This is a genomic window from Microbulbifer maximicatervae (SeqCode), from assembly GCF_052467505.1.
This window is the reverse complement of the sequence record NZ_CP174313.1, coordinates 3,028,263-3,258,948: the sequence shown is the minus strand read 5'-3', so window position 1 is coordinate 3,258,948 and position 230,686 is coordinate 3,028,263. Positions and strand designations below refer to the sequence as shown.

The following is a 230,686-nucleotide window of genomic DNA, read 5'->3' as shown; positions in this document are numbered from 1 at the left end:
TGCGCAAAGCATCCGCCATTGCCTGTTCATTGACCAGCCCGCCCCGAGCCGTATTGACCAGGAGTGCGCCGGGTTTCATCTCGGCGATGAATTGCTCGTCTACCAGCTGATCGGTTTCTTCTGTGAGCGGGCAGTGCAGACTGATGACATCGGACTCTGCACACAATTGTTGCAGTGGCGTCCTGCCTTCAGCGGGTGTGCCGCTAAATGATTCAGCCACCAGTACCCGCATGTCCAGGGCTTCCCCCAGTTTTGCCACCTTCTGCCCGAGGGCACCAAAGCCAATGATACCGAGTGTTTTTCCTGCGAGTTCAACCACTGGGTGATCGAGCAGGCAAAAAATTGTAGATTGGCTCCAGCGTCCGGCAAAAACATCGTTGTGATAGCGGTGCCACTTGGAAGCAAGAGCCAGGATCAGGGCAAGAGTGTGCTGTGGTACAGAAGCCCCCGCATAACCTTTAACGTTGTACACCGGAATATTTAATTCCTGTGCGGCGGCGAGATCGATGTTATTTGTACCGGTTGCACAAACACAAATCATTTTTAATTTGCTGGCTTGCTCCAATAATGTGCGGCTTATTATGACTTTATTGGTTATTACCACCTCGGCCTCGGCGATTCGCTCCGCGACTTTTTCGGCGGGAGTCGTTTCATAGAAGTCCCACTGGTCTAGACTATTTGTTAGGGCCGAGGTATCCAGCTCCTCAAGCTTCATTGTCAAAGTGTCCAGAAATACGCCGCGCATGACATCTCCTCGATAGATTTGCAGTGTGGTGGACATGCTACGGCAGTGAAGAGGGAATGCAAAACTTTGCTGGCCAGCGGCCTTAACTGCGCATATTCGTGGCTACGGTTGGTTTGTCGGGGCCTTTCTGTCGCAATTGAAGAGGGCCTCTATGGGAATATCGTTTACCGCTGCCAGTCTTGTTTTAATTTCTGCATTTCTACACGCGGGTTGGAATTTACTGGGGAAGTCCCGCACACCAACTCCCGCCTTTTTTTGTATCGCGACTCTCAGTGTTGGAATTTTTCTTTTACCGCTAAATTTTTGGTTGCTATATCAGGTTGATTCACTCCCGCGAAGTTTTTGGATCCTCCTTATCGGTAGTGGTTTTTTTCAAATGATTTATATGGGGGGCTTATCCCTCGCCTACCAGCGAGCCAATATGGGATTGGTCTATCCCGTTGCTCGAGCATTGCCGGTATTGCTGGTTGCACTGGCAACGGTATTGTTGGGGCAATCGTTGCCTCCACTCGCCTGGGTGGGAATGCTGTTGGTGACAATTGGCTGCCTGCTGGTACCGCTGGTGTATTTCCGCGAGTGGCACTGGAGAGCTTATTGGCGCGCGGACTGCGCCTGGGCGCTGGTAGCAGCCATTGGCACTGTGGGCTATTCACTGGCGGATAAAGGGGCGCTGATTTACCTGGGGGATGCTGCGGGAGGCACTATCCCTGCGCTTGTTCTGGCGTACAGCTACTTGGGCATGCAGTTTCTCGCGTGTGGTTTGTGGCTGCTTCTGGGGTGCCTGGGGCAGAGTGGCACTGCGCCATTGATCCAAAGTTTTCGGGATTTGAAGGTCGGGGCGCTGACCGGTGCCATGATGGGAGCGACTTACGGCTTGGTGCTGCTGGCGATGACAATGACTGAAAATGTGAGTTATGTAGTCGCCCTAAGGCAGTTGAGTATTCCCCTTGGCGTCGGCTTGGCGGTTTGGCTACTCAAGGAGCCGGCACACAGACCCCAGCTGCTGGGTGTGGGGTTGGTGTGTGCCGGCCTGATTGCAGTTTCCCTGCGTTAGCGCAGGGAAACTACATTACGCGCATACCGGGCTTGGCGCCCTCGTGGGGCTCCAGTATCCACAGGTCCTTACCACCGGGACCCGCTGCCAGAACCATGCCTTCACTGACACCAAAGCGCATTTTACGCGGCGCCAGGTTAGCGACCATAACGGTGTGTTTACCTTCCAGGTCTTCAGGGGCGTAGGCGCTTTTAATACCGGCAAATACCTGGCGGGTTTCGCCGCCCAGGTCCAGGGTTAAGCGCAGCAGTTTACCGGCGCCTTCAACATGCTCAGCTTTGGCGATCAGGGCGATCCTCAAGTCTACTTTGGCAAAGTCATCAAACTGGATTTCCTCAGCAATGGGGTCCTCCGCCAGAGGGCCAGTAGCAGCTTTGGTTTCCGCTTGTAGCTGGGCCAGGGATTCTGCAGCCGCATCCATAACCGCATCTACCTGGGTTTTCTCCACCCGTTGCAGCAGCGGTTTGAACTTCTTGATTTCGTGATCTGTCAGCGGGTGGGTTACGCTGTTCCAATCCAGCTCACTGTTGAGGAACTCCGCCGCTTTTTGTGCAGTGTTGGGCAATACGGGGGCGAGCCAGGTGATCAGGGCGCGGAACATATTCACACCCTGGGAGCAGATTGCCAGAACCTCAGCCTCGCTGCCCTCCTGCTTGGCCAGGGACCAGGGAGCCTTGTCGGCGATCCAGGCGTTGGCGGCGTCGGCCAGAGCCATAATGTCGCGCATGGCGCGCGCATATTCCCGCTGCTCGTAATACTCGGCAATTCGTGGAGCTGCTTCTACAAATTGGTTCCACAATTGTTCGTCGGCCAGTTCGCCGGCCAGCTTGCCACCGGACTTGCTGACAAACTTGGCGGTGCGAGAGGCGATATTGACTACTTTACCCACCAGGTCAGAGTTCACCTTGGCGATAAAATCGTCCAGGTTCAGATCCAGGTCATCGACGCCACCGGTCAGTTTGGCGGCGAAGTAGTAGCGCAAATACTCAGGGCTCAAGTGATCCAGGTAGTTGCGGGCATTGATAAAGGTGCCGCGGGACTTGGACATCTTCTTGCCGTTTACGGTAAGGAAGCCGTGTACGCAAACTTTGTTGGGGGTGCGGAAGTCCGCTGAGTCCAGCATGGCTGGCCAAAAGAGTGCGTGGAAGTTGACGATATCCTTGCCGATAAAATGGTAGACCTCGGCGTCGCTGTCTTTTTTCCAGTACTCCTGCCAGTCCAGCCCTTTGCTGTCGCAGTAGTTTTTGAGACTGGCCATATAGCCAATGGGAGCGTCGAGCCACACGTAGAAATATTTGCCCGGCGCATCGGGAATTTCGAAACCGAAGTAAGGGGCGTCGCGGGAAATATCCCACTCTTGCAGGCCCTCTTCCAGCCATTCGGCCAGCTTGTTGGCTACTTCATCCTGGAGAGTGCCGGAGCGGGTCCACTCGCGCAGGTATTCGGTGAATGCGGGCAGGGTAAAGAAGAAGTGCTCTGACTCCTTTTCTATCGGAGTGGCGCCGGAGATTGCTGATACCGGATCGATCAGTTCGGTAGGGCTGTAGGTGGCGCCACAGGCTTCACAGTTATCACCATACTGGTCGGGCGTGCTGCAGCGGGGGCAGGTTCCCTTGATATAGCGATCCGCCAAGAAAAGCTGTTTCTCTGGATCGAAAGCCTGGGTAATAGTGCGCGATGCGATGTGGCCGTTTTCGCTGAGGCGGCGGTAGATCATTGCCGACAGCTCGCGGTTTTCCTCTGAATGGGTGGAGTGGAAGTTGTCTACACCAATTAGGAAGTCGGCGAAGTCGCGCTCGTGTTCTGCCTGCATATTGGCGATATGCTGTTCCGGGGTCAGGCCCAGTTGTTCAGCCTTCAGCATAATTGCAGTGCCGTGAGCATCGTCGGCACAGATATACAGGCAGTTATTACCGCGCGCACGCTGGAAGCGGGCCCAAATATCGGTTTGGATATATTCGAGCACATGGCCCAGATGTAGGGAGCCATTGGCATAGGGCAGTGCGCTGGTGACGAGAATGTTGCGCGTATCGGACATCGGTTTTTCCATCGCTGTGGGGTTGCGGCCAAGGACTCACGGAGAGTGGGCCGAAGATCGTCAAAAGACCGCGGAATATAGCAGATTTGCACTATGTCGTGGAGGGATCAAGCTGGCTTATGTGAATCCTTGTTTGGCTGCTGTGGCTGGTGTTAGGCCGCGTCATCCGACACAATGCGAGCCAATCTAGAAGCGCTGAGAGGGAGATACCGTGAGCGATCATCATCACGATCATGACGAGCTGTCACAGGAAGTTCAGGCTGAACTGGAGCGACTGGCGGAGTGCCTCGGCCAGTTGCATGATCCTGCCAGTGGCTTGCCGTTGGATGATTTGGACGCAGAAATTGAAGTTGGGTATGAGGACGAAACTGTTTTCGCCGGGATTACCCTGGGATATCCGTGTGCGAGCCAGGAGGTAGACTGGCACCAGAGAGTAGAGGAAAGCTGTCAGCCGCTGTTGAAAGCCGGGCCCCTCAAAGGCTCTAAGATGCAGTTTGAGCTATTCAGCGATATTCCCGCTACGCCAACTTCCGGGGCGCCGGAAACTCTGGCGAAGGTGAAAAATATTGTTGCCGTGGCGTCGGGCAAAGGCGGGGTTGGCAAGTCCACGACTGCGGTCAATCTGGCCCTGGCCCTGGCGGCGGAAGGTGCCCGGGTCGGTTTGTTGGATGCTGATATCTACGGCCCGAGCCTACCCACCATGCTGGGAACTGAAGACCAGCGCCCGCATGTGAAAGAACAGAAATTCTTTGTGCCGGTAGAGGCTCACGGAATAGAGACAATGTCTCTGGGGTACCTGATGACCGAGGAGACCCCAGCGGTATGGCGCGGGCCTATGGCCAGCGGCGCGCTCAACCAGATTCTCAGTCAAACCCTGTGGGGGGAAAGTCGGGATGGGCTTGATTACCTGGTTGTGGATATGCCCCCGGGTACCGGGGATATTCAATTGACGCTGGCACAGAAAACTACATTGGCCGGTGCGGTAATTGTAACTACCCCTCAAGACCTGGCACTAAAAGATGCCATTAAGGGCGTGGAGATGTTCCGCAAGGTATCGGTACCTGTGCTGGGTATTGTGGAAAATATGGCGCTGCATACTTGTTCCAAGTGTGGTCACAGCGAGCCAATTTTCGGTACCGGTGGCGGTGAGCGAATCGCTGCAGAGTACGATACCCATTTACTGGGAGAGCTTCCGCTGGCACAGAAAATCCGCGCCGATGTGGATAGCGGACAGCCCAGTGTTATTTCCGATCCAGATAGTGAAATTGCTGGTTTTTATTGCGAAATTGCCCGCAAGGCTGCTGCCCAGATCTGGTTAAACAGCAGTGATGACAGCGATATGCCGGAAATCGAAATAAGTTGAACCCATTCGCGATATTGATCACAAAGAAATAATTTTCTTTGTTTTTCTGTTTTTACCGGGCTCCAATATTTCTATATTGATGCAGCCCGGTGTCCCTCATTGAAGTAAGCCGTACTAGTTTGTTCCTTGTTTTATGGTACAGATTTCCTTTTAGCGATAGCCCACTTCTGTCGCGCCCTGGGTAAATTAGAATTTTCAAAATATTTCACAGAATTACCTGGTAAAAAACAGGGGTATTTTGATCGTACTAGTTACTTATTGTTTTAAAAATCATAAAGCCGATATTTTTTTGCGATATAGACCGCTTATGATTTTTAGGTGGCAGTATTTGCAGGTTTTTTGTCGCTTATTAAATGTAGTTGGGGTTGAGGGTATTAAAACGGGTTTACAGGTGCAGTATTTTCGCCGACAAACGTCAAACCCTTTATACGGATGTTGGATTGCCGTTGAGGTAGAAGTAAATATCAGGAGTGTACGAGAAAAAAGTCTGCCTTATTTCGCGTTTTCAGTACAGGTAAGACAATAAAAAGAGGCATTGCGGAAGCTGTAGTCGATAAAAATAAAAAAGACAAGCGCACGGGTGCTGTTATCAATGAATTTTCATATTAGCTATCGGCCGGCGGGTGGAATAGCGCGTGTGCTTTTTTTTGGTCCGGTGGGGTATAAGGACAAAATAGAAGCCATTGCACTACTGGTGGAAAAGTATCGCCACCGAAAACCCCTACGTGTACTACTTGACCTGCGTTATGCGCGCAGCAAAACCACACTGGAGGAACACCAGAAGTTTATTCACTTTATTGCTGAGAACCCTGTGCTGCGACGGGCATTTATCGCGGTGTTACATCCGCGAGGGCGCTGGACCTGTCCGCTGCCCAGCCATGGCTCCTGCCTGTGCAGGCTCAGTTCTAGGGAGTTCGTTGTGGAGGCCGAAGCAGAGGCCTGGCTGGCCCAGATAAAGGTCGTACCTCAGCCTCTTGCTCTCTAGGGGAGGAGTTAGGCCTGCTGGTTGCGCGCCTGTTGGGCTTCAGCCTGGCGGCGGCGCTCCTCCCTCTTTTGCTCGCGGCGGGAGACGGTTTGCGCGCGGGCGTCCTGGCCAATGTGTACTTCACCGCGCTGTTTGGCCAGCTGAATTTGCTTTTCGCGCTCGCGGAAACGGGCTCGGTCGGCTTCAGGCACCTTGTCGTGGCAGTGCGGGCAGCTTACACCCTGCTCGAACAGGGGAGATTGCTGGTCTTCCTCAGTGATGGGCATGCGGCATGCATTGCATTGATCATATTTGCCGCGTTCCAGGTTGTGGTTGACTGTCACCCGCTCATCGAAAACAAAGCACTCGCCTTCCCACAGGGATTCTTCTGCTGGGACTTCTTCCAGGTATTTCAAAATACCGCCGTGGAGGTGATATACCTCTTCAAAGCCCTGCTCTTTCATATAGGCTGTGGACTTCTCGCAGCGGATACCGCCGGTGCAGAACATGGCGACCTTCTTGTGCTTGGCCGGGTCCATATTCTCTTTTACGTACTGCGGGAACTCGCGGAAAGTCTCAGTTTCCGGGTTGATGGAATTCTTGAAAGTACCGACCTGGAATTCATAGTCATTGCGGGTGTCCACGACAACAACCTCTGGGTCGCTGATCAGGGCATTCCAGTCTTTGGGTTTGACATAGGTGCCGACGGTGCGCAGTGGATCAATGCCCTCGACACCCATGGTGACAATTTCTTTCTTTAGCTTCACTTTACTGCGCAGGAAGGGCATTGCCTGGGTGATGGACTCTTTGTAGTCCAGGTTGGCGAGGCGCTCGTCTGACTTCAAATGGGCTAATACCGCGTCGATACCTTCGCGGGAGCCGGCTACAGTGCCATTGATGCCCTCTTGGGCCAACAGCAGGGTGCCGCGAACACTGTTTTCTTGCATCACCTCCAGCAGTGGGGCGCGAAGCGTTTCAAAGTTCTCAAGGGTAACGAACTTATACAGTGCACAGACAACAAATTGGTTCATGGTACTTCCTCAGTTGCGGGCCGGATCGCAAATCCGGAGCAGAAAAAATCGCCGCGCATTTTATCGCAAAAAAAGGAGCTTGTCGTACAGTAAGCAGGCGGTCCGCATCTGCAAGAAAAGGGATTTGTAGTTGACCGTCGGGCCGCAAGTTGTCAAAGTTCTGGCCGAAATTTCAAGGTCACAGCGAGGCGAATCCCATGGGCGAAGAGTTTGCACCGAAAGAATCGGAGTTGAGCCAGATCTATCGGGAGGGCGAGGTTTCCGTCCAGATCGATATTTATGAAGATGGTGAGGGCGGCTGGCTGCTTGAAATCGTCGATGAACACAACAACTCAACCGTTTGGGAAGACGCGTTTGAGACTGAGCGGGAAGCGCTGGATGAAGCGCTCGATGCTCTTAAAGAGGAGGGGATCGCTACCTTTGTTGGGCCAGTTCAGGAAGCTGATGGCAGCTGGTAAGCCCTCTTCAGAATGAATCGGCTGACTGGCAATTCCCAGCGGGAGTTGTGGCAAAAGTCGGCTGACATTTGTTCAAACTGCTATGGTTAATGTGAGAAGGGAATCGCGACTGTGTAACAGCACACCCAATCACAGTGCCGCCGCGAGACAATGGTGGAATCCAGGTCTCCGGCGGTACTACCTAACCTGCGGTTACCCTCCCCATGAACCTGCGCTACCTTATTCTGCTGGTGACTGTATTAAGTCCACTGGTATCCGCAGAGAGCATCCGCCTTTCCAATCGACAGCTGCTCACCACTGACCTGAAAGAAGCCCGACTTATCTCCGAATTGAGTGGCTATGCCATCGTTGCCGGGCGCCATTGTCTCGATTGCGACGAGAACCTGGCAATTTATATACAGAGAGTTGGCCGCGCCAATATGGGGATAAACCCAGAGAAAATTGGTATTGAGGCTGATCGCTATACCTATCCCGGCCGCTATCTAGATTACATGACCAAGAAACTGGTGGAAAAAACCCGCATGTTTTATGGGCTCTGTCACGAGGGGCAGCCATCGCTTTTATGGCTAACGGAATACAGGGAGGGTGAGCGCTGGGTAAAATCAGAATACTTAATATTAATTGGCGAGGATGGATTAAAACATCGCTATACCGAGAACCAGCAGCCGAGCCTGTTTTATATCGGAAATTCAAATTGTACAGAGCTAGAAGGGTTTTTAATGGAGATGGAACCCTGATTGCTTTTTGGTGGATTAGATATAAATTCTTTTAACAATAAAAAAACCCCGCTGGAGGGCGGGGTCACAAGCTCTGTTGAAATTAGGTCTAATTACTTTACGGGTTCAAAAACAATCTTCAGTTTTTTCTTGCCCCAGGCGCGGGCTTTCTTAATGTCTTTCTCCATCCAAACATCGATTCGGTTAGTAAAACGCTTGTTCATACGGTCGCGCACGGTATAGGTGCCAGGCAGACCTTCAATTTTAACTTTGGCGCCGTTAGTCAGACCGTGTTTTTCCAGGTCACGGGATACGGCGATAATTTTGTCACCGGGGCGCAGGCGGTTGTTCCAAGCTGCTACCCAGGGATCACTGTCAGTTTGTCCGGGTACAGAGTTGTAAGCAGTTGCGTCAACAATCATGGTTTTCTTAAGTGCTGCTGAGGCATTAACGCTTACACCGATAGCGAGCAAGGCAGCAATAAAAAAGGCAGTATTTCGCAGAGTCTGTTTCATCATGTCCCATTACCTCCAGGTCATAAATGGTCACAAGCCAAGGGCTGCTTGTGAAATTTCCAAGTTTGTTTGGAAATCGTTGATCAATATTTAATCAACGTTGGCTATATTACCGGCGATTCCTGAGGTATCAACTTTTTCCTGCAAAGCGAGAAAAAGCCGTATGAATTGGCGGGTTATTTACAGAAAATAAAAAAATGGATTAATTTTAAGATATAAAGAACAATAAAATTGCACTGTATATATTTTGTACAGGAGGAAATGGCCGGATAGAACCCAGCTCCTTGGTAAATGGTTTCAAAAGAGAAAAATTGCGTGACAGCGATGTCATTCTAAAGAGTCGTGCTAGGAGTGGTGGAGGGCATTGCTTAGCATGACTGGAACAGTAAAAAATTCCTCATAAATTATTTGTGACTTATTCTCCATATATTGCTGATATGACAAAAAACAGCAGGTTTTAGCGGAAAAACCGGTGCGTCACATTAAAAAGTGCAGAGAATCCCCAGTACTTACAGCGCGGTTTCGGGGTTTTCCAGTATCGGTTCCACCTGGCTGCGCAATGCGGATAAGTAGTCACTGTCTTCCTGGAGGTCCGGCAGCTTGTGCTGCATGTCCAGCTTCACCGTTTTTTCCAACCAGATGATGGCTTCCTCCAGGTTTCCCTGCCATTCACAGACTTGCCCCAGGTTGAAATAGGTGATGGCAAGGTTCTGCCATTCCGCCTGTTCGCGCAGGCCTTGGATTGCACTCTTATATAGAAGGTAAGCCGAGCGTAAAAGATGAGCTCGCTGAGTGTGCTCCTTCTCCGTTGCTGCTTGCTGATGGTAAGTGTGTGCCATGGCTGACCGCACTCTCGCGGTGGACTGCGGTAGCACCGCGCCCTCATCCAGGTAATTGAGGACCGATTCGAACTGTGCGCGGGCAAGGGGGTAGAGGTCAGGTCGCGCTTGGGCGCTAAATGCATTGAGCACAATACCGTAGCGGTAGCGCAGGGCCTGCTGTTGATCCGGATAGTCGGACAGCGAGGAGATGGCCTTTTCGTAAAGTGGCAGTGCGTCGGCGTAGTTGCCCGTGCGGGCGTAGGTTTCAGCCTCAGTAACCAATGCCAGGGAGTGTTGGGCCTGGGATAGATGGTGCCCTAATTGTTGTTTCCCGGAGTTTGAGCTTATGGATATTGCTGCTAGCAATACGGCGATGCCAAGCAGTGCATAAAACAGCATGAGCAGGTTTGAGAGATGTTTGTGCATAGGCACTTCCCGCAGGCTACTTTGGGTGGACGGTAAGAGACCCGGAGATATGGGCCTCTTACGTCAGTAAATGCCTATTTATCCAGTTGTGCCAGTAGCCCCTGTAGCGGATGGCGCAAGGATACGCCTGCAAAGCGACTGGCCTGGCAACGACAGGAATAGCCGGTGGCCAACTGGTTTTCGCCACTGTTCAATCGGGGCGCCCAGGATTGCTGGAAAATGACTCGTGAGGTCTCTTTGTGATCTGCTTCGTGGCCATAGGTACCGGCCATACCGCAGCAGCCGAGGCTCTCGGTAGCGAGTTCCAGGCCCAGGGCAGTGAAAACATTTTGCCAGTCTTTCACCGAGGCGGTGGCATTGGTTTGTTCACTGCAATGGGGCAGAAGCTGGAAGTTGGCGGGCGCTATGCGGTGGCGCTGTTGTTCCAGGTGCTCCCGCTGGGAAGCCAGCCATTCCTGTAACAAGTGGACCTTGGGTGCCTCATCGCCCATCAGCTTTTTATACTCGGAGCGATAAGTCAGGGTCATTGAGGGGTCGATGCCCACAAGGGGAATACCGCTGGCGGCGAGGTCGTTAAGCATCTGGCTGTTTAATTCAGCGACCCTCTGGAACTGGCGCAGGAAACCGTGCACATGTAGGGGTTTGCCGTTGGCGCGGTAGGGCGCCAGCATGGGGACAAAATCGAGCTGCTTTAGCAAGCGCACGATGTCGGCAACCACTTGGGCATCAAAGTAACTGGTAAAAGCATCCTGCACTATCACCACTGCGCGACTGCGCTGTGCCGGGCCCAAGGACTCCAGGCAGGCGGCACTGGCGACAGGCACACCCAGCTCCGCCATAGTCGCTTTCAAGGTTTTTTCCGATAACAGTGGGCTGTCCACCATGCCGAACAGGCGCTCCATCAGGAAGGAAACTGGCTTGAGTTTTAGTGGCCAGTTGTATAACTGAGGTAGCTTGGCCAGGTGTGGCATCAGGAATTCCAGCCCACCGACGGCGTAATCTTTTAGCGGACGCAAATAGCGGCTGTAGTAGAGTTCGAGGAATTTGCTGCGAAACTCCGGCACATCCACTTTTATCGGGCACTGCCCCACACAGGATTTACAGGCCAGGCAGCCTTGCATTGCCTCGTTAACTTCGTGATTGAAATCGTACTCGCCACGGGTTTTTGCCAGGGAATTGATAATGCGCTTGGGGAGTCCGACAAAAAAGGAGCGTTCCCGCAGGCGCTGGGCACTGGAGACCGCATCAACATTTTTTTCGCTGAGCAATCGCAGCCATTCGCGCATTAAAGAGGCGCGCCCCTTGGGAGAGTGAATACGGTTGCGAGTGGCCTTGTAGGAAGGGCACATGGCATCGTCGGGGTTCCAGTTAAAGCAAGCACCATTGCCGTTGCAGTGCACACCTTCCTCATAGCCCTCCCAGACCTGGGCGGGAATTTGCCGGTCCCGCTCGCCTCGGGTGGATACCTTGTCAATTTTCAGCAGCTGGCTGTCATCACTGGGAGTAGCTATTTTCCCCGGATTGAGTTGGTTGCGAGGATCGAAGGCGGCTTTGATTTTTTGCAGCTCTGGGTAGAGCTCGCCAAAAAATTCCGGTGCGTATTCAGACCTGACACCTTTCCCATGCTCCCCCCACAAAAGGCCCTTATATTTCTGTGTGAGGGCGACCACCTGATCGGTGATCGGACGAATTTGTGCGGCTTGCCGGGGGTCTTTCATATCAATTGCCGGACGCACGTGCAGCACGCCCGCATCGACATGGCCAAACATACCGTAGTCGAGATTGGCCTCATCCAATACCGTGCGGAACTCAGCGATAAAATCTGCCAGGTTTTCCGGTGGTACTGCCGTGTCCTCGACAAAGGGAATTGGGCGTTTTTCTCCCTGGGCATTTCCCAGTAAGCCCACGGCCCGTTTGCGCATGGCCCAGATTCGATTGACCTCGGCGTGGCCTCGGGCAATGGAATAACCGAAACTTTTACCTGCCTGGCCAATAGCTTCATCAATATGAGCAGTAAATTGGGCTAGTGCCTGCTCCAATTCCTCTTCGCTGTCGGCGGCGTACTCGACTAAATTAATGCCCTTGACCGGGCGATCATCCGCTGGGAAAAATTCACTGACGCTGTGCCAGACGATATCTTCCATCGCCAGCTGCAACACTTTGCTGTCCACTGTCTCGATAGACATGGGACCGGCCAGCATCAGGTCTTTGGCGTCGCGTAGCGCCTCTTGAAAATGGTCGTACTTTAAATTGACCAGAGCGACACATTTGGGAATTGGCAACAGGTTGAGTTTTGCCTCGGCGATAAAACCCAGGGTTCCCTCTGAGCCACAGAGAACACTATTGAGGTTAAAGCCTTTGTCGTCGCGAATATGAGCCAGGTCGTAGCCGGTGAGGCAGCGGTTGAGCTTGGGAAACTTTGCTGTGATTAACTCTGCTTTTGTACGCGCGATAGAATCACAGACTTGGTGAACCTGTGCAGAGCGTTTATCCCCGACACTAACTTGTGCCAGCTCCTCATCGTCGATCGGGGCCGAGTGCCAAATCTCACCGCCCAATAATACGGTGTGTAACTCCAGCACGTGATCGCGGGTTTTGCCGTAGACACATGAACCCTGGCCCGAGGCATCGGTATTGATCATGCCGCCAATGGTGGCCCGGTTACTGGTGGAAAGCTCCGGAGCAAAAAAGAGGCCGTGGGGTTTGAGTGCTGCATTCAGTTGATCTTTGACCACTCCGGCCTGTACCCGGACCCAGCGCTTCTCAACATTGATTTCGAGGATCTGGTTCATATGGCGGGAGATATCCACAACCAGTCCATCGGTCAGGGACTGGCCGTTTGTACCGGTACCACCGCCACGGGGGGATAGCACTACCGAGTGAAACTCCTCCCTGTCAGCCAGCTCGGCGAGCAGCTGCAAGTCACGACTGTCGCGGGGATAAACAACGGCCTGGGGGAGGACCTGGTATATCGAATTATCGGTAGCCAGGACCGTGCGGCTGGCATAACTGGGGGTGGTATCGCCACGGAAACCTGCGTCCTTCAGTTCCTGCAAGAACTGCAAATAGAGCGCCTGAACCTCGTCGACTTCGCGCAATGCTGGAATCATGAGCTAATCCGTACTTTCCGGGAGGTGTGGGCCGCATCGCAGACCGGGGACTGGCGATAAGAGTGCGCGCAGCGCTAAATCTCGGAATGAACGCGGCTTTGCATTGTAGCTTTGGTTTGCATTTGCGCAAGCCACGGTTACCTTGCAGGAGGTTTTCAAAAACTTATACAAAGGCAGAGCTTGTATAAGTTTTAGTGGCAGGCTATAAAAAAGGTAGGCCATTACCTGCTCACCTTGTGACTATGAATATTCAATTCCTGCCGCATAAGATTCCCGTTGGTATCAGCCGCTGTGCGGTGGGTGATCCAGTTCGATATAACGGTAGCCATAAGCACAGCAAAGTCTGCACTCAGCTGCTGGGTAATTGCTTTGATCTGCAAGCTTACTGCCCGGAAGTGGCAATAGGCTTGGGAGTGCCCCGCCCGCCAATTCACCTGATTGTCAGTGATCGCCTGCGCGCAGTTGGGCGCGATGACACCAATATCGATGTGACAGAGGATCTTGAAGCTTACGCAGACGAGATAAGTCCGGAGGTCGAGCAGTTGCGCGGTTTTATCCTGATGCAAAAGTCTCCCAGCTGCGGTGTGCGTACTACCCCCCATTACAAAGAAGATGGTCGCGGTGTACTGGCGCATTCGGCAGGTCTATTTGCTGCGCGTGTGAGAGAGAATTTCCCCCACCTCCCTATGGAGGAAGTAGGGCGACTGAATGCCAGCGATATTCGCGAGAACTTTTTAACCCGAGTATTTGCTTACGATGCCTGGCATCGCTATGTATCGCCGGATCCTCGACCCGCTAAAGTTATTGAGTTTTACACCGCTTATAAGTACCTCTTGCTAGCCCATAGCCAGCCTCTGACCCGTGCCTTGGGGCAGTTTGTTTCCAACTCTCGTGCGGTGACCCCCGAAGAGTTCGCTTATGAAATTCGTGGGCGGATTATGGATATTCTCTCCCAACATGCATCGCGCAAGGATCGAACCAATGCACTGATGCACAGCCAGGGGCATTTAAAGGGCTATTTAAGCCGGGAAGAGCGGGCTGAATTAGCCCAGCTTATCGAGGAGTACCGGCAAGGGCATAAACCGATTTCGGCGGTGCTTACTATGCTCCGTCATTACTTGCCGAGAAGCCCACACCACTTTATCCACAGCCAAGTCTTGCTCGCTGCCGAGCCGGCTGAATTAGGTTTATGTGAATTTCGATAATGAGCGTCATGTCCGACCCAGAAGTTGTTGAAAAAAACTATTTTCCGATTCGTGAGATAGCTCGGAGGACCGGGGTGCACCCCGTGACCTTACGGGCCTGGGAGCGCCGCTATGGTTTACTAAAACCCATGCGCACCAGCAAAGGGCATCGCCTTTATAGTGAAGAGGAAGTCGAGCAGATTGAAAAGGTCCTGCAATGCCTCGCCAGGGGCGTTTCCATTGGTCAAGTGCGAAACTTGTTAGCGCGAGAGCAGGACAAATTGGGGTTGCCAGCGACTGCAAGCGATAGAAAAAACAATTGGCAGGCTATGCTGGATGAAACCTCCAGTCTTCTCAGAGACTTTGCAGAACCCCAGCTGCGCCGCCGTCTCGATCAATGGTTTTCCTCATTCCCTGCCGCTTTGCTGTTGGAGCACTGGCTGAAACCTTTGCATGTGCGGCTTGAGCGATTTCGCCTACCTGAAGCCCATGGAGCGCAGATATTTTTCTGGCCTCTGTTAAAGGAACAGCTACTTCTGGCTAATGGTATGGCCAGGAAAAACCTGGACAAAGACAAGTCCCAGGCGAAGCCCCGTGTTCTTTTACTGGAAATTGGCATTCAGGGCCAACAGGCATTTATACAGATGTTTATTGCGGTACTCCTTGCCGCGGGAATAGAGGTCATTACCCTGACTTATCCTGCGGGATTATTGGAGCTTGGAAGTACAGTCAAAAAACTGGGTGCTCAGGGAGTACTGTGCTATAGCCACAAGGCTCTGCCGAAAAATATTCTTGAACGTGAGCTACCAAGTGCTGTTCAGGGGATGACTGATCCTCTGTGGCTTGCGGGTGATTTTATTGAGGTGCAGCGTTTGGCTTTGACTGAACTGAACCGACTCCCTTTAACAAAAGTACTTGCCGGAAATACAGAGAGTGCAGTTACACAATTGCGGGAGTCTTTAAAGCTATGAGCCGCCCAGTGACTTTGCCGCGTGGCCTGGTATGGCTACGCAGTGACTTACGCCTCAATGATAATTCAGCACTTTACCAAGCCAGTGTGCAATGTAAGGAGGTGGCTGCTGTATTTATTGCCTGTCCGGATACCTGGCAGAGCCAGGATGAAGGCAATCCGCTGGTGACTTTTCGTATCGCCTGTTTGCGTGAATTACAAGATGGATTAGAGGAGCGCAATATACCGCTGTACTTCGTTGAAGTTCCTACTTTTGCTCAGGTTCCAGGGGTTCTTCAGCAAATAGTTGAGCGCCTGAATATCAATGCTCTCTATGCGAATGCTGAATATCCACTCAATGAGTTGCGCCGTGATAATGCAGTAAAAGATTTACTGACAAATGAGGGGGTCCAGGTTCAATTCTATAGTGACCGCACCCTGCTTCCACCGGGAGCAGTAAGAACCGGCGGAGGGGAACCCTACAAGGTGTTTACCCCCTTCAAGCGTGCACTGATTCAATTGTGTGCCGATAGTGAAGTAAAAACCTTGCCTAAGCCTCGGAAAATTTCTACCCGGGAAAATGAAGCACATTGGCCAAAGTGGCTTTCTTTATCTGAAGGGCAGAAATTGAGCCAAAAGATTCCAACGCAACTGTCGACATACTCGATAGATAAGATCGACGATGCAGGCCTGATTAAAGGTTGGCAAGCAGGAGAAAAGGCGGCACTGAAACGGCTCAAGAAGTTCGGTGGAAAAATATCTGCTTATCAGGCAGAGAGAGACTTTCCAGCACTTGATAGTACCTCCTGCTTATCCCCTTACCTAAATAGTGGTGCTGTTTCGATTCGCCAATGTATAGCAATGGCGTTGGATATGAATGAGGGGCGTTGGCTGGGTGGAGATGATGGGGCGGCCTGTTGGATTAGCGAATTAATCTGGCGGGAGTTTTATACCCATTTGTTGGTGGACTTTCCCCGTCTGAGTAAAGGGAGGCCATTCAAGCAGGAAACTGACCAAATCCCCTGGTCCTACAATAAGGATCAGTTTGAGCGTTGGACTTTGGGGGAGACTGGGGTTCCGATAGTTGATGCAGCGATGCGACAGTTAAATGAGACTGCCTGGATGCATAATCGATTGCGTATGATAGTAGCTTCATTTCTCAGTAAAAATATGCTGATAGATTGGCGCTGGGGTGAGCGCTACTTTATGCAGCGCTTAATTGATGCAGACTTTGCTTCCAACAATGGGGGCTGGCAGTGGACTGCCTCCACGGGTACTGATGCTGCACCCTATTTTCGTGTATTTAATCCTTATAGTCAGTCGCAACGTTTTGATCCCAATGGAGATTTTATCCGAAAATTTGTACCTGAGCTAAAGGAGCTGAGCGACAAAGCCATACACGATCCACCGCCGACTCAAGGCTATCCTCAAGTGATTTGCGACGTGGGGGCTGGGCGGAAGCGGGCCATAGAGGTTTTTGCCAACTTGAAGTGAATTTGTGCGCGACAATGCGACTTAGAGTGCTTCATCCTCAGTATGAGCTGCGACAGATAGCTCACCATTTAAATCGAGTTCCACAGAGAAAACGATAGGTCTACAGCAAACTTGGCAGTCCTCAGTGTACTGTTGAGGCAAAATCGATGAATCAACCAGTATTTTTATGATTTCGCCACAATAAGGACAGTAAATACTTCTTTCCACTATATCCTCTGACACAGGATAACTCCTTCTGATGATTATGAGATTACCTTATTTGCTCTATGCAAATTAATAGCACAACTATACTTCAACCCTTGCCTATTCAGAGGATGGCTCCGCAATTTCACCAGGTATTATTCAGCGATATAAATCAAAAGAAATAGACAGGAAAACTATTTTGAAACTCTTGTCGAAGGCAAAATCGAAAAGCAGTTTGAGAGTTTCGGGGGCATTGATTTCTACTTCAAGTGAGCGGACCTGTACTTGGGCCAAAATTAGCCTGCATGAAGTTGTGAATTCTAAAACCCGTTCACAAGGGTGAATATAAAAAGTAGAGGCTTGTGACTAGTATCGCTATCACTGATGAGGCGGGCTGTTGGGATGTCCCCCTTTTTCGATTATAGTGGCCCAATTATAAGTATATATAGAAGGAATGCCGAGTTTAGCTAGGTATGAGTCGTTATTATGGGGTACTTTCTTGAGTTTGGATTTTTGGGGCTTTTCGTATCAGCATTCTTGGCAGCGACCATTCTGCCGCTAAGCTCAGAAATTGTAATGACTGGTCTATTGCTCCAGGGGCTCTCCCCTTGGGCCCTGATAATAGTCGCCACTACTGGGAATGTGGCGGGCTCTCTTCTCAATTATGCATTAGGCTACTGGGCCAGCTTGGGTGTGATCAAGAAATGGTTGAGAATGTCTGAAGAGGAATTTGTAAGGGCTGAACAGAGATTTAAAAAATATGGGGTATTCTCTCTGTTTTTTTCCTGGGTGCCTATTATTGGTGATCCCCTTACGGTAATGGCTGGTATATTAAGGGTTCGATTAGTTTGGTTTTTACTGCTGGTTACCATGGGGAAATGTCTGCGTTATCTGGTGGTCTGCTATATGGTGTTGCAAGCATCTTGATTTGGATATTAAGTTAATAAGGGGTTTTGCTTGAGTGTTTTCACAGAAATTTGTAGTACAAAGAAAAGATCTATTTAAAATGAAGTCAGGCTCTGCCTTAGAGCGGTGGCCAATCGGCGGTAGCTATAACTGGAGCTGACGGAAGTGGAGCCAGGTATCTATCTGGCTGAACACCCCAATGCATTGGTACCTGATTAACCTCTATTCAGAGGATCTCCCAGTTTGCCCCTAGTATGGGGTTCCTGAGCCAATTTAGTTTTTCGTCCTCTATGCAAGTGAAGGGTGGTGGGAAGCTGTCCTTATACTATAGGGAAGAAACTCTGAAATTCTGCTCAATTGTTGAGTGCAGACTTGCTGCAATGGTTGTCGATAAGGAAGAGTTGGATTTATTGTTTCTAGTGGATCATAACATTAAATTCTTAAAACAGTTTTAAGAAGCGAAATCTGTAGGAGCCGCGGAAAGAGGGTGAGGAAATAAGGTTCACACATCAAATCAAAACAATACTTGCCCATGGAAGACGTGGTAAAAGCTGTTTTCGCTCGTATTTCCAATATTCAAATGCCCCAAAGAAAATTCAAACTCATACTATTTTCTGTATTGATGGCCTTCCAAGGGAAAGCAATCTATCTAAATATGGAGCGATACAGCTCAACCAGTGAGAAGTACTTTCGCCGCTGATCTAATAGGGGTTTTAATTTCGCCCAGTTCAATAAAGGATTATTCATGTGAGAGTTTCCTCGCTGCCAGGAATGCGTACTTGCTATAAAGGCAAGTTTTGTCGGTAGCTCAGGCCAAAAAACGGAGGGCTGGGGTGGTATTGCAACAGCAGTGCCGGAGAATCGCAGAGGGGTATAGAAATTTCCATGATCAGCACCACTGATCTGACATCGTATACTACCTATGCCTTGGACGTTCAGCAGGCAATAGACGAAGAAGGTCGATCTCTAATTGAGCTATATGCCGATCGTACTGTCAAAGTTGAGACAGAGATTCTGGTGCTTGCTATTAAATATCTTGCTGCAGATGCCTACTATAGCAAGGTGAAATTTGTGTTCGCCATAATTCTAACAGGATCGCACATTATTGGAAATTGCGAATAGATATAGACTTACTGTGGTTATATGAAGGAGCTTACAAAGGCTCAGGTTGCCCCAGGAAATAGGAAGGCAAGGTTGATTTTGACACAGACTTGCGTAGTTTTGACTATGTTGGTTCTCTGAATGAAAAAACTGAAACATATACGAAATTGTTTTATGCCAAATCTTAAGACGAACAATTCGCGTTGTGAAGCTTAAATCTATAAAGGACGGCAAAGAGGATCACAGTATTGCTGTATTCGACAGACGCAGAACTGGATGCAATTTCACTGATAACATATTAAAAATCTAGATTACAAATAGAATTTCTCTTCAGATTTTTTCGGTTGGACTTGATCAAAATGCACACCGGTCAGGCTCATTGTCAGTTAATTTGAAAAGAACCGGTCAATATGCATATTAATATATCATCAACGGCTCTGAATTCGCTAAAAACCGAAGTGCGAAGCAAACGGATTAAGTTACGACCATTTCAATTGTTATCTGGAAGCGTCGCAAGTTCAATTAGCACCTCGAGCTGTCCGAGAAACTTTCGTCAAGCCTCCAGCCAAGCGCCTTGCTCTTCCCAAAACTGGAGCCTTCTCCAGCAAGTACTCGGCGAGGGGTAAAATGAAGGGAGGTCCTTCCATCGTGCTTCTGAACGCAAAATCCACAAGATACCATCAAAACAAGCACTGTTGTCGATGGGCTTTGGGCCACCTTTTAGCTGGGGAAGGCAAGACTCAATCAATTTCCACTGAGCGTTAGTTAATTCTGACTTAAATCTGCTCACACTTACTGGTCTTATCATTCCATGAGACCATAAGAATAACTGATTTCAAGTTATGAAACAGCTTCTAACAATAACAGTAAATAACGTCTTGCGTTCAACCATAGTCAGTAAAGCTCCGCCATGTCCCTTGCCTATAAAGGTATCACCTTCCCAGTCACCTGTCCGATTCATCCGTTCAACAACAGCTGGTCGATCATCTATACTCACTCTGTTTTTGATCTTTCCGCGTCGATCATACTTACCGTAGCGCTTTCGATAGGGCTTTGATGCAATCCTAAGATGCTTGTATAAATCTCTACTATTTGTCTGATCTAAATAAATTAGTTGGTAGATCGTCTCATGATGTAACGATACACCCGTACTTCTCTTTAAGTAGCTTACAGTATGCTGAGGATCTAATTTTTTTCGAGTTAGGGTGTCTATTTGTTGCCACACGCATCAGTCACTTCCTGTGCCTTATACGTTTGCTAGCGTCTTAGCTCTGCAAGCTTATGTGTTGGCCCTGGGTGATATTCTTGCAAGCCTGTATTGCGTCGCAGCTCTCGGCTGATTGTCGAGGAATGTCTCTCTAGCAATTTTGCTATTGATTTCTGGGAATGTCCGGATTTTCTTAGGCTGTAAATCTGGTATCGTTCGTTCTCGCCCAGTTGTTGATAATAGCTCATCAATGTCTTTCTCTTGGTTGGGAGAGGTGCTGACTCTACCAGCTTGGTGCTCCCTTACCAATTGCACTTATTATCCGAAACCAAGAAGATTAAAAGCTGAAAATAATATTCTGTAATCTATGTTAAAAATAAAGTGAAAGATAGTAATATTTTGCTTTTAAAGTGGGTGTGAACTAATGATTGGTGTTGGAGTAAGTATCCTGAACCAACATTGATTGGTTCTTTAAATAACTATTGCTTTTTTAATATTTGTGAACCTATATTTTTGGGGTACGTATAGTGTTTTCTTAATTACTTTTTGGTGCTTGAAAGTTAATCGTGCATGTTTAAATTGTACGAATGTTCCTGTTGTCGCATTATCTAGAGTTAAATTTTATTTCTTATTTGATAAAATTTTGGCGTGAAAATATACCTATGAATTGATTTTACATTTTGCCTGGTTAGAATTAACGATTTATAAAATTTGATATTTTTTGCTGTTCCCTTTGTTCCCTTTGTTCGCGTGAGAGGCTTGGTGAGTAGGTTTGTAAATGACCAAGCGTTACTGTATTGGTATCTTGGTAAAGAATAACTGCTGATCATTATAGTTCTGATGTCAGTGCCCTGCTTATATATGAGATGCAGAACATGTCCCTATCTCTGTTTTTTATTTCCCCTAGATATTTGGGGTTGTTGTTATGTCGATTCTTATTTTGGCAGTTACACTTTTTTCGGGTTCTGTTATCCATTCTGTTGTGTTGGCAGCTTTCTTTCGCAATTCATGCCTCAGAAATGAAGCGGATAACAGATACGTCATTGCCGGGACTGAAGGGTGATGCAAAGTTTGAAATACAAGCGTTCTCTGCGTTGCCTAATAAATTGTTTCGGCCTGGAGAACCAGTAGGAATTAGCTGGTCTGTACCCGGTGCGACCAAAGTGACTTTGATCGACAACAGTGATGGCACCCGGCTTGAGGATCTTCAAGCAGAGGGACTTGTGCGGGTTTCCCCTACTAATACGACAACTTACACCTTGATCGCTAATGGCCCTTCTGGAATAGAAACTGCAGAGATAGTAGTTACCTTGGCTTCAGAAAAGCCTATTAATCAGTGGGAATTATCATCGTCAAATAGCGAAGCCAGTTCTTTACAGCAGGCTCAGAAAGCACAGCCTCTAAAAGCTCTTCAGAAAATGCAGCAAAATCCTGATTCAATTAGTGCTTCACTCACTGCTGTGAATGACGGCAGTGTTTATCAAGGCAGTTTTGATGGGAATTACTATCAATTTTCTGCTGAGGGAGATATGTCTTGGACCTTGGAAGATGCAGGAGTGGTGATGAATCAAGCTGCGGTTCTAGGAAATATTATTTTTGTTGGTGCTAATAGTCCTGAGGGGGGGCGAGTTCTTGCATTGAAGCCTGATAAATCCGTCATGTGGGAAATAGGTACCACAAGTGGTGTGATAGCGAGTCCCATTATTAATACTGACAGCGGTATACTTTATGCGGTTACCTATGATGGCACTGTCCTCGCTTTAGATAATGCCAGTGGCAATGAACTATGGAGGTACAAACTGCCTGATGGTGAAACTGTAAACGCTTCCCCCACACTGAGTGAAGATGGCACGGTACTCTACATTCATAGTACTAACCACCGCGTTTTTGCTCTTAGAACTGAACCGGAACCAAAAGCTGTACCGATTATAGTGATTGCAATACCAGATGGTCCGGTGGTAATAGTGCCGAAAAATATCCCAGCACAAGATCCGTCAGAACCGGAGCTGGAATTACCAACATTGCTCTGGCAGCGTGATCTGCAAACAGAAAGTTAAGTATTAACAATAGAGTCTGGTTAGCTTTTCTATATTAATTGGCTAACCATTAAGTATTTTTTCGTATATATATGCCTAAGGTTGTGCTTAGTTTAATAAGTACAATAAATACAAGAATTAATATTATGACTAGACTTTCAGGTTTTATACAAGGATCTATCAACCTTTTAAAGGCCTTGTTATTACTAAATCTGGTACTGGGTGCACAATTTGCATTTGCAGATTACCTAACGGTGGCACCGACACATAGTACGGATGGTCGAATAGATATTAAAACGGTTTGGTATGACGGATGCTCTAGTGGAGGGTGTTCTATATGGGGAGGCAAAGGGGCTGCGACACAATTTAATAGCTGCGATTTAAGATCAACTTGTGGTTTTAAATGGTCCTCAGTGGAGATTTATCATAATGACCAATTCCAAGAAATTTTTGAAACGTCCCCCTTCCTTGGGCCTAGTGATGCAAATTATACCCTAAATGTAGATAAGATTGGTTCTTGGCGGTTTGAATACAGGGTTCTTCGGGTGCAGCCTGAAGGTGAGAATTGCGGGGGGCTTGGTGTCAAGTGTTCAAGGACAGTGGGGCATCTTGTAGAAAGCAAAACTGTCACAGTAGGTAACCCTATAACTGCCCCAAATTCATTTACTATTACGCCCAACAATGTTGTTGAGGGTGGGGATTACACCTTGCGCTGGAGTAATCCCAGTAATGCCACCAAGATACGCCTCTTCGAAAGAACCTCAACTACGACCAGCGCTCTTCTAAAAGAGTGGAATAGTCCATCTCTGGTAAACACCTATACACCACCCACTAAACCCGTGGGAGCTTATTATTATCAGCTTCAAGCCTGTAACAGCCTAGAGTGTAGTCCCCTATCGGTAGAAAAATCCGCTACGGTCAATCCGAATCAATCCCCAACTATCAACTGGCTGAATGGTGGCCCTCATGGGGATGCTTTTAATCCAGAAGTAGAGGTAGAAAAAACTCTTTATGTCGAGGCGACGGATTCTGATGGATTAATTCAAAAAGTTGAGTTTTTTGAGGATAGTGATAATGGGACACGGCCACTAGGCACAGCTACAAAAGATTCCCAGCAATGTCAGAACTGTTATCGTCTTAATTGGACGCCGGTCAATTGGACACCGAATGAGGTCGCACAGGTAGAGGTTTGGGCAACAGCGACTGATAATTTAGGGGCGTCGAGTTCGCTTTCAGGGCAAAAGGCGACCATAACCATAGATCCGAATAGTCCTCCTAGTGGCCGGCTATTGAACCCACCGAACGAGATTGCGCAATACAGTTCTGTCATTTTACGTGCAGAAGCGGAAGACACGGATGGCACGCTTGCCTCGGTAAAATTCCTACTCAGCGGCAGCTCTATTGGGAGTGGTACAGAAAATGATGGAGTTTACGAGTTAACATGGGCTCCCCAGAATTCAGGTAACTTCATTTTGTCCGTTGAAGTTATCGATAACAAGGGGTTGAGTCATGTATCTAATACTCATGCACTCAGTGTAACCCCGGTCACAGTACCGGCAGCTCCGGCCAGTTTGAAAATTGACGGAGAGTCCGAGCCAGAAATCAATCACACCGGTAATTATGCTCTTGCCTGGGCTCTTAGTGCAGGAACAGATGAATACCAAGTTGAACAGAGTATCGATGGCTCAGTGTTTCAATCGCTGGCATCGACTGAAGTAGAAGGCCTCTACCTGTCCAATCAAATCCCGGGGGAATACCGATATCAAGTTTTTGCCTGTAATCTTGCCGGGTGTAGTGAACCCAGCGATGACATTACTATTACAGTAGAAACCCTAGTGGCCCCCCAGGGATTGTCTGCTCGCCCATATCCTGATACTGATGATCCCACACCGGAGTTTACCGGCAGTTATACCTTAAGCTGGAGCCCAGTTAGTACTGGGGAGGTGCTTTATAAGTTGCAGGAAAAACCTGGTGGGCTGGAATCTCTGGAGCCTTGGCAGCTAATCGAGCAAGGAACAGAAACTAATTCTAAGATAGAAAATAGAGATACGAGTGAATATGCCTATCGAGTACTTGCATGCGCTATAGATGATGAACAAATATGCAGCGAGCCGAGTAATCATATTTCGGTTTCTGTTTTGTCCCCTGTGCTTACAATGGCAAGCTTATCGTGTGATGGCGGGTGCATTGAATTTTCTGGCTTGGGGCTGGATCCGAACTTGTCTCTTACATTGACCGGCGTGGCAGATCAAAATATACACCAGACTTTTAGCGCTGCTGACAGCGCACTCGATTTCATTTCAACCCGAAGTCTGCAACTTTTTATTTCTACCACTAGCCCGCTGTATCAACAGCTGTTCGAACTTGGAATACGAGTAACAGTTACCAATCCAAATGGTACTCTTGGTGGTATTACTGCCTATGGTGACCGGGCAACAGAGATTATTGGCGAAACCAGTTCCTCACCTGCCATAGGTCCCAATGGCACTATTTATGTTGGTGCGGGCAATCAACTTCATGCATTGAAAGAAAATGATGGAAGCAATGTGCAAGAGCTGGGGTGGCCTTTTGTCGCTGGAGGCATTATCCGTGCTACCCCGAGTATCGATAGTGTGGATGGTACGATTTATGTAGGCGCCCTGGATGAAAATTTCTATGCAGTAGCCCCCAATGCCATCGAAAAATGGCGTCTGCCTACTAGAGGTAAAGTGGTTTCGCAGGCGGTACAAGATGAACAGAGAATTCTCTATTTTGGTACCATTATTGGTGCAACTGAAGATGATGCGGAAGAAAATATAGAGGGGCAAGGAGGAATACTTTATGCCGTCAACGCGACAGCAGATAGTGAACAAGAGCGAATAAAATGGACCTATCCTGTTAGTGGTGGCATCGCTAAAGAACCTGTTTTAGCTGGTAACAATACACTTTATTTTTCTACAGTTGAGAGTGAACAGATTTATGCTCTTACCCGGGACAATGAAGGTCCTGGAAAACTAGTTTGGGAAAGCGTTGGCGATCCATCCCTTTGGGAGGATATTGGTAACTGGCAGCCAGATCCATCAAGGGAGCCTGAGTTTCTTTCTGTGGCGCGTCTCTTTCGTAGCTTATTGCAACCCGAGTTGCCCTTTCAGCGAAAGATTCTTACATTTTGGACTTTTCAGTTAATAGGAGGCAATACCACAGAGCAAGGAATTGCTGAAGCCTTTTTAGCCTCTGATAGCGGTCAAGCGAATTTTTCCGATGTTTTTAATATTTCCGACCCGACGGCGAGAGCAGAGGCTTTTGTCGACGCTCTGTATCAGCGGTTGTTTCCCGAGCAGGGGCAGCCAGATTTAACTTGGGGAGGGCGCAGCTACACCCGTGAGGCATTAATTTTGACTGCGGAGCAGCTATCTCTTGCTCACGCTGCGGCACTTTTTGCGCAGTCGGAGGAATATGTTCTCACTACAAATGCTGTGCTCCGCCAAAGCTTTAAGTATTTGTATGAGCTGGACTACAGTTGGGCGGTTACTACTTGTGATGAGGGTGACATATATACTCGAGATTGTGATGGTGACGGCCTTCCCGACTGGTGGGAGATCCTATTTCTTGGTAATACTTCCTACGGCGCAGAGGATGATCCCGATAAAGATGGGCATAGTAATCTTGAAGCCTTCACCAGTCGTACCAGCCCATGCATCAATGGTTGTTATAACGGCATCGTAGAAACGCCCCCGGAACCTTCCGCTCCTATACTGCCAGAGCCTGAGGCAGTGGCGATTTCTGCTGAGACCGGTACTCTGCCAGGAGAGTTTAGGGTCAGTGAATCAGGGGCTGCTACCTATTCAATTCCGTTAAGTCTGCCTGCGGGCACTGCTGGTGTAGCTCCGCAATTCTCGCTTAATTACTCCAGTCAAAGAGGCAACGGTTTGCTTGGGCACGGCTGGCAACTGGGTGGTCTATCTAGTATTTCCCGCTGCCGTCAGACCCTAGGGCAGGACGGTGACAATAGTTCGATTACCTGGGGGGCTGAAGATCGTTTTTGTCTTGATGGCCAACGCCTGCTGCTAGTAAATGAGGGCAATTATGGCGCGCCAGGCAGTCAATATCGCACTGAAATTGACAGCTATAACCTAATCACAGCCCACGGCGGCAGCGTGGGTAAGCCGGCTTACTTTACCGTTGAGCGCAAAGATGGCTCTATTAGCTACTATGGCCGGGATACCCTGAGTAATAATTCTACTCATACTTTTGATGGGTATGGCACCCTGAATTGGGCGGTGAGCCGCATAGAAGACAGTGCTGGCAACCCTATTGATTTCTTTTATGACCTCGATGGCGGCCACCGTATCCGCGAGGTCCATTACGCCTACGGTAGTGGTAGCACTCCCGCAGCTTCAGTCGCCTTTGACTATGAGACACGCGAAGATGTGATCAGTGGCTATGTTGCTGGAGCGCCCCTAACAATCAGTCAACGTTTACATGCTATCCAAGTAAAAGGTACACAAAATACCGCGCTACAACGCTATGAGCTGGACTACCTGCAAACCGATTATGACGGGGATACATTGAGCCGTGTCGAACGTCTGCGGGAGTGCGTCGGCACTGTTTGCCATCCTGACACTGTATTTGAATGGCGATTGCCGGCAATTTTTACATCTTCCTATTTGGTTGACACCGTTAGGCTGAGTCACCAGAGTGATAGAGTGGCTGTTGCACCGCGACCTGCGGATATCAATGGCGATGGGCGTATGGATATTGCTTGGTTGGAGGTTGACTGGGATGACGATGGCAAGATCCACGATCACTATGTCAAATATGTGTTGGCGGAAGAGCAAGGATTTGGTCCTGAACAGCAAGTGTTTAGGTACGGTGGCAGCTCACGCAGTCCTTATAGATGGGAGGTGTTGGACTACAACGCCGACGGTCGCGCTGATATAGCCATCTTTCACCGGCAGGGTAAATATGGTGGCCAGTGGATGCTGCACCAATCTATTTACAGTGCAAGCGCTGGTGAGTGGCAGCTGTCTGCGGTGCCCAAAGCGATTCTCAGTGAGAAAGACGCGCGCTTTATGGACATTAACGGCGATGGCTTGGTCGATGCCGTAACCTCATCTGGCTACCGCCTGTTAGAGCATTCCGGGGAGTCTACAGCCTCTGATAGCTACTATCATTTTGGCTCCGAGCAACCCTGGCAGATGCCCGCACTAGAACCCTTTTCTTTAGGGAGCGATGAGTCCACTGCGCTTTACTTGAGCCCGGATGTGATCGGAGATTTTGACGGCGATGGCCAGGTCGACTTGATTTTAATGCACACCAAGCAGACCTGGGAGGGAACGGGAGGTTTACAGACCCAGCAAACCCGGGCCTACATTGCCAAGGTTCATGGAGATCAACTGATTCTCGGTCGGCGGGTGATGGATGATATACAAGAAGATGGATTTAAAAGTGATAGCGATGACAGAGACGCAACACCCCTGGAGCGCCATGAGCATCTTCACCGTAAATTACAGGCTGTCGATATCAATAGCGATGGGCTGGTGGATTTGGTACAGCATGATAAAAGCGGAGAGGTCAACTATCGCTACTGGTTAAATAAGGGGGCAGAGTTAAGTGATCCTATAGATTTAGGCAACTTTCCAGAAGATGCCCAGCCCAGCTGGTTTGATTACGAAGGTGATGGGGATGTAGATCTTGTTTGGCGCTTAGAAGGTGGAAGTACGTCAGATGAGTTAAGACTGCGCCGCTGGCAAAGTGACCAGCAAGCTTATGCTGTAGAGGAAGGGTTTAAGACTACTCGCAAAGAAAGCTATAACCTGTTTCTCGATATGAATAGTGATGGCATGACAGACTGGATGGAATTCGCAGACGATTATCTTCGTGTTTACCATGCTGCGGACCATCAAGTAATTCCTAATGTGATTGAGAAAATCACCAATGGTTTAGGTGCTGAAACCAATATCTTGTTTGGCTCTAGCGTTACTTCTAGTCACTATGCACGCCTGGATATTGATGCAGTGCTTGATACTCACTGCGCCAATGGGGACACCGAGGCTACAAAAAGCTGGTGTACAAAATATAAGATGAGTTCCATCGGTGACTTTTATCGAGAGATCAATGGTGATTTACAGGGATACCATACGCTCGGAAAATTTGGCCCCTTATTAGAGGTGGTTGGCTCTCAATTTTTAGTAACTAGAGTGGAAAGTAGTGCGCCGGCCACGAAAAGTGAGACTGCTGGGGGCGTTGATCCTGAAGCTACCAGCGCCATTAGCTATTTTTATGGTCGTGCGCGTTTGCAGGCAGGAGGTCGTGGGCTATTGGGCTTTGCCAGTCTGCGCACTATAGACGAGCAGAGTGGAATTAAAACTACCACCTACTATCGTCAGGACTTTCCCTTCCTGAGTTATCCGCGGCGTACAGAGACCCTCACAGCTGAGGGCATGCTTTTAAGTGAATCCGATAGCACTTGGGCGTTGCAAGGATGGGAGCCAGACTTCCCAGTAACTGCGCTGAGTGGCACTGCAAATTTGGGACCGCTAAAACCCTTTCTCGCTAACAACGTAGAGAAGTCATACAGCTATGTTGATAATGGACAAACTCAAGGTAACTTGCTGAAGACAATTACCACTACTACCGAACAGGATGAGCATGGTAACCCCACTAGTATTCTTGCGGTCACTACTGCACCGAGTGGCGATCGCTTTAGTACCGAAACCATAAATGATTATGGGAGTGGCCGCGTCAGCTTCCAAAATTCGCAACACACTTTCAATGGTTATGCGGAGCTGGGGCGTTTAGTCAGTTCGACCGTAACTCACAGTCGCACCGAGGCTGGGCAATCTTACCAAGCAACACGCAAGAGTACTTTCACATACTATGACAGTGGCTATGAGGCAGGTTTGCTCCAGCAGGAAACCCTGGAGCCTGGAGATCAACATCAGCTCGCTACTTGGTACGATTACGATCACTTCGGCAACAAAATTTTTGCCGAGCAATCCACCCCTAACGAACTCCCCCGCAGTCAACATTGGATTTATGATGACAGCGGCCGCTTTGTCGATGAAGAGGTAAATGGCTACGATCAGGTTCTCAGTCAGGTGGTCCAGCGCAACGCCGCTGGGCAGCCAACCGAGATAATCGATAGTGCCGGCGTGGTTAGCCAAATCAATTATGATGCCTTTGGGCGGCAGGTGTATAGCTACAGTGTTATAGGCGCCCAGAGCAGTAGCCTTTTGGCTCCTGCTGGAGCCCTTTGCCCCGATGGAGCCAGTATCCAGCAGCATAACTATAGTGGTGGTGGCAGCGAAACATTAATCTGTTTTGACCGACTTGCTCGAGAGGTGCGTAAATCCGGCCGGGCCTTTGATGGGAGCTGGAATTATGTCGACATTGAATACGATGATGTGGGCCGGGTAAAACACCAATCCGAGCCCTATAGTACAGGTGCTCCCCGCTACTGGACTACTTACAATTATGACCGTCTCGGCCGTGTGATTGGTACCGACCTACCAGGTATCAGTAATAGTGGAGGTACACGTTGGGACCTTACGCTGGAATATCAAGGCACTACTATCACCTCAATTAATCCTAAGGGACAACGTCAGGTAGAAACCAACAATGTGCTTGGTGAGAAGGTACATGTTCAGGACAATGCCAATAATACCCTTGAATTTATCTACGATGCAGAAGGCCAATTACTGCAAGTGATTAATAGAGGCGATGGGAGCCGCAACCTGATAACCAAAATGACCTATGACTTGTTCGGCCGCAAAGAAAGTATGTCCGACCCGGATAAAGGTATTTGGCAATACGATTACAATGGCTATGGTGAATTAATACGGCAAACGGATGCCAATGGCCAAGTTATTGAAAATACTTATGACCAACTCGGTCGCCTGCAATCGCGCACTGATTTCGATCATAATAATACGTTGGTGAAAACCACAGTTTGGTATTTTAACAATGACTCCGCCACAAATGAGGGCGGTGTTCCCCCGACTGCCCTCATTCGAGTGGAGGAAGTTGAAACCGACAATAGTGATAGCTACAGCCAATTGTATGGTTATGATTTATACGGCCGTCCTAGCGAAACGCTGACAAGCTTCTCTGTGGAGAGCGGTGATGATCACTACGAGAAAACTACTTACGACCAATTCTCGCGGCCTTTTCAGATTTTCGATGCTGGTGGTAGCGGTAACTGGGAAAGTAGTGCTATTCGCCATCACTACAATCAATACGGTTACCTTCATCAGGTTGTTGATGCAGAGCAACGCAACCTTGCTAGTGCGGAACGGTTCTATACCGTGCTTAAGATGGATGCTCGCGGCAATGTTACCGAGCATCTCAATGGTAATGGCGTCACAACGATAAAAGACTACGATCCCGCGACTGGCCGCCTTTTAGGGAAAGTGGCTAGTGTGTTGGGTATCGGCGATATCCAGGATCTCAGATATGAATGGGATAATCTTGGAAATCTCAAAAACCGTAAAGAACATAGTGGTGATAAAAACCTGCACGAAGATTTCGTCTATGACGAATTAAATCGTATGACCAGTGCACAGGTTACCGGAAGCGAAGCACAGATTATCGACTATGATGACCTTGGTAATATCACCTACAAATCGGATGTGGGGGAATATCGCTACGGCAGTCAGTGCGATTCAGGCTACGGCCCCCATGCTGTCTGTGAAACTATCGATGAAGGTGGTAGTACGGTTAGCTACCAATATGATCATAATGGCAATATGCTTGAAGACAGTAGTGGAAGAACCCTTGAGTACTCCACCTTTGATAAGCCTATTGAAATTAAAAAGGATGGCCATAAGACCGAGTTCAAATACGGCCCGGATCGTATGCGCTACCTGCGCATTGATACTGATAAAAATGGTGCGGTTACCGAAACCCGTACTATCGGCAATGTCGAGAAAATTACAAAAAGTGGTGTAATTGAGATCAAGCGCTACCTGCCTGGCGGGGCCTTAATTACTTTATCGAGCAGTAATGACGATAGTGAGACTCAAGTCCGCACTACCCAGTACCTGCACAAAGACCATTTGGGCTCGCTGGATGTAGTCACCGATAGCTCTGGGCGGATTGCCAACGATGGTCAAGCCATTTACAGTTTTGACGCCTGGGGCCAGCGCCGCAATGCACTGAACTGGGAAGCTTTACTCAGCGCAGAACTAAGCGTGTTTGATACCCGCATCACCACTCGTGGCTACACGGGTCATGAGATGTTGGATCAAGTAGGCCTGATTCATATGAATGGGCGGATTTATGATCCCCGTCTTGGACGATTCCTTCAAGCTGACCCTTTCATTGATGGTGTGACGAATACACAGGGCTATAACCGATATAGCTATGTCGGTAATAATCCACTTAAGTACACTGATCCAACAGGGTACTTTAAGCTGAAGGATGCATTAAAAATAGTTGCGGTTGTGGTCATTTCAGTTTTTACCTATGGTGCAGCCAGTGCATGGGCTGCTGGAGTAATGACTAACCTGGCGGCTAGCGCAACTGCTGGTTCTATATTTGCTAGCTCAGCCTTTGGATCAATAGTAGCTGGTGCCGTTGGAGGTGCGGCAGCTGGATTTGCCGCCGGAGTGTCAGCGGCTGCCTTTAGTGGTGCTAGTGGATCTGATGCATTAAAGGCTGGTTTCAGGGGAGCATTTGCTGGAGCGATCACTGGCGGTATAGCGGGCCATTTCGGAGACACTTATAGCATAACCCGAATAGCTGCTGACGGGGTAGGCATGGGGCTCGGTGCAGAAATAAGTGGAGGTGAGTTCAAGGATGGGCTTAAGTTTGGTCTAGCAGTGTCATTGGCGACATATACAAATGTGAAGCTTAGGGAGTATCAACTGAAACACTCTAAGGGTACTCCTGGACAAGTTGGTGATAGTCCCGGATTTAGAGGTCTAAAAGGTAAACTTGGAGGAGGAAGAATAGTTGATAAGTATTGGAAGGAGTCTGGTGCAGCTGATATTTATGAAAGAACAGGAGATGCTAAAAAAGCGCTTGCTAAGTATTACGCTCATCGAGGTTTGAAGGTAAGCCCACTGGGTGGTCATCAGGGCGGTCAAGGGATTATCTTTAGTGATAAACTTTCTTATTCTCCTGGAGGCTTCTTCGACTATATGGTTGAGGGATTTGCTGGAACTCATGATTCACTTAATCACTGGTATCACTATAACCCCAATGGCACCGCCATTGGCAGAGATGGGTTCTCATATTGGCTTGGAGAGGGTATTAATGCGGCAAATGTTGCAATAGCAACACCAATCGTTGCGCCTAGTCTTATCCCTGATTATATGAGATCCACTTTCTATAATGAGCTGAGGGATGATTGATGCTTTTAAACATGAGGTGCTTATTTCTTGTTCTGATTTTCTGTCTTTTAAAAGGCTGTGGAATGATGGTCACACCAAATTTAGTGCCGCCACCTGAACTTCCAAATTTATTTGTTCGTGATGTGGTTAAAAGCGAAAGTCAAGAGCAATGTCCTTCGATTGCAGGGAGTTATTCTGTATCAGCGATTGGTTATGGCGTTGTTGAAGAGACTGGTGTCCTGCAAGAGATCCCTATAGATGATTATGACTATGTATCCATATTTGGATTGGGTAAAAAAGAAAGTAAGCAGTTTGCTGCGGTTCGCAATTCTGACCCAGATGTTGGAGTGCTAAAAATTATTCAAAGTGAAAATGGTTCTTTCGATTTGATCATAAAACATTTGACTAAGCCTCTAATTTTCGTTGATTCTTTTGTACATGGTGAGGATTTTTTTTGTAAAAGTGGAGAAATGAACTTTGAAGTAGGGGAGTTCAAAGGTGGTGGAGATGGCTCGTGGTTTAATTACAGGACCCTTATTTCAATTAGGACCATGAATAACCAAGGATTGCTGATCTATCAACAGATAGCTTACCCATCAAATGTAGATCATAACTACTATGTATTTAGTTCTTTATCTGCTAGTGAAGCCTAAAGACTAGTAACCAATTAACCCTTTGAAATTAAAACTAAAGGGGTCGTAACGAATATTATTTATTCAATAAAAAAGCCCCAGTCAGTAATCATTGGCTGTTTACTCAGTCGTAAAATAAGTTTGCCGTCAGAGACTTCAATCGTGACCGGCGTGTTAATCGTAAAGCCAGTCTTGGCTAACCACTTCCCCTTCATCTGCCCCGGAACTTAAAGTTATCGTAAGGGACTTTGAAACAGATAATCTCAATCAGTTAATGGTGGCTGGTGAGATCGACTTAGCGCTCCCCTTTCCTGATTTAATCCCGGATGATCTGCCATACAAATTGCTATTTGAGGAGCAATATGTCTGTATCGCGGGAAAAAAGTCTTCCCTGAATGGCCAATTATTAACGTTGGCAGATGTGGCCGAGCTTCCGCAACTGATCATTTCACCTTCACGGGCAAATCTCAAAGGGTCACACGATGGGTGGTTTGCGATGCTGGGGTTAAAACGCAATATTGTTATGTCTATACTCAGCTTTTCTGCCGCCCCAGATATTATTGTAGTAACAGATACTATTGCGCTCTATCCCTCGAGATTACTACCCAACAAAAAAATATTCCCCTTAAGTTGGATACGCAAACACCATAATAAATGGGGTCAGATCAACGTTTTGACGTTAATTACCCCCGAATAGAAGCTGTTCTCTATTCCACTCAGGCCATTAATAATATGGACTTTTGAATGGCTAGATTACTACGTCTCGGACCCTCGGGCTTTCCGCAGCATGTGATTCAGCGAGGGAACAACCGGCAGGCCTGCTTCCATTCCGAGCAGGATCTGATTGCCTATGCCGGATGGCTGAAGCAGTTCTCTTGGGAATTCGAAGCTCAGCTACATGCCTGGGTCTTTATGACTAATCATGTACACTTACTGGTTACCCCACAATTGGACAACGGCGTCAGCAGCATGATGCAGGCCCTAGGTCAGGTCTGTGTCCGTTACTTTAATCGTGCATATCTTCGTTCTGGAACTTTGTGGGAGGGCAGATACAAGTCCTGCCTGGTGCAAGCAGAAGATTACCTCCTGCAGTGCTACCGATATATTGAGCTGAATCCAGTGCGCGCAGGTATGGTCAGGTATCCCGCATTACTACTGGTCTAGTTATGCGTGTAATAGCCTAGGTAAAGAATCCAGCCTTGTAATGGCGCACCCGCAGTACACTGCTCTTGGCCGCAATCCCACACAGCGCGGTGAAGGATATCGCGCATTGTTCAAACACCACTTGGATGGGCCCATGGTTGAGCAGATCCGCAAATCGGTGAATAAAGGGCTCGCACTAGGAAATGCGCGCTTTAAGGAACAACTCGAGCAGCAATTCACGCGCCGGGTCACTGAAGTTTCACTAGGGAGGCCTAGATTAGAGGACTAGGTCGGGAGATTAGACACCAAATTGTTGCAAGGCAAAAAATGAGGGGCAGTCAGGCACAATTGGTTGAATGTTGAGGGAAAGTGATGTGCATTAATCATTTCCCCTACAAATAATTGATATGGCATCATTCAAGATAAACTCTGGTGCCACTATTGCAGTTGCCGGCCTCAGAAAAATCAACCCTAACAGTATTGCCGCTTAATTTCGCTGCCATAAGCACCGACAGTGCTTTATTAACATCGGCAGCTCCCTCAATAAAGCGCACATGATCACATCCGCAATCATTGCTTTCAGAGTTAAGGCTTGCAAATACTCTATCTCCAGTGCCTGAGTCTGGTCCCACTAGTCCATCCAGTGTATTTCTGTATTGGACACACATGGTTGAAGTCGCAGAGGCTTCATAAGAAAAAACAATGGCAGCAGAAAAAAAGAAATGCCGTAACATGATTCCCCCTAAAAATGGCAAATAAAAGAAGTAGACCAACCTTTATGAATAATGCAAGCCTAATAAATGAATCTTAAATAAGTAGTATCTCTATGCATTGACCTGAAAGTATTTAGTGATTCTGTACCAATTTTTTTCTTGATAAGGGTGTTTAGGCGCAAAAGGAAAGCGTCATTTATTGAAATTTACAGCAACAATTAAAGGTCTGTCTTGATCGCATCCATCGCCATAAATAACCAAATTAATCGGTTCATCTGCAATATAGGCGCTAAGTAACATCGACTTCGTCATTTCAGGTGTGCTGGATGACAAAATATATTTGTCAGTAATTGAACAGCCGGCAGGATTTGTTGTTTTCTGCTCATTTGTGTTCACAAAAATAGTCCCTGAATTCCAGCTAGCTAGTTTGGTTATAGATATGTTTCCCGTATCTGAGAGCGCCCATCCATTAACCGAAACCGCCCATAAAAATAAAAAAATCAGCAATTTTCCATGCATGGTTTTATCCAGAATCATTAAGTGTAATCCCATTATATACCTATAGGGTTTTAAAATATAATAAGCTATTGGCCCATTCTTTGACACGACGGTATCATTTGAGTTGTCTGTAATTATCAATACTTCGGGCAGTTTTAAGGGGGGAAACAGATGGGAAGCACTGGCAGATGCTGAGGAAACATGGTTCAGACTTAAGATCAAATCAAAAAAATACCCGCCTATGGAAGACATGGTAAAAGCTGTTTTCGCTCGAATGTTCAACGTTAAAATGCCCCAAAGAAAATTCATGCTCATGCTGTTTTCTGTATTGATGGTCATCCAGGGGAAAGTAACCCATTTTGAATATGGAGCGATACAGCTCAGCCAGTGAGAAGCACTTTCGCCGCTGATCTAATAGGGGTTTTTCTTTCGCCCAGTTCAATAAAGGATTATTCATGTGAGAGTTTCCTCGCTGCCAGGAATGCGTAGTTGCTATAAAGGCAAGTTTTGCCGGTAGCTCAGGCCAAAAAACGAAGGGGCTGGGATGGTATTACAAAGGCAATGCCGGAGAATCAGAGAGGGGTTTCGAAATTCCTAGGGTCAGTATCACTGATCTGACATCGAATACTACCTATGCTTTGGGCGTTAAGCAGACAATAGGCGAAGAAGGTTGATCTCTAATTGAGCTATATGCCGATCATGCCGCTAAAGTTGCGACAGAAGTTCTGGCGTTCGGTATTAAATAGTTTGCTGAAAATCGAAACTAAAAATGTGAAGTAAGCGAATGAGGCTACGGTCATTTCAATTGTCATCGGGAAGCGTCGCAAGTTCAATAAGCACCTTATTGATAAACTATTTGGCGAGTTAGATTTGGAGCAACATTTTGGATAAGTTGCCCGTATTTACGAGCGTTATAGTGACTACGGGGCTATAGCTGCATGAAACTGTCCGAAGTGTTGACCTGTAGGACTGGGTTTTTGCCAGCCTGGAAATAAGAGTATTTAATTACCGTATTAATGGGGAGAGAGTGATATTTGCAGTTGTGTAGGGTGACCTGTGGAGCCTGTGACTAGTTCTGAGCGTACTTGGGCAGGATTGACGAGTTGCCTGCATTTTGGTTCTGTAAGCTGTGCCCATTTTTGGGACCAAATGCCTATTTTTAGTCGTGATCTACTTAAGGACACTGACCTCCGCATTATCTGCGGGAATACCTGAGAAAAGCTCCCTCTAATGCGAAATTGACGGTCATATAGCGGCACCGATTACTCCGATGGTTGTTACCTTAGCCCCTATAAATGGCTGCTAAATAGTGAAAAACGTGACAAATTTTACCCCCAGGTTCAGCTTGCAAAGTGAGGCTTTGAATGGTGAGGACGCCAATGTTTGGGCTGTGAGTGACCGGGCTCACGATCTCGCTAATAAAGGGGAGGATGTCATCTTTCTCTGTGTAGGTGATCCCAACTTTGACACCCCCGAGCCGATCCTCGACTTTGCCCGCGCTCGCCTGGGAGTGGGGCGCACCCACTATTCCCCTGCCGCCGGGGAGCCAATGTTGCGCAGGGCTATCGCGGACATCGAGAGCAAGGTCTCTCCCCACCCCTGTAATCCGGATGATGTTGTTGTTTTCCCCGGTGGAACCAACGCTATCTACGCAGTACTTGCCTGCCTGCTAAACCCCGGTGAGGAGATAGTAATTCCCGAGCCGATGTATATCGGCTATGTCCCCATTTGTGATGCCTTGCGCCTCTCCGTAAAGCGAGTGACTTGCCCGGCGGAGACCAATTTCGCTTTTGATGTCGACGCTATCAAGGCCTCCATCAGTGAGCAGACCAAGGTCGTTATGATCAATACGCCGGTAAACCCGACTGGCGCGATGGCTACCCCTGAACAATTGCGCGAGTTGGCGGCATACTGCCGCGAGCGCAATATTTGGCTGGTGTGTGATGAAGTTTATTCAATGATCACCTTTGCCCGCCGCCACACCTCTCTGCGTACGGCAGCGGAGTCGCTGGATAATATTGTTGTGGTTGATGGCTTGTCCAAATCCCACGCCATGAGTGGCTGGCGCCTGGGATGGGCAGTGGCTCGTGGTCCCCTGGTAGATCGTTTGATTGCTTTTGCAGGGGCGACAATTTTTGGATGCCCTCAGTTCATCCAGGAGGCTGCAGCCTTTGCCCTGGAGTTTGATAGCTACTTCGTGAAGCAGATGCGGGATGCCTATCAGCAGCGTCGAGACCTGATTGTTGAGAGGATTGGCCAGATACCTGGCTTGAGTTGCTACAGCCCTGAGGCTGGGATGTTTGTTATGGTGGATGTCTCCAAGGTATCCAGCTCCGGGCAAACCTTCGCTGAAGCCCTTTTGGATGCTGAGCGGGTCTCGGTACTGCCTGGCGCGCCCTTTGGTAGCAGTTCAGTGAATCATGTTCGCCTCACCCTGGCGGCTAATGAGGCCGAGTTGTCGCGGGCCTTGGATCGCATTGAGCAGTTCGTCACCAGTGGTAACCGCCAGGCCGGTTAGGCCTTTGCCGGGAGGCTGGTCGTCGCCAAATTCGCTTTTGAAGTGATGACAAGTTTCCCATGCCGGTGGCTGTAATGTTTATGCCACCGGCGAATACCGCTATCCTTGCCCCCTTTCAGATTCAAAAGAAAATAGCTCCGTGAAAATTGACCGGCATAATTTGCGTATTTTGCAGGCCCTGCAATCAAACGCACGTACAAGTAACCTGAATTTGAGTGAAAAAATTGGATTATCGGAAAGTGCCTGCCTGGCCCGGGTTAAACGCCTGACCAGTGAGCGCTATATCCGCGAGTTCTTTGCCGAGATAAACCTGGATAAAGTTCGGCATGCAGAGTTTTATGTAAACGTTGCGCTTAAGCGGCAGGATGCCCGTACCAGTGAGAACTTTCGCCGCGTTATTAGCGATATTCCACAGATTGTTTCCTGTGTGAAGATGTCTGGTGAGTTCGACTATATGCTGCATTTCGTCTGCCCGGACGCAGCAGATTTTAATCGAGTCTCAGAGCAGTTGTTGGCCAATGAAGAGGCGGCGATTTCCCGTATGACTTCTCATTTGGTGATTGAGAAAACCAAGCCTTTTACCGGCTACCCACTGGAACTCTTGTTTCAGGACTGAGCCTTAAATTAACCGGTGCCCGTGATTTGCAGGGCGCCGGTTAATGTTCTCTGTTATGGGGAAACAATAAGCAGGCTGCGCTCAATCACCCAGTAGCAGGCAATGCCCCCCAGCGTATACGCGACCACCGTAGCGACTGGTATTCCGATACCTCCACCCTCCCCGAAAGAGTATTGTTCGCGGTTCCGAATGGCATACCCTAGCCAGAGTTTAAGGAGCTTTTGATACAAGTTGATTGCTGTAAGAACAGCAGTGATAAATACTAATTGCCCCACTTCCACACCGAGATTAAAAGTCAGTAATGCCTGGGGAATAGCCCCCTGGGGAAGCCCAATTTCCCCCAGTACACCGGCAAAACCCAAACCGTGTAAAAGTCCAAAAGCAAAGGCAATTGCCCATGGATAGCGACTGGTCAAACTGAAAACACCATGCCTCTGGCGTACAGCCTCTCTGGCTGCCAGTAAAATACTGAGGGCGATAATCGCCTCCACTGGCGCTGATGGCAGATGGATATAGCCCAGTACGGCAGCTGCCAAGGTAATACTGTGGGCGATAGTGAAAGCAGTGATAGTGCCGATCAGCTGGCGAAGGCTTTGTTTGAGTAAGATCAGGGCCAAAACGAACAGCAAGTGATCGACACCGAGAAGAATATGTTCAACGCCCAGCACAAAGTAAGTTTGGGCGACTTGGAACTCGCTGGCGGGTTGGTCAAGGGTCCATTCTGGCTGGTCTGGTGTCAGTCGGATAACTTGCTCACGCCCATCTAACCAGGAGATCCGCACTAGCGCATCGGTCATAGTACTCTGTAGGCCATCGATATGAATCGACAGCTGTTGTAGCTCCCTGGGATGATGGATGGTCCAGTGCTCTGTGTAGTAGCCCTTACTTATTTGCCCTCTGGGTTGACTTAGGGGGGAGGCAGCTTGGTTTAAGTGGACATTCAGAGCGAGGCGAAGATCGCCTTGTGCGGGCAATCGCCAAAGTACTTTAAATAATTGTGCATCAACTTGAGTGATGCCCAGGTAAGCCGGGCGCAGTTCGTGGGCAGATAGTATTGGAGTAGAGCTGAGGAGCAGAATGAACAGGAGTGGCCGTATGTGCATCACTTGACGGCAACCTCGGCTGAGAAGTTATCCGGCTTGTGGACAGTGACCTCGTAGTTTTTACGGTACTGGAGATACTGCTCCTGCAGAATCTTCTTTTGCGCCTGGAATTGCCAATCATTTAGTACGCGGCTGCGTATTTCAGCCAATGCCGGTAGCTGGGTGGACTTGATTTCCTCAAGGAGGACCAGGTGATCGCCGAAGGTCGAGCGGACTGGACCACTCCACTTGCCAACAGGCAGCTTGGACAATTGCGCGGAAAATCCCAGCCCAAATTGCCTGTCTATTCGTGGCTCTGAAGTGTCGATAAAAGCAGCTGGCAGTAGGGTTGAGTCCCCAATCATTGGCGAAGCTTGGTCGCTGTTTAGCTGCATGAGTAAGTCGTTAAAATCACGTGAATCTGATGAGGCCAGATCCACTGAGAAAAATCGTTGTTGGAAAGATAGGGTGGGGGGAACCTGGTATTTATCAGCCTGACCTTGAAGGAATTTCTCCAATACTCGATCGCCAGGGTCTTGAGTGTCAGCGAAATTACGCGCCGTAAGTTCCATTTTTATTCGTAGGCGGCGGCGGATTACCGTATCGTTCTCGGCTAATCCCAGGGCAAGCGCTTCCCTGTAAAGTATTTCCTCTCTTAGGTAATTCTCAATAAGTTGCTCCAGCTCCCTATCGGTGGGGTACCTGTGCCACTTGCGCTCAAACACCGAACGTAGATGTTCGACGCGCCCCTCGCTGATAACAATCTCTTGTGCAGGCGGTTCCAGGATTTCTCCCAATCCCAATAGGATTAGGGCGATCGCAATAAAATACAGCAGGGGCTCTTTCGCCAATGACTTGAGGAAGGTAGTGGTATTCAAAAGCGCGGCCCTTATTTTGGAGTGGGTCGGAGTTGCGCTGCAGCTTCTAATTATGGAAAGACATTCTCAGTTTGCCAGTAAGAAAATATTGATAAATCCATCGCTTTGTACCAAATTGGTGAATTGTTCCGGCGTATGGCGGGGTGTGGCTCATATATACTGTGACAGTACTCCAAAGCGGTGTTCCCCTTGTATAGGGGTGAGTAACAGAAATTAGAGGGGAGAATCGATTGAAATATTTGGGAAGAGTCTATTTGACACTCAATCTATTGGTTTTTGCTTCTATCGGCCTCTGGGCCCTGTTTAAACCGCAGAGCCTTGCGAATGAAGTGGATTTTTCATTTGATACCCCCGAAGCCATGCCCGAGTTTATGGCCACTTATGGCGGGTTTATGTTGGCCATCGCGGTGATTCTACTGGTGGCTTTGGCTATGCGCCCGCACCGCAGGGTTGCTTACGCTGCGATGTCTATCGCCTATATCGGCTTCGCTCTTGGGCGCCTCTACGGAATGTTATTTATCAGTGGTTTTGACCAGCGCAATTTAGTGCTTTTTGCTATCGAAGTCGTCTTTGTGATCTGGGGACTTTACTGTTACCGAGAATCCCGCTGGTTGCCTTTGCAGCATGGCCATTAACACGGTTGTTACGGCTAGTAGAAAGGAGCCGGGAGAACCCCGGCGCCCATTTAAGTGATTTGAGTGGGTTAAGCGTGAGCTTTTGCGCCTTCTGCTGCGCTGTTGTCTATTTCCACCTCTTTTTCTCCCCCGTGTAATTGCCCATCCACTGCTTGCCGGAAGACTTGCTTGTAGTCCTTAAATTCTGTGCCCATCCAGCGATCCCACCAAGTGAAGTAAAAGCCGTAGTTACCCTGGAAGCGCTGGTGGTGCAAGTCGTGGTGAGTCGTGGTTGTGAGCCTGTCCATAGGGCCGTCGACCCAGCTGCGGGGGTGGAACTCGCGGCCAGTGTGCAGCATGGCGTTGCGGAAGATGCTGATAAATAAAAAGGTGAACCAAATAGTTGGATTAAGTGGCAGTATCAGGGCTATCAGGGGAGAGAAAGCGCCCATCAGGACCGCTTCACCTACGGAAAAACTGTATGCCGTCCAGGGCGTGGGTGTTCTGGACTGATGGTGTAGGCGGTGGAAGTGTTTAAACACCTTGGGATGGTGCATACCTCGGTGGGTCCAGTAAAAATAAGCGTCGTGGATCAAAATCACTACTGGCAGGCTGGCAATACTCCACCAGAGTGGATAATCGCTCCACTGCCAGTAAAATTTGGTCAGTCCCAGATCGTGCATCATGGTGGTAATAATCCCTACCAGGGTAAAGATACACACCGTTAATAGTGAATAACTCACCTCCCGCCGAATATCTTTCCACTCGGCACGACGCTTTTGGATACGGCGCCGGTTCATCCAGGTGCGAAACAGCCAGCCGGCCAAAATACTCATTACTGAAGCGGCCAGCACATAGCGAAATAAACTCAACTGGAAATGTTTGGCTCCGTCCTGGGATATGTCGACTAAAAAATCCATATTCTCACCATCATTATTCTTCTATTGAAGGGAGACTCACCGGTGTTAAATCGGGTCTCGGTGAGCCGGGCACGCAGCGGGAAAATCGCTTTCACCGCGCTCCCAGTCTGGGAGCCTTTTACTTTGCGGGCTTACGGAATATGAAAAAATGCTGACGGATTATTTCAGGAAAGGAGATTCAGGCGGGCAGCTTTTCCCGGCGGTACTCAGTGGGGGTTTGGCTGTGACGGCGCTTGAAAGCAGCGTTAAATGGGCTCAAGGAGCGATAGCCGATGTCCAGAGCAATGGTGAGTACTGGCAAATGGGCCTGCTCCGGGTCTGCCAACCGGTTGCTGGCCTCATCAATACGAAACTGATTTAGGTATTCGTTAAAATTGCGATAACCCAGATGGCGATTAATCAGCACACGCAGCACATGTTCGCGAATATCCAACTGCTCCGCGAGCTCCCTGATGGTGAGTCCGGTATGGCGATAACCACCGTTGTGCATATGTTCCTGTAATTTTTGCAGCTGGGTTTGCTGTTGTTCATCCAGTTCAGGTGGCGGAGCTAAAGGCTGTTCTTCCTCCTCTGGCTCGCTGCTCTTCGGGCGCGGCAGGGATTCTCCCAGAGCGCTGGGGGAAAGGGCCAGCAACCATAGGCAGGCAACCAGTGACAACAGGCTGGCAAATAGTGCGTGCAGTGTCGGTACACCGTTGGGAAGCGGGCGGTAAGCAAAGATAGATTCTGCGCCAATTACCACCAGCATATAGGCGCCGACGGCGATAAGTAGGGTTGTGCGCAGGCGTCGGCGCTCTGCAACCAAGTCCAGGTGAAACTGTCGTTGTAGTGTCAGTAGGCCGAGGCTGATTAACCCGAGTTTGAGTAGCTGCGAAAGGGTAAATAGTGGGGATTGCTGATCTGACGTCAATGGCAATGGTGCGTGGTAGGCGACTATGCCGATGACCAGGGTAATACCAATCGGAATCCAGCCCCACAGGGGAAAAGGCTCTTCCTCGCGGCATAACAGGTGAGTAAACAGCCAAAAAATTGCGGGAATCAGAGTAATTGGCAGATTAAGCAAGAGCGCAGTAGGTCCACTCAATTGTGGCAGGATGGGCCAGAGTAAATAGCAGATCACGGCTATCAGCAGGGCCAGTAAGCAGCGCCCGGCAACAAGCCGGTAGTGATGTATAGCAACCTTGGTTGCCGCCAATAAAAGAAGAGCGCATGCACCGCCGGAGAAAAATAAGTAGCCGGCGGTCATCGTTTATCTCCAGCGCTCGGCCCAGGCATCCAGGACCTTGCTGCTATAAGTATGGCGGCCGTAGCTACCATTGTAATAGGCGAGGGCGTTGGCTAGATTGCCTTTGGCTTTCTTGATGTAGTGTTTAAGAATGGTACAGCCGTACCTTAGATTGGTATCCATATCGATCAGGTTATCGTCGGGTCGACCGATTTCATTTTTCCAGAATGGCATTACCTGCATCATACCCAGAGCGCCAACGCGAGATATCGCATAGGGGTCAAAAGCACTCTCAATCTGGATAACCGCCAATACGATTTCCGGGCGCAGCCCAGCCCGAGTTGCCTCCCGGTGGACGGCTTTCAGTACGTGCATCCGCCGCTTGGGATCTTTGATATAGCGGGACAGAGGCTGGGATTTAGACATTAGCCACACTTCCGCATCGAAGCGGTCCACAAAGCTGTCGGCCTGGGTAACTGCGTCCTGCAGGGCGAGGCGCAACTCCGGGTCGATCTCGGCTCTACTGCTTTGAGCTTGGGCGGCACAGCAGGTAAGGCAGAGCAACAAGAGGGCGGTGGCTTTTTTTATCATGGGGTGATTCTACGAAAAGCCCGGCAAAATGGGCAGCGTGATTTTGTGACGCCGCCGATAAAAAGCACTTTTGCCGTAAGAGGTCCCGGCCTGCCTGGGGGCAGACCGGGCGGCTCGACAATTATTGATTAAATTTTTCCAATAACACTTCTTCGAGCTGGGATACGGCAAACTCCTGGCTTTCTGCATCTCCGCGACCTTTATATTCCACCACACCTTTTTCCAGGCCGCGATCGCCGATAACAATGCGGTGGGGAATGCCGATCAGCTCCACATCGGCGAGCATAGCGCCCAGTCGCGCTTTGGCTTCGTCCATCAGCAATACATCAATACCCTTGCTGCGCAGGGACTCATACAGGTGCTCGCACTTCTCCCTTACCACATCGCTCTTGTGCATATTGATTGGCACAATCGCCAGCTGGAAAGGTGCAATCGCAGTGGGCCAGATAATCCCTGAGTCGTCGTGGTTCTGCTCGATCGCCGCAGCGACGATTCGGGAAACGCCGATGCCATAGCAGCCCATGGACATAACCTGCTCTTTACCGTTTTCATCCAGTACCGTGGCATTCATAGCGCGGCTGTACTTGTCGCCTAACTGGAAAATGTGGCCGACCTCGATACCCCGTTTGATTTCCAGGGTGCCCTGGCCATCGGGGCTGGCGTCGCCTGCCACTACATTGCGCAGGTCTTCGACGCGGCCCAACTTAACATCGCGACCCCAGTTCACACCGGTTAAGTGGTAGTCATCGCGATTGGCGCCGCAGATAAAGTCTGCCAGGTGCGCCGCAGAGCGATCCACAACAGTCTCGATCTTTATGCCCACCGGGCCCAGGGAGCCAATGTTGCAGCTGAGTTCTTTGGCGATACGCTCTTCCGAGGCGAACTGAATGGGGCTGGCGATTCCAGCCAGCTTCTCTGCTTTTAATTCGTTCAGCTCGTGATCGCCGCGCAGTACCAGGGCAATTAATGGAGCGGTTTCACCCTCTTCACACTCGCCCAGAACAATCAGGGTTTTTACTGAGTGGGCGGGATTACTTTTCAAAAACTCGCTGACATCGGCGATGGTTTTTTGGTTCGGCGTATGAACTTCCTGCATTTCCTGTGACGGAGCAGGGCGCTCGCCAGCTGGGGCAACCGCTTCTGCCAATTCGACATTGGCGGCGTAGCGGGATTCTGTGGAGAAGGCGATATCGTCTTCGCCGCTCTGCGCCAGCACGTGGAATTCGTGAGAGCTGGAGCCACCGATTGAACCGGTGTCTGCCAGTACCGGACGGTAGTCCAGGCCAATGCGCTCAAAAATCTGGCAGTAGGCGCCGTGCATAATATCGTAGGTTTCCTGCAGGGAATCCTCGTTCACGTGGAAGGAGTAAGCATCCTTCATGGTGAATTCGCGCGCGCGCATTACGCCAAAGCGCGGACGGATTTCATCGCGGAATTTAGTCTGCACCTGGTAGAAGTTGGCGGGCAACTGCTTATAGCTATTGATTTCGCCGCGGATCAGGTCGGTGATGACTTCCTCGTGGGTCGGGCCCAGGCAGAAGTCATTGTTGTGGCGATCCTTGATACGCAGGAGTTCGGGGCCGTACTGCTGCCAGCGGCCGGATTCTTCCCAAAGCTCTGCCGGCTGCACGACCGGCATCAGTACTTCCAGGGAGCCAGCGCGGTCCATCTCTTCGCGAACAATGCGCTCGACTTTGCGCAACACCCGCAACCCGGTGGGCAGCCAGGTGTAGAGACCTGAAGACAGACGGCGGATCATGCCGGCACGCAGCATCAGCTGATGGCTGATCACCACTGCGTCGTTGGGAGTTTCTTTTTGGGTTGCGATGAGATAACGAGATGCGCGCATAGGAATTATATGGATTCTATTACGGGTAAGCTGGCTATTTTACGCTATTCGCTGGGCAATAAATATTGCCTGGGGGCAGTATTGCCTCAATGCGGATTGCCTTTTGCTATACCGGGGTATCTATTTAGCAGGTGCCTGGGCACTGGCTTGGAATGGGAGTGAATAAAAAACCCCGCATATGCGGGGTTTTTAAGCTGAGGCTTTATAGAGTGTATTAGTTCTCTGCCATTTCCTTCAGCTTCTTCAGTGGGCGAACTTTAACCTGGATGCTGGCAGGCTTCGCCTTGAAGGTAGTCTCTTCACCGGTGAACGGGTTGATACCCTTGCGAGCTTTCTTAGCCGGCTTTTTCACGGTGGTGATTTTCATCAGGCCCGGCAGGGTGAATTCGCCAACTGCGCGCTTCTTGATGTGGCCTTCGATGATATCGTTCAGCTCGTCCAGAACAGATTGAACCTGCTTGCGGGACAGCTCAGTGCTTTCTGCAATCTGATTAAGTACTTGAGTCTTAGTGTACTTTTCCTTGATTGCTTTTACTTTCTTGGCCGGTGCAGCTTTGGCCGCAGCTTTCTTTGCCGGGGCCTTTTTAGTAGCAGCTTTCTTGGAGACAGCCATGGCTTACTTCCTTCTTTGTTGTTCGGTATATATCCGGTAAAAGTGTGTTTTTTCTCCCGCTGCGCTGCATCCGTTACGGGTGTCTCAGCGGGTGATGGGGGAAGTATATATAGTTTTTGTTCGGCCGCACGAAGAAATACTAGAAAAATAGTGCTTTTTTTACATTTTTTAGCCTCACGTCGCCTTTATGGGACGCTTTACCCAGGGAAAAGACCCGTGCAGCTTCTTACCTCTGTAGGCCTCATGTATACTCTCTCCCCCTTTTTTTAAGCACCAGGTACTGTGTAATGCCGATATATGAATACCAGTGCAATGCCTGCGGCCATGAAATGGAAGCTTTGCAGCGGATGAGCGATGACCCGCTCAAAGACTGCCCAGCTTGCGAGAAGGCCGAGCTGCGCAAGAAAATCTCAGCGGCTGGATTTCGCCTGAAGGGCGCCGGTTGGTATGAGACTGATTTTAAAACTGGTAGCAAGAAAAACCTCGCTGGCGGTGACTCTGCCAACAGTGGTAAGGCCAAAAGCGACAAGTCTGGCACAGCGGCGGCAAAGACGGCCTAGGCGAGCTGTGCGGGGCTGTCCGTGCGGTGTACCCTCTAACTAATCTTTTCACCTATCGATAACGGGAATTTTCATCCATGCGCAGCGATTACTGTGGCGTCCTTCGTTCTGCGGACATTGACCGCGTAGTAACCCTCTGTGGCTGGGTCGACCGCCGCCGCGATCACGGCGGAGTGATTTTTATCGACCTGCGCGACCGCGAGGGAATTGTACAGGTGGTGTTCGACCCCGATGCGGCCGAACACTTCGAGATGGCCGATCGCGTGCGCAGCGAATATGTGCTTAAAGTGACAGGTCGTGTGCGCGCCCGTGCCCCAGAGGCCGTGAATCCCAATATGGTGACCGGTGAAGTTGAGGTTTACGGCACAGAGCTGGAGATCCTCAATACTGCTGAGACAGTGCCTTTCCAGCTGGATGAGCACACCGAGGTGGGTGAAGATATCCGCTTGAAATACCGCTATCTGGATCTGCGCCGCAACGAAATGCAGAACAACCTGTATTTCCGATCCAAGCTGACTACCGCAATCCGCAATTACCTGGATGAGCACGGCTTCCTCGATATCGAGACCCCAATCCTGACCCGCGCCACCCCAGAAGGTGCCCGGGATTACCTGGTGCCGAGCCGCACTCACGAGGGCAAGTTCTTCGCCCTGCCACAATCACCACAGCTGTTTAAGCAGTTGCTGATGGTTTCCGGTTTCGATCGCTACTACCAAATCGCCAAGTGTTTCCGCGATGAGGATTTGCGTGCTGATCGCCAGCCTGAATTTACCCAGATCGATATTGAGACCTCCTTCCTCGACGAAGAGGAAATCATGTCGATCACCGAGAACATGGTTCGCAAGCTGTTTAAAGAGCTTAAGGGTGTTGATCTGGGTGAATTCCCGCGCATGACCCACTACCAGGCGATGCTGCGCTACGGTTCCGACAAGCCGGACCTGCGTATTCCGCTGGAGATGGTGGAGATCAAGGACCTGATGACCGAGGTGGACTTCAAGGTATTCTCCGGGCCGGCCAATGATCCGAAGGGACGTGTTGCCGCGATCAAGGTGCCCGGCGGTTGTAAGAAACTGACCCGCAAGCAGCTGGACGATTACGGCAAGTTTGTCGGTATTTATGGTGCCAAGGGCCTGGCGTACATCAAGGTTAACGATCGCTCCGATCTGGAAAATGGTCTGCAGTCGCCAATCGTTAAATTCCTGCCGCTTGAAACCCGTGCAGCTATCCTCGATCGCCTGCAAGCAGAAGATGGTGACGTTCTTTTCTTCGGCTCGGACAAGGCCAAGATTGTCTCCGAAGCCCTGGGTGCATTGCGCTGCAAGCTGGGTGAAGACCTGGATCTGTACACCAGCGAGTGGGCGCCTTTGTGGGTTGTCGCCTTCCCAATGTTTGAAGAAAATGACGACGGCAGCCTGACTGCGTTGCACCACCCCTTCACTGCGCCTTCCTGTACCCCGGAAGAGTTGGAAAAGAATCCGCTTGAAGCACTTTCCCGCGCTTACGATATGGTGCTCAATGGCACCGAGCTGGGCGGTGGCTCTGTTCGTATCCACGACCAATTGATGCAGGAAGCGGTATTCCGCATCCTGGGTATCGATGCTGAAGAGCAGCGCGAGAAGTTTGGCTTCCTGCTGGATGCACTCAAATACGGTGCGCCGCCCCATGGTGGCCTGGCCTTTGGCCTGGATCGTCTGGTGATGTTGATGACCGGCAGTGACTCAATTCGCGATGTTATCGCTTTTCCGAAAACCCAGAGCGCCGCCTGTGTGATGACAGATGCCCCGGGTGCTGTAGATGCGAAACAACTGCGTGAGCTGAGTATTCGCCTGCGACAAAAAGAAGAGAAAATCAGCTGATTTTTCCCCGATGGGCCGAGCGAAGCGGGCCCATCCAATCGTAGTGATGGGCGATTCGCTTCGCTCTTTGGCCCATCCTACGCACTGACTGAAGAGAGACGGAAAATGGCCGGACATAGTAAATGGGCCAATATTAAGCACCGCAAAGCAGCTCAGGATGCCAAGCGGGGCAAGGTCTTTACCAAGATCATTCGCGAGTTGACGGTAGCCGCCAAATCGGGTCCAAACCCGGACGATAACCCGGCGCTGCGCGCCACTATCGATAAGGCTTTGGGCGCCAATATGAAGCGCGACACCATCGACAAAGCTATCGCCCGTGGCGCCGGCAATGCGGATGGTGAAAACTACGAAGCCGTAGTTTACGAGGGCTACGGCGTTGGTGGTGTAGCGGTCCTGGTGGAGTGCCTGACTGACAACCGCAACCGCACTGTGGCTGAAGTGCGCCACGCCTTCACCAAGCGCGGTGGCAACCTGGGTACCGACGGTTCCGTTAGCTATCTGTTTACCCGCAAAGGTCAGATGTTCTACGAGACCGGAGTGGATGAAGATGCGTTGATGGACGCAGCTCTCGAAGCCGGGGCTGAGGATATCGAATCCAACGATGACGGAAGTGTTGAAGTTACCACTGAATTCCAGGACTACCTGACGGTTAAGGACGCCCTGGTTGCAGCTGGTTTTACCCCGGACAGTGCCGAAATTGCCATGATTCCGTCCACCACGATTCCACTGGATAAAGACGGTGCTGAAAAAGTACTCGCTCTGATCGAGATGCTGGAAGACTTGGATGATGTGCAAAACGTTTACACCAATGCGGATATTCCGGCAGAGGTGATGGAGGAGCTGGGCTAAAGCCGGTTCCGTAACTGGAGGCGGCTACTGTCCCGCCTCTGGTTTTTTATCTTTTCAAGCCCTTCTTACTCCCCCTCCCTTGACGCTTCCTGTTCACCTTGGGACACTCCCACCACTATATAAACATACAGATATTTGGGGAGCTGCCTTTTGACCCGAATCCTGGGTATTGACCCCGGCTCGCGAAAAACGGGCTATGGAATTATCGATGTGGAGCGGGGCAAGGCTCGCTATGTGGCCAGCGGGGTGATTCGTATTCCCGAAGGTGCCCTGCCTGAGCGCCTCAAACTGATTTTTGATGCAGTGAGCCAGATCGCCCAGCAATACCAGCCTGCTCAGATGGCAATTGAAAATGTTTTTATGTCCAAGAGCGCCGGCTCCGCCCTGAAATTGGGACAGGCCCGGGGAGCAGCTATTGTGGCAGGGGCAAATAGTGGTCTGGCAGTAGCCGAATATGATGCTCGCAAAGTGAAGCAGGCAGTGGTCGGCAACGGTGGAGCGGATAAATTGCAGGTCCAGCACATGGTGAAAACCCTGCTGTCCCTACCTGCGTCGCCCCAGGAGGATGCCGCCGATGCGCTGGCCGTGGCTCTGTGTCATATGCATACCGAGCAAACCCTGGTATTTACCGCTGGCGGTGCGCGCAGTCGTTTTCGTCGCGGCCGCCTGAGCGTGTGATCGGCTGGTAGAATTGGCCCCGTAAAGGGCGCAGACAATATAAACCTGGAATAACACATGATTGGAAGATTGAGCGGTACCCTGGCCGCAGTGCAGCCACCTCTGCTGTTGGTGGATGTACAGGGGGTGGGCTATGAAGTGCTCGCACCCATGACCACGATTTTTGAACTGCCCGCACTGGGGCAGCCGGTACAGCTGCACACTCATTTAGCGGTATCCGAAACAGCCCAGCAGTTATATGGTTTTATTCGCGATGGGGACCGCAAATTGTTTCGCACCCTGATCAAGGTGAGTGGAGTGGGTCCCAAGATGGCCCTGGCTATTTTATCCGGGCTGGACGGCGCTGCCCTGGCCCGCTGTGTGTCGGAGGATAATGTAGCGGCGCTGGTCAAAGTCCCTGGCGTCGGTAAAAAGACTGCCGAGCGCCTGATTGTGGAGCTGCGGGATAAATTGACCCCGGATTTTGGCGACGCCAACGATATCCCCCTGATGGCCGCTGCTGCCGAGCCCAAGGTGGACCACACCGGTGAAGCGGAGAGCGCCCTGGCGGCTCTGGGTTACAAGCCCACTGAAGCCAGCAAAATGGTGGCCCGCGCCAGCAAGGAGCAGCCGGATGCCGATAGTGCGACTTTGATTCGCCTGGCCCTTAAGGGAATGGCCCCCGCTTAATCTGAGGCCCTGGAGTTGTTGCAATGATCGAAGCCGACCGTTTGGTGGCACCGGAGCCCGTGGGCCCCTCGGGCCAGGAAGAGCAGTACGACCGCGCCGTGCGCCCCAAAACCCTGGATGATTATGTGGGTCAGCCAGTGGTGCGGGAGCAAATGGAGATCTTTATTCAGGCTGCCAAGCTGCGAAAAGAGGCCCTGGATCACACCCTGGTATTCGGACCGCCGGGGCTGGGTAAAACCACCCTGGCAAATATCATCGCCGCCGAAATGGGAGTGGCCATTAAGACCACCTCGGGCCCGGTACTGGAGAAGGCTGGCGATCTGGCTGCGTTGATGACCAACCTGGAGCCGGGGGATGTGCTGTTTATCGATGAGATCCACCGCCTCAGCCCCCATGTAGAAGAGGTACTGTATCCGGCGATGGAAGACTACCAGCTGGATATTATGATCGGCGAAGGACCTGCGGCACGCTCCATCAAGCTAGACCTGCCACCCTTCACATTGGTGGGAGCCACCACGAGGGCGGGCCTGCTTACCTCGCCACTGCGGGATCGCTTCGGCATCGTCCAGCGGCTTGAGTTCTATAACGTTGAGGACCTCACCAGTATTGTCCGTCGCTCCGCTGGCCTGATGGGAGTGGAGATGGATGAAGGTGGTGCTCTCGAAGTTGCCCGTCGAGCTCGGGGTACCCCCCGAATAGCCAACCGCCTGCTGCGCCGCGTGCGCGATTACGCTGAAGTTAAAGGTGATGGTGCCGTGGATTCCGGCATTGCCGATGCCGCTCTTAATATGCTCAATGTGGATTCCCGTGGTTTCGACCAGCTGGATCGCCGTATGCTATTGGCCATGATCGAGAAGTTTGATGGTGGACCGGTGGGGGTGGATAGTCTCGCTGCAGCAGTCAGTGAAGAGCGGGATACTCTGGAAGATGTGTTAGAACCCTACCTGATTCAGCAGGGTTATATCGCCCGTACACCGCGAGGGCGAGTGGCAACCGGCCTGGCCTACGAGCACTTCGGCCTGCCGAAGCCAGATAATAAGTAGAGAGAGGATGGGGTGAAGGAAGTTTTCAGTATCCCGCTGCGGGTTTATATCGAGGATACCGACGCAGGTGGTATCGTTTATTACGTCAATTATTTGAAGTATATGGAGCGCGCGCGCACAGAACTGCTGCGCTCCCTCGGGTATGATAAGCCGGCGATGCCAGAACAGGGTCTGTTACTGGTGGTGCACTCCGCCGAGATTCAGTATCGAAAGTCCGCACTTCTTGATGATGCATTGCGCGCTACGGCCTCGATTGGCAAACTGGGGCGGGCCGCAGTGACTTTTGAGCAAAAAATCTGGCGCGGCGATGAGCTAATTTGCGAAGGTGTGGTCAAAGTTGCTTGTGTCGCTGACGACAGCCGCAGGCCCTGTGCCCTGCCGGAACCTATTTATTCAGCATTAAAGGCAGTTATTTAAGAAGATGAACGCCGGTGAACAACTTTCTCTTTGGGGGCTAATCCAGAACGCCAGCCTGTTGGTACAGTTAGTAATGCTGCTGCTGTTACTGGCCTCTGTGGTGTCCTGGGTGATGATTATCCAGCGCGGGCTTTACCTGTCCCAGGCCAAGCGCTCCCTGAACAATTTCGAACGCCGCTTTTGGTCCGGTGCCGACCTGAACAAACTCTTCCGCGAAGGTAACGAACGAGCGGAAAAAGGCAAGACGGATGGTGTTGAGTCCCTTTTCCGCGCCGGTTTTACCGAGTTTACCCGCCTGCGCCAACAGGGCAGCAGCGGCCCTGAAGCGGTGATGGAAGGCACTGAGCGGGCCATGCGTGTGGCTATGTCCCGGGAGCAGGAAAAGGTGGAAATGAACCTGCCGTTCCTGGCAACCGTAGGCTCTGTCAGTCCCTATATCGGCCTGTTTGGCACCGTGTGGGGGATTATGAATTCCTTCCGTGGTCTCGCCACTATGCACCAGGCCACTATTGCCACGGTCGCACCCGGTATCAGTGAAGCGTTGGTGGCTACGGCTATGGGCCTGTTTGCAGCAATTCCTGCGGTGATGGCTTTTAACCGCTATTCCGCCAAGGCGGAGTCGCTGTTGTCCAGCTACGAAACTTTCGCCGAGGAGTTTTCCTCTATCCTGCACCGCAAAGTGCATTCCGGCTGAGTAGTGAATAGGCGAACCCTATGAGTGTGTTTCGCAAGGGAACCAAAAAGAAGCTGGTCTCCGAGATCAATGTGGTGCCCTACATTGACGTAATGCTGGTGCTGCTAATTGTCTTTATGGTCACGGCACCATTGTTGATGCAGGGGGTCAAAGTCGACCTTCCAAACGCGCCCTCGGCGCCGATGGAGGAAACCGATGAGGAGCCGCTGATTATTTCTGTGCGCTCCGATGGCACCTATTACCTAAATCTGGGGACTGACGAGAAGAGCGCCAAGCCGCTCGCAGAAATTAAACAAACGGTCGCTAAGGTATTGCGTCAAAAGCCGGGAACCCCGGTTTTGGTGTGGGGTGACACCGAGGCCCGCTACGGCCTGATCGTCAATGCCATGACCGAACTGCAGCAGGCGGGAGCGCCCAGCGTCGGCCTGGTGACAGAGCCACCTCAGGGGTAGGGTGCCGGTGAATAAAGGCTTTTATGCATTGGCGATCATCATCAGCCTCGTGTTACACGGGGCGTTGATAGCTGCCATGACCTACGGCTGGGAAGCCAGCAGTATGCCCGAGCGCAAACCGATGCCAAAGTTTGTGCAGGCCAAGCTGGTGACGATTGAAGCGGCAACACCGAAGAAGAAACTGCCGAAAAAGGTCGATAAAATAAAACAGCGTGCCGATCGCGCTGCGGAGCAAAAACGCAAGGCTGAGGTCGAACGTAAGCGCCGCGCAGCCCTGGAGCAGAAGAAAAAGCTCGAAGCGGAAAAGAAGCGCAAGGCGAAAGCCGAGGCTGACCGGAAGGCACAGGCAGAGAAGGCCCGTCGCGAGAAAGAGCAGCAAGAGAAGGCGCGCAAAGAAAAAGAGCTGAAGGAGAAGCTGGCCCAAGAGCGCCAGAGTTCTTTTGACGAGGCCCTCCAGGGTGAAGAGGAACTGCTGGATGCGAATGAGGCCGAGCAAGCGGTGATGTCCGTTGGCCAGGCGATCCAGCAACAAATTGAGGCGGTATGGAGTCGCCCGCCCAGTGCCCGAAACGGTATGCTTACCAAGGTGAGAATAAACTTTGTCCCCACCGGCCGGGTGGTGGCAGCTAATATCGTCGAGGGCAGTGGTAATGCCGCCCTGGATCGCTCGGTACTGACCGCTATCAAAAAAGTGGAGGTATTTCCCGAAGTGGCCGACCTGGCCCGGGAAGAACCGGTGGTATTTGAGCGGGAAGTCCGCACAACTATTTTGAACTTTAAAGTCGAAGATCTGCGCCAATGATCAAGAGTTTACTTAAGACAGTCGTCATTATTGCAATCGCCTCGGTGAGCCTGGGGGCCCGAGCCCAGCTGGTGGTGGATATCACCAGCGGTATCGATGACCCCACACCGATCGCTGTGTCCCCATTCAGCTGGTCTGGTGGCGGGGTACTGGCGGAAGATGTTTCCGGGATTATTTCCTCAGACCTTCGCCGCAGTGGCCTTTTCTCCCCGGTGCCCAAGGAGGACATGCTGTCTTTCCCCAAGGCCCCGGAAGACGTGGTATTCCGCGACTGGCGTATCCTCGGCACTGAGTACATAGTGACCGGCCGCATTGAGCCGCAGGCCACCGGTTACCTGCTCACTTTTGATCTGGTCAATGTTTTCGGCCAGCACAAGATGTTCACCAAGCAAGTGCGCGGCGGCCAGACCCAGCTGCGGGATATCGCCCACCGCGCTGCCGATGAGATCTTTGAAGCTATCACCGGTATTCGCGGTGCCTTCTCCACGGAAATGGTGTACGTGCAGGAAGAGACCCGTGGCGGCAAGCCCAGCTATCTGCTGATGCGTGCGGATATCGATGGTGCTCGCGCCAAGCAGATCCGTCGTTTCAGCACGCCGGTGATGTCTCCCATGTGGTCCCCCAATGGCCAGGAGCTCGCCTACGTCTCCTTTGAAACCGGGCGTCCGGCAATTTTCCGCGAGAACCTGCGCACGGGTGCGCGCAAGCAATTAACTAACTTCAAGGGCATCAACAGTTCGCCGACCTGGTCCCCGGATGGAACCAAACTGGCGATGGTGCTCTCCAAGGACGGCAACCCGGAGATCTACGTGCTGGATCTGGTCAGTAATAAACTGACAAGAATGACAAGGCACTTCTCCATTGATACCGAGCCGAACTGGATGCCAGATGGTAAATCACTGGTTTTCACCTCCGATAGGGGAGGGAAGCCACAAATTTACCAATTGACTCTTGCCACTGGTCAAGTCGACCGCTTAACCTTCGATGGCGATTACAATGCGCGGCCCCGTGTTTCTCCCGATGGAAAGACACTGGTGATGGTGCATCGTAATAGGGGCGTATTTACCATCGCTACGATGGATATCAACTCGGGCAGAGTGCGTGTCCTTACGGAGACTACGCTGGACGAATCCCCTAGTATCGCGCCGAATGGGGCCATGTTGATGTACGCTACCAAACGTGGGGATAAAGGTATTCTGGCAGCGGTGTCGCTGGATGCTGGGGTGAAGTACAACCTGCCCTCTCAGAGGGGTGATGTCCGTGAACCGGCCTGGTCGCCGTACTTTGAATAAGGCGGGGATGCCCGACGCGTTTAAGCGAAGGGTGTGAATTAGAGCAATTAGAAATCTTTCAGGATTTTCGATAACACTATATATAAAGCGGAGTAGCTTATGTTGAAATCAGTAAAAACAGGCCTCGGGTTAGCCTGTGTATTGGCAGTAATGGCTGGTTGTAGTAACACTAATACTAGCGACAGCACTGGGGAAACTGTAGATCAGGCAGATCAAACTGTGGTTGAAACCACTGATTTTGAGACTACCCCAACCGAGACAGTGGCACCTCTTGAAAACGTAGTTTACTTCGATTTCGACCAGTCTCTGCTGAAGCCCGAAACCCGTGAACTGCTGATCCGTCACGCTGACCGTATGCGCGCTGCCGCCGGTTCTGTTCGCTTGGAAGGCCACGCTGACGAACTGGGTACTCGCGAGTACAACCTGGCTCTGGGTGAGCGTCGTGCCAATGCCGTTCGCGACTTTTTGGTACTGCAAGGCGTAGACGCAGCTAACCTGGAAGTAATCAGCTACGGTGAAGAGCGTCCAGCTCAAATGGGTTCTAACGAATCTGCCCGTGCGATGAACCGTCGCGTTGTTATTAACTAATCGTAAAAATGGATGCCAATGGCTTTAACGATTAGAAAACTAGCGATCGCCGCAGCAGTAATGACTGTGGCATCGCCAGTATTTTCCCAGGCCCCGATTGTAGACCTGTCTTCTAAAAGCCAGGACCAGTTGACCATTACTTATACCGATGAAGTGGAAAGCAGTGCTCCGACACAGCTCGCCCGTGCCGGTATGTCACCACCCCGAGCCCAGGGCAACCCCCAGGCCGAAGCCTACTATCAGATGCAGGTTTTGCAGCAGGAAGTGCGGGAGTTGCGTGGCACAGTTGAAGAGTTGCGCCATGAGATCAAGCGTCTCAAACAGCAGCGTACCGAAGATTATATGGATCTGGACCGGCGTATTGCACGCCTGAGTGGTACAGAACCAGCGGCTCAGCCGCCGTCTACCGCTGAAGGCGGTGCTTCGTCCATGCAAGGGCAGGGGGGCTCAGCAATGCCGCCTAAACCCCTGGGCCCGAAAGACGGCAAGAGCGAGCGCGACCGCTACCAGGCCAGCTTTGGCTTGGCCCGCAATGGCGATTACGGCGGCGCCAGTGAAGAGTTCAAAAGCCTGTTGCAGGACTTCCCCAATGGTCAGTACGCCCCGAATGCGAATTACTGGTTGGGTGAGATTGCACTGGTTCAAGGCAACCTGGAAGAGGCTCGGGAGTGGTTCGTAGCCCTCCTCGACGGTTACCCGAATTCCAGTAAAGTCTGGGATGGCCGCTACAAGCTGGGTACTGTTTATCACCAGCTGGGCGACCAGCAAAAAGCCCGCAACCTGCTGGAGCAGGTGGCAGCCAGTGACGCCAGAGCGTCGAATCTGGCGAAGAAGTATCTGCAGGAGAACTTCCAGTAGCCTTCCGCCGCTTCTGACTGTCATCGCTGGTTTTTTGAGCAGAAAAAGCCTATGATCCCGCGCCCGGGTGGCATGTGCCACTCGGGCGTTTTTGTGTTGGGTGTGTATGACCGATCTTTCCAAAGAATCACTCAGAATCAGTGAAATTTTCTACTCCCTCCAAGGAGAGGCGCGAGAGAGTGGCCTTCCTACGGTGTTTGTGCGCCTGACGGGCTGCCCGTTACGCTGTACCTATTGCGACTCCGAGTACGCCTTTTACGGCGGCGAGCGCATGACGCTGGAGCAGATTTTGCAGCAGGTGCAAAGCCATCCCGCTCGCCATGTGTGCGTTACCGGTGGTGAGCCCCTGGCCCAGCCCAATTGTTTCCCCCTGATGAAGGCGCTTTGCGATGCGGGCTATGCGGTGTCCCTCGAGACCAGTGGCGCAATGCCTGTGGATAAAGTGGATGAGCGGGTATCGAGAGTAGTCGACCTGAAAACGCCGGCCTCCGGGGAGCAGCACCGCAACCGTATGGAGAATATGCAAGTACTCACTCGCCAGGACCAGATCAAGTTTGTGATCTGTGATCGCGGGGATTACGACTGGGCTCGATTCACCCTGGATCAGTACCGCATACCTGAGCGGGTTGGAGAAGTGCTTTTCTCCCCCAGTTACGAGCAGCTGCAGCCGCGCCAGCTAGCTGAATGGATACTGGAGGATGGGTTACCGGTGCGTATGCAGATGCAAATGCACAAGCTGTTGTGGGGCGACATCCCAGGCGTATAAATCGCCGCTGCGCCACATCAAGAAAAGAGGAAAAAATGACAGCAAAGAAAGCAGTAATCTTGCTATCCGGAGGCCTGGACTCAGCCACCGTACTGGCTATGGCTCGCGCTGAGGGCTACGAGTGTTACGCCTTGGGCTTCGATTATGGCCAGCGTCACGAGGCAGAACTATTGGCTGCGCAGAAGGTGGCGAAGGACTTGGGGGCCGTTGAGCACAAGGTGGTTAAGCTCGACCTGCGCTCAATCGGCGGATCGGCGTTGACCGATGACTCTATCGAAGTACCCGAAGAGGAAACCTCCGGTATTCCGGTGACCTATGTGCCGGCGCGAAACACGGTATTCCTATCTATTGCCCTGGGCTGGGCAGAGGTGCTGGGCGCCCAGGATATTTTTGTGGGTGTGAACGCCGTGGACTACTCCGGCTATCCGGATTGCCGCCCGGAATATATTGAGGCCTACGAGAAGATGGCCAACCTGGCGACCAGAGCCGGTGTCGAGGGCAATAAGCTGTCTATACGTGCGCCGCTGATGGACATGAGCAAGGCGGATATTGTTACCGAAGGAACCCGCTTAGGGGTGGACTACAGTTTAACTGTGTCCTGCTACCAAGCCTTGCCAGATGGCGCTGCCTGCCGTCGCTGCGACAGTTGCCGCCTGAGGGCTGCCGGCTTCACAGAGGCCGGCCTGGAGGACCCCACGGTCTACGCACCTTAATTGGCCGTTGGCGCCAATTTTTTGAACAAATACCTAACTCCTTAAATTTGTTAGATTTTTTTTTGAGTTAGGTATTGTCTTTTCGAAATAGATCCGTAAGATACGCAGCTCCTCACAACGAGGCATCGAAAAGGGTCGTTAGCTCAGTCGGTAGAGCAGTTGGCTTTTAACCAATTGGTCGCTGGTTCGAATCCAGCACGACCCACCATTTTCGACAGGGATGCCCAAGGCAGCCCACCTAGTTTTTACACTTCTGCGCGAAGGTAAAAACAACCCAAGTTGGACCATTACCAAGTTAGTCCAACCATCCTGGGGGTCGTTAGCTCAGTTGGTAGAGCAGTTGGCTTTTAACCAATTGGTCGCTGGTTCGAATCCAGCACGACCCACCATCTCTCTTATTTCCTCAATGTTTATTTTTGTAGATTTTGCTCAAATGCAAAGATCTTGTGTTTCTGTTTTTCTACAAACCTTTTTCCCAGTTCTTGGGCACTTTCTTCCTATAGATGCCTTTACGTTTGCTACTAACAATTAATGGGCCTTTGATTTGCGTCTTGGCACAGTGGCTAGGGATCTCCAGCTAACTGATACTAAGGGTTTTGCTACTGAGAATAGCGTCGCGCTTTTTGAAGGTGCTATCTCCTCAAGTTTTCCGGGTCACCAATTAAGGTGAATGGTGCTTGCCTCGATGTTGCGGGTTTGATTTCTGAGAAGTGCGGTTCGATCTGTGTAGGTAAAGGAGCTGGTTTAACGCGAGATATTTCTACCAGGTAAGGATTGCCGAAATGAAAACCGTAACCCCCATAGTTGCCGCCATCTGTTTGGTGGCGGTTAGTCACTCCTCTTTTGCGAATAATAATTCCTCCATTGTTGAACAAAATGGTATTGGAAATAGTGCTATGTCTGATCAATCCGATAGCACGGTTAATTTTAGCCAGGTAATACAGTCCTAGGCTGGTGATGGTAACCAGGCCGTCGCTGACCAATACACGGATGCAGCAGTAACGACGATAATTCAAACCCAGATAGGGGATGGGAATATTGCGATGTCAGAGCAGTTCAACAATATTACCAATGTGCAACTTGAACTGCTCCAGTCAGGTAATGCCAATACGGCAATGACTCGTCAAGGGAGCAATGTGACAGACAGCAGTATGACTGTGCAACAAGTTGGGAATATGAATCTGGTTGATAATAATTTCCAGGGGCTTGGGGGTACTACGGCAAGTACCATGACGATAAATCAGCAAGGAGACATGAACACGGTCGGGCCCAGTTTTGCGTTGCAGCAGCAGGCACTGAACTCTACTTTGATTGCTACTCAAATAGGGCAGATGAACCAAATGGATGTCAATCAAAACTTTGTTATTAGCGATAGTACAATGATTGGTATCCAAGATGGCGTTGGCAATGTTGCGGCCTTGGATCAGATAGGTTCAGTTAGCTTTCTTTTGATGGAGTTATTGCAATTGGGTAATGACAATACGGCACTCCTGGAGCAGGAGTTTACGGTTGAGAATTCAACTATGATTGTCGACCAATTTGGTGATATGAATATTTCTACGCTGGATCAAGGAAATGCTTTCTTCACCAGCGCTACAGTGTTGCAGACCGGCGACTCCAATGATGTAAATATTGATCAGGACAATATCACTATGGGTGTGGCCTCAATATCCCAAACGGGTACATCGAATGTGCATGTTACCTCTCAAGCGGGTACCGCCGAGACAGCAATAGCGACACAGTCTGGAGTAAGTAATACCGGCACAATTTTACAGTAGTAGTCAGTTCTTTGATTTCTGTGCTGCTAGGTTCTGATCTGTGTGGCACAGAAATTTAATCCCAAACTTTGTTCCTAGTTTTTCCCCACTTCCTTCTTATAGCTGTATCGCCGCTTATCGTTAACTCTTACCCAGTAGTTGGTCGGCCCATGATCAGCGATTTGAGAATAGTTTCTAAATATTCAGCCGTTCATTATCGCAAGTGACCTTGTGCCAGTGCATGTCAATTCCTCTTGGGGTTTGTTGTTCGCATAATTGCCTGTGTCAATTTTATTGCCTCAGCGCTCGAGTTTGGCGAGCTTTAACACTTCTTTGGGGATACTGCTGTTTGGAGTAGGGATGGCGCTAAATTGGATTCTGCGCATGCCTTACGCCGGCATGCCTATTGGTATCGATGTTGTTGATGAGGCCCTCTAAGTTGAGTCCCAAGAAAAGCTTGAATAGTTAATGAAGGATTGAATTATGAGGAAGTTGAAGCCTGTAGCTCTAGTTATATTGGCCGCAGTGAGTGGAAGTGCGATGGCCAGTAATAATACGACGTTAATAGATCAGCAGGGAGTGGGTAATACAGCGAACGCCAATCAGGTTGACCCTACGGCTATAGGGAATCTGATAGATGTCACCCAAATTGGCGATGCAAACTCTTCGTCATCGACCCAGGCGAGCGATGCCGTAAGTAATACCATGACCCACTACCAAGAGGGTGATGGGAATATGGCCGAATCTTTCCAGCAGTTTATGACTGAGTCCAGTTCGTTGGAAATTAACCAGATTGGGAATAATAACGATACGACAGCGGAGCAACTTGAGTCACTTGGTTCTACCCAGGAACTAAATCAAGCTGGGGAAATGAACTTTATGACCATCACCCAGACTGATACTGAAGCATCCAGTATCGCGGTGACTCAAACTGGGGATATGAATGATGCGATCATAATGGGGCAGGTATTCGATATTTTGGGAAGTGATGTCATCCTAAATCAAATTGGCGATGACAATATGGCCCAGATTTCCCAGCAGAGTGTTGTTGAATTTAGCTCTGTGTCAGCAGATCAGCTTGGCAACCAGAATAACTTTGATAGTGAGCAATTAATGGGGGTTTTTAACTCTACCGTTACTGCTATTCAGTCAGGCGATATGAATGATATCGAGTCCGATCAGGAAAATGGAGTTACTTCAAGTACGGTCCTTATTACCCAAACCGGTACCAGCAACTTTGGTGGGGCACTACAGCAGAATGGTGTTGCTAATAGTACTGTAAGTGTGACTCAAGTAGGGGATGGAAACTTTGGTGGCGGCGTTCAGGATACTGGTATAGATGCCAGTGTTGGTATAGTGAGCCAATCTGGCACTGCGAATATGGGCGTTACCCAGCAAGCTGGGGGAACTTCTTTTGCCTCTGCAACTGTTACTCAGTTAGGGTCAATGAATGATGCGACGTTGGGGCAAATTACTGGCACCTCAGTTACGGGCTCCATATTTCAAAATGGCACCAGTAATATTGCCGGTGTGCTCCAACAGGGAAATATGCTCAGTGTGGCGACAACTACTCAAATCGGTGATTTGAATCAACATACAACATCGCAAATGCTAGATTCACAAACTGCAATCGCAACGCAAAATGGTACTTCCAATATTGGATTTATTTTTCAATAGATTTAATTGGGGCTTTGCGATATCAGTATGAATATCGGCAGTTGTCGTGTATCTGCAAAGTCCCAGTTTTTCTTTTGTGTTTTATTCAGTCCTATGTTCGAGATAAGAGCGATTTTTTTAGGGAGTTATATGTTCTCTTCCTATTGACTCTCTCCTGTCTGGTTTGGCTTTTAACTCTAATTTGAATTGACTTAGATTATTTTCTGGGATGTTTTGCTACGCCTGGAGTTTAAACAGAAGGGGTGAGATCTATGTACAAGGGATTAGTTAAATGAAAATTTGGACTTCAGTTACTGCAATAGCTGCACTCACTTTTAGTGGCCATTCTATGGGCGGCAATAATACGACAGATATTGATCAGGATGGTGTTGGGCATCTGGCAACAGTGGACCAGTCTAATCCGACCAGTACCAATAATACAGTCTCGATAACTCAAACTGGGGATTCCCACCAGGCAACTGTTTTGCAGGGTACCCTTACAGATTTGAACTCGGGCACGATTGAGCAATCGGGATTGATGAACGAAGCAATCCTGGAACAAATTGCAGAAGTCTCTGAGAGTACGGCTCTAATTATCCAGTCTGGCGATGGTAATTTGGGTTGGGTGGTCCAGGATGATTTTGTTGAAGCTGGTAGCGCCACTGTTATCCAGTCCGGTTCAAATAATGAGGGTATTGCAGCCCAGGTGGATGTGGGGGGAATACAGGGTACTGTCGCTGTTACTCAGAATGGGACAATGAACTTTGCACTGGCGCTCCATGAGGATTTTGCGCTCAACAGCACTGGGATAATTAATCAACTTGGAAGTGAAAATAGTGCCGAGTTATTTCAGGGGGACCTAACTGAGTCAAGCTTTATCAGCGTCGAGCAAGATGGAACTCTCAACGAGGCATTGGTAGGGCAGGGCTTTGCTCTTTTCTCCTCTATTACCACCTTCCAGAGTGGTGATATGAATTATGTAGAAGTCACTCAGTTGGGACTAAGTACTGGATTGGCCACTGTCTCCCAGATAGGTTCTTCCAATATTCATGTCACGACACAAACAAATGATGGGCAGGTGGCTATTGCTAGCCAAGTGGGGGGGGGTAATACGGGAAGCATTATGCAGTAGAATTTCAAGGTTATAAAATTATGCCTGTATTTATTATTGTTAATTCATAATTTTTAATTGTAATTGATGATGCTAAATAGTTATGAATTCCTCGTTGTCCTTGTGAGAAAGTCCCCTGCTCAGTAGTTTGGTCGGTAATTTGTGTGAAAAGGAGTTTGCTATGAAGTTTATGAAGCCATTGGCTGCGACAGTGTTGGCCGTGATTCACTGTGGGGCTTTAGCAGACAGTAATGTCAGTAGTGTCTCCCAACAGGGGTCTATGAATACGGCCACAATTGATCAGTCTGATCCTTCGGTTACAGATAATCAGATTGTGGTTATTCAAGATGGAGCTGGAAATGTCTCTGATGCGGAACAGGTGAATAATACAACCAATAGTGTGATTACACACATACAAATTGGAGATAACAATGAGGCAGCTTCGATTCAGGATATAAATGTTAATGCAGCCAACAATACAATTAATCAACAGGGGGATATGAATCAGGCTGAGTTCATGCAGGAGAATACAGTTGAATCATCCAGTTTAACGGTCAACCAATTTGGCAATTCCAACGATGCGGACCTTGATCAGGAGGAGGGAGTTACCCAGAGCTTGGTGTCGATTACTCAAACAGGGGATATGAACGACGCAGTGGTCCCGCAAGGAGATATCGTGAGTAATAGTTCTGTGGTCGCAACCCAGTCGGGAACTGATAATGAATTTGAATCCAGGCAGGATAACCAAGTTAGTTTCAGTAGTGTAATCTCATCTCAGGTGGGCTCAACAAACAGAGCCGAATTGGAGCAGGAAGACTTAATTGATACCAGTACGATTAGTGGTGTTCAAAATGGTGATATGAACGATGCAGATGGACAACAGTCGATCGTAATTTCGGCTAGCACTATTATTGTTAATCAAGTTGGCGATGATAATGTTTTAGATGTCGATCAGTTTAGCAATATCACTTCATCCACCGCGACTATTATACAGCTGGGCTCTTCAAATGATGGTGATATAGTCCAGGCTTCAGTTGTTGATTCGTCTACCGCGAGCATTTTTCAATCTGGTGCAAGTAATCAGGCAGACGTAGATCAGGGTGATGAGATTTCAAATAGCTCTATCATTGTTACCCAAAACGGTAATGACAATGGAATGTTTGTAGATCAGGAAGACCTGGTTTCCCAGAGTTTTATCACTATTAACCAGACTGGCGATAATAATGAAGCCGGGGTAAGTCAAGAGGGAGACGTTTCCTCAACAGCCGCGACTGTTATACAAAACGGTAGTATGAATGAAGTAGATATTAGTCAAAGTAATTTTGTAGACTCTTCAACATTGACGGTATTTCAGGGTGGTTCCACTAATATGGTGGATGCTGAACAGGACGAATTTATTAGTAATAGTGTGATTGATATCACCCAATCGGGAACGGATAATACCGCTGATGTTGAGCAAGATACATTGGTTGACCTGAGTAGTGTGACTACTTTGCAAGCTGGCACATCAAATTTTCTGATGGTGTTACAAGCGGATGTCACATCATCCAATATCACCATTACCCAAGATGGAAATATGAATACGGTTGATGTCAGCCAAGCTGGGGTTTTCAGTAGCGCCAGTACCACCTCTCAAACGGGTACTTTAAATACTCATACCACCACTCAAGTGAATGATTTACAAACCGCACTGGCAACACAGCTGGGTACGGGGAATATGGGTATGATTATTCAGTAATTCGGACTGTAAAAGCTAAGGGGAAAGAATACCCTGGGGTTTATATTGAACCTGATGTAGGTAATTGGTAGATAAATACTATTTCTACTTTATCACTTCAATAGCGTATTCTCTCTGCTTTCGTTGTGATTGATTGAGTTAAACAGAATTTCTCTTCAAGTGGATAAATAATTAGCAAATCATTTTTACAATTACTTCTCCGAGGTATAGTGAAGAGGTCAGTCCGGGGGATTCAATTCCAAAAAATGCCACTAACTGAGATTTATCCGATAGGCTTTTGTGATAAATCTGGAAATCACCAGCGGAGTGGCCCCTGCGTACAATTTTGGAGCGAATGCCCGCATAGCCAGGCCGTAAAGTATTCTTTGATATTCCAGGCCAGTAGCGACGGATGTTGTCATAAAATGTATTTAGTTTACTCGGATCCACTTGGTAGTTAATGGACTCGACCCATTCCACATCTGGACCGAAGCGCGCCCCTCCGGCCAAATCCAGAGTGAGGTGAATACCCAGACCGGCACTTTCAGGTAGAGGGTAAATTAAGTGTGAAAAAGGCACCTTACTTGACTGGGTAAAGTAACTGCCCTTAGCAAAATACGTGGTGGGAATTTCTCGTTTTATAACTTCGCTATTTATCGTCCCCACTAGCGAGCTTGTGTGGAGGCCTGCGGCCACAACTAGATTGCAGGTTTTCAGTTTGTAGCCATCCTCCATCACGAGTTGGCAAGTGCCGCTGGATATTTCAATTCGCGCAACTTTGCTCGCAAGTATAACTTCTCCTCCCCTGGCTTCCATGGCACCCTCAAGGGCTAGCATCAGGCTGTGGCTATCGATAATGCCGGTCGTCGGAGAGTAAATGGCACCGGCACATTGTAATTCCGGCTCCATAGATCGGGCTTCAGAGGCGCTTAGTAATCGAAGTCCGCCAGCGTTATTAGTATCCCCCTGATTTTTGAGGTCTCTCAATTGCGCAAGCTGTGCTTTATCGGTGGCGACTACCAGTTTGCCGAGCTGCTTATGGGGCACCGCGTATTCTTGGCAGAATTGATACAGTATGGATTTACCGTTTACACAGGCGCGGGCTTTCAAGCTGTCCGTTGGATAGTAGAGGCCTGCGTGAATGACCTCACTACTGCGAGCGCTGGTTTCGGTTCCAATGGCACTGTGTTGTTCCAGCACCATCACTTTGTGGCCAGCCCGGCTCATCTGGTAGGCGCAGGCAAGTCCTAATACCCCAGCCCCGACTATCACTGTATCCAATATCTCCATAGCGGTCCTGCTGCCGAAATGTGTACTTTCTGAGGTGACCAGGTTGAATTCCTTCGGCCTATTTTGCCTGTAACGCCAGATTAAAATTGCTGTCGAAAGGGTGCGTGGTGGTGTCGTTTCATTGCGCTATAATGCGCGCTTTTCCGCGACTGGAAGTTAGTCATGACTCATAAGTCCATTGCCGCAGACAAGGTAGATTCTCGCTCTTTGGTGCAAGCGCACCTGGCGGAGCCGGTAATGTCTCAATATAGCGAAGAAGAGCTGCAAGAATGGCGCGAGCGCATCAAGCGCTTGTTGAAAGAACAGAATGCAGTATTGGTCGCACACTACTATACCGACCCTTTGATTCAGGCCCTGGCAGAGGAGACCGGCGGCTGCGTTTCTGACTCATTGGAAATGGCCCGTTTTGGCGCTCAGCACTCGGCCGATACTCTGGTAGTGGCCGGGGTAAAGTTTATGGGTGAGACCGCTAAGATCCTTACCCCGAACAAGAAAGTACTGATGCCGACCCTTGAGGCAACCTGCTCCCTGGATCTCGGCTGCCCCCCACAGGAGTTCTCTGACTTTTGCGATCAGCACCCGGACCGCACGGTGGTGGTTTACGCCAATACTTCTGCTGCGGTAAAAGCCAGGGCGGACTGGGTGGTGACTTCGAGTATTGCGCTGGATGTAGTGGATCACCTGGATGCCAATGGCGAAAAAATCCTTTGGGCACCTGACAAGCACCTCGGCGGCTATGTCCAGCGGGAAACCGGCGCAGACGTACTGTTATGGGACGGTTCCTGTATTGTGCATGAAGAGTTTAAGGCCAAGGGGGTTGAGGACTTAAAGGCCCTCTATCCGGATGCTGTGGTTCTAGTGCATCCTGAATCTCCCGCCTCTGTGGTAGCCCTGGCCGACGTTGTGGGTTCTACCTCGCAGATTATTAATGCTGCCAAGACCCGCCCAGAGAAGCGCTTTATTGTGGCTACCGACCAGGGCATTTTCTACAAGATGCAGCAGGAGTGCCCAGACAAAGAGCTAATGGTGGCGCCAACCGCCGGCGCTGGAGCCACTTGCCGCAGCTGTGCTAATTGCCCCTGGATGGCGATGAACTCTCTGGAGAACCTCTGCGGTGTACTGGAACGCGGGGATAATGAGATCTTTGTGGACCCGGAACTGGGGCGCAAGGCGATGATCCCGCTGCAGCGGATGTTGGATTTCCGCAAAGGTTAGCTCTTGAGGGAGCGGCGGTGAGCAAACAAAAAGAGCGGCCAATGGCCGCTCTTTTTGTTGGGGGGAGTTACAGCTCCTCGATTCTTTCCTGCATTTTCAACACATCTTTGAGGCGCTGTTCCAAGATGGCATTGACCTGGTAATCGTCTTTTGACATGCGAATTCCATGGCGCAGGTGTTGAATAGCCTTGTCGAATATGCCGTTGAGGATGTAATACTCAGCCCGGGCCTCGTGCACGCCAACAATATCTCCGGCCAATCCGTGGGTCTCCGCCAATAGGTACCAAACTGCCGGGTCTTTCTTCCGCGTACGGCTATATTTCGCCAGCAGGCGCTCTGCGGCCAGGTAGTTGCCGGCTTTAAAGTGGGCATTGGCAAGGCCCATGATTAAGGCGTGGTCTCCCGGATTGCGATCGAGGGCCCACTGCAGGCGCTTGGTGGCACTGCTGTAGTCTTCTCGCAACAGATCGATATCCGCTCGGGCCAGCACATAGGCTGCTTTTGAGGGGGTCTTGTCTAACAGGGGCTGTAGGGTGTCCAGCGCTGAATCGGGTCTACCTGCGGCTACTTGGGCCAGGGCGAGACCGTAACGGGCGGCATCCTCATTGTCATTAATACCATTCAGCTCCGCGCTAAAGCGTTTTACTGCTTGCTGCGGCGTTGGTTCTGTGGCGAGCCGTACCCGGGCGCGCATCAGGTGATAATCCAGGTCCTCGCTGGGAGCCACTTTTTCCATACGCTGAGCGCGCAACTTGGCATCGGCAATACGCTTTTCTGTAACGGGGTGGGTCAGGAGAAATTCTGGGGGGCGTTGGTAGTAACGTGTGGCCTTGAGCATTTGTTCGAACATTTCACCGGCGGCCTCTGGATCGCGGCCGGATTTGGCCAGGGTATCGATACCGACCCTATCTGCCTCTTGCTCATTCTTGCGGCTGAATCGCAGCTGGTTGTCCAGGGCTGCAGCCTGGGTCACGCTCATGGCCGCGATCCCCGCTTCACCACCGGCGGTAGCCGCCAGAACCAAGGCACCGAGCATGCCGGCCAGAGTAGGAATTGTGCTGTTGCGCTGTGCTTCCAGGGAGCGGGCGTAGTGCCGCTGGCTGAGGTGGCCCAATTCGTGAGCAACTACCGATGCAAACTGGTCTTCACGCTCAGCAAACAGAAACAGGCCGGTATGGACCCCCATGACTCCACCGGGGACTGCAAAGGCGTTCATGGTTTTGTTGTTTACGACAACAACATCAATTTCTTTGTCTTCCAGTGGGCTGTACTCGGCCAATTCCTTGACCATGCCCTCGACAAATTGCTGGATCAGGGCATCACTGGAGGTGCGAACCTGACTGCGAAATATACGCAGCCACATCTGCCCCAGTTCTTTTTCTTGGGTGTGCGATACGACACCGCTGGTCCTATCTCCCAGTTCGGGGAGGCGGATTTCATCACTGTCCGCTATGGCAGCAAACGGGACTGCGCCGAGTAACAACCCCATACCCAGGCTTCGCAGTCCTGCGCGAAGTCGATGGAGGATAGCTGGGGGGCGCGTTCGGTGAAGCAGGCTGTTTTTGGAATCAGTCATCTTGATTACTGCTCGGTCTGTCCTTGAAGGATCTATAGTCCAACTCTATACGCTACCCCGTTGGACTGTCGAGGTTTGGACTTAGTGGACCATAAAAGGTTCACACTTACGCCAGGCGGAAAGTTAAAAAGCGTAAAGCCTGCGCGGGTTATGGCGTCTGGTTCGCGCTATAATCCCCGGCAATTCTGGTTTGTGACTAAAAAGGCAATGTCAGTAACTTCTTCTACCAATCAGCCCGATACCCAGATACCGAACTGGGACGCGGCCACTATTGTGGATGCAAGAAATCTGCCCTGCCCACAACCGTTACTGGCCATGCGCCGGGCATTGCGGGAATACCCAGAGGGAATGCTGCTTTGTGTGCTGGCTACTGATGAAGGGTCCTGGCGAGACTTCCACAGTTTTGCATCTTTAAGTGGCCGGCCCCTGCTCCGCGCTGAGCGACGTAATAATACCTTTCAATATTGGCTGTACGCTGGCAAATGAATAAAGATAAATCCCGAGAGTCTATGTTATCGATTGTAAAAGGCTGGGTGAACCGCTACTTCAGTCAGGAAGAAGTGGTGCTTCTGGTTTTAATATTGACCCTGGCCCTGGTGGTCCTGGCGACTCTGGGCGCTGTGCTAGCCCCGGTATTCACCGCGTTGGTGATCGCCTTCCTGATGCAGGGCATGGTGCAAAAGCTGAAGTCCTGGCGTGTGCCACACTGGTTGGCGGTTACCCTTTCCTGTTTGGTCTTGGTGGGCACTATTGTGGCCCTGTTATTTGTGGTGCTGCCTATTATCTGGCGTCAATTGGTGCGGCTTGGGGCGGAGTTGCCCAATATGGTGCAGCGCGGGCAGGAGCTTTTATTGTTACTTCCTGAGCGCTACCCGCGTTTAATTTCAGCCGGACAGATCGATGAAATCTTCAATACCCTCGGCAGCGAACTGGGCGGCCTGGGGCAGACACTGCTGGCCTTCTCCCTTACCAACCTACCCATTTTTGCCGGGTTGCTGATTTACGTTGTAGTGGTGCCGATCCTGGTATTTTTCTTCCTGAAGGACGCAGAGCAGCTGATTCGCTGGTGCACCTCTTTCCTGCCGAAAGAGCGGCCCATGCTCCACCAGATTTGGCATGAGATGAATGACCAAGTGGCCAATTATGTGCGCGGTAAGGTGATAGAAATTGGCATTGTGGCTGCTGTCAGTTATGCCGCCTTTCTGTTACTGGGGGTGAACTACGCCCTGTTGCTGGCGGTAGCCGTGGGTTTCAGTGTGCTGATTCCTTATATCGGTGCAGCGGTTGTCACTATCCCCGTTGCGGCTATTGGGCTTTTCCAGTGGGGGTGGAGTAATGAATTTCTCTACCTGATGATGACATACGGCATTATCCAACTGCTCGATGGCAATGTACTGGTACCACTGCTGTTCTCCGAGGCAGTGAATCTGCACCCGGTTGCTATTATCCTCGCGGTGCTGTTCTTTGGCGGCATCTGGGGTTTCTGGGGCGTCTTCTTTGCAATTCCCCTGGCGACCTTGCTCAAGGCCATTATGAGTGCCTGGCCTACCCATGAGCACCAGGTAGAATGGGAGGCCCGGCGTAGCTCGGAGTAATTGCCCGATATCTTTCTTTGTCTGTAGGCCGCGGCATTTGCTAGAATGCCGCGCTTTCTTTTATTTGATCCCTTCAAATAGGTGAGAGCCCATGAGCCTGGCTGACAAAGTTCTAGCGGTCAATAATGACCTGCCGATCCGCACCGACAAGCCTATCCACAGTGGCAAGGTCCGTTCCGTATACTGGCTGAGCGAGAAAGACAGCCGCCGCCTGATTGAGGAGAAGGGCTACCCGGTTTCTCCTGACACTCCACTTGCGGTAATGGTGATTTCCGACCGTATCTCCGCGTTCGACTGTATCTGGACTGGCGAAGGCGGCATGCATGGCGTACCAGGCAAGGGCGCAGCACTAAATGCTATTTCCAACCACTGGTTCAAACTGTTTAAAGAGCAGGGCCTCGCCGATAGCCACATTCTGGATATCCCGCACCCGCTGGTGTGGATCGTGCAGAAGGCGCGCCCGGTTATGATCGAAGCGATCGCCCGTCAGTACATCACCGGCTCCATGTGGCGTTCCTATGAGAAGGGTGAGCGGGAGTTCTGCGGTATCGAGATTGCTGATGGCTTGCAAAAAGACCAGAAGCTGCCTGAATTACTCATTACCCCCTCCAGTAAAGGTATTCTCAAGGGCATCCCCGGCGTGCCGGAAGCGGACGATGTTAATGTCACTCGCAAGAATATCGAAGACAATTTCGAAGCCTTCGGTTTCTGTGGCGCAGGCGATATCGACCTGTATGAGAAGTTGCTGAAGGAAGGTTTTGATTTGATTTCTGCCGAGCTGGAAAAGCTCGACCAGGTTTTTGTCGATACCAAGTTTGAATTCGGCTATGTCACCGATGCCAATGGTGAAGAAAAGCTGATTTATATGGACGAGGTGGGCACCCCGGACTCCTCCCGTATCTGGGACGGCGAACAGTATCGCGCGGGTAAGGTTGTGGAGAAATCCAAAGAAGGTTTCCGTCAGGCCCTGCTCAAATACTTCCCCGATGCCGATATCCTGCTGAACAAAGATCGCATGGATGAGCGCTCGGCTCTGGCTCGTGATAACGAGCTGCCAGAATCTATGCTGATGGATCTCTCTAATACTTATATTGGTATTGCTGAGAAGATTATTGGTACGAAACTTGAGATATCTGATAATCCCAAAGAGGAATTGCTTGAAGTTCTCCGCAAGGATTACGGTCTGGTCGACTAATCTGGATCGAACTGCAAAAAACCGGCGTTTTCGCCGGTTTTTTTATGCCTGCCATAATTCGCCACAATTCCTCCTGTTTTGTGCTCGTATTCCTGCCGCCTTTCGCCCGCTTCCCTCTGTTTAATGACTTCAACATCCAATTTAAAAGTGGAGGTAAGTGAGTGAACAGGGTGATGTTATTCGGGCAGCGGTTCCATAAAGACGATCTGATGTTGCCGACAGAGGAATACTATCGTCGTCGCCAGAAGACCGGTGGTGCCGGGCGCTGGTTGTTATTTATTGTGGTGGTATTGGCGGTAGTCATTGCGGCAATCGGGGCAGAGGTCAATGCCCAGGAACTTCCCGCTGTGAGTGATGCGATCCAGCGGGAGTTCACCGAGACAGTTACTCTGGACGATGTAAAGGGCGGGGACTTACTTTTTACTGGCAATGAGTCCGGAAAGTATATTCCAGCGGTGCACCTGAAAAGTCAGGTCAGTATTTCCGTGCGGGGTCTGGTAGCGGAAGTCGAGCTTCAGCAGCAATTCAAGAATACCACCGACGGCTGGCAGGAAGCGGTTTATGCATTACCACTGCCTGAGCGAGCTGCGGTGGCGGGGCTTGAAATTCAGGTGGGCGAGCGCCGCATTGTCGGTAAGGTACGCGAGCGAAAAGAGGCCTCCAAGATTTATAAGGCTGCTCGTGCGGCGGGTAAGCGTGCAGCTCTTCTAGAGCAGCAGCGCCCAAATCTGTTCACTAATAAAGTGGCCAATATTGCCCCCGATGAGATGGTGCAAATTAATATCCGCTTTTTGCAGCCAGTGAATTATGACAGCGGCGTTTTTTCACTGCGTATGCCCACCACATTGACCCCGCGCTATGTCCCTGGCAAGCCAATACCCTCCCAGGCGTTGAACGGCGATGAACAGGAGTTGGTGGCAGAGAGTAGTGGCTGGGCACTGCCCACTAATCAAGTGCCGGATGCTGCGTCGATAACTCCGTTTATGCAGCCAGCGCAGGAGCTAGAGGCACTGGGTAGTCATAATATTTCTATCGAGGTGGATCTGCATGGCGGACTGCCGCTAGCAAAAATCGATAGCCCCTATCACCAGATTGATATTGATAACCGAGGTGACGGTCGCTATCGGATTCAGTTGCGAGATGAAACAGCTGCAATGGATCGGGATTTCTTATTGAATTGGCAGCCGCGCGCTTCTGCTATGCCGCGGGCGGCATTGTTTAGCGAGAAAATCACAGCGCAAGAGGGGGTAGAAGAGCAGGCTGGTGCTTATCTGCAGGTCATGCTGCTGCCACCCAGCGACGGTACCTCTGCGCAGCGTTTACCGAGGGAAGTGATTTATGTGATCGATACTTCCGGCTCCATGTCTGGCAATTCTATTCGCCAGGCGAAGGAGAGCCTTACCCTGGCACTGTCTCGCCTGCACAGCAATGATCGCTTTAACGTTATTGAATTTAACAGTACAACCCGCGCATTTTTCCCGCGCCCGATAGCGGCGAGCTCGGAGAATATCCGCCGTGCGCGTCAGGAAATCGAAAACCTGAATGCGGAGGGGGGTACAGAAATGGCGCCGGCCTTGCGAATGGCATTCGGTCAGCAAATGCAGGACGACACCAGTACCGTTCAGCAAGTCGTATTTATTACAGATGGTGCGGTGGGCAATGAGCGGGCCCTGTTCGAGTTAATTAGCCAGTCCTTGCATAACGCCCGGCTGTTTACTGTGGGTATTGGTTCGGCTCCCAATAGCCACTTTATGCGCAAAGCTGCCCAGTTTGGGCGCGGTACTTTCGTCACCATCGGTGATATTTCCGAAGTTCGCGAGCGTATGCAGGCTCTGTTCGCCAAGTTGGAAAATCCTATGGCTACAGACCTGCAACTCAGTTGGCCCCAGGGAGTCGTCGCGGATGCCTACCCCAAGCGCATCCCCGATCTCTATAACGGTGAGCCTATGCAGTTGGTGGCCAAGGTGCAGGGTGATCTTTTGCAGGGAGATATCCAGCTGCGGGGCCGAATGGCAGGTAAACAGTTTGTGCGCAAACTCGCTCTGAAAGTAGAGAGTGGTAGCGATACTTCAGGCATCGGCAGTGTCTGGGCGCGCAGCAAGATAGATTCTCTGCGGGACCGGCAGCTTCAGTCTGGAGAGCAGTCGGATGCGGGGCTGGCTTTGCGCGAACAGATTTTGCAGATTGCCCTGAGTCATCAACTTGCCAGCCCCTATACCAGTTTTGTTGCAGTCGAAGAGGAAGTTGTACGCAGCGTTGAAGAGAAGTTATCTCGCAGCTCGGTCACCAACATGGTGGCTAAAGGGCAAGTGCTACAGCGCCAGGCCTATCCGCAAACTGCTACAGGTCTCTACGGGCAGTTATTGGCAGCGGCGGTATTGTTGATGTTTGCGGCGATCTTCCAGCGCGGTCGGGCCTTGCGCAGCAACTTGACCCGAGCCCTGCGCTCCTTCCTGCGCAGGGTTTTACCGGACCCCCGTCAACCCAGCGGCGCTAATCCTCTGCAACGGGGAGGTGTGTAAGCGTGGCTCGCTCATTGCTCTTTATGCTTTGCTTGGGAACGGGCTTGTGGCAGTTGGGTTCAGCCAGCTGGCTCCTGGCCAAGGCAGAATTGGCCCAAGTGTTGATCAATAGTGCTTGGGAAGAACAGCTACAGGGCGGGGCTCTGCAAAAGCCCTGGCCCTGGGCGGACACCTGGCCTGTGGCCAAGTTAAAGTTGGAAGGGCAGTCGCCATTAATTGTTCTCAGCGGCGGTAGTGGCCAGGCGTTGGCTTTCGGCCCTGGTCTCTTAGCTGGGTCCGGCAACCCTGGCGAGCCTCGCACCACGGTTATTGCCGCACACCGGGATACTCACTTTGCGGGATTAGAGCGTGTCAGGCGGGGTACCTCCATTTACCTGCAGGATAAACGCGGACGCTGGCATACTTATCGGGTTGCGGAAATGCGAATTGTGGACAGTGAGAGAGAGCGTTTGCCGATCTTTGCCGAGCGGGGTTTATTGCTGGTGACTTGTTACCCCTTTAATGCCCTGGCGGCTGGTGGCCCGCTGCGTTACTTGGTCTACGCTGAATATCAACCCGGTGGGGAGCTGGTTCAGCTGTGACTGATGTCTTTGTTTGAGACTCGATTTTGTAGTTCATTTTCTCAAAAATTCCACTAAATGTTCCGGTGAAACGGCCAAACGGCAAATAATTGTTTTGCTCTTTTGTTTTATTTGTTACTAACCGTCCTGTCTGGAAAATTTTTTGTAGTAATACTACAATTCCCTCCGCTAACAACCGGGGATGGGGTTTTGTCCGCCAGTCTGCGCGGGCCCCGGAACAAATAATCACAGTCAAACTAGGCACTTGCGGCAATCAATTGCGCCGCTTTCCTCACCGTCATATTCGAGTAAAGATTCACAAACTTTGCATTTACGCCAACAAAGTTGGTGAATTGGCGGAACCAAGAAAAAAAGGAAGCTTTTTTTTGCTCGCGCTGTAGTTTGCCCGCGTACCGATTTTTGAGAAATAGACCGACTCGACGTCGCCTAATTCGCCGAGGAGCACTTGATGCACGAAGATACCGATAACCTCGAAACGCAGGAGTGGCTGGACGCGCTGCAAGCGGTTATCCGCTATAGCGGCAAAGAACGCGCAGCCTTCCTCCTGAAGCAGCTGTCTGACCGCGCTACCGATGTAGGCGTACAATTGCCTGCGGCAATCACCACTCCCTATCGCAACTCCATTCCGCCCAATGCGGAAAAGCGTATGCCTGGCGACTTATTTATGGAGCGCCGCATTCGCTCCCTGATTCGCTGGAATGCCCTGGCGATGGTGGTACGTGCCAACCAGAATGACGATGGCCTCGGTGGCCATATCTCCAGTTTCTCCTCTGCGGCCACACTCTACGATGTGGGCTTTAACTACTTCTTCCGTGGCAATGAAGGTGAAGAGCGCGGCGACCTGATTTTCTTCCAGGGCCACAGCGCACCGGGTATTTATGCTCGCTCCTACTTGGAAGGGCGCTTCGATGAAGAGCAGCTGGACAACTTCCGCCGCGAAGTGAACGGCAATGGCCTGTCCTCTTACCCTCACCCCTGGCTGATGCCAGAGTACTGGCAGTTCCCCACGGTCTCCATGGGATTGGGGCCGATCCAGGCGATTTACCAGGCGCACATTATGCGCTACCTGTCTGCCCGCGGCCTGTCCCCGCGCGGCGATCGCAAAGTGTGGGCTTTCCTTGGTGACGGTGAGTGTGACGAGCCGGAAACCCTGGGCGCAATTTCCCTGGCCGGCCGCGAGCAACTGGAAAACCTGGTGTTCGTGGTTAACTGTAACCTGCAGCGCCTGGACGGCCCGGTACGCGGCAACGGCAAGATCGTGCAGGAGCTGGAAGGCGTATTCCGCGGTGCCGGTTGGAATGTTGTCAAAGTACTTTGGGGTCGCCTATGGGATCCGCTGCTGGAGAAAGATGACAAAGGCCTGTTGCAGAAAGTTATGGACGAAGTGGTCGATGGCGAGATGCAGAACTTCAAGGCCAACGGCGGCGCTTATACCCGCGAGCATTTCTTCGGCAAATACCCGGAGTTGCTAGAGCTGGTTAAGGATATGTCCGACGATGAGATTATGAAGCTCAATCGCGGCGGCCACGATCCCTATAAAGTCTACGCAGCCTACGCGGCGGCGATGGCCCACAAAGGCCAGCCTACCGTGATCCTGGCCCAGACCGTTAAAGGTTACGGCTTGGGCTCCGCCGGTGAAGCGGCGATGGACACCCACTCTGTGAAGAAGCTGGATCTGGATTCCCTCAAGCGTTTCCGCGATCGCTTTGCCATTCCGCTCACCGATAAAGAGCTGGAAGAGGTCCCTTACTACCGCCCATCTCCGGACAGCCCGGAAATGAAATATATGGCGGAGCGCCGCAAGGCCCTGGGCGGTCCGGTTCCCCGTCGCCCGGTTGAGTGCCCGAAACTGGAAGTTCCCGGTCTCGATGCCTTCAGCGCACTGACCAAAGGCTCCGGTGAGCGCGAAATCTCCACCACCATGGCATTTGTCCGCGCTATCGCAGCCTTGGTAAAAGACAAGAATATCGGCAAGAACATCGCACCGATCGTTCCCGATGAAGCCCGTACCTTTGGTATGGAAGGTCTGTTCCGCCAGCTGGGTATCTATTCCTCCCAGGGGCAACGCTACACCCCGGTGGATCACGGCCAGATCATGTATTACAAGGAAGATAAGAAAGGCCAGGTGCTGGAAGAGGGCATCAACGAAGCCGGTGCCATGTCCACCTGGATGGCGCTGGCTACTGCCTACAGCAACCACGGCGTGCCGATGGTGCCTTTCTATATCTACTACTCCATGTTCGGCTTCCAGCGTATCGGCGACCTGGCCTGGGCCGCTGGCGATATGCAGGCGCGCGGCTTCCTGATCGGTGCCACTGCTGGCCGTACCACCTTGAACGGTGAGGGGCTGCAGCACCAGGATGGCCACAGCCACGTACTGTCCTCCACTATCCCCAACTGCCGCAGCTACGATCCGGCTTACGGTTATGAGCTGGCTGTAGTTATGCAGCGCGGCTTGAAAGAGATGTACGAAGAGCAGAAGAACCTCTTCTACTACATCACTATCGAGAACGAAAACTACCTGCAGCCGGAAATGCCTCAGGGCGTGGAAGAGGGCATTATTCGCGGTATCTACAAGCTGCAGTCCAACGTCAAGAAAGGCGCCAAGGGCAAAGCGGCGAAGAAACATGTACAGCTGATTGGTGGCGGTACTATTTTGCGCGAAGTACTGGCAGCGGCGGATATCCTCGCCGACCAGTTCGGTGTGACCTCCGATGTCTGGAGTCTCACCTCCGCTGTGGAAGCGGCCCGTGAAGGCCAGGATGTGGCGCGCTGGAATATGCTGCACCCGGAAGCCGAGCCCCGCAAAGCCTGGATCACTGAGCAGTTCGAAGGCAATACCTCCCCAGTTATCGCCTCCACCGATTACATCCGTTCCTATGTGGAGCCACTGCGCGAATTTATCGATGGTGAACTGACCACCCTGGGTACCGATGGTTTCGGCCGCAGTGACAGCCGCGAGCAGCTGCGTCGCTTCTTCGAAGTGGATCGCAACTATGTGGTCATCGCCGCACTGAACGGCTTGGCCAAGCAGGGCGTTATTGATGCTAAAGAGGTTGCGGAAGCAATCGTGAAGCTCAATATCGACGCCGAAAAAGTTAACCCGCGCATCATTTAAGAGAAGGCAGAACTCCTATGGCAAAACAAGTCATTAAAGTGCCTGATCTCGGTGGTGCCGACCAGGTGGATGTGATTGAAATTACTGTTGCGGTCGGCGATACCGTCGCGCAAGAGGATTCACTGATTGTGGTGGAGGGCGATAAAGCCTCCATGGATGTGCCGGCTCCGGTGGCTGGCAAAATCCTCAGCATTAGTGTGAAAGAGGGCGATAAGGTCTCCGAAGGCGACGTGATCGGGGAGATCGAAACCGATGTGGCGGAAGCATCGGCAGAGGAGCCCGCTGCGGCCCCCGCCAAGCAAGAAGCTGCACCGGTTGCAGAGCCTGTAGCTGAAGCCCCTGCGGCAGCGGCGAGCGGCGAGCCGAAAGAGGAAACGATCCAGATCCCGGATCTGGGTGGCGCTGATGCGGTTGATGTGATCGAGATCAGTGTGCAACCCGGTGATGCGGTTGAAGAAGGCGACTCCCTGATCGTGGTGGAAGGCGATAAAGCCTCTATGGATGTGCCTTCCCCAAGCGCCGGTACCGTGGTTTCTATCGCCGTTAAGGAGGGCGACAAGGTTTCCACGGGTGACACCCTGGGCGTGTTGAAAGTAGTTGCCGCAGGCGCTGCCGCGCCCGCGGCTCCAGCTGCAGCTCCTGCAGCGACAGCGCCTGCCGAGAGCGCGCCGCAACAGGCATCTGCGTCTGTTGAACCCCCGGCAGTGCCGCAGAAAGACTTTCAGCTGGAGCGCAACCTTACCGCAGCAGCCCAGGTTTACGCCGGCCCTGCCGTGCGCAAACTGGCCCGCGAGTTGGGTGTTACCTTGAATAAGGTGAAGCCCACCGGTCCGCGCAACCGGGTCTCCAAGGACGATCTGCACAACTATATCCGCGACCAGGTGAAGAAAGCTGAGAGCGGTGCGGTTGGTGTCGGCGGTGGAATCGGTATCGCCAAGATGCCGGATATCGACTTCAGCCAGTTTGGCCCGGTGAATGTGGAGCCGATGAGCAAGATCCACAAGATCACCGCAGCCAACATGTCGCGCAACTGGCTCAACGTGCCTCACGTCACCCAGTTTGACGATGCGGATATCACAGAGCTGGAAACCTTCCGCAAGTCCATGAAGGCCGAGGCGGAGAAGCGTGGAGTGAAGCTCACTCCAGTGCCTTTCCTGCTGAAAGCGGTAGCCGCGGCCCTGCGTGCAGAGCCCAGCTTTAATGTGTCCCTGCACAACGATGGCGAGCACATTGTGCGCAAGGACTATGTGCATGTGGGTATGGCAGTAGATACACCCAAAGGCTTAATGGTGCCGGTTATCCGCGATGTGGATAAGAAAGGCCTGTACGAGCTGGCGGCCGAGGCCACTGAAATGGCCCTGAAGGCCCGCGATGGCAAGCTGAAGCCCAACGAGATGCAGGGCGCCTGCTTTACCATTTCCAGTTTGGGGGCTATCGGCGGCACCGGGTTTACCCCGATCGTCAATTCTCCGGAAGTTGGTATCCTCGGTGTTTCCAAGCTGGCGATGAAGCCGGTGTGGAACGGTAAGGATTTTGAGCCTCGGCAGATGTTGCCCTTGGCGCTCTCCTACGATCACCGCGCGGTAAATGGCGGAGATGCCGGACGCTTTATGACTTATTTGGTTAGCGTGCTGGCGGATGTGCGCAGACTGTTGCTGTAATTGCCAGCGAGTTAAAGTCAGTAAAAAAAGCGGCCAATCGGCCGCTTTTTTTATAGTCAGGACTAAGGAGCCTTTAAGTGGAAATGAAATATTCGCCGCGTAAAACAACAATAAGATGATTTACGCGCAAATCGATTCTGGATTGCTGGCTGCTAATGCCTCGGCAGCTAGACTCACAGAGAGGCTACTATCATCGCAGCACTGAAAATGTGAGGTGTCGGATTATGGGACCTACAAGGAAATTCGCGTTGCCGTTTGTGGCGGTATTTGCGATGCAGGGCTGCTTGTTTTTGCCTGCGGACGAAGTGGAGGGCGAAGACCCTTTCTTTTATGAGGCAGAGGCTGCCGGACAAAGCGCCAGCTTTGTGGAAGTCGGCAGTAACCACACAAAATACCCACAACCCCTTACCGCCAAAAGCGAATGCGAGGCGGCGGATTGCGTAGATAGCTTGCAGGACTCCATGGCCTGGTTTTTCCCTATATTGCGGGTTTACTAACGATAGTAGCCGAGCCCAGTGTGGAGCTGTTGCGAAATAGCCGGATCTAAAAGTGCGTGGATTCTGTCCGCGCGGTGCTGATACGGAGCGCTACCATGCAAAAATTTGCGATATTTATTTCTGCTTTGTCGATGGGTGTATTCCTTGAGGGTTGTGGAACCCCCGATACGCGCAATCAAGTAGTTTATCCCGTAAGCCCGCCAATTCCCCGCCATGCGGAATACCGGGGTTATCCCTCTTCTCACTCTTCTCATTCCTCCCACGTGCCAGATGCACCTGCGTCTCCAACAAGCTGCCCGGGAGATTCTGAGGAGCTGGCGCCGGGTTCTATTTGCCCACCCAGTGCTCGTTGTTTTGACATTTCCGGTGGAAGGCGTTGTATTTCCTATGAAAATTAGCGTTGTTTTTTTTCTTGTTCTTGTAACGCAGTCCCTGGCGGGCTGCGTGGCTGACGGTTTCGGTTATGACTTAACCGGCACGGCAACTTACTACACCTACAAAACTACTCCGGTGCCACCGGATGAACTTACTGCATTCCCGCGTTTTTGCCTGGCCGGTGATCCCTATATGGGAAGTCTCGATAACTGTATTGCCGAGGGTGTGCACTGCTATCAACTGGACACCGGTGATTGGTGTGAAGGACCCTATTCACCGTTTGAATTAAGTTATAGCTTTTATTGATCGATATAAAGGTTATCTGCGATTGAAGGGAGTATTGGCTGGGTGATTTGGGGCTATTTTAATAGTGTTTTGATACTCTCTTTAATCGAGGTGCCAATATAGTACTTCAGGCCATGGAAAGTACCTTTGATGTTAATTCCTGGGTTGTATTCGTACCCGAGTTTTTCCAGAAGCACATTGAGTTTTTTCTTGATGCCAATAGCAAACCAGCTGCAAGGGAATGAAATAATACTCGGAGTTTCTCCATTGTGTAGGTATATTTCTTCGTTGTGAATTTTGCTTACTTGGCTTAGTAGATTGAAACTTGGATTGGCGGCATCAAAGTTAAAAAAAAGTTGGCTTTCGCCGTCGATACCTATTTGTGTGCAGTTTTGGTGTGCATAATAGTGCCTAAGAATTTTTTGGTCATCAGAGTAATTGGGGTACATCTTACGAGCGGTCTGGAAAAGGTTTTGTAGCGCTATATTTTTGCCTATAAAGACACCTGTAGAAAAAACACACTCGCTGGGGAAAAATTTTCTTTCAAAAAATCCTTGTATACCGCTATGTTCGTAATCATTGGAAAAAATAATTTCCTTGCCAAAGGTGAGAAATTTTTTTTCTAAGTGTTTGATTGATGGCAGTATTAGTGAATCGAAACCATCCAGGTAGCAGACGATATCCTCTTCCGGTAGGGATCTAAAGAAAGGCATTAAGATGTCTATTTTGGAAGAGAAATCTTTCCAAGGATAATTGTGCCCAAGGATAGATAATGACACGCCGTTGCGGTTGGCGGATTCCAGCAGGACGGGAAGCATCCTTTCCGAGTGGGTGGCAATCGTGGCGACATGCAACATCTTTTAGGAAGAGATCTCGATAATCTGAAGTATTTTTTAACGGCATGGATTTATTGCCGTTCGGAGAAAGTCTAGACGAACGCGGCTTTTGCCACTGAAGTTCGGCGGAACTTGATTTTCTTACGAAAAAGCGTTTGTGTGCACGCTCGTGTTTTTATGGATTATTCTTTCATTGGTGATTGTTTTACTGTGGATGCCAAACCCTAGGGCTGGGGGTATTAGGGAGGAGGGTTATCCGTCAATAAATAGGCTGGTAATGAAAGGTGCCAATAAAAGCTGGCTTTGGAATGTTATTGTTGCCGTGGATCAATTGGGCAATGCCATTGCTGGCGGCAATCCTGATGCAACTATATCTGCGCGCTGTGGCTATTTCTCAAGGGTGACAGAAACACGTTTTCGGCGTTACTGGAGGTTTCTGGAGCGGGTAATTAACTATACCCTGAAGCCGATTGATGGGCCCGATCACTGTTACCAATCCTACCTGTGGGATCACGCTGAGAAACACGAAGAAGGCAGTGATTATATGCGTGCTGTTTTAGGAGTTATTGTGATTTTGATTTGTGTGCCAATGGGCTTGTTGATCCGCTTGTATGTGATTGTTTTTCCTGGAGCCCGCTGGAAAAAGGAGAAGCGCAAGTAGAAAAAGCCCGGGCGCATAGTGTTGGTGCGCCCGGGATAAGCGGGGTTAAGTATTAGTCGCGTGCTCTAAGGGTAAATTGCTTTCTTGACTATCTGCGTGACGGGCAGCTGATAGTTTGCCGCCGGCAATCTTGCGCAGGGCAACATAAAATACCGGAGTGAGGAACAGGCCAAACAGGGTTACACCGATCATGCCGGTAAATACGGTAATGCCCATGGCATTGCGCACCTCAGCGCCAGCGCCGCCGGCCAATACCAGTGGAACAACACCGGCAATAAAGGCGACTGAAGTCATAATGATCGGGCGCAGACGCAGGCGGCAGGCTTCCAGTGCAGCCTCGACAGTGCCTTTGCCTTCCATTTCCAGTTCGCGAGCAAATTCCACGATTAAAATAGCGTTCTTACAAGCGAGCCCCATCAGTACAACCAGCCCGACTTGAACAAATACATTGTTGTCGCCGCCAGTAGCCCAGACACCAAATAGTGCAGCCAGCAGACACATGGGCACGATCAGGATCACCGCCAGTGGCATTACCCAGCTTTCATAGAGGGCGGCCAACACCAGGAATACCAGTAGTACTGCGAGAGGGAAAACCACCATGGCGGCATTGCCCTGGTTGACCTGCTGGAAGCTGAGGTCGGTCCACTGGATTTGCATGCCCGGTGGCAGGGCTTGGCTGGCAACCTGCTCAACCGCTGCCAGTGCTTCGGAAGAGGACAACATGCTGGGATCGGACTGCCCCATCAGGTCGGCTGCCGGATAGCCGTTGTATCGGATCACCGGGTCTGGTCCGTAACTCTGGCGCAGGGTCACCATGGTGCTGATGGGCACCATCTCCCCATTCATATTGCGGGTGTAGAGATTATCGAGATCCTGCACTTCATCGCGGAAGGGTGCATCAGCCTGGGCAACGACCTGGTAGGTGCGGCCGAAAAGGTTGAAGTCGTTGATATACATAGAGCCGAAGTAGAGCTGCAGGGTGCCGAACAAGTCGTCCATGCGCACACCTTGAGCCTTGGCCTGTAGTCGATCCACTTCCGCGTCCATCTGCGGCACATTGGCCTGGTAGGAGCTGAAGGGGTAGCTGAGGCCGCTGGCTTGGCTCAGGGCGCCAGCCAACATATTGGTGGCGTTTTGCAACTCACCGTAGCCAGCACCGCGACGGTCCTGAACATAGAGGGAGTAGCCGGAACCGGCACCCAGTCCGAAGATGGGCGGCGGCATAAAGGTCATGGCAAAGCCTTCCTTGATCTGTGAGATCTTGCCATTTAGCTCCGCAGCGATTTCCTGGGCACTGCGCTCACGTTCATCGAAATCGTCGAACAGGATAAATACCGTGCCCACGTTGGGAGTGTTGGTACCTTGCAGGGCATTGAAGCCGACAAAGGCCGCGGCGTTGGCAACACCTTCTGTTTCCAGGGCCAATTCACTCACGCGGCGAGCAACTTCCTCGGTGCGATCCAGGGAGGCACCTTCCGGCAGGCGGATACTACCCACCAGGTAAGTCTTATCCTGAACCGGAATAAAGCCGCCGGGGACCTGTTGGAACAGGGCGAAAGTACCGCCGAGCAATATCAGGTAAACACCAAATACGATACCGCGACGCTTGAGGCTACCACCAACGATCCGCTGGTAACGCTCGGAATTGCGCTGGAAGAAGCGGTTGAACGGGCGGAATATCCAGCCGAACAAACGCTCAATAATCCGCGCGGGCATATCCGGTTTGGCGCCGTGAGGCTTCAACAGAGTTGCCGCCAGAGCCGGAGATAGAGTCAGAGAGTTGATCGCGGAGATAATGGTGGCGATGGCAATAGTGGTGGCAAACTGGCGGTAGAACTGGCCGGTGATGCCGTCCAGGAATGCCATGGGCACAAACACCGCGCAGAGCACCAGGCTGATCGCGACAATTGGACCGCTCACCTCTCGCATGGCCTGGTGGGCAGCGGCTAAAGGTGTCAGTCCCTCCTCGATATTCCGCTCGACGTTTTCCACCACCACAATGGCGTCATCCACCACAATACCGATGGCCAGCACCATAGCGAACAAGGTCAGGGTGTTGATTGAGAAGCCCAACATCAACAGCACCGCAAAGGTGCCGACAATAGATACCGGCACGGCCAACAGTGGGATCAATGAGGCGCGCCAGGTTTGCAGGAACAGGATAACTACCAGAACCACGAGTAGTACAGCTTCCAGTAGGGTCTTGATCACTGAGCTGATGGAGGTGCTAACAAAAACCGTGGGGTCGTAAGCGACTTCCCATTTGAGGCCTTCCGGGAACTGGTCATCCAGTTCAGCCATTTTCTCCCGTACCGCCGCAGAAACCTCCAGTGAGTTGGAGCCGGGTGATTGGAAAATAGGGATAGCGACAGCCTGGCGGCCGTTGAGCAGGGCGCGCAGGGAGTCCTGGGAAGAGGCCAGCTCTACACGGGCCACATCTCGCAGGCGGGTGATCTCACCATTATTGCCGGTCTTGAGTACAACATCGCCAAACTCCTCTTCACTTTCCAGGCGGCCTTTGGCGTTAATGGAAATCAGGAAGTCGGATCCGTTCGGCATGGGGGAGGCGCCGATCTGGCCGGCGGAAACCTGTACGTTCTGCTCGCGCACGGCACTGACAATATCGGCAGCAGTAATGCCTACGGCGGCGGCTTTCTGCGGGTCCACCCACAAGCGCATGGCGTAGTCACCGGAACCGAATACGGCGGCGAGACCCACGCCGGGAATGCGCGATAGCTCATCGCGAATATGCAGTACGGCGTAGTTGCGAATATAGGTAGCGTCGAGGCTATCGTCCGGTGAAATCAGGTGCACCGCCATCATCAGGTTTGGCGACTGCTTCTGGGTAGTAACACCTTGCAGTCGGACATCTTCGGGCAGGCGCGGCAGGGCCTGGGACACCCGGTTTTGCACCTGTACCTGGGCTTGGTCCGGGTCGGTGCCCAACTCAAAGGTCACGTTCAGAGTCAGGGTGCCGTCACTCCCTGCCACTGACTTCATGTAGATCATATTTTCCACGCCGTTAATCGCTTCTTCCAGCGGCGTGGCTACAGTTTCTGAGATCGTCTTAGGGTTGGCGCCAGGATAGCGAGCACTCACTTGCACGCTGGGGGGCACAACTTCGGGATATTCGCTGACTGGCAGTGAGGGAATACTGATCAGGCCGACGACGAAAATAATGATCGACAACACGGATGCAAATATCGGTCTGTCGACAAAGAAACGGGAAAAATTCATATACTGCTACTCCGAGAGCGACTCAGTCAGCCGCTCGGATTCCATTGATAGGATTAGCTGAATGTATGGGCTCACTTCGGCAAGCCCCTTGCTCTTTGTTTAGTGGCCAGCGACTTGGGTCGCCTTTACCTGCTCCTGCATGGCCACCATTTCCGGTGCGACGGGCATGCCCGGGAAGAAAATCTTTTGCAGGCCATTCACCACAATTTTCTCGCCGGGCTCCAGGCCGCTGCGGATAACCACTAGGTCACCTTGGCGTTGGCCAGCGACCACGGGGCGCTTTTCGGTGACATTACTGTCGTTGACGATGTAGACATAGCGGCGGTCCTGATCGGTAAGAACCGCTTTGCTATTGATTAAAACTGCCTGTGAAACCTCTTCAATTGGCATTTCCACCCGGGCAAATTGCCCCGGTCTGAAAAAGCCGTCCCTGTTGTTAACCACAGCGCGGAACTGAATAGTGCCGGTATGGCTGTTCAGGCGGTTATCAATAAAGTCCAACTCTCCACTGTGTGGATAGCCCTGCTCACCGGCGAGACCTACGCGCACAGCAGGTTTTTGCCCGCTATTAAGTAAGTCGCGGCCCTTAGCAAAAGTCTGTTCGTCACTTTCGAAATACACGTACATTGGGTCGACAGAGACCAGCGTTGTCAGCAGGGTGCTGTCGGCATTGGCGAGGTTGCCTTGAGTAACCAGGGCGCGGCTTACTCGGCCACTTATTGGTGCTTTAACTTCAGTGTATTGAAGGTCCAACTGGGCATTTTCCAGTGCTGCCTCGGCGGCGCTGAGGGCCGCTCGGGCCGAATCTCGCGAAGCGATACGCCGATCGTATTCTTCGCGGGAGATGGCTTTGCTGTTGAGTAGCTGTTTTGCCCGGCCAGCTTGCTTCTCGCTATAGGAGAGGTCGCTGCGAACCCGAGCGAGGTCTGCGCGGGCGGCGCGTTCGCGGGCCTGGTAAGGGCGGGGGTCAATGGTGAACAGGACATCGCCCTGTTTGACCAGAGTTCCCTCGGCAAATGAAACCTTGTCGATATAACCGCTAACCCGTGGGCGCAGTTCAACGGTTTCTGGGGCTGCCACACGGCCGGTAAAGCTGCGCCACAATGTCGTATTTCCTGCAGATACCTTGGCGACCTCCACGGCTGGGGGAGGCGGTTGTTGACCGCTGGGTGCGTCACTGTTGCAGCCGGCGAGTACCAGTGCAGATACGCCGAATAAAACCGTCGTTAATTTTCTTACCATTACGCGTGTACTCCCTTTGCTACGGAGGGGGAAGGGCTATTGGGTGCTTCTCCCAGTAAGGGCGTAACTCTAGCGGTGGCCAAGTTGGTTGCGGTATTCGGGAACTGTTAATTGATTGCCTATTTCTACTTAAGGCGTGCTTTTGGGTTGGAAGGATCACATTCTGGAGGACGTGTAAAGAACTGGATATATAACTAGTTATCGCAAAAAGTGATTAAGATATTACAGCGACTGTAGGGCTATTAATCGGTTATGGTTACCTATTACTGCACAGTAATTGCCCAATCCTGCAAAACTACACGGAAATTGCCTAAAACTCCGTATACTCTGTGCCACTTCGTGTTGAGTCGTGGAATTGTTAGCGGGCACAAGGGGAGCATATGAGCATTGAAAAAAGAGCGGAATTCAACTCTGTCGCCATGGATATGGAGTCGATACGGCAGAAACTGATTGCCTCCCTGATGCGTCAGGCACCGGAACAGGGATTAAATGAAACAGTACTGGGTGGTCTCTCCCTGATTCGCTGCAACGAGCCGGGAGCCTGTGCGGCATCGGTGTATACACCGTCCCTGAATTTTATTATTCAAGGCCGCAAGACCTTGGAGCTGGGAGACCGGGAAATTTCCTATATGCCGCTGAGCTATGTGGCAACCTCAGTGCACTTACCGATCCTGGGACGTGTTGAAGACGCTTCCTTGGATACTCCATTTCTCGGCGTAAAGATAACGATCGATCCGCAAGAGGTGGCAGACCTGGTTATGGAGCTGGGTGATAAGGCGCCGGGTGTGGAGGCTGGCTACGACTGTCCCGAAGTCAGCTGCGGCCTGTGCCTGACCAAAATGGATTACGGTATGCTCGATGCGCTAAACCGGCTGGTCTCCTTGCTGGATAGCCCTAAAGATGTCCCGATACTGGCGCCATTAGCCCGGCGTGAGATTATCTATCGCGCCCTGATGGGGGAGATTGGCGCGCGGATGCGCAAGTTTGCCATGGTAGATAGCCAGGCGAACCGGGTATCCCGGGTGATTGAGGTGCTAAAAGACCGCTTCTCAGAACCGCTGCGTATCAGTGATTTGGCCGATCAGGCCAATATGAGTGAGTCATCCCTATATCACAGCTTTAAGCAGATCACCCGCATGTCCCCGTTGCAGTTCCAGAAAAAGCTGCGCTTACATGAGGCGCGACGCCTAATGTTGACCGAGGGGCTGGAAGCGGCTTCCGCCAGCTATCGGGTTGGCTATGAGAGCCCCTCCCATTTCAGTCGTGAATACAGCCGCATGTTTGGTCTTCCGCCCCGCGCGGACGTGATTAAATTGCGCGGTGAACAACGGGTCCCAGCTTAATTTGAAACTGGGTTGCCCTGCTTCAAAACAAATAAGCTGCACCACCCTTCGGGACTGATATCGCCCTCCACAACCAGGCAGGCATTGGGGGGCTCAAACAGCTGACAGTCCACGCACTTTTTCCCATCCTTGGGAGTATCCTGGTAATTTACCTTGTCTTTTTGCGCTTTGATTTGGGCCTGAGCTGAGGGTGTTGAAATAAATGTGGCAGGAATTAAAAGTAGCGATGTTCCTGAAAGCTTAAGAAAGTGGCGACGGGAGTTGTCTAGAGGCTTTTCCATAAATGAACGCCTGAATGATGAAAATAAGTTTCTGGCATTCAGGTTAGCTGGAGAAGGGAGTTTTGCTCAAATTAAAGGCTTTGTTTTAAGCGGTAATCTTATTCTATTTGTTAAATTGGAGACGGCGCCATGTAGGCGCCGTCTGTTTTTACTTCTTTACTTGGTTACGCGTATTTTAGCTACAGATTTATCTCCGCTGCGAGATACGACCCGAACCTTTAAGCCGTAAGGTGTGATAGCGCGGCCGGCATCTGGTATTTCTTCGCTGCTATAGCTCCGGGTGTCATTAAACAGTGGGTAGCGGCGGTTGTGAGTGTCACTTAAGAGTATGCCGTAGTCCTCGAGTAAATCCAGAACCATGTCGTCGGCTCTTTCGATGTTAAATGTGGCATCGTGAACCTGATAGCGGGTACTGGCAACGGAATCATCACTCCATCTCAATACATTTTGGTCGGCATCAACAACTCCGAGGAAGCCATTTCCTGGGTGTACGCCAACCCAGTTATTATCGTAGCTGGAATCTACGTACCAAACCAAGAGGCCTTCTGTGAAAGTGAGCATCTCGCCGGCTACATTCACATGTGCCAATCCGGCATCAACGCCGCGATGAGTACGCCATTCGAGTAAGTAGTAGTGATCGTGCTCAAGATAGCCTGGGTTTCGGCTAAAGCCTGCAAGGCTAAAGTTGCCATCAGTTTCAGCATCATCGAAAAGGAATGTTGTGTCATCAATTTCGATGCTGATGTCATCGGCAAAAAGACCTGAATTCGCTACGGCGCCATCAGTAATATAGGTAAGTGAAAGGCTAATTTCTTGCCCGGCGTAAGCGCTTAGATCGAATGCAACGTCAATCCAGCCCTCGGAGCTACCAGTAATACCATTACCTGGGTTGGTGCCGTTGGGGTTGGTATCTGTAGTTACTGAACCAGGAATGGAGACAAAGCCATCACCGGAATCTACCATGATCGCGGCGTAATCCCAATCCAGCTCAATGTCGTACCAAGCTTTGAAAGAGAGGCTTGCTGTTTCTGCATTGCTCAGATCAACAGATATTGTCATAGAGTTTTGCAGGTTGTTGCCGCTACCGCTGAAGTAGGCGTATTCTCCACTGCTGGGTTCGGTAACTATTTCTTGTTTTGCTGGTAGGTCAATTCGGACTGCATCGTTATTGGTCCCCTTATTAACCGCTTCATCGAGTAGCAACTCGATACCGCGGCGAGGAATTTCATCTAGTGCAATAGTTTCACCATGAAGCCAGTTCCCACCATGGTTGTGTTGCAGGTATTCCTTGGCATAGGCAGAGAAGCCGGTGGGCTCTGAACCCGGAATAATACCGGCCCAGCTACCACTGGACATAATGGACCAGGAGGAGACGGGTTCACCGCGACCGCTACCATCGGTATCGTATTCATCGGGCAAGCCCAAATCATGGCCATATTCATGGCTGACAACCCCTGCAGCGGCGTCCGCCGGCTGAATGGTGTAATCATAAGCAGCCATAGTGCCGCCCCAGTAATCTACCTCCGCAGTAGTTCCTTCAAGTGAATAGACGCTGCCAAGGTTCCAACGGTGAGACCAAATGGCGTCTTCACCCAGTTGCCCGCCACCTGCTTCTTCACCAACCGAGGAGTGGAAGATCATGATGTGGTCTACCAAACCATCTGCTTCCCAAAAATCGCCATCACCATCCAAGTCGTAACGGTCTTCAATATCAAAATCTGACAGGTTTACTGTGGGGTCGGCAGCTGCAGCTTCCAGGGCCTCACGAATTAGGGAGCGAGCATCACCATCAGTGTTATTGCCGTAAAAAGCTGCTGGTTGGCTGGCCATATACCAACCTGCTACAGAGCCTTCCACTGAGTAGCTGTTACCGGATTGCTGCCAGTAAAACTGTTGCATGGATAGCATGTTTTCCCCACTGGGGCCTTCAAAGCCGTTTTGGGAGAAAAGTAAGTCAGCGTAATGTTCAGCGGCGTAATCCGCATAGTACATATCACTCTCCCCGGGCTCGATGCTGTTATGGGGAAAATCGGGGAACTCCATCAAAATAGCGAGAACCCGTGCAGTTTGGGCTTCACCGTCGTAGCTCTCTAGTTGAATATTTCTAGGGTGGCGGCTGCCATGGTTGCGGTGAAGGGAGCCTTTGCCCCTTTTAAGCCGGGGGTGATGTTTTCCACGGGCATCGCGCATCATCGTTACGGTATCGCTGGAAAGATCTTGAGCCCCATTAATGCTATGGGTGGCCCGCTCTTTTAAGTAAGCCCTTAAAGTGCGTTCAGCTTCTGCAATAGAGGCATCTTGGCTGATGCGCCCAGAGCGCTTGAGCATATCAATTAATTTGGCTTCATTGGCAATGACCAAGTCAACTTGATCACCACCTTTTTGATGTGAATTAATCGCCTGGGCATTGGCTGCCATCAGGCTCAGTGCAAGTGTGCTGGCGGAGAGCAAACTATTTATTTTTAACATAGTCCCTTCTTGTGCGTTTCGAGATAAATTAAAGCTAGATTTGAAGCCTGACTCAATTAGAATTTTTTATGGTAGTCAGGTTTCGAACTTTGGTAGCTTGGTTTTTTTATTGTCAGCTACAAAGGAATGACGTTTTTGTAGGAGTTGGCCGCAATATTTTTGTGGGGAGGCGGAGTAATTTTACACCTTAGTATTACTTTTACGTGATTTTATAGTGTTTTTTAAAAGTAAAAACTCATTAGCTTATCAATAATAGGGGGTTAATAATGTAGGGTGTTGCTCACTTATGTGTTTTGGTTTTCCAGGGCATCCAAAGGCAAATCTGTAAGCCTCCATTAGGGCGATTCAAAAGCTGAATATGTCCATCATGCGCATCAATGATTTCTCTACATAGAGCTAATCCCAAGCCCACGCCTTGCTCTTTTGTTGAGAAGAAGGGGAGTAGTGCCTGCTCAAGTACTTTCTCACTCATCCCGCAGCCTCGGTCGGAAAGTACTAGCTTCTGTCCAAAACTGTCGGTACTAACTTCAAGTTCAATATCTTTGCTATCGCTACCAGCTTCTCGTGAATTCTTAATTAGATTTAGTAGGGCTTGCTCTATTTGGATGGGGTCAAAGTAACCGGGTTCATCTGGCAGGCTTCCCTTAAGGGAAAAAGCTTGAATTGGCATTATGCGGTTGACTAGCTCCTGCCAGCTAATAGTCTCATAGCTTGGAGCTGGTAGTTTGGCAAAAGAGGCGTATCCCTGAGTGAACTCTGTCAGGTGTTTACAGCGGTCTGCAATAATATCGAAAACCTTCTCCAAAGCCTGTTCTTTTCCAGGTTTTGTTACCAGCATTTTTCCAGAATGCGCGAGTGATGAAATTGGGGCTAGAGAGTTATTCAGCTCATGGCTGATCAAACGGATAACTTTTTTCCAAACTTCTACTTCTGCACGAGTTAGCTCACGGGTCATTTCGCGTAAAACTATTAGTCGGTGTTTTTGTGTGTTTAAAACAAAAGTACTGTTTCCGATATGCATGGAGTGGGGACCGTTGATATCGGCATAATTAAACAGTCCATTCTTCCAACTGTTAATGGCGCTGGCAATTTCTTTGGGACTCTTGGATAAAAGCTTCTGTAAAAGTAGTCCTTGTATTGGCCTTCCATTGTTAAGAAGTTGCTTGGCACTACTGTTTGAATAAATAATACGATCGTTTTGATCCACCAGTAGAAGAGCTTGGGGTGATGTTTGGATAACCGTATCCAAAAGGAGTTCCCGTTGATAAATATGGGCACGTTCCTTGCGTAAGTGTTCCCCTATCTCGTTATAGAGAATTGTTATTTGTCGGAGTTCACTATCCTTGGGGTGTACTAGGGAGATTGAGAAATCGCCGTCACGGAAATTTAGCAGGCCGTTTTGTAATGATTTCAGGGTGCTAGTTAGGGGGGCAATTATAAGGCGAACCAGTACAATTAATAACGGCAATGAAATGATAAGTCCCGCTGACCAGGCGAGTGATGGGCTAAAACCAGCCCGAGTACCGAGCCAGGATATGGTAATACCGGCGATTAAGGGAATGGCCGTTGTTGCAATAAGGCGGCCTTCTAGTGAAAAATATTTCGACATCAATAGGGTATACCGTGTTTTTCCAGACGACGGTATAGTGCTTGGCGGCTCATACCGAGTTCTCGTGCAGCCTGGGCAATAATGCCATTGCAGTTGGATAGTGTCTCTTGTAGCAACTCGCGGCTGGGCTCAAAACTCACTTCCACTTTATCGGTTGTCATTTGTTCAGGAAGTGCCAGGACGGCTTCGTCGATAGTATCCTTCTGACTTAGGACGGCCGCTCGCTGCATAACATTTTGCAGCTCCCGTACATTACCGGGCCAATGATAGCGAGTAAGGGCATTTAATGCTTGAGGAGATAGTTTTTTGGAGTTGCCATTTTCTGCGAGGAAGCTTATTGCAAGGGGGGCGATGTCCTCAGGGCGCTCATGCAGTGGAGGAAGGCGCAGCTCTATAACATTGAGTCGATAAAATAAATCCTGGCGAAACTTGCCTTCCTCGATAGCCTTGTGGAGATCCCTATTGGTAGCACTGATTACCCGAACTTTGGTTTTGCGGGTTTGGCTGCTGCCTAAACGCTGGAATTCCCCGGTTTGGAGTACGCGCAGTAGTTTCACCTGGCCACTGGGTGACAGCTCGCCAATCTCATCGAGAAATAGGGTGCCGCCATTGGCAGCTTCAAACCTGCCTTCCCGTGCCCGATTGCCGGCGCCGGTGTAGGCTCCAGGTTCGGCTCCGAACAGCTCTGCTTCCATCAGATCTTCTGGCAGTGCACCTACGTTAACTTTAATAAAAGGCCCTTCTCTAGATGAAGAGTTCGCCTGGACAATCTCAGCAATCTTTTCTTTGCCTGCCCCATTTGGCCCTGTGATCAGGATGGGAACTTCAGATTTCGCTACTTGAGTGGCCATCTCCAACAGCTTTTGCATTTTATCGCTGCGGTAAATTATGTCTTGTAGTAAAAAGTCCTCCCGTAATTGACTGCGAGCATTCAAAGCTTGTTGCTGGGATGCCTGCTGGCGCTTTTGTAATTCTCCCAACTCCAATAAATTGTTAATTGTGGATATTAGCTTATTATCATCCCAGGGCTTACCCAGGTAATCAGCAGCACCAGCTCTGACTAACTCAACGGCCATTTCCAGTTGAGTCCAAGCGGTCAGCAGGATAATCGGAAGGTCCGGATTTATTTCCCGAATCGCGAAGAACAGTTCTTTGCCTTCTTCTCCAGAAGTTGTGTCAGCGGTGAAATTCATATCCTGGATAACCAGGTTGATATCGCTATTCTCTCGTAGTAGCTGTAAGCCGGCTTGAGGAGTAATCGCACAAAGTGGCTGCAAGTCATGCAGAGACAACAGGATCTCCAGGGCAGAAACGATACTGCTGTTGTCGTCAATAATAAGTACTTTGTCCATAGTTTCTAAGACACGCTATTAAGGCGCCTATTATGCAATGTGTTGATGGCGAAGGGGAGTGCTTGTGGCAGGTTTTCCCTGCCACAAATAGATTAGGGATAGTTAGTGGGCGATATGTTGCTCAGCAGGTTTATGGTCGAAGCTGAGTACCCTCGCGAGCTGCCACTTTCCGTCTACCTGTTTCCAGAGATGAGTAAACTGTGAACTTTCCCGTAAGATCTCAGATTTGTCGTCATTGATGCCATAAAATCGATGGGTGCCTGACTGAATAGCACCGTAATGGTTAACAGGGTAGATTTTAGTGCTCTCGATTACCAGTTCACGACGTGCACGAATACCATTTCCATTCTCACGCTGTTTACACATATTGGTAATGGCATTGACAAACTCCTCTCCAGACTTTGCTGTTTGACCCCACTTGTCATGGTACATTTCAAAGTCATCGGTAACCAAGTTTTGTGCTTCTCTTAGATCACAATTATTGAATAATGCATCAAATAAACGTTGGTCGGCTCTAGTAATTTGTTGTACTAGTTCTTCAGTTACTAGTGGGCCAGCAATAACCGGATGTTTTTCAGCTTGTGAGTTTGGGCTAATGAAGGTTAGCCCCACAAAAAATAAAGAAGATATTTTTTTTAACAAGATCAATGTCCTTATTGTTTATTTTCTGTAGTCTGGGCATGTCCGCCGGATGTGACAAATAAACCATGCGAAGTGAATAAAAAATTTTGACCTTTATTTGGGGGTGAGTATGTAGTTCACCCCCTCAAGGTTGTTGTTTAAATACTTCGAGTAGCTGTTGCCGGTGATATATTCGCTGCTCGCAAAGCTGGGGCAAGTGCAGCAGCAAGGCTGACCAAAAGGACAAGTAGTGCACAAACAACTAGGGGAACAATCGTTAAAGCAGGCTGTGAGTAATCGCGAACCATATATTGATTGGCAATCAGTGCCGCTGCACTTCCCACTGCGATACCCAGACTCGCTATCATTCCATTCTCAATAAGGAAATATCGGCTGATATTAGTACGGGTGGCCCCTAATGCACGCCTAACACCAATTTGCTTGGCCCTTTGATTAATCCAGAAAATGGTTAGACCTACAATGCCAAGAGCTACAATAAAGCTCAACATGGCTGCAACAATAGAAAGTACTTTAACCATCATATTGTCGATAGCATAGCTGCGCTTGACATACTTAGAGAGTGGTTCAACAGAGATTACTCGCTGAGGGTCCCGTTCAGACAGCTTGTCAGCTAACACCTTCATTACCTCATCGCGTTTGCCCGGCTCTGTACGTACTATATATTTTGCATAACGCCTATTTTTTATTTCTGGGTAAAACATCACATTGCCAGCTTTGGACCATCCAACCCAGGCTCCCAAGTGCCGTTCTACAACTCCGACTATTTCCATCGGTTCAGAGCTACCACCGGAGAAAATTGGCCGCCCTATAGGATCCTGATTGGGGTAGAACTTGTCAGCAAGTTGCTGGGTGATAATGACAACAGGTTTTTTTGTAGCCTCGTGAGAGTTGCTGGCCTGCATATCTGCCTCGGTAAAGTTGCGACCTGCGACTAACTCTAAATTTAGGGTGTTAATAAAGTGTGGATCAACCTGATAGTAGTTGGCTCCCTCACCGCCGATCTCCTGATTGGCTTTATTGTGATATACCGAAGACGATCCTGATTGCGATAGAGGGATTTGTTGAGTGATCGAAGCATCGATAACATTTGGAAGTTGGCGGAGAATCCCCAAATCGGCTCTTACCGCCCCAATTGTGTCGTAGTCTTTTGGTATTGCCATGAACCCAATAGTAATAATGTTGTCGACATCGATTCCTGTGGGCCGGTTTATCTTTTCTACTCTATCTTGGATTATTATTGCTGTGTTGCTGATAATTGCCAGGGTTAAGCCAAGCTGAAGGGCAATCAGCAGTGCAGAAACTTTGTTGCGCCAGAGGGCGGACAGCATCGGTTTTAATTCAAGCATGGTCAGGCCTTACTGGGTTTTCAGGTAGATAGAAGGGTTGGTTTGACTGATCTTCAATGCTGGATAGAAACCTGCCAATAGGCTTGCGACAATAGCCAGGCCAATAGCCGCAACCATCATGACCCAATCCATAGTTGGGAGTGTGTCGATTTGGCCCATGGCCAGGTAGCGAATGCCGCTAAGGCCGAGTATGGCGAGAAAGATGCCCGCTACTCCTCCGATAATTCCTATGGTTGCGCTTTCAATCAAGTGCTGGGTGAAAATCGCACTTCTACTTGCTCCAAGAGCGCGACGTACACCTGCTTCTGGTGCCTTGCGTAGAAATTTCGCCAACAACAATGCGACGGCATTGATAATACATACCAGGAGAAACGCCAGAGAAACCCACCCAAGAATACGGTTGTCATCACTGAGTACCTCATTGAGAACCAACCATTCAGATGGTTTACTCAAGGCAAATTTTAGTGGTCGCTCGAAACGCCCTTGAGCTTTCTCTTGCTGTATATAAGCGCGAAGAAAATTTTCGTACTGCGCTTTTTGCTCGCTAGTTGTAAGTTCAACCCAGTATTGAACCCAGAGATATTCACTCTGTAGAAACTCTTCATATCCCTGCGGATCGGCATTGTCCCAGCCATTGGTGTTGCCCCAGCTGTGAATTTCCAACTTGCGGTGTAAGCCAAAGGGTATGAATAACTCTTCTACTGTATCAAACGGGCTGTTGTTGACATCATATACCTTTGGTGAGGGCTCCCAAGTGTCGATAACCCCCACTACCGTATAGGGTTCGTCGTTGAGTTTTATTGTCTTTCCAACGCTATTTTGACCAGAGAATAGCTTGTCATTTGTCGGCTTGGAAAGCACAACTACTTGAGTAGGAGAGCTATCAGCAGACTCCTCCCAGGTGCCGCCATAAATAAAGGGCACATCGAACAAAGCGAAAAAGTCCCGGGTAGTTACCCGGGTATGTGATTCAAAAGGTCTAATAGCAGAGTTTTCAATCTCAACGGTAAAACCGTAGCGATGCATGGCAACTTGACGGGTGGGAATATCTGAGCGCAATAACGCTTCGGCGTCCCGATAGGTCAGCTGCCAGGGTATTTCATTCTTACTTTTGTAAGCTTTATTAACATCCCAACTGTCTAGCTGTACAGCAAAGAGAACGTCGTCTTTGTGCTTTAAAGCATTCTGGGACATGGTGTAGTTCAGGGTCAGCACCGTCATAGAGGCGCCGACACCGACTGCAATAGCGGCAACCATTAAGCTGCTTAAAATCGGGGTTCCGCGCAAACTTCGTAGGGCCAGGGAAATATAGTATCCAAACATGGTGCAGTCTCCTTAAGCAGTAACGGCAGCAGGATGCTCGGGGACCGCACGTAAATCGCAAACCTGTCCATCTACGATCTGGATGTTGCGGTGGGCACGGCGTGCAAGTTCTGGATCGTGGGTAACCATTACGATGGTGGTTCCCCACTCGTTAATAAACTCCAGTAGCTCCATTACCTGGCGGGCCATTAAGGAGTCGAGGTTACCGGTGGGCTCATCCGCAAGCAGAAAACGGGGTTCGCCAGCTAAAGCGCGGGCGATAGCGATACGTTGCTGCTGTCCACCGGAGAGCTGTGCCGGCAGGTGTTTAGCGCGTGCAGAAAGGCCTACCTGCTCGAGCACTTTTTCAATACGCTTGCGACGTTCTTTTGCATTGAAACCACGATAGCGCAGGGGAACGTCGATATTGTCGAATAAGGTTAGGTCGGGAATCAGGTTAAACCCCTGGAAAATAAAGCCTATTTTTTCGTTGCGCAGATGTGAGCGCTGGCGGTCATTGAGATTACTGACATTCTCACCGTCGAGCAGGTACTCTCCACTGGTGGGCGTTTCCAGTAGGCCGGCGATGTTGAGAAAGGTGGTTTTACCGGAGCCACTGGGGCCGGTTACAGAAACAAACTCACCCTCTTTAACCTCGAGACTGAAATCGCGCAGCGCATGAGTTTCGATAGTATCGGTACGGAAACTTTTACGGATATTGTTCATTTTCAACATTGCGATATTCCCTTTTTCTTAAACTTTAAATTATTGATTGATTTACTAAGGAGCTATATCGAGCTCCAATTTGAACTCGGGGTTAATCTGTCAGCGCAATTAGCTGGGCATTTTCGAGTTCCTCGGAAGAGGAGATAATGATTCTGTCTCCCTCTTGTAGGCCCGAGATAATCTCTACCTGTTTTAAGCCAAAGGCGCCTATCTGGATGGAAACTCGCTCCGCCTGTTGTTCGCTGTTCAAACGAAAGGCATGGTTGCCACCGCTTTGATCGAGGAAGCCACCGCGTTTGACCAACAGTACGTTATTGCGGTTTTCCAGCAGTATGCGGGCGGTGAGGCGGAGATTTTGTCGAAGCTTTTTCGGCTGGCCCTCAGTGAAACGAACCCGTGCAACCACCTGACCGTTGATGACTTCGGGGGAGATTGCGGTAATTTCCCCGGATAATTCTTTTCCACCGAGATTGATTGCCACGGCCATGCTGATGCCCAGGTCGTCGGCATAGTTTTCCGGCACCTTGGCCTCGAGTTCAAAGCTGGTGAGATCGACAACTGTAATAAGTGGCGCATTAGCGCCTACGGCGCTGCGCTGCGCCACAGCTAAGCTACCGACGGTGCCGTTGACCGGTGAGATAATGTTCAGCTCGCGTACACGGCGCTCAGTTTCTTCTACCTGAAGGCGTTGTTGTGAGACCTGGAGTTCCAGGTTCTGGGTTTCAAAGGTCAGTGATTCTTTTTCCAGTCCCGCATTTTGTACGGCTTGTTCGTACTCCAGCTGGGCTCGGGCCATATCGTCTTTGGTTTTTTCAAAATCCAGCCGCGAGATAATTTGCTTTTCCATAGACAGCTCTGCACGTCTCAACTCTCGCTTGGCAGCGGTGAGGTTGACTTTGGCCAGGTCGGCCTTTTGCTGGTTTTCCATATGCTGGCGTTTGGCCTGGATTTTTTGGCGCTGCAGGTTCACCGTCAACTGGTTGAGTTGGGCGTTTTCCTGGGCCAGTTGATTGGATAGTTCCGGGCTGTCGACGGTGGCCAGCAATTGCCCTTCGTCAACGGTATCCCCAGCTTTCACCGCAAACTTCACAATGCCCTGGGCAGGGCTGAAAAGCGTGGGGCTGTTTGCAGCGACCACCTGGCCCTGAACCACCAGGTCCCGCACCAGGTCTCCTCGCTGGACCTGGGCGATATTGACTTGAGACAGTGAGAGGGTGCTGTCGACAGAGCTATTGCTGTGCCAGGAATTGATACCCCAGATCAGGAATGCCACTGTCAAACTGGCAAATACCGAGGCTTTGACGACCTTTTTGTTCTTCCAAACCGGCACGGCTTCTATCTTGGTATCTTGCCTGGAAGTATCTCTAATCATTGCGGCTTTCCGTTTCTCTTACTGTTTGCCTGTCATTGCTATTTGGATGCAGGCTTTTGGAAATTTGGATTCAGAGTTAAGAATCTGCTTGTTAGGAGGGGTATCGCAATAAGCATGCCAACAGTTAATCTTTATTTAACTTGTTGAAATAAAAGGAATTTTTTGAAACTTTGTAGTTTTTGGTTTTCTTGATGGTGTCCGCAAAAAGTGTCCGGTGTCCGCCTTGTCCACGGTCGGACGGCAGTGGACAGTTCTGATATTTGTCAGAGGAAAAGTGGTGAGAGGGAGGCTACGCCATGCGGGGTTGCTGCCGTTTATGGTAGAGTGCGCGGCCTTTTTTTGATCAATCTCAATTTAATTAGCTGTCTCCTATGTTTCCTTCGCTGCTCTCATCGACCAAAGCCGACTGGTTCGGCAACATACGTCGGGATGTTCTCGCCGGCCTGGTAGTGGCCCTGGCTTTGATACCCGAAGCCATCGCTTTCTCGATTATCGCGGGCGTTGACCCCAGAGTCGGCCTCTACGCCTCTTTCTGTATCGCTGTTGTGATTGCATTTGTCGGCGGTCGCCCGGGAATGATCTCCGCTGCCACCGGGGCCATGGCTCTGCTGATGGTGACCCTGGTGAAAGAACACGGGTTGCAATATCTGCTTGCGGCAACCTTATTGACGGGGGTACTGCAGATTATTGCGGGTTACCTGAAGCTGGGGAGCTTAATGAGTTTTGTCTCCCGGGCTGTGGTGACAGGGTTCGTCAATGCCCTGGCAATATTGATATTCCTGGCGCAAATGCCGGAATTGATCGGCGGTACCTGGGAAGTCTATGCAATGACTGCGGCGGGTCTGGGGATTATTTACCTGTTCCCTTATATCCCCGTGATTGGCAAGGCCGTGCCATCACCGCTGGTGTGTATTCTGCTCCTCACCGCAGTGGCAGTGACGATGGGATTGGATATTCGCACTGTCGGCGATATGGGTGAGCTGCCGGATACTCTGCCTGTGTTCCTCTGGCCAGAAGTTCCGCTTAACTTTGAAACCTTACAGATTATCTTTCCCTACTCCGCAGGTCTGGCCGTTGTGGGCTTGCTGGAATCCCTGATGACGGCGACGATTGTCGACGACCTGACGGATACTACCAGTGACAAGAACCGTGAGTGTAAAGGTCAGGGTATTGCCAATATTGCTGCGGGTACCCTGGGTGGTATGGCTGGCTGTGCCATGATCGGCCAGTCTGTTATTAATGTGAAATCCGGTGGCCGCGGCCGTCTTTCCACTCTGGTGGCCGGTATCGGCCTGCTGACACTGGTAGTGTTTATCAGTGACTGGGTTGCTGTGATCCCCATGGCGGCGCTGGTGGCAGTCATGATTATGGTCTCTATCGGCACCTTTGACTGGGGCTCCATCCGCAACCTGAAGCACTACCCACTCTCTACAAATTTGGTCATGCTGGCCACTGTGGTTGTGGTAGTGTGGACTCACAACCTGGCCTATGGTGTATTTGTCGGTGTACTGTTGGCATCGCTGTTCTTTGCCAACAAAGTCAGTCACTTTATGTATGTGAGCAGCTCCCTGGATGAAAAGCAGAGTCGCCGTACTTACAAGGTCATTGGGCAGGTATTTTTCAATTCAGCCGATAAGTTTACCGCGTCATTTGATTTCAAAGAGGTGGTGGATACGGTGGTGATCGACCTCAACCGCGCGCACTTCTGGGATGTTTCCGGGGTTAATGCGCTAGATAAGGTGGTGCTTAAGTTCCGCCGCGAGGGAGCACAAGTTGAACTGGTAGGACTGAATGAAGCCAGTGAAACGATCGTCGACCGTTTTGGCGTACACGATAAGCCCGAGGAAATTGAGCGGGTTCTTGGAGGACATTGATGGCCGTAAGCAACAGCGAAAATAACAATGAGAACACAGGTAATAGCGGCAAGGCGCCATTGATACTCTCTTGTATCGATGGCTCTCATTACACTGGAGCGGTGTGTGATTACTCGGCCTGGCTGGCCAGGAGCCTGCAAGCACCGCTGAAGCTGTTGCACAACATCGAAAGAAGCAGTGTCCCTGCGGTAACCGATTTTACCGGCAGCATTGGCCTGGGAAGTCAGGAGGAGTTGCTGGAAGAGTTAACTGCGCTGGAGCAGCAGCGGGCGCAGTTAATGGTGCAGCAGGGCAAATTGATGCTACAGGCCGCCCGCAGCCGCGCCGAAGATGCCGGTGTGCAAAATATTAAAGCCTGCCAGCGTCACGACAGCCTGACAGAATCAGTGGTGGAAATGGAAGATTCCATTCGCGCGCTGGTATTGGGAATTCGCGGTGAAGAGCACGGGGATTCTGAGCGTGGACTTGGCTCTCACCTGGAGACAGTGGTGCGCTCACTGCACAAGCCGATTCTGGTGGTCAATCGGGACTTCACAGAGCCCAGCAGGGTGATGCTTGCCTACGATGGCAGTGAGGCCTCGTGCAAGGCATTGGCGATGGTTGCAGAGAGCCCATTATTTCGCGAACTCTCCTGTCACCTTGTCTATGTAGGGCCCGCTGAAACTGCGGAGAATTTGTTGGCTGAAGCCTCGGCCAAACTGGATTCTGCAGGGCTCACTTGCACTGCCAGTAATCTCACCGGCAATACCGTTGAAGCTTTGGTGGCCTATCAAACCGAGCACCAGATTGACCTAACCGTGATGGGAGCTTTCAGTCACAACCGCCTGCACGACCTTCTGATGGGAAGCATCACTGTAAAAATGTTGTTGAAAGCCCGCCAGCCTCTGTTGCTGTTGCGGTAGAAGCCCCTTCGCTTCCCACTTAAAGTGCCAGTGCCGCTTCCCGGGGGCTGGCAAACCAGCGTAGGGGTTCTGCCTCATCGGGTAGTCTTAAATCGTAGAAATGGGCTTCGCGACCAACTTTGCGAAGCTCTTTTTCTCCCATCATTAAATAGCTCTTAAGATCTAAGTTGTAACGGTTTTCCTGCTCTTGTTGCGTGTCTTTATCAGTAAATGTCAGCTGAGAAATATCAAGCGATGTCCTCATTCTCTTATCCTGATATCTCCATACGCCGGTGAGTGGGTCAAAACGGTAAAACGGCAACAATCTCCAGCCGTAGTTGGCGACCAGGGCCACTGCCTCCAATAAGTATTCGAAGACCTCCTCGCTGATAAAATAGTTAAAGTTGAGTCTTATCCAACCGGGTCTCAGTACCTTCTGACCTTGCAGGATTTGTTCTTCCAGGGATTTACTGTGGGCCATATCGATGCCCAATAAAGCGTGTCCATAGGGACCGGCACAGGAGCAGCCTCCGCGAACCTGAATACCAAACAGGTCATTGAGCAATGCCACCACAAAACCGTAGTGAAGGTCCTTATTGTTCCATTTAATTCGCAGGGAGATGATGGATAGTCGTGCGGAGTCAGTATTGCCGAGTATCTCAATGGCCTCCTCCTCCGACCAGCGTTGCAGTGCCCGCTGTAAAAATTGGGTTTCGCGTCGACCAATCTCTTTTGCGCCCACCGTCTGTTGAAGTTTGAAAACCATACCGGCCCTGATCGACTCGATAATGGCTGGAGTGCCGCCCTCTTCACTGCGCTCGGCGTCTTCCAGATAGCGGTGATCTTCCGGTGTGACATAAAGGACGGTACCGCCTCCCGGTGTAGCAGGTACCGAGTTTTTCAGCAGGTCTTCGTGTACAACCAGAATACCTGGAGTGCCAGGTCCTCCGATGAATTTGTGCGGGGAGATAAACACGGCATCCTTTTGGTAGTGGCTATCCGGCGTTGCTGGCCCTTGCATATTAATTTGCACATAGGGTGCTGCGGCGGCGTAGTCCCAAAATGATAAAGCTCCGTGTTTTTTAAGGAGTGCAGTCACGGCCTCTACATCTGTTTTGATTCCGGTTACGTTAGAGGCCGCAGAAAAACTGCCGATTTTAAATGGTCTATGGGCATGGGCGCGCAGTTCTGATTCCAGTACTTCAAGGTCAAGTTTGCCTCTTTTATCCAGTGGAATAGCGATTAAATCGGCAATGCTCTCTCGCCAGGGGAGTTCATTGGAATGGTGCTCGTATGGGCCGATAAAAATAACCGGGCGATCATGTTCGGGAATTCTACTTAAGAGTTGGTGTTGCCTATCCAGGTCTGCGGGCAGGCGCAAGTTGAGAATATCGATCAATTTGTTGATCGCGGCTGTTGCACCAGAACCACAAAAAATCACTTTATGGTTATCGCTGGCGTTGACTGCCTGACGAATTTCTTCACGGGCCTGCTCCCGTAGCGCGGTGGTATGGGCACCGGTATAGGAACTCTCGCTGTGGGTATTGGCATAGAAGGGCAGTACCTGCTGGCGGATAGTCTCTTCGATAAATGTCAGCGCACGACCGGAAGCTGTGTAGTCGGCGTACACCAGAGGACGTTTTCCAAACGGCGTTACGATTGCTTGCAATTCGCCGATTACCGAGTCGCGGATGTGCTTTATCAGGTCTGTCATGATTTCCTTTCCCCTGTTTTGTGGGGCTCACTTTAGTCCCGAATGCTTGAAACAATGTCTCTACTTGTATCTTTTATTGTGTAATTTATGAATGACTGTGCCGATAATAAGATTTAAATCGTAAAACTGTGCCATAAAGCGTCATTTTGTGTGATTGGGCGAGGCGGGGACTGAGTGATGACTGAAGGATTAAGCAAACTGGATAGGGCAGTACTCGAGCTGTTGCAGGCTGATGCGACCCTGTCAGTGGGGGATATTGCCGAGCGGGTTGGGATGTCCAAGTCGGCATGTTGGCGCCGCATTCACCGTCTTGAGGATGAGGGGGTGATTTGCGACAGGGTTACCCTCCTTGATCAGCAAAAACTGAACTTGCCGCTGACGGTCTATATTTCAATTCGTACCAACCAGCACAATGATCAGTGGGCCGCCCGTTTTAGTGAATTGACACAGGGGGTGGCTGAAATTCTTGAGGTCCATCGTATGAGTGGAGATTTGGACTATCTGATCAAAGCGGTAGTCACCGATATGCCTGGCTACGATCGTCTCTACAAGGAGCTGATCAAGGCCGACCTGTTTGATGTCAGCTCCAGTTTTGTAATGGAGACGATGAAGCAGACAACCCGTTTACCGCTAAATCATGCATTGTCGAAATAGGGGTGGATTCTAGCCGCGTCGATTACTCCACCAGTGGCGCAATCGGGTTTCTCCCAGGGCGCTGTCACCCGGGGGGGGCTTAAGGCTGTTGCGAATCTCACTCCAGGCGTTGGAGTTCAACCACAGGTTCAGGGCGAGTACCACCAGCATGGTGGTGATAGAGCCGAGCCCCGCTAGCAGCATATCTTTCTGCGCATCCCAGATGTCTCCCTGAGAGCCGAGGAAGGCTGCGCCCAATTCTGGAGAGACAGCTTTCGCCGCTTGCCACTCGATGATTTCGTAGATTGATGAGAGCGCAAAAGTCACGTCTACCGGGAAGAAATAGGCCCAGAATCCACGCAGTTGAGCCAGGCGCACAAGAATCTCTCGCACCGGATAGGCCAGGAGAAGGCCAAAGCTGAAATGCACCAGGCGGTCGTACATATTGCGATCGGAGCCCAGCCATTCCTGTAAGGTGTAGCCAAAAGGCGTTTCGGCATAGGTGTAGTGAGAGCCGATCACATGAAGGCACATGAAGATGGTGATCAATGTATAGGAGATATTCGATGAGGGAAAACTCCGTGCACTGATCAAAATGATCGGTAGAGCGGCAAATACCAGATAGTTCTCAAGCAACCAGTCATCGGGGTGCAGGGGGTTCCAGGCAGACCAGGCCCAGGTAATGGCAAATGTGGTCAATAAGAACAGGCGGAACCAGTGTTGGCGAAGGAAAGTCTGCATATGTTTGGCGCCTCTACGTCGGGCTAGAGATTGGCGCCAGGATACACCATTGGAGGGGAATAGGAATTGCGTTGAATTACGGTCCGCTAATGCAATGCCGCGCGGTGTGGGAGTGCGGCAGTAATCGCGGCTTCCTCGTCGAGTAATTCAGATAGCCTCGCTTCCACTTTTTCGCGGGGAAAGTACTCCAGGGCGAGTTCGACAAATAGTTCGTGGTGGCGAGCCTCGCTATCGGTGATGACCTGGTAGAAGGTTTTCAGGGGGCCAGCTGGCAGTGCCTCAGCCACCAGCCCAAAGCGCTCGCACCCCCGCGCTTCGATGATCGCTGCGGTGAGCAGGCGGTCCATCAAGTATTCATCTGGCCCCCGGCGAATCAGTTGGCGCAGGGCGTTGATATACGGATCTTTCTCATCCGGTGCCTGGTAGATCCCTCGATCATGCATAATCTTAATAACCTGGCGGAAGTGGTTCATTTCTTCCAGTGCCAGGTTGATCATGGCTTCCACTAAAACGGGCTTGTCGGGATAGTGGGAGAACATGGATACCGCCATGCCGGAGGCCTTTTTCTCTGCGGCAGCATGGTCCTGCAGGAATCGATCAAAGTCGGCGAGCACCACTTGAGCCCAGGGTTTGGGGGTGTGAAATCGCAGTTCAAACATAGTCGATGGCGGTTAGTGCAAAGCGTCAGTATACCGCCACCGTTTCACTGCTCTAGAGCGTTATTGCTCCGGGGTAGAGTCAGCTGGCAATTCTGCGTTCGCGAACCTCCCGCTCTTGTTGAGTAACAATTCGGGCCTGTTCCAGAGACATGCCGGCCTTTGCGTGAGGGGTGGGCTTGCCATTTGCGTCCAGCGCGACAAAAACAATTTGGTCCACTTGCACAATCAGCTGCTGCGACTGTTTGTTGCGAACCTCGCAGTGGACTGTGAGCGAGGTTTGGCCGATACCAACCACTTCGAATCCAAACTCCACCACATCACCGCAGCCAGCGGAGCTGACGAAGTCAATTTCCGACATCAGTTTGGTGACCAGCATTGGAGTACCCATCTGGCAGCCGGCAAAGATTGCTGCTTCCTCATCAATCCAGGACAGTAGCTGTCCGCCAAACAGGCGCTGGGCAGGATTGAGGTCTCCGGGTTTCACACAGTGTCGCGAATAGTATTTCACTCTGACCTTCCTAACTTACTACAGGTTGAACAACGCTCGAGCCATCCCTGGCTTGCTGTATGACAGCGAAAAGCTTCCTTCACTGGTGAGACTGCATACAGCGTGCCAAGCCAGAAAAAGCGCAGTTGATGAATTTTCCTGTGGAAATATGTCAATTAGCCCTTTTGTGGCACCGGCTTGGCGCGACATTAATCACTGTAGCCCCTTTTATGTGCAGGAAAGTCAGGAAATATCGATTTCCTGTTTGGGTTTTGAACAGGATATGGCGCTTTGGCCGGGATAGTAGATATTTTGGACGTCATCTATCGATTGTGGGAAATACCGCTATGGGACTCCTCGGCGACAGAGATTAGAATGGCCCACGAACCTGACCCAGGCGTCGCACTCACGACCTTGGGTTGATAGTTCTCCGGAGCGCCACCAGCGTATCTGTAATCAGGTAACAACGATTCCCAAAAGACGAAGGGAGAGACTGTAAGGATGATCATCCAGCCGAAAGTACGCGGTTTTATTTGTACCAATGCCCACCCGCAGGGCTGCGCTGCTAACGTACGCGAGCAGATTGAGTATATTCAGTCCCAGCCAGCGGTCGAAAATGGGCCCAAAAAGGTGCTGGTGATAGGTGCCTCCACAGGCTACGGCCTGGCATCACGAATTACAGCTGCTTTTGGTTGCGGCGCAAGCACCCTTGGTGTGTTCTTCGAGAAGCCGCCTACTGAAAAGCGCACGGCTTCTGCGGGTTATTACAATTCCGCAGCTTTTGAGCAGGAGGCCCACAAAGCGGGGCTTTACGCAAAGAGTATCAATGGCGATGCCTTTTCAGATGAGGTGAAAGCCCAGACTGTAGAGATGATCAAAGAAGACTTAGGTCAGGTTGATCTCGTGGTTTACAGCTTGGCATCCCCGCGTCGCACAGATCCGAAAAGCGGTGAGCTGTATAGCTCTGTCCTCAAGCCCATTAACAAATCTTACACTGCCAAGAATCTGAACACTGACAAGCTGGAGATCTCCGATATTACTTTGGAGCCGGCGAGCGACGAAGAGATCGCAAATACCGTCAAGGTTATGGGTGGTGAAGACTGGGAACTGTGGATGCAGGCCCTCGGTGATGCCGGGGTATTGGCTGATAATTGCAAAACTGTGGCTTATACCTATATCGGTGAAAAGTTGACCTGGCCGATTTATGGTCACGCGACTATCGGTAAAGCTAAAGAAGATCTTGATCGCGCGGCAAAAGCGATCACCGATAACGGTAAGGCTGCGGCTAACGTTGCCGTTTTGAAGGCGCTGGTGACCCAATCCAGCTCTGCTATTCCGGTGATGCCACTCTATATCTCTCTTGCGTACAAAATCATGAAAGAAGAGGGGACTCATGAGGGCTGTATCGAACAGCTATACCGCCTCTACACTGAGGGGCTCTATACCGATACTCCACGTCTCGATGATGTGAACCGTTTACGTATGGACGAGAAAGAGCTGCGCCCTGAGACTCAGGCGAAGATCGAAAAGCTCTGGCCTGAGGTAACGGCTGAGAACCTGTTTGACTTGACTGACTTCAAGGGCTATCAAGCGGACTTCCTCAAGCTGTTTGGATTTGGTGTTGATGGCATTGATTACGATGCAGACACCTCACCTATGGTAGATACCAAATTCGGCTGATTTTTTGCGGGACTCCATTTGGGAGTCCCGTTTCCCCTTCCGTAACGCACTCCTACAACTCTTCCTAGCAAAGCTGCATAATCCGGTTTTTCGGTTTATGGGGGCTCTTCAATGGAGTATCGCCAACTCGGCACCACCAACCTTAAGGTCAGCCAGATCTGCCTGGGCACCATGACTTATGGTGAACAAAATAATGAAGCTGAATCCGCTGAGCAGCTCGACTATGCAATATCTCAGGGGGTTAACTTTATTGATTGTGCGGAAATGTATCCAGTTCCGCCACGGCCAGAAACACAGGGCCGAACCGAGGAATACATCGGCAACTGGCTGGCTGCGCGAGGAGGCAGGCACCAGGTTGTTGTCGCAACTAAAGTGGCAGGCCGCAGTGCCGCCAATTCAGGTGTTGGCCATATTCGCTCGGGTCCCCGTCTGAACCGAGAGCAGATTTTGCAGGCTTGTGATGATTCCTTAAAACGTTTGCGCACTGACTATATCGACCTCTACCAGGTCCACTGGCCTGAAAGGCAAACCAATTTCTTTGGGCGCCTGGACTATGTCCACGGCAGCGACGATGGTGTGTCAATAGCTGAAACATTGGGCGCGCTTGAGGAGTTGGTTGAGCAAGGCAAGGTTCGTCATATCGGTGTTTCCAATGAGACTCCCTGGGGTATGTTTGAGTACCTGCAGCAGTCGATTGCCTACGGAAAGCCAAGGATTGTTTCGATTCAAAACCCCTACAGTCTTTTAAACAGGGCTTTTGAAGTTGGCTGCGCTGAAATTGCTATTCGCGAGAGGTGTGGCCTATTGGCGTACTCCCCCCTCGCATTTGGGGTTCTTTCGGGCAAGTATCTGGGGGGAAGGAAGCCGGAGGGTGCACGACTTACCCGCTATGATCGCTTTCAGCGCTACGCTGGAGAGAGAACCCAGGCTGCGACCCAGGCCTATGTGGATTTGGCCCGGGAGTTTGGTCTGGACCCTGCGCAGATGGCACTGGCATTCGTGAATCAGCAGCCATTTGTCACTTCAAATATCATTGGCGCCACAACTATCGAGCAATTGCGCTCCAATATTTCCAGCGTTGAAATCACCCTGGATGGTGAGCAATTAGCGGCTATCGAAGCTATACACCAGGGGAACCCCAACCCGGCGCCCTAAAAGGGCAGAGTCTGAATTCTATTGATGAAAGCCTGTGATGCCTCTGAAAGCCCCGCAGGAATAATGCGGAATGAATCAGGGGCTGCCCAACTATAATTGGGGGAGTCGCCATGAAAATATGGCTGCCAGAATAGATAGCGGTAATCGTTATGGAAACTACTGGACATCACACACTGAAGGACCTGTTTTCCCAGTTGGGGCTGGCGTCTGAAGATGCACAGATCCATGAATTTCTGGTCACGCACTATTTGCACCGTCATGAGAAGCTTTCCTCCGCCTCCTTCTGGAGTGATGGGCAACGAGAGTTCCTGGAGAATGCTATCTTGGATGATTCGGATTGGTGTGTCGCAGTGGATGAGTTGGACACCCTGTTAAGGCACTGACCTCCTGTGGCTGTTACGCAGTCCCTGCTCTCCTCGCATAGGGTATACTACGTCGTTTTCAACCGACTTAGGTTGCGCCTCGGCGCCACACCCTGATATAGATCTGATGGAAAAACCCCGATTTCGCGCGGCGCTGCTGCATCCTCGCTACTGGCTGACCTGGCTGCTTTTTGCACTATGGTTTTTGATCGCGCAATTGCCCTATCGCTGGCAGTTGGCCATGGGCCGTGCGTTTGGCCGCCTAATGCTAAGAGTAGCTACCAGCCGGCGCACGATTGCTGAACGCAATCTCGCGCTGTGCTTCCCCGAGCTGGGGGAAGATGAGCGAGCTGAACTTCTTAGGCGTAATTTTGAGTCCAGTGGTATCGCCTTGATGGAAACCGGCATGGCCTGGTTTCGCTCTGCAGCGTGGTTACGGAAACGCTTTACCTTTGAAGGGCTGGAAGCCCTGCAGGCCATCCAGGCCCAAGGCCAGGGCGTTCTCCTGATGGCCATGCATTTCACTACCCTGGAAATCGGCGCCGCCATGATGGGGATGAGTATCACTCTCGATGGCATGTATCGGCCGCACAAAAATCCGGTTTATGACTACATGCAGCGCAAGGGGCGAGAGCGCCATACTGAGAATGGCAGTGTTTATCAGCGTAAAGATGTGCGCGGGGTATTGCGAGCCCTGCAGCGCGGGCGTGCGGTCTGGTATGCTCCGGATCAGGATTATGGGATTAAGCAGGGGATCTTTGCTCCTTTCTTCGATGTTCCGGCGGCGACTGTTACGGGAACCTCACGGTTCGCCAGGGTAGGCAAGGCCAAAGTGGTGCCCTATGTGGTGACACGACTGGATGATGGCTCAGGTTACCGTTTGAAGATTTACGATCCTATTGATCAGATCCCTTCGGGAGATGAGCTGCAAGATGCCATTTTGGTGAACCAGTTTATCGAAGCGCGTATTCGCGAGGCCCCAGAACAATACATGTGGGTGCATCGCCGTTTTAAGACCCGTCCTGAAGGGGCAGAAAACGTGTATCACGGGGTACGCAAAAAGAAAAAGAAACGCAAAAGAGTGGCGAGCTAGTCGCACTGGCGCAGATACCCTGGCCTAAGTAACATACTGAACTGACTCTGGCGGTGGTATTCCGGGTGGAGTGCAAAAAATAAGGAGTGAGGATGTTAACCGGTAGTATGGTGGCCCTGGCCACCCCAATGTACGCAGACGGAAGCCCGGATTGGGACAGTCTGCACAACCTCGTTGAGTGGCATATCGAGCAGGGGACCCGAGCACTGGTTGCTGTGGGGACTACCGGTGAATCTGCAACCTTGGACTTCAATGAGCATATTGAGGTTATTCGACGTGTTGTGGACCAAGTGGCAGGTCGAGTGCCAGTGATTGCTGGAACTGGCGCAAACTCTACTTCTGAAGCGATTGACCTTACAGAGAATGCCGCCCGATGTGGTGCAGATGCCTGCCTGCTGGTTACACCTTATTACAATAAGCCCACCCAAGAAGGCCTCTACCAGCACTATCGTGCGGTGGCCAAGGCTGTCTCCATTCCCCAAATTCTCTACAATGTTCCCGGCCGCACAGCAGTTGACATGTTGCCGGAGACGGTACAGCGCCTGGCGTTGGTCGGCAATATCGTAGGCATCAAGGAAGCCACCGGTGATCTGAAGCGGGCTAAGGTTTTAATAGATACTCTGCCCGAAGGGTTTGCCGTTTACTCTGGCGACGATAGTACCGCGGTTGAACTAATGTTACTGGGTGGTCATGGAAATATTAGTGTAACCGCTAATGTGGCTCCCGCAGCAGTGGCCCAAATGTGTGAAGCGGCGCTGGCCGGTGATGCGGTGACTGCACGGACAATTGACCAGCGAATACAAATATTGCACAAAGTGCTGTTTTTGGAGTCCAATCCGATACCGGTGAAATGGGCTCTCCGGGAGATGGGTCGTGTCGACGGTGGAATACGCCTACCTCTGACAAGTTTATCCCCTGAGCACCACGGAACAGTGCGCGAAGCTCTGCGTAGTGCCGGTGTACTCTAAACCCGCGAACTGAGAATTAACCAGGATAGCTTTAATGAAAAAATTGACCGTTGGAGCCGGGCTCTTTATCTCCAGTATTACGCTGGCAGGGTGCGGTGTGTTCGGCAACGATGGCTATTTCCGCGATCGCAGTAATGATTACCAGCATGCTGATAGCCTGACACCTCTGCGGATACCTGAAGGTGTTAATACCAAGCACCAGGAGGAACTCTATGAGATCCCTCAGATTGCAGGGGAGCAGCTGGCCCAGGGGGAATTTGAAGTTCCGCGTCCTCAAGCGCTTTCAGTGAATGCGGGTCTGGAGAGAGTAAAGATTCAAAAGCTCGGCGGAGATCGCTGGGTGCTTGTATCCCAGCCTCCTGAAGAGGTGTGGCCCCAGTTGCACCAATTCCTTCGCAGCTCAGGCTTGAGTATAGAAATGTCAGATGCCAATGCGGGTGTGATGGAAACTACCTGGATGGCCTTTAAAGAGAGCCCTGACACGAAAGATAAGTATCGCTTGCAGGTAGAAACCGGTGTGCAACCCGATACGACAGAGATTCACGTACGCCACTTGTCTGTGCCTTCTGCTGCCCCGGTTGGCGGTAGCGTTAATTGGCCGGACCGCTCTTCGAGCCCTGAGCGAGAAGGGTGGATGATTGATGAAATGTCCACGGCTCTGGCGTCAGAAACAGCTGCTGCTACAGCCTCTCTAGTCGCCCAGGCGATTGGTAGCAGCTCTCTTAAAGTCCAGTTGAGGGAACCTGCTGGTCACGAGCCTTATATTGCAATGGGGCTCGAAATGGACCGGGCCTGGGCTACTGTCGCTCATGCTGTGAACTCCGGTGCTTATCGTCTGCACCGTGAAGATTCCGATATTGGACTTCTTTACGTCACCTACGATGAAGATCGTGCACTTGCTTCTGATGAAGAAGATAGCGACGGAGGCTGGTTCTCCTGGGGGAGCAAGAGCGATGAGGATGAGCTGGCAGAGAGCGCTGATCAGGTAAGCCTACAACAGATCTTGGCTGGTATTGATATGACTGAGGGTACTGAACCTGCTCTCTTCAAGGAAATCAAAGGCCTGGGAGTAGGAACCGCTACAAGCGAGGCTTATCCCGGTTATCTGATTGTTATTCGTGGCAATGACGATGAAATTGAAGTGCGCGTGCGCGATACTCGCGGACAGCCGCTTTCAAAGAATGAAGCTTCCCAGCTGCTTCAATCTATCCAGCAGAACCTTATTTAATGGGCCTGCGCTTCGCCTCTTTGGGAAGCGGCAGTAAAGGCAATGGAACAGTGGTCGCCAGTGGCGACCACTTTCTTTTGGTTGACTGCGGTTTTACCATCAAGGAAACCGAGCGTCGTATGGCGCGGCTCGGTATGTCTCCCGCTGATATCTCTGCGATTGTGGTTACCCACGAACACAGTGATCACCTCTCTGGTGTAGGTCCACTTGCGCGCAGATATGGCCTGCCTGTCTACCTGACGCCCGGTACTTTTAAGGCGCGTGATATTGGCAAGTTACCGGAGTTGCACTTAATTGAGGGGCATCAGCCTTTTGTTGTCGCTGATATTGAAATAACCCCGGTCGCGGTTCCTCACGATGCCCGTGAGGCGGCGCAGTTTGTGTTTCGCTGTCGCGGTAGCAGTCTGGGCTTGTTGACGGACTTGGGGACTATCACCCCTCATGTTGAAGCGCACTTTGGTGATTGTGATGCCTTGGTTCTAGAGGCAAATCACGATCCTCTGATGCTCGCTCAAGGACCCTATCCACCTTCGTTGAAGCGACGCGTTGGAGGTGCCTATGGCCACCTGAGTAATCAGCAGGCTGCAGGCTTTCTACAGCGCGTTGGCTATGAACAGCTACAGCACCTGGTTGTAGCCCATATAAGTGAAAAAAATAACAGCCTTGCCCTGGCAAAGGAGGCCCTGGCAGAGGTTACCGAAACAGTGGAGAGCTGTATTTTTGCCTGTCAGCAGGAGGGATTTGACTGGCTTACAGTGGAAAGCCGAAGTTAAGGTCGCTATCTATTCCCAGCTTATATCTGTTTAAATGCGACAAAATTGTTTGTCGTATTTAAACGGGGTGGGCTATGGAAATACTACTGGTTTATTTGTTGGTCGGTGCTGCTGCTGGAACTATTGCCGGACTATTTGGCGTAGGTGGTGGCCTGATCATTGTTCCTGCCTTGGTTTTTGTTTTCACCGCCATGGGGATATCCCCTGAAATCCTCACCCACATGGCTGTGGGCACCTCCCTAGCAACAATCATTGTCACTTCGATCAGTTCAGTGCGCGCTCACAATAAGAAAAGGGCGGTGGACTGGAAGATCTTTGGAATTATGGCTCCAGGCATTTTAATCGGCTCCTGGGCCGGTGGTGCCACTGCTGAGTTACTCCCCGGTGCCTGGCTGCAGCTGCTGATAGGCGTCTTTGCGATCGTGATTGCGGTGAGGATGTGGCTTAGTGGTGCCCGGCACGATCAATTAACGGAGGGGGCCGGCAACTTGCCAAGGTCATCTTTATTGCTATCTGCTGGGGGAGTTATCGGCTGGGTATCGGCGATTTTTGGTATCGGTGGGGGCTCACTAACCGTTCCATTTTTATCCCGTTGCCGGGTGAAGATGCAGCGTGCGGTCGCTACGTCGGCGGCTTGTGGTCTTCCCATTGCGGTTGCGGGTGCGCTGAGCTTTGGTTTCCAGGGCTGGGGCAATCAGCTTCTACCAGCATGGAGTAGTGGCTATGTGTACTGGCCTGCGTTTTTTGGAATCGTTGTCACCAGCACGTTTTTTGCCCGCTTTGGTGCCAATCTCGCCCATCGCCTTTCTCCCAAAATGCTTAAGCATTGCTTTGCCGTTTTGCTGTTTATTATTGGGGCGCGCTTTATCTGGCTGAATGTCGGTCTGTTACAAGGCTTGCTTTAGGCGAGGGAAAATAAAAAAGGCCACTGTATAGCAGTGGCCTTTTTTTTGGAATACAGCTAAGTATTAGGCCGTTTTAGTAGAGCCTTCAGCTGTCGCAGTATTCTGGGGTGCTTCTGAGTCAGTTTCCCAGTACTTGGACTTGAGACTGATCAGGGCCAGGATGATACCCACTCCGATTGTGAACAAGCTGATTTGCAGGAATAGGTTTGGCATCTCAGCAACATTGTTCGGATCAAAGTTACCTGACAGAAGACCGGCAAAGAGGTTGCCGATAGAGTAAGTCAGAACAAAGACACCCATCATCTGGCCAGCAAAGCGGCGAGGAGAAAGTTTACTTACTGCACTCAGGGCCACTGGGCTCAGGCAGAGTTCACCGACAGTGTGCAGGAAGTAAGTGGCTACCAGCCAGTAAGGAGCAACTTTCAGGCCCGCTGCTGCATATTGAGCGGCAAAGAACATTACCAGGAAGCCACTGGCCATGATGATCAGGCCAAGTGCACACTTCAGCCCATAGGATGGGGTGATCATGCGTTTGCCCAGGTTAATCCACAGCGCGGCAAAGAAGGGGGACAGGGTAATGATAAAGATGGAGTTAAAGCTTTGTAGCCAGGAGGTTGGCATTTCAAAGCTGCCAATCAGGCGATCCGTGTAGTCGCGGCCGAATAGGTTCAGTGAGGAGCCCGCTTGCTCGAAGCCCGACCAGAAAAAGGTAGAGGCTACACAGACTAGGAATAGCGCCCACATTTTCTTTTTCTCTGACCCGCTCAGCTGGCCGCCAAAGTAGATAAAGCCAAAGTAGGCAAGGAAGGTCAGGGTGAAGGCTACAGCTACGTACTTGGCTATTTCTACCGGGTTGATGGTGATAGTGCCGTTCATCACCAAGCCGGTAATCACTGCAACACCGACTACAACAGCACCAATTATGCGCCAAGCCAGTTTTGCCTTTTCTGGCGAAAGCGGGTTCTCGGGATTGAGGCTTGCGTCCCCCAGATTGTGGATAGTGCGGCGATACTGGATCAGGCCAATAGCCATCCCCACAGCAGCGGCACCAAAGCCCCAATGCCAACCGACATTTTCACCGAAGTACCCGCAGACGGCATAACCGATGATTGAGCCCATGTTGATGCCCATATAATACAGTGCGTATCCACTGTCGCGGCGAACATCATCTGGTTGGTACAGGTGTCCAACTGCTGCACTGATATTGGGCTTGAGGAGGCCTGTGCCGGTAGCAACAAGGATCAAGCCTATAAAAAAGCTCCAACTGGTTGGGATCGCGAGCACAATATGGCCACACATAATGATGATGCCGCCGTACCATATGGTGCGTTGTCCTCCTAGTAGGCGGTCTGCAATCCAGCCACCGGGCAGGCCGAGGAAGTACACGGCGCCAGTGTAGAGCCCATAAATAGCTCCCGCTGCTGCAACGGTAAAGGCCAAGCCCTCTTCCTGAAGGCTGGCTGTCATAAACAGCACAAGCAGGGCTCGCATACCGTAGTAACTCATCCGCTCCCACATTTCGGTGAAGAAAAGTGTCGAGAGCCCTTTGGGGTGGCCAAAAAAGCCAGCGTCATTTTGGTCTGTATTTGACGACATAAGCTGAAATTCCAGTTGTTATAGCTCTAATGCAATATGTTGTTGCATATTTAGGAAGGTAGCCTGGCCAGGGAACTGAAATTTCGGTGCCCTTTGGTTAGCCAGGTAAATTATCCGTGTGTCAGAGTACTATTTCTTTCCTGTATTGCTCTTGTTTAAAGAGGTCGGGACTTATCCGGGCTTGGGTGGATGTTTTCTGCCAGCTCCAAGGCCTAAATGTTTGTAGCGCCTACCTCCTGCGTAACTTGGAAAGTTTACCAGTTGTCTATTTAACAGGCGAACCGAAGTGAGGGGATTTATATAAATGGCAACAGGGTACTTCTATTTACGTTAAATTGGTGTTAAATCCCATAAGGCTAAAAATATTGAGGGGAAAATAACGATGAAGACCTCACTAGCTTTTATTCTGGTCCTGTTTGTTTCTAGCTGTGCCCAAATTCCCCCTAAATACTCTGGGGCTGTTGATATAAGTAACGTCCTTAGTGGGCGGGCTATCCTCAATCGGTCAGTTTTGCCGGCGGAGCTGCCCGATGAGGATCTCCTGGGTCTCGACGCTGATGTATTGGCCTATTTGGATACTATCGCTCCTGCAGAGTCTCCGTCTAAACGGCTACAGTCTTTAGTGGATGGCTATGGACGAGGTGACTTTCAGGTCGAATACAACCCCAACAGTACTTTTCCAGCGAGTAAAACTTACCAGCTACAGCGGGGTAACTGCCTAGCGTTTACCTTAATGATGGTTGCTATGTCTAGAGAGCTGGGTGTGGAGGCCTATTTTAATGAGGTGGATGTGCCTCCGGTTTGGGGGCAGGATGACTTTGAGGTTTTTACCGTCTACCGTCATGTCAATATGGTTTCTGAATATAGAAATATTCGGCGAGTGATTGACTTTAATCTGGCAGTCTACGATCCAACTTATAAGCAGCAAAAGCTTGAAGACAGCACTGCGTTTGCCCTTTATTACAGTAATCGGGGGGTAGAGTTGATGCGTGCGGGAGATAAGGAGCGAGCATTTCTGTATCTGCGCAAGGCGCTACAGTTACAGCCGGAAAGAGGGGACCTTTGGTCAAATTTAGGGGCTTTCTACAGCTATTTCGACCTTATTGATGAAGCTGAGCAGAGCTATCTGCATGCATTGCAGCTGCAGAGAGGCAACCTTGTTGCGGCCAGTAATCTGGAGAGACTTTATCGCAAGACAGGTAGGGAGAGGTTGGCTGATGACTTTGCGAGCCGTGTGCGTTATCACCGCAACAGGAACCCCTATTACCTTTATTATCAGGCGCGGGAAGCCTATGAAAACAATAAATTTAAACTCGCTGAAAAACGCCTTCGAAGGGCACTGCGGGCAGATCAGAGTGATCATCGATTTCATTTTTTGTTGGGGTTAACTCGGTACCGGCTTGGTGATATCGCGGCCTCCAAAGAGAGCTTTACTGAAGCATTTTCACTAGTTGGTAATTTGGATGTAAAAAATAGATATACAAACAAGTTGAACCTTCTGCTGAGGACCGGGGATTAGATTCGGGGGTAGCAGCTTTTACAAGGTTATTTCACTTGAAACAAAAAAAGGCGCCAAAAGGCGCCCTTTTCGGCTTGACTTAGAAAGTTAGCACTTAGAACTGGTAAGTAACGCCAGCCCAGGCATAGCGGCCCTGGAAGTCGTAAGTACCATTCCAGTCGCTGCCGGAAGTAGTAGCCGGCTCGCGATCAGTAACGTTGTCGATACCCGCAGTAAGCCGCGTAGTATCATTCACATCCCAGCCTGCCTTTAAGTTCAGGTAGGTGTGGGAGGGCATGTCCAAGTATGGGCTGTGGCCATCACCAATGTACTGAATGTCAGCTCCGAAGTCCCAGCTGTCGGCGTACCAAGTTGCGCTGGCAAGGCCGCGCCACTTAGTGTAAGCCTCACTGTTAGTACCGATATAGTCTACGCGGTCAGTGGTTTGGTCTGTCTGAGAATTGTACTCTTCGTACTCAAGCAGGTGAGTTGCTTGGGCACGCAAGGCTAGCTTACCAGCGTCGTAATGGAAGTTTTGCACTACATCAATATCGATACCACTGGTATTGATCTCTCCGATGTTCATCAGAGAGCCTTCCAGGTACTCGATTTGGCCACTGTCGCTGCGGCGAACCAGTGCACAAGCTGCTGCGTTGCCATCACGGTAACAATCATCCAGGATCTGCTGGGTGTCAGCTGAGGTGATTGCGTCTTCGATTTCAATTTTGAAGTAATCGAGGGTGATGGACAGATCTTCAGCGAAAGCTGGAGTCCATACGATACCTGCGGTGAAGCTAGTAGATTCCTCTGGCTGCAGATCCTCACTACCACCGATGTTGGTTGGTACTTGGCTGCCTGCCTGGGTGAAACCTGCGCCTACCATGCTACAGTTTGCACCTTGGCCTGCCTCATTACTACTGCTGGTGTCACAGGGGTCAATGAGGTATTCATAGCTCTGGGCAGAACCGCTATATAGTTCATAGATGCCTGGAGCACGGAATGCAGTAGACAAACTAGCGCGGAAACGTAGGTTTTCCGTTGGTGCGTATATAGCGCCAAGCTTGTAGGTTGCCTGACCGCCAAAAGTGTCATAGTCAGAATAGCGAATAGCTGCGTCAAAGGAGAGTTCATCAGCAAGGTCGAGGCCAGCCAGGATTGGCAGGTTGAACTCTGCGAACACCTCAGTTACTGCGAAGTCACCAGAGGTAGCATCTTGTTGATTGCTAAAGGTTTCGCCTAGCTGAGTTTCTTCACTGGGATTGAATTCACCAGACTCTTTTCGATATTCAACGCCAGCAGCAAACCCTAAGGTTCCACCTTGGAACTCAAGAGCGTCGATATCTCCAGTCAAGCTGGCGCCGACATTGAGCATATCGTATTCGTTATCTTCGCGATCGGTGTAGCTAATGTAGTCAATGACTTCATCACTCATACCGCCCAGGAATTGAACATCTTCTTCGGCAATACCGCTTACACCATCAAGAATTTCCTGAACTTTAGTCTTACTGATGGAGTTGCCAACGGTGTTATCACCCTTGTTCTTGCCGTAGCTTACGAATGCATCCCAGCCCCAGCCATTGGACAAATCACCACGCAAACCGGTGAGGGCACGGAAAGTTTTGGTTTCCTGTTCGGAGTCGCGAGTACCGCCAGCAACTGGGCGGAGACGTACATCACTGAGGCCGTCTTGCCAGTTTTCACCGTGGGTGGCTACTGGTGCAGTAGGCTCAAGATCTTTAGGGCTGCCTTGGGCCTCCCACTCTGCCACTGCTGCGTTGTATGCAGCGAGCTCAATTTGGTAAGCGTCTTCAGCTTCTTGCCAGGCGTCAGATAGTTGAGATTGAACTTCTGCTGAAAGGTGGTCAGCAGTGATATTCAAGCCGTTACCAGCGTACATCGGCTGGGCGGCGAGCTGCTGATTGGTAGTTTTAGTAGTGTAAGAACCTTCACCATAGAGCTCGATGGAGTCAGTAATTGAGAAGGTGCCGCTTCCAGTAAAACTGGTACGCTCCATAGCTCCCGACAGCCACATGTACTGGCCAATGTCATAGCTAGCGTAGTCGCCTAGGGTAGTCCCATCTTCAGCAACGCCGAAATTACCGTATGAGGTGAAGATATTACCGGTTGGGGACATGGAGCTTTGCAGCCCAGCCCAATCGCGGTCGGTGTAAGCGATCTCATCACGCTTGCTATGAGTAAGGTTGGCGATGAATTTTCCGCGCTCGAATTCTTGACCGAAAGTGATAGACAGTTCGCCATTCTCTCCACCACCAGATTCAGTGGCGCCGGCACGGGCATTAACACGCACACCTTCGAAAGAATCTTTTAGAACTACGTTGATAACACCTGCTACAGCGTCTGAGCCGTAAACAGCGGAAGCGCCGTCAGTTAGCACTTCAATTCGGTCGATCATATCTACAGGAATATTGTTCATATCCACTGCGGCGGCCACGCCAGAACTGGAAGATACGAAACGGCGGCCGTTTACGAGAACCAGGGTACGTGCAGAACCCAGGTTGCGAAGGTCTACAAATGAAAGACCAGCACCGCCGTTGTTGTCATTTGCATTGATACCAGTGGTACCCATAGAAGGAAGTTGGTTCAGCAGCTCATCAATGGTGCCTACACCGGAGCGTTGGATCGCTTCGGAATCAACCAGAGTAATTGGACCTGTAGTGGATAGCGGGTCACGAGCGATGCGTGAACCGGTAACAATTACTTCTTCTACTTCTGCGCCAATCTCAGCAGACTCTTGGGCGAAAACGCCAGTGCTGGCGAGGGTGCCCAGAGCAGCGATGGCTATGCTCAATTTGGTCTTAATCATAGTGGAACCTTCTTATACTTAAGGTGCTTATAATGCTTTTTATGATATGGGTTAAAAACTGTCGAAGCTGACTTTAATGCATTGAAGGTAAATATGGAACTTTTCCGATGAGTTTTTGGTCGACTTATGAACAATTCCGCTCAATATGTTTAGAGCATTTGGTTTGTTTTTTAGGCAGTACTTGGATTTTATTCTTTAAAACTGGTGCTTCAGGCAAGTTGAAGCCTATTTATAGCTTTAACGTAGTATGAGATTTTTTATCTGAAAAATTGAGCAAATAACGATCACACCCCTTTGCCATTGAAGGTCCTTTGAGAGGGGATGAGCAAGTTCTAGATAGTGAACCTCCTGTTGGTAACCCACCGTTCTCCAATAAGCCTTGCTTTACTGATTTACGACCTCTTCCGGCTTCTCAATGCTCGGTAGATTGGCTCAAGATAGTGCTTACGAAATGTCGGTGCTTGAGGACTGATGAGTTTTAGGGGGGGCCAATCAACCGTTGTGAGCTGATAGCTAGGATCTGGGCGATACTTGTGTGGAAAGAGTTGAGTGTTAGTCAGCAAATTAACTTGTTCTCCACATCTGTAAAGATAGTTTTGAGGTGTGCCTTGAGAGACTTTTGCTGCAATACGGGTTCGATTCTTAAAAAATGTTCACTGACTGGATTGAAGGCGTGATTGCCGCGGAGGAAGGGTGAACTGAAAAAGGTCGGAGCAGCAGCATTTGTGGAAAGAGTTGAGTGTTAGTCAGCAAATTAACTTGTTCTCCACATCTGTAAAGATAGTTTTGAGGTGTGCCTTGAGAGACTTTTGCTGCAATACGGGTTCGATTCTTAAAAAATGTTCACTGACTGGATTGAAGGCGTGATTGCCGCGGAGGAAGGGTGAACTGAAAAAGGTCGGAGCAGCAGCATTCATTCTGAAGGCCACTAGAAAAAGAGGTATTCGAGAGAATTGGGTTAGACGGGGGCAGCTGTTTCAATTAGTCCTCTTCTTGCCATCGGTTCACAAATTGGCAGAGATACCATATTGCGTGAAGTCTTAACCTTTTAAGAAGTGCTTTTTTGCCTATTGTTGTGTTCCATCTACCCACTGCTGAAAAAAAGCCCGCGACGCTAACGCCGCGGGCTTTACTAAGAATTTATGTTCTTAGAAGGTATAACCTGCATTCAGGTAGACAGTGCGACCGTAGCCATCAGAGTAACGCGGATCGAAGCCCAGCTGGTGACCAGCGCCACTGGTACGCAGGGTGCGCGGCGGCTCTTCGTCAGTCAGGTTGTTGATACCGAGTTTCAGGGTCAACTGATCTTCCATCAGGGCAACCTGGCTCTGTACGTCGAAGGTGATGTAAGAAGGAATAGAAAGTTGCACATCTTCGTACACGATCTGTTCAGAGCCCACGCCATTTTCGTCATAGACGGTTTCAGTAATATATGAGCCGTCGTCGTCGATTAAGCCAATGGTATTAGCTTGATCCAGATATCCGCTGCGGTAGTTCATACCCAGGTTGTGGGTGAAGATACCGTGGGACAAAGTGACGCCTGCACGGATCTGGTTACGGAAGGTTACTTCGTCATTTGCGCCGAACTTACCCATGCTAGAACCGAAGAGTGAGTTTTCATTCTCAATCATATAGGTTCCGCCCAGGGAGAGCAGCATATCACCGAAAGAGAGTTCAAGTGATTGCTCGAAACGGTAGTCGACACCACTTACTTCTGACTCACCGATATTAACAAAAGCTTGAATGATGCCGAGTTCGTCACGCCCTGTAGTGCTGTTGTGTACCCCTACAAACAGGTCGCGGTACTTTTCCCAGTTTCCAAATATATCTTGTTCGGGCAGATAATCGACCTGGTCTTCCATGGAAATGTTCCAATAGTCGACTGTGGCAGTGAAGCCGCTGTCAGTATCTAGAACAAAGCCCAGGGAGTATTGAGTGGAGGTCTCTGCGTCTAGTTCAGTATTGCCAACTTGCAGTACCTGAGCCTGGAACCCTGAGTTCGCAACACAGAGATTGCGCAGTTCATCACCAGCAGGGAATACACAGTCGAAGGTGCCAGAGGTTACTCCGAAGTTCACCAGAGGCTTAGCTAGCTCAAGCATGGATGGAGCTTTGAAGCCTGTGCCATAAGAGGCGCGGAAGGATAGATTATCCGTAGCCGCCCAGCGGGTGCTCAGCTTGTAAGTTACATCAGACATAGAACCGCTTACGCTGCCGAGGTCACTACCGTTAACTACCGCGTCGGTGCCACCTATGGAGTCGTAGCGCATAGAAGCAGTGAAATCCAAAGTGTCTAGCACAGGAAAAAGAGCTTCAGCGTAGACACCATACGTGTCTCGCTCAAGATCATAAACGTCACCAGCCTGACGGAATAGGATTAGGCCATCGCGGTTAGCGTCAGAGATACCTTCCTCATAGGTGTTACGGCGGAAGTCGATACCCGCTGCCAATTGGGCTTCACCACCGTCCATACTGAATAGCGGCATGTCCATAGACAGGTCGAAACCAGTAACGCTGGTTTCCGTAGTGCCGTAATTGCCATCGTAGATGGTAGGTGCAACCAATGCGACCGTGTCTTCTGACAGGCTATCTACCGGCTCGAAAATGTTCAATTGGCCAGAGCTAGCGAGCTCTGCAAACTCTTCAGCCAGTAAGTGTCCGTCCGGGTAATTCTCTTCTTGATCGATAGAGGCATGGAAGGCCGCAGCTTCAAAGTTGATGTCGCCAACGGAGCCGTTCACCCCTGCAACGAAATGGAAGGCATCGGATTTCCACTCGGTAACACGGTTACCTGCTGCTAGAGCGCGCCAAGTACCTGTAACTTGCTCGATGTCGGATGTGTCAACACTTGCGTAAGGCAGTACGTAGTCCTGAACCAGCTGAGAATCGATGGGCAGGGGTACTTGACCTGTTGGGTAGGGTGCGGTCTTAGATGTTATAGTGCGCTCGGAGTAAACCAGCTCACTGAAGCCTTCTAGGTTGTCACTGATGCGGTATTTTCCAGATAGGAAAATAGAATCAGTTTCTTTTTCTGGGAGGATAAATAGGGTGCTGGTGTAGTCGAAAGCACATACACTTCCAGACGGGGCATTATCTGGCGCACAATTACCGTTCGCTTCTAGATAAGGGTTAAAAGTTTCGGAGTTGGGAGCATTGTCCCCACCATTGGCGGCCTTCCATTCGTCTGTGTAATAGACGTAAGCGTTACCTGGGATGGAGTTGGTGGAACCATTAAAGAACAGACCGGTATTGCCGGTAGTGGGGTTGGTTACCGGAATGATACCTGAGCTAGCCCAGTCGCGGTCTTTTGCGGCTAGCTCGCTTTGTTCATGGTGGCTAAAGCTTCCGACAATACTGAAGCCGTCTTCATCCAGACTGCCAAAGCCGCTGGTTATGTCAAATGAGGCAATGTCGCCGCCACCGCTAGCCTCGGGCCTATCGTAGCGTACATTTATTGTTGTGCTGTCTACTTCTCGCTTAAGAATAAAGTTTACAACACCGGCGATAGCATCGGAGCCATACAGGGCGCTTGCGCCGTCAGTTAATACTTCAACCTGTTCAATAGCTGCCAGAGGAATGTGGCTCAAGTCAAACTCACTACCAGAGGTAGAGGAAGCCATACGCCGGCCGTTAAGAAGAACCAGGGTGTAACCGGAACCAAGGGCCCGCAGGTTGGCGGTTTGCAAACCGCCGCCGCTACCACCAACGGAATCAGCTGCAACGGTCATGCCTTGCATGGAAGTCAGCTTGGCCATTAGCTCAGGTGCAGAGGTCACACCGGTAGCGGCGATGGCGTCAGCGTCCATCACTTGAATCGGCAGAGCACCTTCCAGGTCGGCGCGCTGGATACGGGAGCCAGTTACGATTACTTCTTCAACCATTTCCGCATCTTCTTGAGCGAAAGCTGGCATTGCAGGAACCATAATTGCGGCAGCGGTGAAGCCCAGGGCTCCTTTTACGGCTGCGGACAGGAGGTTCTTTTTCATTGTCAATCCTCTCTTGATCGTTGGATTTTTAGTCTTTGGTCATTAATGACGATTGCTGGAAATAGCTACCCCCAAGTGGCTACTTCCCTCCCAACACTCCTATTAACGAGTGGCGGACGGAACCCCTCAAAAGAATCGTGTTTTTTTCTGATACTGCGTATTGTCAGGTTTGATAGGTTGGCTGATGTTTGCTTATCGGCCTACCTGCTTTATTTTTGAGCGCTTTGGGGGTGCGAGGAGCTGCAAGAGAGGTTGGAGTAGAATGGTTAAGCCTAGAGACTAAGAGAAAAACTTCCGTAAAAAAATCGACCTGTGAGGTCATAGGTTAGGTAATCGTGATTATTACTCTCGGCTGTTGATGCAAAAGGTGGAGAGCGGCCAAATAAATTATTGATGCCGAAAGAAAATCTCAACCGAGAATTCGAGGCATAGGCAATCTGGATGTCGTGGGATGACCAGCTGCTGATACTGCGGTTTTCGGTTGTGCCATCTAGATTGGTGAAGGTTTCTTTTAGATTATCGACGTAATGCATGGTATAGCCGGCATCCCAAGCCCCTATATTTAAATAGGCCCCAGCATTGGCTTTCCATTTTGGTAGTGATCCTAGGCCGCCGACGGAAGTATCTGTGAAAGTGCCGGATAGGTCTTCTTTGACTGAATTGGGGGAGCTCTGATTCAGGTAGTGAAGCATTTTGCTGATGTTCAAAGCCAGTTGTAGCTTCTTATCACTGTTCAACGGAAGGTTATAACGAAAAGCTGCATCATATCCGAGGATCTCTCGGCTTCCTTGATTTATGCGGGAAGCATAAATTTTGGTAATGTCACCACTCTGGTCGCGTATGACTAAATCGGTATAAAGGTTGTAGTAGGCATTTTGATCCAATAAGAATTGGGGGTTGGTGCCGATTACTTGGTTTTCATCTATATCATAGAGGTCAAATTTAGCTTTAAAGTCGGGGATTTGGAGTGGCTCCCATGTTACTCCGAGAGAGATTGTGCGGGATGTTTCGGGTGAAAGATCTGAATTTCCGCTAAATTCGGTTAAATATTGTATCCGGGAGCTATCAGATTGAAATCGGCAGCCGGGCAGATTATCTGCATTTGAGCTTGAGCAGGGATCGAACAGGAATTCTTGGGTTTGGTAGCCCTGCTGATTCATATCTGTCAAGGTCGGTGCCCTGAATCCCCTAGTATAGCTGCTTCGCACAAGTAAGGATGAGGTGGGTTTCCATCGCAAGGCTAGTTTTGGGTTGCTGGTACTCCCAAAATCATCGTAATGGGAGCTTCTGATAGCTCCATCCAGCCATAATTTTTCAGAGATTAGTGGGATAGATAGTTCCGCGAAGGCTTCTTTGACGAGTCGGGTTCCCTCAGTTGACCCGGGTGCATGCCCTCCAATAAATGACATTCCGAAATTATCATTTGAGTGAAGGTTTACATTTTCCCGCCTTAATTCAACACCTGCTGCAGCCAGAACATTTCCCGCCGATATTTTCTTGATGATGCCGTCGGTTATGAATGTGAGGGAGGTCATTCGTGAATTGCTGATCGTAACGCTTTTCCCCCGAATAAAATCCAATTGTTCTGCGTCGATACTACCGCTGGGGCCAAGAAGGTTGACCGCCACACAGGATGTTGTGGCATTACAAAGGTCTGGCCCTTTGAGGCCTAGAGATAGTGCGAAGGGATCTATTACATTGTTTAATGTCTCTTTCTTGCGGGTCTTATGGATCGAAGCACCCAGCTCCCACTGCCATTCGTCCCAGAAGCCTTTTACCCCAGTATTAAATCTCCAGGTGTTTGTTCGGTTGTTCTGTGTCCGTGGGCCAAGCTCAATAACGCGCCTGCGAACGTCGTAAACCTCTTGATTAAAAGTGTTGTAAATATTGTCGGCTGATATTGTTAGGTCACCATTGTCAAAGCGTGTAAATACCGGGGTCGGGGCAGACGTTGACTCCCCACTGGATCGAACTCCCATGATCTCAGAAAAAGCTTGCGCGTTATCACCGATATCTAGACTACCCGCTATGTATATTGAGTCGCTTTGCGTGGGAGTTATTGCTGAGGTGTAGTCACTGTAGTCAAATTTATCGTCAGGTGACCATTGCTGATATATCCCGGGTGAGAGATTGGTCAATACCTCATTTCTTTCCAGGGCGATAAACCCCCCCGGGATAGCAGATGACCGCTGATCGGTGCCACCAATTGCGCGGCTGTCTGCTGAGTTGGAGAGCCCTCTGTCTCGGCTCATTACTTTTCCTTGGCGCTTCTGGGCCAGATTAACCATTACATGGGAGTGATCTCCCCTCCACCCCCAAGTTAAGTGGTGGGATTCGCTCTGCCGGTCGCCTTGCGAAGCCTGTCCGTAATAGCTTTTTATTGAGAGTCCCTCAAAGTCGGTTTGCAGGATGATGTTCACAACCCCTGCAATCGCATCGGACCCATAAACAGCTGAGGCGCCGTCTTTGAGAATTTCTACCCTTTCAACAAGAGCTAAAGGGATGGTGTTTAGGTCTGTTGCCTCCCCATTGAATCCGTCGCTAATGATGCGCCTGCCGTTGAGGAGAACAAGGGTGCTGTTAGCAGGTAGGCCACGTAGCGAGACCGTCGCGGTGCCATCGCTCTCCAGGCTTACTGAAGTGCTTGTGGAGTTGCCAGAAATAGCAGGTAGAAACTTAAGCAAGTCGGCGACAGTTTGGGCGCCAGTCATTTCCAACTGTTCCCGCGAAAGTCGGTCAACCGGAAGGTACCCTTCTGATTGGAAGTGGCGTAAATGACTTCCTGTCAGGCTTTGACCGGTGACGGTCACCTCTTCAGTTTGCGCGACACCCATTTCCATTGGGACGGGGGTAGCCTGTTCAGGGGATTTAATAATTGCTACAGATGATGGGCCAACTTTTTTAAAGGATAGGGGGATCCCTGAAAGTAGTTCTTCTAGCGCTGGTTCAAACTGGCCTTCAGGGCTGTGTAAAGTTTGCTTGCTAACTTGAAATCTAGTCGCCGATGAGGCTTTCACAAGTAATGATATTTTGCACTGCTGGCCCAGTGATATCAGGGCTTTAGAGAGGTTCCCTTTTGGGATTTTGATTCCTGATTCTGGACATAGGGCGTAGGTAGCGCTAGGGGAGCAGAGCGCTAACACAAGGGATATTGTTATCCAGTGCCTAGGTGTCAATGAGGTGCCCATTCAAATACATGCAGCATGTCAAAATGCAGCAAACTGATAGTTCTTCTTAGATTCTGGGCGGGCTTATTTTGCTTGCCTAATATATAACCGCCGTGATGACGGTTATAACCTAGTTATGTGCGGGAGACAAGATAGTCAGGTTGGAGTCGCTGTGGTCTTCGTGCAAATCGAGCGCAGTAGCGATAGCTTTCAAGGTGCTGTCTGGATCGGAGATCTCGAAGGTTCCTGTGACTAATTTGCCCTCTACTTGGGGAGAGGCGGCAACTGGAACCGCTAAATAGCGATTTAACTCGGTTAAAGCATCCTTAAGTGGGGTTTTTTCAAAGACTAGTAGTCCTTTTGTCCAGTCGGTAGCTTCTTCCGGTGATGTTTGGCCAATTGGGCTGAGGCCTCTTTCAGAAACGCTGACTTTCTCGTTCTTGACCAGTTGTACTGATTCGGGTTCCAAGCCGGGGGCGCTATCGGTCTCACTAACTGAGACTGTGCCTTCGGTTACGGATACTCTTGTGTTCTCTGGGTTAAGTTCAACGTTAAATTCAGTCCCCAATACGCGGATGTTGGCGCTGCCGGCGGTAACAGTAAAGGGGCGAGAAGTTTGTCTTGCCACTTCGAAGAAGGCTTCACCGCGAACTAACTCCGTGCGACGCTCATTGCGGTTATAGATTACCCGCAGTTCACTATTTGAGTTCAGTTTTACTTCTGAGCCGTCGGACAGATTTATAGTTTGTATTTGTCCGCGTTCGGTCGCATATATTTGAGCTTTGAGTTCGCCGCCCATACCCTGATATCCAACCCATAAGGCAACTATTGCTCCACAGGTTGCTAGCCCTCCGCCCATAAGCCACTGCGGCAATGTCCATTGCTTTGAGCTTTGTTGCCCCTGTGCATTTTCGGTGGATGCGGAGCATACGGCAGCATTATTTTGCGGAGAGGGAATGCTTTCTGGGAACAATGTATCTACCGGTAGGTGAGATAAGGCACCCAGGTCTCCCCAGAGTTCAGTGATTTCGGCAAAAGCCAACTGATTCTCGTCTTGGGAAATCCATTTCTTGAACTGGTGGCGGTCGCTAGATGTGATCGAGTCAGAGCGCAAACGAGCAACCCAAGCGCAAGCCTGATCCAGGCTTTCTTCACTTAATGCTTGCTTAGGGTTACTCTTCATGGCTGCTCTAGCACCTTGGATTTGCGAAAATTAACTTAGTACTTTGATACTAAAGGCGGCATATTACTCAAAGTCTCTCAATTTGTGCAACCTTTACTGCACGGACCTCTGAGTAAAAAAATAATTCCAACGAGTTTTTACTGAATTGCAGTAAAATGTTCTGTTGTATGTAGAGTATTTAGGTTTACTCAATTCGGCCCTTCGAAGCTGAGACGACTGAACAGCTCCCCCCCTCAAATAATTTTGTGGAGTTGTTGTTAAGGTGTGAATACCGGTGGTTCATCTTTTTTTATCGTTATTTTAAGGATATATGTCACAAGTGGCGCAACTGACTGAAGGTCACCTTTCAGGAGTTACCTTCTTACGACACGCTTTCAAAGCCTGCAAAATATACTTTTCCACACTACTCACGGAGATATTCATCTCCTTAGCTATCTCGCTATAGGAAAGGCCCCGGGTCCTATGTAATAGAAAGGCCTGGCGGCACTTTAGGGGTAGCTTGTCCATGGTTTCGTAGATGGACTGTAGTTGCTGGCGGGCTGCCAGCAACCTTTCTGGTGACTGATGGTCCGCATGGTCGTCGGTGTAAGGCTCACCCTCCATGGGGATCTGCTGGCTTACGTACTCTACATGCAGCTTGCCCCGACGCAGCTGGTCCACAGCAAGGTTGTTGGCAATCTGGTAGAGGTAGGCCCGTGGATTCTCGAGTTCCTTTTCATCGCTGAGTTTTTGCAGGCGTAGATAGGCGTGTTGGGCGATATCCTCGGCATCGTCAGGGCTTTTTACAATGCGAGAGACAAAGCGTACCAAGGCCTGTCCGTGCTCGGTAAACAGCCTTTCAAGAAGCGTCTTCCTGGCCTTATTCATTACTGATCGTGATCCCCGTACCCTGCTCGCTGTAGTTATGGACTGATTGTTCTTAGTGCGAGCTGGCGCACAGTTATATCACAAGCATTGGTTTCGCTACGAGAGGTACGATAGAACTTGACTGGTCACACTCTTCGATTCTCTATGCCTGGCGATGGATGCCGGTATAATGGCGGCCGCGCCACAGGCGCAGACAATAAGACCTTGCAGAGGTGTGTCGAGCACCGGAGATTGAATGAGTTATCAAGTACTGGCACGGAAGTGGCGGCCGAAGCTGTTTCGCGAGATGGTGGGACAGGAGCATGTTCTCCAGGCGTTGATCAACGCCCTGGATAATGGTCGCTTGCATCACGCCTACCTCTTTGCCGGTACCCGTGGTGTGGGTAAAACCACGATTGCACGAATCCTGGCCAAGTGTCTGAATTGTGAAGAGGGAGTTAGTTCTGAACCCTGTGGCCAGTGCCACACTTGCAATGAGATTGCCGATGGCCGTTTTGTCGACCTGATCGAAGTGGATGCAGCCTCGCGTACCAAGGTCGAAGATACTCGTGAACTGCTTGAGAACGTGCAGTACGCACCGACCCGGGGCCGCTTCAAGGTTTACCTGATCGATGAAGTCCATATGTTGTCGAACAGCTCGTTTAACGCACTGTTAAAAACCCTCGAAGAACCACCTCCCCATGTGAAGTTTCTACTGGCGACGACTGATCCGCAGAAGTTGCCGGTTACCGTGCTGTCCCGCTGTCTCCAGTTCAAGCTGAAGAATATGAGCCCCGAGCGGGTTGTGGGGCACTTGAAGTTTGTGTTGGAGCAGGAAAAGGTCCCTTTTGAAGAGGGCGCTCTGTGGCACCTCGGTCGCGCGGCAGATGGCAGTATGCGAGATGGGATGAGTCTTACTGACCAGGCCATCGCATTTGGTGGGGGGCAAATTACCGAGGCAGAAGTGCGCGGTATGCTGGGCAGTATCGATACCGGCTTGGTGTGGAAGCTGCTGCAAGCCTTGTCTGAAGAGGACGCACAGGCTTTATTTGCCACAGTTGCTGAGTTGTCTCAGCAGGCCCCTGATTACAGTGCTGCGCTGGCAGAACTCGCCGACAACCTGCACCGCATTGCAGTGGCCCAGGTGTTGCCTCAATCTATCGATAATTCCCTGGGTGATGGTGAGCGACTGAGAAATTTAGCTGGGCGTATCGCCCCGGAAAATGTGCAGTTGTATTACCAGATGGCCCTGCTGGCCCGGCGTGACCTGCCTTTGGCCCCGGATCAGCGCAGTGGCTTTGAAATGGCTCTGCTGCGGATGCTGGCCTTCCGCCCCCAGGGTGTTGCGGATATTCCCCGTTCGCCACTGCCATCGGCTTCCGAACCCGTTTCGCCAGCACCGGCTCCAGAAGCGCTACAGCCTCAGGCTCCTATAGCACCAGAAGTACCGGAGGTCAGTCCGGCAAAAAAGCCTGAAGCGGCACAGCCGCAGGCTGTTACAGCGGTTGATCTAACTCCCTCGCAGGCAGTGGAAGGCCTGCAGCCGTTTAAACATCAGACAGAGCAGCGAGAGGCAGAGCCGGCAGCCCCAACTGAAATGATCAGTGAGCCAGCGACGGAGGCTCAGCCGGAGCAAATTACAAGCCCGCCCCCTGTCCAGGGAGTGGCAGAAGAGCGTCCCCAGCGTAAAGATGTCCTGGCCGAGCTGCGCCAGCGAGTTGCGGAAGTGGAGTCGGCGCCGGCACTACAGCAACCAGTACCACAAAGTACGGTGAGTACCTCGCGAGAGGCTCCGGCAGAAAGCCGGGGTCAGGAAGTGCCAAAAGGGCGTTTGGAAGCATTAACGCCTGGCAGTTGGCCGGTAATGTATGGACAGCTGGGTATTACCGGTATTTTGCACTCCATTGCCCAGCACTTGGAGATGGTGGGCAGGCAGGACAATATACTCTCGTTCACCCTGGATGAATCCTACAGCAGCCTCTACGACGAAGTTCACCAGCGGCGTCTGGGGGACTCTCTGGCTGACTTCTTCCAACAGCCTGTGGTAGCGCAGATACAAGTAGGGCAGGTACATGGGAGTACTCCCGCCCGGTTAGTCGCAGCTACTCGCCAAGCGCGGCTTGAAGCTGCCCAGGATGCACTGGTCGCTGACCCGCTGGTTCAAGAATTACAGACAGAATTGAGTGCGGAACTGGTGCCGGGCTCCGTAGAATCACTAGTAGTAGAAGATTAATGACAATTAGGGCCCGGTTTATTCCGGGACCACATGCACAAGATAGAGGTTACCTATGAAAGGTTTGGGCGATTTGATGCAGCAGGCCCAGAAAATGCAGGCCGATATGCAGGAAAAAATGCAGAAGATGCAGCAGGACCTGACTGAGCTGCGCATCTGCGGTGAGTCTGGGGCGGGTATGGTCAAGGTGACGATGAATGGTCGCCACGATGTGGTATCTGTGGAAATTGATCCCTCCCTGATGACCGAAGAGAAGGAAATGCTGGAAGACCTGCTGGCCGCTGCGGTCAACGACGCTGTGCGCCGTGTAGAGGAAAAAACACAGGAACTGCAAAAGCAGGGGATGGGAGACCTGACTTCAGGTATCAATTTGCCTGAAGGCTTTAAGTTCCCCTTTTAAGAAGTGGCCATCCACTGGTTTTGAGTTTGTATGTTTAGTCCCCTGATTGAAGAGCTGATCCGCGCGCTCCGCTGTCTGCCCAGTGTGGGCCCCAAATCCGCGCAGCGCATGGCGATGTACCTGTTGGAGAAAGACCGGGAAGCTGCCTCCCTGCTGGCCCAGAGTTTGGCGCGAGCGGTGGAACAAGTGGGGCGCTGTGGGCAGTGTCGCACCCTGACAGAGGAGCCCGTTTGCTCATTGTGTAGCAATAGCCGGCGCGAGCAGGACTCATTGTGCGTGGTTGAGACGCCCGCTGATGTTCTGGCTATTGAGCAGGCCGGTAATTACCACGGTCGCTACTTTGTCCTGCATGGGCATCTCTCGCCCATTGATGGCATTGGCCCGGGGGACCTGGGGATCGACTTGCTGGAGCAGAGGCTCGCTACTGAGCAGTTGCGCGAACTTATTGTCGCCACTAACCCTACGGTAGAAGGTGAAGCTACTGCGCAGTACATCGCGGAGAGAGCTCGTGCCCAGGGGGTGACGGTGAGTCGGATTGCCCACGGTGTGCCCATCGGCGGAGAGCTGGAATATATCGATGGCGGCACTCTCGCCCACGCCTTTAATAGTCGAACCGCATTTTTTTCTGGCAGTTGAGTGATATCGATGACAGAAATAGATACCACTCCACGCTGGGTCGACAGTTACGAGCAGCTGGTAGAGTTGTGTGCAGAATGGCGCAAGCAGAGTGCGGTAGCCCTGGATACCGAGTTCATGCGCAGCCGTACTTTTTATCCCCAGCCGGCGCTGGTCCAGGTAGGTGATGGAAAACACTGCTACCTGATCGACAATTTGGCGATTGAGGAGTTACAGCCGCTTCGCGACCTCTTGCTCGATACCGCTGTCACTAAAATCATGCACAGTTGTAGTGAGGACCTGGAAACCCTGGAGCGCTTGCTAGGGGTGATCCCCGAGCCCATTTTTGATACCCAAATTGCCGCTGCGATCTGTGGTATGGGAGCGGGCTTAGGTTATGCGGCGACAGTTAACCAGCTACTGCATATTGAATTGCCCAAGAGTGAAACCCGCTCGGACTGGCTGCAGAGACCTCTCAGCGATGCACAGAAAACCTATGCCGCCCTCGATGTCGCTTGGTTGCCGGTACTCTACGGCGTACTGGTAAAGGACCTCAATGGGAAGGGGCGCCTGGAGTGGTTGCAGGAAGACTGTGCATCATTGGTGGTTGCGGCTCGAAACCCGAACCCGCCTGAGATTTACTACCAAAAAGTGAAAGGTGCCTGGCGCCTGCGCAGTAAACAACTGGCAGTGCTACAGGATGTGTGTGCCTGGCGCGAAAAGCAGGCCAGGGCGCTGAATATGCCGCGCAATCACCTGTTAAAAGAGAATATCTGTCTCGGCCTGGCCCAACAGTTGCCTCGGCACAGAGGTGCCTTGGGCCAACTGGGTATGGAAGGGCGAGCTCTGCGTGAGCACGGCGAAGCTTTGTTAAAGATCGTTGCCCAAGCCTGCGAGAGAAGCGATCCACCTGCGCGAATGCAGCAGCCTCTCAACCGGCAGCAGGGAGAGATCCTCAAGCAACTGCGGCTTGAGATGGTGTCTATTGCCGAGCGGGCCGGGTTGCCTGCCGAAATATTAATTCGCAAAAAAGAGCTCGAAGCTCTGGTCCAGGCCCGTCGACCCGAGTTAGAGGGGCGGCTCAGAGGGTGGCGGGCCGATGTGATTGGCCATCCTTTGCTCGAAGCTCTGAAACAATTGCGTAAAGAGGAATTGAAGTGAAAGTTTTATGCGATATTTATCGCAGTCCAAATAAAGACGAAATGTATCTGTACGTGGATAAGCGCGAGGGCACTGCGAGGGTTCCCAAAAATCTACTGGAGCTTTTCGGCAAGCCGCAGCACGTCACTACGATGTTGGTGACGCCGGACAAAAAGCTGGCCCGTGCAGAGGCGGACAAGTTGCTCAAAGAGGTGCGTACTCGCGGCTATTACTTACAGATGCCGCCAATAGCCGATTCCGAAATGAGTGAAATCGCGCTGAAGAACAGCAAGTTGCAACGCTGAGTCGAGCTAAATGGCACAGGAGCCTTTTTGGCGGCGGAAAACGCTGGAGCAAATGAGTCGATCCGAGTGGGAGCAGCTTTGTGACGGTTGTGGTCGCTGCTGTCTGCACAGTTTGGAGGATGAGGATACGGGTGAGGTCTACCTCACTAATGTGGCCTGCCGCCTGTTGGATACCCATTCCTGCCAGTGCAGCAAGTACAGCCAGCGCAAAGCCCATGTCCCCGGATGCATTCAGTTGCGTATAGAGGATATTGCCGAATTCGATTGGTTGCCGCTCACCTGCGCATACCGCAGTCTTGCGGAAGGGCGCCCTCTTGCAGACTGGCACCCATTGGTATCGGGAGACCCGGAATCCGTACATCGGGCGGGGATATCGGTGCGTGGGCGCGTTGTCAGTGAAGAGTCGGTTCATCCAGACGATATGGAGGATCATATTGTCTCTTGGGTTGAACAAGGTTGATTGCAAACGGGAACTGCGACCTGTGAACGCCTTTGAATATTGCGCATAATTAATTCGATTCTTCGAATTAATTATCGCTGGCAGTGCTTGTCTGCGAAGCGGCGTAAATATGCCGGTTCCGAGCGAGTGACGATGTAAAGGACCCTGGCATATTTGCCCGATATTGGATCGGTGTGCCAGAAAGTAGAGTGAGAGAATGACAGAAGATTTCCAATTTGCCTGGATGGTGTACGCCGCTTCAACACTGGTTATGCTGTTGGCGGGCTGGTGGTTTATGCGCAATTGGCGATGGAGCTGGGTGCGCCAGACTCTACTCTTAGTGGCTGCGGCAGTGTTGTTGGCACCGGCAAAGACCTCTGTAGCGGAGTCAGTTGCTGTGCCGGTGTTGCCGCTATTTGTTTATCAAACGCTGTTTGAAGAAAATGGAGCGGCGCCAGAGGTCACTACCAATTTGATATTCGCTTCGGGTGGAGCCCTGGCGATCATGGTTGTTTGGGGGATTGTCAGCTTGCTGATGAGATTTCGCCGGGACAGGCGTCGTCGCTTTGATGAAGATCCCTACTTTAACGAGCAATAACCCAAGACATGGCTGCCATGCCTGAGGGCATGGTAGCCATTCCCCCAGTATTTTTTGTTGCACTTTTATTCACTTGCGCAGCCATCGTCCCTCCTCGACGCCTATATCCAGGCCTTCACTCGGTTGCTCGTATCAAAGGCGTTAAAACCCTTTAGACCGACAACCCCAGTCAATGACAGCTGCTATATCTATTAAGCTGGTTCCCGCTGTGGCGCAATGCAAAACAATGTAAAAGCAGTGTCACTTTTCTGCAAGGTATCCAGTAACAACAAGAGGCGGCTGTATCCGGCATGTGGGAAATACCTCGCACCTAATTAGGGGAAGAGGGCAAGGGCAGTCGTGAATAGAGTGAAATATTCAGTTCAATACCCACTTGCCCGGATTGGCAGTGAGAGCCGAATGGCTGAGGAATACTGATGCTCGATCACCTGCTTATATTGACTGCAGTAATGCTGGTTTCGGGCATTTTGGGTGGGCTGGTCAATTACTATCAAATGCTGTTCACCGAAGAAGATCCAGCGGGGCTCGCACGTTGCCTGATTATGGGGCTGTGTGGCGCCTTGATGGTGCCGATATTCCTTAAATTCACCCAGAGTGACTTGTTGATAGAAATCCAGGGTGACCCCTCGCGCTTGTTGATTTTTACCGGTTACTGCCTGCTCGCTGCAATTGCGTCCCGTATGTTCGTGTTTAACGCCGCGCGGCGCCAGTTGCGCGACGCCAGTATTGCCCGTGCCCGAGTAGAAAATATGGAGCAGGAACTGCGCACCATGCAGTTGGAAATGATGCCCCTATTGGAGCATGAAATTGAGGGCGATCCCGAGCAGGGGCCGACCATCGATTTCAATCAGATTCGTAAATTGGATGACAATGCCCTACAGGTACTGCATTTGTTAAATACCGGGGAGTGTGTATTTCGGTCTCTTTCCGGCATGGTGCAGGACAGCGGTATGGAAACCAATTCTATAGCCCGCGCCTTGAATAGCTTGCTGGTGCTGGAGATGGTCGGGAAAATTCATAGTCACCTGGGCATCCGCTGGTATATCACCGGCAAAGGTCGCCAGGTTGTACACCGCCGCAGTACCCAGATGGCCTAGGCTGCTTCGGTAAGCCCACGCGTACTTTCAAGGCTCGCCCTGCGGGACTGGCAAATTTCCCCAGCGCAAGCTGGTCATCCAAATTGAGCGTTACCGCCTCGCCCCCAACCTGTTGTTCAATTATCATTCGCTAAAAGAGATAGTTAGCCTCGACGACAGGATTGGAGCAGTTATGAAGTTTACCGGTACCGAAAGCTATGTAGCGACCGACGACTTGCAGATGGCGGTGAATGCGGCCGTTACCCTGCAGCGCCCACTATTGATCAAGGGTGAGCCTGGCACCGGCAAAACACTGCTCGCCGAGCAGGTAGCAGAGAGCCTCGGACTAAAGCTGATTCAGTGGCATATTAAATCCACCACCAAAGCCCAGCAGGGCCTGTACGAGTACGACGCGGTATCCCGCCTGCGGGACTCCCAGCTGGGCGTGGATAAGGTTCACGATATTGGCAACTACATTAAGCGCGGTAAGCTTTGGGAGGCCTTTGCGGCAGAAGAGCGTGTGGTGCTGCTGATCGATGAAATCGATAAAGCGGATATCGAATTCCCCAACGACCTGCTGGTTGAGCTGGATCGTATGGAGTTCTTTGTCTATGAGACTGGCGAAACCATCAAGGCCAAGCAGCGCCCCATCGTAATTATCACTTCCAATAATGAGAAAGAGTTGCCGGACGCCTTTTTGCGCCGCTGCTTTTTCCATTACATCAGCTTCCCCGATCGTGACACTATGCGCAAAATTGTCGATGTGCACTATCCAGGGATCAAAGGGCAGCTGGTGGCCGAGGCAATGGATATTTTCTTCCAGCTGCGCGAGGTTCCAGGCCTGAAGAAAAAGCCTTCTACCTCTGAGCTGATCGATTGGCTCAAGCTGTTGATGGCTGATGATATTCCCGGGGAGATCCTGAAAAACAGCGATAGCAGCAATGCCATTCCGCCGCTCTACGGTGCCCTGCTGAAAAACGAGCAGGATGTCCATATGCTGGAGCGCCTGGCGTTTATGGCCCGTCGCGATAATCGCTAAACTGTGTTGGTTAATGTCACCGAGGGCTTAGGTTGTCCTCGGTGATTTCGGCCCGGTTTAACCGGGTATTATTTTTCCCTGTGCTGACTGCGAATTATTATGCTGATTGGCTTTTTCCAGAATTTACGCCGCTATAAATTACCGGTAACCATCACCGAACTGCTGGCCCTGCTTGAGGCATTACAGCAGCGCCTGGTATTTGCCGACCTTGAGGAATTTTACTTCCTTGCCCGCGTTTGCCTCGTCAAGGACGAGAAGCACTTCGATAAATTTGATCGCGCTTTCGACGCCTATTTTAAGGACCTTGAGACCCTCGACGACATTGTCGAACAAATGATTCCCGAGGACTGGCTGCGTGCAGAATTTATGAAGCAGCTGACCGAAGAGGAAAAGGCCCAGGTGCAAAGCCTCGGTGGCTTGGAAAAACTACTGGAGGAATTTAAAAAGCGTCTAGAGGAGCAGAAGAAGCGTCACAGCGGTGGTAATCGCTGGATTGGTACTGGCGGCACCAGCCCGTTTGGCAATAGTGGTTATCATCCCGGCGGTATCCGTGTGGGTGGTAAGGGACGCAATCGCTCGGCGTCAAAGGTTTGGGAGAAGCGCCAGTTTAAAAATCTGGATGACAGTATCAGTCTGGGCACCCGCAATATCCAGGTGGCTCTGCGCAAGCTGCGCAAATTTGCCCGCACCGGTGCCGCAGAGGAACTGGATCTGGATAACACCATTTCCTCTACTGCACGCAACGCCGGGTTACTGGATATTCAAATGGTGCCGGAGCGACATAATGCGATTAAGGTGCTGATCTTCTTCGATGTAGGGGGCTCTATGGACCCCTATGTGCGCGTCTGTGAAGAACTGTTCTCCGCCTGTCGTTCCGAGTTCAAGCATCTCGAATATTTTTATTTCCACAATTTTGTTTACGAGCATGTGTGGAAAGACAACCAGCGGCGCTATAGCGAAAATACCTCGCTGCTGGAAATACTGCGCACCTATGGCAAGGACTACAAAGTAATTTTTGTCGGCGATGCGTCTATGGCGCCCTACGAAATTACCAGTCGTTTCGGCAGTGTCGAACATATGAATGAAGAGCCCGGTGCGGCCTGGATGGAGCGTGTTACCGATACCTACAGTAACCTGATCTGGTTGAATCCTGTAGGAGAGGAGTACTGGCAATATACTCCCAGTATCGGTATGACCCAGAGACTGGTGGACGGGCATATGTATCCGATGACCCTGGAGGGGTTGGATCGAGCCATCGCTTATTTGGTTAAAGGGCGTTAAAAAGCTGATCGCTTTTTCAGGTAGCACCTTAGGTGCTACCTGCTATTCGTGGGGTTTCGTTAGTTGCTCAACTAGAGAGAGAAGCGAAAAATCGCTTCGTGGAGTCATTATCAATGAGAAGCCACTGGGTTTCTCTATCTCTTTTCCCCCAGTATTAATCCCATTTTCTACGATAGAAAACAACGGCAGATGACACTGGGGGGCGCCCCAAAGCCCTGCAATAGCGGTTAAACCCAATAGTCGCTGGCGATTTGTTTGTACTTTTCTGGGTTCACTATCGGTCCCTTTCTTAATTGCGGTTGTGGGGGTGGTTGGCACTAGTAAAACGCTATTGTTGTCCGGTAGTAACGTTTCCATCAACTTGCACCACCGCTGTCGTTTTTCGTTGGCCCAGGATATCTCATCATCGGTAATTGATAGGGCCATAGTAATTCTTGTGGCGATGTCCTCTGAAAATACCGGCCGGTATTTTCGCAACCAGTCTCCGTGGGTGTTGGCGATGGCGCGGCCCTGCAAAATTCTGAATACATCCGCCAGTTCACCCAGTAATTCAATGTCAGGTAGGTGTTTAATCTCGCAGATAGGAAATTGATTATTTAATGTAGGAATAAATTCCTGGATTGCTGATTGAATGGGCGTATCTGCCAGTTGACTTATCTCGGGGCAAGTAACCAGGCGGGTTACTTTATTTGCGGATAAATGCTGTGACGGGATTAGAATTTTGCCGACGTCTACAAGTAATGAAGGAGTTTGACTAAACCAACCGACAGTATCAAAGCAGGGTGCTAAACCGATAACACCGTCGGTAGGAATAAGTGAGTGACTGGTTCGAATGCCGAATAAACCACAATAGCTTGCAGGTACCCTCACCGATCCGCCGGTGTCGGTGCCTAAGCCAATATCGGCTGTTCCTGAGGCCACGGCGGCGGCCGATCCCATAGAGGAACCCCCACAAAAATAGCCGGGCAGTTTAGGGTTGTCGGCAGAACCGTAGTGTAAATTACTCCCCTGCATGCTGTAGGCGAGTTCATCAAGGTGAGTAAACCCAGTAAAGGTTGAGCCGGCCTCCAGTAATTGCTGCAAGCTAAGTGCGGTTTTATTGGCAGGAGGGTGAGTATTGAACCACTCGGGGCTGCCTGCCGTATTTTTCTCCCCTTTCAATTGAAAGAGATCTTTGACCGCTAAACGTACGCCTGTTAGCGGTCCGGAATCTGATAACGTTAAAGAGCGAGGTCCGTGCTCGCAAAATACGCCTTTTATGGGTTGGCTCCCTTATTTGTCATTACCGCTAAAATGCTTCGGCGGTACACCGTCGTGATCGGCGGTGATGCTCAGTTCCTCCTTGGTGGTTTCGCCCACCTTTACATGAACCTCTTCTGCACCGTGCATCCAGTCCACCAGTTTCTCGCGAATAAAGTACAGGATAATTCCGGCAATAATTGCGGCCAGGGCTACTCCGCCAAAGGTTGCGAGTGGACCGGATACACCGACGAGTTTACCGATCTCTGCCGCTCCTTTGTTGGCAATACCAATAAAGGCAAACCAAAGCCCCATCATCAGGGATAAATAGCGCAGCGGAGATAATTTAGTTACAACAGAGAGCCCAATTGGCGATAGGCAAAGTTCGCCAATGGTGTGGAAAATATAGGCAAATACCAGCCACCAAATACTCGCTTTAATGGTCTCTGAATCGCCAATTTGCAGGGCGGCACCGCACATGGATAAGAATCCCACGCCGAGAAAAACCAGTCCCAAACTGAATTTGGCCGGTGAGCTGGGCTCCCGACCCCCCATGCCTACCCAGATACTGGCCATAATCGGCGCGAGGATAATAATAAACAGAGGGTTTACCATCTGCAGCCAACTGGCGGGAATCTCCCACCCCAGCACATTCAGGTCGGTTCGATATTTGGCGAATAAGTTCATTGAGCCGGCAGCCTGCTCAAAGCCGGCCCAAAAAATCACGATAAACACGCCCAAAACCAAAATAACTTTGATGCGGTCTCGCTCCTCTTGAGTCAGCGGGCGGCGCTTATCGACGTCCTCATCTTTCTTGTCTTTCAGTTCCAGGTGCGCAGAAGGTTCTACACCGATTTCTCCCAGGTAGCGCTTGGCTTGGGTCATCTGCAGGATTAGGCCGGCTAACATGCCAAGGCCAGCGACGATAAAGGCCAGCTGGTAATCCACCTTTTCCCCAATCCAGCCCACCAGTAGGTAACCGAGGATAGAGCCCAGGTTGATGCCCATATAAAAAATGGTAAAGGCGGTATCCCGGCGGTGGTCACCTTCCTCGTAAAGGTCCCCGACCATGGTAGAGATATTTGGCTTGAAGAAACCGTTGCCGATAATCAGCAATGCCAACCCGATCCATAGCATATAAATTTGGCTGCCATTTGGCAGCCAACCGTGGGGGAATCCCAGGGCGAACTGCCCCAGCATCATCAAGGTGCCGCCGAACATAATACAGCGGCGCTGGCCCCAGCGATTATCTGCCATCCAACCGCCGATAATGGGGGTTAGGTAGACCAGCATTGCATACCAGCCCAGGTAGCTGAGGGCTTTGGATTGCAATTCGGTATCGGTCAGTTGTTCCCAGCCGAAGACTGCGGCAGTCGCTGTAGAGGTCAGGTAGAAGACAAAAATACCACGCATGCCGTAGTAGCTGAGACGTTCCCACATCTCAGTACCAAACAACAGGAAGAGTCCTTTGGGGTGGCCAAATAGCTGGCCTGCGCTGGCGGGGGGCTTGGGCTTGATCTCTTGCATAGTACTGCTCGCAAGGTATGACCCTGAGGAATTGCACCAGCAGTAAAGGCCGTGCCCCTCAGAAGAAGTGCTATTCGCACCAGTATAGATGAGCGCCACAATAAGGTTTGATAGCCCTGCGGTGCTCAGGGGGTATAATCCCGCGTTTGCCATTGCTGTACGAATTATGAGTCACACCGAAGCAGAAAAAGTACTTGGGGCGCTGCAGGCCCGAATCTCCGCGACCATGGGGCGTGACCGCTATGGGTTGCGCAGGACTGTCAAAAATGTGCGCCGGCGCCAGAAAGAGGGCAAGCCGGTAGATCGCATGTTGGCCCAATTGGAGCAGCAGCTCCAAGCGTCTGAGACCCTGGTGGAGGAGCGCCGGCGCAAGTTGCCAGAAGTGCAGTGGCCGGAGTCTTTGCCAGTGGTAGCGCGGCGGGAGGAAATCGCCGAGCAGATCGAGAAAAATCAGGTTGTAGTGATTGCCGGTGAAACCGGTTCTGGTAAAACCACTCAGTTGCCAAAAATTTGCCTGTCACTGGGCCGGGGAATTTACGGCCAAATCGGCCACACCCAGCCGCGCAGGATTGCTGCGCGCACTGTAGCCAATCGAATTGCTGAGGAGCTGGGGCAGCCACTGGGAGAGTCCGTCGGTTACCAGGTACGCTTTACCGACCACAGTACCGAGCATACCCACGTCAAACTGATGACAGACGGTATCCTGCTGGCTGAAATTCAGCGCGATCCCCTGTTAAATAAATACGATACGCTGATTATTGATGAGGCCCATGAGCGCAGCCTTAATATTGACTTTCTATTGGGCTATTTGAAAACCATACTGCCCAAGCGCCCTGACCTGAAACTGATAATTACCTCGGCCACCATCGACCTGGAAAAATTTTCCCGGCATTTTGACGATGCGCCGATTATCGAGGTTTCCGGTCGTACCTACCCGGTAGAAGTTCACTATCGCCCCGCAGCGGATACGGATGCAGATCTCAACGAGCAGGTGGTCACTGCTGTGGAGGAATTGCTGCACGAGGAAAAGTCCAGCAGCCGGCGCGGTGGGGATATCCTGGTATTTATGAGCGGTGAGCGGGAAATTCGCGAGTGCGCCAAGGCTTTGCGCGATGCACAGATGGCGCAATTGGAAGTGCTGCCCTTGTATGCCCGCTTGAGCCTTGCGGAGCAAGCCAAAGTTTTCCACGGCCATAAAGGCCGTCGCATTGTACTCGCTACCAATGTGGCAGAGACCTCTATTACCGTGCCCGGTATCCGTTATGTGATCGACCCGGGTACTGCACGAGTGAGCCGCTACAGCTACCGCAGTAAAATTCAGCGGCTGCCTATAGAGCCGGTTTCCCAGGCCAGCGCCAACCAGCGTGCCGGTCGCTGTGGCCGTGTCAGCGCCGGTGTTTGTGTGCGCTTGTATGAAGAGCGGGATTTTGAGCAGCGCCCGGAATTTACCGATGCGGAAATTCTGCGTACGAATCTGGCAGCAGTCATTCTGCAAATGTTACAGCTGCGTATCGGTGATATCCGCGAGTTTCCATTTGTCGATCCGCCGGACCCACGACTGATTAATGACGGCTATAAATTGCTGCAGGAATTACAGGCGGTAGATGAGCAGGGCCGGGTCACTAAATTGGGGCGATCCCTATCAAGGTTGCCTTTGGACCCGCGCCTGAGCCGCATGTTATTGGCGGGGGCAGAGAATGGCAGTGCGCGGGAGCTCTTGATTATTGTCGCCGCTCTGGCCGTGCAGGACCCGCGCGAGCGCCCGGCAGAAAAACGCCAGGCTGCGGATGAAAAACATCGCCAGTGGCAGCATGAACAATCGGATTTTTTATCCTTCGTTCAGCTATGGGATGCCTTTGAAGTCCAGCGTCAGGAACTGAGTCAAAATCAGTTGCGCAAATGGTGCCAGAAAAACTTCCTGTCCTGGCTGCGTATGCGCGAGTGGAGAGATATCCACCACCAGCTGCGTGTGGCCTGTCGCGATCTTGAAGTTAAAGAAAACAAAGAGCCGGCGGAATACGAAGCGATACACCGAGCCATCGTGGTGGGATTGCTGGGCAATATTGGCGCGCGGGATGAAAACAAGGAGTTTAACGGCTGCCGCAATCGTCGTTTCCATATTTTCCCAGGCTCCGGTCAATTTAAAAAACCTCCCCGCTGGGTGGTGTCTGCCCAGTTACTGGAGACCAGCCGCCTGTTCGCCCATACCGTAGCCAAGGTCGAGCCCGAGTGGATATTGGCCGCCGCGCAGCACCTGGTTAAGCGCAATTATTTTGAACCCCATTTTGACGCTCGCTCCGGGCAGGTAATGGCCTTTGAGAAGGTCTCCCTTTACGGTTTGGTGCTGGTGGAAAAACGCCGAATTCCCTACGGCAAACTGGACCCGCAAACTTCTCGGGAAGTGTTTATTCGCCAGGCGCTGGTGGAGCAACGCTATCGCGGTAAGGGCCGATTTTATAAGCACTATCTCGACCTGTTGAAGTCCCTGGAAGAGCTGGAAGCCAAATCCCGTCGCCGGGATATTCTGGTGGATGATGAAGTGGTGTACCGTTTCTTTGATGAGCGTATCCCGGCGGATATCGTCAACCTGGCTGGATTTGAGCACTGGCGCAAGAAAGCGGAATCCAGCGATACACAGCTGCTGTTTATTCCCCGCGACTTATTGATGCAGCAGAGTGCCGATCATGTGGGAGAGGCCCAATTCCCTAATGAGTTGCAGGCGGGCGGTATTGTCTATCCGCTCAGCTATCACTTTGAGCCTGGCAGTGTGGATGATGGCGTCAGTATACAGGTGCCGGTTGCAGCACTGCACCAGGTGCCGGCAGCTCGCCTCTCCTGGTTGGTGCCGGGCATCTTGCGGGACAAGTGCATCGCTCTGGTAAAAGCCCTGCCCAAGCAGTGGCGTAAATATTTTGTGCCAGTGCCGGCTGCGATAGATAAGGCTTTGCCCCGACTGCGTGCAGACAATACCCCATTGTGGCAGTCGTTGGCTCTGGAGCTGAAGCGCCAGACAGCGCAGCAGCTGCCAGATGAGGCATGGGAGTCTGCGGAACAGGCCCTGGAAGATTATTACCGTTTCAATATCCAGGTGATGGATGAAGTCGGTAAATTGCTGGATCAAGATCGGGATTTGGCCCTATTGCAGGCGCGCTACCGGGATCGGGTACAGCAGGGGCTGGCAACAGCTGGCGACAGTTTTGAGCGGGAGGGTATTTCCCGCTGGGACTTCGGTAATCTTCCAGAGACCCACACCCTCAACCAGGGTGGGCTCAAGGTGCGGGCTTACCCCGCGCTGGTTGAAGGAAAAGACAGTGTTTCCCTGAAGCTACTGGATAACCCCAGTGAGGCTCGCAGGCTTACTCGCGCCGGTATTTGTCGTTTGGCTCTGTTGCACTTGCCGGAGAAGGTGAAGTATCTGCGCAAAGAGCTGTTGCGAGGTAAGGAGCTGGGGCTTTCTGCAGCGGATCTGGGGCGCCGTGAGGAGGTAGCTGACGACATCCTGATGGCAGCCGTGCGCGAAGTTTTCTGGCCCAAAGAGGAGTTGCCGCGCACCGAAGCTGAATTCCTGGCCGCTTTGGGAAATGACGGTGACTTGGTGGGGGTGGCCCAAGAGATTGGTGATCTGTTGGTCAAGGCCCTGGCTCAGCTGGTGCCACTGCGCAAACAAATCAAACAGCAGAAAAACCTGGCGGTCTCAATGGCAGTGGGGGATATCCAGCAGCAACTGGCTGGGCTCTTCTACCGAGGCTGCCTGTTTGATACTCCGCTGTCATGGCTGCGCCAGTACGGCCGCTATCTGAAGGCGATTGCAATGCGCTTGGAAAAGGCCGCTCTCGACCCTTACCGTGACCGAAAACTGCAAGTTGAATACCAGAAGGCGGCGGAGCCTTACTTGGCGCAAGTGGAGAAATATTCACCCAGAGAACTCTCTGCAGAGGCAGAATTGCGTGAGTTTCGCTGGATGTTGGAGGAATTTCGTGTTTCCTTATTCGCGCAGACTCTAAAAACCCTGATGCCGGTGTCATCCAAGCGCTTAAGCAAGTCATGGGCAGAAATTGATGGGAAAGGTTTGCTTGGTTGATTTTCTCTATGGAAAAGAGATCACAAAAAAAATTTTGATCAAGTGTAAGAATTTGATGGAGAGCCCGACAGAAGTACTGAAAGCAGGCCTGGAGCCCAGAATGACCCCTTGATACCGGTTATTTTGTGGCGGGTTCTATTCAATGACTGATTTTTGTTTCGCAGCATTATACTTCTGCGGAGTGGAAAAAAGTCTCTTGTACTTTTTATTGCTAAGGACACCTAGTTAGGAGATTCACTATGAACAAGAAGCACCTTTCCCCTGTAGCCGCCGCAGTTGGCGCAGCGTTTATCGCCACTGCCGCTATGAATGTATCTGCTGCCAACAGCAATGCTAACCCCTTTGCCGCAGCAGACCTGAGCTCAGGCTACAACGTGGCGCTGGCTGATCACGACGGTGATGATAAAAAGAAAGAGGGTAAGTGCGGCGAAGGCAAGTGTGGCGAAGGTAAGAAAAAAGAAGGCAAGTGCGGCGAAGGTAAGTGCGGCGAAGGCAAGAAAAAAGAAGGTAAGTGCGGCGAAGGTAAGTGTGGCGGGTAATTTTTCGCTGTACTCAAAGAGGGTGGATACGCTTTAGCGATCCACCCTGTTTTTTATTGATCGCTGAAAAAAGTGAGACCTGAAAGTGTTGCGCGAGTTTTCCATAGAAGGCGCTGGGTTTGGATTGCGCCGGTCAATGATGGGTGAAAACCTTGATACAGATGCCGTAGATTTTCTGGAAGTAGCACCTGAGAATTGGATTGGTGTTGGCGGTCGCTATGGGCGCTGGTTTAAGGAATATACAGAGCGTTTTCCCTTTTTACTTCACGGTTTATCTCTCTCGATTGGTGCACCAGAACCATTGGATATGGAATTGGTTGCAGCCATTAAAAAATTTATCAAGCAACACAATATTCGCGGTTACAGTGAGCACTTGAGTTATTGCTCAGATCACGGCCATCTGTACGATTTATTGCCCATTCCCTTTACGCAAGAAGCGGTGATGTATGTTGCCGAGCGAATCCGTATGGTCCAGGACGCACTGGAAGAACGGATTGCAATGGAGAATGTCTCCTACTATGCGGCGCCGGGCCAGGAGATGACTGAACTGGCTTTTTTAAATGCGGTGCTGGAAGAGGCCGATTGTGATTTGCTTCTGGACGTGAACAATATTTATGTAAACTCGATTAACCACCGCTACGATGCGCTGGACTTTCTATCTGCACTACCTACTGAAAGAATTCGCTACGTACATATTGCCGGGCACTATGATGAGGCAGAGGATTTAAAGGTGGACACCCATGGTGCACCGGTTATTGATCCTGTGTGGGAGCTACTCGATCGCGCCTACGATATTCACGGTGTGATGCCGACGCTACTTGAGCGGGATTTTAATATTCCGCCGATTCCCAAATTACTCGAAGAAGTAGGACATATTAAAACCATTCAGGCCAGTCACCAGGTGGAAGAGAATTATGTCCTCAGTCGTCGATAAGCCCGAGACATTCAAAAGTGTGCAGCGGGACTTTGCTGCCCATTTGCGCGCACCGGATCAAGTTGCGCCGCCGGCAGAAATTGAGGACCGGCGTGTCGCTATTTATCGAGATTTGATTTACAACAATATTGAGTCCTTTGTTGCCAGTGGATTCCCGGTATTGCGCAGTCTTTATAGCGACGAAAACTGGCATCAAATGGTGCGTGATTTTGTGCACAAACATACATCCGTTAGCCCGTATTTTTTGCAGATCAGTGAAGAGTTTCTCTCATATTTACAGAACGAACGGGGAGAGCAACCACAAGATCCTCCGTTCCTGTTGGAGCTTGCCCACTACGAGTGGGTGGAGTTGGCTTTAGATGTCAGTGATGTGGAATTACCGGAAGGGCTGGCGATAGAGGGGAATGTTTTACAGCAAGTTCCTGTAGTTTCCCCCCTGGTCTGGAGCCTCAGCTATTGCTACCCAGTGCATCGGTTGGGGCCGGATTTTCAGCCCCAAGAGCCGCCGGAGGTACCGACGTTCCTTTTCGTTTACCGGGATCGTTCCGACAAAGTGAATTTTATGGAGATCAATGCCGTCACCGCCAGATTGCTGCAGTTGGTCTCTGCGGGCGATTACACCGGCTTACAAATATTGGAACAGATGGCTCAGGAATTACCCAATATTAGTCGTGACTCCTTATTTGATTTTGGTGCCGATTTATTAGAAAAACTACTGAATAAAGGGGTTATTGCCGGTTTAAAGGCTTAGCCTGTGATTGCCTGAAACTCCTTTATCTTTGGCAAATCCCAGCTGCTATGCTGCCGAGGGTAGCTTACGAATTATTAGGGCGTTAGAATCCTTGGTCTCACTAGTTTGATATAAGAGGAGCAGGGTTGTGCTTGGAAGCAAAACTTTATCGCCCTGGTTAATGGCAACTCTGATAGCTGTTACTCCAGTAGGGGCGCTAGCGCAACAAGATCCGTTTGGTGGTGCAGCTCAAAACCCGGCTGCGGTAGATACCAGCGGAGCAGAGGATGCCAGTGCCGATGACGGGGGCCTGTCTCTCGAGGATGAGTACGGCTTTGATCCTGCCGATGAATTTGGTGGTGCTGAGGGCGAAGATTTATCACTTCGCGACCCCTGGGAAGGTTTTAATCGGGCCATATTCTCCTTCAACGATGGTGCAGATCGCTATGTGTTGAAGCCCGCCGCTGTCAGCTATCGCCAAATTACCCCGATTTTCGTACAGCACGGTGTCAGCAACTTTTTCGACAATCTGCGCGAAGTTACCAATACTTTTAATGATGTTCTGCAGGGTAAATGGGGCCAAGCGGGCAATGACGCGGGTCGTTTCCTGGTGAATTCCACGGTAGGTATTGTCGGTATTCTGGATGTTGCCCAGCACATGGGTCTCGAGCAGGGTGATGGCGAGGACTTTGGCCAGACTTTGGCTGTTTGGGGTGTGCCTTCTGGCCCCTACCTGGTTTTGCCGCTACTGGGTCCATCCACTGTACGGGATACCCCTGCCAGGGTCGTGGATTACTACACCAACCCCTTGACCTATGTAAATGACGACGCGACCAAATATGCATTGAAGGGTACAGATATCATTCAGAGCCGTGCCAGCCTGCTGCAAGCGGAGTCCCTGTTGCATGGTGATCGCTATGTACTCTTGCGGGATGCTTACCTGCAGCGCCGCGACTATTTGATTGTCGATGGTGAAATGGATGTTCAAACCGAAGAAGAGGCCGCAGAGGCAATTGATCAGGGTGAAGTGGAAGAGGCTTCCGACTACTGATTTGTCACCTAGGGCAGATAACTTTTTAGAGCCTTTATATGGCCGGCCCCAGTAGCCTGGTGCTTACCGACGATGAGCGCTCCCGCAATTTTTTGCGAGGGGCGCTTTCGCGTTTTGGCTTCCAGGTAAGTGTTGCCAACAACGGGGAAGATGGCATCGGCCAGTTCAGCCCCGGCGCTTTCCATATCGTATTGATTGATCGCTATTTGCCGGATATGAGTGGGCTGGAGGTGTTGCGGCGGATAAAACGCATAGCCCCAGAGGTGGCTGCGGTAATTATTGCCTCAGATAGCGCTGCCGATGATGTACTCCAAGCGATGCGCCTTGGAGCCAAAGACTATCTGGTTAAACCCCTGGAAGAAGCAGCGGCTATTGATCGTATGATCTGCCGTATCAGCGGTGAAGAAAACCTGGCGAAGCAGAATCGCGAATATAAAGTGACCTTGGAGCGTCGCAACAGTGAACTGCGGGATCATGTCGAGCTGCTGCGCAGAGACCAGGAAGCTGGCCGTTTACTGCAACAGCATTTACTTCCCCGTACCCCCTATCACTACCCCAGTGGCGTGGAAGCATCCTACCGGCTGGTTCCCTCCCTGTATCTGAGCGGTGATTTTGTTGATTACGGCTTGTTCGGTGAGCGCTTTGTAGCCTTTTACCTGGTCGATGTGTCGGGCCATGGTGTCTCTTCTGCGCTGGTTACTGCCCTGATTAAGCACAGTATTATGCATCGCTTGCGAGAGCGCCCCTTATTTGCCCAGCTGGATTCCCTCAGTGATGACTTGTTGGATGTCCTTAATCTGGTCAATGGCGAGTTGTTATCCACAAAATTGGGCAAGCACGCCAGTATGTTTGTCGGGGTTGTGGATAATAGTGCCCGGCAGTTGCACTATGCCGTCGCCGGGCAAATACCTATGCCGGCCCTGGTAAGTGAGGCAGGTGCAGACTGGTTGCCGGGAAAAGGGCGCCCCCTGGGTATATTTGAACGGGGTGATTGGCAAGTGATGCGTGCTGAGCTGCCGCCCGCTTGGCGCCTGGTCGCTTGTTCCGACGGTGTACTTGAATTATTACAGGGCGATCTGCTCGATAAAGAGGCCCAGCTTTTGCAGGCTATTTCAGAGAGTGGGGGAGAACTCAACAGGCTCTGTCAGTCTCTAAAAATGGATACTTTTGGTGCCCTTCCGGACGATATTACGATTCTCACTTTAGGCCGCCAGTAATGCCTAAAACTTCTATCGATAGTCTTCGACTATGAAGTCGAATTTTGTGCTTTATCGCACTTGTCAGTCTGCATAGTCAGGAGTAAGCTCCGCCCACTTTATGCACAAAATTGCACTAGGCGCCAAAAACGTCAAATGCTATTGTGTTCTCTACCAGTGAACTTTTGCCATCCGCCTGCACTTCTATCAAAAAGTGTATTCGGGTGAGCCAGGGGTTGTTATGCAGTCCGGGCAAATTATGGTTGGGGCCCACCAGGGCATATACGTCATCAAGTTAGTAGGTGATGTTCGTCTCAACCTTTGTACCTCATTTGATAGCTTTATCGACAACATGTTTGCACGGGGTGATTTTGCCGGAGTGGCATTTGATCTCGGTGGTGCAGAAGGTGTTGATAGTACGACTCTCGGCCTGATGGCGAAGATTGCTATTCGCGCTCTGGAGCGGGGCTGTGACAAGCCGCTGGTATTCTCTGCGGGTAAGGGTATCCGCCATCTATTGGACGCTATGGGCTTTGATTCGTTGGTTGAAATCAGCGATACGGTCCACGATATGAGCGTACCCACCACGCCTTTGGTATGTAATAGTCCTGACGAATGTGCTGCGCGGGAAAAGGTGCTGGAAGCTCACCGGGTATTGATGAGCATGAACGAGCAAAACGCCGAGACTTTTCGCGACTTGGTACATACCCTCGAGCGAGAATGCTCCCCGGTTGCCAAATCCTCGGCGCATTATCACTAGCGCTTATTCTCTCCTAATCCCCAGTCCTGGAAATCTCCCTTTCTTAGCAACGCTTCATATCCCTCGCTTCGGCGCGTGCCTTGGTGAAGAGTCCGTGTGGCAGATAAATTAGCTCTGCCACCCTGCGAATCAGGTGCTCCTCGAAAGCCTCGATAACATCATCTGAAAAAGCTACCTGCCACATCTGCAAAATCAGCAGGTATTTATCTCTCTCGCTGAACTGTTCATTCACCGCCTGGGTGAACTCGAACAGGGATGTGGCTCTGTCCCGTTGGCCAATAGCTTCACTGACTATTTCTGTGGCACTAGTCTGGTCGAGAGAGTAGTGCTGGCATAGGAGTTGTGTGAGCGTTTCACGCTCACACTCATCGAGCTTTTGATCGACAGTGGCGACCTCGACTAACAGCGCAGCGCTGATCATCCGCACGTCTTTTTCGTCACGTGCTTCAACATCAACGCTATTTCCTATCTGCTCAAACAGTTTACGGATTTGTTGCAGCATGAATTTCCTGCTGTCCCTTTACTCGGTTCTGTAACAATAGCTCTAAACGTTCCTGATCCTTCACGAAGTTCCGGATGCCATCGGCAAGCTTTTCAGTGGCCATGGCATCGCTATTCAATTGAAAGCGGTATTCGGCTTCAGCCAGATCCTGTGTCGGCCGGGATTTGGTTGCGGATACCGGTGGCAGGCCAGCAGCGAGAGGTGCCTCACTGTCCTCCAGGGCCTGTAATAGCTGAGGGCTGATTGTCAGTCGATCGCAACCAGCCAGGGCCTCGATCTCCCCGGTATTGCGGAAGCTGGCGCCCATCACAATGGTTTTGTAGTCTCGGGACTTGTAGTACTCATAGATATTGCGCACCGAGATTACGCCCGGGTCCTCTTCCGCAGGGAATGACTCGCGGCCGCTGTTGGCGATATGCCAGTCGAGGATTCGACCGACGAAGGGGGAGATCAGAGTTACCCCGGCTTCGGCACAGGCAATCGCCTGGGATTGACTGAACAACAAGGTCAGGTTGCAGTGGATTCCCTCGCGCTCCAGTACTGATGCGGCAGCAATGCCTTCCCATGTCGACGCGATCTTGATCAATACCCGCTCTTTGGCAATACCTGCGCGTTCATAGAGGGCGATCAGGTGGCGTGCGTAATCAATAGTAGCGCGGGTATCAAAGGAGAGGCGAGCATCGACCTCGGTGGATACCACCCCGGGCACCAACTGCAAGATTTCCGTGCCGATGCTGACAGCCAGTTTGATGGCGGCCAGGCGTGCAATATTTTCCGCGTTCGAGCCACCCTGGTGGCTTTCGGCCCACTGAAGTGCCTCGGCGATATGGTTGTCGTACTGAGGGAGCTGGGCGGCCTTAAACAGTAGGGAGGGATTGGTTGTTGCATCTTGAGGACAATATCGGCGAATCGCTTCAATGTCTCCCGTATCTGCTACAACCTGGCTGCGCTGTTTGAGTTGCTCCAACTTGTTCATGGTTCCTCCCTTAATTATTCACTGGTCTACATATTGAAAGCGGTCTAAGCGGCTTGGGTGACCTGGGCCAGTGCCTGTTCAAGCACCTCGGGACCCGCCCCCGGCTTGTGGGCATTTTCGCTCAAATGTCGGCGGAAGCGCCGAGCACCAGGAAGCCCCTGGAATAACCCGAGCATATGCCGGGTGATATGATTCAAGCGCTGTCCGCGCTGCATTTCCTGCTCGATATAGGGCAGCATCTGCTCTACCACCTGGATGGCATTCGGGCCGGTCTCACCGCCAAATAATTTGCTGTCCACCTGGGCCAGGATTGTCGGGGTTTGGTAAGCCGCGCGCCCCAGCATAACACCATCCACGTGGCTTAAATGTTGCTGGCATTCCTCAATTGAATTGATCCCCCCGTTAATAACAATTTGCAGTTGGGGGTAATCTTTCTTCAACTGGTAAACCATGTCGTAATTGAGCGGAGGAATTTCGCGGTTTTCCTTGGGGCTTAGCCCTTTAAGCCACGCTTTGCGCGCATGGACGATAAAGGTATCCACACCGGCATTGGCCTGGGCCTCCACGAAGCGGGTCAGGCCTGGGTAGTCTTCCATATCGTCGATGCCGATACGGTGCTTGACGGTAACCGGAATAGATACCGCTTCCCGCATGGCAGTGAGTCCTGCGGCTACCACATCCGGTTCCGCCATAAGGCAGGCACCAAAACGCCCGGACTGGACTCGGTCACTGGGGCAGCCACAGTTAAGGTTGATTTCGCTATAGCCCCATTCCTCGGCGACACGGGCGCATTCAGCCAGTTCTTGAGGGTCACTGCCCCCCAACTGCAGGGCGACAGGTTGCTCAGCTGCATCAAATTGCAAATGTCGCTGTTGGTCACCATGCAGTATTGCCCCGGTGGTCACCATTTCCGAATACAGGCGTGCATGCTTGCTCAATAGACGCCACATATAGCGGCAATGGCGGTCACTCCAATCAAGCAGCGGAGCGGTACAAAAGCGATGGGGGCTAAAATCGGACATAAACTACGGTGTAACAGACTAATAAAAACAGAATAGCCCGCCATTATATGGGATGTAAAACGTAGACCCCATGTGGAAATGTATGTGGATGAGGGTATTTTGACCTCTTGAGCATTTATTGTGCCCAACAGTTGTGCCGGTTGCATGGGGCTGACAGCTGTCCCGCTGGACAACGTATGCTTGCTGGGCTGGTCGTGAAGCTCCAGAACCGAGGCCTCTTTTGGTGAATACTTAGCGCTACTAGGCTTGCATAAGTGGTGAGTAACTGGGGTAAGGTCAAAGTATTATCTTGCCAGCAGTTTATTGAGAGCATGGACCTTGTATGGCTCTATTAAAAAGCAGCTTCTTTTTTAACTTAGCTTTCCGTAGTGGAAAGGCAGAAGTTTAATTGCTTAGAAATAACATTTTTTCGTCCGCTATTCTTGCGGCCAGATATCACATAGTTTTCTTTGTTTAAATATCTCAGGTAGAGCCCCAATAAACGCACAGATTTAAGTAATCTTGATTCTATTTTATGGGTGTGGTGTATAAATGACCTTTCTTTCCATGCTCTAACTTTGTAATAGATTGGCAACAGTGCCTTGATTAATAATTTAGAAGTCATCCGAAAAACTTAGACTTATATTTTCTCGAGCACCTATTTCATACTGCGAAATTATGGGAAGGATCTTACCAGGACGCTAATTAAATAACTTTCGATGATTCTCCTAACCTTTAATTTTCGTAGGAGTTTCATCTTTTAAGGTGAGCTGGGTCGGTAATGAACCTGCAGGATTTCAGACACTTCCCCTTCGGTCAGTATCATCTCTTCTTCAATACGCAGACAGTGATTTAAATACTTCCTACCTACTTCCTTTAAGGTTTGAGAGCCTGACTGATAGCTGACCCTCCAGGTGGGTGATTTTCTTACTTAAGTTGGCTTTTGGTATAGCCTGGCGATTTGCAGCTTGGATAAAGCTACCTGTTTCCACTACGGCTAAAAGCACCATCATATCTTTGAGATCTTGGCTCATAGAAATCTATTGTTGTTGAAAGTGAGATAGTCATATTCTGATTTTGGTATATATCAAACAATAAGTTGTACCTAAGATACCTCCATCGCTTACATATTTTGGAGGCACATCATGAAAATCCTCAAACGTGACTCACTACCGCTTGGCGGTTTTGCTGGGCTTACCGAGCACAGGTTGGTAACGGATAGCCAGGTATTCGGTCCGCACAAACATCCACATACCTCTGAAGGGCTCGATAATTTTGTATATCTGGCCGATGCCCGCTTCAATCCGAAAGGCGAAACAGGCACGCACCCCCACCGTGAGATAGATGTGATTTCGGTCATGGTGGATGGACGAATACAACATGAGGGCTCTTTAGAGCATGGCAAAGGTTTAGATAAAGGAGGAGTGCAAGTCCAGCGAGCTGGAGGCCAGGGGTTTACACACAACGAGGTGAACCCGGATAGCAAAAAAAATCGAATGATCCAGCTATGGGTCTTACCAACTGTCTCTGGTCAAGCCGCAGGCTACAAGTATTACATGCCCAGCCAAAATAAGGTCACCCGGGTTTATGGGGGCCGCGATGATCAAACAGTGACCTTTGATAACAGTACGATTATCGAGATCGCCAATTTAAATGCAGCTGAGCAAATTTCATTTAGTGGTGAAACTCTGGTTTACCTAACTAAAGGGTGGGGAGTCTTTTCTGAATCTGGGCAAAAAGAAAACGTGAAGGATGGAGATTTAATTAGGAGTTATAGTGGTAAGTTAATTGCAGATGTTAATACAAGTGCAATTGTTATTAGAAAGTTAAAATACTAAATAGGTAGGTAGTACCGTGAATAAGTTTTCAGAGACCTTAACTAAAGACAATTCTGTGTTGGCATTAATTGATCATCAAACGGGACTATTGGTGAGTTGTCGGGATCTGGATCCGCATCTGATGACGGAGAACATAAAGGGATTGGCAAATCTTGCGAAAGCAGTAGGTTTACCCACTGTTGTTACCGCGAGTATGCCTGAAGGCCCTAATGGTCCTATTATGCCAGAGATAACAAACATCTTGGGCAGTGAAATAATTGAGCGTGAAGGTGAGATAAACGCATGGAAAAGTCCGGAGTTTAAGCGAGCTATTGAGGCAACCGGGCGTAAAAAAATAATTATGGCTGGCATCGTTACGGATGTCTGCTTGATGTTTCCCGCTATCTCTGCTGTAGCCGAAGGGTATGATGTATATGCCGTAGTGGATGCTTCTGGTACTTGGAATAGTACAGTGACACAAGCTGCTATGCATCGTATGACGCAGGCGGGCGTTAAAGTTGCTACTTGGTCATCCGTGTTGGCTGAGATGATGGATGATTGGCGAAGTGATCACGGCACGGAACTTGGGGGCATATTAGCTCAACACACGACCTATCGATGGGTATATAGCAGCTACCTTACTGCAGCAAACCAAAAGTAATTCAAAGCCCATCCCATTTTACGGGAGGGGCGGGAGTATATCTATGGTTCATCACAATAAGCATTTTGCTACATTAATTACTTTTTTATCCCTGATTCCTTTGGTTTATTTTATTCCCGACAGCTTAGCCCTAATTTTGCCAGATCATAAATTGTTACAAGTAATTGCTGCTGTGGCGATTATAGTACCGATTATTAGCTATTTGATTATACCGTTCGCTTTCTATTTGGTTGGGCATATTTACGGTAAAAAGGTGAAGAGATAATTTATTTGTCAGATGACTATTTTGGGTTGATATTAAAGTGACTTGAGATTGGAAAATTAAACTGCACATTCAAAATGTATTTAAATATTTCGCTCTCTTTCGGAGGAACTATCTTCTGTTTTGGTCGGGGTATTTTTTGTGGCAATCGATCGACCAGCCTGGAGGGTGGGCTCCAGTTTTTTCAGTATCTTGCGGGCAGTAGCGCGGTAGCTGGTCAATTTGCCGCCTGCTACGGCCAACATCCGTGGCTTCTTATCGTCATCGCAGCAAATAATGGATTCCCGGGATCGCGCGAAGGGGCTCTTCTCCATTTCAGGAAGTACTCGCAGCCCCGCGTAGCTCTCGCAAATGTCCTCTCCATTCAACCCTCGGGCTTGCGCAAAATATTTCTGTACGGCCTGTAAGAGATAGCTCTCTTCCTCGAGAGTCGGTGTTACGTCGCGAGGATCGCCGAAATAGGGCCTCTCTGTGGTCCCTACCAGGGTTTTGTCTTGCCAGGGCATTACAAAAATTGCGCGTCCGTCATCAGCTTCGACGTAGTAGATTTTGTCGCCTAGTGATAGAGGCAACAAGATATGGGTGCCTGCAACCAAGTCGATAGGTGGAATATCTACTGGGGGCGTACAGCGAGCATTGGTATTGGCTACCCAGGGGCCACTGCAATTGACCAATGCACGGGTGCGCAGGGTGTTGAGCTTGCCGTTAGCTACATAATCAATCCGGACATGGTCGCGGGTGACTTCTGCGCCTACCAAACTGCCAGGGCAAATTATTTGAGCCCCTTGAGCGACTGCCGAAGCTACAACGTCACGGGTTAAAGCGGCATCGTCGGTTTGTGCATCGTAGTAGCGAAATACAGCCTTCAGGCCTTCCCGATTCAGGCCCGGCAAGCTGTCCCATTGGGATTTAGGGACTTTTCGAAAGCGGGAATCGCTGTTGTTTATTCCCGACAACAGGCTGTAGAGGCTCAACCCCAAGCGGACCAGCCAGGCCGGTCTTTTGCTGTGCTGGTAGATAGGGATATAAAAAGGGACCATTCTCACGAGTTCAGGCTTGTTGTCCAGTAGCCACTTTCTCTCCCGCAGGCACTCGTAGACCAAACGGAACTGGCCGCTCTCCAGGTAACGCAAGCCGCCGTGAATGAGTTTGGAGGAGCGAGAGGAAGTGGCGGCGGCGATACCCAGCTGTTCAAGTATCACTACGGAATAGTGATTTGTGGCCAGGACCTCAGCGGCTCCCGCTCCCTGTATACCTGCGCCGACTACCAGGACATCAAAATCCGTAGACATCACTCGCTTCCCGGGAGCGCATCAGCAGCGGCAAGTTGCCGGTGAGAATATGGTGAGCACCGCGCTTGCGCCAGAGTACTGCCTCTTCTGTCGAGTTGATTTCATAAACAACCCATTGCCAGGGGCCTGGGGGCAATTCGTCACATTCAACCTGGCTGTCGCGAATTAGTAGATATTCTGGCGCCAAAGTAACAATGTCGGCAGATAGGCACCGGGAGACACTATTGATCTCAAGGGCAACCCGATGCCAGCCCATATTGCGGGCGGCTCTGAGGCTGCGGCAGTCTGCGGTGAGTAGAGCGAATGACTCATTCTCACTGCGCATCAGCTCCATTAACTTTTTAACGGCGGTGACAAATCCAGTGGCGGCGATATTGGCAGGTGAGATACCGATAAACCAATCCAGGTGGCGATGGCAGCTGGCCCAGTCTACCAGCTCGATAAAGCGATTGATCGACTGGTGGTGTAACTGTGAGTCCCTAAGGGAGTGGAAGACCTGGGACTGGTCATTGCCGGGGATGTGCAGGCTATCCTCGTGGAAGCACCAGGGGATGCCGTCGGCGCTGAAGCGGATATCGCACTGAATAGCGCAGGCCCCCAGATTATGGGCCGCCTCGAAAGCGGCAATCGTATTCTCTGGTTGGCGGGTCTTGTCGCCGCGATGAGCAATTAACATGTGAATCTGGTCCGAAAAGCGGGTGTTATTGTCGTCTGGAATTGGGCGTAATTTGGCCTTTGCCCAGAGATGAACCGGACCCTGGCTGGAGCCGGGTCATACAGGAAAAATAGACGGTGCCACCGCTGTTGCAAGGTTCACGGGGAGGAAATATGGGACCAGAGGGCTATCAATGGAGGGCTGGGGTTTTTACATAGTGATGATGCTGAATCGATTGCATACTGCCCATATGGATAGAGCGCCACTGAGTGAGCTAGCGGTATGTCCCGTCAGGATGACCTATTACGTTGGCAGTGTTTTACTTTTCAGGCGGTGTAGGGCAAATCAGTATTGCCTCTTATTTACTAGCGGGGCTGGTGATATTGATTTAAGGGAGGCTCATTAGGTTCCGATTTGACTTGTGGATAAAACAGCCCGATATTGCGCTTACTATAAGAAGTTCTAAGACTACCTGCTCTTTATGAAAAAAGTACTGCTTTCACTGCTACTCTTTGTCGTCCAGCCAGTAATGGCAGCTATGTCTGTGGATAAAATTGTCCTTTACCTGGAAGATACTCCCAGCGCCCGGGATGATGTTCTCGTCAGCAATCCAGATAATGAGACGCTATATATCCAAACTGAAATATTCCGTGTGGATAACCCCGGCCATGATAATGAGAGTCGAGTCAGGGTCATAAATCCCGATGAATTTAAACTCCTTGTCAGCCCCGCAAGAGCTGTCTTGGCCCCCGGAGAGAGAAAGCGCTTTCGCTTAATGGCCTTAGATAGAGATCTTGAAGAGGAAAAAGTCTACCGGGTGACTTTTAAACCGGTTGTAGGTGATATCAAGAGTGACAGAACGGCACTAAAAATCCTTGTGGCTTATCAGGCGTTGGTATTTGTGCAGCCAAAAGGTGGAGCTTATAAAATTGATCTAGTGGCTGAAGGGGATAATTACCGACTCACGAATAGTGGCAATATTAATGTAGAAGTCGTGGAAGTTCGTCATTGTGTGACTGAAGAGAAGTGTGAAAAACTTGAGGCCACCGGTCGGTTATACGCTGGCACCAGTATCGAAGTAATGGGTAAACCTGTTGGCGGCGAGCTGGAAGTTTTACTGCGAGGACAGCAGAGTGAGCGGGTTCGTTTTCCTCTTAGTGGCTAATTAGAATTGGTTGCTTGTCTATAGCAGGCTGGGCGGATTAAAGGATTATTTTGTATTTAGCTCACTGGCTGCTCACCGTTACTGTGAGTACATCGGTGTAGAGAGGTTCGCCCGCGTTTTCCCAGTCTGAGGGCGCAATAGAAATATAAATTCGCGCATTATCAGAAAGGCAGTTTTCATCCGAAGTTCGGCTAAAGCTGCCGGAGATATCGCCCAGGCTATCCGGGGAAATGCCTGAAGTTGCAGCCAGATTGTCTGAGAAGGCTACGCTGTAGGGGATTTGTTCACTGTTTCCCCCCAATTCATAGGCACTACTGCCTGATCCCCCGGTGCTGCCATTGGCGCTGGACAGGTTTACTGTGTAACCGCTAAATCCTATACCGCCAACACAAAAGTCCTCACTGCCCTCAATGGCCTGTCCAAACAGGGTGCCACTGTTGCTGAGGTCAATATCACCCAGATTGCGAATGGCGATGTTTGGCTCTACGTCCAGCACAATGTCAAACTGAACTGTTTCGGTGCCGGCAGTCCAAATAATAAAATAATTATTCAGTGTCATCTCAAAGCTGGCGGAGTAGCGGCTGGAAGAGGGTATTTGGCTGCTGTCCAGCTCGATCACTAAATAAGTATCTGCATCGTCACTGGTGCCAGCAAAAGTAGCGGACTGAGTTCCTGGGCTGAGTGTTTCCGTGGTGCCGTTATTGGCTCGAAATGAAATATCAATATCCAGCTGTTCACCACTGTCCGCAAATAGTGCGAAAGTAGATCCACTGAGCGGACTCACTTCTACATCGTAGCGCAGGGTCCAGCTTCCCAGCAGGCTTCGGGTAGTGAACTGAATTTCTTTAGGTTCTGATTCGTAATCAATAGTGTGTGAATCTTCCAGGCCACAAACTCGCAAATCGTTATTGCTAGAGCAATTTACCTGGGCTTGTACTGGTATATTAAATAGCGGAATCAACAGTGCAGAGGCCAGGCCAAGTTTGTGCAGCTTCTTAATTACGGACACGGCTTACCTCTGCTATTTGCCCAGTCTGGCAGTTGGCCTCTGACTCTTCTATGGTTCCCAGGTTGAGCCAGCTATCGCCCGATGAAGCGGCTTCGATTGAGGCTTTACAATTTCCCCAGCGAACTTCTGTATTTAGGATGGTGCTATGTTCACCGTGGAATTCCATTTGGAAAACGCCATATTGGTCAGTTTGCGCTGAGTGTTCGCCAATGATTATTTCTGTATTTGCCAGTCCCTGGCCAAGGCTGGTCAATCGGCCCAGTACCAGGATTTGTGGCAGTATCTGGTAACTGCTGGCGCCCACATTGCCCGGATACAGGGTAATGGTTTCGGAGGTTTCCCTGTAATCGAAAAAGCCCTCTTCCAGGGGCCGGAGGGAAAGGTTGTAACTGTGATAAGCCGGTAAATTAATCACTGACGTTGTGCCGCCTTTGGCGTATCCACGGCGGCTGCCATTAACCAAAACTTCAAAATCTTTATCTTCACTGCCTTCGATATTTACGATAACCGCGCTCTGGAGATTTTGCTCACCGCCCCAATTGAGGGAATTTTTTGTGGCAATCAGGTTGGTGCTGAATCCTCCGAGGTAGTTGATCGCACGGCCTTCATCATCATCATAAAGACCAACTGCAGTATTCAAGTATCCGTGATGTCCCGCTAAATGCGTACGGGCCTCCAGGTAATTGGCTTCTGGGGATGCCTCCACAGAAAGCTGCTGCTCAAATTCAGCCGCCCATAAATCCCGGTCGTACCAGCGGCTTTGCAGTGCAAATCGCTCGCTGCTAGTGCTTTGTTCACTGTTGTCGCTATAGAGATTAGCGGTGTGTTGCCAGTGTTTGGAGCGCATTCGGAACTGGAATTCCAGACTGGTGTATTGCTCGCCGTCTGCATCACTGTGGGACAGAGTGGCGTTGCCGAGCCAATGGGTGCTTTTAAAAAAGGGGTGGCGGAACTCCAGGGTTTTTAACTTCTGGGCACTGCTCAGTGAATCGCCATTGTCGATGCTGCCGGGGAGTTGGTTTTGGTCCCGCTCGCTGAATCTTAGGGATAGCTGTCCGCCCAATACTGCTGTGCGCAGACTCAGACTTGTTTGGGAATAGCTGCCCGGCAGCAATGTATATTTATCGTTATTGAACGGCGCTGTATTGGCATCCAGCTCGGTTTTTACTGCACTAAAAGTCCCGTAGGGCAGTTTAAGTAATGCCTGTAATCGGTATCCGCTGCGCCCATCACCGGACGTCACCAAGCTTGGGGAGACTTCAACGCCTTCGCCAATCCAGCGACCGCCGACTTCCAATAATTGCTGCTCCTCGGCTGCGGCGCCAGAAACAAAAAGACCTAATCCGGTCGTTAAACGGCGTGCGACAGAGGCAGTAATAATTCCATCGTCGTAGTGGTCCGGCAGAGTGTCGTCCCAAAAACTGCGGGTGGGCAAACCTGCCTGTAAGCTCCAAAACCACTCACCGGGGGCAGGCAGTAGAGAATCCTTGGCAAAGAATTCGATATGCCGGCTCAATACCCGCCCCGCTTCATCGTAGGTGCGCACCTCAATGTCGTAGGCGCCGTGGGGTAGGGTAGAGGTATTTAACAGGCGGTTGCCGGCCTCCAGTAGTTCGGTGTGGATAAGTCGTTCATCCCGATATACCTCGACTCTACCGCGCACCGGCATATTAATTTCAACCGGCGCTCCCTGTTGATAACTGATATCGGTTCGGGTGCGCTGGGAAGTGCGTAGCTCTACGCCATAGATCGCTTCCTGAGGCCGGAAATAGCCAAAGCCCCCCTGGGGTTGTAAAAGACCGGCCGAATAGGCTTGCCCCCGAAAATCCCGGCTCCAATACAGATTATGGATACGGCTGCCCTGCTCTGAGGCCACAGACCATTGTGAATGCAGAGCGCTCTCACCGAAGCTCACTATGGTGTTGCCATTTAATGCAGCGCTATAGCTGTCCGGGCCCCAATCACTTTCAACTCCACTCCAGGAACCGCTCAGGTTTTGTACGACAGAGAAGTCAGAACTCGCTTCCGGCAAATAGGGATCATTGATTGCCGCTTGTTGCGGTAACAGATCTTGTGAGAAAAAAAGATCCAGCCGGTAGAGCTGCTCATCGTAAATAACGGCAAACTCCGAGGGCATTAAGTAGCCGCAGCCAATCTGCCGGTTTGAGCGGCATACATGGTGACTGTTTCTTGTTTGCGGTCGTTCGAGGATGGAGAGAATTCGCTCGGTATCGCGAACCTCGGGCAACAGTTCGAGTACCTCAAATGGGGAGTCAAAGCGAACAAAGCGCGGATCTATTGTGACTTGCGCAGCACCAATTTCCCGGCCGCCGTAGTAGAGATCCACCACGAGTTGCTGGGGTTCGGTGAGATCATCAAACCCTTCAGGAGCAGAGGTTTCCAGTAGGAAAGTCGCTGCGGTCGCTGCAAGGGCATCGGGGCAAGAGGCTTGCACCAGACACAAAGCCAGCGCAAGGCGCCCCAGATGACGTCCTGCCATATTGAGCTATGGCTGGCAGGGCCAGCCACTCTTTACTGTTACTCGGAGGCGACAGTGATCAGCAGGGTATCGGTATAGGTGGTGCCATTTAGCACAGTTGCAGTTTCCCAATCGCTGTTGGCCACAGTGATTTGGAAGCGCGCGTTATCATTGGAGCCACAGGAAGCAATATTCCGGGTTTGGCCTGTCAGCGCATCGCCCTCGGTAACAGTAGTAAAAGTACCGGAGGTGCTGTTATCAAAACCAACACTGTAAGGGACATTGTTGGTGCCGTCAGTGAGGGTGAACTCAGTATCATTTACTGAATCATTACTGTCGAAAGTGATGCTGTAGGTGGAGAACCCGAGGCCTCCCACACAGAAATCTTCGGTGCCTACGGCATCGGTACCCAAAGTGGGATCGGTAATCGTGAGGTTGTCTACACGAGTGATCTCAATAGTGGGTGTGAAAGAGAGAGTGATATCACTGTTTGCACTATCAGTAGCGGCCATTGAAGCGGCAGAAATGCTGAAAAGGGTACCTGCTGCAATAGCAGAAAACAGTGTGCGAACTACATTTTTTTGCATGGTATGCCATCCTGAGCGATTAATTTATCGTTCTTAGAGAGAAGCTGCTCGCGGAAACCCCTGCAAAATTTGGGGTAATACGTTAGTCAAGCCATTCCTTCTTTATGGCCGCAATAATACTTTTTTCGTGATGTATGTCACGTCATTAGCTCACAATAATGAAGTTATGGCGCGTAAATATTCTTATTGAGGAGAAAACCCCGCCTGTGCCAAGAGGCTGGCCAGCGCTATAATCCTGCGGTTTAACGAGTCCTCCATTTATCAATCAGGTTTATCATGACCGTAAGAACCCGAATCGCACCGTCTCCAACCGGTGATCCCCACGTTGGTACAGCCTATATTGCCCTCTTCAACCAGTGCTTTGCCCGCGCTCAAGGCGGCCAGTTTGTATTGCGTATTGAAGACACCGACCAACAGCGCAGTACCCCGGAATCGGAGAAAGCCATTCTCGACAGCCTGCGTTGGCTCGGGCTGGACTGGCAGGAAGGACCGGACGTTGGTGGCCCCCACGGCCCCTATCGCCAAAGTGAGCGCGGGGATATCTACAAAACTTACTGCGATGAGCTGGTACAAAAAGGGCATGCCTTCCACTGCTATCGCACTGCGGAAGAGCTGGAGCAGCTCCGCGAAGAACTGCGTGAAGCAGGTCGCATCGCACTGAAGCCCAGCGACTTGGCGCTCCCTGAAGAGGAAGTGGAAAAGCGACGCGCTGCCGGAGCACCTTATGTGGTGCGTATGAACGTGCCCGAAGAGGGCTCATGTGTAATTGAGGACCTGCTGCGCGGTACTATTGAAATCGACTGGGCCCAAGTAGACGCACAAATTCTGCTCAAGTCCGATGGTATGCCCACTTACCACTTGGCGAACGTGGTGGATGATCACCTGATGGAGATCACCCATGTTCTTCGCGGTGAGGAGTGGATCAACTCCGCACCCAAGCACAAACTGCTGTACGAATACTTCGGTTGGGGAATGCCGGTGCTCTGCCACCTGCCGCTGTTGCGCAACCCGGACAAGACCAAGCTTTCCAAGCGTAAGAACCCCACCTCTATTCTGTATTACCAGCGCGCCGGCTTTATGCCTGAAGCACTGCTTAACTACCTCGGCCGTATGGGTTGGTCCATGCCGGATGAGCGCGAGAAGTTCTCCCTCGAAGAGATGCTGGAGCATTTCGATATTCAACGTGTCTCCTTGGGCGGCCCGGTATTCGATGTAGAGAAACTGTCCTGGTTGAACGGCCTGTGGATTCGCGAACTGGAAAACGAGCAACTCGCCGATCGCCTCACCGAGTGGATGTTTAACCGGGACAACCTGCTTAAGGTTCTGCCCCAGGCGAAAGAGCGCATGGAAACCTTCGGTGACTTTGCACCGCTGGTTAGCTTCCTCGCCTCTGGCAAATTGCCCCTGACCGAAGACAGCTTCAGCGGTAACAAGCTGCCTCTGGATGACCAGAAGAAGCTGCTTCAATTTGCCCTGTGGCGCTTGGAAGCCCTGCGCGCTTGGGACAAGGACAGTATCTTCCAGGCAGTGAAAGCCCTGTCCACGGCTATGGAAATCAAGCTGAAAGACTTTAATGCCCCGCTGTTTGTCGCCATCAGCGGCACCACTGCGTCCTTCTCCGTGATGGAAGCCATGGTGCTCCTGGGCCCCGACCTCAGCCGCGCCCGCCTGCGCCAGGCGATCGACGTATTGGGTGGTGCCGGGAAGAAAGTGTTGAAGCGCTGGGAAAAAGAGTACGCTGGACTCAAGTAAGGCTGATCCGCGTTGGCGAGCCCCTGGAAGCGGCAGCCTCCGGGGGCCTGTGGTGTCAGCAGCTAACTAATTGATTAAAAAGTTATTTTTTCTGTTGACAGGCGTCTAAACCTTGCTAAAATGCGCCCCGCTTTCGACGGAAACGTCAAGCAACAAAATTTGGGGCTATAGCTCAGCTGGGAGAGCGCAACACTGGCAGTGTTGAGGTCAGCGGTTCGATCCCGCTTAGCTCCACCAAATTTCCCTTGTACTTCAAGGGGTTGCGAGAAGAGGTTCACGGCCTCTTATCCGGTGAACAAAAACTCGCAAGAATGAAAAAAGGGCCTTAAGGCCCTTTTTTTTTCGTCTGAAATTTCTACCTTGAAAGCTCTTGCCCATCCAGGTTGCTTTTCATATCAACTTAACTACCCCCCCTGGTTCATCAGCCATGCCTGTATGTGCCGTTATTCAATTTGAGCTTTTAGTTAAAAGCTAAGATGGCCTTTTTTTTCATTCTGCCTTTGTGTTTTTAATGATGTAGATATAGGTCAATTTTGTCATCTCCAATGACTGTATGATAATCCTGTGGCTTTGTAACGAGCTTCTTAGCTTTTTCCTTAGAGAGTGCGTGCTTTCAATATTAGGCAGTTGATTCGATTTATACGTTAAGGGATTAAAACACATGACCAAACTGTTCTTGACCTCATATCTCGCTGAGGTTGCTGATGTAATTGGAGGCTATGAGAGAGGTCTTGAAGGGAAAGCGGTTACATTTATCCCAACTGCAAGTATTCCCGAAGAAATTGATTTTTACGTTGATGATGCAAGGCGGGCCTTCGAAAGGCTGGGCCTTACTGTGGATAACTTGGATGTATCCACAGCCTCAATCAGTGAAATTGAAAGCAAACTTAAGAATAATGAATACATTTATGTGACTGGCGGCAATACGTTTTTTCTGCTTCAAGAACTCAGGCGAAGTGGGGCGGATAAAATCCTACTAGAACAGGTAAAATCCGGTAAAACGTATATTGGTGAGTCGGCAGGTTCTGTCATACTTTCACCGAATATTGCGTATATCCAGGAGATGGACAATGCCGATGTTGTAAAGGGTTTAGAGTCTTATGAGGGGTTGAACCTTGTGGATTTCTACCCGTTACCTCACTACGGGAATCAACCCTTTAAGGATGCCGCTGAGCATATCCTCTCTAGTTTTTCCAATGGGATAAATCTCTATCCTTGTAGTAATAACCAGATGATTACTGTTGTTGATGGCAGTGCTGAGCTTCTAACCGTAGAAGGTGAGTAAGTTCGCTCTGCTCCTACTAACTTGGGTTGATACCTAGGGCTGAGTTAGTAACGAAATTATTAAAAGGGCTTTCCTAGCCCTTTTTTAAAACTCTCGACCGATTGCCTGCTCATCTAGGTAAATAGCAATTTCTTCGTAATCGATGCCATGCCTAGCTTGATACGCCTGCGTGACCCGCTCATCAGTATGCGCCATTAACTGCTGCACTGATTCCACATCATACCCCATACGCTTAAACCGGTCTGAAGCCAGACTGCGTACTTCGTGGAAGCTGGGTGGGGTTTGATCTTTGGTTAATCCGATATAGAGACCGGTAGCGTTGAGAACTTCGGTGAACATATCGCTCAATCGGTCGGGGATTACCTGGCAAACATGCTCTTTGATTTTTCCCGTTCTCCGTTGCTTAGGTGTATGGCTTAGTAAATAGGGGCAGCGATAATTCCTTAGGCTGAGTTCTCTCGCGCGGTTTATAAGTTTGCCAAGTTGTTGGTGGGTTTTTAAATTAAAATTTAAGTGGCTGGCGGCAAGGCTGTCCCGTTGCGCTTCAGATTTATTAATCGTTTTGCGTAGATTGTCACCTTGCAGGTGTTTCTCAAAGTTCAGTTCGCAGATATCGGCGCGACGCATGGTAGTTAGCATACTGATACCCATAGCGACCTGAAGCGCTTCATAGCCTAATTCCCCGGCCTTGTCATAGATGGTCCAGTAAGCTTCCAGGGTTAAGCGTTGGCGCTTTTTAATGGGCTTTCCCTTTTCCAGCAGGCGCGGGCGATCGTCGGCTGTGGTGAAGGGGTTGCTTTCCAGTTTGCTCAAGCCTTCAGCCATTAGGTAATTAAAGAATTTATTAAACTCAGCGCGGCGCGCGGAAACCTTCCCCCATTGAGTAGACGCCTACCTTTTGAATAAGGTAGGAAAAAATGCCGAAAATACTGAGTGAAGAGCGGGTTGTTGAATATTCAACAGAGTTTTAAGTTAGAGTGGTAGCTCTCACTAATCAACTGAAAGTAGATACGACGACTATCGCCAACGTTATTGGTTTGCATCCAGTAATGGTGTTTAGATGGCGACAGGAAAGTAGAGAAGGCAAGCTGGTCGAGAAGCCCAGTCGTAGAATAAGTATGACAAAGACAACGAAAACTCAGTCTCAAACTGATGATAAAGAGATAAGACGTCTAAAAAAGCAGGTTGAGAAATTGCAAAAGGAGAATGATTTCCTAAAAAAGTGGGAAATGTACCTGAAAGATCCAAAGCTGAAAGATTCTCGTTCATAGCTCGTAATCGATCAGACTTTGGTGTCAGGTACTTATGTAGATACTTGAATTTTTCACCCCAAGGGTTTTATAAGTGGCTCAACCGTGATGAGAGCACTCGAGACATAGAAAATAGGCGAATTCTTGGATGTATCGAAGCTATCTATGCGCAGCATGATGGTAATTATGGAAGCCCAAGAATTAGCGCAGAGCTGAAAGCTAATGGTGAACGAATAAATCACAAGCGCGTTGAACACCTTATGAGAGAGGCTGGAATCGTGGGGAAAGCCGGAAGGATCTATCGCCGACGCCCTTTGCCTGGAAATCCTTGCATTTAGGTTGAAAATTTACAAAGAGAGCATGATATGCCGAGTAAACCAGACTCTCAATGGGCTGGTGATGTAACCTATATGAAAATCAATGGGCAATGGCAATATTTAGCTGTGATTATTGATCTTTACTCCCGGAAAGTGTTGGGTTGGGAGCTGTCGGACACTCGAACTGTTGAGCTAACACTGTCAGCGCTAAATAAAGCTGTCCGTCGCAGAAATATAGAATCAGATCCAATATTTCACAGCGACAGAGGTTCTGAGTACGGTGCTCATGCATACCAAAACCGACTCAAGGAACTGGGTATTGAGCCGAGCATGAACCGTCCAGGATTTATGAATGATAATGTGTATGTAGAATCATTTTTTCAAACACTGAAAACTGAGAGTTTCAAAGGGTTTAATTTTGAATCCGTTGAGGAGCTAAGAACTAACTTATCTTGGTATCTTGATAAGCACTATAATTTTAAAAGAAGACATGGTTCACTTGGGTTCAAAAGCCCAGATGAATATAAGGTGGCGTCTACTTTAAGGGGGGAGGCTTCCGATCCGGTGTCTGATGGTATTATGATACTGTCGGACGACTTATTGTGCATAGCTCGATTGCGGCTATGGCAATTCTGAGTGGGTGATACTAGTCGTTGCTTTCAGTACTGGAATGGGCGTACCGCCGGTGCGAAGCCCCGAATTATAGAGCCATGGCTTACATCTGCAGAAAGTTCCCCCCTAACTTATTGATGTAATTGCGGGTAAAATGTGTTCAAGAGCGAGAGATGAAACCAGGCGATTTGAGCCGATGGCTGACTATTTCTGGTTATTATTTGGTCAAAATTTTTTACCTACTGTAAATAAAGGCTTTTTTACATAGCTTAAAGGTCTACTTCAGAAATAGTGGCCTCACGGATAGTGAGCCACTGGCTCTTTAATAAACTGTTAAATGTAATACCTGAATCATGATGCTAAACAACGTTTTTAAATTTATTGTTATTTCTTTCTTCATCTTATTTTTTGGTGTTTGCGAAAACGATAGCACTTCAAAAAGTATAGGTATGTCTGACATAGAAGCTCTTAACAAGGGATATCCTAAATTATTTGCTCTAGGTGATACCGAAGTATTTGTACATCGTCTGAAAGATAATGATTCAGAGGTTTTTGGGGCTCCTATTGTAGTTTTAAGCGCTATCGCTGAATTCAGCGACCCCATAGCGGAGGAATGCGATACCATCGCCCAGCCAGGAGGCGTAAAAGAGGAGCTTTATTATTTTTGGAACAAATGTAATGTAACTTGGTTTCGGATAATAAGTGCAATTGGTAAGGGAGGGCTCAGCTGGTAGAGTCGGCACCTCTCCCGACCAAGAGAAAGGCACTGATGAGCTACTACCAATTGAGCGAGAACGAACGATACCAGATTTACAGTTTAAAAAATCCGGACACTCTCAAAGAGCAATAGCAAAATTGTTAGAGAGGCACCCCGCAACGATCAGCCGAGAGCTACGACGCAATACAGGTTTGCGAGGATATCGCCCAGGGTAAGCGCATAAGCTTTCGGAGCTTAGACGCAGGCAAGCGTATAAGGCACAGAAGTGACTGATGGAGTGTGGCAACAAATAGTCATCCTACTCGGAAAGAATTAAGTCCTCAGCAGACTGCAAGCTATTTAAAGAGACATACAGGTGTATCGTTACATCATGAGACGATTTACCAACTCATTTATTTAGATCAGGCAAATGGTGGAGACTTATACAAGCATCTTAGGATTGCATCAAAGCCCTATCGTAAGCGCTACGGTAAGTATGATCGACGCGGAAAGATCAAAAACAGAGTGAGCATAGATGAACGACCAGCGGTTGTTGATCGGATAAATCGGATAGGTGACTGGGAAGGTGATACCGTTATAGGCAAGGGGCGTGGTGGAGCTTTGCTGACCATGGTTGAACGCAAGCGCTATTTACTGTTATTGTCAGATTAACAGGTAAACGATCAGGCTTATTGGCTGAAGCAGCGGTTAGTCACATGGTGAACTTCAAAGAAAAAATCAAAACAATTACCTTCGGTAATGGTCTTGAGTTTGCTGGTCATGAAACAATTGCAGAAGGCTTAGAAGCTCATATTTATTTTACTCACCCATATTCATCTTGGGAGAGAGGGATCAATGAAAATACTAACGGCCTCATTCCCAAAGGGTACCGATTTTAATAAGGTAACAGACGAGCAGGTTCAATTTGTAATGGATCGCCTGAATAGTAGACCAAGAGCGAGTCGAGGTGGAAGGTCACCGAATGAGTTATTTATAGGGCTGCAAGCTGATCTGCTTGCGGTATAAAAGGATTGCACTTAATACCTGAAACCAAGCTATTTATATTTGGTCGCTTGTTGATAGTAAAAATTATTTCGTACGTTGCATGATTTGAGCGTTTGAGTTTTTCAGATTCTATGAGCGTAGTAGTTATAGAACTTAAATTTTAAGTCAGGAGATATATAAGAGACTCCCTCTAGCGCTGCCCTAAGTTTAAAATATTTTTGATATTTTTGGAAGCAGGCAAGAACCTGACTATTATTTTACAGACATGATAAATATCACTTATCTATTAGAAGGTAAATGTGCCCCTATAAGGCTTACCTTAGATTTTTAAGCAGGGCAATATGGGAGAGTTAACGGCATGACTGGTTTGGTGGATATTTAAAAATCATGGCAGGTAAAAGCTCGTTATTTCCGGCTTCTCCTGAAGCTTGATTATGAAAGATGACTTATATATGAAGGAATTGCAAATCTCCAGCGATGCTACTTCTTTAAAGTTAAGATGAATAGATTGTCGCACAGTCAACTTTTTATGGCAGAAATACCTCAGGCTGGTTGATGCTAACATGGTTAATGTCTTTATAGGTGGCTGGGAGAGGTGCTCTGGTTGTATTTTGATCAGCCGTTAAAAGCGTTAGATCGTGTTTTTGCAGGACAGAGCAGAATCCCAAGTCTGAGGGTAGTAGCTCCCACAGCAAAGCAAGGTTGTAGAGAATAAAACTTGCTCAGGGAGTAAATTTTTGTTTAGAATTCAGTAGGTTGCCCATTTTCCAATGGTTCCATTGTAGCTGAATTGCTACAAAAACTCTGTGGCCCACTTACATACACCATTAGATCAGGTGGCCAAAATCCGCTCAACGAGCGGATTTTTTCGTCATTAGCATGGAGGGTTTGGGTTAAGCGAGTCGCATTGCAGATTTTGGGTGCTAGTATAAGGGGCAGGCCTTAGCCTAGGGAATTACAACTTATGGATGGCCGCAGGAGCTTAAGGGTTGGTGCGCAGAGCTTTATCATTTGACGCCTGCCCGTTTTAGTAAAGAAGTGTTGAAGATTAGTTATGCGAGATGGCCGGCAATGTTAGCGTAATGGCGCGTGATTGCCTTAGTTGAGCGCTGCTATAAGATATTGCACTTATTCTTGTGAAGGGGTGATGTTGACAGTAATCTAATTTATTGTTAATGAAGGGTAAGCTTAACTTTTTAATATGAAGTGTTAGGGGTTGTACTTAAGAGCCACCTACAGGGTTACTTTTTCTATTCGATTATCCCAAACCTACCTTTGGTTCCGTTGCGAACTGGTTCACACTTTGCAAAATAGTAGATCTTTATGGAGTTTTTTACCCAACGCTCAACCTGGAAAATTCAACGAGATGTGATTTATGCGCTACTGGTGCGCGAGATGAAAACTCGTTTTGGCAAGTGGCGACTCGGGTATGCTTGGATGCTGCTGGAGCCATCACTCCATATCATAGTGTTGGTGGCCGTTTTCAGCTTTCTAAGAGATGAATTTTATCCTGGGGTGCCTACCCCGCTATTCATGCTTGCGGGAATTGCCCCTTTTCTTTTCTTTAATCACTGCGTGCAGAAGGGGTTAGCGGCAGTGAAATCAAATCGAGGGTTATTCAACTATCGGCAGCTGAGGCCGTTTGATGCAGTTCTAAGTCGTGTGTTGTTGGAGTTTGTTATTTATCTGGCAACTCTTGTCACACTCATGGCTGTATTTGCATGGGGTGGAGTGTCCACCCCGTTTAATAATTTTGTACTTTTCACGGCAATTAACCTGCTGTTTTTCTTTTTTTGTTTAGGTCTTAGCTTGGCGCTATGTGTTTTGGGTGAGCGGTTTCCAGAAGCGGCGAAGGTAATCCCTATGTTAATACGGCCTCTCTATTTTATGTCTGGGGTTTTCTTCTCCCTTGAACAGGTTCCAAAGGAATATCATGTTTACTTGGTGTGGAACCCTTTGTTGCATGTAATTGAGTTAAATCGTGAGGCGTTATTTAGTAACTTCAGTGGATACTCTGGAAGTCTGATGTACCTAGGAGTTACTTCTGTTTCGGTGCTATTTTTTGGTTTGCTTTGCTATCGGGCAAATTGGCGTGATTTAATGAGAAGTCAATGATTAGATTAGAGCGCTTAACTAAGTCGTACCGCACGCCTCATGGACGAAAAGTACTTTTTGAGAACGTGAATGCATCTTTCCCTGAAGGAAAGAACATAGGTATTCTTGGTCGAAATGGAGCCGGCAAGTCAACTTTACTACGCATAATGGGTGGTATTGATTATCCCGACTCGGGAAGGGTGCTTACCAATCAAAGGATCTCATGGCCGATGGGGTTGGCCGGTGGTTTTCAAGGAAGTATGACTGGCCGTGAAAATGTTGCTTTTGTTTGCGGCATACACGGTATCTGGGGAAGTGCACAGCGCAAAGTAATGGATAAGGTGCAAGACTTTGCTGAAATCGGAAATTATTTCGATGTCCCTGTAGGTAATTACTCATCCGGAATGCGTTCACGACTCGGGTTTGGCTTAAGCATCGCTATCGACTTCGATATTTACTTGGTTGATGAGGTGATGTCGGTTGGCGATGCACACTTCAAAAGAAAGTGCGAAGAGGTTATAGCCGAAAAAAGGAAGAATTCATCTTTTATTATTGTGGCACATGCTATGGCACTTCTTCGGAAGAATTGTGATGTAGGGATATATCTGGACCCGAATGGATTAAGGATTCTTGATACGGTTGATCAAGCTATTGAGTTGTATCAGGGGAAAAAACTAAGAGCTCCAGAAAAAACAACAGCCATTGAGATGCATAAGAGTTAATTATGGAAGTTAAAGACCAGCTAGTTGAAGCACAAGTGCAGAATCCATCAAGGAAAAAAGCTCTGATTGACGTGGTGAGCAAGGCTTCTAATTATTTTTCTAGGTTCAATGGATGGGCTTTGTTTGTATTTTTGCCTCTACTTTTACTTGTTGTGTACTATTTGTTCTGGGTTTCTGAGCGCTATGTTAGTAGAGCGCAGTTGATAGTGAAGGATAGTACATCGTCTCAGGCAACATCCCCCGCACTAGGTTTGCTAATTCCTGGCATGGGCGCTGATACTCAGGATGCTTTCTTAGTGGTCAACTATATCCACTCGTTAGATATGGCGCTGTACTTGGATAATAATTTAGGACTTTCAGAGTATTACAAAAGTACTCGTTACGATTTCTTTTCACGGCTGTCCTCTGATGCAACTCAGGAAGAGTACTTGGAATATTATCGTGAGCATATAGGCATTGGTCATGATGAGACCACAGGGATTATTACAATCGAAATACAGGCATTTGACCCGACTTTTGCAAAACTGTTAAGTGAGACTGTTATTCAAAAGTCCGAAGATTTTGTCAATGCAATTAGTAATCAATTGGCCGATAAACAAGTCGCTTTTGTGAAAAGTGAAGTTGATTTGGCTCAGGGAAAATTACGGACTACTAAGCAGCTAATTCTTGACTTTCAGAACAGCCATAAGGTGGTAAGTCCAGAGGAACTGACCAAGGGAATTAGTACTATTATCCAAGGTTTAGAATCACGACTAGCTGAGCAACGTGCCCAGCTTACGGCAGCAAAGACATACCTAAATGCAGATTCTTCACAAATTGTGTCTATGCAAGCGGATATAGATGCCCTTGAGAATCAGATAGAGCTAGAGAAGGTCCGTTTGGTGGGGATTGGGGAGGAGGAGGGAGAACAAAAACTTAATTCTCTTAGTGCTCATTTCCAAAATTTAGAACTCGATTTGCAGTTTGCTACTGATGCATATGCCACTTCTCTTAAGGCGTTAGAGGCCGCACGAATGGAGGCTTCAGGTAAGTTAAAGCATTTATTGGTTGTGACGAAGCCATCGTTAGCTGAGGAAGCTGAGTATCCACATAAACTCTACAATTTGACAAGCATCGCAATTATTTTGCTGATGCTATGGGGGATAGGAAAAATGCTGGTTGTTACTATCCGTGAACATAGGATGTAAAGCAGAGAGAACGTTGGGGGTTCCCTAAATTCATCGATAAATTTATTCGAAAAAGATTAGCACAAATGATTACAGGAAAAGTTAAGAAAATCGGATCTGGGTTTGCTCTACTTGCTTCGTTGGGATGCGGGCAAGCTATAGCATTGGAAACTCAATTAATCGACGAGCCCGCTTCTTTAGAGTCGCATCAAAATAATGTGCCAGTTTTTGGACAGACGCTGTTCAAGGGGGGATTTAAAGATCAGCCTTTTAGCGGTTTCAACCCTGATTATCGAATTACAATTGGTGATCAAATAAATTTACAGCTATGGGGAGCATATAGTTTCAGTGCCTCGCTTACTGTAGACCCTAAAGGAAATATATTTATTCCTGAGGTTGGCCCTGTTCATGTGGCTGGAGTAAAAAACGGAGAGTTAAACACTTTCGTTCTGCGTCATGTCAAGCGGGTATTTAAAAATAATGTTCAGGCTTACGCTAATCTTGAGGCCAGTCAGCCGGTAAAAGTATTTGTTACTGGGTATGTAGCTAGCCCCGGACTGTACAATGGTTTCAGCTCTGACTCGATCTTGTATTATCTTGATAGTGCAGGAGGGATTGATGCAAAAAGTGGTAGCTTTGTTGACATCAAAGTGTTGCGTCAAGGAGAACCGATAGAGTCAATCAATCTCTATAACTTTTTGGTCGAAGGGACTATGCCGGCACTTCAGTTGCGCAACGGAGATGTTATCGTGGTTGGAGCTAAAAGGGGAGCTGTAACTGTGGAGGGAGCGGTTCAGCGGGCTGCACAGATGGAGTTTATTGGGCCTTATACGCAGCTTGGCGAAATGCTTCTCATTAGTAAGCCAGACCCTCAGGCGAACTTTGCTCGAATCACACAGGCTATCGATGGTATTCAGCAGGCTAATTATCTCCCTCTTGATAAAGCCCTTACACAGCGTTTGTACCCAGGTGCAGAGGTTGAACTGGTTAGAGATAACGATGTAAAGTCCATTTCCATTCGTGTTTCGGGTGAATTAAATGGCCCTGCAACTTATATTTTACCTTACGGTGCAACGCTGGAAGTTCTGTTAGAGCAGCTTAGCTTCCGAGATAACGCAGATAGGGAATCTATCCAGTTATACCGAATGAGTGTGGCTGAAAGGCAGCGTGCGGCATTAGACCGTTCACTTGATGCGTTGCAAATGGAAGTTCTTACGCGTCAGCCTAATACCGACTTGGAAAAAACTGCACAGAAAGACAGTGCACTGATGATTCAAAACTTTATTGAGCAAGCGCGGAAGGCAGAACCTAAAGGCCAAGTGGTGATTGCTAATAATCCAAATGCAGCTCAAATGTTACTGGAGGATGGTGATGAGCTAGTCGTTCCATTGAAATCCTCGACTGTATCAATAGTGGGAGAAGTTATTTTCCCTACATCATTGGTTTACAATAAAAAGCACACTTTGGATGATTATATAGAGCTTGCAGGTGGCTTTGCCAATAACGCAAATGAGCAAGAATTAGTAATTTTACACTTAGATGGAACTATTAATCGCATTGAGGACCGTGATTTTGATAATCGCTTAGGAGATCGCCTGAGACCAGGTGATGAAATTATGGTAATGCCAAAGATCCAATCTAGCGAGCTACAAGTAACAAAAGACATCACAGAGATACTATATCGCATTGCGGTAGGCACAGCTGCGGTACTATCATTTTAACTGGTACATCTAATGTATTTTTCGTGTTCATATTGGCTTTTATTTTGCAGAGTTAATAAAGAATAGTAGTTTTACCGTATGTTCTTAAATGTAGTTTTATGGCTGTGATGAGCTGTAAGGCGCTTGTGATATCGTTTTTGGGGCATCTATGTAATCATCCACGCCTCAAAGGGCTCAATAGAGCTTTTGGGGTTCAGTGGTTGGATTCACCTTCATGGAAGTCTTAATGTCCAGGAACTTCTGAGACATATTAAATAAAGTCAATAGCGGAATGGGAAATTGGGGGTAAGGGGCGATGGTTGCTAAAGGGGCTTCTGAACGCAAGGGGATAATACTGGCCGGAGGGTCAGGAACTCGTTTGTATCCTTTGACAAAAGGGGTGAGCAAACAGTTAATGGCTGTTTATGATAAGCCGATGATATATTATCCTTTGACGACATTGATGTTGGCTGGTATTAGAGACATCCTAATCATTACGACACCAGAGGAGCAATCTTTATACCAGCGTCTGCTCGAGGATGGCGCACAATGGGGGATTAATATTTCTTATGCAGTGCAACCATCTCCCGATGGCCTAGCTCAAGCATTTTTGATTGGGCGCGAACATGTAGGTAATTACAACAGCGCCCTTGTACTAGGTGATAATATTTTTTATTCGCACAGCTTCAGTCAAATTTTGCAACAAGCTGATGCGAGAGAGACGGGAGCTACAGTATTTGGTTATCGTGTGGCAGACCCGCGAGCATATGGTGTTGTTGAGTTCGATGATGATGGTAGGGCTATTAGTTTAGAGGAAAAACCCGAAAAGCCTAAGTCTAATCACGCTGTCACTGGCCTTTATTTTTATGATAATCAAGTTTGTGACATCGCTCGAGAAGTGAAGCCGAGTGCGCGTGGTGAATTGGAAATCACAGATATTAATAAAGTATATCTTACCCAAAATCAATTAGACGTGGAACGTCTTGGACGCGGCAGTGCTTGGTTGGATACTGGTACGCACGATAATTTGTTAGATGCGGCTCACTTTGTTCAAACAATCGAACGTCGCCAGGGGCAAAAAATAGCCTGCCCAGAAGAAGTTGCATATCGTAAAGGGTTTATCACTGCAGAAGAGCTAGAAGCGCAAGTTCAACCTTTAATGAAAAGTGGCTATGGGAAATATTTGATGCAAATTTTAGTTGAGAATGGTGAAACCTCTTCTCTCAATACACGACGCTACGCCTCTGGTTTATAAAAGTCCAAACGGGCTAAAATTGAGCTTTTTCTAGAGTTATTACTTAGATGTCGTTCAGGGACGAACGACTCTGCCTCTATCCTCCTCATTAGAGCTGCAGTAGCTAGATTGCTTCTCTGCGCGATGACAGCTAAATTCTCAATTAGTATGAATATCATTGATACAAAAATCTCCGACGTTAAAATTGTAGAACCAAAAGTGTTTGGTGATGAACGTGGCTTTTTCTACGAGTCATTTCGTGATGATATCTTTAATAGTAAGTGTGAACATCGTACGTTTGTTCAAGATAATCACAGTAAGTCTTCTCAAGGAATTTTGCGAGGCTTACATTACCAGACAGAGAGAACTCAAGGTAAGTTAGTTAGGGTAGTGCATGGCGAAGTTTATGACGTTGCAGTAGATTTACGAAGAAGCTCTCCAACTTTTGGACAATGGGTTGGTGTCTACCTGTCAGCTGAGAACAAGCGCCAGCTGTGGGTTCCTGAAGGATTTGCTCATGGCTTCTATGTAACAAGTGAAAATGCTGAATTTATATACAAGTGCACAGATTATTATGCTCCAGAATACGAGCAGTCGCTCCTGTGGAATGATCAAGATCTGAATATTGACTGGCCACTTATTGAAGGTATACAGCCTCAGCTTTCGGAAAAAGATCGCTGCGGTAGTTCTTTTGTGGATGCGGTTCATTTCGAATAGAGAGTATACGCTGGTTTCACTAACTCCGAGATTAGCTTCTCTTTAAAGATTAACCTTCCTATTTTGCTAAAACTTGGCGGCGCGATAGATGCGTCGTCAAACTATTCTTGGTCTGTATAAAATGGCAACTTTTAAAATCTTAATAACGGGTAAAAACGGTCAACTTGGACGTGAGCTTCAAAAGCTATGTCCTGTCGATATTGAGATGGTCGCGATGGGACGCGAAGAGCTGGATATCTCCAATAAACAAGTTGTCCAGGCCGTGATCGGAGAAGTTAAGCCCGATGTAATCATAAATACTGCTGCCTATACCGCTGTTGATAAGGCAGAGCAGGAAGAAAATGTCGTTTTTGCAATCAATAAGCAGGGTAGCGAAAATCTAGCAGAGGTATGTAACAGTCTAAATATTCGCCTCATTCACGTCTCAACAGATTTCGTGTTTGATGGTGAGAAGTCAGCTCCATACCTAACATCCGATAAAGTTAATCCTGTCGGGGTATATGGCTCTAGTAAAGCTGAAGCAGAAACTGCCGTTTTAAGAATCCTTCCGGAAGCGATAATTGTACGTACCGCGTGGGTTTACGCATCCCACGGGAATAATTTTATGAATACTATGCTTAGGTTGATGGCGGATAGAGATCAACTTAGTGTCGTTGCAGATCAGGTTGGCACACCAACCTGGACAGGAACCTTAGCGGAGATCTTAATCATACTTGCTCAAAAACCTAGTGTGAGTGGTATATACCATTGTACCGACCTCGGGGTAGCCAGTTGGTATGACTTTGCGGTAGCTATTTATGAAGAAGGTAAGATCTTAGGTGTACTTTCGCAGGATAAACAATTAGACCTTAAAGCAATAGCTACACATGAATATCCTACTCCTGCGAAGAGACCATCTTATAGTGTATTAGATAAAACTCGATTGATTACCGAATTAGATATTAAGCCTAGGCATTGGCGTGAGTCACTTAGACTGGCTCTATCTGAAAAGAAACAACAACATTAATTGTCTAATTGCCTATTAGGTATTGGGGCTTTTTTAAAAATTGTGACTGATAGCGATCTTGATATGAAAAAATTACTGGTTACCGGTGGCGCTGGATTTATTGGTGCTAATTTTGTCCATTACTGGATAAAAAATTACCCACAGGATACAGTGATAGTCTTAGATGCACTCACATACGCAGGAAACCTTGCAAATTTAGATCTAGTTAAGGATCACCCTAATTATAAGTTTTACCAAGGTGACATATGCGATAGAGCGCTGGTAGAAACTCTACTCCGTGAACACCGAATTGATACCTTAGTGCACTTTGCGGCTGAAAGTCATGTGGATCGATCAATTAGCGGGCCAGATGCATTTATTCAGACGAATATTATTGGAACTTATAGCTTATTAAAGGCAGCTAAAACAGTGTGGCTTGATGAGGGGATCAATAGAGAAACCCATCGTTTTCATCACGTATCAACGGATGAAGTATATGGAACTCTTGAAGCAGAAGACCCTGCTTTTAGTGAGAATACGCCATACGCACCAAATAGTCCCTATTCTGCAAGTAAAGCAGCTTCTGATCACCTAGTGCGTGCTTATCACCACACTTATGGATTACAGGTGACAACAAGTAATTGCTCAAATAACTATGGGCCATATCATTTCCCTGAAAAATTAATACCGCTTGTAATAACAAATATTCTACATAATAAGCCTTTGCCTATTTATGGAAATGGGCAGCAGATTCGGGATTGGCTCTACGTTGAAGATCACGCAAGAGGTATCGACTTGGTTATTAATAAGGGGCGGCTGGGTGAATGTTATAACTTAGGTGGAATTAATGAGTGGACCAACATTGATATCGTTAGATTGATATGTGCATTAATGAATGATGAGTTTAGTGAAAACCCATTACTTGAAAATAGATATCCTCATGCAAAAGCTGCGATCGCAGGAGTATCTCACGAGTTAATTACCTTTGTGAAAGACCGGCCTGGTCATGATCGCCGTTATGCGATAGATCCTAAGAAATCAAATGATGAAATCGGTTATTGTCCGCATGAAAGCTTTCAAAAAGGTATTAGAAAAACCTTGCGGTGGTATCTGGAAAATAACGATTGGTGGACCTCTATTATGGATGGAAGTTATATGAATAGTGTTACAGCTCAATATGGAGAGGGGGTAGCGAATCATGAAAATTAAACCAGTAATTATGGCGGGTGGTTCAGGAAGTCGTTTGTGGCCTGCTTCCCGCGAACTAATGCCGAAACAATTCCTAAAATTGATGGGTAGCGATTCCATGTTGATTGAAACAATCAATAGGATAGAGGTGATATCGTCTCTGGCACCAATGGTTGTGTGTAATGAAGAGCATAGGTTTATTGCCGCAGAGGAATTGCGGCAAGTTGGATCCGAAGGAGCAACAATAATTTTAGAACCTTTGGGCCGAAATACCGCTCCAGCGATAGCTCTGGCAGCTATGGCGGCAGACCCAGAGGAGATTCTCTTGGTTTTAGCTGCTGACCATGTAATTCAGGATAAAGCCGCTTTTCATGCAGCCGTGGAGGAAGCTAAATCACATGCTGAACTAGGCAAGCTAGTGACTTTCGGAGTTGTACCACGAAACCCGCATACCGGATACGGCTATATTCGAGCTGAAACTATTCACAAAGCATCTCCGGTGGCTGAATTTGTAGAAAAGCCAGATGTAGATACAGCAAAACGATACCTAGAAAGTGGTGAGTATTTCTGGAATAGCGGCATGTTTATGTTTAAAGCGAGTGCGTATCTAGAAGAACTTAAGGTTCATTGCCCTGACATATTTGAGAGCTGCAAGGCAGCAATGGATGAAGCTGAATCAGATTTGAATTTCCTACGCCCTCATGCTGAGAAGTTTAAATCTTCGCCTGATGTTTCAGTCGATTATGCTGTTATGGAAAAAACTACTGAAGCTATGGTGATTCCCCTCGATGCACAATGGAGTGATGTCGGATGTTGGAGTAGCTTGTGGGAAATATCTGAAAAGGACTTGAATGGCAATGTCACTCGAGGTGATGTCCTACTTCAGGATGTGGAAAATTGCTATATTAATGCTGATGGAAAGTTGGTCGCGGCAATAGGCTTGCAAAATATCGTAGTTATTGAAACTAAGGATGCGCTTCTTGTTGCCGATAAAAATAAAATTCAAGAAGTGAAGCAGGTCGTCAATAAACTTAAAGATGAAGGGCGGAGTGAATTCAAACATGGAAGAGAGGTGTATCGCCCTTGGGGACATTATGATTCGATAGATTTTGGTGCACGAGATCAGGTAAAGAGAATTACAGTTAAGCCAGGCGCAAAGCTATCTGTTCAGATGCATCACCATCGTGCCGAACACTGGATAGTCGTATCGGGTACCGCTAAAGTTACTATAGGTGAAAAGACTCGTTTGGTTTCTGAGAATGAGTCGACTTACATTCCTATTGGTGAAATACATGCATTGGAGAACCCGGGGAAAATTCAGTTAGAGATGATTGAAGTTCAAACAGGTTCCTACCTAGGAGAAGATGATATTGTTCGTTTTCAAGATAGATACGGACGAGCATAATTTATAATTGTAAGCACTTGAAAAGTATAGTTGAATCAATGAAAAACCTTATTATATGTCCGGATTACAGGGCTACGAATCCATATTTGGAAGAAATGTATGCAGAGCTCGAAGGGGAATATAATATTCAGTATATTGCGTACAATGAATTAGATGCTTCACTAGTGAATAGTGATGTTTTTCATCTTCACTGGACCTCTGGAGTGTTGGCCGGTGCAAAAACTATTTATGAGGCAAAGTTTTTAAAGAACGCATTTATAGGAAAGATTAGGCGATACATACTTAAAGGCGGTAAGTTTTTTTGGACTGTTCATAATAAATTATCTCACGATAGTAATTTTATTGAAATTGAAAAAGAGCTTAATGAAGAGTTAACGGACTTAGCACACCAGGTTTTCGTTCATAATGAATTGGCCAAAGATGTTCTATCTGCGGATTATTTTATGAACAGAAAAAAAATATCTATTTCTGAACATGGAAATTATATAGGTGTTTATCCGAATACAATTTCTAGGGCAGCTGCTCGAAAAAAGCTTGGAATTAAAGATTCTGAAACTGTATTTCTATTTCTTGGGCAGGTGCGTCCGTATAAAGGAATTACAGATTTAGTCGTTTCATTTTCAGAGATTAGGAAAGTAGATAAAAATTCAAAACTTATCATAGCAGGGAAGCCTGTCCACCCAATTAAGCCTGGAGAAATTAGCGAGCTCTACGGAAAGGTTGATGGGATTGAGATATATGAAGGGATGGTTGAAGATGAGTCATTGGAACTGTATTTTAATGCGGCAGATTTTGCTGTTTTCCCCTATCGAAATATTTTGACATCAGGATCGGTATTAAATGCCTTTTCTTTTTCTATTCCTGTAATTGCGCCCGCCGATGGTGTATTACCAGAAATTATTAAAGATGGTGAAAATGGTTTTGTTTATGAAAAAGGTAGTATTTCTGGGTTGATTTCTGCAATGCAAAAATCACTGGAGGTCTCGCTTTTAGATAGAGCGTTGATGAAGCAGCGAGCAAAAGAATACGCGGAGAATATTTCTTGGAGCAATGGAGCAAATTCTATAAAATTTGCATACCAGTCTTCTAGCGCTCCCTTTAAACATCTGGGCGACGGGGCAAGACTAATTCATCAGCCAACAGATACCGTCAGCAGTCCAACACTTACAGTTATAATATTAAATTACAACTGTGAAAAAGACGTCCTGAAGGTAGTTCAAAGTATACGGAGCCAATCCATTGACTTTGAATATCAAATTATCATTGTTGATAATAAATCAACAAATATCAACGATAACTTATTGACACACTATTTTAGCGATTGCCATGTGATTAGATTGAATACTAATGCTGGTTACGCTAGAGGTAATAATGTCGGGGTTCGGTACGCAATTGACACCTTAAAATCAGAGTATGTACTGATTTCAAACCCGGATATTGAGTATCTCCCAAACTCTATCAGTTCCCTGATAAATTATAAGAAAAATATCGAGTCAGACATCGTGTCTCCAGCTATTTTAAGGGATGATACTAGTCAAATTTGGAGTGCTGGTGGAGTAGTTTCATTTGATGAAGGTGTTAATGTCGATCATCATTATTCCGGCGATCATTTTAGTTCATTGCCAAGTGAGCCGTATGAGGTCGAGTATGCAGCAGGAGCATGCCTACTTTTTAATGGCTCGTTGATCGATGATATCGGGTACATACCTGAGGATTACTTCCTATATTACGAGGAAACAGATTGGTGCCTGGAGGCAAGGCGTAAAGATAAAAAGATAGTTATTTGTCCTTCAGTATTGATAAGGCATCATAAGAATTCTGAGCCTAAAGGTAAGCCTCCAAAGGAATACTATCTTTACTATTATATTCGGAATACTTTTAATTTCTATGGTAAGTTTGGGGTGGGAGACTTTGAAATGCTGGAGAAAAATCTATTAGAAAGATTCATTAATCCATGGAAAGAGAGAATAAAGAAAAGCTTCCCTGAAACTAGTGACAAGCTGAATAGTTTGATGGATCGAGCTGTTTTAGATGGGAAAGCAGGCATTTCAGGAAAAACCCTCGAGTCTGAAGATGACGTACAAACTGATCATTTAAAAATACGTCTTGATTCAGTAACAAATGATGGAATTGTGCATGGTTGGGCTATAAATTCGTTAAATCCCGAATTAAAATTAAATCTTGATGTGTTTGTTGATGAATTTTATGTTGGTAATGTAACTTGTGATGAGTTTAGAGAGGATCTTGTAAAAGCGGGAGTTAGCGGTGACGGCCATCACGGATATACCTTTAAGATTCCAAAAACTTACATTAATGGAAAAAAGGCAGTTGTAAGTATTCGATGGAGAGAAGTTGACGCAATAAATTCCCCGTCTACTATTCAGTTTGATAGTTTTAGCGCTTCTTATAAAGGGCGCATTGATGGTATTTCAGGTGGATCTCTTTGTGGATGGCTTATAGATGAAACAAACCTATTTGATAAAATAAAATTTAAGCTGTTTTCTGATGGAAGATTTTTAGGGGTGTATTCCGCGGATAACTATCGTGAAGATTTAGAAAAAGCCTTTAAGTTCGACGGGTGTCACTCATTACAAGTCAAATTACCGATGTTTGTACTTGATGGTAATGCCCATAATATAAAAGTTGAAGCTATCGATCCTGATGGTAAAACGATTTATTTATGTGAGCGTGATGTTTCATTTTCACTTCGAGAACCTAAAACACCTGAAAAAATTAATGTTTTTCAGGATGTTAACAAATGGCTCTATGTCCATCGTTCGGTTTATGTTCAAGACAAAAACTACCAGGCAGTAAAGAAGTACTTTGAAAGTTTAAAGCAAGGGCTATCTTATGATGCTAATAGATACTTTGACCGGTTAAGTGAGAAACCGCTTGTTAGCATCATAATGCCAGTTTTTAATCGAGAAAATGTAGTTCTGGATGCAGTTAGCTCCATACTAGATCAAGTTTATCAAGAATGGGAACTGATCATTGTTGATGACGGGAGTAACGACCGCTCTGTAGAAGTGATTAAATCATCAACGAATGATCACCGTATTTCTATTTATACGCTACCAGAAAATATGGGCGTTTCTTCAGCAAGAAACGTAGGCCTCGAGAAAGCTAGGGGAGACTTTATAGCTTACTTAGATTCTGACAATACCTGGGATAAAAATTATCTTTCTATTATGGCATTTGAGCTGGAAAAAAATCAAAGCAGAGAATGTGCTTATGCGGGCCAGCTAATTCATCAAACTTGCAATCTCACCAGTGGCGAAAGCTTGGTGGAAGAGTCGTTTCTACGTGCAGGGCCCTTTAATCAGGCGCTAGTTAAGAATAGAAACTTTATAGATTTAAATGCCTTTATGCATCGACGATCAAAGTATCAGTCTTTAGGTGGCTTCAACGAAAGAATGAGGCGCTTGGTTGATTGGGAGTTGATTGTGAGGTATACAAACGAAAATAGGCCACTTTACGTACCTGCCTTGCTTTCAAACTACTATATGGATTTGGCTGAAAACCAGATAACGAAGCTGGAAAATTATTCGGATTCGTTAATCGAATATAAGAGTTCAATTTCAGGTCCTGATAAGGGCTCTCCGGATGCGAGCACTGCTTCCGAAAGCATTCTGTTCTTGATTACCGAATGCGAGGATCCTGAAAAGCTTGATATCACATTAGCAGCAATTATTGCATCGGCAAATTTCTGTAATTTTTCAGGAAGTATTGGAGTTGTCATGGCATCTCCAAGCTCTGAAGCCAAGGCCAAATACTCCAATTTTATTGATTTCTTTCCTTCTCACCTAGAATTTCCGTATGAAATAGGCAAATACTATGTTTGCCTTTTAAAGAGTGGAAATCAGTTACATCCAAGTTTTTTTAAAGGAATCTCAGATTCTTTACTTACTCTGGGCTCTCATTGTTATGTGATTTCTAAGCTCTCAAAATATGATAAGAATGTCAGGGTGGCCCAGCCATATGCTATGGATTCTGGATTCGTCGATAATACAGTTTCAAGTGACAATTGGCCGAATCTTAAGTACAGTAATTTGTCAAGTCTAAATTCCCAGTTCGTAGCATTGAGTCAGATTGATGAACTAAACTTTGAAGGTATATTAGTAAGTAGTAGTTTGCTCGAACGCATTGACGTTCAGGATAATTTTGAGGGACTTGTATCCGACATTAATACATTATCTCATATGGAGTTACTAACTATTAACGTCCATGATAAATGCAAAGTTATTCAAGTTTAATTGTAAGGACGTGACTGGTTAATGAAAAGTCTAGGGAATGAGGTATTTTATAGTGTCTACTTTAGAAACTTCAGATGCGAATTAATTTACCTTTTCAATTTACATTTCTGGTCACGTAGTTGCAGTGGTAATTGTTATAAATCGTGTGGTAAAATAGCATGACATTTTATATATTCGTATGACGTGGAAGGCAAAACTATTGTAAATAGTTTTGCCTTTAATTTGTCTATTTTCGAGTTGATATAAATTGTTTAAAGAAGTCCGGTAAGTAGATATGAAAATTGCGGTAGTTGGCACAGGTTACGTAGGGCTCTCTAATGCGGTCTTGCTTGCGCAACATAATGAAGTTCTTTGTGTTGATGTAAATGCGAGCAGAGTGGATCTTATCAATGATAAAGTTTCACCTATAGTTGATCGAGAGATAGAAAAATATCTAGCTGAAATTCCTCTAAATCTAAGGGCGACTTTGGATAAGGAGTTAGCCTACAAACATGCGGAGTTCGTAGTTGTCGCAACACCTACTGACTATGACCCTGAGTCAAATTATTTCGACACCACGTCGGTTGAGTCAGTTGTAAGAGATGTACTAACAATTAACCCTACAGCTTCAATAGTAATTAAATCTACAGTTCCTGTAGGTTTTACAAACAAATTAAGGATACAGCTCGACTGCAATAACATTATTTTTTCACCTGAATTCTTGAGAGAAGGGAAAGCTCTCTATGATAACTTGTACCCGTCGCGTATTATCATTGGAGAGCAATCTGATAGGGCTCAACAATTTGCTGACCTGCTTTGTCAGGGGGCTGAAAAAGAGGATATTTCCGTTTGCTTATGTGATTCAGCTGAAGCGGAAGCAATTAAACTGTTTTCTAATACCTATCTAGCTATGCGGGTTGCATACTTTAATGAATTAGATACATATGCGGAAACACACGGCTTAAGCTCACGTCAAATAATTAAAGGCGTCGGATTAGATCCGCGAATCGGAAATCATTATAATAACCCTTCTTTCGGTTATGGTGGCTACTGCCTACCAAAAGACACAAAACAGCTACTGGCTAACTATCAGGACGTACCCAATAATATTATTTCTGCAATTGTTGATGCAAATACAACCCGAAAGGACTTCATTGCGTCGTCCGTTTTGAAACGCAATCCTCAGGTGGTTGGAATTTATCGACTTATAATGAAATCGGGGTCCGATAATTTTCGTTCTTCATCTATTCAGGGAGTAATGAAACGTATCAAAGCAAAGGGTGTAGAAGTAGTAGTGTATGAACCCACGCTTGCCGAATCCGAATTTTTTCACTCACGTGTAATTAGTGATTTGAGTGAGTTTAAGGCAATCTCTGATGTGGTAGTGGCAAATCGGTTAGTCGATGAGATCTCTGATATTTCTGAAAAAGTTTATACAAGAGATATTTTTGGGAGTGACTAACCTGTCAAAAGGTGGCTAGATTGAGTCTATATGCAGGATTGGCATGCCTTTTCTGCATAAAAATGCTTCTAGCACATTTGTTGTGCCAATTACGTCATAGTTTTTAACTATAGTTGAATGTTATCATTTAAGTTATACTTTCGTACAACTTACTTACGGTGTGAGGGCTGCTCGAAGAGCGATTCAACGATTATTCTGATCTAAGAGCTTCGAGATACTTTCTAGTTTGTGAAAATTCATCGAAACTAAAGAGCTGGTTCTAGGTTTTGCTTAGTACAGAGTGTTTTAATTATTGGGATATGGGTAGGGTGCTAAACGACTAAGTTGACAGCAAATGGCAATTTTTTTTCTGCCCATCCGGTCCCTTTCGCGAGGTTACGCTAATAAGTAAAATGTGAAAGGGTTGAGTAATAATGATTACTTAAAAATTAAGTATATTGGGGACTTTATCTACTTTGGCTTCTATTGGTAAATATTTTTTGGGTAGGGGTAGATCAAAATTTATCACTCCTGTAGTAACTAGCTCTACCATTCCTGATCCTAAATCACAAGACATTGTGATACATATTGGCGCCCCTAAATCTGGCTCTTCAGCTATTCAGAAGTTTTGTATGGATAACAGAGAGGAGCTTTTAAAATCGGGTTATTATTATCCAGAACATCCACTGGATGTTAACGACGTTTCAGGTGGACACTCCAGGTTAGGAGTTATGCTTATACGTGGTGATATGGCTAGTGCCGCAAAGCTATTAGTGGAGTGGGTTGAGGTCGCGAAGCGGAATCAGCTGTGCCTGTTACTGTCAGGTGAGTCCTTTTATGGACGAGCTAAAGAGTTAGCTAGCCTTGTATCCGAGTATAGGGTGAAAATTTTCGCTTATTTTAGAGCCCCAATAAGCGCTTTGGTTTCAAACTATAATCAAGCAATTAAACGACATTTTAGCACTAAGCTTTTAGATTGCTTTATTGAGACTAAATTAAATGAAAACTTGGGGGGGATATCAGGTGATGTTTTCAAAAGTTGGATTGAAAGATTTGGTTCCGATAATGTAATCGTATATCCGTATCGTTATTCAAAGGAAGAGCCTAATAGTATTGAGTTAAATTTTCTTAATTTTCTTGGTGTTTCTAGGAAGCGTATAAATAAATTCTCTTTGAATATTAAGGCTGTAAACTCTTCTTATTCTTTGGGAGCTTTGGAACTAAAACGTCAGCTGAATTATATTCTGAGTGATGCGACATTGTCATTGCAGCATGAATTGGATTGGTGCTTACAGAAATATTCAGACGAATTGCAGCTGTTGCCTTCGCCACTAACAGATGTAGTAACTTTAGAAAAACTAAAACTGTTAGAAGAAAAATTTTCCATATCCAATAAATACATGAAAGAAAGCGTTTTGGCATATTGCCCTGATGATTTCTTTAGTGAGACAGCTTCGTCAAATTTAGGTGAAGTCGATACAATAGAGAAGCGTATTCCTTTAGTCGAATTGCTGGATGCAGCAAAGGCAATTGATCATCGTCCATATGTTAAAGAAGAGTTAAAAGAACTGATTTCTAGTCACCTTTCAAATTCTAGCGTAAATAGCTATGTGGTTTATCGGCTTGCCGATATTTTTGGAGTTTTATATAACGAGCCAACCATATCTAAATTTCAATACACCGATAAGCAACTTCAAGTTGTGAAATCACGCTCTTCCGATGGGGCGGATATCTGCAGGGAAACAGCATTGGCGTTAGAGACCATCGGTGAGTTTGAGCAGGCTCTGCTCTTCATAAAAAAGGCTCTGGCACTTAGGCCTAGTGGCGTTGTTATTAATAGGATATATAACCGTCTAAAAGTGTATGAAAATTAATTTGGGAATATGGGGTGGTTGTTAACAGTATTTGTGATTGAAGAGCTTGTATTTATGTAAAGTTATAGATTGGCGGCTTTCGAGTCTTCATGCGAAAAACTGTGAAATGAACTGTTTATTTTCTAGGCTGTTAACTAGTGTTTAAATTTTTAAGATCCCTTTTCCATGTTAATTTGATTCCTCGGCTTAGGCCGCAGGTATCAATTGAGCCTGTTACGAAGCTTGAAAAAGGTTTCGAGTGGCGCGCAACAAGCAGCGATCCACAATTTTACATTAAAAACCACCTTATGGGTGCTGGTTGGTATATGGTGGAGATCAATTTATCGCATGACCAACTGCTCGCCGATTCAAAGCTATATTTTAATTATGGGCAAGGTTTCGATGAGTCGGATAGTGTTTTGATCCCCTTAAAGGCAGGCAGGGTTACAAAGCGTCTCGTGTATCTACCAAGGCGGGTTAAGGTACTTCGATTAGACCCTTTGGAGTCTACTGGGTACTTTTCTGTTAAGCATTTTCGTTTAGTTAAATTACCAGCGCAGTTTGCCTATGATCGTTTGTGCCAGCGTTTAATTAACGCGCATTTTAAGTTCCGTGATTTACGGAAAGTGGAAGTACTGCAGAGTATCCGTAATGAAGCTCATGAGACTAATCGGTCTTGGAGAGAGTTGGCATTACAATATTACGCAAGAACTTTCTCCAAACGGCGACAGGCATGTGATTATGCGGAATGGATCTCTGAGATTGAGACTTTAAAGATAGCTTCCAATTTAGATGTTGCATACAGTAGAAAACTTGATACGCAACCATTGATTTCAATTATTCTCCCAACTTTTAACAGTGATTTGGAGCTGCTAAGTAGCTGTATAGAGTCTGTAATTGTGCAGAGTTACGGCAACTGGCAGCTCTGTATTGCAGATGATGCTTCTTCAAATCAGAAAGTTCGAGAATGCCTTCAGAGTTATCAGGAGAAGGATTCTCGTATCCAAGTAGTTTTTCGAAAGGATAATGGGCATATATCTGCTGCTAGTAATACCGCTTTAGAATTGGTAAGGGGCGAGTATATTGCACTACTCGATCATGATGATACATTGGTGCCACATGCATTGATGACAGTGATGCAGGCAATTATTGATAACCCAGAGGCGCAGTTGCTCTATAGTGATGAGGATAAAATTGATGAGCTAGGTGAACGCTTTGATCCCCACTTTAAACCTGGGTGGAATCCTGATCTGCTACTGTCACAAAATTATATTTGTCATTTGACCGTTTTAAAGGCAACTCTCGTAGACTTGGTTGGGGGCTTCCGCCTGGGGGTAGAGGGTAGCCAGGATCATGATTTGCTTTTGCGATGTATGCCGTACCTGAATAGTAGCAATGTGGTACATATTCCAGAGATATTGTACCACTGGAGAGCAATTATCGGCTCCACAGCTAAGGAAGGTACTGCTAAAAATTATGCCTCAACTGCTGGTTTAAAAGCCGTGAGTGACTATTTGGATGCTCAATCTCTAAATGCCAGTGTGACACTAGGTTCGGCTCCAAATAGTTACAGAGTACGATGGAATGTGCCCGAATGCGCTCCACTTGTGACTCTATTGGTTCCTACGAGGGACGGCTATGATATTTTAAAGCCCTGTATCGATGCAATTCTATCTAGAACTGATTATCCAAATTTTGAGTTGTTAATTCTAGATAATCAAAGCACTTGCAAGGCTACACTAGGCTTTTTAGAGGAGATAATTGCCTCTGATCCTCGTGTTTCAGTTCACCGCTGGAATCATCCATTTAATTATTCTTCAATTAATAATTTCGGCGTTGCTCTTGCGAGGGGTGAGATTATTGGTTTGATCAATAATGATATTGAACCCATCAATGATGGTTGGTTAAGTGAGATGGTAGGACAGGCTTTAAGGTCTGATATTGGCTGTGTTGGAGCCAAACTTTATTATCCCAACGATACTATCCAGCATGGTGGTGTAATATTAGGCATAGGTGGTGTTGCGGGCCACTCCCATAAATATTTCAGTCGCAATGAGTATGGTTATTTTTCACGCCTCCATCTAATACAGAATCTCTCTGCTGTGACGGCCGCTTGTTTAGTATTACGTAAGTCCGTGTTTGAGGAGGTTGGAGGCTTAAATGAGAAAGACTTGGCAATCTCCTTTAATGATGTGGACTTATGTTTGAAAGTTCGTGAAGCAGGATATCGTAATTTGTGGACGCCATATGCTGAGCTATATCACCACGAGTCTGTTTCCCGTGGAGCGGATGATACAAAAGCTAAACGCCGCCGGGCACAAAGGGAGGCTGACTATATGCGTGATCGGTGGGGGGGGGTGCTGGATGCTGATCCCGCATACAACCCTAACCTGACCTTAGCTCACGAGGACTTTACCTTGGCTTGATTTTAGCAAAGCGTGGCATTTTAATTGCCACGCATAATAGTATGCGGGATGCTCTAGTAGATGAGCTTTTATTTTCCTCAAAATCTTGCCAAAGAAGGGGCCTGCTTAACTTGCCGCTTTAAAGGTTGGAGGCTAGAAAGCGCAGTCACATTAAATTTGGCATAATCTTCGTGAGTTACAAGTGTATTAGTAATAGAACTCTATCTCATATAGCCTTAATGACGCCCTAATCTTATGACCTTTTCTCAATTGCTTGTAGCCGGGATCTTCATTCTGGTTATCGGTTCACTTATTTTTACCCGCTTAAAGCCATCCCTGATCTTTGCCACGGCTGCTGGATCGTGCTTTCTAACGGGGCTTGTACCGTTAGAGTCTGCTCTACAAAAGGGGGTGAACGTCGGTCTTGTTACTTTGGTCGCTCTATTGTTGGTATCGGTCGGGTTAGAGAGGGCTCGTTGGCTTCGGGTGATCTCAGAAGGATTGATTAAGGGATCTCTTAAGGCTAGTTTACTGAGACTTTCTGCTGCTACAGCGTTGAGTTCTGCATTTCTTAACAATACGGCAGTGGTAGCTGCTCTTGCGTCTAGTGTCAAGGGGCAGCGGCGCTTCCCATCAGCCAAACTTTTGATGCCTCTGTCTTATGCAGCGATTCTTGGGGGAACACTTACCCTAATTGGCACTTCTACCAATCTGATAGTAAATAGTTTTGTACTGGATCGAGGCTTGCCTGGCTTAGACTTCTTTACTTTTATGCCCATTGGAATAGCTGCCACTTTAGTAGGGTTGGTTGTTTTGTTGCTATGTAACCGTTTGTTGCCAGAAGGGAGCGTAGTCGATGAGCCTGTGACCGAATATCTTTTAGAAGCGGAAGTCATTGAGAATTCCCCTCTCGACGGAAAGAGTGTCGAGCAGAATCATCTGCGTCACTTGGAAACTTTTTACCTAATTGAGATAGTTCGGGGTGATCAGGTAATCAGCCCTGTAGGCCCCTCAGAGATTATCCGAGATGGTGATAAATTAATTTTTTGCGGTGACGTTCGTGACCTTGGACGTTTACAGGGCATTCAGGGGCTACGCCTGTTTGCGTTAGAGGATGAAGAGTTGGGCCTGAATCTTACTGAAGTGGTAATTACCCCTAATTCTAGTATCCTCGGGCAATCGTTAAAAAGCTGTAACTTTCGTACTCGTTTTGATGCTGCAGTGGTGGCAATGCGTCGTGGTGGTGATCGGCTATCGGGTAAGTTAGGTGAAATTGAACTTCGTGCGGGAGACGCCCTTTTACTAGCAGTAGGCCAGGATTTTCGTCATCACCTGAATATTGACAAAAATTTCTATGTGATTAGTGGCACTGAAGTGCGACGTGACTTGTCACGACGGGATAATTGGTTGTTAGGCTTAGGCTTTTCGGCAGTTGTGGTGGGAACCGCGCTAGGCTATTTTTCTCTGTTAAAAGGGTTAGTGGTACTTCTTAGCGGTATGATCGCACTCGGTATCCTATCAACTACTGAATTGCAGAGGCGCTTTCCTTTTCAGATATGGTTGATCATTGCGAGTGCCTTGGTACTTGCAGAAGCATTCGCTAGTAGTGGCTTGGCGGATTTATTGGCTATCGGGCTAAAGGGGCTTCTAGCTGACTGGGGGCCAATAGCGGGTTTGGTGGGTATCTTTATACTCACGCTGTTGCTAACTGAGTTGATGACTAACAATGCAGCTGCGGCCTTGGCATTCCCCCTTGCTTGGAGTCTAGCTGATAGTTTTGATGTCAGTTGGATGCCTTTTGTAATGGCTGTAGCTTATGGAGCAAGTGCAAGCTTTTTGACACCTTTTGGTTATCAAACAAACCTAATAGTACAGAACCTTGGTGGATATCATTTGCGTGATTTTCTCCGTGCCGGGTTGCCCCTGACTATTGCTTATTCTCTGGTTGTTTTACTGTTGCTGCCAATTGTATTCCCCCTTGAGATTTGACAGGTCTGGAGATTGATTTGGAATTTGCTAGCCGCTGGCTAATTGTAGAAGAAGGTCGTAACCCCTCGACAGATTATTTTATTTTGCCATTCCTTAAAAATATGGGAGTTAGCTATAAACGTTTCGGTTTTAATGAAGTCCCTGCAGAGGAAAATATACGTGATGCAAATATTTTATTTGTGCGTTATGTCCCTAGCAAATGGCAATCATTCCTGAAGAAAAATGTTGAGGATATTTCTGGTATATTTTTCTTTATAGATGATGATTTATTTGATCAGAAGGCACTTCTTGGCTTGTCTATTAAGTACAAATTCAAATTACTTCGATATGGGTGGTCAAAGCAAAAATGGTTGAAGTCTGTGGGAACTCAATTGTTGGTTTCGACGCCTTATTTACAGAGTAAATATAGTGACTGGAGGCCAAGATTGTTGCAAGCGGAGCCCATCAAGATAACTGATAGAAATTTTGTAAATCTTTTTTATCATGGCTCTGCATCACATCAAGAAGATATCCAATGGTTGTACCCTGTGGTAAGTGAGGTTCTTAAGTATAATCAAAATTTGAGCTTTGAAATAATTGGAAATACCTACGTGAATCGGCTTTTTTCCAATATACCAAGGGTTAAAGTGTTGCACCCGATGAAATGGCCTACTTATTTCTCGATGTTACAGGTGCCGGGGCGAAATATAGGTTTAGCGCCCTTATTGAATGTACCTTTTAATAGAGCTAGGTCTCACACCAAGTTCTTTGATATCACACAGGCTGGTGCTGTGGGTATTTACGCTGCTGGTGATATTTATGGCAAAGTGGTTCGTCATCGTGAAAACGGTTTGCTTTTACCTATGAACTCTTCGCAATGGATCGATGGAATTCTTGCTTTGGCTGAGGATGAAGAATTACGAAGGAATATGCTGGCCGAGGCACGAAAATGCCTGTAGCCGGACACTGTTCTTTAGGTTTGCGGAAACACCGGATTCTAGAAAGCCTACTCGATATACGCTGCCAGTATATTACCTTCAAGCCCGCTAGTTATGTGAGTTATATGATTGGTTGGGGGCTTAAACCAACAGCGATGAAAGCAAAAAGGATTGCTCTACGAGCAGGGCTCCCATTTGCATGTATAGAAGATGGGTTTTTACGTTCGCTCGGGTTGGGAGTTAATGGAGCGGTTCCGCATAGTCTGGTGGTCGATAAAACCGGGATCTATTATGATGCATCTCGACCTAGTGATTTAGAAACATTGATAGCTTTAGCTGACTTCACTTCTGAAGAACTGGATCGAGCGGAGAAAGGGATAGAGCTATTACGAGCTAATAGGCTTTGTAAATATAATCAATTCATAGATAAGCCCTTAGATTGGTCAACTAATTTGAAAAGGGTTTTAGTTGTGGATCAGACTTTTGGTGATGTCTCTGTTTCGGCTGGCCAGGCTTCTGAATCTCATTTTCTGGCCATGCTGGATAGTGCTATTGAAGATAACCCTGAAGCCGAGATATGTGTAAAAATACACCCGGATGTTATAACAGGGAAGAAGAAGGGTTATTTATTAAGTTTAGCTTTTGAAAAAGGCTGTAGAATTATATCTGAAGATATCTCACCTTGGGCTATTTTTGACTATATGGAAAAAGTTTATGTTGTCACTAGTCAGCTGGGGTTTGATGCTTTAATTGCAGGGAAAGAAGTACACTGCTTTGGTGTTCCTTTTTATTCTGGGTGGGGATTAACTAAAGATAGACAATTTTTATCACGTCGCAATATCAACAGATCTCTTTCGCAGCTCTTTTGTGCTGCCTATTTGAGGTATTGTCGATATATAAACCCATATACCGGTGATAAATGTGAGTTTGAAGAGACGGTTGCTTTGATTGCGGAGCAAAAGAGGCAGTGGCTTAGGTTTCAAGGTGCTTGGTTAGGTGTGGGCTTTTCATCATGGAAGAGAAAGTTTATTCCTAATTTTCTTAGTAAAAAGAGAAAGGTGGACTTTGTTAGAGGCACAAGCTCTGTCAGTCAGTGTGCAGCGGGCGCTAATATTTTTGTTTGGGCTAGTCGGCCAACGAACTCATTGCAGAAAAAGATTGTGGAGATTCAAGCTCGTCTTTGGAGAGTTGAAGATGGGTTCATACGTTCAGCAGGGCTAGGTGCGGACTTGGTTGCACCCACTTCTTTAGTGTTTGATTCCCGGGGTATTTACTTTGATGCCCGGTCACCCAGTGATCTTGAAATTATTTTAAGTAATACTAATTTTAGTGATGAAATACTTAATAGGGCGAAAAGCCTTCATCTGCTACTTTTAAGAAAAAGAGTTACAAAATATAACATTCAGGGCTCAGTAAATCTCTCTCTTCCTGATAATAAGAAAATTATTTTAGTTCCTGGGCAGGTGGAAAGCGATGCCTCAATTGCTTATGGTTCTCCTGTTATAAAAAGTAACCACTCTCTTTTGGAGAGAGTAAGGAAGGAAAATCCAGAAGCATATATTATCTATAAACCTCATCCCGATGTGGTTGCTGGTGCTCGCTTGGGAGAATTACCTCAAGGATCTAAAAGATTATATGACTCGATTGTTACTGAAGGGGATATCTCTCAAATATTGGATCAGGTTGATGAGGTGCATACCTTGTGTTCTTTGGCGGGGTTTGAAGCCTTGCTTAGAAAAGTTAAGGTTGTCACTTATGGTTTACCTTTTTATTCCGGTTGGGGTTTAACTGAGGACACTCTGCTCTCCAAGGTAGGGAGTGATAGGAAGGATTTTGACATTTTTAAGCAAAGGCGGCGACGTAAATTGACTTTAGATGAGTTAATCGCGGGAACCTTGCTACTTTACCCAGTATATGTTGATGCTGCGACAGGGGATTACATTGATGCAGAGACCACAGTTAAGTTGGTAGAAAAAAAACGATCTTTATATAATGGCGAGAGCTTTTTCTTTAAAGTTTTTTGCTGGTATAGAAAAATTTTTCTTCGTTATTGATTAATATGATAATGGGTGCCCTGTTTAGTAGGCAGCAAAGCGAAACTGTATTTCCATATAAATAATATAGTTTCAGATATGTATCTTTGGGAGGTGATAATGCTAAGTCGAATACTTGCTTTGACCTGGAAAGCACCTAAGTGGTCTTTCGAATTGGTTAGCTGGGGGAAGAGCTTTAAGAATAATCCTATTATTGGAAATTACGTGCTTAATTTTTTCGGGTTACATGTCCTTAGGGTTGTAGTTGCTCATGCTCTATTTCGGTTCCGATTATTTCTCCTTTCTCCTATAGTTCCTTCGGAATACCGAAGAGAATTTATTGAGAATGGTTATATTTTAAAGAAAAATTTTCTCGATAATAAGCAGTTTTTACAGTTGGTAAAGGAGCTTGATCAGTTCGAGGGGCCTGTTAGGGAAATAATTGAAGGTACGACTGTAACCCAGAGGATATTTATGGATTACGAGGAGCGAAAAAGAGCTCCAGAATTTAAGCGGCTAGTTGAAAATCAGCTATTAAATCGCTTGATGCGGTACTGCTCATCGAAGAATCGGCCGCCTTTATTCTATATAGAAAACCTCTGCAACCATGAGAATGTGAATCCCCGGCCAGACCCTCAACGAGACTTACATGCGGATACCTTTCACCCGTGTGTTAAAGGGTGGTTATATATAGATGAGACGAGTGATAATAATGGAGCTTACGTCTATGCACCAGGTTCTCACAAGCTTTCCTGGAAAAGGTTGAAGTGGGAGTATAGAGAGAGTCTAGAGGCTTGTAAGAAGGGCAACGAAAGGCCATCTGGACGTTATTGGGATGGATCTTTTCGGGTCAATGACAAAGATCTGAAAAAAATGGGATATGAAGTGAAAAAGCTATCTGTCCCTGCAAATACTTTAGTGATTGGTAATGTGTATGGTTTTCACTGTCGCGGTGAGGCGCTCCAAAAGTCGAAGCGTATGACGGTGTGGATGCAGGCTAGAGACAACCCCTTTAATCCATTATTTACCCCTTTCCCTAATAGTGCTGCTAAAGCATTCGAAACAGTATGGAAAGTGGCCTTAAAACGGCTGGATAAAGGCAAGATTAATAGTGGAGAGCAGCGAAATTATTATGGACGCTTAGCTCGTTCTCGGTGCACGGAAACTGTGGATTAAGCTTGCTATTTTGTTTGTGCTTGCTTCTAAGTATATCGTGTAGGTCTTTGGTAGTTATTGCCAGTAGGAAGCGCCTTTACTTGATAAATAATGTTTTGGGGTTGACTGGTATGATATTAGTTAGGCCTTAGTATGACCGCTTGTTTGGTGGGTGAATTGTGATCTGGTCAGTTGAAATGGCTGGCCATCCAACTAAAATCCCGACTTGGCCGAAAACTTTTTTGATGGCAAGTTCGCCAGCTTCGTTTATGATGGGTAAGGATGTAAAGTAAAAAATTTTGTTTTGATAAAATGGCTTCTGAAGCTTCAAAAAAATGAACTTAGTATTCTAAACAGAGAAAAGTACTCCCTGTTTATACTCTATGCTTCTCCGGTGCGGGAGAATTTTGTCACTACCAATTTCTGAGGTTTGGAAGAAGTTAACAACTGTAGAAGATTATTGTTCTATTTGGTAGAATTTTGCGCCAGTTAGTACTCTAATACCTGTTCTTGTTCGTTTAGTTGATCAATTTCCTGTTAGGCCTATTGAGCCACGGAGTGACATATGGCGATATGTCAATGACTGAAGTAGCTAATGTGCGGCATGGAAATGGTTTTTGTTTGACCCGTTATATATATGTGCTCAATTTCTAAGCGCTAAATAGCAAGTTTTAGGGGTAGGTTGAATAATGTCTGTGGCAGTCTTTTTACAGGGACCTCATGGCCCGTTCTTTGCGAAGTTGGCAAAGAGACTCTCACATCAAGGCATAACTACGCATAAAATTAATTTCAATGGCGGCGATCGCTATTTTGCTTGGGCTGATTTTCAGAGTGATTTCACGGGAACCGAAAGTGATTGGTCACCCTTCTTTAAGTCCTATTTGCTAAAACATAATGCAGAAGCTGTATTTGTTTATGGAGACTGTCGTCGCTATCACTCTCAAGCTCGAAGTGTTTGTGAATCTTTGGGTGTTGCTTTTGGGGTGTTTGAAGAGGGGTATTTACGTCCAGATTTTGTTACGTTGGAATGGGGGGGGGTTAATGCTTTCTCTCAAATGGACTGGACGCGGGAGGAGATCGAAAAGTATGAACCGGTCCAGAGCAGATCTTGTGGGTTACCAGTAGGGCAAACATTCTGGCATCGTGCTTGCTTCGCTATGGGTTACTACGCAGCGATGCGCCTCGCGCGTTCCGAATTTCAGGCATATCACCATCATAGAAATCGAGATTGGAAAGCCGAAGGCGTTTGTTGGTTGAAGAGCTTTGCACGAAAAGGGCTTTATAAAGTAACAGAGCGCAGTTTGACGCCTAAGCTTACGGGAAAGCTAAGCCAGCGTTTTTTCTTATTTCCCTTACAGACTCGAGATGATTTTCAATTAAGACAGCACTCGGACCTTCTCTCAATTGAAAACGCCATTGATCGAGTATTGAAGTCATTTGCCAAGAACGCGCCAAATGACGCGGTGATCGTTTTAAAGCATCACCCGATGGATCGTGGGTTTTGTCATTACCAGAAGCTGATTGATAGCTTAGAAGCTCGCTATAGTATCCAGGGACGAGTTATATATTGTCATGATCTGCACTTGCCCACCCTTCTCGATCATGCTCGTGGCGTAGTTACAATTAATAGTACTGTCGGTATCTCTGCCCTTCTTCACAAAGTGCCCACAAAAGTGCTTGGGCGCGCGCTATATGACATCCCAGGCCTGACTCATCAAGGTAAACTATCCAGCTTCTGGGCTGAGCCTGAGAGCGTGGATATTGCTTTTTTCAGACGCTTTCATACCTATTTATATGAGCAAACTCAGCTAGACGGTAGCTTCTCCAAGGCGGTTGGCGCCACCATCGAAGGGGTGGTAAAGCGCATAGAATCTGCTGCTGAGGGTAGCCCCCAGGCCAAGCTCTCTATCAAAAGCGGAAATAGTGCGGGTTAATTCTCTCGCACGGACTTGGACTAGAGATTAGGGATTAGGGATTAGGGATTAGGGATTAGGGATTAGGGATTAGGGATTAGGGATTAGGGATTTTGCGTTCTTTTCCTTTCCATCTAAGGTATTTCATTCCGCTTGCACGCTTCATCACAGCTTGTTTAAAAAACAGGCTGATCTGGATCGTCTAACCTGTTAGACTGCGCGGCCTTTTACCCACCGCTCCGGTCCCGCGATAGGGACTTTGGCTTCAAGTGAATTCCGAAATGACCGATACCCCTAAAGCGGCCGGCTTCGACCAGTTGGGTCTGCCGTCTGAAATTCTCAGCGCCATCGAAAAGCTCGGCTATGAGACTCCCTCCCCGATCCAGGCACAAACTATTCCGTCCCTGCTGGAGGGGCGGGATGTGCTAGGCCAGGCCCAGACCGGCACTGGCAAGACCGCAGCCTTTGCGCTGCCGCTACTCTCCCAACTGGACCTGAAGGATCGTCGCCCTCAGGCACTGGTGCTGGCACCGACCCGCGAACTGGCTATTCAGGTGGCTGAAGCCTGCCAGTCTTACGCATCCAAGTTGAAAGGTTTCCACGTTGCGCCTATCTACGGTGGCGCTGACTACCGCGGCCAGATACAGCAGTTGAAGCGTGGCGTTCAGTTGGTGGTAGGCACCCCCGGACGGGTGATGGACCATATGCGTCGCGGTTCCCTGGATCTGTCCAATCTGCGCACCCTGGTGCTGGATGAGGCGGATGAAATGCTGCGCATGGGCTTTATCGATGATGTGCAGTGGGTATTGGAGCAGATTCCTGAAGAGCGCCAAATTGCGCTGTTCTCCGCCACTATGCCAAAAGAGATTGCCCGCATCGCCCGCGAGCATCTGGATGAGCCGGTTGAAGTAAAAATCCGTGTTAAGACCGAGACTGCGGAAACCATTCGCCAGCGCTATTGGCCGGTTGGTGGTCTGCACAAACTGGATGCACTGACCCGTATTCTTGAAGCGGAGCCGGTGGACGCCACGATTATCTTCGTGCGCACCAAAAACAGCACTGTGGAACTGGCAGATAAGCTGGCCGCCAGAGGCTTTGCCAGTGCCGCCCTGAACGGCGATATGGCACAGAACCTGCGTGAAGCCGTGATCGACAAGCTGAAAAATGGCAAGCTCGATATTGTTGTAGCCACCGATGTTGCGGCTCGCGGACTGGACGTGAAGCGTATCAGCCACGTGATTAACTACGATATCCCCTACGATACCGAAGCTTATATTCACCGTATCGGTCGTACCGGTCGCGCTGGTCGCGAAGGCGATGCGATCTTGTTTGTGGCGCCCCGCGAGCGCCGTATGTTGCGTGTCATCGAGAAAGCGACCAAGAAACCGATCGAAAAACTGGATTTGCCCAGCGCAGATGCAGTTAACAGCGCCCGTATGCAGCGCTTCCGCGAGCGCATTACCGCGACCCTGGAAGGCCAAACTGATCTGGCGCCCTATCGCCAGCTGGTTGAGGAATTCCTGGCGCAGAATGAAGTTGACCCTCTGGATGTTGCCGCCGCGCTGGCTGCAATGGCCCAGGGTGACCAACCCCTGCTGATTCAAGAGAAAGAGCAGAGGCCGCGCAAAGAGCGTCGCGAGCGCGATGATGACTTTGACGGTGGTCGCCGCCGCAAGAAGGAAAGCTTCGAGAAAGATCGCAAGCTGCCGCCGCCCGATGAGGGGCTGGAGCGCTTCCGTATCGAGATCGGCCGCGAGCAGGGCGTGCGCCCCGGCAGCATTGTTGGCGCTATTGCCAATGAGGTGGATCTGGACAGCTCCTATATCGGCCGTATCGAAATCTACAACGATTTCACCACGGTAGATCTGCCCCAGGGAATGCCGAAAGAAGTGTTCCAACACCTGAAGAAGGTGCGTGTTTCTGGTAAGCCGATGAAAATCACCCGTTTCGATGAAGCAGCGGTGAAATCGAAAGGGAAGCCCAAGGGTAAGCCTAAGTTCAAGCCCAAAGGTAAGCCCAAAGCCAAGCGCGGCAATAACGACGAGTAAGTCGTACCTGCTGTAGCAGGTTCCTTTCGGGAGAGCGCAGTCTTGCGCTCTCCCATTCAATTCTCCCTATCTCTTCTCACTTCCCTATCTTGGATTAGCGTTGTGGCAGCATCCGGGTCAAAGTGTTATCGCGGGCAATAAAGTGGTGCCACAGGGCGGCGGCGATATGCAGTCCAACCAGTACGAGCAGGGCGGGCCACATTACATCTTTGTGCAGGAAAGCAATTTGCTTGCCCAGATCCGGGTTTTTGGCGAACAGGTTGGGAACGGCAAATAGGCCAAAAAACTCAGTATCGCGCCCAAACAGTTGGCGCATCACGATGCCGGATACCGGCATAGCCAGAATCAACAGGTAGAGCCCACCATGGGTCAGGCTGGACAGTGCCTTCTGCCACTTCTTGCCTTCAATCTGTGGGCGCTTGTGACGTGCACGCCAGTAGAGGCGAAGGGCTAGAAGCATCAGGACACCGACTCCCAGGGAGAAGTGCAGCTGCATAAACCAGCCGCGCATGGGATCGCCGCGCTCGTAAAACTCATGCAGTTCAACCGCTCCCCACACAGAGAGCAGCAGGATTACAAAAAGCCAGTGCAGTCCTTTACTCACTGAGTTCCAACGTTCAACCGGGTTTGACATAGAGGGTCTCCTACAAAGTCCAGGCATTTGGCCGGGTACAGGCCACTGCCGTATAGTTATTTGTGTGATTTTACCGGCCTCTCCGGCCAGACCAAACCATTGATTTGTTCGATCTGAAAATATTCAGTTTGTTTGATAATTGTGCTGAGGTTGAATAAGTCATTATTTCCGCAAAGGCTTAAGCCGCCCAGTTAACTTTTGTAAGTGGTTAGGCAGGTTCTGCCACACTGGGGCTGGTTTTGGCCGCTCTCACACCTTGCAGATTGGCAAAGCTGGTATCCCGTGCGGTTTTGAGGAAGTCTGTGAGATAAGGTTGCTCGAGCATATCTTCCCGCACTGCCGCGTAGAGAGTGCTCCAAAGGCCCTCTTTACCCAGCTGGAGTTGGGAAACAAACCCCTTTTGCAGGTACTCGTGCAGCGCCCAATTGGGCAGGGCGCAAACCCCTCGGCCGCTGGCTACTAACTGAACCATCATCACGGTGAGTTCTGCGGTCCGAACACCCGCTGGCTCTATTCCGGCTGGATCGAGAAAGTGCTGGAATATATCTAGCCGCTCGCGCTCAACCGGATAGGTAATCTGGACTTCACCAGCCAATTCCTGCGGTTCTACCCAGCGCCGCTTGCTCTCCTGCGCTAGAGGGTGTTTGCGGCTTATGGCAAGGCACATTTCAAAGCTGAACAGCGGCTCGTAGTGTAAGCCTTTGAGGTCCGGGTCTGGATTAGAAGTGACAACCAGGTCCAGATCGCCGCGCACCAGTGCGGGCAGGGGAGCGAAGTGGAAGCCGCTGCACAGGTCCAGTTCCACTTCTGGCCAGCCGTCTCGATAGGTATTCAGTGCGGGCATCAGCCACTGGTAGCAGCTGTGGCACTCGATAGCGATATTGAGCCTGCCCGCTTGCCCAGATGCCAGCCGGGACAGGTCCCGCTGTGCTATAGCTACCTGGGGCAGTATGTCGTCGCCCAACTGCAGCAGTCTCAGACCGGCACTGGTAAATCGCAGAGGCCGGGATTTACGTATAAACAGTTCTTGGCCGAGCCGGTCCTCCATTTCGCGAAATAAGTGCGAAAGAGCCGACTGGGTCAAGTGAAGGCGCTCTGCTGCGCGTACCAAGCTGCCTGTCTCACGCAAAACACTCAGCGCACGCAAATGGCGCAATTCAATCATCATTAAAATTATTCATGTTATTTGCAAAAAATATGAAATTGATTGAACAGTACTGTGCGCACACAATCAAGTCAGGACTCTCGCTAATGCGACCGTTACCGAGATCGCAGCTGCGGGGTATTTTTCAATGGGGCAACTTTGTTCCCCTCACAGGAAAGAGCTTGGGAAGGCGGCCATGGTGCAAACACATATCCTCGGCTATCCGCGTATCGGAGCCAATCGCGAACTAAAGAAAGCGCAAGAAGCCTATTGGCGCGGTGATATGCCCCAGCAGCAATTGCTGCAAGTGGGCACAGAGATCCGCCGTGGTAACTGGCAGGCCCAAAGTGAGGCCGGTTTGAGCCGTGTGGCTGTGGGAGATTTCGCCTGGTACGACCAGGTTCTGAATCACTCCCTGATGTTTGGTGTGGTCGGTCAGCGTTTTGCAGAGGGAGCGGCAGACAACAAGCTGGACCAGTACTTCCGCTTGGCCCGTGGTCGCGCTCCATCGGGACAGCCGGTAGCGGCCAGTGCCATGACCAAGTGGTTTGATACCAACTATCACTACTTGGTCCCTGAACTCTCCAATGATCAGGCGTTCTCCCTGGATAGTGAGTGGTTACTTGACGAGGTGCGGGAAGCCCAATCCCTGGGCTACAAAGCCAAGCCGGTGGTTATTGGACCACTCACTTACTTATGGCTGGGGCGAGGTGTGGATAGCCCTCTGGATTTAGTGTCAAAACTCCTGCCTTGCTATGCCGAGTTGCTGTCTCAGCTCGCTGACCTCGGAGTTGAATGGGTGCAGTTGGATGAACCCATACTAGGCCTGGATCTGCCGGATGAATGGCGTGGGGCTTTTGATAGCACCTACCAGCAGATTGCGGCAGTAGCCCTGGGGGTGAATACACTGCTGGCTACCTATTTCTCACCTTTGCGCGAGAATTTGGAGCTGGTATTTTCCCTCCCGGTGCCTGGGGTACATATTGACTGTGTACGCGCACCTGAAGAACTTGAAGCTGCGGCCCAGCTGGCAGGTAAAAACAAGGTTCTGTCTGCGGGTGTGATTAATGGGCGAAATGTGTGGCGAGCAGACCTCAACCGCTGGCAGGGCACTTTGCAGCCTTTGGCGAAACAGTTGGGAGATCGCCTGTGGCTATCAGCCAGTTGCTCCCTGCTCCATAGCCCTGTGGATCTGGAAACAGAGATCAAGCTGCCCAGTGAGCAAAAACAGAAGCTCGCTTACAGCCGCCAGAAACTTCAGGAGTTGGCTCAATTACAGCAGCTGCTCAATGAGGACACAGAGATCCCTGTCTCAGGCGGAGAGAGTGGTGTAGCCGAGGGCTCCATTGCTGATCAATTACGGGATACCTGGCGTCAACAGTGCTTTCAGGATCGCTCTTTAGTACAGGCCAAGCGTTGGAAATTACCACTGCTGCCCACCACCACAATAGGCTCATTCCCACAGACGGATCTTTTGCGCGGTGTGCGCCGCAAGTACCGCAATAGCGAAATTTCTGAAGCGGATTATTTAGAACATCTACGCGCTGAAATTGCCGAAGCTATCCGTCGTCAAGAAATACTCGGTCTGGATGTACTGGTGCATGGTGAGGCTGAGCGCAACGATATGGTGGAATATTTCGGGGAGCAACTGGATGGTTTTGTACACACCGGTAATGGCTGGGTGCAAAGTTATGGCTCTCGCTGTGTGAAACCCCCGATTATTTTTGGTGATATCTCCCGACCTAACGCTATGACAGTAGAGTGGAGCAGCTATGCCCAGAGCCTTACTAATAAGCCGGTAAAAGGTATGCTCACCGGCCCGGTCACAATTCTCAACTGGTCCTTCCCGAGGGAAGACATCCACCGCAGTGAGAGCTGTCTACAAATTGCCAAGGCATTGCGGGAAGAGGTGTTGGATCTTGAGGCGGCCGGTATCGGGATTATCCAGATTGATGAACCGGCTTTGCGTGAGGGAGTTCCCCTTCGAGAGTCTGAGCACCAGGATTATTTTGCCTGGGCGGTAGGGTGTTTCCGCTACACCTGTAGCGAAGTAAAAGCGGAAACCCAGATCCACACCCATATGTGCTACAGCAATTTCAATGCAATTATGGATGCCATTGTTTCCCTTGATGCGGATGTAATTACTATTGAATCTGCTCGCTCCGACTTGCGCCTACTCAGCGCGTTTGCCGACAAGGCCGATGGTTACCCCAATGAAATTGGACCTGGCGTTTACGATATTCACTCACCCAATGTGCCGGAAAGGGGGGAGTTGGTAGAGCGACTTAAGAAAATTGCACAAGTGGTGCCGGTTGAAAGACTTTGGGTAAATCCGGACTGTGGCCTTAAAACCCGTAACTGGGCTGAGGTCGGGTCATCCTTACTGAATATGGTAGAGGCTGCGCGCACTGTGCGCACAGAACTGGCCTAGCCAATTTATAAATAAAAAAACCGGCAATCATTTGGATTGCCGGTTTTTTCTTTTCTGTTTTTTTCGCTTCTGTTTTTTTCGTTTACTGGGACTTGGTGGCTACTGTAGTAGTGTTATTTAATTCAAATGGCACTGAAGGGTGGAAAGGTTTAATACCCAAAGCCGTGTAAAGCTCATCCGGGCGATACATATTCTGCCCCTCGAGCACCAGTGCGGTGCGACGCAGCGCGGTAATATCCTCGAGAGGATTTCCCTCCAGTAAAACCAGGTCTGCATTTTTCCCCACCGCAATACTGCCAGTGTACTCATCGGCCCCCATAACCTGAGCCGGTACCAGGGTGGCCGTGCGCAGCACATCAATATTGGGAATACCGGCTTTGGCATAGAGCTCCAGTTCACGTAACAGGGTAAATCCGGGGATGCCATCGGAGCCCGCGACCATAGTGACCTTGTGCTCGTGTAGTTTGAGCATCATCGCCAGCAGGGCTTCCGCTGAAAGGTCGTAGTCATCCCGGTGTTCCGGCTTCACATCCAGTTCGGCCCCAACAAAGGCGCGCTGGATATTGACTGGAAGGTGGTCGGTAATATCGGCAAACTCAGGATCTACTTTGCCCGGCTGGCGCAGTAACATCGAACTGAATACGGTGGTGGTTGCGTCTACGACAGTGCCTTTCTTGGCTAGCTTATCCAGGAAAGTAGCCACTTCTTTGCTATCCAGATCCAGCTCGTGGGCGTGCTCTCCGATTTCTGTAAAGCGCAGTCTTTTACGGGTATCTATTTTGCCCATAAAATTCAGAAATAGCATATTGATATGCTGAATTTCATCAAAGCCCGCGTCCACTGCCTCTTCGGCGGTCATAAATGCAGGAATATGACCGGACAAACGCATACCATTTTCATGGATATGCTTGGCTAAGGGAGCGATCCACTCGGGCTCCATCGAGCTGTAAGTTTTAATTTGCTGATAACCGCGATCGGCATACCACTCGACAATATCCTTGGCTTCTTCCAGGCTGTCCGCAGTCTTGCCCATTCGCATGGCATTTTCGCTTTCCCGGTCCATAAAGCCCGCACGGAAAAGGTCGCCGCCAATGATTTGCTCTGACTCAAACATGCCTTCAATACGCATGATACTTTCATGGGTATTACCGATGTCGCGAACATTGACAATGCCAGCGGCCATATTCAGAACACCATCGGTAGGGGATAAGTGGGCGTGCATATCCCAGAGGCCGGGGATCAGCGTATGGTTACGGGCATCAATGGTGGTTGCCCCGTTGGCTTTGATCGGTTTTTTACTGATTTTTGCGATCTTTCCATCTTTGATCAGAACATGGTGCTTTCTCTGTAGTTTGCCAGATTCAACATCAACCAGGTTGACGTTGCTGATCAGGATGGGTTGTGTTGATGTGTGGGTATGTTTCTTGGCAATACCTTGCAGGTACTGGTCTGCGGCTGCGACTTGCCGGGTTTTCAGTTCTTCGAGGTGAGATTTATCCCAGCCTTTGCGCAGGATGGCGAACCATCCCCCCTCATCGGAGGCAAATAAATCCCCATTGTCATCATACCAGGCCAGATCTGGGGTAAAGCCCAGGCCGCTCACGCCGTAAAGGTGGACCGTTTTCTTTTTCTCGCCTTGTTGCAGGGTCACTTTATCAAGCTTATGGAGGCGTGCTTTTCCTTGCGGCAGTAAATCAATATTTTGATCTGCATCGGCAATTAGTGCTTTTACCAATTGCGCCTGTACAGCAAGGGTGCTGTTCTTGGGAATATAAAATTGGGCTTCGGAAGTTTTTGCGCTGCCATGTTCATCGGAACCTTTCCAGCGAGCGACACCATTTTCCAGGGAAAATTCTTCGCTGACTGGAGCACCAAATGGGCTGATCCCTTCAATGGATAATTGCTCGGGCATTGCCGCCTCACCGATAGTGAAGCTCTCCTTGAGGTTTAGGCGACGGTTATTCCAGCCGAGCTTTAATTCACCAGATACCTTTGTTCCATCCTGGTGAATGACTTCAGAGCCAGCAATGCCCTCTTTATCGTAAAAAATATACTCGATTGATTTTGCGTAAGCGCTATTGGCTGCGGCTAGAACTGTGGCTGCGATAAGCGTTGCCAGTGTTTTTTTTCTCATGAACTGTCCCTTTTCTTGTTGTAATACCGGTGATGGACTTTGGCTTTTTTTCGGTGAGGGGGCAAGCAGCTTAGGGGCGCAAGCGGCGAGAGGAAAAGCGGGAGCGGTAGGGCGTTCTTTAATGTTTTAACTTTCGGAGTAAGGTAAAGGTATTGCGAGAGCGCTTACTTGTAAGCACTCTCACAATATTGCTTTAGTCTATGAACTAAGGGGTGCGAGAAAGGTTTTCGTTGCCGGTTGCGTGTACGACAATATTGTCTTCAATACGGACGCCGCCGTAGGGGCGGAAGCTGTCGACCTTATCCCAGTTAACCTCGGCAGCGAGGTCTGAGTCTTTTAGCTCTCCCAATAGGGTATCGATAAAGTAGAGTCCAGGTTCGATGGTAAATACCTGGTTCTCCTCGATAGTTCGGCTGGTACGCAGGAACGGGTACTCGGCTGGTGGGGGTGTCATGCCTCCATTGGGGCCGGTCTGGTGACCACCGACATCGTGTACCTGGAGGCCGAGGAAGTGACCCAGGCCGTGTGGCAGGAAGGGGCAAGTTAAACCGGATTCCACGGCATTCTCGGCAGAGGTTTTGATAATGCCAAATTGGAGCAACAGCTCGCCTACGTTTAAGTGGCACTGGCGATGTAGTTCTGGGTAAGGCAGGCCAGGTTTGAGGCCGTCTACCAGCTGCAACTGCTTTTCATCCATGGCCGTTACCAGCTCTGCGAACTCATTATCGGCATAGGCGTAGGTGCGAGTGATATCAGAGCAGTAGCCATTGCAGTCAGCACCCGCATCGATCAGGAAGCTTTTCAGCTGCGGCTCAGGCAGGCGCTCAGTAGACAGGTGAGTGTAGTGCAGGATTGCGGCGTGTTCATTCAGGGCAACAATGTTGCCGTAGGGCATACGGTTCTCGCCCTGGCCAGCAGCGCCCAGGTAGGCCTGATTGATCTCAAATTCACTGGCGCCACTGCGGAAAGCCTGTTCGGCGGCGCGGTGCCCATTGACCGCAATACGGTTCGCTTCACGCAGGCAGGCGACCTCATAAGGCGTTTTATAAGCGCGGGCCCAGTGCAAGCGGTTGATCAGAAGCTCCGGATTTTCCTCCCCCAGTGACCAGCCTTGCAGCTTGTCGCTCTCACCGATAAAAGCGGCATTCTCTGGGCTCAGGAACGCCTGGGCATCGGCCGGCTTGCTCAGTAGCTCGATATCGTAGAAATCGCTCCAGAAGGTCTGGGGTGCCGGCGGTACATAGTGCCAAAAGTCTACTGGGCGGTAGAACAAAAGCTTTGGCTTTTGTCCGCGCTGATAGATAACCCAGCTGTGGGGGTTGTCGGTAATGGGAACCAGTGCCTTAAAGTGGGGATTCACCTTAAACGGGTAATAGTTATCGTCTAGAAACTGCACCCTGGGAGCGCCACTGAATACGTTGAGGGTATCAAACCCGCTCTGCTCGAGGATTTCGTCGTAGCGGCGGCACAGGGTGGCCATATGATCGGCGTAAAGGTTTTTATCCATGTTCTCCCCGGAATGGATCGCTGAATCGTAAAGTCGGCATAGTGTATAGTCTGGACTCTGGATATTTGGCCTGAAATTTGACCATGGAAAAGAAGATACTGCTGACCGACTGCCCCGATGATAAGGGCCTGATCGCAAAGATTACCAATATTTGCTACAAGCACCAGCTGAACATCATCAAAAATGATGAGTTCGTGGACCGGGTTGAGGGGCGCTTCTTTATGCGCACTGCCCTGGAGGGTATCTTTAACGATGCCACCTTCCTGGAAGATCTGGATATGACACTGCCCCAGGGGGCAGAGCGTCGCTTGGTATCCATAGAGCGGAAGAAACGCCTGGTGCTGATGGTTACCCGCGAGCCCCACTGCCTGGGGGATATCCTGATGAAGTGCTATTCCGGCGCTATGGATGTGGAGATCGCGGCTGTTATCGGCAATCACCCGGATCTGGAGGGGCTGGTACAGAAGTTTGATATTCCTTTCCACTGTATTTCTGCAGAGGGGATGGAGCGCGAAGCTCACGAGCAGCAAGTGGCCACCTTAGTAGATGAGTACAACCCGGATTATTTGGTGCTGGCCAAGTATATGCGCGTGCTGACCCCTGATTTTGTTGCTCGCTATAGTGGACGCATTATCAACATCCACCATTCTTTCCTTCCTGCATTTATTGGCGCCAAGCCCTATCAGCAGGCCTACGAGCGTGGAGTAAAAATTATTGGAGCCACAGCGCACTTTGTTACCGATGATCTGGATGAAGGGCCGATCATTGAACAGGATGTAATACATGTGGATCATGCCTATTCTGCAGAAACCATGGCGGATGCAGGTAGGGATGTTGAAAAATTGGTTTTGACTCGAGCGCTGCAACTAGTTTTACAGGAACGAGTGTTTATACACGGAAATAAAACAGTGGTATTTAAATAGAAACGCAGTAAACAATACTAACTTTGCGCTCGATGTAGTAAAGCAGGTTAGTGTTTAGAGAGGATTTTGAGTGAATAATAAAAATATTAGCAGTTTTCAGGCCCGTTTATTTATTGCCGCTAGCCTAGCGTTACCTATTTTTCTCAGTGCCTGTTCCAGCAACAAGCCGATTCCCGGAATGAAAGAGTCGTTTGTAACTGAGATTGCTCAAAATGGAGCTAAGCGTTTTACATTTACTCTTGAGAAGGATCGACAGGATCTTCCTCCCCCAGTCTCAAACCAGCCTAGTTCTCAACGTCGAATGCAGCGGGATACTATCGGTTTGGGAGGCCGTTCAAGTGACCGTGTAGAGCGTTATTTAGATTGGGCTCTCGAACAAAAGATGTTGGAAAGCGGTTTCTGTGAGCGTGGCTATTTTGAAATTGAACGGGTTATTTCCGCATATGGTGGTGAGGTGCGGGGAGAGTGCCGAGAAGGCGCTTTTTAGTGCCTTTTCTGCTTGCTGGATCTGTACAGTAATAAAAGGGACTCTTTACCAGCTATTGTAGATAATAATAATGAAGTCTGAATCAATATTGGAAATGGTGTCTACCCAGCAGATTATTGCGGTTTTTGATTTAATATCAGATATTATTTTTTGGGTAAAAGATGATTCTGGTTACGTAGTACATTGTAACCGAGAGTTTATTGAGCATGTTGGATGCAAGTCCCTTAATCAGGTTGTGGGCCGCTCTGATATGGATTTTTCTCCCTCTTATCTCGCAAAAAACTATATGCGTGATGACCAAAGAGTGATGGAGGGCGAAACGATTACAGATCGACTGGAGTTGAATATAGGGAAAAGTGGAGAGTTGGTTTGGTTTACGACATCCAAGCGCCCACTAAAGAATTCCACTGGAAAAATTATTGGTACCTATGGCGTAGCTCGCGACCTTAATGAAACGGTCAAAACGCTCTCCAGAATGGATAAGCTGAAAAAGCCTGTTGAATATATTAAAAATAATTACAGTCAGCCGATTACTGTCGAACAGCTAGCAGAGGTAGCCAGTTTGTCTGTTAGCGCCCTTGAGAGGCGATTTAAAAAGTATTTGGAGAAAACTCCAATGCAGTTTGTCAGAGAGGTTAGGTTAGAGAACTCCCGTCGTATGCTGGTGGACACTCAGCGGCCAATTTCTGAAATCGCATACCGTGTCGGATTTCCATCTCACAGTTACTTCAGTAGACATTTCAAGACCATGTTTGGGCAGCTTCCCGCTATTTATAGAGAAGAAGTTCAGTCTCAACTTTGAATGCGATAGGCCATTCCTGAACTACTTAGAGATGGATAATCAATAGAAGTTTTTTGTTGAAATGGTTTGGTGCTGGCTTTCTTCTCTTTAAAAATAGTTTATCTATTTGTTGAATATCATGTAAATCCATAATCGAATTTTGGCCTTTCATACCTTCTTATACCTTTCCCTTAGTGTTCTCCAAAAATCCAAACGCCGATTTTGTTCTATTCCTGTCTCAGTTTCTATTACCCCCTTATCCCGTTTTTTTCTTAGGGTTTTAGTGCTCAACAAGTGGACTGTCATTACGGGGTTTAGGGTCCCCTGACGGTTTCTCGCCCCTCTCCAATTTGGAGAGGGGCTCTTTTAAAAAACTTATAAGAAAAGAAAGTTGGGATACTATGAAAACAGTCAAGAATAATAGACGAACCATGGTCAAAATCTGGAGCCGAGAGATTAAGCAGAAATCGCTAGTCTCCGCTATTTCATTAGCCATTAGTAGCGTGGCGATTGCTGATGATATCTCTGAGAAAGACAAACCGATGGATCATATTGAGGTAATCGGAATTCTTGAGAGTAATACCAGAAACCTGGAAATTAAGCGGGATTCTAATGCTATTGTAGACGCGATAACCGCCGAGGATGTGGGCAAGTTCCCGGATAAGAATGTTGCAGACTCTCTTCAGCGCGTGCCAGGGATCACAATTACACGCAGTGGTGGAGAGGGTAGTCGAGTCAGTATTCGTGGCACCAGTGCCGAGTGGACCTTGACTAAGTTAAATGGAAACTACATTGCAACCTCTGATGGAGAAGCGCCATCTCGAAGCTTTAATTACACTTTGCTGCCATCCAACATGATTAGCAAAGTAGAAGTTTACAAAAGCCCGGAAGCTAGAATTGATGAAGGAGGAATTGGCGGAACGGTTATTCTACACAGTCGTAAGCCTCTGGAAATGGATTCTGGTGAGGGTGTTATAACTACTGAAACCACTTACTCAGATACTAATGAGCAGTGGGAACCTCAATATAGTGCTTTTTACTCCTGGAAAAATGAGAGTGAAACCTTCGGTATCCTGGCTGGCTATACCAAGCAGGACAGAACCGTAACCTCAATTGAAAACTACGCGAGTCATTGGCGATTCCATTCAGATACGGTTGAAGGTGCTGAGCGTCCGGCAATTGTTGACCAGGAAACTGGTGAAGTTTACAACAATGTTTGGGCGCCCAGAGCTATGGGTATTGGTAATCATGAGCAGGATAGGGCCAGGGATGGTTATCAAATTACCACTCAATGGCGGCCAACTGAGCGCTTGGAATTTGCTCTGAACTATTTCGGTTCCCAGTTGGGATACGATACCCGTAGTCAGAATCTCACCTTAGCAGAATGGAATGATAACCATAACCCCTACTTTGGCGTTGAGCTGGAAGGGGATACCGTAGTTACCTATGGCAACGGTGATAACGGTTTGCTAAATGCTGATAACTGGGGTGATGCTGATGTCAATGGTGGTGTTGAGGTAGAGCGAGGTTTAATGTCTCCGCAATTGACCGGGCAGGATAGCTACGGTGAATCAGAATCTCATACATTCGACCTCGAAATTCTGTATGAAGGTGATTCTTACACAGCAGCAGTGAATATTGGGCGCAGCTCTGCAAAAGGAGGTGTCTCCGAAAGAATCATGGCAAATATGGATGCACGTTATGGTTCCGTAAATAGTTGGCTGTGGTCTATTGCCGACGGGGAACCTAGCTACGAAATCTCTACAGATCTCACCTCGGATCAGGAGGCCTATCCATACTATGACTGGTTTAGTTCTGACGCTACCCAAAATCGGGATAGGGAAGATTATTATCAGCTTGACCTGGGATTTGATACCAATTGGGGAGTAGTTAACAAAATCTATGTCGGTACTAAATACCGAGATCATGAAGCCAAGTCCCTAAGAGATACTTTCCTGTGGGATGACGGTATTTCGGATAACGGTGGTTATCGTGGGTGGTTGTCGGGTACCGAATGGTTCCACAACCCGGATTTTCATCCAGACACTTCAATCTTACTTGGCGGCAGCGTAATCGATAATAGCGCAGGCGATACCGGGGCTATTAACTATCTGCCTTTTGATATAGATGCGCTTAAAGCCTACGTTAGTGATAATTTTACCCGGACTGTAGTTCCTGTCTTATCCGGTACCTATACCATCGAGGAAAAAATATTTTCACTTTACGCACAGGCAGATTTTGAATGGGAAGCCTTCCGGGGTAACTTTGGTGTCCGCTATGTTAATACCGACTTAACTACCTCGACGTACGATGACATCATTGGTCAAGAGACAGATATCACCAATGCAAATAATCGAAGTGCTGACAGTGAAAACTTCCTACCAAGTTTGAATATTGCCTGGGATCTAACTGATGACCTTGTAATACGATTTGCTGCAGCAAAAACCATGTCTCGAGTTAGTTATGCTGATTTGGGGCAGGCTGAGTCTTATGGCCCCCCTGTAAATATTAACTCGCCGGATTCTTGGACCGGCCGTGGGACTGGCACTTCAGCAAATACTGGGCTAGAAGCGATGCTCTCCAATCAATTCGACCTGGGAATTGAATGGTATTACTTTGATGCTTCCGCACTTGGGGCAACATTATTTAGTAAGGATATCAGCAACCTTCCTATAACCACAACTGAAGTTGTATTACGTGAGCACAATTGCTGCAATGGACCCATTGAAGTCGACATGACCACAAAAACGGGTGGTGCTGAGGCAACTTCAAGAGGCGTTGAGCTGTTTGCACAACACGCGTTCGAAAGTGGTTTTGGTGTAATGGCAAATTATACCTACACCGACACCAGTACTTCAGGGGTGTTTGTTAATGGTGAAGAAACTGAGGCAGAAATTCCTGGAACGGCTAAGCACCAGTACAATCTTTCCGGTTATTATGAAAATGATTTGTACAGTGTGCGAGCATCTTATAACTGGAAAGATGATCGAGCTGGGGGGCTTCACCAAGGGTATAATTTATACGATAAAGCTTATGGGCAGCTTGATCTTAATGTCAGCTTTACCTTCAATGAAAACCTCAATTTCACGGCATCTATCATTAATTTAACGGAGGAAAAGGCAGAGGGGTTCTGGAAGCAGGAAAACAGAATGACTTATTATAATTACTCTGGGCGCAGACTATATATTGGTGCAAACTATAAATTCTAATACCTCGTTGATCGTAGTATTGGGTGTAGAGTGTAAGCTCTACACCATTTTTTTTGATTATCGATATTAGATTACAGAATTTACATAACTACATAATAAAAATGAGCATAAATATGAAACAATCGACATGTAGAGCAGTGCAGGCTGCTTGTGCCACCATTTTATTTCAGACTGGTGCATACGCAGATATTGAAGTGGTTAATTCGGTTGACTGTCCCTCGGACACTACAGCAGTAAGCTATTCTGAAGCGCTTAATTATCCTAATGAATTTTGTGATCTTCTCAGTAATGGTGATTTGGTTGGTTTATCAGACGGGTCCTCAATAGAACATCTGGGAAATAATTGCCAATTGACGAGTAATGAAAGTCGCCAATTATCCATGACATTGTGTAAATCCGAACCTTCAGCGCCTCAAGTTGTTAGTGGAAGCAGCTGTGCATCTGATGCAAGCCCGGTCACCTATCTTGAGGCTCAAATCTATAAGGATGAGCTGTGTTCCGTCCTGGGGGACTGGGAAATTGCAAATCTTGCCGATAATGCCTCCATGGATGGCAGCGGGTATGGGTGTGGTTCACGTAAGAATGAAATCCGTGAGCTGGGCTCAACTCTGTGTAAATCTGATACTCCTCAGGAAAGTGTGTTAGCTCCTAAAGTTGCTTACGTAGAAGTTAATAGTAATAACCTGGGCAATGCGGGCTGCTTTACAGAGAGCGATGGCAGCCAGTTGTTTGATATAGCTGTGATCTTCGCGGCAAATATTAATTACGATGGTCAGAAAGCTGTACTGCATTTTAATGACCAAGTGTCAGACTTGCTCAATAACAATTTGAGTACAGTACAAGACTTGCAAGACAAGGGTACGAAAGTGGTGCTCAGCGTTCTCGGAAATCACCAAAATGCAGGTTGGTCTTGTTTTGCCGATGAGCAATCCGCTGATGACTTTGCTCAGCAGTTGAAAGATGCAGTGGATCAATATGGTCTGGATGGTATTGATATTGATGATGAGTACTCACAGTGCGGCCAAACCTATTCTGACTCCCTGGTAAAAGTGACTAGTGCATTGCGAGAGAAAATTCCGAATAAAATCATTTCTAAAGCGCTCTGGAGTGATGCCGATGCTTTTCAGGCTGAATGGAATGGCAAGAAACTGGGCGATCAACTAACTTATGGCTGGGAGATGAGCTATTGGTTGGGCTCAAGTTGTACTTCAAGAATCCAGAAGTATATCAATCTGGGTGTTGATAAGTCTAAGCTGGGTGTTGGCGCTTCTACTGTGTTGAATAGTGCTTCTGCAGCGAGCGCTTTAGCATCATGTAATGAGAATAATAACCTTGGTGGCGGTACTATGATATTTAATGTGACTAAAGATTCTAGCAGTTACCTTTCTACAATATGGCCAGGTACTTCAGCACTTCCTAATTGCCTAAAGTAGTTCAAAAATATTGATAGTTGTGATTAATTAATTTTTTTTAGTAAATCTATTTCGGAGTGGATTGTAAACACTCCGAAATACAATCCTTATACTCGTTTCCTAAGGCGCGATTTCTGGTTCTTACTGGATGCACCTGTATTATTCTTTAATAAAGCCCTTTTTAAAGAAGGCCTCATTGGGGTGTGGCTTTTTCTTTGCCATTGCTTCCATATGAGCTTTCTGTTCTGCTTTCGCTTGGTTTCTCTTTTTCCTACAGGGACGACAGCGAATCGCAGAAGTCTCAAAGTCTCCTTTGACGATTTCATACCACCATTTTTGTTGCTTTGCCGTCCATACTTCATCTGAGCCACAATCTTTACATTGAAATTCTCGATCCAAGTAGTAGAGAGGAATGTCAAGGTAGTAAGAGTGGTGCACAATTGTTGCTCTATCTACCGCAATAGCCCAGTCGGGAATGGGGCCACTGAACTGATCAAGGATCTTGCCTCTATTTAACTTCTCTATTCTTTTTCTTCGAGCTTGCTTAATTTCGGTTCTTCTTTGTTTGCCGCTTTTCATTGGGTGTTCCTTACCATTGATTGAGAGGGAAAATGGGGGGCTTTGAAAGTGGTCGAAATTTAATTAAGCCCAATAAAAACGAAAAAAGCGGGCCTTAAGCCCGCTGCCAATCCGTTAAAAGTAATTAATGAGCTCACTTATGAGCTGTTATTGATTGTCAGGAAAATTCTCACGGCTCCTTATTTTTAAGTTTTTTATGGGTTAAGTAACAATATATATTCCTGTAATTTTCTGCGTATAAATATACCACTTGGCCGAGCTTTGTGAGCAATAGACATAAGCCGATAGGCTTCTTCCATGTCCGTTTTTTCCAGGGATGTGGCAGTATCTCTAATCCTGTCTATTAATATATTGTTGTTTTCGCATAACTGGAGTAAATGATTATTTTCTAGGTTGAGTAGGGTTTTCTTGTGGGAGATTCTTAAAGTCTCTTTCCACTCTAAGTAGCTTATGGAGTTTCTACCAGAGAAAATATTCTGGAACGCAGAGAGAGTATGTTCATCTAATTTCCTGGATTCAAAACGAGAGTGGATGTAATTAATAAAGAAGGGCACATCATTTTCTGCATTTGGAGTGTTTACTAGATATCGCTCTGCATTTCCAGTTAAAATTAAATCAGGGGAAAGAGAGCTTGCTACATCTGGAAGTATATATGGTGATCTTAAATAGATTATTTCTTCAAATATATGAGATAGCCATTTCAAGCAACTTTGAAAATAACTGTCGCCAAATAGTAATATACGTTTTTTAATGGGGGCTGTTTGGTTTATTGTTAGAAATATCCCCCCTGTGTTTCCCTGCAGAGCCTTTGATAGGTTAAATCGGTCTAATTCTGGTTTTATTTCGGTGAAGCAATCAAATGAAAGAAGGTCTATAGGTGCGTCTCCTCGCATTTTCCCTAGGTCCCCCTGTTTTGCTCGATTTTTGTTTTGTAGGTGAACTTATGCAGGTCGATACCGAGACCGTGGAGTACTTCTTGCATAATCTTATATTGGCCCAAGAAAGAGCAGTGGGAATCATTTTTGAAGTAATCGATTGGCTCAACGATATTTCCGGGGTAGTAAACAGATTTTCGAGTGTGCTTTTTTCCATAGATTGGGGTTATTTTTAGACCTTCCTGAAGAAATATATCCTGGTAGGCAATGGCTTTGGCGGGAAAGATAACATGTCGATAAGGTATGTTTCTCTTGTAACAGTAGTCTCTGTTTCTATCTATATTTAGGTTGAAGTTGTTTATAGTTTTATCGCTAAGTGTTCGCTCGCCTAGAAGATATGCAAATTGATTTTGGGATTTACCTTTCTGTCGTAAGAAAAGTGTACCATCGTCCAGGTTGAAAGTTCCATTCTTAAGATTGAATCTTCGATCTAAGGAACCTCTGAATAATTCCAAGCCAATATTGGTAATATTCACCTACCCATCAAGACTACGATGAATTATGCACCAAGTCACCTTTGCCGAAGCAGAATATAAGCTAAAGCGCCGTATAACTCGCCGAGAGAAGTTTCTTTCTCAAATGGAAGCCCTCATCCCATGGCAGCGACTAGAAGCTCAGATCACTCCTTGCTATCCACAAGGCAAACGTGGCCGACAGCCATATCCATTGAGTGTCATGCTCCGTATTCATTGCATGCAGCTATTTTATAATCTCAGTGATCCCGCTATGGAGGATGCACTGTATGAAATTGAATCCATGCGTAGTTTTGCTGGATTGACTTTGAGCGGCCCAATTCCCGATGAAACAACGATTCTTAACTTTCGCCACTTACTGGAGCTCAATCAGCTAGGTGCAGCTCTTTTTGATGAAATCAACAAGCATCTTGCTGAGAATGGCATGGTACTGCGTGAAGGTACGATTGTAGATGCCACTATTATCTCTGCGCCAACTTCAACCAAGAATAAAAAGAAAAAACGTGATCCAGAAATGCATCAAACAAAGAAAGGCAATCAGTGGCATTTTGGAATGAAAATGCATATCGGGGTTGATGATGTGCTCGGAGTAATACATAGCATAGATACAACAGCAGCGAATTCGCATGATGTCACAACTACAGAGCGAGTTCTCCACGGGGAGGAGAAAAGAATCTGGGGAGACTCTGGGTACATTGGTGCGGAGAAACGTGAAGAGTTGAAAGAGCGGGAGGCGGATTGGTATATAGCAATGAAGCCGAGCAAGCTAAAAACTCTTCCAGGGCGTGATGCACTTCGTAAAGCGGAAAAGATCAAGGCGCAGATAAGAGCGAAGGTCGAGCACCCCTTCCGCTACATCAAACGGGTATTTGGTTATGACAAGGTCCGCTATCGGGGACTGGTAAAAAATACTGAGAGGCTGTGCTTACTGGCAGGCTTTACCAACTTAATAATAGGGAGAAAATACTTGGCTGCCTAGGGGTGGTTCGCCTGAAATCCACCTATTGAGGGTTTCAGATGAAAAATTAGTGGACTATTACGCGCAAATTACGCGTTTGTGCGTAATAAAGTGAATTTTTCAAGCAGCTCAGCTTAATTCTGGAAAAATGCTTCGTTGATCAGAGGGTCCCTAATTTATCAAGTGGTTTCATTTTTGCTCCATATAGGCTTAATTCACAGTTGAGTTATTTTAAAATGAATTTATTAGATTAGCGATAGTAAAATTTATCATGCTTTAGCTTTCATTGTTTTAGCTAATTTCCATCCTTGTTAATTCATATAAACTTGTATGTAAATACAGTTGTTTGGTCGATTCATAAGGGAATAGATCATGGCTCGTAATAAGGTGCAGTTCCAGAAAGGCATTAGTTTGACTCAATTCCTCCAAGAATGTGATACCGATGAGCAGTGTTTCGAGGCTCTCTGCCAGTGGTGTTGGCCAAAAGGGTTTTCTTGTCCTCACTGTGGGTATGACAAGTATTGTGATATATCTAACCGAAAGCTCACATAATGTAATCCCTAGATTCCCACAATAACCGACATGCATTGCGATAGCGAAGGAGGCCAGCTGGCTGTAGGCTAGTCAGCTCCCACACAAACAAGCCATGAATTTCATGGGAACCTATATCAACCAGCTTACCCTGAAAGAACGATACCAGATCGAAGTCCTCAATGGACAGGGCTATTCGGCTCGAGCCATTGCACTACAGCTCAATCGCTTTCATCCTTACTGTACTGAAAGCGTTGATCGTCAGGTGCTGCAGAGGCGATATGGGGCCCGTAAGTACACCTAGTTTGATTTCGTCATGAAGGTGCAAATCGACCATCAGCTAAAAAATGCTAGCCCCGAACAAGTTGCTGGTCGGATGAAACTTGAGAAATGTGAGAGAACGGTCTGTTGTTCTACTATTTATCGCTGGATAGCTTAGCTTGGTTGGAGGCTGCGGCTTCCACGAAAAGACAAAGTCTACCGAAGGCGTACAGGCTCTGAAGCAGGGGCAAAGCTCATTCCGGAGCGTATTGATATTGAAGAATGGCCTACGATTGTTGATGGAAACACCGAGCTCGGCCACAGGGAGGGCGATACGGTTTATGGCCAGGATGGCTATCTTGTGACTTTAGTTGAGCGAGTCTTTAAGTTGTTGCTCACTCGTTGCGTGTCCAACAAGAGTAAGAAGACATTAAGTCGGGCAATTAAGAAGATGCTGAAGCCGTATCAGGCAATATGTAAAACGATAACCTTCGATAGCGGAGGGGAGTTTGCTGGTCATCAAGCGATTACACAGAAACTGGGGTGCAAAATATATTTTGCAAAGCCTTATCATTCTTGGGGGCGTGGATTAAACGAAAATACGAATGGTCTACTGAGACGTTTCTTCCCGAAGGGTATGAAGATTGGTAAGATACCCCAAAGCCGTATTGACGAAGCAGTGTTCCGAATAAACACTCGTCCAAGAAAGATTCTAAATTACTTGAGCCCACTAGAATTTCTAGCAGGCAGGCGTGTGTCACTTATGTTGGCAATCTAGGATCGATGTCGGCGTCAGACATCGATCACTTCCCGTATGATCTTCGATTCTACCAAGTTGCCCCTTGTTACTTGAGATTTTTTTTCGTCACCCAGGATAAGAAAGGCATCTCTTGTATAGAGTTGTTACGTCACTTGGGTATCTCATACAACGCAACTTGGCGCATGAAGCGCAAACTCATGCAGGTGATGATGGAGCAAGACCGCCAATATAAGCTGTTTGGCTTCGTTGAGCTGGATGATGTTTATTTCAGGGGGGGGGGAGCGTACAGAATGCAAATCTGGCCGTGGAGCTAAAGTTAACCCCCTGTTGTGGCTGCGGTTGAAACCACCAAGGAAGGGCGATCAAGACGTATCAAGCTCCCTATTGTCAAGGGTTTCAGGAGCAGTGAGATTTCTGCATGGAGCAAAAAACACCTCTGTAACGGCAGCACAGTGATTTCTGGCGGTCTTGCGTGCTTCAATGCCGTTATAACTGCTGGATGTGCACATGACAAGATTGCTTGTGGTGGCGGTCGGAATTCTGTTGAGGGCCTGAATTTTATTGGGTGAATACGGTTCTCGGTGATTTATAGAGTGCAATACGTAGCACCTATAATGCAATTAAACCGAAGTAAGTACAGAGTTATTTGGCTGAATTCAATTACCGGTTTAATTGGAGATTCGATATGTCAGCACTTATTCCCCGACTTGTCTTTGTCTCACTTCGGACACCACCGATGCCAGAACGGTTGTTAAGAATTAGCTTAGCATAGGTGTTAATTAGCTTATTTTATGAGAGGGTAAGTTAATTTGTTACAACTGAGTTGTCAGATTAATTGTCTGGTTAGTTTTTGCTATGATTTAGTAAAGGTACGCAGGGGGGTAATGGGTATAAGTGGCTGGTATCTTAGGCTTGTAGCTGGTTCCTTATCGATAAGGTTAGCAGTCGGCCAAACTTAGCACTCTTGCCACCACGCCGCCGGGCATGCAGCAGCTGTGAGTCCAAGTACGCTCATTCCGTGCTTATGAGTCTGAAGGGTGGTGGACAGATAATTGTACTACCGAAGGTTTTGCCCTCGGTTTCGTAGGAATTTTTTAGCAGCGTCTCGATATGTTGTGGTCAATTCCAACCGAACACCTCATTAAGCACATTTCTCAAATTCGATAGGGGTTACATCCTCCAGCGTTGTATGTATTCTGCGTGTGTGGTAATAAGCGATATAGGCTCTTACATCGATTATCGCATTCTCCCTTGTTGTTATAGAGATTTTCTGTTAGCCACTCCCGTTTCAGGCTGCTAAAAACGTTCAGTCGGAGCGTTGTCCCAACAATTTTCTTAGCGGTTCATTGAGAATAACATCTCATGTCGCTTCAACAGTGCTTGGTAGGTATGGCTGGCATACTGGTTGCCTCGATCAGAGCGGTGAAAAGACCTTTTGGTGGCGTAGGCAAATTGACAGCTATTAGCAATGCACGGTTTTCCAAGGCCGTTTCCATCTGGCGATCTAGATGCAAACCAACAATCCGGTGTGAATAGAGACCAATCACTAGCGCCAAGTATAACCAGCCTTGCACAGTCCAGATATACGCAATATCAGTAGTTCAAACTTGATTTTTAACACTCAGTGATAATTCCCTATTCAGAAGGTTTTGCACAATCAGAAGTTGGTGTTTTGTTATCTGTCGTCAGTGTAAATCGCTTCTTGAATTCTACTGCCAAACCTAGCTTTTTCATGATACTGTGAACTCGATAGCGGACAATTGAAAGGGCTTCCATGTACCGATAGAAAGTGTCTCTGGATACACTCAGTAGTTTGAAAACTTTGAAGCTCTTCTGCCAAATTTAGCAGTCCAGTTTTTTGTTAGATGATACGATCATTAGTATAGATTATGGAGTTTTTCGCTTTTAGGTATAGGTATATACATCAAAACTAGTTAAGAGGATGTATCAGATTTGGTCTGAATTAGTTCGCCAGAGGTCTATTTCGCGTATCCGCTTTATAGCTTTACGAGACATTAGTCAAAAAAAGGGGCGGTATGCCCCCTAATTAATCTCAAATACAGAGTAGTTTGAAATTAGAGTCAAACCATTAAAGTATATTTCAAATAAACGTTTAGTCTTTACATGGAATTTCTATACTTTTCGAGCTTGCTCTTGATAACCTCTCCTTCAGGCCGTATCGAGTGTGCAATCTCCATAAGCCCCAAAGAAGCTTTTAAATCTACAGTTTCCAATTTAATTGATGCATCCCTAAAAACATCTGCGTAATAATCGGGGAAGCCTGCATAGCGACCGGGTAATCCCGCATAGCCGATCATCAAGGACTGTATGATTTTAACAAAGCTATCAACTTGCTCCTTTCCCGCAGGCTCAGATTTCTCTGTGTTCCGCATCCGATACACAAAAATATCATCCTCAGACTTAAAAAATTCCTTATTTAACTGTCTATTACTTTCTTCAAAGGAGTAATAAATTTCATCATATTTTTCCTGGGAAACACGCTCTCCTTTACCTTTAAATTCCTGATAAATAATATCAAATACTTTTGCTCGAAGTGAGTTTGGGGTCCCATCGGCAAGATATCTAGGTGTAACCCTATTAACAGCTCTCCCCAAGGTCTGGCCAAGCTGAGTTAGAGATTCATTCTCCTTATCAACATCCTTTGATAATCCCTTTAATAGTTTTGGATCTAGTTGACAAAAAAAGTCATCAATAAGGTCGCTGTTAACAAAGAAGTCTCTAGAGAATATTCTAGGATTTATATTTTCCAATCCGAAAGCGCTTGCCCAGTTAGATAGCATGTCATAATAATTGTAGTATATATTAGATGGCTGACACTGGGCTAACATGAAATCTAAACTTTGGGAGTAACCAAACTTGATAGATGTTGAGTATAAAGATTCACAAACCGCAGATTGCTCTCTGAGGTAGCAAATGACAGAAATATCTGAAAAATATTCGGACATTAACTCAAGAGCTCTATTAACCTCCTCTTTTGTATTTACCCTTGAATGGAAGTGCTCACTTGAAATGATTACAGAGTGAACGTTTGCAGGCAGGTTGCTAAGTTCCTTGTCTAACTTTTCCTTTAGCGATTTTCGAAATATTATTTTTTCTTCAATTGTGGTAATGTTCCTAGCTCTAAAGAAGTCATCACTTTTCTCATCATTAACACAGTATGCAGGTAAGGCTCTGTTGTTTTTTACGCCGGCACATTGTAGAAAGTGGAATCCCCGCTCGCTCAAGAAGTTCTGATTTTTGAATAAAACCTCTTGTATAGTGGTTGTTCCAGTTTTCTCTGTTCCAATGTGCAGATATAACTTCATAAAACATCTCGCAATTTAATATATTAACTATAAAACGACTCTAGTGTAAGTGACCAATATAACCAATCAACTATCCTCAGAGCTCAATTAAGTTTTATGTAATCTAACCTCTTCAGGGGGCGCGATTGTACAATGTCCTTACTTATAAATTCTTGACCTATAAGGGAATCATTCCCAAAAGAGCTACTGATTACATCAATATTCGTATTCCTCATTCGGCAGGGGCTTATGGCTGATCGCTTAACTTTAATTAAGTAGCAGATTAGTTATTGATATTTCTTATTTAAGCTAATGCAGAGATACCCTCACTCTAGAATACAAGGCAACTATAGAAGTTCCAATGTGGACGTATAACGCAATAAGGCTGGCATGTCAACTCGGGTAAGGTGAGTGCACGTATTTAGGTGGAATCTTGTACGGACTTCTTTGGAAAAGCGCTCTTTATTGTAATCCGATGTAATTTTGACTAAAGGGCCAACTTGGTGGTGTTCAGTACGATAGATCATACGCTTTACCTTTTGGCGAAGCAGAATACAATCTAAAGTGCTTCATAACTCGCTGAGAAACGTTTCTTTCTCAGATGGGTATACTCATAACATAGCCTGGATTAGAAGCTCGAATTGAGTTTTAGTGCTCTTGAGGAGAGGCGTATTCATTGTATGGCTGCGATCCAACCTCAGGGTCCGGATGTGTTGGACGCGCTATATAAAGTTGAATCTATATGTAATTTCGCTGGATTGCCTTTGAATGGTCCGATCTTCACAAAACAACGATCCTTAACTTTCGTCACTTATTGGGGATTAACTAGCTGAGTGCGATTCTATTTGAGGATATCAATAAACAATTTCCTGAGAATGGTATGGCACTGCATGAAAGTGTTATTGTGGATGTGACTATTATTCAACCGGCGAACTAATGGCTTCTTAATGTGCACATTGAATTGATTCATGCTGGAGTAGGAAGCTGCGCACGCAGGTTTCTTCTGAACTAATCCGCCTAAGGTGCTTGTACAAGTCTCCACCATTTGCCTGATCTAAATAAATTAGTCGGTAGATCTACTCATGATGTAACGATATGCCTGCAAGTTTCTTTAAATAGCTTACAGTCTGTTGAGGGCTTAATTCTTTTCGAGTTGCACTTACTAGCGTATTAATTTTGTAAGCTAATATGCTTACCCTGGACGATATCCTCGCAGGCCTATATTACGTTGTAGCCTTCGACTGATCATTGGGGTTTTGCTATTGCTTTCTGAGAGTGTCCGTCGTTGGTGGGTAGGATCTTTTTGAGCAAGAAGTCGAGTCCAATGATTTTCGTTAACAAAGAAAAAGCGGGCATTAAGCCCGCTTTTAAATCCACCTGTGAGAGTGTTAGATCTTAATCAGCGTAGCTCTCAATCGGAGGGCAGGAACAAATCAGGTTGCGGTCGCCGTATACGTTGTCGATACGGTTGGCAGCGGGCCACACCTTGTGCTCTTTTAACCACGCCGCCGGGCGCGCAGCGATATCGCGGGAGTAGCTGTGGGTCCACTCTTCGCTCATCACGTCCTCAAGGGTGTGAGGGGCATTGTGCAGCGGATTGTCCTCTGGGGTGTATTTACCGCTGGTTACATCTTCCACTTCCTGGCGAATTGTTGCCATCGCTTCGATAAAGCGATCCAGCTCACCCTTGGACTCACTCTCGGTGGGCTCGATCATCAGGGTGCCGGCTACCGGGAAGGACATGGTGGGGGAGTGGAAACCAAAGTCCATCAGGCGCTTGGCGATATCCTCTTCAGTGATGCCGCTGGCCTCCTTGAGTGGGCGCAGGTCAACCAAGCATTCGTGGGCAACAAAGCCATTGGTGCCGGTGTAAAGCAGGGAGTAGTGTTCACCCAGTTTCTTGGCCACGTAGTTGGCGTTCAGGATTGCCATTTCGGTAGCTTGCTTCATGCCCTGCTTACCCATCATACGGATATACATCCAGCTGATCGGCAGAATGCTGGCGGAGCCCCAGGGAGCGGCGGAGATGGTGCCGTTATCCAGCTTGGTTTCCGGTACTTCAGTCACCGGGTGGGCCGCCAAGTAGGGCTTCAGATGTTCGCCAACAGCGATCGGACCCATACCGGGGCCGCCGCCACCGTGAGGAATACAGAAAGTTTTGTGCAGGTTCAGGTGGGATACGTCACCACCGAACTGGCCCGGAGCTGCGACGCCGATCAAGGCGTTCATGTTGGCACCGTCGATATAAACCTGGCCGCCAGCCTGGTGAACCAGATCGCAAACTTCGCGGATACCTTCCTCGAACACCCCGTGGGTGGACGGGTAGGTGACCATCAGTGCGGCAACGCGGTCGCCGTGCTCTTCGATTTTGGCTTTCAGGTCTTCAATATTCACATTGCCTTTATCATCACAGGCAACCACAACCACTTTCATGCTCACCATCATGGCGGAAGCTGGGTTGGTGCCGTGGGCAGAGGCGGGAATCAGGCAGATATCGCGCTGGGTTTCACCCTTCGCTTCGAAGTACTTCTTGATAGCAACCAGGCCTGCGTATTCACCCTGGGAACCGGCATTGGGCTGCAGGCTCACCGCATCGTAACCGGTGCAAGCGGACAGCATTTGCTGTAGCTGACGGAACATTTCCGCGTAGCCTTGTGCTTGATCTACTGGTGCGAAGGGGTGCAGCTTGCCGAACTCGGGCCAGGTGACCGGGATCATCTCCGCAGTGGCATTCAACTTCATGGTGCAGGAGCCCAGGGGAATCATGGAGTGATTCAGGGCGATATCCTTGGCTTCCAGAGACTTGAGGTAGCGCAGCATCTCAGTTTCGGAGTGGTAGGTGTTGAACACCGGATGGGTCAGGAATTCAGTATCGCGCGCCAGGGCGGCGGGTACACCCAGGGAGCCCTTGCTGGCAATTTCGCTGTCCAGAGTGTGTAGGTCGATGCTGTGTTCGGTGCCGATAAAGGCATTGATCAGGTCAGACACATCCTGCAGGGTGGCGGTCTCACTCAGGCTCACACCCAGAGCGTCTTCACCAATTTTACGCAGGTTGATCTCTGCGGCCAGGGCGCGCTGGTAAATCTCTTCCTGCTTGGCGCCAACGGTGATATTCAGGGTATCGAACCAGCTGTCGTGGGCCAGGTTAAAGCCTTCCTGCTGCAGGGCGGAAGCGAGAATATCTGCTAAGCGCTGGATGCGGGCAGCGATGGTTTTCAGGCCTTCGGGGCCGTGGTAAATCGCATAGAACGCGCTCATCACCGCCAGCAGTACCTGGGAGGTACAGATATTGGAGTTGGCTTTCTCGCGGCGAATGTGCTGCTCGCGGGTCTGCATGGCCATACGCAGCGCGCGCTTACCTTTGCTGTCCACGGACACACCGATAATACGGCCCGGTGCGGAGCGCTTGTAAGCTTCGCGGAAGGCGAAGAAGCCTGCGTGGGGGCCACCGTAACCCATGGGGATACCGAAGCGCTGGTTACAGCCGACGACTACGTCCGCACCCATATCACCCGGTGCCCGCAGGGCTACCAGGCTCATCAGATCTGCGGCCACGGTTACCAGGGCGTTGGCTTCGTGGACCTTGGCAATAATATCGCTCAGGTCGCGTACACGGCCGGTGCTGCCGGGGTATTGCAGCAGTGCGCCGAACAGCTCGGTGGGGATATCTTTTTCCACGTCGCCGACAACGACTTCGAAGCCGAAGTGTTCGGCGCGGGTCTTAACTACGGCGATAGTTTGCGGATGGCAGTCCTGGTCCACAAAGTAGACGTTGGACTTGTTGCGCTTGACCTGGCGCTTACACATGGCCATGGCTTCTGCGGCAGCGGTGCCTTCATCCAGCATGGAGGCGTTGGCCAGTTCCATGCCGGTGAGGTCCATAATCATCTGCTGGAAGTTCAGCAGGCCTTCCAGGCGCCCCTGGGCAATTTCCGGCTGGTAAGGGGTATAGGCGGTGTACCAACCCGGATTCTCCAACACGTTGCGCAGGATCACATTGGGGGTAATGGTGTCGTGGTAGCCCATACCAATAAAGGTGCGGTAGATCTTATTGCGCGCCGCGATATCTTTCAGCTCTGCGAGGGCCTCAACTTCATTGATCGCGTCGGCCAGATCCAGCTCATCGGTCTTGCGAATGGCTTCGGGCACGGTTTTCTCGATCAGCTCTTCGAGGCTGGCAACTCCGAGGGTTTCCAGCATGGCCTCTACCTGTTTGGCATCGGGGCCAATATGGCGATGGATAAAGGCGTCGTGTTGTTCCAACTGCTGCAGCGATGGTTGGGTCATAAACTTCGTTCCTGTAGTCGCAGGGAGTCGTCGCGGTGCGCTCGCGGTTAAAAATAGCACCTGGCCTCAATACCGCTTTTCCTGTGGAAAGCCTCGGGCCTCCGCGTTGCGGATAGGCGAGGGTAACGCTTGGGAAAAATCGGTTTGCTGGCAGCCCCAGTGTCGCAATACGGAACCAAAGGGGGAGCCGGGCCATAGCGGCAGGCGCGCATCTTAGCAATCGGGGCGAGTAGGGGCAATCTGCGGGATTTGAGCGAGGAAACTGCTAAATTTGGGGTTAAAAATTGGGTTAAATCCTGTGAAATGGCAAATAGAGGCATTTTGTTCTAAGTGCATATTCTCATCTTACCCTGGGGCTAAAAGGATCTGCTCTCTAATAGCTCTGGATCTTCAACCTCTACTGTGTAAGGGAGTGGGAGTTGAGGGGGTTGGCTTTGGAGGAACCGCATCCATTTCTACTCTTGAACTCTAAAGGTGGATGTGAATGTCATTTCTTAACCAGCCTTGGGATCTTTATTCTTTGTGGTGAATTAAGGTATTGTATTCAAATTTATTAACTTTTTAACATTTCCAAAAATGTTAAGCATTGAGAGAAATAGACCCGATGACGCTGTCAAATTTGTGCTTTTGATGCAGTAAGACGGGTCTTCAATTCTGACTGAAATATTACGTATATTACTTTTGCGGATAATATAAAAAGTATCAATAATTCAGAGTGATAATAGTACAAGCAATATGCTGTGCTTATATCATTTGAAGGCTTTATTTAAAGGTGGAGGCCAGCTTATTTTTATCTTATCTGGTTTCACCTAAGTTATCTTAAGTTAAATGGACTGCCACTTACTGTGAGATTGCTGTGCATGCCTATATGGCCTAGCTCTCAGAACCTATACCGATTTTAAGTCAAAGTCTTTACCGCTAAAAGAATAATTCATTTGTTGCGATTTTTAATGTTTCAATAGTGTTTACTCTTTCGGGGTGAATATTAGGGGATTAAATACCTGTCTATAAGCTTTCTCAGTTACTTAATGGCTGTTAACGCAAGGTTACTGTCTAGTGAAGCTGTATTGACTTTATCTTTGGTGCGTATCGTATGATCAATAGACACTTTGAGCGATAATTTTTACCATTTATTTTTCGTTTCAATATTAACTTTAAGTGCGCTTCGTACGCAATAATTATAGGTGGCGCTTTGTTGTACTTATTCCAACAGAGTATAGATTTTTATCTATCCATCTGATACAAATTAACTAATAAAGATTTCGGAGTTATCTGTTCCACTCTATCTTTGGTGTTTTCTTGCTAGTCGCTATTTTTTAGCGATTTACTTTTCAGTATCTTGGTATCGTTTGGCAGCAAGGCTCTCGTATTATTGAGGACTTATATTTAAACTAGTGAATAGTTGGTAGTAAGTTATTTATTAATTGTAATTTCGACATCATGGGGTGGGGCGTTATGTTTGGTTCTAGCAATTGATAAGGGGGAGGGGTATACTCAAAAAATGTGCTGTTTAGAGCCCATTTTTGGTTGGGATATTTATGTTTTTATCTGTGTGTGTATTTTGGGTGGGTGAATTTTAAAGGAGTAAAAAATGTTAATTGGGAATGGCTTGCTTGGAAGAAAGCGCATAATGCAGGTTTCCTATGCTGATGAATTTTTGAAAATTGTTATTCCTCAGGAAAAGGTCGGTCTGGAGGTTGGGCCTCTGGATAAACCCTTTATAAAGAAGGCTGACAACAGGGTTTTCTATGTGGATTATTTTGATGAGATTCAGCTGAAAAATAAAATTAAAAATAATAAAAATAGAAGTCCAGATAAGGTTGTCGAGTTGGATTATGTTTTAAAAGGTAGAAAGTTAAGTGAAGTGGTAGATAGATCATTTGATTATATATTTACATCTCATGTGTTGGAGCACTTGCCAAATTTTTTGGGCTGGCTGAATGATGCTTCCAAAGTTTTGAATTCAGGTGGGATTATATTTTCTATAGTGCCTGATTGTCGATACTGTTTTGATGTTGAGCGTCCTTGGACTGGGCTGGGAGAGCTAGTAGAAAACTATGTGTTGGATCGAGATAGGCCAGCTCCAAGGCATGCTTTTGATCAGCGTTATTATCATAAAAATGTAAAGGCGGCTCGATTGTGGGCGGACTATTCGAACTATAGAGTTAAAGTTCCGAGAACTTTTACGGTTAAACAATCCTACGATACCTTTGATAGAGCCCTTAAAGGTTATCATGATTGCCATGTGAATCTTTTCACCCCAGACTCTATTGTGGATTGTATTGAGGGGGCGCGAAAGCTGGGTATGCATGATTTTAAAATTCTAAAATGTAGTCAAACAAGAAAAAATAAGCTTGATTTTTTCATTGCTCTGCAGCTTGATTGATGTATATGTTGGTCTAGTTAATTGCTTTTTAAGTGGTGGTTCGGTAAAGGGTTTTTTCAGAGTGATTTATGTGGAGAATATTGTAGTTGATCATGTGTTTTTATAGAGAAACAATGAACTTGATTTGCTAGTTTTTTGATGAGTTATTGTAGGGGCCCACTAAGTAGCCTAATTGAATGTGGTCCGTTGAATGCTCTAGGCGATCCAGTTTTTGCTAGGGTTTGTAGGTTGATAATCATTAGTGGTTTTGCAATATAAACACGCTCTGGAATGAGCTTTG

At 48.9% G+C, this 230,686-nt stretch carries 181 protein-coding genes, 3 tRNA genes and 6 pseudogenes (1 of these 190 running past the window's edge); 127 read left to right on the top strand and 63 right to left on the bottom strand.

The genetic code is table 11. The features are described from left to right. Positions 1 to 745 carry the 5' portion of a D-2-hydroxyacid dehydrogenase gene (locus ACJJIN_RS14445; RefSeq protein WP_444895196.1) on the bottom strand. 203 nt of this gene lie to the left of the window's left edge, so the window shows 745 of its 948 coding nt (coding positions 1-745); it begins with the start codon at positions 743 to 745; its stop codon lies off the left edge, out of view. A gap of 151 nt (positions 746 to 896) precedes the next feature. On the opposite strand from ACJJIN_RS14445, the gene ACJJIN_RS14440 reads away from it, so the two are divergent. Next, positions 897 to 1,799, top strand: a complete 903-nt coding sequence (locus ACJJIN_RS14440) for an EamA family transporter (RefSeq protein WP_444895195.1) — start codon at positions 897 to 899, stop codon at positions 1,797 to 1,799. A gap of 10 nt (positions 1,800 to 1,809) precedes the next feature. Here ACJJIN_RS14440 and metG read toward each other — a convergent pair whose 3' ends face one another. Then, positions 1,810 to 3,837 (bottom strand): methionine--tRNA ligase, encoded by a 2,028-nt coding sequence (gene metG, locus ACJJIN_RS14435; RefSeq protein ID WP_444895194.1) that lies wholly within the window; start codon positions 3,835 to 3,837, stop codon positions 1,810 to 1,812. Positions 3,838 to 4,048: 211 nt separating this feature from the next. Between metG and apbC the strand changes: the two genes are divergently transcribed. Both apbC and ACJJIN_RS14425 read left to right on the top strand, forming a co-directional pair. After that, on the top strand, positions 4,049 to 5,200 hold the full coding sequence (apbC, locus tag ACJJIN_RS14430) for an iron-sulfur cluster carrier protein ApbC (RefSeq protein ID WP_444895193.1): 1,152 nt from the start codon (positions 4,049 to 4,051) through the stop codon (positions 5,198 to 5,200). 592 nt (positions 5,201 to 5,792) lie between these two features. Further along, on the top strand, positions 5,793 to 6,185 hold the full coding sequence (locus ACJJIN_RS14425; protein ID WP_282934259.1) for a hypothetical protein: 393 nt from the start codon (positions 5,793 to 5,795) through the stop codon (positions 6,183 to 6,185). Positions 6,186 to 6,193: 8 nt separating this feature from the next. Here ACJJIN_RS14425 and trhO read toward each other — a convergent pair whose 3' ends face one another. Continuing rightward, complete coding sequence (gene trhO / locus ACJJIN_RS14420) at positions 6,194 to 7,195, bottom strand: oxygen-dependent tRNA uridine(34) hydroxylase TrhO (RefSeq protein ID WP_444892795.1); 1,002 nt, start codon at positions 7,193 to 7,195, stop codon at positions 6,194 to 6,196. A gap of 197 nt (positions 7,196 to 7,392) precedes the next feature. Between trhO and ACJJIN_RS14415 the strand changes: the two genes are divergently transcribed. After that, positions 7,393 to 7,653 (top strand): hypothetical protein, encoded by a 261-nt coding sequence (locus tag ACJJIN_RS14415; protein WP_108731798.1) that lies wholly within the window; start codon positions 7,393 to 7,395, stop codon positions 7,651 to 7,653. A 203-nt stretch (positions 7,654 to 7,856) separates the two neighbouring features. Next, complete coding sequence (locus ACJJIN_RS14410) at positions 7,857 to 8,390, top strand: hypothetical protein (RefSeq protein ID WP_444895192.1); 534 nt, start codon at positions 7,857 to 7,859, stop codon at positions 8,388 to 8,390. A 92-nt stretch (positions 8,391 to 8,482) separates the two neighbouring features. On the opposite strand, the gene ACJJIN_RS14405 is transcribed toward ACJJIN_RS14410, so the two are convergent. The 3 genes from ACJJIN_RS14405 to ydiJ form a co-directional block, all read right to left on the bottom strand. Continuing rightward, a complete protein-coding gene (locus ACJJIN_RS14405; RefSeq protein ID WP_238152122.1) occupies positions 8,483 to 8,887 on the bottom strand; it encodes a 3D domain-containing protein in 405 nt (134 codons plus the stop codon). 506 nt (positions 8,888 to 9,393) lie between these two features. After that, positions 9,394 to 10,131 (bottom strand): tetratricopeptide repeat protein, encoded by a 738-nt coding sequence (locus ACJJIN_RS14400; protein WP_282934256.1) that lies wholly within the window; start codon positions 10,129 to 10,131, stop codon positions 9,394 to 9,396. Positions 10,132 to 10,205: 74 nt separating this feature from the next. Next, complete coding sequence (gene ydiJ, locus ACJJIN_RS14395) at positions 10,206 to 13,241, bottom strand: D-2-hydroxyglutarate dehydrogenase YdiJ (RefSeq protein WP_444895191.1); 3,036 nt, start codon at positions 13,239 to 13,241, stop codon at positions 10,206 to 10,208. 242 nt (positions 13,242 to 13,483) lie between these two features. Here ydiJ and ACJJIN_RS14390 point away from each other — a divergent pair, with 242 nt between their 5' ends. The 3 genes from ACJJIN_RS14390 to ACJJIN_RS14380 are packed head-to-tail and all read left to right on the top strand — an operon-like array spanning position 13,484 to position 16,868. Then, positions 13,484 to 14,446: a YbgA family protein gene (locus ACJJIN_RS14390; protein ID WP_108731802.1), complete on the top strand. Its 963-nt coding sequence runs from the start codon at positions 13,484 to 13,486 to the stop codon at positions 14,444 to 14,446. An 8-nt stretch (positions 14,447 to 14,454) separates the two neighbouring features. After that, entirely contained in the window at positions 14,455 to 15,396 is a 942-nt protein-coding gene (locus tag ACJJIN_RS14385; protein ID WP_444895190.1) for a MerR family transcriptional regulator, read from the top strand. Next, positions 15,393 to 16,868, top strand: coding sequence for a cryptochrome/photolyase family protein (locus ACJJIN_RS14380; protein WP_444895189.1), 1,476 nt, complete (start codon positions 15,393 to 15,395; stop codon positions 16,866 to 16,868). Before ACJJIN_RS14385 ends, ACJJIN_RS14380 begins: the two co-directional genes overlap by 4 nt. A gap of 21 nt (positions 16,869 to 16,889) precedes the next feature. Here ACJJIN_RS14380 and ACJJIN_RS14375 read toward each other — a convergent pair whose 3' ends face one another. Further along, positions 16,890 to 17,075: a CPXCG motif-containing cysteine-rich protein gene (locus ACJJIN_RS14375; RefSeq protein ID WP_444898260.1), complete on the bottom strand. Its 186-nt coding sequence runs from the start codon at positions 17,073 to 17,075 to the stop codon at positions 16,890 to 16,892. A gap of 462 nt (positions 17,076 to 17,537) precedes the next feature. Between ACJJIN_RS14375 and ACJJIN_RS14370 the strand changes: the two genes are divergently transcribed. Together ACJJIN_RS14370 and ACJJIN_RS14365 are read left to right on the top strand one after the other, a co-directional pair. Continuing rightward, positions 17,538 to 17,978: a YqaA family protein gene (locus ACJJIN_RS14370; protein ID WP_444895188.1), complete on the top strand. Its 441-nt coding sequence runs from the start codon at positions 17,538 to 17,540 to the stop codon at positions 17,976 to 17,978. 864 nt (positions 17,979 to 18,842) lie between these two features. Continuing rightward, entirely contained in the window at positions 18,843 to 19,079 is a 237-nt protein-coding gene (locus tag ACJJIN_RS14365; protein WP_444895187.1) for a hypothetical protein, read from the top strand. 532 nt (positions 19,080 to 19,611) lie between these two features. Here the strand turns inward: ACJJIN_RS14365 and ACJJIN_RS14360 are convergent. Next, on the bottom strand, positions 19,612 to 19,866 hold the full coding sequence (locus ACJJIN_RS14360; protein ID WP_444895186.1) for a transposase: 255 nt from the start codon (positions 19,864 to 19,866) through the stop codon (positions 19,612 to 19,614). A 45-nt stretch (positions 19,867 to 19,911) separates the two neighbouring features. Next, positions 19,912 to 20,513, bottom strand: a pseudogene (locus ACJJIN_RS14355) (IS30 family transposase); the annotation flags it as partial. Positions 20,514 to 21,284: 771 nt separating this feature from the next. Between ACJJIN_RS14355 and ACJJIN_RS14350 the strand changes: the two are divergent. The 3 genes from ACJJIN_RS14350 (at position 21,285) to ACJJIN_RS14340 (ending at position 33,267) form a co-directional block, all read left to right on the top strand. After that, positions 21,285 to 22,322, top strand: coding sequence for a BamB-related PQQ repeat family beta-propellar protein (locus tag ACJJIN_RS14350; protein ID WP_444895185.1), 1,038 nt, complete (start codon positions 21,285 to 21,287; stop codon positions 22,320 to 22,322). Between the two features lie 578 nt (positions 22,323 to 22,900). Then, entirely contained in the window at positions 22,901 to 32,635 is a 9,735-nt protein-coding gene (locus tag ACJJIN_RS14345; RefSeq protein WP_444895184.1) for an RHS repeat-associated core domain-containing protein, read from the top strand. A 62-nt stretch (positions 32,636 to 32,697) separates the two neighbouring features. After that, positions 32,698 to 33,267, top strand: a complete 570-nt coding sequence (locus tag ACJJIN_RS14340) for a hypothetical protein (RefSeq protein ID WP_444895183.1) — start codon at positions 32,698 to 32,700, stop codon at positions 33,265 to 33,267. A 59-nt stretch (positions 33,268 to 33,326) separates the two neighbouring features. Here the strand turns inward: ACJJIN_RS14340 and ACJJIN_RS14335 are convergent, their stop codons facing one another. Then, positions 33,327 to 33,461, bottom strand: a complete 135-nt coding sequence (locus ACJJIN_RS14335; RefSeq protein ID WP_444895182.1) for a SymE family type I addiction module toxin — start codon at positions 33,459 to 33,461, stop codon at positions 33,327 to 33,329. A 59-nt stretch (positions 33,462 to 33,520) separates the two neighbouring features. On the opposite strand from ACJJIN_RS14335, the gene ACJJIN_RS14330 reads away from it, so the two are divergent. From ACJJIN_RS14330 to ACJJIN_RS14320, 3 genes are read left to right on the top strand one after another with little or no spacing between them, the layout of a single operon-like run. Continuing rightward, on the top strand, positions 33,521 to 33,943 hold the full coding sequence (locus tag ACJJIN_RS14330) for a LysR substrate-binding domain-containing protein (protein WP_444895181.1): 423 nt from the start codon (positions 33,521 to 33,523) through the stop codon (positions 33,941 to 33,943). A gap of 47 nt (positions 33,944 to 33,990) precedes the next feature. Then, positions 33,991 to 34,410, top strand: a complete 420-nt coding sequence (locus ACJJIN_RS14325; protein ID WP_444895180.1) for a transposase — start codon at positions 33,991 to 33,993, stop codon at positions 34,408 to 34,410. A 40-nt stretch (positions 34,411 to 34,450) separates the two neighbouring features. After that, positions 34,451 to 34,678 carry a hypothetical protein gene (locus ACJJIN_RS14320; RefSeq protein ID WP_444895179.1) on the top strand — a complete coding sequence of 76 codons (228 nt, stop codon included), beginning with the start codon at positions 34,451 to 34,453 and terminating at the stop codon, positions 34,676 to 34,678. Between the two features lie 124 nt (positions 34,679 to 34,802). On the opposite strand, the gene ACJJIN_RS14315 is transcribed toward ACJJIN_RS14320, so the two are convergent. Beyond that, positions 34,803 to 35,123 (bottom strand): hypothetical protein, encoded by a 321-nt coding sequence (locus ACJJIN_RS14315; protein ID WP_444895178.1) that lies wholly within the window; start codon positions 35,121 to 35,123, stop codon positions 34,803 to 34,805. A 171-nt stretch (positions 35,124 to 35,294) separates the two neighbouring features. Beyond that, positions 35,295 to 35,639, bottom strand: coding sequence for a hypothetical protein (locus tag ACJJIN_RS14310; RefSeq protein WP_444895177.1), 345 nt, complete (start codon positions 35,637 to 35,639; stop codon positions 35,295 to 35,297). A gap of 85 nt (positions 35,640 to 35,724) precedes the next feature. On the opposite strand from ACJJIN_RS14310, the gene ACJJIN_RS14305 reads away from it, so the two are divergent. The 3 genes from ACJJIN_RS14305 to ACJJIN_RS14295 all read left to right on the top strand — a co-directional run bounded on the left by ACJJIN_RS14305 (position 35,725) and on the right by ACJJIN_RS14295 (position 38,734). After that, a complete protein-coding gene (locus ACJJIN_RS14305; protein ID WP_444895176.1) occupies positions 35,725 to 35,991 on the top strand; it encodes a hypothetical protein in 267 nt (88 codons plus the stop codon). Positions 35,992 to 36,918: 927 nt separating this feature from the next. Then, entirely contained in the window at positions 36,919 to 38,118 is a 1,200-nt protein-coding gene (locus ACJJIN_RS14300; protein ID WP_444895175.1) for a pyridoxal phosphate-dependent aminotransferase, read from the top strand. Between the two features lie 139 nt (positions 38,119 to 38,257). Continuing rightward, positions 38,258 to 38,734 (top strand): Lrp/AsnC family transcriptional regulator, encoded by a 477-nt coding sequence (locus ACJJIN_RS14295; protein ID WP_444895174.1) that lies wholly within the window; start codon positions 38,258 to 38,260, stop codon positions 38,732 to 38,734. Between the two features lie 53 nt (positions 38,735 to 38,787). On the opposite strand, the gene ACJJIN_RS14290 is transcribed toward ACJJIN_RS14295, so the two are convergent. Next, entirely contained in the window at positions 38,788 to 39,837 is a 1,050-nt protein-coding gene (locus ACJJIN_RS14290; RefSeq protein ID WP_444898259.1) for a HupE/UreJ family protein, read from the bottom strand. Continuing rightward, positions 39,837 to 40,694: a peptidylprolyl isomerase gene (locus tag ACJJIN_RS14285; RefSeq protein ID WP_444895173.1), complete on the bottom strand. Its 858-nt coding sequence runs from the start codon at positions 40,692 to 40,694 to the stop codon at positions 39,837 to 39,839. The genes ACJJIN_RS14290 and ACJJIN_RS14285 overlap by 1 nt, the downstream gene beginning before the upstream one ends. A 230-nt stretch (positions 40,695 to 40,924) precedes the next feature. Between ACJJIN_RS14285 and ACJJIN_RS14280 the strand changes: the two genes are divergently transcribed. Beyond that, on the top strand, positions 40,925 to 41,329 hold the full coding sequence (locus ACJJIN_RS14280) for a DUF4345 family protein (protein WP_282934243.1): 405 nt from the start codon (positions 40,925 to 40,927) through the stop codon (positions 41,327 to 41,329). A gap of 68 nt (positions 41,330 to 41,397) precedes the next feature. Here ACJJIN_RS14280 and ACJJIN_RS14275 read toward each other — a convergent pair whose 3' ends face one another. The 5 genes from ACJJIN_RS14275 to ACJJIN_RS14255 all read right to left on the bottom strand — a co-directional run bounded on the left by ACJJIN_RS14275 (position 41,398) and on the right by ACJJIN_RS14255 (position 46,506). Then, positions 41,398 to 42,228 (bottom strand): sterol desaturase family protein, encoded by an 831-nt coding sequence (locus tag ACJJIN_RS14275; RefSeq protein ID WP_413664407.1) that lies wholly within the window; start codon positions 42,226 to 42,228, stop codon positions 41,398 to 41,400. Positions 42,229 to 42,406: 178 nt separating this feature from the next. Next, a complete protein-coding gene (locus ACJJIN_RS14270; RefSeq protein ID WP_108731816.1) occupies positions 42,407 to 43,474 on the bottom strand; it encodes a helix-turn-helix transcriptional regulator in 1,068 nt (355 codons plus the stop codon). Positions 43,475 to 43,477: 3 nt separating this feature from the next. Next, entirely contained in the window at positions 43,478 to 44,044 is a 567-nt protein-coding gene (locus ACJJIN_RS14265) for a lytic transglycosylase domain-containing protein (protein ID WP_108731817.1), read from the bottom strand. 121 nt (positions 44,045 to 44,165) lie between these two features. Continuing rightward, positions 44,166 to 45,893: a proline--tRNA ligase gene (locus tag ACJJIN_RS14260; protein ID WP_444895172.1), complete on the bottom strand. Its 1,728-nt coding sequence runs from the start codon at positions 45,891 to 45,893 to the stop codon at positions 44,166 to 44,168. Between the two features lie 214 nt (positions 45,894 to 46,107). Next, complete coding sequence (locus ACJJIN_RS14255; RefSeq protein WP_282934239.1) at positions 46,108 to 46,506, bottom strand: HU family DNA-binding protein; 399 nt, start codon at positions 46,504 to 46,506, stop codon at positions 46,108 to 46,110. A gap of 287 nt (positions 46,507 to 46,793) precedes the next feature. Between ACJJIN_RS14255 and ACJJIN_RS14250 the strand changes: the two genes are divergently transcribed. The 23 genes from ACJJIN_RS14250 (at position 46,794) to ACJJIN_RS14140 (ending at position 65,005) form a co-directional block, all read left to right on the top strand. Continuing rightward, positions 46,794 to 47,066 carry an FmdB family zinc ribbon protein gene (locus ACJJIN_RS14250; RefSeq protein ID WP_282934238.1) on the top strand — a complete coding sequence of 91 codons (273 nt, stop codon included), beginning with the start codon at positions 46,794 to 46,796 and terminating at the stop codon, positions 47,064 to 47,066. Positions 47,067 to 47,143: 77 nt separating this feature from the next. Then, the gene (aspS, locus tag ACJJIN_RS14245; protein WP_282934237.1) at positions 47,144 to 48,922 is read left to right on the top strand and encodes an aspartate--tRNA ligase; all 1,779 of its coding nucleotides are present in this window, start codon (positions 47,144 to 47,146) and stop codon (positions 48,920 to 48,922) included. Between the two features lie 105 nt (positions 48,923 to 49,027). Next, the gene (locus ACJJIN_RS14240; RefSeq protein WP_282934236.1) at positions 49,028 to 49,771 is read left to right on the top strand and encodes a YebC/PmpR family DNA-binding transcriptional regulator; all 744 of its coding nucleotides are present in this window, start codon (positions 49,028 to 49,030) and stop codon (positions 49,769 to 49,771) included. Between the two features lie 150 nt (positions 49,772 to 49,921). Further along, entirely contained in the window at positions 49,922 to 50,449 is a 528-nt protein-coding gene (gene ruvC, locus ACJJIN_RS14235; protein ID WP_444895171.1) for a crossover junction endodeoxyribonuclease RuvC, read from the top strand. 57 nt (positions 50,450 to 50,506) lie between these two features. After that, positions 50,507 to 51,118 carry a Holliday junction branch migration protein RuvA gene (gene ruvA, locus ACJJIN_RS14230; protein WP_282934234.1) on the top strand — a complete coding sequence of 204 codons (612 nt, stop codon included), beginning with the start codon at positions 50,507 to 50,509 and terminating at the stop codon, positions 51,116 to 51,118. A 23-nt stretch (positions 51,119 to 51,141) separates the two neighbouring features. Further along, positions 51,142 to 52,161 carry a Holliday junction branch migration DNA helicase RuvB gene (gene ruvB / locus ACJJIN_RS14225; protein WP_413664411.1) on the top strand — a complete coding sequence of 340 codons (1,020 nt, stop codon included), beginning with the start codon at positions 51,142 to 51,144 and terminating at the stop codon, positions 52,159 to 52,161. A 12-nt stretch (positions 52,162 to 52,173) separates the two neighbouring features. After that, the gene (ybgC, locus tag ACJJIN_RS14220; protein WP_282934233.1) at positions 52,174 to 52,578 is read left to right on the top strand and encodes a tol-pal system-associated acyl-CoA thioesterase; all 405 of its coding nucleotides are present in this window, start codon (positions 52,174 to 52,176) and stop codon (positions 52,576 to 52,578) included. A 4-nt stretch (positions 52,579 to 52,582) separates the two neighbouring features. Continuing rightward, positions 52,583 to 53,272, top strand: a complete 690-nt coding sequence (gene tolQ, locus ACJJIN_RS14215; protein ID WP_413664412.1) for a protein TolQ — start codon at positions 52,583 to 52,585, stop codon at positions 53,270 to 53,272. Positions 53,273 to 53,292: 20 nt separating this feature from the next. Beyond that, complete coding sequence (tolR, locus tag ACJJIN_RS14210; RefSeq protein ID WP_282934232.1) at positions 53,293 to 53,724, top strand: protein TolR; 432 nt, start codon at positions 53,293 to 53,295, stop codon at positions 53,722 to 53,724. A gap of 7 nt (positions 53,725 to 53,731) precedes the next feature. After that, positions 53,732 to 54,526 carry a cell envelope integrity protein TolA gene (tolA, locus tag ACJJIN_RS14205; RefSeq protein ID WP_444895170.1) on the top strand — a complete coding sequence of 265 codons (795 nt, stop codon included), beginning with the start codon at positions 53,732 to 53,734 and terminating at the stop codon, positions 54,524 to 54,526. After that, positions 54,523 to 55,818, top strand: coding sequence for a Tol-Pal system beta propeller repeat protein TolB (gene tolB, locus ACJJIN_RS14200; RefSeq protein ID WP_444895169.1), 1,296 nt, complete (start codon positions 54,523 to 54,525; stop codon positions 55,816 to 55,818). Before tolA ends, tolB begins: the two co-directional genes overlap by 4 nt. 99 nt (positions 55,819 to 55,917) lie before the next feature. Next, positions 55,918 to 56,406: an OmpA family protein gene (locus ACJJIN_RS14195; RefSeq protein ID WP_444895168.1), complete on the top strand. Its 489-nt coding sequence runs from the start codon at positions 55,918 to 55,920 to the stop codon at positions 56,404 to 56,406. 18 nt (positions 56,407 to 56,424) lie between these two features. Then, entirely contained in the window at positions 56,425 to 57,264 is an 840-nt protein-coding gene (gene ybgF, locus ACJJIN_RS14190) for a tol-pal system protein YbgF (RefSeq protein WP_444895167.1), read from the top strand. 106 nt (positions 57,265 to 57,370) lie between these two features. After that, entirely contained in the window at positions 57,371 to 58,030 is a 660-nt protein-coding gene (gene queE, locus ACJJIN_RS14185; RefSeq protein ID WP_108731832.1) for a 7-carboxy-7-deazaguanine synthase QueE, read from the top strand. 35 nt (positions 58,031 to 58,065) lie between these two features. Further along, the gene (queC, locus tag ACJJIN_RS14180; RefSeq protein WP_282934224.1) at positions 58,066 to 58,743 is read left to right on the top strand and encodes a 7-cyano-7-deazaguanine synthase QueC; all 678 of its coding nucleotides are present in this window, start codon (positions 58,066 to 58,068) and stop codon (positions 58,741 to 58,743) included. A 132-nt stretch (positions 58,744 to 58,875) separates the two neighbouring features. Further along, positions 58,876 to 58,951 (top strand) — tRNA-Lys (locus tag ACJJIN_RS14175). A 105-nt stretch (positions 58,952 to 59,056) separates the two neighbouring features. Further along, positions 59,057 to 59,132 (top strand) — tRNA-Lys (locus ACJJIN_RS14170). Positions 59,133 to 59,525: 393 nt separating this feature from the next. Next, positions 59,526 to 59,693, top strand: coding sequence for a hypothetical protein (locus tag ACJJIN_RS14165; RefSeq protein WP_444895166.1), 168 nt, complete (start codon positions 59,526 to 59,528; stop codon positions 59,691 to 59,693). Between the two features lie 93 nt (positions 59,694 to 59,786). Then, complete coding sequence (locus tag ACJJIN_RS14160) at positions 59,787 to 60,521, top strand: hypothetical protein (protein WP_444895165.1); 735 nt, start codon at positions 59,787 to 59,789, stop codon at positions 60,519 to 60,521. Between the two features lie 261 nt (positions 60,522 to 60,782). After that, positions 60,783 to 60,938, top strand: a complete 156-nt coding sequence (locus ACJJIN_RS14155; RefSeq protein WP_444895164.1) for a hypothetical protein — start codon at positions 60,783 to 60,785, stop codon at positions 60,936 to 60,938. A 45-nt stretch (positions 60,939 to 60,983) separates the two neighbouring features. Next, positions 60,984 to 62,177, top strand: coding sequence for a hypothetical protein (locus tag ACJJIN_RS14150; RefSeq protein ID WP_444895163.1), 1,194 nt, complete (start codon positions 60,984 to 60,986; stop codon positions 62,175 to 62,177). Positions 62,178 to 62,448: 271 nt separating this feature from the next. Continuing rightward, positions 62,449 to 63,288 (top strand): hypothetical protein, encoded by an 840-nt coding sequence (locus tag ACJJIN_RS14145; protein ID WP_444895162.1) that lies wholly within the window; start codon positions 62,449 to 62,451, stop codon positions 63,286 to 63,288. Positions 63,289 to 63,448: 160 nt separating this feature from the next. Then, positions 63,449 to 65,005, top strand: coding sequence for a hypothetical protein (locus ACJJIN_RS14140; RefSeq protein WP_444895161.1), 1,557 nt, complete (start codon positions 63,449 to 63,451; stop codon positions 65,003 to 65,005). A 171-nt stretch (positions 65,006 to 65,176) separates the two neighbouring features. Here ACJJIN_RS14140 and ACJJIN_RS14135 read toward each other — a convergent pair whose 3' ends face one another. Continuing rightward, a complete protein-coding gene (locus ACJJIN_RS14135; RefSeq protein ID WP_444895160.1) occupies positions 65,177 to 66,274 on the bottom strand; it encodes an NAD(P)/FAD-dependent oxidoreductase in 1,098 nt (365 codons plus the stop codon). Positions 66,275 to 66,436: 162 nt separating this feature from the next. Here ACJJIN_RS14135 and nadA point away from each other — a divergent pair, with 162 nt between their 5' ends. Then, positions 66,437 to 67,489 carry a quinolinate synthase NadA gene (nadA, locus tag ACJJIN_RS14130; protein WP_444895159.1) on the top strand — a complete coding sequence of 351 codons (1,053 nt, stop codon included), beginning with the start codon at positions 66,437 to 66,439 and terminating at the stop codon, positions 67,487 to 67,489. 67 nt (positions 67,490 to 67,556) lie between these two features. Here the strand turns inward: nadA and ACJJIN_RS14125 are convergent, their stop codons facing one another. Then, positions 67,557 to 69,065 carry a M48 family metalloprotease gene (locus ACJJIN_RS14125; RefSeq protein ID WP_444895158.1) on the bottom strand — a complete coding sequence of 503 codons (1,509 nt, stop codon included), beginning with the start codon at positions 69,063 to 69,065 and terminating at the stop codon, positions 67,557 to 67,559. A 192-nt stretch (positions 69,066 to 69,257) separates the two neighbouring features. Here ACJJIN_RS14125 and ACJJIN_RS14120 point away from each other — a divergent pair, with 192 nt between their 5' ends. From ACJJIN_RS14120 to ACJJIN_RS14075, 10 genes are all read left to right on the top strand, one after another. Further along, complete coding sequence (locus ACJJIN_RS14120) at positions 69,258 to 69,551, top strand: sulfurtransferase TusA family protein (protein ID WP_444895157.1); 294 nt, start codon at positions 69,258 to 69,260, stop codon at positions 69,549 to 69,551. A 23-nt stretch (positions 69,552 to 69,574) separates the two neighbouring features. Beyond that, on the top strand, positions 69,575 to 70,660 hold the full coding sequence (locus tag ACJJIN_RS14115) for an AI-2E family transporter (protein ID WP_282934585.1): 1,086 nt from the start codon (positions 69,575 to 69,577) through the stop codon (positions 70,658 to 70,660). Positions 70,661 to 70,751: 91 nt separating this feature from the next. Next, positions 70,752 to 71,855, top strand: a complete 1,104-nt coding sequence (locus ACJJIN_RS14110) for a phosphoribosylaminoimidazolesuccinocarboxamide synthase (RefSeq protein WP_444895156.1) — start codon at positions 70,752 to 70,754, stop codon at positions 71,853 to 71,855. 161 nt (positions 71,856 to 72,016) lie between these two features. Beyond that, the gene (locus tag ACJJIN_RS14105) at positions 72,017 to 74,377 is read left to right on the top strand and encodes a marine proteobacterial sortase target protein (RefSeq protein WP_444895155.1); all 2,361 of its coding nucleotides are present in this window, start codon (positions 72,017 to 72,019) and stop codon (positions 74,375 to 74,377) included. A gap of 2 nt (positions 74,378 to 74,379) precedes the next feature. Continuing rightward, positions 74,380 to 74,958 carry a class GN sortase gene (locus ACJJIN_RS14100; RefSeq protein WP_444895154.1) on the top strand — a complete coding sequence of 193 codons (579 nt, stop codon included), beginning with the start codon at positions 74,380 to 74,382 and terminating at the stop codon, positions 74,956 to 74,958. A gap of 448 nt (positions 74,959 to 75,406) precedes the next feature. Further along, complete coding sequence (gene aceE, locus ACJJIN_RS14095) at positions 75,407 to 78,076, top strand: pyruvate dehydrogenase (acetyl-transferring), homodimeric type (RefSeq protein ID WP_444895153.1); 2,670 nt, start codon at positions 75,407 to 75,409, stop codon at positions 78,074 to 78,076. Positions 78,077 to 78,093: 17 nt separating this feature from the next. Continuing rightward, a complete protein-coding gene (gene aceF / locus ACJJIN_RS14090; protein WP_444895152.1) occupies positions 78,094 to 79,737 on the top strand; it encodes a dihydrolipoyllysine-residue acetyltransferase in 1,644 nt (547 codons plus the stop codon). 224 nt (positions 79,738 to 79,961) lie between these two features. Then, entirely contained in the window at positions 79,962 to 80,234 is a 273-nt protein-coding gene (locus tag ACJJIN_RS14085; RefSeq protein ID WP_444895151.1) for a hypothetical protein, read from the top strand. A gap of 95 nt (positions 80,235 to 80,329) precedes the next feature. Beyond that, a complete protein-coding gene (locus ACJJIN_RS14080; protein WP_282934207.1) occupies positions 80,330 to 80,632 on the top strand; it encodes a hypothetical protein in 303 nt (100 codons plus the stop codon). Then, positions 80,622 to 80,915 carry a hypothetical protein gene (locus ACJJIN_RS14075; protein WP_444895150.1) on the top strand — a complete coding sequence of 98 codons (294 nt, stop codon included), beginning with the start codon at positions 80,622 to 80,624 and terminating at the stop codon, positions 80,913 to 80,915. Before ACJJIN_RS14080 ends, ACJJIN_RS14075 begins: the two co-directional genes overlap by 11 nt. A gap of 53 nt (positions 80,916 to 80,968) precedes the next feature. On the opposite strand, the gene ACJJIN_RS14070 is transcribed toward ACJJIN_RS14075, so the two are convergent. Next, the gene (locus ACJJIN_RS14070; protein WP_444895149.1) at positions 80,969 to 81,751 is read right to left on the bottom strand and encodes a glycosyltransferase domain-containing protein; all 783 of its coding nucleotides are present in this window, start codon (positions 81,749 to 81,751) and stop codon (positions 80,969 to 80,971) included. Positions 81,752 to 82,007: 256 nt separating this feature from the next. Between ACJJIN_RS14070 and ACJJIN_RS14065 the strand changes: the two genes are divergently transcribed. Beyond that, positions 82,008 to 82,391, top strand: coding sequence for a hypothetical protein (locus ACJJIN_RS14065; protein ID WP_444895148.1), 384 nt, complete (start codon positions 82,008 to 82,010; stop codon positions 82,389 to 82,391). 45 nt (positions 82,392 to 82,436) lie between these two features. On the opposite strand, the gene ACJJIN_RS14060 is transcribed toward ACJJIN_RS14065, so the two are convergent. Further along, positions 82,437 to 85,628: an efflux RND transporter permease subunit gene (locus ACJJIN_RS14060; protein ID WP_444895147.1), complete on the bottom strand. Its 3,192-nt coding sequence runs from the start codon at positions 85,626 to 85,628 to the stop codon at positions 82,437 to 82,439. 99 nt (positions 85,629 to 85,727) lie between these two features. After that, positions 85,728 to 86,870 (bottom strand): efflux RND transporter periplasmic adaptor subunit, encoded by a 1,143-nt coding sequence (locus tag ACJJIN_RS14055; protein WP_444895146.1) that lies wholly within the window; start codon positions 86,868 to 86,870, stop codon positions 85,728 to 85,730. 380 nt (positions 86,871 to 87,250) lie between these two features. Between ACJJIN_RS14055 and ACJJIN_RS14050 the strand changes: the two genes are divergently transcribed. After that, a complete protein-coding gene (locus tag ACJJIN_RS14050) occupies positions 87,251 to 88,213 on the top strand; it encodes an AraC family transcriptional regulator (RefSeq protein WP_282934202.1) in 963 nt (320 codons plus the stop codon). On the opposite strand, the gene ACJJIN_RS14045 is transcribed toward ACJJIN_RS14050, so the two are convergent. From ACJJIN_RS14045 to ACJJIN_RS14005, 9 genes are all read right to left on the bottom strand, one after another. Next, positions 88,210 to 88,494, bottom strand: a complete 285-nt coding sequence (locus ACJJIN_RS14045) for a hypothetical protein (RefSeq protein WP_444895145.1) — start codon at positions 88,492 to 88,494, stop codon at positions 88,210 to 88,212. The two genes, ACJJIN_RS14050 and ACJJIN_RS14045, sit on opposite strands and share 4 nt — an antisense overlap. A gap of 156 nt (positions 88,495 to 88,650) precedes the next feature. Then, the gene (locus tag ACJJIN_RS14040; RefSeq protein WP_444895144.1) at positions 88,651 to 90,963 is read right to left on the bottom strand and encodes an immune inhibitor A domain-containing protein; all 2,313 of its coding nucleotides are present in this window, start codon (positions 90,961 to 90,963) and stop codon (positions 88,651 to 88,653) included. A 280-nt stretch (positions 90,964 to 91,243) separates the two neighbouring features. Then, complete coding sequence (locus ACJJIN_RS14035; protein WP_444895143.1) at positions 91,244 to 92,572, bottom strand: sensor histidine kinase; 1,329 nt, start codon at positions 92,570 to 92,572, stop codon at positions 91,244 to 91,246. After that, a complete protein-coding gene (locus ACJJIN_RS14030; RefSeq protein ID WP_444895142.1) occupies positions 92,572 to 93,924 on the bottom strand; it encodes a sigma-54-dependent transcriptional regulator in 1,353 nt (450 codons plus the stop codon). Before ACJJIN_RS14030 ends, ACJJIN_RS14035 begins: the two co-directional genes overlap by 1 nt. A gap of 102 nt (positions 93,925 to 94,026) precedes the next feature. Next, positions 94,027 to 94,566, bottom strand: a complete 540-nt coding sequence (locus tag ACJJIN_RS14025) for a nuclear transport factor 2 family protein (RefSeq protein WP_444895141.1) — start codon at positions 94,564 to 94,566, stop codon at positions 94,027 to 94,029. A 137-nt stretch (positions 94,567 to 94,703) separates the two neighbouring features. Beyond that, positions 94,704 to 95,912, bottom strand: coding sequence for an ABC transporter permease (locus ACJJIN_RS14020; protein ID WP_444895140.1), 1,209 nt, complete (start codon positions 95,910 to 95,912; stop codon positions 94,704 to 94,706). Positions 95,913 to 95,921: 9 nt separating this feature from the next. Next, positions 95,922 to 97,235, bottom strand: coding sequence for an ABC transporter permease (locus ACJJIN_RS14015; RefSeq protein ID WP_444895139.1), 1,314 nt, complete (start codon positions 97,233 to 97,235; stop codon positions 95,922 to 95,924). Between the two features lie 12 nt (positions 97,236 to 97,247). After that, positions 97,248 to 97,949, bottom strand: coding sequence for an ABC transporter ATP-binding protein (locus ACJJIN_RS14010; RefSeq protein WP_444895138.1), 702 nt, complete (start codon positions 97,947 to 97,949; stop codon positions 97,248 to 97,250). Between the two features lie 82 nt (positions 97,950 to 98,031). Beyond that, positions 98,032 to 99,312, bottom strand: a complete 1,281-nt coding sequence (locus ACJJIN_RS14005; RefSeq protein WP_444895137.1) for an efflux RND transporter periplasmic adaptor subunit — start codon at positions 99,310 to 99,312, stop codon at positions 98,032 to 98,034. Positions 99,313 to 99,683: 371 nt separating this feature from the next. On the opposite strand from ACJJIN_RS14005, the gene ACJJIN_RS14000 reads away from it, so the two are divergent. Beyond that, the gene (locus ACJJIN_RS14000) at positions 99,684 to 101,186 is read left to right on the top strand and encodes a SulP family inorganic anion transporter (protein ID WP_413664447.1); all 1,503 of its coding nucleotides are present in this window, start codon (positions 99,684 to 99,686) and stop codon (positions 101,184 to 101,186) included. Next, positions 101,186 to 102,088 (top strand): universal stress protein, encoded by a 903-nt coding sequence (locus tag ACJJIN_RS13995; RefSeq protein WP_444895136.1) that lies wholly within the window; start codon positions 101,186 to 101,188, stop codon positions 102,086 to 102,088. The genes ACJJIN_RS14000 and ACJJIN_RS13995 overlap by 1 nt, the downstream gene beginning before the upstream one ends. A gap of 19 nt (positions 102,089 to 102,107) precedes the next feature. On the opposite strand, the gene ACJJIN_RS13990 is transcribed toward ACJJIN_RS13995, so the two are convergent. Beyond that, positions 102,108 to 103,781 carry an aminotransferase class V-fold PLP-dependent enzyme gene (locus ACJJIN_RS13990; RefSeq protein WP_444895135.1) on the bottom strand — a complete coding sequence of 558 codons (1,674 nt, stop codon included), beginning with the start codon at positions 103,779 to 103,781 and terminating at the stop codon, positions 102,108 to 102,110. Positions 103,782 to 103,958: 177 nt separating this feature from the next. Between ACJJIN_RS13990 and ACJJIN_RS13985 the strand changes: the two genes are divergently transcribed. Continuing rightward, a complete protein-coding gene (locus ACJJIN_RS13985) occupies positions 103,959 to 104,435 on the top strand; it encodes an Lrp/AsnC family transcriptional regulator (protein ID WP_444895134.1) in 477 nt (158 codons plus the stop codon). Between the two features lie 9 nt (positions 104,436 to 104,444). Here the strand turns inward: ACJJIN_RS13985 and ACJJIN_RS13980 are convergent, their stop codons facing one another. From ACJJIN_RS13980 to ACJJIN_RS13970, 3 genes are all read right to left on the bottom strand, one after another. Beyond that, entirely contained in the window at positions 104,445 to 105,155 is a 711-nt protein-coding gene (locus ACJJIN_RS13980; protein WP_444895133.1) for a DUF2238 domain-containing protein, read from the bottom strand. A gap of 86 nt (positions 105,156 to 105,241) precedes the next feature. Continuing rightward, a complete protein-coding gene (locus tag ACJJIN_RS13975; RefSeq protein ID WP_413664452.1) occupies positions 105,242 to 105,814 on the bottom strand; it encodes a tRNA-(ms[2]io[6]A)-hydroxylase in 573 nt (190 codons plus the stop codon). 79 nt (positions 105,815 to 105,893) lie between these two features. After that, on the bottom strand, positions 105,894 to 106,322 hold the full coding sequence (locus tag ACJJIN_RS13970) for an acyl-CoA thioesterase (protein WP_413664453.1): 429 nt from the start codon (positions 106,320 to 106,322) through the stop codon (positions 105,894 to 105,896). A 480-nt stretch (positions 106,323 to 106,802) separates the two neighbouring features. Here ACJJIN_RS13970 and fabV point away from each other — a divergent pair, with 480 nt between their 5' ends. The 8 genes from fabV (at position 106,803) to ACJJIN_RS13930 (ending at position 114,465) form a co-directional block, all read left to right on the top strand. After that, positions 106,803 to 107,981 (top strand): enoyl-ACP reductase FabV, encoded by a 1,179-nt coding sequence (fabV, locus tag ACJJIN_RS13965; protein WP_444895132.1) that lies wholly within the window; start codon positions 106,803 to 106,805, stop codon positions 107,979 to 107,981. 111 nt (positions 107,982 to 108,092) lie between these two features. Then, positions 108,093 to 109,136, top strand: a complete 1,044-nt coding sequence (locus ACJJIN_RS13960) for an NADP(H)-dependent aldo-keto reductase (protein WP_444895131.1) — start codon at positions 108,093 to 108,095, stop codon at positions 109,134 to 109,136. A gap of 149 nt (positions 109,137 to 109,285) precedes the next feature. Further along, a complete protein-coding gene (locus tag ACJJIN_RS13955) occupies positions 109,286 to 109,519 on the top strand; it encodes a DUF2789 family protein (protein WP_413664456.1) in 234 nt (77 codons plus the stop codon). Between the two features lie 106 nt (positions 109,520 to 109,625). Beyond that, positions 109,626 to 110,591 (top strand): LpxL/LpxP family Kdo(2)-lipid IV(A) lauroyl/palmitoleoyl acyltransferase, encoded by a 966-nt coding sequence (lpxL, locus tag ACJJIN_RS13950; protein ID WP_444895130.1) that lies wholly within the window; start codon positions 109,626 to 109,628, stop codon positions 110,589 to 110,591. Between the two features lie 92 nt (positions 110,592 to 110,683). After that, entirely contained in the window at positions 110,684 to 111,559 is an 876-nt protein-coding gene (dapA, locus tag ACJJIN_RS13945) for a 4-hydroxy-tetrahydrodipicolinate synthase (RefSeq protein WP_444895129.1), read from the top strand. Between the two features lie 34 nt (positions 111,560 to 111,593). Further along, entirely contained in the window at positions 111,594 to 112,787 is a 1,194-nt protein-coding gene (locus tag ACJJIN_RS13940; protein ID WP_444895128.1) for an NlpB/DapX family lipoprotein, read from the top strand. Beyond that, positions 112,787 to 113,560: an MBL fold metallo-hydrolase gene (locus tag ACJJIN_RS13935; protein ID WP_444895127.1), complete on the top strand. Its 774-nt coding sequence runs from the start codon at positions 112,787 to 112,789 to the stop codon at positions 113,558 to 113,560. The genes ACJJIN_RS13940 and ACJJIN_RS13935 overlap by 1 nt, the downstream gene beginning before the upstream one ends. 74 nt (positions 113,561 to 113,634) lie before the next feature. After that, the gene (locus tag ACJJIN_RS13930) at positions 113,635 to 114,465 is read left to right on the top strand and encodes a sulfite exporter TauE/SafE family protein (protein ID WP_444895126.1); all 831 of its coding nucleotides are present in this window, start codon (positions 113,635 to 113,637) and stop codon (positions 114,463 to 114,465) included. 63 nt (positions 114,466 to 114,528) lie between these two features. Here ACJJIN_RS13930 and ACJJIN_RS13925 read toward each other — a convergent pair whose 3' ends face one another. Continuing rightward, positions 114,529 to 116,061 (bottom strand): peptide MFS transporter, encoded by a 1,533-nt coding sequence (locus tag ACJJIN_RS13925; protein ID WP_444895125.1) that lies wholly within the window; start codon positions 116,059 to 116,061, stop codon positions 114,529 to 114,531. Between the two features lie 382 nt (positions 116,062 to 116,443). Between ACJJIN_RS13925 and ACJJIN_RS13920 the strand changes: the two genes are divergently transcribed. Continuing rightward, the gene (locus tag ACJJIN_RS13920; protein WP_444895124.1) at positions 116,444 to 117,580 is read left to right on the top strand and encodes a tetratricopeptide repeat protein; all 1,137 of its coding nucleotides are present in this window, start codon (positions 116,444 to 116,446) and stop codon (positions 117,578 to 117,580) included. 94 nt (positions 117,581 to 117,674) lie between these two features. Here ACJJIN_RS13920 and ACJJIN_RS13915 read toward each other — a convergent pair whose 3' ends face one another. The 5 genes from ACJJIN_RS13915 to ACJJIN_RS13895 form a co-directional block, all read right to left on the bottom strand. Continuing rightward, positions 117,675 to 120,383 (bottom strand): TonB-dependent receptor plug domain-containing protein, encoded by a 2,709-nt coding sequence (locus ACJJIN_RS13915; protein ID WP_444895123.1) that lies wholly within the window; start codon positions 120,381 to 120,383, stop codon positions 117,675 to 117,677. Between the two features lie 1,148 nt (positions 120,384 to 121,531). Continuing rightward, positions 121,532 to 124,369, bottom strand: coding sequence for a TonB-dependent receptor plug domain-containing protein (locus ACJJIN_RS13910; RefSeq protein WP_444895122.1), 2,838 nt, complete (start codon positions 124,367 to 124,369; stop codon positions 121,532 to 121,534). Positions 124,370 to 124,641: 272 nt separating this feature from the next. After that, positions 124,642 to 127,209, bottom strand: coding sequence for a TonB-dependent receptor (locus tag ACJJIN_RS13905; RefSeq protein ID WP_444895121.1), 2,568 nt, complete (start codon positions 127,207 to 127,209; stop codon positions 124,642 to 124,644). A 457-nt stretch (positions 127,210 to 127,666) separates the two neighbouring features. Next, on the bottom strand, positions 127,667 to 128,719 hold the full coding sequence (locus ACJJIN_RS13900; RefSeq protein WP_444895120.1) for a FecR family protein: 1,053 nt from the start codon (positions 128,717 to 128,719) through the stop codon (positions 127,667 to 127,669). A 339-nt stretch (positions 128,720 to 129,058) separates the two neighbouring features. Then, positions 129,059 to 129,586, bottom strand: a complete 528-nt coding sequence (locus ACJJIN_RS13895; RefSeq protein ID WP_413664471.1) for an RNA polymerase sigma factor — start codon at positions 129,584 to 129,586, stop codon at positions 129,059 to 129,061. 235 nt (positions 129,587 to 129,821) lie between these two features. Here ACJJIN_RS13895 and dnaX point away from each other — a divergent pair, with 235 nt between their 5' ends. The 10 genes from dnaX to ACJJIN_RS13845 all read left to right on the top strand — a co-directional run bounded on the left by dnaX (position 129,822) and on the right by ACJJIN_RS13845 (position 138,691). Next, positions 129,822 to 131,798 carry a DNA polymerase III subunit gamma/tau gene (gene dnaX / locus ACJJIN_RS13890; RefSeq protein ID WP_444895119.1) on the top strand — a complete coding sequence of 659 codons (1,977 nt, stop codon included), beginning with the start codon at positions 129,822 to 129,824 and terminating at the stop codon, positions 131,796 to 131,798. Positions 131,799 to 131,853: 55 nt separating this feature from the next. Further along, the gene (locus ACJJIN_RS13885) at positions 131,854 to 132,198 is read left to right on the top strand and encodes a YbaB/EbfC family nucleoid-associated protein (protein WP_444895118.1); all 345 of its coding nucleotides are present in this window, start codon (positions 131,854 to 131,856) and stop codon (positions 132,196 to 132,198) included. A gap of 30 nt (positions 132,199 to 132,228) precedes the next feature. Further along, entirely contained in the window at positions 132,229 to 132,834 is a 606-nt protein-coding gene (gene recR / locus ACJJIN_RS13880) for a recombination mediator RecR (protein WP_282934172.1), read from the top strand. Positions 132,835 to 132,843: 9 nt separating this feature from the next. Further along, positions 132,844 to 133,974 carry a ribonuclease D gene (gene rnd, locus ACJJIN_RS13875; RefSeq protein WP_444895117.1) on the top strand — a complete coding sequence of 377 codons (1,131 nt, stop codon included), beginning with the start codon at positions 132,844 to 132,846 and terminating at the stop codon, positions 133,972 to 133,974. Next, positions 133,971 to 134,258 carry a YcgL domain-containing protein gene (locus ACJJIN_RS13870; protein ID WP_444892840.1) on the top strand — a complete coding sequence of 96 codons (288 nt, stop codon included), beginning with the start codon at positions 133,971 to 133,973 and terminating at the stop codon, positions 134,256 to 134,258. The genes rnd and ACJJIN_RS13870 overlap by 4 nt, the downstream gene beginning before the upstream one ends. A 10-nt stretch (positions 134,259 to 134,268) precedes the next feature. Further along, complete coding sequence (locus ACJJIN_RS13865; protein WP_444895116.1) at positions 134,269 to 134,718, top strand: YcgN family cysteine cluster protein; 450 nt, start codon at positions 134,269 to 134,271, stop codon at positions 134,716 to 134,718. Between the two features lie 196 nt (positions 134,719 to 134,914). Then, entirely contained in the window at positions 134,915 to 135,295 is a 381-nt protein-coding gene (locus ACJJIN_RS13860; RefSeq protein ID WP_282934168.1) for a hypothetical protein, read from the top strand. Between the two features lie 416 nt (positions 135,296 to 135,711). Next, entirely contained in the window at positions 135,712 to 136,392 is a 681-nt protein-coding gene (locus tag ACJJIN_RS13855) for a YEATS-associated helix-containing protein (protein WP_108731891.1), read from the top strand. Between the two features lie 172 nt (positions 136,393 to 136,564). Then, on the top strand, positions 136,565 to 137,410 hold the full coding sequence (locus ACJJIN_RS13850; protein WP_444895115.1) for an AAA family ATPase: 846 nt from the start codon (positions 136,565 to 136,567) through the stop codon (positions 137,408 to 137,410). A 99-nt stretch (positions 137,411 to 137,509) separates the two neighbouring features. Continuing rightward, positions 137,510 to 138,691, top strand: a complete 1,182-nt coding sequence (locus ACJJIN_RS13845) for a vWA domain-containing protein (protein ID WP_108731893.1) — start codon at positions 137,510 to 137,512, stop codon at positions 138,689 to 138,691. Between the two features lie 42 nt (positions 138,692 to 138,733). Here the strand turns inward: ACJJIN_RS13845 and ACJJIN_RS13840 are convergent, their stop codons facing one another. Together ACJJIN_RS13840 and ACJJIN_RS13835 are read right to left on the bottom strand one after the other, a co-directional pair. Continuing rightward, on the bottom strand, positions 138,734 to 139,951 hold the full coding sequence (locus tag ACJJIN_RS13840) for an amidase family protein (protein WP_444898258.1): 1,218 nt from the start codon (positions 139,949 to 139,951) through the stop codon (positions 138,734 to 138,736). Between the two features lie 12 nt (positions 139,952 to 139,963). Beyond that, positions 139,964 to 141,457, bottom strand: a complete 1,494-nt coding sequence (locus ACJJIN_RS13835; protein WP_444895114.1) for a peptide MFS transporter — start codon at positions 141,455 to 141,457, stop codon at positions 139,964 to 139,966. A gap of 166 nt (positions 141,458 to 141,623) precedes the next feature. On the opposite strand from ACJJIN_RS13835, the gene hrpA reads away from it, so the two are divergent. The 7 genes from hrpA (at position 141,624) to ACJJIN_RS13800 (ending at position 150,748) form a co-directional block, all read left to right on the top strand. Next, positions 141,624 to 145,538 carry an ATP-dependent RNA helicase HrpA gene (hrpA, locus tag ACJJIN_RS13830; RefSeq protein ID WP_444895113.1) on the top strand — a complete coding sequence of 1,305 codons (3,915 nt, stop codon included), beginning with the start codon at positions 141,624 to 141,626 and terminating at the stop codon, positions 145,536 to 145,538. Between the two features lie 239 nt (positions 145,539 to 145,777). After that, the gene (locus ACJJIN_RS13825) at positions 145,778 to 146,077 is read left to right on the top strand and encodes an HvfA family oxazolone/thioamide-modified RiPP metallophore (protein ID WP_108731896.1); all 300 of its coding nucleotides are present in this window, start codon (positions 145,778 to 145,780) and stop codon (positions 146,075 to 146,077) included. A gap of 85 nt (positions 146,078 to 146,162) precedes the next feature. Next, positions 146,163 to 147,011, top strand: coding sequence for an HvfB family MNIO-type RiPP peptide maturase (locus tag ACJJIN_RS13820; protein WP_444895112.1), 849 nt, complete (start codon positions 146,163 to 146,165; stop codon positions 147,009 to 147,011). Continuing rightward, a complete protein-coding gene (locus ACJJIN_RS13815) occupies positions 146,992 to 147,762 on the top strand; it encodes an HvfC family RiPP maturation protein (protein WP_444895111.1) in 771 nt (256 codons plus the stop codon). Before ACJJIN_RS13820 ends, ACJJIN_RS13815 begins: the two co-directional genes overlap by 20 nt. A 127-nt stretch (positions 147,763 to 147,889) precedes the next feature. Continuing rightward, entirely contained in the window at positions 147,890 to 148,792 is a 903-nt protein-coding gene (locus ACJJIN_RS13810; RefSeq protein ID WP_413664483.1) for an MlaA family lipoprotein, read from the top strand. A gap of 38 nt (positions 148,793 to 148,830) precedes the next feature. Further along, the gene (locus tag ACJJIN_RS13805) at positions 148,831 to 150,009 is read left to right on the top strand and encodes a PP2C family protein-serine/threonine phosphatase (protein ID WP_444895110.1); all 1,179 of its coding nucleotides are present in this window, start codon (positions 148,831 to 148,833) and stop codon (positions 150,007 to 150,009) included. A 220-nt stretch (positions 150,010 to 150,229) separates the two neighbouring features. Continuing rightward, positions 150,230 to 150,748: an STAS domain-containing protein gene (locus ACJJIN_RS13800; RefSeq protein ID WP_282934161.1), complete on the top strand. Its 519-nt coding sequence runs from the start codon at positions 150,230 to 150,232 to the stop codon at positions 150,746 to 150,748. A gap of 43 nt (positions 150,749 to 150,791) precedes the next feature. On the opposite strand, the gene ACJJIN_RS13795 is transcribed toward ACJJIN_RS13800, so the two are convergent. From ACJJIN_RS13795 to ACJJIN_RS13780, 4 genes are all read right to left on the bottom strand, one after another. Next, a complete protein-coding gene (locus ACJJIN_RS13795; RefSeq protein WP_282934160.1) occupies positions 150,792 to 151,250 on the bottom strand; it encodes a tellurite resistance TerB family protein in 459 nt (152 codons plus the stop codon). Further along, complete coding sequence (gene tal, locus ACJJIN_RS13790) at positions 151,231 to 152,226, bottom strand: transaldolase (RefSeq protein ID WP_444895109.1); 996 nt, start codon at positions 152,224 to 152,226, stop codon at positions 151,231 to 151,233. Before tal ends, ACJJIN_RS13795 begins: the two co-directional genes overlap by 20 nt. 44 nt (positions 152,227 to 152,270) lie before the next feature. After that, positions 152,271 to 153,248, bottom strand: coding sequence for a tRNA dihydrouridine(20/20a) synthase DusA (dusA, locus tag ACJJIN_RS13785; protein ID WP_444895108.1), 978 nt, complete (start codon positions 153,246 to 153,248; stop codon positions 152,271 to 152,273). Between the two features lie 842 nt (positions 153,249 to 154,090). Continuing rightward, positions 154,091 to 154,261 (bottom strand): LysR family transcriptional regulator, encoded by a 171-nt coding sequence (locus ACJJIN_RS13780; protein ID WP_444895107.1) that lies wholly within the window; start codon positions 154,259 to 154,261, stop codon positions 154,091 to 154,093. Positions 154,262 to 154,372: 111 nt separating this feature from the next. On the opposite strand from ACJJIN_RS13780, the gene ACJJIN_RS13775 reads away from it, so the two are divergent. The 3 genes from ACJJIN_RS13775 to ACJJIN_RS13765 are packed head-to-tail and all read left to right on the top strand — an operon-like array spanning position 154,373 to position 155,970. Next, a complete protein-coding gene (locus ACJJIN_RS13775) occupies positions 154,373 to 155,065 on the top strand; it encodes a pirin family protein (protein WP_444895106.1) in 693 nt (230 codons plus the stop codon). A gap of 16 nt (positions 155,066 to 155,081) precedes the next feature. Next, positions 155,082 to 155,705, top strand: coding sequence for an isochorismatase family protein (locus ACJJIN_RS13770; protein ID WP_444895105.1), 624 nt, complete (start codon positions 155,082 to 155,084; stop codon positions 155,703 to 155,705). A 43-nt stretch (positions 155,706 to 155,748) separates the two neighbouring features. Beyond that, a complete protein-coding gene (locus ACJJIN_RS13765; RefSeq protein ID WP_444895104.1) occupies positions 155,749 to 155,970 on the top strand; it encodes a hypothetical protein in 222 nt (73 codons plus the stop codon). An 80-nt stretch (positions 155,971 to 156,050) separates the two neighbouring features. Here the strand turns inward: ACJJIN_RS13765 and ACJJIN_RS13760 are convergent, their stop codons facing one another. Both ACJJIN_RS13760 and ACJJIN_RS13755 read right to left on the bottom strand, forming a co-directional pair. Continuing rightward, the gene (locus ACJJIN_RS13760) at positions 156,051 to 157,259 is read right to left on the bottom strand and encodes a glycerol-3-phosphate dehydrogenase/oxidase (protein ID WP_444895103.1); all 1,209 of its coding nucleotides are present in this window, start codon (positions 157,257 to 157,259) and stop codon (positions 156,051 to 156,053) included. After that, entirely contained in the window at positions 157,243 to 157,935 is a 693-nt protein-coding gene (locus tag ACJJIN_RS13755; RefSeq protein ID WP_444895102.1) for a glycerophosphodiester phosphodiesterase family protein, read from the bottom strand. The genes ACJJIN_RS13760 and ACJJIN_RS13755 overlap by 17 nt, the downstream gene beginning before the upstream one ends. Before the next feature lie 460 nt (positions 157,936 to 158,395). On the opposite strand from ACJJIN_RS13755, the gene ACJJIN_RS13750 reads away from it, so the two are divergent. Beyond that, entirely contained in the window at positions 158,396 to 159,079 is a 684-nt protein-coding gene (locus ACJJIN_RS13750) for a fimbrial biogenesis chaperone (protein WP_444895101.1), read from the top strand. Positions 159,080 to 159,140: 61 nt separating this feature from the next. Here the strand turns inward: ACJJIN_RS13750 and ACJJIN_RS13745 are convergent, their stop codons facing one another. The 3 genes from ACJJIN_RS13745 to ACJJIN_RS13735 are packed head-to-tail and all read right to left on the bottom strand — an operon-like array spanning position 159,141 to position 163,154. Beyond that, entirely contained in the window at positions 159,141 to 160,088 is a 948-nt protein-coding gene (locus tag ACJJIN_RS13745) for a hypothetical protein (RefSeq protein WP_444895100.1), read from the bottom strand. Then, positions 160,075 to 162,588 (bottom strand): TcfC E-set like domain-containing protein, encoded by a 2,514-nt coding sequence (locus ACJJIN_RS13740; RefSeq protein WP_444895099.1) that lies wholly within the window; start codon positions 162,586 to 162,588, stop codon positions 160,075 to 160,077. Before ACJJIN_RS13740 ends, ACJJIN_RS13745 begins: the two co-directional genes overlap by 14 nt. 38 nt (positions 162,589 to 162,626) lie before the next feature. Further along, the gene (locus tag ACJJIN_RS13735) at positions 162,627 to 163,154 is read right to left on the bottom strand and encodes a hypothetical protein (RefSeq protein ID WP_444895098.1); all 528 of its coding nucleotides are present in this window, start codon (positions 163,152 to 163,154) and stop codon (positions 162,627 to 162,629) included. Between the two features lie 276 nt (positions 163,155 to 163,430). Between ACJJIN_RS13735 and gltX the strand changes: the two genes are divergently transcribed. The 3 genes from gltX (at position 163,431) to ACJJIN_RS13720 (ending at position 166,191) form a co-directional block, all read left to right on the top strand. Continuing rightward, a complete protein-coding gene (gltX, locus tag ACJJIN_RS13730) occupies positions 163,431 to 164,906 on the top strand; it encodes a glutamate--tRNA ligase (protein ID WP_444895097.1) in 1,476 nt (491 codons plus the stop codon). 161 nt (positions 164,907 to 165,067) lie between these two features. Beyond that, positions 165,068 to 165,143 (top strand) — tRNA-Ala (locus ACJJIN_RS13725). 424 nt (positions 165,144 to 165,567) lie between these two features. After that, on the top strand, positions 165,568 to 166,191 hold the full coding sequence (locus tag ACJJIN_RS13720) for a Type 1 glutamine amidotransferase-like domain-containing protein (RefSeq protein WP_444895096.1): 624 nt from the start codon (positions 165,568 to 165,570) through the stop codon (positions 166,189 to 166,191). 84 nt (positions 166,192 to 166,275) lie between these two features. Here ACJJIN_RS13720 and ACJJIN_RS13715 read toward each other — a convergent pair whose 3' ends face one another. Beyond that, entirely contained in the window at positions 166,276 to 167,004 is a 729-nt protein-coding gene (locus ACJJIN_RS13715) for a tyrosine-type recombinase/integrase (RefSeq protein WP_444895095.1), read from the bottom strand. A gap of 164 nt (positions 167,005 to 167,168) precedes the next feature. Between ACJJIN_RS13715 and ACJJIN_RS13710 the strand changes: the two genes are divergently transcribed. The 24 genes and pseudogenes from ACJJIN_RS13710 (at position 167,169) to ACJJIN_RS13595 (ending at position 201,269) form a co-directional block, all read left to right on the top strand. Further along, positions 167,169 to 167,462 carry a hypothetical protein gene (locus ACJJIN_RS13710; protein ID WP_444898285.1) on the top strand — a complete coding sequence of 98 codons (294 nt, stop codon included), beginning with the start codon at positions 167,169 to 167,171 and terminating at the stop codon, positions 167,460 to 167,462. Then, entirely contained in the window at positions 167,414 to 167,779 is a 366-nt protein-coding gene (locus ACJJIN_RS13705; RefSeq protein WP_444895094.1) for an IS3 family transposase, read from the top strand. The genes ACJJIN_RS13710 and ACJJIN_RS13705 overlap by 49 nt, the downstream gene beginning before the upstream one ends. Positions 167,780 to 167,797: 18 nt before the next feature. After that, positions 167,798 to 168,394: pseudogene (locus ACJJIN_RS13700) on the top strand (IS3 family transposase); the annotation flags it as partial. Between the two features lie 329 nt (positions 168,395 to 168,723). Beyond that, a complete protein-coding gene (locus ACJJIN_RS13695; RefSeq protein WP_444895093.1) occupies positions 168,724 to 169,104 on the top strand; it encodes a hypothetical protein in 381 nt (126 codons plus the stop codon). A 35-nt stretch (positions 169,105 to 169,139) separates the two neighbouring features. Then, positions 169,140 to 170,093: pseudogene (locus tag ACJJIN_RS13690) on the top strand (IS30 family transposase). 1,302 nt (positions 170,094 to 171,395) lie between these two features. Continuing rightward, positions 171,396 to 172,187 carry an ABC transporter permease gene (locus ACJJIN_RS13685; protein ID WP_444895092.1) on the top strand — a complete coding sequence of 264 codons (792 nt, stop codon included), beginning with the start codon at positions 171,396 to 171,398 and terminating at the stop codon, positions 172,185 to 172,187. Further along, positions 172,184 to 172,888 carry an ABC transporter ATP-binding protein gene (locus ACJJIN_RS13680; RefSeq protein WP_444895091.1) on the top strand — a complete coding sequence of 235 codons (705 nt, stop codon included), beginning with the start codon at positions 172,184 to 172,186 and terminating at the stop codon, positions 172,886 to 172,888. The genes ACJJIN_RS13685 and ACJJIN_RS13680 overlap by 4 nt, the downstream gene beginning before the upstream one ends. A gap of 2 nt (positions 172,889 to 172,890) precedes the next feature. Then, the gene (locus ACJJIN_RS13675) at positions 172,891 to 174,075 is read left to right on the top strand and encodes a KpsE/RkpR family capsule polysaccharide export protein (RefSeq protein ID WP_444895090.1); all 1,185 of its coding nucleotides are present in this window, start codon (positions 172,891 to 172,893) and stop codon (positions 174,073 to 174,075) included. 65 nt (positions 174,076 to 174,140) lie between these two features. Further along, a complete protein-coding gene (locus ACJJIN_RS13670) occupies positions 174,141 to 175,775 on the top strand; it encodes a polysaccharide biosynthesis/export family protein (protein ID WP_444895089.1) in 1,635 nt (544 codons plus the stop codon). Positions 175,776 to 176,070: 295 nt separating this feature from the next. Then, entirely contained in the window at positions 176,071 to 177,009 is a 939-nt protein-coding gene (rfbA, locus tag ACJJIN_RS13665) for a glucose-1-phosphate thymidylyltransferase RfbA (protein WP_444895088.1), read from the top strand. A gap of 147 nt (positions 177,010 to 177,156) precedes the next feature. Beyond that, the gene (gene rfbC, locus ACJJIN_RS13660) at positions 177,157 to 177,705 is read left to right on the top strand and encodes a dTDP-4-dehydrorhamnose 3,5-epimerase (protein ID WP_444898257.1); all 549 of its coding nucleotides are present in this window, start codon (positions 177,157 to 177,159) and stop codon (positions 177,703 to 177,705) included. An 88-nt stretch (positions 177,706 to 177,793) separates the two neighbouring features. Continuing rightward, positions 177,794 to 178,711 (top strand): dTDP-4-dehydrorhamnose reductase, encoded by a 918-nt coding sequence (gene rfbD / locus ACJJIN_RS13655; RefSeq protein ID WP_444895087.1) that lies wholly within the window; start codon positions 177,794 to 177,796, stop codon positions 178,709 to 178,711. A 63-nt stretch (positions 178,712 to 178,774) separates the two neighbouring features. Next, positions 178,775 to 179,899: a dTDP-glucose 4,6-dehydratase gene (gene rfbB / locus ACJJIN_RS13650; RefSeq protein WP_444895086.1), complete on the top strand. Its 1,125-nt coding sequence runs from the start codon at positions 178,775 to 178,777 to the stop codon at positions 179,897 to 179,899. Further along, a complete protein-coding gene (locus tag ACJJIN_RS13645; protein ID WP_444895085.1) occupies positions 179,889 to 181,283 on the top strand; it encodes a mannose-1-phosphate guanylyltransferase/mannose-6-phosphate isomerase in 1,395 nt (464 codons plus the stop codon). The genes rfbB and ACJJIN_RS13645 overlap by 11 nt, the downstream gene beginning before the upstream one ends. A gap of 38 nt (positions 181,284 to 181,321) precedes the next feature. Continuing rightward, complete coding sequence (locus ACJJIN_RS13640) at positions 181,322 to 185,536, top strand: glycosyltransferase (RefSeq protein ID WP_444895084.1); 4,215 nt, start codon at positions 181,322 to 181,324, stop codon at positions 185,534 to 185,536. A 274-nt stretch (positions 185,537 to 185,810) separates the two neighbouring features. Next, positions 185,811 to 186,977: a nucleotide sugar dehydrogenase gene (locus ACJJIN_RS13635; RefSeq protein WP_444895083.1), complete on the top strand. Its 1,167-nt coding sequence runs from the start codon at positions 185,811 to 185,813 to the stop codon at positions 186,975 to 186,977. A 455-nt stretch (positions 186,978 to 187,432) separates the two neighbouring features. Further along, positions 187,433 to 188,830 (top strand): hypothetical protein, encoded by a 1,398-nt coding sequence (locus ACJJIN_RS13630; protein ID WP_444895082.1) that lies wholly within the window; start codon positions 187,433 to 187,435, stop codon positions 188,828 to 188,830. A gap of 137 nt (positions 188,831 to 188,967) precedes the next feature. Further along, complete coding sequence (locus ACJJIN_RS13625; protein WP_444895081.1) at positions 188,968 to 191,235, top strand: glycosyltransferase family 2 protein; 2,268 nt, start codon at positions 188,968 to 188,970, stop codon at positions 191,233 to 191,235. A gap of 234 nt (positions 191,236 to 191,469) precedes the next feature. After that, the gene (locus ACJJIN_RS13620) at positions 191,470 to 193,203 is read left to right on the top strand and encodes an SLC13 family permease (RefSeq protein ID WP_444895080.1); all 1,734 of its coding nucleotides are present in this window, start codon (positions 191,470 to 191,472) and stop codon (positions 193,201 to 193,203) included. A 17-nt stretch (positions 193,204 to 193,220) separates the two neighbouring features. Then, positions 193,221 to 194,141, top strand: a complete 921-nt coding sequence (locus tag ACJJIN_RS13615; protein WP_444895079.1) for a glycosyltransferase family protein — start codon at positions 193,221 to 193,223, stop codon at positions 194,139 to 194,141. Next, positions 194,132 to 196,174 (top strand): capsule polysaccharide biogenesis protein, encoded by a 2,043-nt coding sequence (locus ACJJIN_RS13610; protein WP_444895078.1) that lies wholly within the window; start codon positions 194,132 to 194,134, stop codon positions 196,172 to 196,174. The genes ACJJIN_RS13615 and ACJJIN_RS13610 overlap by 10 nt, the downstream gene beginning before the upstream one ends. 99 nt (positions 196,175 to 196,273) lie before the next feature. Next, on the top strand, positions 196,274 to 197,329 hold the full coding sequence (locus ACJJIN_RS13605; protein WP_444895077.1) for a phytanoyl-CoA dioxygenase family protein: 1,056 nt from the start codon (positions 196,274 to 196,276) through the stop codon (positions 197,327 to 197,329). A gap of 668 nt (positions 197,330 to 197,997) precedes the next feature. Continuing rightward, positions 197,998 to 199,242, top strand: a complete 1,245-nt coding sequence (locus ACJJIN_RS13600; protein ID WP_444895076.1) for a capsule polysaccharide biogenesis protein — start codon at positions 197,998 to 198,000, stop codon at positions 199,240 to 199,242. Positions 199,243 to 199,502: 260 nt separating this feature from the next. Continuing rightward, complete coding sequence (locus ACJJIN_RS13595) at positions 199,503 to 201,269, top strand: DEAD/DEAH box helicase (RefSeq protein WP_282934580.1); 1,767 nt, start codon at positions 199,503 to 199,505, stop codon at positions 201,267 to 201,269. A 94-nt stretch (positions 201,270 to 201,363) separates the two neighbouring features. On the opposite strand, the gene ACJJIN_RS13590 is transcribed toward ACJJIN_RS13595, so the two are convergent. Next, positions 201,364 to 201,903: a cytochrome b gene (locus ACJJIN_RS13590; RefSeq protein WP_413664530.1), complete on the bottom strand. Its 540-nt coding sequence runs from the start codon at positions 201,901 to 201,903 to the stop codon at positions 201,364 to 201,366. Between the two features lie 208 nt (positions 201,904 to 202,111). Beyond that, positions 202,112 to 203,071 carry a LysR family transcriptional regulator gene (locus ACJJIN_RS13585; protein ID WP_444895075.1) on the bottom strand — a complete coding sequence of 320 codons (960 nt, stop codon included), beginning with the start codon at positions 203,069 to 203,071 and terminating at the stop codon, positions 202,112 to 202,114. Between the two features lie 172 nt (positions 203,072 to 203,243). Between ACJJIN_RS13585 and metE the strand changes: the two genes are divergently transcribed. After that, a complete protein-coding gene (gene metE / locus ACJJIN_RS13580) occupies positions 203,244 to 205,478 on the top strand; it encodes a 5-methyltetrahydropteroyltriglutamate--homocysteine S-methyltransferase (protein ID WP_444898256.1) in 2,235 nt (744 codons plus the stop codon). 82 nt (positions 205,479 to 205,560) lie between these two features. On the opposite strand, the gene ACJJIN_RS13575 is transcribed toward metE, so the two are convergent. Both ACJJIN_RS13575 and pepQ read right to left on the bottom strand, forming a co-directional pair. Further along, positions 205,561 to 207,612 carry an amidohydrolase family protein gene (locus tag ACJJIN_RS13575; RefSeq protein ID WP_444895074.1) on the bottom strand — a complete coding sequence of 684 codons (2,052 nt, stop codon included), beginning with the start codon at positions 207,610 to 207,612 and terminating at the stop codon, positions 205,561 to 205,563. Positions 207,613 to 207,817: 205 nt separating this feature from the next. Then, positions 207,818 to 209,119: a Xaa-Pro dipeptidase gene (gene pepQ, locus ACJJIN_RS13570; RefSeq protein WP_444895073.1), complete on the bottom strand. Its 1,302-nt coding sequence runs from the start codon at positions 209,117 to 209,119 to the stop codon at positions 207,818 to 207,820. Between the two features lie 83 nt (positions 209,120 to 209,202). On the opposite strand from pepQ, the gene purU reads away from it, so the two are divergent. From purU to ACJJIN_RS13545, 5 genes are all read left to right on the top strand, one after another. Next, positions 209,203 to 210,042, top strand: a complete 840-nt coding sequence (purU, locus tag ACJJIN_RS13565) for a formyltetrahydrofolate deformylase (protein ID WP_444895072.1) — start codon at positions 209,203 to 209,205, stop codon at positions 210,040 to 210,042. 70 nt (positions 210,043 to 210,112) lie between these two features. Further along, positions 210,113 to 210,529, top strand: a complete 417-nt coding sequence (locus ACJJIN_RS13560; protein ID WP_444895071.1) for a hypothetical protein — start codon at positions 210,113 to 210,115, stop codon at positions 210,527 to 210,529. A gap of 70 nt (positions 210,530 to 210,599) precedes the next feature. Further along, positions 210,600 to 211,331: a PAS domain-containing protein gene (locus ACJJIN_RS13555; RefSeq protein ID WP_444895070.1), complete on the top strand. Its 732-nt coding sequence runs from the start codon at positions 210,600 to 210,602 to the stop codon at positions 211,329 to 211,331. Positions 211,332 to 211,711: 380 nt separating this feature from the next. After that, on the top strand, positions 211,712 to 214,519 hold the full coding sequence (locus ACJJIN_RS13550; RefSeq protein ID WP_444895069.1) for a TonB-dependent receptor: 2,808 nt from the start codon (positions 211,712 to 211,714) through the stop codon (positions 214,517 to 214,519). A 53-nt stretch (positions 214,520 to 214,572) separates the two neighbouring features. Continuing rightward, positions 214,573 to 215,952: a glycosyl hydrolase family 18 protein gene (locus ACJJIN_RS13545; RefSeq protein WP_444895068.1), complete on the top strand. Its 1,380-nt coding sequence runs from the start codon at positions 214,573 to 214,575 to the stop codon at positions 215,950 to 215,952. Between the two features lie 138 nt (positions 215,953 to 216,090). Here the strand turns inward: ACJJIN_RS13545 and ACJJIN_RS13540 are convergent, their stop codons facing one another. Both ACJJIN_RS13540 and ACJJIN_RS13535 read right to left on the bottom strand, forming a co-directional pair. Then, positions 216,091 to 216,510, bottom strand: a complete 420-nt coding sequence (locus tag ACJJIN_RS13540) for a zinc-ribbon domain-containing protein (RefSeq protein ID WP_444895067.1) — start codon at positions 216,508 to 216,510, stop codon at positions 216,091 to 216,093. Positions 216,511 to 216,704: 194 nt separating this feature from the next. Then, the gene (locus ACJJIN_RS13535) at positions 216,705 to 217,403 is read right to left on the bottom strand and encodes an alginate O-acetyltransferase AlgX-related protein (protein WP_444895066.1); all 699 of its coding nucleotides are present in this window, start codon (positions 217,401 to 217,403) and stop codon (positions 216,705 to 216,707) included. 543 nt (positions 217,404 to 217,946) lie between these two features. Between ACJJIN_RS13535 and ACJJIN_RS13530 the strand changes: the two genes are divergently transcribed. The 4 genes and pseudogenes from ACJJIN_RS13530 to ACJJIN_RS13515 form a co-directional block, all read left to right on the top strand. Beyond that, complete coding sequence (locus ACJJIN_RS13530; protein ID WP_444895065.1) at positions 217,947 to 218,897, top strand: IS5 family transposase; 951 nt, start codon at positions 217,947 to 217,949, stop codon at positions 218,895 to 218,897. Between the two features lie 351 nt (positions 218,898 to 219,248). After that, positions 219,249 to 219,422, top strand: a pseudogene (locus tag ACJJIN_RS13525) (transposase family protein); the annotation flags it as partial. 109 nt (positions 219,423 to 219,531) lie between these two features. Beyond that, positions 219,532 to 220,446, top strand: a pseudogene (locus tag ACJJIN_RS13520) (IS30 family transposase). After that, a pseudogene (locus ACJJIN_RS13515) lies at positions 220,447 to 221,200 on the top strand (IS1595 family transposase); the annotation flags it as partial. Between the two features lie 1,348 nt (positions 221,201 to 222,548). Here the strand turns inward: ACJJIN_RS13515 and ACJJIN_RS13505 are convergent. Both ACJJIN_RS13505 and gcvP read right to left on the bottom strand, forming a co-directional pair. Continuing rightward, the gene (locus tag ACJJIN_RS13505) at positions 222,549 to 223,754 is read right to left on the bottom strand and encodes a hypothetical protein (protein WP_444895064.1); all 1,206 of its coding nucleotides are present in this window, start codon (positions 223,752 to 223,754) and stop codon (positions 222,549 to 222,551) included. A 1,374-nt stretch (positions 223,755 to 225,128) separates the two neighbouring features. Then, positions 225,129 to 228,020 (bottom strand): aminomethyl-transferring glycine dehydrogenase, encoded by a 2,892-nt coding sequence (gene gcvP, locus ACJJIN_RS13500; protein ID WP_444895063.1) that lies wholly within the window; start codon positions 228,018 to 228,020, stop codon positions 225,129 to 225,131. Between the two features lie 1,591 nt (positions 228,021 to 229,611). Between gcvP and ACJJIN_RS13495 the strand changes: the two genes are divergently transcribed. Next, positions 229,612 to 230,406, top strand: a complete 795-nt coding sequence (locus ACJJIN_RS13495) for a methyltransferase domain-containing protein (RefSeq protein ID WP_444895062.1) — start codon at positions 229,612 to 229,614, stop codon at positions 230,404 to 230,406. The last annotated feature ends 280 nt before the right edge of the window (positions 230,407 to 230,686 follow it).

What these genes read in the sequence shown, in the direction of transcription:
- rfbD (WP_444895087.1), top strand. Translation starts at nt 177,794, where the DNA reads ATGCGTCGTCAAACTATTCTTGGTCTGTATAAAATGGCAACTTTTAAA.
- ACJJIN_RS13985 (WP_444895134.1), top strand. Translation starts at nt 103,959, where the DNA reads ATGACTGAAGGATTAAGCAAACTGGATAGGGCAGTACTCGAGCTGTTG.
- ACJJIN_RS14275 (WP_413664407.1), bottom strand. Translation starts at nt 42,228, where the DNA reads ATGGATTTTTTAGTCGACATATCCCAGGACGGAGCCAAACATTTCCAG.
- ACJJIN_RS13960 (WP_444895131.1), top strand. Translation starts at nt 108,093, where the DNA reads ATGGAGTATCGCCAACTCGGCACCACCAACCTTAAGGTCAGCCAGATC.
- aceE (WP_444895153.1), top strand. Translation starts at nt 75,407, where the DNA reads ATGCACGAAGATACCGATAACCTCGAAACGCAGGAGTGGCTGGACGCG.
- ACJJIN_RS14005 (WP_444895137.1), bottom strand. Translation starts at nt 99,312, where the DNA reads ATGATTAGAGATACTTCCAGGCAAGATACCAAGATAGAAGCCGTGCCG.
- ACJJIN_RS13835 (WP_444895114.1), bottom strand. Translation starts at nt 141,457, where the DNA reads ATGCAAGAGATCAAGCCCAAGCCCCCCGCCAGCGCAGGCCAGCTATTT.
- ACJJIN_RS13910 (WP_444895122.1), bottom strand. Translation starts at nt 124,369, where the DNA reads ATGAAAAAGAACCTCCTGTCCGCAGCCGTAAAAGGAGCCCTGGGCTTC.
- ACJJIN_RS14310 (WP_444895177.1), bottom strand. Translation starts at nt 35,639, where the DNA reads ATGATTCTGGATAAAACCATGCATGGAAAATTGCTGATTTTTTTATTT.
- ACJJIN_RS14140 (WP_444895161.1), top strand. Translation starts at nt 63,449, where the DNA reads ATGAAGTTTATGAAGCCATTGGCTGCGACAGTGTTGGCCGTGATTCAC.
- aspS (WP_282934237.1), top strand. Translation starts at nt 47,144, where the DNA reads ATGCGCAGCGATTACTGTGGCGTCCTTCGTTCTGCGGACATTGACCGC.
- ACJJIN_RS13505 (WP_444895064.1), bottom strand. Translation starts at nt 223,754, where the DNA reads ATGAAGTTATATCTGCACATTGGAACAGAGAAAACTGGAACAACCACT.
- gltX (WP_444895097.1), top strand. Translation starts at nt 163,431, where the DNA reads ATGACCGTAAGAACCCGAATCGCACCGTCTCCAACCGGTGATCCCCAC.
- ACJJIN_RS14415 (WP_108731798.1), top strand. Translation starts at nt 7,393, where the DNA reads ATGGGCGAAGAGTTTGCACCGAAAGAATCGGAGTTGAGCCAGATCTAT.
- hrpA (WP_444895113.1), top strand. Translation starts at nt 141,624, where the DNA reads ATGAGTCACACCGAAGCAGAAAAAGTACTTGGGGCGCTGCAGGCCCGA.
- ACJJIN_RS13990 (WP_444895135.1), bottom strand. Translation starts at nt 103,781, where the DNA reads ATGACAGACCTGATAAAGCACATCCGCGACTCGGTAATCGGCGAATTG.
- tolB (WP_444895169.1), top strand. Translation starts at nt 54,523, where the DNA reads ATGATCAAGAGTTTACTTAAGACAGTCGTCATTATTGCAATCGCCTCG.
- aceF (WP_444895152.1), top strand. Translation starts at nt 78,094, where the DNA reads ATGGCAAAACAAGTCATTAAAGTGCCTGATCTCGGTGGTGCCGACCAG.
- tolR (WP_282934232.1), top strand. Translation starts at nt 53,293, where the DNA reads ATGAGTGTGTTTCGCAAGGGAACCAAAAAGAAGCTGGTCTCCGAGATC.
- ACJJIN_RS14315 (WP_444895178.1), bottom strand. Translation starts at nt 35,123, where the DNA reads ATGTTACGGCATTTCTTTTTTTCTGCTGCCATTGTTTTTTCTTATGAA.
- ACJJIN_RS13800 (WP_282934161.1), top strand. Translation starts at nt 150,230, where the DNA reads ATGCAGTCCGGGCAAATTATGGTTGGGGCCCACCAGGGCATATACGTC.
- ACJJIN_RS13995 (WP_444895136.1), top strand. Translation starts at nt 101,186, where the DNA reads ATGGCCGTAAGCAACAGCGAAAATAACAATGAGAACACAGGTAATAGC.
- ACJJIN_RS13765 (WP_444895104.1), top strand. Translation starts at nt 155,749, where the DNA reads ATGGTTCATCACAATAAGCATTTTGCTACATTAATTACTTTTTTATCC.
- ybgF (WP_444895167.1), top strand. Translation starts at nt 56,425, where the DNA reads ATGGCTTTAACGATTAGAAAACTAGCGATCGCCGCAGCAGTAATGACT.
- ACJJIN_RS13610 (WP_444895078.1), top strand. Translation starts at nt 194,132, where the DNA reads ATGCCTGTAGCCGGACACTGTTCTTTAGGTTTGCGGAAACACCGGATT.
- ACJJIN_RS14150 (WP_444895163.1), top strand. Translation starts at nt 60,984, where the DNA reads ATGAGGAAGTTGAAGCCTGTAGCTCTAGTTATATTGGCCGCAGTGAGT.
- ACJJIN_RS13805 (WP_444895110.1), top strand. Translation starts at nt 148,831, where the DNA reads ATGGCCGGCCCCAGTAGCCTGGTGCTTACCGACGATGAGCGCTCCCGC.
- ACJJIN_RS13555 (WP_444895070.1), top strand. Translation starts at nt 210,600, where the DNA reads ATGAAGTCTGAATCAATATTGGAAATGGTGTCTACCCAGCAGATTATT.
- ACJJIN_RS14365 (WP_444895187.1), top strand. Translation starts at nt 18,843, where the DNA reads ATGATCAGCACCACTGATCTGACATCGTATACTACCTATGCCTTGGAC.
- ACJJIN_RS13850 (WP_444895115.1), top strand. Translation starts at nt 136,565, where the DNA reads ATGAAGTTTACCGGTACCGAAAGCTATGTAGCGACCGACGACTTGCAG.
- ACJJIN_RS14370 (WP_444895188.1), top strand. Translation starts at nt 17,538, where the DNA reads ATGGGGTACTTTCTTGAGTTTGGATTTTTGGGGCTTTTCGTATCAGCA.
- ACJJIN_RS14165 (WP_444895166.1), top strand. Translation starts at nt 59,526, where the DNA reads ATGAAAACCGTAACCCCCATAGTTGCCGCCATCTGTTTGGTGGCGGTT.
- ACJJIN_RS14020 (WP_444895140.1), bottom strand. Translation starts at nt 95,912, where the DNA reads ATGCTTGAATTAAAACCGATGCTGTCCGCCCTCTGGCGCAACAAAGTT.
- ACJJIN_RS14330 (WP_444895181.1), top strand. Translation starts at nt 33,521, where the DNA reads ATGGTGGCTGGTGAGATCGACTTAGCGCTCCCCTTTCCTGATTTAATC.
- ACJJIN_RS13750 (WP_444895101.1), top strand. Translation starts at nt 158,396, where the DNA reads ATGAAAAAAGTACTGCTTTCACTGCTACTCTTTGTCGTCCAGCCAGTA.
- ACJJIN_RS14440 (WP_444895195.1), top strand. Translation starts at nt 897, where the DNA reads ATGGGAATATCGTTTACCGCTGCCAGTCTTGTTTTAATTTCTGCATTT.
- purU (WP_444895072.1), top strand. Translation starts at nt 209,203, where the DNA reads ATGGAAAAGAAGATACTGCTGACCGACTGCCCCGATGATAAGGGCCTG.
- nadA (WP_444895159.1), top strand. Translation starts at nt 66,437, where the DNA reads ATGACTCATAAGTCCATTGCCGCAGACAAGGTAGATTCTCGCTCTTTG.
- ACJJIN_RS13755 (WP_444895102.1), bottom strand. Translation starts at nt 157,935, where the DNA reads ATGTTAATTGCTCATCGCGGCGACAAGACCCGCCAACCAGAGAATACG.
- tal (WP_444895109.1), bottom strand. Translation starts at nt 152,226, where the DNA reads ATGAACAAGTTGGAGCAACTCAAACAGCGCAGCCAGGTTGTAGCAGAT.
- ACJJIN_RS13670 (WP_444895089.1), top strand. Translation starts at nt 174,141, where the DNA reads ATGATTACAGGAAAAGTTAAGAAAATCGGATCTGGGTTTGCTCTACTT.
- ACJJIN_RS14160 (WP_444895165.1), top strand. Translation starts at nt 59,787, where the DNA reads ATGTCAGAGCAGTTCAACAATATTACCAATGTGCAACTTGAACTGCTC.
- ACJJIN_RS14320 (WP_444895179.1), top strand. Translation starts at nt 34,451, where the DNA reads ATGGCGCACCCGCAGTACACTGCTCTTGGCCGCAATCCCACACAGCGC.
- ACJJIN_RS14270 (WP_108731816.1), bottom strand. Translation starts at nt 43,474, where the DNA reads ATGACCGCCGGCTACTTATTTTTCTCCGGCGGTGCATGCGCTCTTCTT.
- metG (WP_444895194.1), bottom strand. Translation starts at nt 3,837, where the DNA reads ATGTCCGATACGCGCAACATTCTCGTCACCAGCGCACTGCCCTATGCC.
- ACJJIN_RS14380 (WP_444895189.1), top strand. Translation starts at nt 15,393, where the DNA reads ATGAGCCGCCCAGTGACTTTGCCGCGTGGCCTGGTATGGCTACGCAGT.
- trhO (WP_444892795.1), bottom strand. Translation starts at nt 7,195, where the DNA reads ATGAACCAATTTGTTGTCTGTGCACTGTATAAGTTCGTTACCCTTGAG.
- ACJJIN_RS13895 (WP_413664471.1), bottom strand. Translation starts at nt 129,586, where the DNA reads ATGAATAAGGCCAGGAAGACGCTTCTTGAAAGGCTGTTTACCGAGCAC.
- ACJJIN_RS14255 (WP_282934239.1), bottom strand. Translation starts at nt 46,506, where the DNA reads ATGGCTGTCTCCAAGAAAGCTGCTACTAAAAAGGCCCCGGCAAAGAAA.
- ACJJIN_RS14335 (WP_444895182.1), bottom strand. Translation starts at nt 33,461, where the DNA reads ATGAAGGGGAAGTGGTTAGCCAAGACTGGCTTTACGATTAACACGCCG.
- ACJJIN_RS13760 (WP_444895103.1), bottom strand. Translation starts at nt 157,259, where the DNA reads ATGTCTACGGATTTTGATGTCCTGGTAGTCGGCGCAGGTATACAGGGA.
- ACJJIN_RS13940 (WP_444895128.1), top strand. Translation starts at nt 111,594, where the DNA reads ATGAAAAAATTGACCGTTGGAGCCGGGCTCTTTATCTCCAGTATTACG.
- ACJJIN_RS14040 (WP_444895144.1), bottom strand. Translation starts at nt 90,963, where the DNA reads ATGTTAAAAATAAATAGTTTGCTCTCCGCCAGCACACTTGCACTGAGC.
- ACJJIN_RS14135 (WP_444895160.1), bottom strand. Translation starts at nt 66,274, where the DNA reads ATGGAGATATTGGATACAGTGATAGTCGGGGCTGGGGTATTAGGACTT.
- lpxL (WP_444895130.1), top strand. Translation starts at nt 109,626, where the DNA reads ATGGAAAAACCCCGATTTCGCGCGGCGCTGCTGCATCCTCGCTACTGG.
- ACJJIN_RS14030 (WP_444895142.1), bottom strand. Translation starts at nt 93,924, where the DNA reads ATGGACAAAGTACTTATTATTGACGACAACAGCAGTATCGTTTCTGCC.
- ACJJIN_RS14410 (WP_444895192.1), top strand. Translation starts at nt 7,857, where the DNA reads ATGAACCTGCGCTACCTTATTCTGCTGGTGACTGTATTAAGTCCACTG.
- ACJJIN_RS14080 (WP_282934207.1), top strand. Translation starts at nt 80,330, where the DNA reads ATGCAAAAATTTGCGATATTTATTTCTGCTTTGTCGATGGGTGTATTC.
- ACJJIN_RS13735 (WP_444895098.1), bottom strand. Translation starts at nt 163,154, where the DNA reads ATGCAAAAAAATGTAGTTCGCACACTGTTTTCTGCTATTGCAGCAGGT.
- ACJJIN_RS13550 (WP_444895069.1), top strand. Translation starts at nt 211,712, where the DNA reads ATGAAAACAGTCAAGAATAATAGACGAACCATGGTCAAAATCTGGAGC.
- ACJJIN_RS13740 (WP_444895099.1), bottom strand. Translation starts at nt 162,588, where the DNA reads ATGGCAGGACGTCATCTGGGGCGCCTTGCGCTGGCTTTGTGTCTGGTG.
- ACJJIN_RS14115 (WP_282934585.1), top strand. Translation starts at nt 69,575, where the DNA reads ATGTTATCGATTGTAAAAGGCTGGGTGAACCGCTACTTCAGTCAGGAA.
- ACJJIN_RS13585 (WP_444895075.1), bottom strand. Translation starts at nt 203,071, where the DNA reads ATGATGATTGAATTGCGCCATTTGCGTGCGCTGAGTGTTTTGCGTGAG.
- dnaX (WP_444895119.1), top strand. Translation starts at nt 129,822, where the DNA reads ATGAGTTATCAAGTACTGGCACGGAAGTGGCGGCCGAAGCTGTTTCGC.
- ACJJIN_RS13925 (WP_444895125.1), bottom strand. Translation starts at nt 116,061, where the DNA reads ATGTCGTCAAATACAGACCAAAATGACGCTGGCTTTTTTGGCCACCCC.
- pepQ (WP_444895073.1), bottom strand. Translation starts at nt 209,119, where the DNA reads ATGGATAAAAACCTTTACGCCGATCATATGGCCACCCTGTGCCGCCGC.
- ruvA (WP_282934234.1), top strand. Translation starts at nt 50,507, where the DNA reads ATGATTGGAAGATTGAGCGGTACCCTGGCCGCAGTGCAGCCACCTCTG.
- ACJJIN_RS14110 (WP_444895156.1), top strand. Translation starts at nt 70,752, where the DNA reads ATGAGCCTGGCTGACAAAGTTCTAGCGGTCAATAATGACCTGCCGATC.
- ACJJIN_RS14000 (WP_413664447.1), top strand. Translation starts at nt 99,684, where the DNA reads ATGTTTCCTTCGCTGCTCTCATCGACCAAAGCCGACTGGTTCGGCAAC.
- gcvP (WP_444895063.1), bottom strand. Translation starts at nt 228,020, where the DNA reads ATGACCCAACCATCGCTGCAGCAGTTGGAACAACACGACGCCTTTATC.
- ACJJIN_RS13495 (WP_444895062.1), top strand. Translation starts at nt 229,612, where the DNA reads ATGTTAATTGGGAATGGCTTGCTTGGAAGAAAGCGCATAATGCAGGTT.
- ACJJIN_RS14070 (WP_444895149.1), bottom strand. Translation starts at nt 81,751, where the DNA reads ATGTTGCATGTCGCCACGATTGCCACCCACTCGGAAAGGATGCTTCCC.
- ACJJIN_RS14015 (WP_444895139.1), bottom strand. Translation starts at nt 97,235, where the DNA reads ATGTTTGGATACTATATTTCCCTGGCCCTACGAAGTTTGCGCGGAACC.
- ACJJIN_RS13855 (WP_108731891.1), top strand. Translation starts at nt 135,712, where the DNA reads ATGCTCGATCACCTGCTTATATTGACTGCAGTAATGCTGGTTTCGGGC.
- ACJJIN_RS14075 (WP_444895150.1), top strand. Translation starts at nt 80,622, where the DNA reads ATGAAAATTAGCGTTGTTTTTTTTCTTGTTCTTGTAACGCAGTCCCTG.
- recR (WP_282934172.1), top strand. Translation starts at nt 132,229, where the DNA reads ATGTTTAGTCCCCTGATTGAAGAGCTGATCCGCGCGCTCCGCTGTCTG.
- rfbB (WP_444895086.1), top strand. Translation starts at nt 178,775, where the DNA reads ATGAAAAAATTACTGGTTACCGGTGGCGCTGGATTTATTGGTGCTAAT.
- ACJJIN_RS13795 (WP_282934160.1), bottom strand. Translation starts at nt 151,250, where the DNA reads ATGCTGCAACAAATCCGTAAACTGTTTGAGCAGATAGGAAATAGCGTT.
- ACJJIN_RS14360 (WP_444895186.1), bottom strand. Translation starts at nt 19,866, where the DNA reads ATGATAAGACCAGTAAGTGTGAGCAGATTTAAGTCAGAATTAACTAAC.
- ACJJIN_RS13930 (WP_444895126.1), top strand. Translation starts at nt 113,635, where the DNA reads ATGGAAATACTACTGGTTTATTTGTTGGTCGGTGCTGCTGCTGGAACT.
- ACJJIN_RS14265 (WP_108731817.1), bottom strand. Translation starts at nt 44,044, where the DNA reads ATGATAAAAAAAGCCACCGCCCTCTTGTTGCTCTGCCTTACCTGCTGT.
- ACJJIN_RS14350 (WP_444895185.1), top strand. Translation starts at nt 21,285, where the DNA reads ATGAAGCGGATAACAGATACGTCATTGCCGGGACTGAAGGGTGATGCA.
- ACJJIN_RS14325 (WP_444895180.1), top strand. Translation starts at nt 33,991, where the DNA reads ATGGCTAGATTACTACGTCTCGGACCCTCGGGCTTTCCGCAGCATGTG.
- ACJJIN_RS14290 (WP_444898259.1), bottom strand. Translation starts at nt 39,837, where the DNA reads ATGCACATACGGCCACTCCTGTTCATTCTGCTCCTCAGCTCTACTCCA.
- ACJJIN_RS13695 (WP_444895093.1), top strand. Translation starts at nt 168,724, where the DNA reads ATGATGCTAAACAACGTTTTTAAATTTATTGTTATTTCTTTCTTCATC.
- ACJJIN_RS13620 (WP_444895080.1), top strand. Translation starts at nt 191,470, where the DNA reads ATGACCTTTTCTCAATTGCTTGTAGCCGGGATCTTCATTCTGGTTATC.
- ACJJIN_RS14055 (WP_444895146.1), bottom strand. Translation starts at nt 86,870, where the DNA reads ATGGTAAGAAAATTAACGACGGTTTTATTCGGCGTATCTGCACTGGTA.
- ACJJIN_RS14390 (WP_108731802.1), top strand. Translation starts at nt 13,484, where the DNA reads ATGAATATTCAATTCCTGCCGCATAAGATTCCCGTTGGTATCAGCCGC.
- ACJJIN_RS13645 (WP_444895085.1), top strand. Translation starts at nt 179,889, where the DNA reads ATGAAAATTAAACCAGTAATTATGGCGGGTGGTTCAGGAAGTCGTTTG.
- ACJJIN_RS13845 (WP_108731893.1), top strand. Translation starts at nt 137,510, where the DNA reads ATGCTGATTGGCTTTTTCCAGAATTTACGCCGCTATAAATTACCGGTA.
- ACJJIN_RS14405 (WP_238152122.1), bottom strand. Translation starts at nt 8,887, where the DNA reads ATGATGAAACAGACTCTGCGAAATACTGCCTTTTTTATTGCTGCCTTG.
- fabV (WP_444895132.1), top strand. Translation starts at nt 106,803, where the DNA reads ATGATCATCCAGCCGAAAGTACGCGGTTTTATTTGTACCAATGCCCAC.
- ACJJIN_RS13600 (WP_444895076.1), top strand. Translation starts at nt 197,998, where the DNA reads ATGTCTGTGGCAGTCTTTTTACAGGGACCTCATGGCCCGTTCTTTGCG.
- ACJJIN_RS13885 (WP_444895118.1), top strand. Translation starts at nt 131,854, where the DNA reads ATGAAAGGTTTGGGCGATTTGATGCAGCAGGCCCAGAAAATGCAGGCC.
- ACJJIN_RS14340 (WP_444895183.1), top strand. Translation starts at nt 32,698, where the DNA reads ATGATGGTCACACCAAATTTAGTGCCGCCACCTGAACTTCCAAATTTA.
- ACJJIN_RS14010 (WP_444895138.1), bottom strand. Translation starts at nt 97,949, where the DNA reads ATGTTGAAAATGAACAATATCCGTAAAAGTTTCCGTACCGATACTATC.
- ACJJIN_RS13605 (WP_444895077.1), top strand. Translation starts at nt 196,274, where the DNA reads ATGCTAAGTCGAATACTTGCTTTGACCTGGAAAGCACCTAAGTGGTCT.
- ACJJIN_RS13825 (WP_108731896.1), top strand. Translation starts at nt 145,778, where the DNA reads ATGAACAAGAAGCACCTTTCCCCTGTAGCCGCCGCAGTTGGCGCAGCG.
- ACJJIN_RS14050 (WP_282934202.1), top strand. Translation starts at nt 87,251, where the DNA reads ATGAGCATTGAAAAAAGAGCGGAATTCAACTCTGTCGCCATGGATATG.
- ACJJIN_RS13535 (WP_444895066.1), bottom strand. Translation starts at nt 217,403, where the DNA reads ATGCGAGGAGACGCACCTATAGACCTTCTTTCATTTGATTGCTTCACC.
- ACJJIN_RS13815 (WP_444895111.1), top strand. Translation starts at nt 146,992, where the DNA reads ATGTCCTCAGTCGTCGATAAGCCCGAGACATTCAAAAGTGTGCAGCGG.
- ACJJIN_RS14065 (WP_444895148.1), top strand. Translation starts at nt 82,008, where the DNA reads ATGAAAGGTGCCAATAAAAGCTGGCTTTGGAATGTTATTGTTGCCGTG.
- ACJJIN_RS13595 (WP_282934580.1), top strand. Translation starts at nt 199,503, where the DNA reads ATGACCGATACCCCTAAAGCGGCCGGCTTCGACCAGTTGGGTCTGCCG.
- ACJJIN_RS14085 (WP_444895151.1), top strand. Translation starts at nt 79,962, where the DNA reads ATGGGACCTACAAGGAAATTCGCGTTGCCGTTTGTGGCGGTATTTGCG.
- ACJJIN_RS13900 (WP_444895120.1), bottom strand. Translation starts at nt 128,719, where the DNA reads ATGAAGAGTAACCCTAAGCAAGCATTAAGTGAAGAAAGCCTGGATCAG.
- ACJJIN_RS13775 (WP_444895106.1), top strand. Translation starts at nt 154,373, where the DNA reads ATGAAAATCCTCAAACGTGACTCACTACCGCTTGGCGGTTTTGCTGGG.
- ACJJIN_RS13905 (WP_444895121.1), bottom strand. Translation starts at nt 127,209, where the DNA reads ATGGAAATGGGTGTCGCGCAAACTGAAGAGGTGACCGTCACCGGTCAA.
- ACJJIN_RS13675 (WP_444895090.1), top strand. Translation starts at nt 172,891, where the DNA reads ATGGAAGTTAAAGACCAGCTAGTTGAAGCACAAGTGCAGAATCCATCA.
- dusA (WP_444895108.1), bottom strand. Translation starts at nt 153,248, where the DNA reads ATGTCCGATTTTAGCCCCCATCGCTTTTGTACCGCTCCGCTGCTTGAT.
- ACJJIN_RS14260 (WP_444895172.1), bottom strand. Translation starts at nt 45,893, where the DNA reads ATGCGCGCATCTCGTTATCTCATCGCAACCCAAAAAGAAACTCCCAAC.
- ACJJIN_RS14145 (WP_444895162.1), top strand. Translation starts at nt 62,449, where the DNA reads ATGAAAATTTGGACTTCAGTTACTGCAATAGCTGCACTCACTTTTAGT.
- ruvB (WP_413664411.1), top strand. Translation starts at nt 51,142, where the DNA reads ATGATCGAAGCCGACCGTTTGGTGGCACCGGAGCCCGTGGGCCCCTCG.
- ACJJIN_RS13955 (WP_413664456.1), top strand. Translation starts at nt 109,286, where the DNA reads ATGGAAACTACTGGACATCACACACTGAAGGACCTGTTTTCCCAGTTG.
- ACJJIN_RS13935 (WP_444895127.1), top strand. Translation starts at nt 112,787, where the DNA reads ATGGGCCTGCGCTTCGCCTCTTTGGGAAGCGGCAGTAAAGGCAATGGA.
- ACJJIN_RS13680 (WP_444895091.1), top strand. Translation starts at nt 172,184, where the DNA reads ATGATTAGATTAGAGCGCTTAACTAAGTCGTACCGCACGCCTCATGGA.
- ACJJIN_RS13635 (WP_444895083.1), top strand. Translation starts at nt 185,811, where the DNA reads ATGAAAATTGCGGTAGTTGGCACAGGTTACGTAGGGCTCTCTAATGCG.
- queE (WP_108731832.1), top strand. Translation starts at nt 57,371, where the DNA reads ATGACCGATCTTTCCAAAGAATCACTCAGAATCAGTGAAATTTTCTAC.
- ACJJIN_RS14250 (WP_282934238.1), top strand. Translation starts at nt 46,794, where the DNA reads ATGCCGATATATGAATACCAGTGCAATGCCTGCGGCCATGAAATGGAA.
- ACJJIN_RS14125 (WP_444895158.1), bottom strand. Translation starts at nt 69,065, where the DNA reads ATGACTGATTCCAAAAACAGCCTGCTTCACCGAACGCGCCCCCCAGCT.
- ACJJIN_RS14195 (WP_444895168.1), top strand. Translation starts at nt 55,918, where the DNA reads ATGTTGAAATCAGTAAAAACAGGCCTCGGGTTAGCCTGTGTATTGGCA.
- ACJJIN_RS13530 (WP_444895065.1), top strand. Translation starts at nt 217,947, where the DNA reads ATGCACCAAGTCACCTTTGCCGAAGCAGAATATAAGCTAAAGCGCCGT.
- ACJJIN_RS14035 (WP_444895143.1), bottom strand. Translation starts at nt 92,572, where the DNA reads ATGTCGAAATATTTTTCACTAGAAGGCCGCCTTATTGCAACAACGGCC.
- ACJJIN_RS13860 (WP_282934168.1), top strand. Translation starts at nt 134,915, where the DNA reads ATGACAGAAGATTTCCAATTTGCCTGGATGGTGTACGCCGCTTCAACA.
- ACJJIN_RS13640 (WP_444895084.1), top strand. Translation starts at nt 181,322, where the DNA reads ATGAAAAACCTTATTATATGTCCGGATTACAGGGCTACGAATCCATAT.
- ACJJIN_RS13915 (WP_444895123.1), bottom strand. Translation starts at nt 120,383, where the DNA reads ATGATTAAGACCAAATTGAGCATAGCCATCGCTGCTCTGGGCACCCTC.
- rnd (WP_444895117.1), top strand. Translation starts at nt 132,844, where the DNA reads ATGACAGAAATAGATACCACTCCACGCTGGGTCGACAGTTACGAGCAG.
- ACJJIN_RS14400 (WP_282934256.1), bottom strand. Translation starts at nt 10,131, where the DNA reads ATGCACAAACATCTCTCAAACCTGCTCATGCTGTTTTATGCACTGCTT.
- rfbC (WP_444898257.1), top strand. Translation starts at nt 177,157, where the DNA reads ATGAATATCATTGATACAAAAATCTCCGACGTTAAAATTGTAGAACCA.
- ACJJIN_RS14045 (WP_444895145.1), bottom strand. Translation starts at nt 88,494, where the DNA reads ATGGAAAAGCCTCTAGACAACTCCCGTCGCCACTTTCTTAAGCTTTCA.
- dapA (WP_444895129.1), top strand. Translation starts at nt 110,684, where the DNA reads ATGTTAACCGGTAGTATGGTGGCCCTGGCCACCCCAATGTACGCAGAC.
- ACJJIN_RS13975 (WP_413664452.1), bottom strand. Translation starts at nt 105,814, where the DNA reads ATGTTTGAACTGCGATTTCACACCCCCAAACCCTGGGCTCAAGTGGTG.
- ACJJIN_RS13780 (WP_444895107.1), bottom strand. Translation starts at nt 154,261, where the DNA reads ATGAGCCAAGATCTCAAAGATATGATGGTGCTTTTAGCCGTAGTGGAA.
- ACJJIN_RS13590 (WP_413664530.1), bottom strand. Translation starts at nt 201,903, where the DNA reads ATGTCAAACCCGGTTGAACGTTGGAACTCAGTGAGTAAAGGACTGCAC.
- tolQ (WP_413664412.1), top strand. Translation starts at nt 52,583, where the DNA reads ATGAACGCCGGTGAACAACTTTCTCTTTGGGGGCTAATCCAGAACGCC.
- ACJJIN_RS13685 (WP_444895092.1), top strand. Translation starts at nt 171,396, where the DNA reads ATGGAGTTTTTTACCCAACGCTCAACCTGGAAAATTCAACGAGATGTG.
- ACJJIN_RS14060 (WP_444895147.1), bottom strand. Translation starts at nt 85,628, where the DNA reads ATGAATTTTTCCCGTTTCTTTGTCGACAGACCGATATTTGCATCCGTG.
- ACJJIN_RS14425 (WP_282934259.1), top strand. Translation starts at nt 5,793, where the DNA reads ATGAATTTTCATATTAGCTATCGGCCGGCGGGTGGAATAGCGCGTGTG.
- rfbA (WP_444895088.1), top strand. Translation starts at nt 176,071, where the DNA reads ATGGTTGCTAAAGGGGCTTCTGAACGCAAGGGGATAATACTGGCCGGA.
- ACJJIN_RS14240 (WP_282934236.1), top strand. Translation starts at nt 49,028, where the DNA reads ATGGCCGGACATAGTAAATGGGCCAATATTAAGCACCGCAAAGCAGCT.
- ACJJIN_RS13865 (WP_444895116.1), top strand. Translation starts at nt 134,269, where the DNA reads ATGGCACAGGAGCCTTTTTGGCGGCGGAAAACGCTGGAGCAAATGAGT.
- metE (WP_444898256.1), top strand. Translation starts at nt 203,244, where the DNA reads ATGGTGCAAACACATATCCTCGGCTATCCGCGTATCGGAGCCAATCGC.
- ACJJIN_RS13720 (WP_444895096.1), top strand. Translation starts at nt 165,568, where the DNA reads ATGACCAAACTGTTCTTGACCTCATATCTCGCTGAGGTTGCTGATGTA.
- ACJJIN_RS13980 (WP_444895133.1), bottom strand. Translation starts at nt 105,155, where the DNA reads ATGCAGACTTTCCTTCGCCAACACTGGTTCCGCCTGTTCTTATTGACC.
- ydiJ (WP_444895191.1), bottom strand. Translation starts at nt 13,241, where the DNA reads ATGATTCCAGCATTGCGCGAAGTCGACGAGGTTCAGGCGCTCTATTTG.
- ACJJIN_RS14385 (WP_444895190.1), top strand. Translation starts at nt 14,455, where the DNA reads ATGTCCGACCCAGAAGTTGTTGAAAAAAACTATTTTCCGATTCGTGAG.
- ACJJIN_RS13575 (WP_444895074.1), bottom strand. Translation starts at nt 207,612, where the DNA reads ATGAGAAAAAAAACACTGGCAACGCTTATCGCAGCCACAGTTCTAGCC.
- ACJJIN_RS13540 (WP_444895067.1), bottom strand. Translation starts at nt 216,510, where the DNA reads ATGAAAAGCGGCAAACAAAGAAGAACCGAAATTAAGCAAGCTCGAAGA.
- queC (WP_282934224.1), top strand. Translation starts at nt 58,066, where the DNA reads ATGACAGCAAAGAAAGCAGTAATCTTGCTATCCGGAGGCCTGGACTCA.
- ACJJIN_RS13920 (WP_444895124.1), top strand. Translation starts at nt 116,444, where the DNA reads ATGAAGACCTCACTAGCTTTTATTCTGGTCCTGTTTGTTTCTAGCTGT.